General features: G+C 38.7%; 189 protein-coding genes, 1 tRNA gene and 1 riboswitch (2 of these 191 cut by a window edge). Of the genes, 124 read left to right on the plus strand and 66 right to left on the minus strand.

Annotation, left to right across the window (positions count from 1 at the left end):
* Window positions 1-1,712, plus strand: the 3' portion of a protein-coding gene (locus AC27E9_RS02395) for a sensor domain-containing phosphodiesterase (RefSeq protein WP_487126906.1). 844 nt of this gene lie to the left of the window's left edge; the window shows 1,712 of its 2,556 coding nt (coding positions 845-2,556); its start codon lies off the left edge, out of view; it ends in the stop codon at window positions 1,710-1,712.
* A 117-nt stretch (window positions 1,713-1,829) separates the two neighbouring features.
* Here the strand turns inward: AC27E9_RS02395 and putA are convergent, their stop codons facing one another.
* Window positions 1,830-5,654 (minus strand): bifunctional proline dehydrogenase/L-glutamate gamma-semialdehyde dehydrogenase PutA, encoded by a 3,825-nt coding sequence (gene putA, locus AC27E9_RS02400; RefSeq protein WP_487126909.1) that lies wholly within the window; start codon window positions 5,652-5,654, stop codon window positions 1,830-1,832.
* Between the two features lie 151 nt (window positions 5,655-5,805).
* Between putA and AC27E9_RS02405 the strand changes: the two genes are divergently transcribed.
* The 5 genes from AC27E9_RS02405 to AC27E9_RS02425 all read left to right on the plus strand — a co-directional run bounded on the left by AC27E9_RS02405 (window position 5,806) and on the right by AC27E9_RS02425 (window position 11,716).
* Window positions 5,806-6,288 (plus strand): winged helix-turn-helix transcriptional regulator, encoded by a 483-nt coding sequence (locus AC27E9_RS02405; protein WP_487126911.1) that lies wholly within the window; start codon window positions 5,806-5,808, stop codon window positions 6,286-6,288.
* Window positions 6,289-6,470: 182 nt separating this feature from the next.
* Complete coding sequence (locus tag AC27E9_RS02410; RefSeq protein ID WP_487126913.1) at window positions 6,471-8,162, plus strand: M28 family metallopeptidase; 1,692 nt, start codon at window positions 6,471-6,473, stop codon at window positions 8,160-8,162.
* A gap of 71 nt (window positions 8,163-8,233) precedes the next feature.
* Window positions 8,234-9,073: an HDOD domain-containing protein gene (locus tag AC27E9_RS02415; RefSeq protein WP_487126914.1), complete on the plus strand. Its 840-nt coding sequence runs from the start codon at window positions 8,234-8,236 to the stop codon at window positions 9,071-9,073.
* Window positions 9,074-9,278: 205 nt separating this feature from the next.
* Entirely contained in the window at window positions 9,279-10,703 is a 1,425-nt protein-coding gene (locus AC27E9_RS02420; protein ID WP_487126916.1) for a sodium-dependent transporter, read from the plus strand.
* 119 nt (window positions 10,704-10,822) lie between these two features.
* A complete protein-coding gene (locus tag AC27E9_RS02425; RefSeq protein ID WP_487126918.1) occupies window positions 10,823-11,716 on the plus strand; it encodes a class I SAM-dependent methyltransferase in 894 nt (297 codons plus the stop codon).
* Window positions 11,717-11,779: 63 nt separating this feature from the next.
* Here AC27E9_RS02425 and AC27E9_RS02430 read toward each other — a convergent pair whose 3' ends face one another.
* The gene (locus AC27E9_RS02430; protein WP_487126920.1) at window positions 11,780-12,394 is read right to left on the minus strand and encodes a LysE family translocator; all 615 of its coding nucleotides are present in this window, start codon (window positions 12,392-12,394) and stop codon (window positions 11,780-11,782) included.
* A gap of 26 nt (window positions 12,395-12,420) precedes the next feature.
* Entirely contained in the window at window positions 12,421-13,317 is an 897-nt protein-coding gene (locus AC27E9_RS02435) for a DNA ligase (RefSeq protein ID WP_487126922.1), read from the minus strand.
* Between the two features lie 160 nt (window positions 13,318-13,477).
* On the opposite strand from AC27E9_RS02435, the gene AC27E9_RS02440 reads away from it, so the two are divergent.
* A complete protein-coding gene (locus AC27E9_RS02440) occupies window positions 13,478-13,981 on the plus strand; it encodes a hypothetical protein (RefSeq protein ID WP_487126924.1) in 504 nt (167 codons plus the stop codon).
* A gap of 159 nt (window positions 13,982-14,140) precedes the next feature.
* Window positions 14,141-14,383 carry a PGPGW domain-containing protein gene (locus tag AC27E9_RS02445; protein WP_487126926.1) on the plus strand — a complete coding sequence of 81 codons (243 nt, stop codon included), beginning with the start codon at window positions 14,141-14,143 and terminating at the stop codon, window positions 14,381-14,383.
* A 99-nt stretch (window positions 14,384-14,482) separates the two neighbouring features.
* Here AC27E9_RS02445 and AC27E9_RS02450 read toward each other — a convergent pair whose 3' ends face one another.
* Window positions 14,483-15,199: a DUF3581 family protein gene (locus AC27E9_RS02450; protein ID WP_487126928.1), complete on the minus strand. Its 717-nt coding sequence runs from the start codon at window positions 15,197-15,199 to the stop codon at window positions 14,483-14,485.
* 133 nt (window positions 15,200-15,332) lie between these two features.
* On the minus strand, window positions 15,333-15,656 hold the full coding sequence (locus tag AC27E9_RS02455) for a GIY-YIG nuclease family protein (RefSeq protein ID WP_487126930.1): 324 nt from the start codon (window positions 15,654-15,656) through the stop codon (window positions 15,333-15,335).
* A gap of 120 nt (window positions 15,657-15,776) precedes the next feature.
* Between AC27E9_RS02455 and AC27E9_RS02460 the strand changes: the two genes are divergently transcribed.
* Together AC27E9_RS02460 and AC27E9_RS02465 are read left to right on the plus strand one after the other, a co-directional pair.
* Window positions 15,777-16,577: a DUF2797 domain-containing protein gene (locus tag AC27E9_RS02460; protein WP_487128263.1), complete on the plus strand. Its 801-nt coding sequence runs from the start codon at window positions 15,777-15,779 to the stop codon at window positions 16,575-16,577.
* 154 nt (window positions 16,578-16,731) lie between these two features.
* Window positions 16,732-17,580, plus strand: a complete 849-nt coding sequence (locus AC27E9_RS02465; protein ID WP_487126932.1) for an HDOD domain-containing protein — start codon at window positions 16,732-16,734, stop codon at window positions 17,578-17,580.
* Between the two features lie 116 nt (window positions 17,581-17,696).
* On the opposite strand, the gene AC27E9_RS02470 is transcribed toward AC27E9_RS02465, so the two are convergent.
* Genes AC27E9_RS02470 through AC27E9_RS02480 form a run of 3 tightly spaced genes read right to left on the minus strand, consistent with a single transcriptional unit; the run spans window position 17,697 to window position 22,407 of the window.
* On the minus strand, window positions 17,697-18,749 hold the full coding sequence (locus tag AC27E9_RS02470; RefSeq protein ID WP_487126934.1) for a 2-oxoacid:ferredoxin oxidoreductase subunit beta: 1,053 nt from the start codon (window positions 18,747-18,749) through the stop codon (window positions 17,697-17,699).
* Window positions 18,750-18,760: 11 nt separating this feature from the next.
* On the minus strand, window positions 18,761-20,620 hold the full coding sequence (locus AC27E9_RS02475) for a 2-oxoacid:acceptor oxidoreductase subunit alpha (protein ID WP_487126936.1): 1,860 nt from the start codon (window positions 20,618-20,620) through the stop codon (window positions 18,761-18,763).
* Window positions 20,617-22,407 (minus strand): FAD-dependent oxidoreductase, encoded by a 1,791-nt coding sequence (locus tag AC27E9_RS02480; RefSeq protein WP_487126938.1) that lies wholly within the window; start codon window positions 22,405-22,407, stop codon window positions 20,617-20,619. Before AC27E9_RS02480 ends, AC27E9_RS02475 begins: the two co-directional genes overlap by 4 nt.
* A 279-nt stretch (window positions 22,408-22,686) precedes the next feature.
* On the opposite strand from AC27E9_RS02480, the gene AC27E9_RS02485 reads away from it, so the two are divergent.
* The 3 genes from AC27E9_RS02485 (at window position 22,687) to AC27E9_RS02495 (ending at window position 25,424) form a co-directional block, all read left to right on the plus strand.
* Window positions 22,687-23,025, plus strand: coding sequence for a P-II family nitrogen regulator (locus tag AC27E9_RS02485; protein ID WP_487126940.1), 339 nt, complete (start codon window positions 22,687-22,689; stop codon window positions 23,023-23,025).
* Window positions 23,026-23,035: 10 nt separating this feature from the next.
* Window positions 23,036-24,301 carry an ammonium transporter gene (locus tag AC27E9_RS02490; protein ID WP_487128265.1) on the plus strand — a complete coding sequence of 422 codons (1,266 nt, stop codon included), beginning with the start codon at window positions 23,036-23,038 and terminating at the stop codon, window positions 24,299-24,301.
* Between the two features lie 199 nt (window positions 24,302-24,500).
* Complete coding sequence (locus tag AC27E9_RS02495) at window positions 24,501-25,424, plus strand: Dyp-type peroxidase (RefSeq protein WP_487126942.1); 924 nt, start codon at window positions 24,501-24,503, stop codon at window positions 25,422-25,424.
* Between the two features lie 52 nt (window positions 25,425-25,476).
* Here AC27E9_RS02495 and argR read toward each other — a convergent pair whose 3' ends face one another.
* Window positions 25,477-25,950, minus strand: a complete 474-nt coding sequence (gene argR, locus AC27E9_RS02500; RefSeq protein ID WP_487126943.1) for a transcriptional regulator ArgR — start codon at window positions 25,948-25,950, stop codon at window positions 25,477-25,479.
* Between the two features lie 589 nt (window positions 25,951-26,539).
* Here argR and mdh point away from each other — a divergent pair.
* The 23 genes from mdh to lpxC all read left to right on the plus strand — a co-directional run bounded on the left by mdh (window position 26,540) and on the right by lpxC (window position 52,441).
* Entirely contained in the window at window positions 26,540-27,475 is a 936-nt protein-coding gene (gene mdh / locus AC27E9_RS02505) for a malate dehydrogenase (RefSeq protein WP_487126945.1), read from the plus strand.
* A 128-nt stretch (window positions 27,476-27,603) separates the two neighbouring features.
* Complete coding sequence (locus AC27E9_RS02510; protein ID WP_487126947.1) at window positions 27,604-28,179, plus strand: hypothetical protein; 576 nt, start codon at window positions 27,604-27,606, stop codon at window positions 28,177-28,179.
* Window positions 28,180-28,398: 219 nt separating this feature from the next.
* Window positions 28,399-29,268 (plus strand): collagenase, encoded by an 870-nt coding sequence (locus AC27E9_RS02515; RefSeq protein ID WP_487126949.1) that lies wholly within the window; start codon window positions 28,399-28,401, stop codon window positions 29,266-29,268.
* A gap of 86 nt (window positions 29,269-29,354) precedes the next feature.
* On the plus strand, window positions 29,355-29,861 hold the full coding sequence (locus AC27E9_RS02520; RefSeq protein WP_487126951.1) for a YcxB family protein: 507 nt from the start codon (window positions 29,355-29,357) through the stop codon (window positions 29,859-29,861).
* Between the two features lie 354 nt (window positions 29,862-30,215).
* On the plus strand, window positions 30,216-31,229 hold the full coding sequence (locus AC27E9_RS02525; RefSeq protein WP_487126953.1) for a Fe(3+) ABC transporter substrate-binding protein: 1,014 nt from the start codon (window positions 30,216-30,218) through the stop codon (window positions 31,227-31,229).
* A 36-nt stretch (window positions 31,230-31,265) separates the two neighbouring features.
* On the plus strand, window positions 31,266-32,894 hold the full coding sequence (locus AC27E9_RS02530; protein WP_487126955.1) for an ABC transporter permease: 1,629 nt from the start codon (window positions 31,266-31,268) through the stop codon (window positions 32,892-32,894).
* Window positions 32,891-33,988: an ABC transporter ATP-binding protein gene (locus AC27E9_RS02535; protein ID WP_487126957.1), complete on the plus strand. Its 1,098-nt coding sequence runs from the start codon at window positions 32,891-32,893 to the stop codon at window positions 33,986-33,988. The genes AC27E9_RS02530 and AC27E9_RS02535 overlap by 4 nt, the downstream gene beginning before the upstream one ends.
* Before the next feature lie 295 nt (window positions 33,989-34,283).
* On the plus strand, window positions 34,284-34,742 hold the full coding sequence (mraZ, locus tag AC27E9_RS02540) for a division/cell wall cluster transcriptional repressor MraZ (protein ID WP_487126959.1): 459 nt from the start codon (window positions 34,284-34,286) through the stop codon (window positions 34,740-34,742).
* A gap of 49 nt (window positions 34,743-34,791) precedes the next feature.
* Window positions 34,792-35,733 carry a 16S rRNA (cytosine(1402)-N(4))-methyltransferase RsmH gene (gene rsmH / locus AC27E9_RS02545; protein ID WP_487126961.1) on the plus strand — a complete coding sequence of 314 codons (942 nt, stop codon included), beginning with the start codon at window positions 34,792-34,794 and terminating at the stop codon, window positions 35,731-35,733.
* 15 nt (window positions 35,734-35,748) lie between these two features.
* On the plus strand, window positions 35,749-36,063 hold the full coding sequence (ftsL, locus tag AC27E9_RS02550; RefSeq protein WP_487126963.1) for a cell division protein FtsL: 315 nt from the start codon (window positions 35,749-35,751) through the stop codon (window positions 36,061-36,063).
* A gap of 21 nt (window positions 36,064-36,084) precedes the next feature.
* The gene (locus AC27E9_RS02555; protein WP_487126965.1) at window positions 36,085-37,842 is read left to right on the plus strand and encodes a peptidoglycan D,D-transpeptidase FtsI family protein; all 1,758 of its coding nucleotides are present in this window, start codon (window positions 36,085-36,087) and stop codon (window positions 37,840-37,842) included.
* Complete coding sequence (locus AC27E9_RS02560) at window positions 37,835-39,424, plus strand: UDP-N-acetylmuramoyl-L-alanyl-D-glutamate--2,6-diaminopimelate ligase (RefSeq protein WP_487126967.1); 1,590 nt, start codon at window positions 37,835-37,837, stop codon at window positions 39,422-39,424. The genes AC27E9_RS02555 and AC27E9_RS02560 overlap by 8 nt, the downstream gene beginning before the upstream one ends.
* Entirely contained in the window at window positions 39,421-40,821 is a 1,401-nt protein-coding gene (locus tag AC27E9_RS02565) for a UDP-N-acetylmuramoyl-tripeptide--D-alanyl-D-alanine ligase (protein WP_487126969.1), read from the plus strand. The genes AC27E9_RS02560 and AC27E9_RS02565 overlap by 4 nt, the downstream gene beginning before the upstream one ends.
* A complete protein-coding gene (mraY, locus tag AC27E9_RS02570) occupies window positions 40,821-41,903 on the plus strand; it encodes a phospho-N-acetylmuramoyl-pentapeptide-transferase (protein WP_487126971.1) in 1,083 nt (360 codons plus the stop codon). The genes AC27E9_RS02565 and mraY overlap by 1 nt, the downstream gene beginning before the upstream one ends.
* A 52-nt stretch (window positions 41,904-41,955) precedes the next feature.
* The gene (gene murD, locus AC27E9_RS02575) at window positions 41,956-43,347 is read left to right on the plus strand and encodes a UDP-N-acetylmuramoyl-L-alanine--D-glutamate ligase (protein ID WP_487126973.1); all 1,392 of its coding nucleotides are present in this window, start codon (window positions 41,956-41,958) and stop codon (window positions 43,345-43,347) included.
* Entirely contained in the window at window positions 43,347-44,597 is a 1,251-nt protein-coding gene (gene ftsW, locus AC27E9_RS02580; RefSeq protein ID WP_487126975.1) for a cell division protein FtsW, read from the plus strand. Before murD ends, ftsW begins: the two co-directional genes overlap by 1 nt.
* Window positions 44,590-45,717, plus strand: a complete 1,128-nt coding sequence (murG, locus tag AC27E9_RS02585; RefSeq protein ID WP_487126977.1) for an undecaprenyldiphospho-muramoylpentapeptide beta-N-acetylglucosaminyltransferase — start codon at window positions 44,590-44,592, stop codon at window positions 45,715-45,717. The genes ftsW and murG overlap by 8 nt, the downstream gene beginning before the upstream one ends.
* Window positions 45,718-45,746: 29 nt before the next feature.
* On the plus strand, window positions 45,747-47,186 hold the full coding sequence (gene murC / locus AC27E9_RS02590; protein ID WP_487128267.1) for a UDP-N-acetylmuramate--L-alanine ligase: 1,440 nt from the start codon (window positions 45,747-45,749) through the stop codon (window positions 47,184-47,186).
* Window positions 47,183-48,118, plus strand: coding sequence for a D-alanine--D-alanine ligase (locus AC27E9_RS02595; protein ID WP_487126979.1), 936 nt, complete (start codon window positions 47,183-47,185; stop codon window positions 48,116-48,118). Before murC ends, AC27E9_RS02595 begins: the two co-directional genes overlap by 4 nt.
* A gap of 2 nt (window positions 48,119-48,120) precedes the next feature.
* Window positions 48,121-48,900: a cell division protein FtsQ/DivIB gene (locus AC27E9_RS02600; protein ID WP_487126981.1), complete on the plus strand. Its 780-nt coding sequence runs from the start codon at window positions 48,121-48,123 to the stop codon at window positions 48,898-48,900.
* Between the two features lie 5 nt (window positions 48,901-48,905).
* Window positions 48,906-50,141: a cell division protein FtsA gene (gene ftsA / locus AC27E9_RS02605; protein ID WP_487126983.1), complete on the plus strand. Its 1,236-nt coding sequence runs from the start codon at window positions 48,906-48,908 to the stop codon at window positions 50,139-50,141.
* Window positions 50,142-50,221: 80 nt separating this feature from the next.
* Complete coding sequence (gene ftsZ, locus AC27E9_RS02610; protein WP_487126985.1) at window positions 50,222-51,385, plus strand: cell division protein FtsZ; 1,164 nt, start codon at window positions 50,222-50,224, stop codon at window positions 51,383-51,385.
* Between the two features lie 138 nt (window positions 51,386-51,523).
* On the plus strand, window positions 51,524-52,441 hold the full coding sequence (gene lpxC, locus AC27E9_RS02615; RefSeq protein WP_487126986.1) for a UDP-3-O-acyl-N-acetylglucosamine deacetylase: 918 nt from the start codon (window positions 51,524-51,526) through the stop codon (window positions 52,439-52,441).
* Between the two features lie 79 nt (window positions 52,442-52,520).
* On the opposite strand, the gene AC27E9_RS02620 is transcribed toward lpxC, so the two are convergent.
* On the minus strand, window positions 52,521-52,982 hold the full coding sequence (locus AC27E9_RS02620; protein WP_487126987.1) for a DUF721 domain-containing protein: 462 nt from the start codon (window positions 52,980-52,982) through the stop codon (window positions 52,521-52,523).
* Window positions 52,983-53,059: 77 nt separating this feature from the next.
* Between AC27E9_RS02620 and AC27E9_RS02625 the strand changes: the two genes are divergently transcribed.
* From AC27E9_RS02625 to mutT, 3 genes are all read left to right on the plus strand, one after another.
* Entirely contained in the window at window positions 53,060-53,914 is an 855-nt protein-coding gene (locus AC27E9_RS02625; protein ID WP_487126988.1) for a M23 family metallopeptidase, read from the plus strand.
* Between the two features lie 126 nt (window positions 53,915-54,040).
* Window positions 54,041-56,719 (plus strand): preprotein translocase subunit SecA, encoded by a 2,679-nt coding sequence (secA, locus tag AC27E9_RS02630; RefSeq protein ID WP_487126989.1) that lies wholly within the window; start codon window positions 54,041-54,043, stop codon window positions 56,717-56,719.
* Window positions 56,720-56,931: 212 nt separating this feature from the next.
* Window positions 56,932-57,333, plus strand: coding sequence for an 8-oxo-dGTP diphosphatase MutT (gene mutT, locus AC27E9_RS02635; protein ID WP_487126991.1), 402 nt, complete (start codon window positions 56,932-56,934; stop codon window positions 57,331-57,333).
* Between the two features lie 27 nt (window positions 57,334-57,360).
* On the opposite strand, the gene yacG is transcribed toward mutT, so the two are convergent.
* From yacG to pilB, 6 genes are all read right to left on the minus strand, one after another.
* Window positions 57,361-57,597: a DNA gyrase inhibitor YacG gene (yacG, locus tag AC27E9_RS02640; RefSeq protein WP_487126993.1), complete on the minus strand. Its 237-nt coding sequence runs from the start codon at window positions 57,595-57,597 to the stop codon at window positions 57,361-57,363.
* Between the two features lie 67 nt (window positions 57,598-57,664).
* Window positions 57,665-58,411 carry a cell division protein ZapD gene (gene zapD / locus AC27E9_RS02645; RefSeq protein ID WP_487126995.1) on the minus strand — a complete coding sequence of 249 codons (747 nt, stop codon included), beginning with the start codon at window positions 58,409-58,411 and terminating at the stop codon, window positions 57,665-57,667.
* An 89-nt stretch (window positions 58,412-58,500) separates the two neighbouring features.
* Complete coding sequence (gene coaE, locus AC27E9_RS02650; RefSeq protein WP_487126997.1) at window positions 58,501-59,106, minus strand: dephospho-CoA kinase; 606 nt, start codon at window positions 59,104-59,106, stop codon at window positions 58,501-58,503.
* A 22-nt stretch (window positions 59,107-59,128) separates the two neighbouring features.
* Window positions 59,129-59,965: a prepilin peptidase gene (locus AC27E9_RS02655; protein ID WP_487126998.1), complete on the minus strand. Its 837-nt coding sequence runs from the start codon at window positions 59,963-59,965 to the stop codon at window positions 59,129-59,131.
* 173 nt (window positions 59,966-60,138) lie between these two features.
* Window positions 60,139-61,395: a type II secretion system F family protein gene (locus AC27E9_RS02660; protein WP_487127000.1), complete on the minus strand. Its 1,257-nt coding sequence runs from the start codon at window positions 61,393-61,395 to the stop codon at window positions 60,139-60,141.
* A gap of 170 nt (window positions 61,396-61,565) precedes the next feature.
* The gene (pilB, locus tag AC27E9_RS02665; protein ID WP_487127002.1) at window positions 61,566-63,272 is read right to left on the minus strand and encodes a type IV-A pilus assembly ATPase PilB; all 1,707 of its coding nucleotides are present in this window, start codon (window positions 63,270-63,272) and stop codon (window positions 61,566-61,568) included.
* Between the two features lie 116 nt (window positions 63,273-63,388).
* Between pilB and AC27E9_RS02670 the strand changes: the two genes are divergently transcribed.
* The gene (locus AC27E9_RS02670) at window positions 63,389-65,122 is read left to right on the plus strand and encodes a PglL family O-oligosaccharyltransferase (protein ID WP_487127004.1); all 1,734 of its coding nucleotides are present in this window, start codon (window positions 63,389-63,391) and stop codon (window positions 65,120-65,122) included.
* 57 nt (window positions 65,123-65,179) lie between these two features.
* Here the strand turns inward: AC27E9_RS02670 and AC27E9_RS02675 are convergent, their stop codons facing one another.
* From AC27E9_RS02675 to AC27E9_RS02685, 3 genes are all read right to left on the minus strand, one after another.
* Window positions 65,180-65,608, minus strand: coding sequence for a pilin (locus AC27E9_RS02675; RefSeq protein ID WP_487127006.1), 429 nt, complete (start codon window positions 65,606-65,608; stop codon window positions 65,180-65,182).
* Between the two features lie 318 nt (window positions 65,609-65,926).
* Window positions 65,927-66,814 (minus strand): carboxylating nicotinate-nucleotide diphosphorylase, encoded by an 888-nt coding sequence (nadC, locus tag AC27E9_RS02680; RefSeq protein ID WP_487127008.1) that lies wholly within the window; start codon window positions 66,812-66,814, stop codon window positions 65,927-65,929.
* Window positions 66,815-67,336: a retropepsin-like aspartic protease family protein gene (locus AC27E9_RS02685; RefSeq protein WP_487127010.1), complete on the minus strand. Its 522-nt coding sequence runs from the start codon at window positions 67,334-67,336 to the stop codon at window positions 66,815-66,817.
* A 134-nt stretch (window positions 67,337-67,470) separates the two neighbouring features.
* Here AC27E9_RS02685 and ampD point away from each other — a divergent pair, with 134 nt between their 5' ends.
* The 9 genes from ampD to AC27E9_RS02730 all read left to right on the plus strand — a co-directional run bounded on the left by ampD (window position 67,471) and on the right by AC27E9_RS02730 (window position 81,100).
* Window positions 67,471-68,052, plus strand: a complete 582-nt coding sequence (ampD, locus tag AC27E9_RS02690; protein WP_487127012.1) for a 1,6-anhydro-N-acetylmuramyl-L-alanine amidase AmpD — start codon at window positions 67,471-67,473, stop codon at window positions 68,050-68,052.
* 50 nt (window positions 68,053-68,102) lie between these two features.
* Window positions 68,103-68,975, plus strand: coding sequence for a beta-lactamase regulator AmpE (ampE, locus tag AC27E9_RS02695; protein ID WP_487127013.1), 873 nt, complete (start codon window positions 68,103-68,105; stop codon window positions 68,973-68,975).
* 446 nt (window positions 68,976-69,421) lie between these two features.
* Complete coding sequence (gene pdhR, locus AC27E9_RS02700) at window positions 69,422-70,183, plus strand: pyruvate dehydrogenase complex transcriptional repressor PdhR (RefSeq protein ID WP_487128269.1); 762 nt, start codon at window positions 69,422-69,424, stop codon at window positions 70,181-70,183.
* Window positions 70,184-70,284: 101 nt separating this feature from the next.
* Window positions 70,285-72,960 (plus strand): pyruvate dehydrogenase (acetyl-transferring), homodimeric type, encoded by a 2,676-nt coding sequence (gene aceE / locus AC27E9_RS02705; RefSeq protein WP_487127015.1) that lies wholly within the window; start codon window positions 70,285-70,287, stop codon window positions 72,958-72,960.
* An 18-nt stretch (window positions 72,961-72,978) separates the two neighbouring features.
* A complete protein-coding gene (gene aceF / locus AC27E9_RS02710; RefSeq protein WP_487127017.1) occupies window positions 72,979-74,631 on the plus strand; it encodes a dihydrolipoyllysine-residue acetyltransferase in 1,653 nt (550 codons plus the stop codon).
* A 264-nt stretch (window positions 74,632-74,895) separates the two neighbouring features.
* Window positions 74,896-76,326 carry a dihydrolipoyl dehydrogenase gene (gene lpdA, locus AC27E9_RS02715; RefSeq protein WP_487127019.1) on the plus strand — a complete coding sequence of 477 codons (1,431 nt, stop codon included), beginning with the start codon at window positions 74,896-74,898 and terminating at the stop codon, window positions 76,324-76,326.
* Between the two features lie 266 nt (window positions 76,327-76,592).
* The gene (prsT, locus tag AC27E9_RS02720; protein ID WP_487127021.1) at window positions 76,593-79,352 is read left to right on the plus strand and encodes an XrtA/PEP-CTERM system TPR-repeat protein PrsT; all 2,760 of its coding nucleotides are present in this window, start codon (window positions 76,593-76,595) and stop codon (window positions 79,350-79,352) included.
* Window positions 79,353-79,667: 315 nt separating this feature from the next.
* Complete coding sequence (locus AC27E9_RS02725) at window positions 79,668-80,588, plus strand: THxN family PEP-CTERM protein (protein ID WP_487127023.1); 921 nt, start codon at window positions 79,668-79,670, stop codon at window positions 80,586-80,588.
* Between the two features lie 170 nt (window positions 80,589-80,758).
* A complete protein-coding gene (locus AC27E9_RS02730; RefSeq protein WP_487127025.1) occupies window positions 80,759-81,100 on the plus strand; it encodes a hypothetical protein in 342 nt (113 codons plus the stop codon).
* 136 nt (window positions 81,101-81,236) lie between these two features.
* Here the strand turns inward: AC27E9_RS02730 and AC27E9_RS02735 are convergent, their stop codons facing one another.
* The gene (locus AC27E9_RS02735; protein WP_487127027.1) at window positions 81,237-84,044 is read right to left on the minus strand and encodes a bifunctional aconitate hydratase 2/2-methylisocitrate dehydratase; all 2,808 of its coding nucleotides are present in this window, start codon (window positions 84,042-84,044) and stop codon (window positions 81,237-81,239) included.
* 504 nt (window positions 84,045-84,548) lie between these two features.
* Between AC27E9_RS02735 and acnB the strand changes: the two genes are divergently transcribed.
* Window positions 84,549-87,143: a bifunctional aconitate hydratase 2/2-methylisocitrate dehydratase gene (gene acnB, locus AC27E9_RS02740; RefSeq protein WP_487127029.1), complete on the plus strand. Its 2,595-nt coding sequence runs from the start codon at window positions 84,549-84,551 to the stop codon at window positions 87,141-87,143.
* A 123-nt stretch (window positions 87,144-87,266) separates the two neighbouring features.
* Here acnB and AC27E9_RS02745 read toward each other — a convergent pair whose 3' ends face one another.
* Both AC27E9_RS02745 and AC27E9_RS02750 read right to left on the minus strand, forming a co-directional pair.
* The gene (locus AC27E9_RS02745; protein ID WP_487127030.1) at window positions 87,267-87,968 is read right to left on the minus strand and encodes a hypothetical protein; all 702 of its coding nucleotides are present in this window, start codon (window positions 87,966-87,968) and stop codon (window positions 87,267-87,269) included.
* A gap of 131 nt (window positions 87,969-88,099) precedes the next feature.
* Complete coding sequence (locus tag AC27E9_RS02750; RefSeq protein WP_487127032.1) at window positions 88,100-88,765, minus strand: substrate-binding periplasmic protein; 666 nt, start codon at window positions 88,763-88,765, stop codon at window positions 88,100-88,102.
* A gap of 337 nt (window positions 88,766-89,102) precedes the next feature.
* On the opposite strand from AC27E9_RS02750, the gene AC27E9_RS02755 reads away from it, so the two are divergent.
* The 4 genes from AC27E9_RS02755 to AC27E9_RS02770 all read left to right on the plus strand — a co-directional run bounded on the left by AC27E9_RS02755 (window position 89,103) and on the right by AC27E9_RS02770 (window position 95,266).
* Window positions 89,103-89,483 (plus strand): YacL family protein, encoded by a 381-nt coding sequence (locus AC27E9_RS02755; RefSeq protein ID WP_487127034.1) that lies wholly within the window; start codon window positions 89,103-89,105, stop codon window positions 89,481-89,483.
* Between the two features lie 148 nt (window positions 89,484-89,631).
* Window positions 89,632-90,897, plus strand: a complete 1,266-nt coding sequence (locus tag AC27E9_RS02760; protein WP_487127036.1) for an efflux RND transporter periplasmic adaptor subunit — start codon at window positions 89,632-89,634, stop codon at window positions 90,895-90,897.
* Window positions 90,897-94,052: an efflux RND transporter permease subunit gene (locus tag AC27E9_RS02765; RefSeq protein WP_487127037.1), complete on the plus strand. Its 3,156-nt coding sequence runs from the start codon at window positions 90,897-90,899 to the stop codon at window positions 94,050-94,052. Before AC27E9_RS02760 ends, AC27E9_RS02765 begins: the two co-directional genes overlap by 1 nt.
* A gap of 152 nt (window positions 94,053-94,204) precedes the next feature.
* On the plus strand, window positions 94,205-95,266 hold the full coding sequence (locus AC27E9_RS02770; RefSeq protein WP_487127039.1) for a WD40/YVTN/BNR-like repeat-containing protein: 1,062 nt from the start codon (window positions 94,205-94,207) through the stop codon (window positions 95,264-95,266).
* Between the two features lie 27 nt (window positions 95,267-95,293).
* Here AC27E9_RS02770 and AC27E9_RS02775 read toward each other — a convergent pair whose 3' ends face one another.
* The 3 genes from AC27E9_RS02775 to rapA all read right to left on the minus strand — a co-directional run bounded on the left by AC27E9_RS02775 (window position 95,294) and on the right by rapA (window position 100,020).
* Entirely contained in the window at window positions 95,294-96,313 is a 1,020-nt protein-coding gene (locus tag AC27E9_RS02775; RefSeq protein ID WP_487127041.1) for a DUF3530 family protein, read from the minus strand.
* An 84-nt stretch (window positions 96,314-96,397) separates the two neighbouring features.
* A complete protein-coding gene (gene rluA / locus AC27E9_RS02780) occupies window positions 96,398-97,081 on the minus strand; it encodes a bifunctional tRNA pseudouridine(32) synthase/23S rRNA pseudouridine(746) synthase RluA (protein WP_487127043.1) in 684 nt (227 codons plus the stop codon).
* 26 nt (window positions 97,082-97,107) lie between these two features.
* Window positions 97,108-100,020: an RNA polymerase-associated protein RapA gene (rapA, locus tag AC27E9_RS02785; protein WP_487127044.1), complete on the minus strand. Its 2,913-nt coding sequence runs from the start codon at window positions 100,018-100,020 to the stop codon at window positions 97,108-97,110.
* A 537-nt stretch (window positions 100,021-100,557) separates the two neighbouring features.
* Here rapA and AC27E9_RS02790 point away from each other — a divergent pair.
* Together AC27E9_RS02790 and AC27E9_RS02795 are read left to right on the plus strand one after the other, a co-directional pair.
* Complete coding sequence (locus AC27E9_RS02790) at window positions 100,558-101,937, plus strand: PhoH family protein (protein WP_487127046.1); 1,380 nt, start codon at window positions 100,558-100,560, stop codon at window positions 101,935-101,937.
* Window positions 101,938-102,126: 189 nt separating this feature from the next.
* On the plus strand, window positions 102,127-105,399 hold the full coding sequence (locus tag AC27E9_RS02795) for an ATP-binding protein (RefSeq protein ID WP_487127047.1): 3,273 nt from the start codon (window positions 102,127-102,129) through the stop codon (window positions 105,397-105,399).
* A 50-nt stretch (window positions 105,400-105,449) separates the two neighbouring features.
* On the opposite strand, the gene AC27E9_RS02800 is transcribed toward AC27E9_RS02795, so the two are convergent.
* Complete coding sequence (locus AC27E9_RS02800) at window positions 105,450-106,403, minus strand: hypothetical protein (RefSeq protein ID WP_487127048.1); 954 nt, start codon at window positions 106,401-106,403, stop codon at window positions 105,450-105,452.
* 161 nt (window positions 106,404-106,564) lie between these two features.
* Between AC27E9_RS02800 and AC27E9_RS02805 the strand changes: the two genes are divergently transcribed.
* Together AC27E9_RS02805 and AC27E9_RS02810 are read left to right on the plus strand one after the other, a co-directional pair.
* Window positions 106,565-108,343 carry an acyl-CoA dehydrogenase C-terminal domain-containing protein gene (locus AC27E9_RS02805; protein WP_487127049.1) on the plus strand — a complete coding sequence of 593 codons (1,779 nt, stop codon included), beginning with the start codon at window positions 106,565-106,567 and terminating at the stop codon, window positions 108,341-108,343.
* 474 nt (window positions 108,344-108,817) lie between these two features.
* On the plus strand, window positions 108,818-109,546 hold the full coding sequence (locus tag AC27E9_RS02810) for a response regulator transcription factor (RefSeq protein WP_487127050.1): 729 nt from the start codon (window positions 108,818-108,820) through the stop codon (window positions 109,544-109,546).
* Between the two features lie 88 nt (window positions 109,547-109,634).
* On the opposite strand, the gene AC27E9_RS02815 is transcribed toward AC27E9_RS02810, so the two are convergent.
* Window positions 109,635-110,438, minus strand: coding sequence for a hypothetical protein (locus AC27E9_RS02815; RefSeq protein WP_487127052.1), 804 nt, complete (start codon window positions 110,436-110,438; stop codon window positions 109,635-109,637).
* Between the two features lie 370 nt (window positions 110,439-110,808).
* On the opposite strand from AC27E9_RS02815, the gene AC27E9_RS02820 reads away from it, so the two are divergent.
* The 6 genes from AC27E9_RS02820 (at window position 110,809) to AC27E9_RS02845 (ending at window position 115,186) form a co-directional block, all read left to right on the plus strand.
* A complete protein-coding gene (locus AC27E9_RS02820; RefSeq protein ID WP_487127054.1) occupies window positions 110,809-112,107 on the plus strand; it encodes a hypothetical protein in 1,299 nt (432 codons plus the stop codon).
* Window positions 112,107-112,865, plus strand: a complete 759-nt coding sequence (locus AC27E9_RS02825) for an MlaA family lipoprotein (protein WP_487127056.1) — start codon at window positions 112,107-112,109, stop codon at window positions 112,863-112,865. Before AC27E9_RS02820 ends, AC27E9_RS02825 begins: the two co-directional genes overlap by 1 nt.
* 71 nt (window positions 112,866-112,936) lie before the next feature.
* Window positions 112,937-113,689, plus strand: a complete 753-nt coding sequence (locus tag AC27E9_RS02830; RefSeq protein WP_487127058.1) for a MipA/OmpV family protein — start codon at window positions 112,937-112,939, stop codon at window positions 113,687-113,689.
* 178 nt (window positions 113,690-113,867) lie between these two features.
* Complete coding sequence (locus AC27E9_RS02835; protein ID WP_487127060.1) at window positions 113,868-114,641, plus strand: 1-acylglycerol-3-phosphate O-acyltransferase; 774 nt, start codon at window positions 113,868-113,870, stop codon at window positions 114,639-114,641.
* On the plus strand, window positions 114,641-114,991 hold the full coding sequence (gene rraB / locus AC27E9_RS02840; protein WP_487127062.1) for a ribonuclease E inhibitor RraB: 351 nt from the start codon (window positions 114,641-114,643) through the stop codon (window positions 114,989-114,991). Before AC27E9_RS02835 ends, rraB begins: the two co-directional genes overlap by 1 nt.
* A gap of 36 nt (window positions 114,992-115,027) precedes the next feature.
* A complete protein-coding gene (locus AC27E9_RS02845) occupies window positions 115,028-115,186 on the plus strand; it encodes a hypothetical protein (protein WP_487127064.1) in 159 nt (52 codons plus the stop codon).
* 103 nt (window positions 115,187-115,289) lie between these two features.
* Here the strand turns inward: AC27E9_RS02845 and AC27E9_RS02850 are convergent, their stop codons facing one another.
* Both AC27E9_RS02850 and AC27E9_RS02855 read right to left on the minus strand, forming a co-directional pair.
* On the minus strand, window positions 115,290-118,388 hold the full coding sequence (locus AC27E9_RS02850) for an efflux RND transporter permease subunit (protein ID WP_487127066.1): 3,099 nt from the start codon (window positions 118,386-118,388) through the stop codon (window positions 115,290-115,292).
* Window positions 118,385-119,527, minus strand: a complete 1,143-nt coding sequence (locus tag AC27E9_RS02855; RefSeq protein WP_487127068.1) for an efflux RND transporter periplasmic adaptor subunit — start codon at window positions 119,525-119,527, stop codon at window positions 118,385-118,387. The genes AC27E9_RS02850 and AC27E9_RS02855 overlap by 4 nt, the downstream gene beginning before the upstream one ends.
* 240 nt (window positions 119,528-119,767) lie before the next feature.
* On the opposite strand from AC27E9_RS02855, the gene AC27E9_RS02860 reads away from it, so the two are divergent.
* Window positions 119,768-120,376: a TetR/AcrR family transcriptional regulator gene (locus tag AC27E9_RS02860; RefSeq protein WP_487127070.1), complete on the plus strand. Its 609-nt coding sequence runs from the start codon at window positions 119,768-119,770 to the stop codon at window positions 120,374-120,376.
* 19 nt (window positions 120,377-120,395) lie between these two features.
* On the opposite strand, the gene AC27E9_RS02865 is transcribed toward AC27E9_RS02860, so the two are convergent.
* Window positions 120,396-121,412, minus strand: a complete 1,017-nt coding sequence (locus AC27E9_RS02865; protein ID WP_487127072.1) for a LacI family DNA-binding transcriptional regulator — start codon at window positions 121,410-121,412, stop codon at window positions 120,396-120,398.
* A gap of 214 nt (window positions 121,413-121,626) precedes the next feature.
* Between AC27E9_RS02865 and pgi the strand changes: the two genes are divergently transcribed.
* The 10 genes from pgi to AC27E9_RS02915 all read left to right on the plus strand — a co-directional run bounded on the left by pgi (window position 121,627) and on the right by AC27E9_RS02915 (window position 137,572).
* The gene (gene pgi / locus AC27E9_RS02870) at window positions 121,627-123,267 is read left to right on the plus strand and encodes a glucose-6-phosphate isomerase (RefSeq protein WP_487127074.1); all 1,641 of its coding nucleotides are present in this window, start codon (window positions 121,627-121,629) and stop codon (window positions 123,265-123,267) included.
* 336 nt (window positions 123,268-123,603) lie between these two features.
* Window positions 123,604-126,162 carry a TonB-dependent receptor gene (locus AC27E9_RS02875; protein ID WP_487127076.1) on the plus strand — a complete coding sequence of 853 codons (2,559 nt, stop codon included), beginning with the start codon at window positions 123,604-123,606 and terminating at the stop codon, window positions 126,160-126,162.
* A gap of 134 nt (window positions 126,163-126,296) precedes the next feature.
* Complete coding sequence (locus AC27E9_RS02880; RefSeq protein ID WP_487127078.1) at window positions 126,297-127,868, plus strand: tryptophan halogenase family protein; 1,572 nt, start codon at window positions 126,297-126,299, stop codon at window positions 127,866-127,868.
* Window positions 127,869-127,877: 9 nt separating this feature from the next.
* A complete protein-coding gene (locus AC27E9_RS02885) occupies window positions 127,878-129,428 on the plus strand; it encodes a tryptophan halogenase family protein (RefSeq protein WP_487127080.1) in 1,551 nt (516 codons plus the stop codon).
* A 19-nt stretch (window positions 129,429-129,447) separates the two neighbouring features.
* Complete coding sequence (locus AC27E9_RS02890) at window positions 129,448-130,143, plus strand: SapC family protein (protein ID WP_487127082.1); 696 nt, start codon at window positions 129,448-129,450, stop codon at window positions 130,141-130,143.
* Between the two features lie 84 nt (window positions 130,144-130,227).
* Window positions 130,228-132,903, plus strand: a complete 2,676-nt coding sequence (locus AC27E9_RS02895; RefSeq protein WP_487127084.1) for a family 20 glycosylhydrolase — start codon at window positions 130,228-130,230, stop codon at window positions 132,901-132,903.
* Window positions 132,904-133,085: 182 nt separating this feature from the next.
* Window positions 133,086-134,000 (plus strand): N-acetylglucosamine kinase, encoded by a 915-nt coding sequence (nagK, locus tag AC27E9_RS02900; RefSeq protein WP_487127086.1) that lies wholly within the window; start codon window positions 133,086-133,088, stop codon window positions 133,998-134,000.
* Between the two features lie 43 nt (window positions 134,001-134,043).
* Window positions 134,044-135,057 carry a glucosamine-6-phosphate deaminase NagB-II gene (nagB-II, locus tag AC27E9_RS02905; protein ID WP_487127088.1) on the plus strand — a complete coding sequence of 338 codons (1,014 nt, stop codon included), beginning with the start codon at window positions 134,044-134,046 and terminating at the stop codon, window positions 135,055-135,057.
* Entirely contained in the window at window positions 135,057-136,187 is a 1,131-nt protein-coding gene (gene nagA / locus AC27E9_RS02910; RefSeq protein WP_487127090.1) for an N-acetylglucosamine-6-phosphate deacetylase, read from the plus strand. The genes nagB-II and nagA overlap by 1 nt, the downstream gene beginning before the upstream one ends.
* A gap of 71 nt (window positions 136,188-136,258) precedes the next feature.
* The gene (locus AC27E9_RS02915; RefSeq protein WP_487127092.1) at window positions 136,259-137,572 is read left to right on the plus strand and encodes a sugar MFS transporter; all 1,314 of its coding nucleotides are present in this window, start codon (window positions 136,259-136,261) and stop codon (window positions 137,570-137,572) included.
* Between the two features lie 245 nt (window positions 137,573-137,817).
* Here AC27E9_RS02915 and ccmE read toward each other — a convergent pair whose 3' ends face one another.
* From ccmE to ccmA, 5 genes are read right to left on the minus strand one after another with little or no spacing between them, the layout of a single operon-like run.
* Window positions 137,818-138,330, minus strand: coding sequence for a cytochrome c maturation protein CcmE (ccmE, locus tag AC27E9_RS02920; protein ID WP_487127094.1), 513 nt, complete (start codon window positions 138,328-138,330; stop codon window positions 137,818-137,820).
* A gap of 18 nt (window positions 138,331-138,348) precedes the next feature.
* The gene (ccmD, locus tag AC27E9_RS02925) at window positions 138,349-138,579 is read right to left on the minus strand and encodes a heme exporter protein CcmD (protein ID WP_487127096.1); all 231 of its coding nucleotides are present in this window, start codon (window positions 138,577-138,579) and stop codon (window positions 138,349-138,351) included.
* Window positions 138,569-139,324, minus strand: a complete 756-nt coding sequence (locus AC27E9_RS02930; RefSeq protein ID WP_487128271.1) for a heme ABC transporter permease — start codon at window positions 139,322-139,324, stop codon at window positions 138,569-138,571. Before AC27E9_RS02930 ends, ccmD begins: the two co-directional genes overlap by 11 nt.
* A gap of 4 nt (window positions 139,325-139,328) precedes the next feature.
* Window positions 139,329-140,012 (minus strand): heme exporter protein CcmB, encoded by a 684-nt coding sequence (gene ccmB / locus AC27E9_RS02935; protein ID WP_487112282.1) that lies wholly within the window; start codon window positions 140,010-140,012, stop codon window positions 139,329-139,331.
* A gap of 11 nt (window positions 140,013-140,023) precedes the next feature.
* Window positions 140,024-140,695: a cytochrome c biogenesis heme-transporting ATPase CcmA gene (gene ccmA / locus AC27E9_RS02940; RefSeq protein WP_487127098.1), complete on the minus strand. Its 672-nt coding sequence runs from the start codon at window positions 140,693-140,695 to the stop codon at window positions 140,024-140,026.
* Between the two features lie 327 nt (window positions 140,696-141,022).
* Between ccmA and AC27E9_RS02945 the strand changes: the two genes are divergently transcribed.
* Both AC27E9_RS02945 and hemH read left to right on the plus strand, forming a co-directional pair.
* Window positions 141,023-141,574 carry a glutathione peroxidase gene (locus AC27E9_RS02945; RefSeq protein WP_487127100.1) on the plus strand — a complete coding sequence of 184 codons (552 nt, stop codon included), beginning with the start codon at window positions 141,023-141,025 and terminating at the stop codon, window positions 141,572-141,574.
* Between the two features lie 9 nt (window positions 141,575-141,583).
* Window positions 141,584-142,600, plus strand: a complete 1,017-nt coding sequence (gene hemH, locus AC27E9_RS02950; RefSeq protein ID WP_487127102.1) for a ferrochelatase — start codon at window positions 141,584-141,586, stop codon at window positions 142,598-142,600.
* A gap of 106 nt (window positions 142,601-142,706) precedes the next feature.
* On the opposite strand, the gene AC27E9_RS02955 is transcribed toward hemH, so the two are convergent.
* From AC27E9_RS02955 to pepA, 4 genes are all read right to left on the minus strand, one after another.
* Window positions 142,707-142,916, minus strand: coding sequence for a cold-shock protein (locus AC27E9_RS02955; RefSeq protein ID WP_487112275.1), 210 nt, complete (start codon window positions 142,914-142,916; stop codon window positions 142,707-142,709).
* Between the two features lie 308 nt (window positions 142,917-143,224).
* Window positions 143,225-146,083, minus strand: a complete 2,859-nt coding sequence (locus tag AC27E9_RS02960; protein ID WP_487127104.1) for a valine--tRNA ligase — start codon at window positions 146,081-146,083, stop codon at window positions 143,225-143,227.
* Window positions 146,084-146,105: 22 nt separating this feature from the next.
* Window positions 146,106-146,582 carry a DNA polymerase III subunit chi gene (locus AC27E9_RS02965; RefSeq protein ID WP_487127106.1) on the minus strand — a complete coding sequence of 159 codons (477 nt, stop codon included), beginning with the start codon at window positions 146,580-146,582 and terminating at the stop codon, window positions 146,106-146,108.
* A gap of 29 nt (window positions 146,583-146,611) precedes the next feature.
* Window positions 146,612-148,117, minus strand: a complete 1,506-nt coding sequence (gene pepA / locus AC27E9_RS02970) for a leucyl aminopeptidase (RefSeq protein WP_487127108.1) — start codon at window positions 148,115-148,117, stop codon at window positions 146,612-146,614.
* A 252-nt stretch (window positions 148,118-148,369) separates the two neighbouring features.
* Here pepA and lptF point away from each other — a divergent pair, with 252 nt between their 5' ends.
* Together lptF and lptG are read left to right on the plus strand one after the other, a co-directional pair.
* Window positions 148,370-149,500, plus strand: coding sequence for an LPS export ABC transporter permease LptF (gene lptF / locus AC27E9_RS02975; protein ID WP_487127110.1), 1,131 nt, complete (start codon window positions 148,370-148,372; stop codon window positions 149,498-149,500).
* Window positions 149,500-150,567, plus strand: a complete 1,068-nt coding sequence (gene lptG / locus AC27E9_RS02980) for an LPS export ABC transporter permease LptG (RefSeq protein ID WP_487127112.1) — start codon at window positions 149,500-149,502, stop codon at window positions 150,565-150,567. The genes lptF and lptG overlap by 1 nt, the downstream gene beginning before the upstream one ends.
* 49 nt (window positions 150,568-150,616) lie before the next feature.
* On the opposite strand, the gene AC27E9_RS02985 is transcribed toward lptG, so the two are convergent.
* On the minus strand, window positions 150,617-151,117 hold the full coding sequence (locus AC27E9_RS02985) for an RDD family protein (protein WP_487127114.1): 501 nt from the start codon (window positions 151,115-151,117) through the stop codon (window positions 150,617-150,619).
* 160 nt (window positions 151,118-151,277) lie between these two features.
* Here AC27E9_RS02985 and AC27E9_RS02990 point away from each other — a divergent pair, with 160 nt between their 5' ends.
* The 5 genes from AC27E9_RS02990 (at window position 151,278) to AC27E9_RS03010 (ending at window position 158,673) form a co-directional block, all read left to right on the plus strand.
* Window positions 151,278-151,688 (plus strand): hypothetical protein, encoded by a 411-nt coding sequence (locus tag AC27E9_RS02990; protein WP_487127116.1) that lies wholly within the window; start codon window positions 151,278-151,280, stop codon window positions 151,686-151,688.
* A gap of 113 nt (window positions 151,689-151,801) precedes the next feature.
* Window positions 151,802-151,886 (plus strand) — tRNA-Leu (locus AC27E9_RS02995).
* A 483-nt stretch (window positions 151,887-152,369) separates the two neighbouring features.
* Window positions 152,370-154,601: a tetratricopeptide repeat protein gene (locus AC27E9_RS03000; RefSeq protein WP_487127118.1), complete on the plus strand. Its 2,232-nt coding sequence runs from the start codon at window positions 152,370-152,372 to the stop codon at window positions 154,599-154,601.
* Between the two features lie 442 nt (window positions 154,602-155,043).
* Window positions 155,044-157,608 (plus strand): M9 family metallopeptidase, encoded by a 2,565-nt coding sequence (locus tag AC27E9_RS03005; protein WP_487127120.1) that lies wholly within the window; start codon window positions 155,044-155,046, stop codon window positions 157,606-157,608.
* 432 nt (window positions 157,609-158,040) lie between these two features.
* The gene (locus AC27E9_RS03010; RefSeq protein ID WP_487127121.1) at window positions 158,041-158,673 is read left to right on the plus strand and encodes an N-acetylmuramoyl-L-alanine amidase; all 633 of its coding nucleotides are present in this window, start codon (window positions 158,041-158,043) and stop codon (window positions 158,671-158,673) included.
* Between the two features lie 12 nt (window positions 158,674-158,685).
* On the opposite strand, the gene thiE is transcribed toward AC27E9_RS03010, so the two are convergent.
* From thiE to AC27E9_RS03045, 7 genes are all read right to left on the minus strand, one after another.
* Window positions 158,686-160,239: a thiamine phosphate synthase gene (thiE, locus tag AC27E9_RS03015; RefSeq protein WP_487127123.1), complete on the minus strand. Its 1,554-nt coding sequence runs from the start codon at window positions 160,237-160,239 to the stop codon at window positions 158,686-158,688.
* Window positions 160,239-161,042: a thiazole synthase gene (locus AC27E9_RS03020; protein ID WP_487127125.1), complete on the minus strand. Its 804-nt coding sequence runs from the start codon at window positions 161,040-161,042 to the stop codon at window positions 160,239-160,241. Before AC27E9_RS03020 ends, thiE begins: the two co-directional genes overlap by 1 nt.
* Before the next feature lie 3 nt (window positions 161,043-161,045).
* The gene (thiS, locus tag AC27E9_RS03025; RefSeq protein WP_487127127.1) at window positions 161,046-161,264 is read right to left on the minus strand and encodes a sulfur carrier protein ThiS; all 219 of its coding nucleotides are present in this window, start codon (window positions 161,262-161,264) and stop codon (window positions 161,046-161,048) included.
* A 34-nt stretch (window positions 161,265-161,298) separates the two neighbouring features.
* On the minus strand, window positions 161,299-162,489 hold the full coding sequence (locus AC27E9_RS03030; protein WP_487127129.1) for an FAD-dependent oxidoreductase: 1,191 nt from the start codon (window positions 162,487-162,489) through the stop codon (window positions 161,299-161,301).
* Between the two features lie 18 nt (window positions 162,490-162,507).
* A complete protein-coding gene (thiC, locus tag AC27E9_RS03035; RefSeq protein WP_487127130.1) occupies window positions 162,508-164,463 on the minus strand; it encodes a phosphomethylpyrimidine synthase ThiC in 1,956 nt (651 codons plus the stop codon).
* A gap of 92 nt (window positions 164,464-164,555) precedes the next feature.
* Window positions 164,556-164,654, minus strand: a riboswitch (TPP riboswitch).
* Between the two features lie 107 nt (window positions 164,655-164,761).
* A complete protein-coding gene (locus AC27E9_RS03040; RefSeq protein ID WP_487127132.1) occupies window positions 164,762-166,156 on the minus strand; it encodes a sigma-54-dependent transcriptional regulator in 1,395 nt (464 codons plus the stop codon).
* Complete coding sequence (locus AC27E9_RS03045) at window positions 166,156-167,469, minus strand: HD domain-containing phosphohydrolase (RefSeq protein ID WP_487127134.1); 1,314 nt, start codon at window positions 167,467-167,469, stop codon at window positions 166,156-166,158. The genes AC27E9_RS03040 and AC27E9_RS03045 overlap by 1 nt, the downstream gene beginning before the upstream one ends.
* A 101-nt stretch (window positions 167,470-167,570) precedes the next feature.
* On the opposite strand from AC27E9_RS03045, the gene AC27E9_RS03050 reads away from it, so the two are divergent.
* Both AC27E9_RS03050 and AC27E9_RS03055 read left to right on the plus strand, forming a co-directional pair.
* Window positions 167,571-168,110 (plus strand): heme NO-binding domain-containing protein, encoded by a 540-nt coding sequence (locus AC27E9_RS03050; protein WP_487127135.1) that lies wholly within the window; start codon window positions 167,571-167,573, stop codon window positions 168,108-168,110.
* Window positions 168,086-169,567, plus strand: coding sequence for a sensor histidine kinase (locus tag AC27E9_RS03055; RefSeq protein WP_487127137.1), 1,482 nt, complete (start codon window positions 168,086-168,088; stop codon window positions 169,565-169,567). Before AC27E9_RS03050 ends, AC27E9_RS03055 begins: the two co-directional genes overlap by 25 nt.
* Window positions 169,568-169,591: 24 nt before the next feature.
* On the opposite strand, the gene AC27E9_RS03060 is transcribed toward AC27E9_RS03055, so the two are convergent.
* Window positions 169,592-170,422, minus strand: coding sequence for a hypothetical protein (locus AC27E9_RS03060; protein WP_487127139.1), 831 nt, complete (start codon window positions 170,420-170,422; stop codon window positions 169,592-169,594).
* 301 nt (window positions 170,423-170,723) lie between these two features.
* On the opposite strand from AC27E9_RS03060, the gene AC27E9_RS03065 reads away from it, so the two are divergent.
* The 5 genes from AC27E9_RS03065 (at window position 170,724) to bamJ (ending at window position 174,271) form a co-directional block, all read left to right on the plus strand.
* Window positions 170,724-171,509, plus strand: a complete 786-nt coding sequence (locus tag AC27E9_RS03065; RefSeq protein ID WP_487127141.1) for a DUF1194 domain-containing protein — start codon at window positions 170,724-170,726, stop codon at window positions 171,507-171,509.
* Window positions 171,506-171,943 carry a hypothetical protein gene (locus AC27E9_RS03070; RefSeq protein WP_487127143.1) on the plus strand — a complete coding sequence of 146 codons (438 nt, stop codon included), beginning with the start codon at window positions 171,506-171,508 and terminating at the stop codon, window positions 171,941-171,943. The genes AC27E9_RS03065 and AC27E9_RS03070 overlap by 4 nt, the downstream gene beginning before the upstream one ends.
* Window positions 171,944-172,102: 159 nt before the next feature.
* On the plus strand, window positions 172,103-172,996 hold the full coding sequence (locus AC27E9_RS03075) for a mechanosensitive ion channel family protein (RefSeq protein ID WP_487127144.1): 894 nt from the start codon (window positions 172,103-172,105) through the stop codon (window positions 172,994-172,996).
* 24 nt (window positions 172,997-173,020) lie between these two features.
* Window positions 173,021-173,731 carry a pseudouridine synthase gene (locus tag AC27E9_RS03080; RefSeq protein ID WP_487127146.1) on the plus strand — a complete coding sequence of 237 codons (711 nt, stop codon included), beginning with the start codon at window positions 173,021-173,023 and terminating at the stop codon, window positions 173,729-173,731.
* 60 nt (window positions 173,732-173,791) lie between these two features.
* A complete protein-coding gene (gene bamJ / locus AC27E9_RS03085; protein ID WP_487127148.1) occupies window positions 173,792-174,271 on the plus strand; it encodes a BamJ family beta-barrel-assembly machinery protein in 480 nt (159 codons plus the stop codon).
* 91 nt (window positions 174,272-174,362) lie between these two features.
* On the opposite strand, the gene AC27E9_RS03090 is transcribed toward bamJ, so the two are convergent.
* From AC27E9_RS03090 to AC27E9_RS03100, 3 genes are read right to left on the minus strand one after another with little or no spacing between them, the layout of a single operon-like run.
* Entirely contained in the window at window positions 174,363-175,736 is a 1,374-nt protein-coding gene (locus AC27E9_RS03090) for a sigma 54-interacting transcriptional regulator (protein WP_487127150.1), read from the minus strand.
* 44 nt (window positions 175,737-175,780) lie between these two features.
* Complete coding sequence (locus AC27E9_RS03095) at window positions 175,781-176,335, minus strand: hypothetical protein (protein ID WP_487127152.1); 555 nt, start codon at window positions 176,333-176,335, stop codon at window positions 175,781-175,783.
* The gene (locus tag AC27E9_RS03100; protein ID WP_487127154.1) at window positions 176,335-177,843 is read right to left on the minus strand and encodes a HAMP domain-containing sensor histidine kinase; all 1,509 of its coding nucleotides are present in this window, start codon (window positions 177,841-177,843) and stop codon (window positions 176,335-176,337) included. The genes AC27E9_RS03095 and AC27E9_RS03100 overlap by 1 nt, the downstream gene beginning before the upstream one ends.
* A gap of 358 nt (window positions 177,844-178,201) precedes the next feature.
* On the opposite strand from AC27E9_RS03100, the gene AC27E9_RS03105 reads away from it, so the two are divergent.
* From AC27E9_RS03105 to ovoA, 7 genes are all read left to right on the plus strand, one after another.
* The gene (locus AC27E9_RS03105) at window positions 178,202-178,507 is read left to right on the plus strand and encodes an EF-hand domain-containing protein (protein WP_487127156.1); all 306 of its coding nucleotides are present in this window, start codon (window positions 178,202-178,204) and stop codon (window positions 178,505-178,507) included.
* Between the two features lie 104 nt (window positions 178,508-178,611).
* Window positions 178,612-178,962 (plus strand): hypothetical protein, encoded by a 351-nt coding sequence (locus tag AC27E9_RS03110; RefSeq protein WP_487127158.1) that lies wholly within the window; start codon window positions 178,612-178,614, stop codon window positions 178,960-178,962.
* A gap of 62 nt (window positions 178,963-179,024) precedes the next feature.
* Window positions 179,025-179,636, plus strand: a complete 612-nt coding sequence (locus AC27E9_RS03115) for a fumarylacetoacetate hydrolase family protein (RefSeq protein ID WP_487127160.1) — start codon at window positions 179,025-179,027, stop codon at window positions 179,634-179,636.
* An 85-nt stretch (window positions 179,637-179,721) separates the two neighbouring features.
* Window positions 179,722-179,964, plus strand: a complete 243-nt coding sequence (locus AC27E9_RS03120; protein WP_487127162.1) for a glutaredoxin family protein — start codon at window positions 179,722-179,724, stop codon at window positions 179,962-179,964.
* A 144-nt stretch (window positions 179,965-180,108) separates the two neighbouring features.
* Entirely contained in the window at window positions 180,109-181,995 is a 1,887-nt protein-coding gene (locus AC27E9_RS03125; RefSeq protein WP_487127163.1) for a tetratricopeptide repeat-containing diguanylate cyclase, read from the plus strand.
* A 75-nt stretch (window positions 181,996-182,070) separates the two neighbouring features.
* Window positions 182,071-183,171, plus strand: coding sequence for a hypothetical protein (locus tag AC27E9_RS03130; protein ID WP_487127165.1), 1,101 nt, complete (start codon window positions 182,071-182,073; stop codon window positions 183,169-183,171).
* A 62-nt stretch (window positions 183,172-183,233) separates the two neighbouring features.
* Complete coding sequence (gene ovoA, locus AC27E9_RS03135; protein ID WP_487127167.1) at window positions 183,234-185,351, plus strand: 5-histidylcysteine sulfoxide synthase; 2,118 nt, start codon at window positions 183,234-183,236, stop codon at window positions 185,349-185,351.
* Window positions 185,352-185,518: 167 nt separating this feature from the next.
* Here ovoA and trhA read toward each other — a convergent pair whose 3' ends face one another.
* Together trhA and AC27E9_RS03145 are read right to left on the minus strand one after the other, a co-directional pair.
* Window positions 185,519-186,154, minus strand: coding sequence for a PAQR family membrane homeostasis protein TrhA (gene trhA / locus AC27E9_RS03140; RefSeq protein WP_487127168.1), 636 nt, complete (start codon window positions 186,152-186,154; stop codon window positions 185,519-185,521).
* Between the two features lie 351 nt (window positions 186,155-186,505).
* Window positions 186,506-186,724 carry an EF-hand domain-containing protein gene (locus tag AC27E9_RS03145; RefSeq protein WP_077286225.1) on the minus strand — a complete coding sequence of 73 codons (219 nt, stop codon included), beginning with the start codon at window positions 186,722-186,724 and terminating at the stop codon, window positions 186,506-186,508.
* Window positions 186,725-187,191: 467 nt separating this feature from the next.
* Here AC27E9_RS03145 and AC27E9_RS03150 point away from each other — a divergent pair, with 467 nt between their 5' ends.
* On the plus strand, window positions 187,192-190,182 hold the full coding sequence (locus AC27E9_RS03150) for a TonB-dependent receptor (protein ID WP_487127170.1): 2,991 nt from the start codon (window positions 187,192-187,194) through the stop codon (window positions 190,180-190,182).
* Between the two features lie 112 nt (window positions 190,183-190,294).
* Here the strand turns inward: AC27E9_RS03150 and AC27E9_RS03155 are convergent, their stop codons facing one another.
* Window positions 190,295-190,945 (minus strand): hypothetical protein, encoded by a 651-nt coding sequence (locus AC27E9_RS03155; RefSeq protein WP_487127172.1) that lies wholly within the window; start codon window positions 190,943-190,945, stop codon window positions 190,295-190,297.
* 124 nt (window positions 190,946-191,069) lie between these two features.
* Between AC27E9_RS03155 and AC27E9_RS03160 the strand changes: the two genes are divergently transcribed.
* From AC27E9_RS03160 to ribBA, 10 genes are all read left to right on the plus strand, one after another.
* Entirely contained in the window at window positions 191,070-192,521 is a 1,452-nt protein-coding gene (locus tag AC27E9_RS03160; RefSeq protein ID WP_487127174.1) for an alpha/beta fold hydrolase, read from the plus strand.
* Between the two features lie 33 nt (window positions 192,522-192,554).
* Window positions 192,555-193,301, plus strand: coding sequence for an ABC transporter ATP-binding protein (locus AC27E9_RS03165; protein ID WP_487127176.1), 747 nt, complete (start codon window positions 192,555-192,557; stop codon window positions 193,299-193,301).
* Complete coding sequence (locus AC27E9_RS03170) at window positions 193,298-194,461, plus strand: ABC transporter permease (RefSeq protein ID WP_487127178.1); 1,164 nt, start codon at window positions 193,298-193,300, stop codon at window positions 194,459-194,461. The genes AC27E9_RS03165 and AC27E9_RS03170 overlap by 4 nt, the downstream gene beginning before the upstream one ends.
* Window positions 194,462-194,497: 36 nt before the next feature.
* Window positions 194,498-195,094 (plus strand): RNA polymerase sigma factor, encoded by a 597-nt coding sequence (locus AC27E9_RS03175; RefSeq protein WP_487127180.1) that lies wholly within the window; start codon window positions 194,498-194,500, stop codon window positions 195,092-195,094.
* Window positions 195,091-195,759, plus strand: a complete 669-nt coding sequence (locus AC27E9_RS03180; RefSeq protein WP_487127182.1) for a hypothetical protein — start codon at window positions 195,091-195,093, stop codon at window positions 195,757-195,759. Before AC27E9_RS03175 ends, AC27E9_RS03180 begins: the two co-directional genes overlap by 4 nt.
* Before the next feature lie 310 nt (window positions 195,760-196,069).
* Window positions 196,070-197,326, plus strand: coding sequence for a serine hydroxymethyltransferase (gene glyA / locus AC27E9_RS03185; RefSeq protein ID WP_487127184.1), 1,257 nt, complete (start codon window positions 196,070-196,072; stop codon window positions 197,324-197,326).
* Window positions 197,327-197,554: 228 nt separating this feature from the next.
* The gene (gene nrdR / locus AC27E9_RS03190) at window positions 197,555-198,010 is read left to right on the plus strand and encodes a transcriptional regulator NrdR (RefSeq protein ID WP_487078925.1); all 456 of its coding nucleotides are present in this window, start codon (window positions 197,555-197,557) and stop codon (window positions 198,008-198,010) included.
* Window positions 198,011-198,065: 55 nt separating this feature from the next.
* Window positions 198,066-199,193 carry a bifunctional diaminohydroxyphosphoribosylaminopyrimidine deaminase/5-amino-6-(5-phosphoribosylamino)uracil reductase RibD gene (gene ribD, locus AC27E9_RS03195; RefSeq protein ID WP_487127186.1) on the plus strand — a complete coding sequence of 376 codons (1,128 nt, stop codon included), beginning with the start codon at window positions 198,066-198,068 and terminating at the stop codon, window positions 199,191-199,193.
* Between the two features lie 69 nt (window positions 199,194-199,262).
* The gene (locus AC27E9_RS03200) at window positions 199,263-199,922 is read left to right on the plus strand and encodes a riboflavin synthase (protein WP_487127188.1); all 660 of its coding nucleotides are present in this window, start codon (window positions 199,263-199,265) and stop codon (window positions 199,920-199,922) included.
* Window positions 199,923-199,932: 10 nt separating this feature from the next.
* On the plus strand, window positions 199,933-201,042 hold the full coding sequence (gene ribBA, locus AC27E9_RS03205; RefSeq protein WP_487127190.1) for a bifunctional 3,4-dihydroxy-2-butanone-4-phosphate synthase/GTP cyclohydrolase II: 1,110 nt from the start codon (window positions 199,933-199,935) through the stop codon (window positions 201,040-201,042).
* A 149-nt stretch (window positions 201,043-201,191) separates the two neighbouring features.
* Here the strand turns inward: ribBA and dxs are convergent, their stop codons facing one another.
* The 3 genes from dxs to xseB are packed head-to-tail and all read right to left on the minus strand — an operon-like array spanning window position 201,192 to window position 204,233.
* Window positions 201,192-203,072, minus strand: coding sequence for a 1-deoxy-D-xylulose-5-phosphate synthase (dxs, locus tag AC27E9_RS03210; protein ID WP_487127192.1), 1,881 nt, complete (start codon window positions 203,070-203,072; stop codon window positions 201,192-201,194).
* A gap of 23 nt (window positions 203,073-203,095) precedes the next feature.
* Window positions 203,096-203,986, minus strand: coding sequence for a (2E,6E)-farnesyl diphosphate synthase (gene ispA / locus AC27E9_RS03215; protein ID WP_487127194.1), 891 nt, complete (start codon window positions 203,984-203,986; stop codon window positions 203,096-203,098).
* A complete protein-coding gene (xseB, locus tag AC27E9_RS03220; RefSeq protein ID WP_487127196.1) occupies window positions 203,979-204,233 on the minus strand; it encodes an exodeoxyribonuclease VII small subunit in 255 nt (84 codons plus the stop codon). Before xseB ends, ispA begins: the two co-directional genes overlap by 8 nt.
* A gap of 234 nt (window positions 204,234-204,467) precedes the next feature.
* Between xseB and pomA the strand changes: the two genes are divergently transcribed.
* From pomA to thiI, 3 genes are all read left to right on the plus strand, one after another.
* Entirely contained in the window at window positions 204,468-205,232 is a 765-nt protein-coding gene (pomA, locus tag AC27E9_RS03225; protein ID WP_487127198.1) for a flagellar motor protein PomA, read from the plus strand.
* A gap of 11 nt (window positions 205,233-205,243) precedes the next feature.
* Complete coding sequence (locus tag AC27E9_RS03230) at window positions 205,244-206,185, plus strand: flagellar motor protein MotB (RefSeq protein ID WP_487127200.1); 942 nt, start codon at window positions 205,244-205,246, stop codon at window positions 206,183-206,185.
* Between the two features lie 376 nt (window positions 206,186-206,561).
* Window positions 206,562-208,016, plus strand: a complete 1,455-nt coding sequence (thiI, locus tag AC27E9_RS03235) for a tRNA uracil 4-sulfurtransferase ThiI (protein WP_487127202.1) — start codon at window positions 206,562-206,564, stop codon at window positions 208,014-208,016.
* Between the two features lie 120 nt (window positions 208,017-208,136).
* Here the strand turns inward: thiI and AC27E9_RS03240 are convergent, their stop codons facing one another.
* Window positions 208,137-209,042, minus strand: a complete 906-nt coding sequence (locus AC27E9_RS03240; protein WP_487127204.1) for a ketopantoate reductase family protein — start codon at window positions 209,040-209,042, stop codon at window positions 208,137-208,139.
* A gap of 2 nt (window positions 209,043-209,044) precedes the next feature.
* Window positions 209,045-209,407 carry a VanZ family protein gene (locus AC27E9_RS03245; RefSeq protein WP_487127206.1) on the minus strand — a complete coding sequence of 121 codons (363 nt, stop codon included), beginning with the start codon at window positions 209,405-209,407 and terminating at the stop codon, window positions 209,045-209,047.
* Window positions 209,408-209,601: 194 nt separating this feature from the next.
* Here AC27E9_RS03245 and AC27E9_RS03250 point away from each other — a divergent pair, with 194 nt between their 5' ends.
* Together AC27E9_RS03250 and AC27E9_RS03255 are read left to right on the plus strand one after the other, a co-directional pair.
* Entirely contained in the window at window positions 209,602-210,084 is a 483-nt protein-coding gene (locus AC27E9_RS03250) for a YajQ family cyclic di-GMP-binding protein (RefSeq protein ID WP_487127208.1), read from the plus strand.
* A 251-nt stretch (window positions 210,085-210,335) separates the two neighbouring features.
* Window positions 210,336-211,682: a sodium-dependent transporter gene (locus AC27E9_RS03255; protein ID WP_487127210.1), complete on the plus strand. Its 1,347-nt coding sequence runs from the start codon at window positions 210,336-210,338 to the stop codon at window positions 211,680-211,682.
* 137 nt (window positions 211,683-211,819) lie between these two features.
* On the opposite strand, the gene AC27E9_RS03260 is transcribed toward AC27E9_RS03255, so the two are convergent.
* Together AC27E9_RS03260 and AC27E9_RS03265 are read right to left on the minus strand one after the other, a co-directional pair.
* Window positions 211,820-212,527, minus strand: a complete 708-nt coding sequence (locus AC27E9_RS03260) for a TIGR01621 family pseudouridine synthase (protein ID WP_487127212.1) — start codon at window positions 212,525-212,527, stop codon at window positions 211,820-211,822.
* 9 nt (window positions 212,528-212,536) lie between these two features.
* Complete coding sequence (locus AC27E9_RS03265) at window positions 212,537-213,895, minus strand: Na+/H+ antiporter NhaC family protein (RefSeq protein WP_487127214.1); 1,359 nt, start codon at window positions 213,893-213,895, stop codon at window positions 212,537-212,539.
* 342 nt (window positions 213,896-214,237) lie between these two features.
* On the opposite strand from AC27E9_RS03265, the gene gshA reads away from it, so the two are divergent.
* Both gshA and AC27E9_RS03275 read left to right on the plus strand, forming a co-directional pair.
* Window positions 214,238-215,806 carry a glutamate--cysteine ligase gene (gene gshA / locus AC27E9_RS03270; RefSeq protein ID WP_487127216.1) on the plus strand — a complete coding sequence of 523 codons (1,569 nt, stop codon included), beginning with the start codon at window positions 214,238-214,240 and terminating at the stop codon, window positions 215,804-215,806.
* Between the two features lie 603 nt (window positions 215,807-216,409).
* A complete protein-coding gene (locus tag AC27E9_RS03275; protein ID WP_487128273.1) occupies window positions 216,410-217,030 on the plus strand; it encodes a transglycosylase SLT domain-containing protein in 621 nt (206 codons plus the stop codon).
* A 710-nt stretch (window positions 217,031-217,740) separates the two neighbouring features.
* Here AC27E9_RS03275 and AC27E9_RS03280 read toward each other — a convergent pair.
* From AC27E9_RS03280 to AC27E9_RS03295, 4 genes are all read right to left on the minus strand, one after another.
* Window positions 217,741-219,027, minus strand: a complete 1,287-nt coding sequence (locus tag AC27E9_RS03280; protein WP_487127218.1) for an HlyC/CorC family transporter — start codon at window positions 219,025-219,027, stop codon at window positions 217,741-217,743.
* Between the two features lie 90 nt (window positions 219,028-219,117).
* A complete protein-coding gene (locus tag AC27E9_RS03285) occupies window positions 219,118-219,918 on the minus strand; it encodes a cytochrome C assembly family protein (RefSeq protein ID WP_487127220.1) in 801 nt (266 codons plus the stop codon).
* A gap of 107 nt (window positions 219,919-220,025) precedes the next feature.
* On the minus strand, window positions 220,026-221,120 hold the full coding sequence (locus tag AC27E9_RS03290) for an SO_0444 family Cu/Zn efflux transporter (protein ID WP_487127222.1): 1,095 nt from the start codon (window positions 221,118-221,120) through the stop codon (window positions 220,026-220,028).
* 33 nt (window positions 221,121-221,153) lie between these two features.
* Complete coding sequence (locus AC27E9_RS03295) at window positions 221,154-221,327, minus strand: hypothetical protein (protein ID WP_487127224.1); 174 nt, start codon at window positions 221,325-221,327, stop codon at window positions 221,154-221,156.
* Here AC27E9_RS03295 and ffh point away from each other — a divergent pair.
* Window positions 221,326-222,720, plus strand: coding sequence for a signal recognition particle protein (gene ffh / locus AC27E9_RS03300; RefSeq protein WP_487127225.1), 1,395 nt, complete (start codon window positions 221,326-221,328; stop codon window positions 222,718-222,720). The two genes, AC27E9_RS03295 and ffh, sit on opposite strands and share 2 nt — an antisense overlap.
* A gap of 80 nt (window positions 222,721-222,800) precedes the next feature.
* Here ffh and AC27E9_RS03305 read toward each other — a convergent pair whose 3' ends face one another.
* Window positions 222,801-223,772: a DMT family transporter gene (locus AC27E9_RS03305; RefSeq protein WP_487127227.1), complete on the minus strand. Its 972-nt coding sequence runs from the start codon at window positions 223,770-223,772 to the stop codon at window positions 222,801-222,803.
* Between the two features lie 304 nt (window positions 223,773-224,076).
* Here AC27E9_RS03305 and rpsP point away from each other — a divergent pair, with 304 nt between their 5' ends.
* The 7 genes from rpsP to tyrA all read left to right on the plus strand — a co-directional run.
* On the plus strand, window positions 224,077-224,325 hold the full coding sequence (gene rpsP / locus AC27E9_RS03310; RefSeq protein WP_077286254.1) for a 30S ribosomal protein S16: 249 nt from the start codon (window positions 224,077-224,079) through the stop codon (window positions 224,323-224,325).
* 28 nt (window positions 224,326-224,353) lie between these two features.
* Window positions 224,354-224,884, plus strand: coding sequence for a ribosome maturation factor RimM (gene rimM / locus AC27E9_RS03315; RefSeq protein WP_487127229.1), 531 nt, complete (start codon window positions 224,354-224,356; stop codon window positions 224,882-224,884).
* A 43-nt stretch (window positions 224,885-224,927) separates the two neighbouring features.
* Entirely contained in the window at window positions 224,928-225,713 is a 786-nt protein-coding gene (trmD, locus tag AC27E9_RS03320; RefSeq protein WP_487128275.1) for a tRNA (guanosine(37)-N1)-methyltransferase TrmD, read from the plus strand.
* A 12-nt stretch (window positions 225,714-225,725) separates the two neighbouring features.
* On the plus strand, window positions 225,726-226,079 hold the full coding sequence (gene rplS, locus AC27E9_RS03325) for a 50S ribosomal protein L19 (protein WP_487127231.1): 354 nt from the start codon (window positions 225,726-225,728) through the stop codon (window positions 226,077-226,079).
* Window positions 226,080-226,436: 357 nt separating this feature from the next.
* On the plus strand, window positions 226,437-228,380 hold the full coding sequence (acs, locus tag AC27E9_RS03330; RefSeq protein WP_487127233.1) for an acetate--CoA ligase: 1,944 nt from the start codon (window positions 226,437-226,439) through the stop codon (window positions 228,378-228,380).
* Window positions 228,381-228,674: 294 nt separating this feature from the next.
* Window positions 228,675-229,775: a 3-deoxy-7-phosphoheptulonate synthase gene (locus tag AC27E9_RS03335; RefSeq protein ID WP_487127235.1), complete on the plus strand. Its 1,101-nt coding sequence runs from the start codon at window positions 228,675-228,677 to the stop codon at window positions 229,773-229,775.
* A gap of 15 nt (window positions 229,776-229,790) precedes the next feature.
* Window positions 229,791-230,686, plus strand: partial view of a bifunctional chorismate mutase/prephenate dehydrogenase gene (gene tyrA / locus AC27E9_RS03340; RefSeq protein ID WP_487127237.1) — the 5' portion only. It continues 247 nt past the right edge of the window; the window shows 896 of its 1,143 coding nt (coding positions 1-896); the start codon lies at window positions 229,791-229,793; its stop codon lies beyond the right edge, outside the window.

A 230,686-nucleotide genomic window follows, 5' to 3' on the forward strand; every position in this document is an offset into this window, starting at 1 on the left:
ATGTCGTTAAAGAATATCAACCTCGCAAAGCTAAAAAAGGCCTGACTGAACTGGTACTAAAAAGCGCAGAAACGGTGTTGTTAGATCAAGCTGCTATTAAAAAACTATACCTAGAGGATAAACTTGTTAGCGCGCAGGCAGAAGTGGTTTCATGGCTTGGTGTGCCATTAATTCATTCAGGTGAAGTACTAGGCGCTATGGTCTTGCAAAGCTATCAACAGTCCATTTTCTTTACTGAGCAAGATGCCGAGTTATTGCGTTTTGTTTCTCGTCATGTTGCATCTGCCATTAAGCGTCGTGAAATTGCAGATTATGAACGTAAAGCTCATGAACTGCTTGAACATCAAGTTAAACTGCGTACCGTTGCCCTCGAAGAAGAAATTAAACAACGTAAAGCCGTACAAGAAAAACTTAAGCATGCAGCTTCACACGATGCATTGACAGGCTTGCCTAATCGAGCAGTGTTTATTGATTTATTAAATCATGCCATTGCCTGTAATAAACGTCGACGTGAAGCAAAGTTTGCCATTTTATTTTTAGATCTTGATCGATTTAAGGTGGTTAACGATAGTTTAGGTCATCATGCTGGCGATAGTTTATTAAAAGAAATCGCTGTCGCCTTAGTTGACGTTGTTAGAGATAAGGATACTGTTGCCCGTCTTGGCGGCGACGAATTTGTTATTTTAGTTGAAGACTTAGAAAGTAATGACGAAGCCTATGAAATTGCGAAAAGAATAACTGAGTTGTTGTCATCGCCGTTTATTATTGAAAATCAATCTGTATTTATTGGCACTAGCATTGGCATGTTATTCAATAATGACCGATACGACACAGCTGATACCATGTTGCGAGATGCTGATATTGCTATGTATCATGCGAAAGATAAAGGCAAAGGGCGCTATGAGGTGTTTGATTCAAGCATGCATAAGAAAGTGCAAAATGCCTTGTCACTGGAAACGGATATTCGAGAGGCTATTGTTCAACAAGAATTTGAACCTTATTTTCAGCCTATCGTACGCTTATCTGACGAAAAAATTATTGGTTTTGAGGCGTTAGCCCGCTGGCAAAGCAAAACCCGAGGTTTTGTTTACCCTAATGACTTTATTCCACTTGCTGAAGAAACTAATTTAGTGATGGCGATAGATATGCAAATACTAGAAAAGTCTTGTCGGCAACTAAAAGTATGGCAACAACGGACAGGTTTAGAGCACCTTTACGTAAGTTGTAACTTGTATTGTAATCACTTCTTTAGTTTAAGTTTACCGCAAGATATTAAAGCGATTATTGAAAAAACTGGTGTGCAGCCCCATCAAGTTCGTGTTGAACTCACTGAGCGCGCATTATTAGAAAATAATGATATTGTGCTTGATAACATGCGAGCGTTGAGAAAAATGGGCGTTAAAATATTATTAGACGATTTTGGTACTGGATATTCAAGTTTGAGTTACTTACACCGCTTCCCAATGGATGTGCTTAAAATTGATCGTTCATTTATCAGTAATGTACATGAGCGTGATAATCATCAAGCAATTATCAAAACCATTATCGATTTGGCAGCTAATTTAAATATGGCTACGGTTGGTGAGGGCATTGAGAATAAAGCTGATGCGACATTAATTACCAAAATGGGTTGCAATTACGGCCAAGGCTATCATTTTTTTAAACCTTTACCCGGTGATGAAATTGAGAAGTTTTTAGTGAGTAAAAGTTAGCTGAATTACAGATTGTTTTTTATAAAAGCACAATAAAAAACCGCGTGTAATGGTAAATTACTCGCGGTTTTTATTTTTATATCATAGCGTTATTTTCATCATGTCGATATTTAGAACTTAGCCGACATTTGATTCCATTGTCATTAACGAGGCATTACCGCCTGCTGCTGTTGTGTCGATTGTTACTGTTTTCTCAGTCACCATACGTTCAAACAAGCTTTTATTCGTATAAGCCGTTATTAACGGTAAAATAGCACCTTTTCTTGCAGCAATGGTTTCACCAACAAGCTTCTTAAGCGGACTTGCATTATCAATAACGGCACCGGCTAAGGCAGGTGTGTTTAGTAAGGTTGGCAAATTACCTAGCGTCACTACTTGGAATACTGACCGTGGCAAACCTGCGGCAATTAACAGCTGTGCAATGGCATTGGCTTCAGTAAGATATTGCTTGTCGACTAATGCCACAACACAGTTACCTGCACTTAATGCCGAAACCACTGACATCATCCAAAACTCAAACGGTGTATCTTTACAACGAACGCAGGCTAAAGTACCACGCGACTCTAGATGTAAAATGTTTGACTCACCCGTTGGTCCCGGCAGCACCGTTGGCATTGCTAAGCGCTTTTCTATCAATAATAACTGCGCACGTAATGCGGTTAAAGTGGCTGCTAATTCACCCTCTTGAGCGATTATGGCTTTGTTGGTAGCAAGCTGAGCTAGTAATTGGCGAATAATTGATACTTTGTCGTTTAATGACGTAAAGCTCCACTTTACTTCATTGCCTTTGGCATTACGTACTTGTTGCTCAACGGTATTGGTGTTTGCAGACGCTTCAGCAATATCCGCATTCAGTACTTTTGCCATTTCTTCTGGCATAGCAACGTCAGCAACGCTTACCTTGTCTTTGACCAAGCGAGTTAAATACATAGGACCACCTGCTTTAGGACCTGTACCTGATAATCCACGACCACCAAACGGTTGAACACCAACTACAGCGCCAATCATATTGCGGTTAACATAAACATTACCAGCACGTGAGCGGGCAGCAAGGTAGCGGCTTTTTTCTTCAATTCGGGTGTGAATACCCATAGTTAAACCAAAACCTGTGCCATTAATTTGTTCAATAACGTTCTCTAATTGGTCGGCGCGGTAACGAATAACGTGCACAATTGGACCAAATACTTCCTTTTTCAAGACTGATAAGTCGCTAATTTCATAAAGTCGTGGCACAAAAAAGTTATGTTGATCTTCGCCTATGCTGTTATTCAATGCTGGTGCTTTACAGGCGTAATGAAGTTGGCCGTTATCTCGTAAATAATCAACGTGCTCGTTTAAAGCGCCAAGTGCTTTTTTGTCAATCACAGGGCCAACATCAGTACTTAAAAATGCAGGGTCGCCAATGTGCAACTCTTGCATTGCGCCTTTGATCATGGTGATAATTTTGTCAGCAACGTCTTCTTGCACGAAGAGCACGCGTAAAGCAGAACAGCGCTGCCCGGCACTTTGAAAGCCCGACGCGACAACATCGTCAACCACTTGCTCAGGCAATGCTGTTGAGTCAACAATCATACAGTTTTGTCCGCCTGTTTCCGCAATAAGAGGAACAGGGTCGCCATTACGTTCTGCTAATTTTTGTGAAATCCAGCTACCAGTTTCAGTCGAGCCAGTAAACATAATGGCTTGAATACGTTCATCAGGCACTATGGTTTGTCCAACTTTACTACCACGAGCAATAACAGGCTCTACAACACTGGTTGGTAATCCGCACTCGTGCATAATTTCAATGGTACGAAGCGCTACTAAACTGGTTTGCTCTGCAGGTTTTGCTACCACAGTATTACCAGCAACAATGGCTGCTGAAACTTGCCCTAAGAAAATTGCTAACGGGAAATTCCATGGGCTAATACAAAGTACTACGCCGCGTGACTCTAACGTACCATCAGCTAATAACTCTTCTGCACGGGCAGCGTAGTAACGACAAAAATCTACCGCTTCACGCACCTCAGCAACCCCGTCGGGAATGGTTTTACCGGCTTCTTTAGTACATAGGGCAATTAATTCATCACGATGTGTTTCTAACGCGTCAGCGGTTTTAAGTAGTATTGCTGCACGCTCAGTAACAGGTGTTGCCGACCAGTTCGCGAAGGCGTTGTCAGCGCGCTCAACAATGGCTTGCATATCGGCTTCATCAGCGTGTTTGATATAGCCAATAACTTCATTGAAGTTTGCAGGGTTTGTTACCGCTTGAGCATCTTCAACAACAGGTGATTTAGAAGCTTTATCGAACCAAGTATTAACGTTATTGCGCATGTCCGTTAATTCGTCAATTGTCGTTAAGTCGATACCTTTTGAATTAATGCGGCCAACATTGTGTTCGCGTTGGTATATTTCAATTGACTGTGGAATTTGTGGGTTGTACTTATTTTGCCACGCCTGAACCGTTTCAACAGGATCGGCTAATAATGACTCTACTGGAATATTTTCATCAACAATATTGTTAACAAATGAGCTGTTGGCACCATTTTCAAGTAATCGACGTACTAAGTATGCAAGTAGATCTGAGTGCTCACCAACAGGTGCATAAACGCGACACTGAGCGCCTTTGCCATTAACGACTTGGTCATATAATGATTCGCCCATACCGTGTAAACGTTGGAATTCATACCCTTGAGCGTTACCAGCAATTTCCAAAATTGTAGCAACTGTGTATGCGTTATGCGTGGCAAATTGTGGAAAAATAGTGTCGCGATACTCAAGTAATTTTTTCGCACAGGCTTGATAAGAAACATCGGTTGATGGTTTGCGCGAAAACACTGGAAAGTCGTGATAACCCTCTACTTGTGCTTCCTTAATTTCACTATCCCAATAAGCACCTTTCACTAAGCGCACCATCATTTGGCGGCGAGCTTGTATTGTTAAGTCGCGCACCCACTCAATAACATCAATACCACGTTTTTGATAGGCTTGTACCGCAATGCCAAAACCATTCCAACCATCAAGGTCTTTATCTAAGAATACTGCTTCGATGATATCTAATGAAATATCTAAACGGTCGGCTTCTTCAGCATCAACAGTAAAGCCAATATTGTAGGCTTTTGCCGCCAAAGCTAATTCTTTCAGGCGCGGAATAATTTCTTCGATAACACGTTCACGATGAGAAAATTCATAACGTGGATGAATAGCCGAAAGCTTAATTGAGATACCAGGGCTTTTTTCTGGCCCTTTACCTTTAGCTGCAACACCTATGGCGTCAATCGCATTCATATAACTGTTAAAATAACGGTCGGCATCAGGCATAGTTCTTGCGCCTTCGCCTAACATGTCGTACGAATAGGTGTAACCTTTCGCTTCAACATCAATGGCTCGTTCAATAGCGCCTTGAATTGTATGGCCCATGACGAATTGGGTGCCCATTATTTTCATCGCGTAACGAACCGCTTTGCGAATTACTGGCTCACCTAAACGACCAACTGTTTTTTTCAGCAACCCAAATTGGCTTTGTTTGTTGTTGTCAGTGTAGTTAACAAGCTTACCGGTAAGCAATAAACCCCATGAAGAAGCGTTTACGAATAACGAGTCGCTATTGCCAATGTGTGAACTCCAATCACCTTCGGCTAACTTATCTCGAATTAAGTCATCAGCAGTTAGTTTATCTGGCACACGCAATAATGCTTCTGCCAAACACATAAGTACTACACCTTCTTCCGTTGAAAGTGAGAACTCGTTAAGTAGTGCATCAACTCCACCTTTGCCAACTTGGTCTTTACGAATATTAACCACTAGGTTGCGGGCATATTCCCAAGCACGAGATTTCGCATCTACACTAATTTCGGCAATTGGCAGCAATTTTTCTAATATAGTATTTTCGTCTGCGCGATAATTATCACGAATGGTTTGACGTATTGTGCTGACATTGTTGAGTGTGCCGTTAAATAGCATAGTAACTCCTCATTTATTGGTTTGAGTTGAATTTGAATACAATAGTAGCTGCGCATTTTAATGAATAACTCACAGAATGTGTTGGTGTATTTTGGGTTTTTACGATAAATTATCCTGTAATTTCTTATTTTAACCATAAAAAACACTGCTTATGAATAAAGATAAAATCAAAAATTTAGACCGAATTGATTTAACAATTTTAGACGTTTTACAAAAAAATGGTCGAATTTCAAACAGTGAACTATCTAAAAAAGTTAACTTAAGTGCTAGTCCATGTTTAGAACGGGTGAAGCGCCTTGAGCAAGACGGTTACATTGAACGCTATGGTGCATTTTTAAATGCCAGTAAACTAAAGTACGGCATGTCTGCTTTTATTCAGGTGACTTTAGATCGAACTACCGCAGATGTTTTTAATGATTTCAGGGTGCAAGTTATTAAAATTAAGGAAGTTGCAGAGTGTCATATGGTTGCCGGTGGCTTTGACTATTTACTACAGTTGCGTTTTGAAGATATGGACGCGTTTCGAAAGCTGCTGGGCATTATTGTTGAATTACCGGGCGTGTCGCAAACCCATACCTATATGGTGATGGAGCATGTAAAGCGTTATTCAGGGGTCCCTATTCTCGAGAGTTAAGTTTTATTATGCAAAGTTATTGCAACATTTTGTTAAGTTTATTGTTTTGTAATTAAAATGGTTCGCTAGTTTTTTTCGGTATCAGTCGATATAGTGTTTGCCAGATTATTAGTAAGTATTCAGCATTATCAATAGCTGAATACTTTTAAAAAAATATAAAAATAAAAGAGCAAGAGAACATCATGAAATTATCCCTGCTTAAAACCGCCAAGCTATTTGGTTTAATTGTCTTGCCTGCTTTGGCTCTTGCTGCCTGTAATGAGCAGGAAATGCCTGTAGAGAGCCATACTGAACCTGTCTCTAGCCAAGTTAATGAAGCGAATATTAAAGCGCATATTGAGTTTTTAGCAGATGATACTTTGCAAGGTAGAGATACCGGTAGTGCAGGTTATCAAATTGCTGCCAATTACGTGAAATCCTATTTTAAGCAATTAAATTTAGTACCAATGGGAGAAAGTCTTGGGGCAAACTCCCAAGGTTTCGAGCAACAAGTTACTTTTCGTAAAAGCTATTTAGTTGACGGCACAGGAAGCGCAACCGTTCATGGTATGTCGGGTGATATAGAGCTTGCTTATGGCCGTGAATTTTTAATGTCAGGCTCTAGTACTGAAAGTGAAACAGCAATTACTGCTGCAACCGTTTTCGTTGGTTATGGTGTTATCTCTAAAGAGTTCGGCTATAACGACTATCAGAATATTGATGTTAAAGGAAAGATCGTTGTCGCGTTGTCAGGCAGGCCTGACGATTTACCGTCTGAAGAAGGCGCTCATATTGGCTCTGGCGCGGAAAAAAGTCGTCACGCGGCTGAACGTGGCGCGGTTGGTTTTATTACCATTCATACGCCAAAGCGTGAAAAAGTACGAAGTTTTGAAAAATCAGCACAGTTTGCTAATACACCTCGCCTAAGTTGGTTAACAAAAGAGGGAACACCATTTGGTAAACACCCAGAACTTGTTGCTGGCGCCTACATTCAGCACGATGCAGCTAAAGTTTTATTTGAAGGGGCAGCTCGCAATTTAACCGATGTTTTTGCTGCTGATGATAATAACAGCGCCATCACAGGCTTTGATTTACCTCATAAAGTGACTTTAAAAAATCAGGCTCGTCATGAACAGATCACTAGCCCTAATATTATTGCAACCATAGAGGGCAGCGATGAAAAATTGAAAAGTGAATATGTTGTTTTCAGTGCTCATTTAGATCACATCGGTATCAGCTCACACGGTGATGACAGCGATACGATCAATAACGGTGCCTTAGATAATGCCTCTGGTGTTGCAATATTGCTTGAAACCGCAAGATTAATGGCAGAAATGCCAAATAAACCAAAGCGTTCAGTATTGTTTGTTGTAGTTACAGGCGAAGAAAAAGGATTACTGGGCTCTAGCTATTTTGCCAATAACCCTACAATACCTGTTACGCAAATGGTGGCAAATGTTAATTTAGATATGCCATTAATTCTTTACCCGTTCGCTGATGTTATTGCTTTTGGTTCGACTCATTCCACCATGGGACAAATAGTGGAAACAGCAGCAAAAAAAGTCAATATTGAATTAAGTGAAGACCCTATGCCTGAGCAAGCGTTATTTACACGTAGTGATCATTATAGTTTCGTTAAAGCCGGCATCCCATCAGTGTTTTTGATGACAGGTTTTAAATCAACAGATGAAGCTATCGATGGTGGCGCAGTTTTTGGCGATTTCTTAAAGAATCATTACCACCAACATAGTGATGAAATTAGCTTGCCAATAAATTATCAAGCGGCGGCAAGCTTTGCTCTTGTTAACATGATGATAGGGTTGGAAATAGCGAATCAATCGCAACGTCCACAGTGGCATCACGGTGATTTCTTTGGCTTAACATTTGCGCAATAAAGAGACCTTTAGTTAGCTGATTAATGCCAAAACATTGTAATAGAGACCTCAGAAAAGGATAGTAATAGAGTATGAATGCTCATGAATATGCCATGCAGGCTAATGGTTCTTTCGCGTTACCAGATGCATGTTTTAAGGTAAAAGCGTTAATGGAAGATGATAACTCAAGCATTGAAGATTTTGCTAATGTTATCAGTGTTGATCCGTCAATGACCTCTCGTTTACTGCAAATTGCTAACAGTGCTATTTATAGTTTCCCAGGAGAAATTAGTACCATTTCACGGGCCATTACGATTATTGGTACCCAAGCGATTTACAACATGATGTTGGTGGATGTTGCCGCTACTGCATTTAAACACTTCTCTAATCAGTCGATAGACTTAAAGCGCTTTTGGCACATGAGTGTTTTCTGTGGTTTAGCTACTAAAAACTTAGCGATAACGTCAGGTATACGTGATATTGAGCGTTTATTTGTTGCCGGGTTATTACAGAACTTTGGCGAACTTATTGTTGCGAAAATATCGCCTGAACTTGCGAAAAAGTGTGAAGCTTATGATGAGAATATTTTACCATGGCAATTACAGCAACAAGTACTGGGCTTTACCTATACCGATGTTTCTGCGGAATTATTAAAAATTTGGCAAATACCGGAAAAAATTATTTTACCGATTCGTCATTACAATAACGCTCATAGTATTCAAATTAATAAAGACGTAAAGGTTTTGTACTTAGCCTCTCGTTTGGCGTTAGTGGAATGTCATGCAGATGTTTTTAGTTATGATGATACGGTTGATGCAAACTTGTGCCAGTCGCTTAAAATTACTTCGAGTGACCTTGAAGATGCCGCCGACTTTGCCAGAATTGAAGCCGAAAATATCCTCAATATTATGAATGCAAAGTTTTATGGCTAATAAAAATGCCAGTCAGTTGACTGGCAAATCACTGCAATAAAATATATACACTTGGCTTCGTAGAAAGCCATATCAAAACAAGACATTAATAAAAAAGCCTGATAGCATCAATCAGCGTTTGCATTTACGTGCAACGAATAAAAGGGCAGCACGCAATACAAAAATATAATTAATAGCCCAGCAAAATTTACAATGAAGGACATTTATGAGTACAGATAGAGAGCATTTTAGTTCCCGGTTGGGGTTCATCTTAGCTGCCGCTGGTTCAGCAGTTGGTATTGGTAATTTAGTTGGTTTTCCGGTGAACGCCGCTAAAAATGGCGGTGGTGCATTCTTGTTAATGTACGCTCTATTTGTTTTTTTAATTTGTTTACCCGTGATGATTGCCGAAATGGCAGTTGGTCGAAAAACTGAAAAAGAACCCGTTGGCGCCTATAAAACTTTAAGTGGTGGTAGCAAAGCATGGGGAGCTGCAGGTTTTCTTGGTGTTCTAACACCTTTTATGATCGCTGTATTTTACATGGTTTTAACGGTATGGATTTTTGGCTATATCGCATTAACAGTTACAGGTAATTTAGATTATTTAGCTAGCGCAAATGGTTTTGGTGAATTCGTTAATAGCCCTTACTTATTTGGTGCCATGATTATTGTTGCCGCTATTATTAATTTTATTTTAGTAGCGGGTGTAAAAGATGGTATTGAACGGGCATCAAAAATACTGATGCCGACACTTTTCATTATGTTATTGATAATGGTGGTGTACGTATTAACATTAGATAATGCCTTTTCTGGTGTTAAGTTCTTTATCATTCCTGATGTCTCTAAATTAACGCCTGCGGTGATTAATGGTGCGCTTTCTCAAGCCTTTTTCTCATTATCATTGGGTATGGGTATTTTAATTACTTATGGTTCTTACATTAACCGCAAAACCGATATTGTAGGCTCTGCAAAGCTTGTTGCTATTACCGACACTGCCGTGGCCTTTACTGCGGGTTTAATGATATTACCGGCGGTATTTTCATTCAACCCGGATGTTGACCCTGCGCAATTAAGCGATAGCTCAGTATCACTAATCTTTACCTTTTTACCGAAAATATTCTTAGCACTACAAACTTCAATTGGTTATATTGGCGCCAGTGTTGTAGCAGCATTTTTCTTTATTTTGGTGTTTTTCGCGGCAATTACTTCGCTAGTTTCCATTTTAGAAGTGCCAGTATCGTATTTAGTTACTGAGAAAAAGCACAGTCGTAAAAAAGCATTATCAATTTTATTGATGACTGCAGGTATCTTAACTATTTTTGCAACATTATCGTTTGGTATGGTGTCATTCTTTACTGAGTTTACGTCATACGCTGGCGGTGTTCGTTCGTTCTTTGATGTGGTTTACGATATTTTTTACGATACTATTTTACCGTTAAATGGTTTCCTACTATGTATGTTCGTTAGTTACCGCTGGAAGAAGCATAAACTTTCAGAAGAACTGGCTTTAGGTAATGCAAACTATAAAGGCTCATGGGTTGAGAAATACATTAACTTTTCGTTAGGAACATTCATTCCATTAATTGTCTTTGGTATTTTTATTAATACTGTTTTACAAAAGTTTTTCGCGGTGAGTATTTTTGGCTTTTAACCATAGATTCAAACCTTGTTTTTTCGCTATGTAGATGCGAAATAATGCAGGATAAATAACCCAGAAGGCCGGATAATTTGTTATTATCCGGCCTTCTTTTTTGTTTAACAGTTTTCACTATGATCGAATTTATTCAAACAACGGATTTTAGCCAAAGCCAACGCTTATTTCATGGTCGTGGCCATGCTTATGAAAACTTGTCGCATGTTAATGTAGATTGGTTAGCTCCGGTTATTCTGATCACTTTATATCAAGAAGTTGAAGCACAGTGGTTAGTTGAGCAAGTTAATACCCTAAGAAAATTGACTGAAAAATGTAAGTCTATTCAAGTACAGTTTCGCTGTCGAAAATTTGCCCCATGTGAACTATTATGGGGTGAAGATATTAGCGCGATACATGCTATAGAGCATGATTTGAAATATCATATTAGCCTAGGGAAAGCACAAAATTCAGGCTTATTTTTAGATATGCGTAATGGTCGTGAGTGGGTTAAAAAACACAGCGACAATAAACGTGTATTGAATTTGTTTTCTTATACCTGTGCGTTTTCTGTTGCAGCGATTGCCGGTGGTGCTAGCAAAGTTGTTAATATCGATATGAGTAAAAGCTCATTAGCGAAAGGACGTGAAAATCACCGTTTAAATCAGCAAGACTTATCGCAAGTTATATTTGAAGGGGTTGATATTTTCAAGTCATACGGACGTTTGAAAAAACATGGTCCATATCAGCTACTCATTTCAGATCCGCCATCGTTTCAAAAAGGCAGTGTCAATATCGAACGTGACTATAAAAAAATTATTCGACGTTTGCCTGAACTTATGTCAGAAAATTCCGATGTTTTATTGTGTTTGAATTCCCCTGATTTAGATGAAAACTTCTTGCTAAATGAAGTGGCTAACGAGTGCCCTGAATGTGTATTTCAATATAAAATTGATACGCCAGAGGTATTTAAGGAAGCGCATCAAGGTAAGGGACTTAAGTGTTTATATTTTGTTTATAAACCTAGCCTATAGTCTTTCGTATAACTTTCGCCCTAGAGTGCTTGAGCGGTTTACCACACAAGCACTTAGTCAAAACTAATTCATTACTACGCGAGCAGCTAACAGTATTAAGAAGCTGCCAGTGACTTTATCAACAATATGGCTGTTAGCTTTTAGCTTTTCTAAAATTGGTCCTCGTGACATCGTAAATGCAATCACGATATACCAAAGCATATCAATTAAGCCTACCGTTGCTGTCATTATAATCTTTTGCTGCCAGCCTGCATCGGCATCAACAAATTGACTAAACAGAGCGAGAAAGAAAATTGCCAGTTTAGGGTTGAGAAAGGCAATTAAGAAACCATCACGCCAGCCGTTAATACTTGGGTCTAATACCGCATCCTTTTTAGCAAATTGAATATTTTGTTTTTTGCTCATCAGCGCCTTAACACCTAGATATAGTAAAAATGCTGCGCCGCTGTATTTAATTAAGTCGAATATCATTGGTGATTGAACTATTAGTAAGCCAATGCCTGTTGCGGTGATAGCAGCGTACAAGGCAACCCCTAAGCCGTGACTAATGGCCGTTGCATACCCTTGGCCTGAACCACCATTTAAGGTGTTTTTTATCACTAAAGCTAAGCTAGGCCCTGGTGATAGGGCTCCTAAAATACAAATAACAACAAGTGATAGCCACAAATGAAATTCCATACTAATTCACGCCTTATATTACGTGCCTAATGCACTTTTTTGATTCGAAGAAAACTGGCAAATCTTGGCACACCTCGGCGTGTTTTACCAATGTATTTATAAGTTATTATCGCGCCGATCTTGGGTGGGTTTTGGCGTTCGTGATCTGAAAAACCGCTGCCAATTTTAAAGATTATACCTTGTGGTGTTTTCACTTTAATTGCGCCGAGCATGCCTTGGTATTTACCTTTGCCAGGGACGTGAGCAATAACGATTGCTTCTGCATCTTGGTGTTTTTTTAATTTAAGTAGATTGTTACTACGACCTGTTTGATGATGTGCTGTTGCTAGGTGCAACATCAAACCTTCGCCCTCATTCTCTACTACTTTGTCTAACCATTTATAAAGGTTGTCACTGCTATATACTTTTCGCTGCTCAACCATTTGTAAATATGGTGATTTAGTGTTCTGCGCCAGTTGCTTCATTAGCAGTATGCGCTGGCTAAAGTTTGACTTCTGTAAAGGTAAGTCAAATATCATTAATTTAAGGTCACGCCAACATTCCCCATTTGAAGTTTTGGTTCGCACACAGGCACTAATTTTTTCGAATTCTCCTCTGGCACTCCAAAGTTCGCCGTCCATCGTGATATTAGGCCAGTTTTCAACAAACCAGTTTGGTGCCGGTAATACATTGCCATTTCGGGTCAATAATTGTTCTCCATTCCAATAACCTCTGACGCCGTCAAGCTTCTCACTGGTCCAGTATTTTTCTATGTGTTGCACTTTTTTATAAATTTTGGCGTGTTGTAAGTCAGGTTTTCTGTTTCTATGCGAAATTTGAACGTCGCGATTAGCCTTTTCATGCGCTAATGCTTTAGGCAACAAAAGGCATAAATATAAAACCAGCATAGCTAGCAGCAAGCGTGTATATTGTTGAGGAAGCATCCGTGTTCCAAGGTAGATTTAATTTGGCTTCATTATAGAGTGCTTTTGCTATCAGTGCTGAGTATCTTACTCGATCTCTTTCAGTAGTTGAGAAAGTAGAAAAATTGCAGGAGTTGGCTACACTTTTGACATTCGTACGGAACTCAATGGATGATATCAGATGAAAGGAATCATAGGGCTATGCCTAGCTTTAATCATGCTTGTTATTACTTTTCCTGTAATAGCAGGTAAGAAGCATTGTCAGGGATACCGTAGCAAGCTTGATAATATTCAAGCCCAGCAACGTCAAGGAAACTCTTTAAAGCGTAGTAATAGTTTGGCTGTTCGAGAAGCTAAGGCCCGTGATACTTGGTGGCGCTGTGAAACCGGAAAAATGAAGAAAAAAACCAGTAAATCTAAAAAGAAAACTAATAAAAAGAACAGTAAAAAACAAACAACTCAGGCGCCTGTTAAGCTACAAACACTAAAGCCATTGTCACCATTTTCGAGTAACAAACCTGTTGTGGTTCGCTCTAAATATCAGGGAGAAAAGCTACAAGCTTGGTTGCAATATTATCAACCGGAAAAACAGTGTGCTCGGCCGAAATCTACGCAAACATTTGCTGCATGTGTTGAAGATAAACGTCGTCAGCAAATAGAGTTTGAGCAAGGTTATTTAAAATAATTGCTAAGCTAAATAGCTAATTAATAGTGAAGTTGACGAAATTTAACTAAAGGTTATTTATATTACACTTGTATCTTATTGTAATGGTTGTATATTTTTATTGGAACAGCTTTTGCTGATAAACACTTATGTTTATGAAATTCGGCTAAAGAGAATAAGATGCAAGAAAAATTAAAACGAACTACTATCACAGTATTAGGTTTTTTATGTTTATTCATTGGTACCATATTTATTCTTCTACCTGGGCCTGCGGTGATATTTATTCCGTTAGGTTTAGCACTATTAAGTATGGAATATGATTGGGCAAAACGTTGGTTAAAAATAAGCCAACAATACTTTAGGAAAGCAGCAGTGAAGGCCGATGATAGTTTGCGTTGGTTAGGAAAAAAATTGCGCTCGTAAAGACTAATTCATACAAAGAGCACTGAAGATAATATCGGGTAAACTAGATTTACCCGAATATTTGTCAATATCGAGGTTTTGTCCTTTAAATAGCGTTTATTAAATGCTGTTTTTCAAATACTGTGCTTTAGTATCAGTATATTGCGTCACAATAGTATCGATAGTTTCTTGGCAGTAATCTCGTAGACCACTAAGCAGCATGAACTTCTTACCGTGGCCTATGATTTCCCCTTGTGAAACAAGATCAAATGACAAGCTGGCTTTACCGCGCTTACCATCGATATCTAGCGTTGTAGACGATAGTTCTAAGGCAATATCTTGAAATGAAAGGTTGTCCAAGTGAATAGACATGCTTTCGTACATGATCATCGGGCGTGCTGGGTTGATCATCACCTGATTATCTTTCATTAAGTTGACAAGAATATGTGGGAAAGTATGACCTGAAAATTCAACATAAGCGCGAGTTAACGCTTCAATTGCTTGGCTATCCGTTGTGGTTTCACCAGCAACCGTCATGTTTAAGTATTCCTTTTGTTTTTCGTCGGTAACACTAGCTGATGATTTAATTGTGCTTGGAAAGTTTAATTCAATACCATCAGTTACCATGCCAGAAAATGTAAAGCTCATTTCTTGATGTAAGCCTGCACGTTCTAAAACTAATGAAAACAGTAAATCGCCCGGAACACAAAAACGTTTCGCGGTAATATCGTGGAGCGGGTTAAAATCATCGGCAATTTGTTTTGCAAAATCACTGGCCTGTTGGCGCGTGAAACTAATTTTATCATCAGAAATACTGCAATAATTTTCTAAAAACATAGATGGTTGTCTTCACTTAATAACATTTAAAATCGCCGTTATTCTACCAGTATGCTGGATCAAAATCGAAATTTATTCAGCTTTAGCTTACAAAGCAGACCAGTAAAATCAAGCACTTTAAGCTAACAGCTGTTTATTTTTCGAATTCAGATGTGAACGTAAACGCACTGACAAGTTGCTCTTTTTTGGCTTTAGTAAACTTCTTCAGTTGGTATTCGCGGCGGCTGGCTTCTTGTCTGTTAATTTGGCTTTCAGCATAAGCCAAACTAACTGGGCGGCGAACACGTGTATATTTAGCGCCTTTATTATTACATGTATTGTGTTCGATTAAGCGTCGACTGACCGAGGTAGTAATACCTGTATATAGGCTATTATCTGCACAACGAAGAATGTATACATACCACATAGTTAACTTGTATCTTGATGATTTTCGCCGACTATCATCGCAATTTTTCATTACTTATTCGAGATAAAAATAAATAAGTGCTAGCTGGCACTTTCTGATTTTTATATTATGGTGCGCTAGATAATCATAGGCGAAATTATGCAACAAACAGAGAACGGCGCGCTGAGAAAAATGCGAGCACAATTATCCGATGATGGAAATGTTCAATATCGTATGGTGATAGGTGAGCAGGAAGTTGAACTCAATTCGTTAATTGGTAAGCATATATCTTTACATTACAGTGGCCATATAGACTGTCAGCATTGCGGTAGGAAAACCAAAAAGAGTTACTCACAAGGCTACTGTTTCCCTTGTATGCAAAAGCTTGCTCAATGCGACATGTGTATCATGAAACCAGAAACCTGTCATTTTGAAAAAGGTACCTGTCGTGAGCCTGAGTGGGGTGAGAAAAATTGCTTTATTCCGCACTATGTATATTTAGCAAATACTTCGGGCTTGAAGGTCGGTATTACTCGTCATAGTCAAGTACCGACTCGGTGGATAGATCAAGGAGCTACGCAGGCATTACCAATATTTAAAGTGAGTACTCGCTTGCAGTCAGGGCTTGTTGAAATAGCACTAGCAGAATTTATTGCAGATAAAACTAACTGGCGCGCTATGCTAAAAGGTAGTGCTGATAATATTGATTTGCAGGCCATTGCTGCAGAACTAAAGCCTAAAATTGCTGAAAAACTAGCCGACTTAGCGTTAACTTATGGTGATGATGCAATTACTGAGTTAAATGAAGAAGTAGTAAATTTACATTTTCCAGTGCAACAGTACTTAACTAAAATATCGTCTTTTAATTTTGATAAAACTCCTGAAGTTTCAGGGCAATTGTTAGGTGTAAAAGGGCAATATCTAATTTTTGATACTGGCGTGATTAATATTCGAAAGTTCACCTCTTATCATGTTAGTTTGCAGGTAAACTAATTATATCGTTCATAATAAAGCCAATGGACTACACTAAAAATGAACGCCAATATTAATATGTGATTATAGCCTTACCGCGAGCGATGCGGGAGTAGGCAATTTTTTTGATATGTTTGTAGCAGGGAGTAGACGGCAAGTTTAACTTGGGATTAAGATGATGAACTTAAGTGATTACGTAGATCAGGCCAGTGAAATTTTTGTACTTTCAGACTCTTTTGTGCGTATAAAGGAGCTAATTGATGATGAAAGCTCAACTATTGATGATATAGCCGATGTTATATTGTTAGACCCAGCACTTGCAGGCACTATTCTAAAGTTGGCTAATAGCTCGTTTTTTAATTATCCAGGTAAAATTGATACGGTTTCAAAAGCGGTATTAGTGCTTGGTATTACTGAGGTATATAATTTAGTTATTACTTTTTTCACCAATAAAGCCTTTGAGTCTTTAGTCGCTGACCAAGATTATCTGGACAATTTTTGGTGTAAGAGTGTTGATAGTGCGCTCATTATCAAATTTATTGGCACTAAACTGGGTATTGTAAATGCTGAACGTTTATTTATTTTAGGCTTATTACATAATTTAGGGGAGTTAGTTATACAGCAATTCTCGCCTGAAAAATTGATTGCTGCAAATGGTTGTGAAGCGCCTGAGTTACCTTGGCAGAAACAACAAAGCTTACTTGGGTTTACTTACGGGGAATGCTCAGCTGAGCTATTAAAGCAATGGCAGTTACCATTTACTATTATTGAACCTATTCGTAATCAGGATAATGACAACTTTGAATTTAGCAGTGATGAAAGCAAACTACTTTATTTAACTAAACGTATTATGTTGTGCAATTATGAATGTAGCAAACATCCTGTTGAATTATTGCTAACGGAAGAGGCCTTGCAACAACTTCCTATTGATCAAGCTATGTTGCAAGAAGCAAGTCAGTATTGTGAACTTGAGCGCTTAGGAATTTTGGCAATATTAAATCCAAATGCAGCCATGGTTTATTAAAGGTTATTTTTTTCTTGATGGCTATTTATTCACAGCCACCTTTTGAATTAGACCTTTCTAGTTAGTAACGCAGTTTAATTTTTCTTGCTGAATTTAAAGCTTAGTTGAAAGCTTGGTTAGCGAAAACTGTCGTTTATACTCGATAACACTCTATTGCCCGGACACAATACTTCCTGTTTTAACTGGTTTAACGGTGTGTCTGAAGAGTTATTAACATCATGAAAGCTCTCGCCATTGGGATCTAAGTAAAATAACCCTGTTAAAATTTCTCCTTTTTGCTTATGGCTTTCAATATCGTTAATTGCCTTCATGGCATTTTTCGTGTCGTAATCAGCTTGTAGCTTATGAATACGCATCAATGAACCATCATGTAAGCAAATATCTTCACAAACTCCGGCCTGACAATCACTGGTTATTTCCGTTTTAACGGGGATAAAATCTGTCACTGCGGCTGTTATAATATGTTCATGAACATAGTCATAGGAACGGGTAGAGCTTGCATGATTGTTAAATGTTACACACGGAGAGACAATGTCGATAAAGGCAAACCCTTGGTGACTCATGGCTGCTTTAATTAATGGCACTAACTGTTTTTTGTCACCGGAGAAACTACGGGCGACAAATGTTGCGCCAAGCTGTAGTGCCATAACGCAAAGATCAATATCAGAAAACAAGCTTAACTCACCGCCTTTATTTGTTACGCCCTTATCTGCGGTAGCGGCAAGCTGACCTTTAGTTAGGCCATAAACACCGTTATTGGCAACAACATAAAGCATATTCAATTGTCGCCTTACCACGTGGGCAAATTGCCCTAAACCAATCGATGCACTATCACCATCACCTGACATAGCAAGATAAATTAAGTCGCGATTAGCCAAATTTGCACCTGTGGTCACTGATGGCATGCGGCCATGTACGGAATTAAAACCATGAGACTTATTAAGAAAGTAGTTAGGCGCTTTTGATGAACAGCCGATCCCTGACATCTTTGCCACCTGATGTGGTGGTAAAGACAGCTCAAAGCAGGCTTGTACTATCGCAGATGTTATGGCGTCATGACCACAACCGGCGCATAAGGTTGATAATGCTCCTTCATAATCGCGATAAGTTAAGCCTAAATCGTTAACCGGTAAACGTGGGTGATAAAAACTTGATTTTTGATAGCTCATGTTATCGCTCCTTAGCCGGTTTGGCTTGTTGATGATTGCTGAGCAAAATGCTCAAGCACTTTATTAACAACAAATAAACTGGTTAATGGTAAGCCGTCAAAGTTGGCAATGACATTAAGTTTATTCGGTGCGATGGCCAATTCGTTACTGAGTAGTGTACGCATTTGGCTATCTCTATTTTGCTCAATAACAAAGACATCTTGATGGTCATTAATAAAGTCGATAATGCTATGACAAAAAGGAAAAGCTTTAATTCGAAGCGTATCAACGGATAGTCCATGATCTTTTAGTTGCTGTATTGCTTCTGGTATTGCATGGCTACTAGTCCCAAAAAATATCAAACCGATTTTAGCGCGTTTGCTTGATTGCTTAATCTCAGGTGAGGGCATTAACTTTGCAGCTTGGTTAAACTTTTTGGTGAGTCGTTGCATATTTTCTACATAGTCAGCTGACTTTTCTGTATAACCTGCGTAACGGTTACGAGAAGTACCCCGGGTAAAAAATGCCCCTTTATCAGGGTGAGTGCCTGGAAGTGTACGGTAACATATGCCGTCGTTATCAACATCGAGGTAGCGACCGTATTCGTCTAACTCATCAAGTTGTTGTGCTGAAAGCACTTTACCTAATTGATATTCTTGCTGATCATCCCAAATAAACTCTGCAGTTAAATGGTCATTCATACCTAAATCGAGATCACTCATGATAATAACTGGTGTCTGTAATTGGTCTGCTAGATCAAAAGCTTGCGCCGACAAGGTAAAACATTCAAACGGGTCTTGTGGAAATAATAATACTTGCTTGGTATCGCCATGTGATGCATAGGCACAGGCAAGAATATCAGATTGTTGTGTACGTGTAGGCATACCTGTAGATGGCCCAGCCCGTTGCACGTTAACTAATACCATAGGTATTTCAGCAAAATAAGCTAGCCCTAAAAACTCTGTCATTAGAGAAATACCAGGACCACTGGTAGCGGTAAAAGCTCTGGCACCATTCCAGCTAGCGCCAATGGCGATACCAATTGCTGCCAGTTCGTCTTCAGCTTGTACGAGTGCGTAATTTTTTTTGCCTGTCGCGGGATCAATGCGCAACCGCGCGCAATAGCTAGCAAACTTTTCAACCACTGATGTTGACGGGGTGATTGGATACCAGCCAACAACCGTAGCACCACCGTAAACTGCGCCTAATGCCGTTGCTGTATTACCATCAACCATAATGCGATTATTAATTAATTCCCGGCGCTCAACTCTTAAGCTAATGGGGCACTGAAAGTGCTGGTGTGCATATTGATAGCCCAATTCTAAAGCATATATATTTGGTGTAATTAGTTTATCTTTACCGCGAAATTGCTCCCCAACCAGTGTTTTTAGAACATCAAATTCAATGTTTAGTAATGCTGCCAATGCGCCAACGTAAATTACGTTTTTAAATAATTGGCGTTGTCTGGGATCTTGATATTCTTTTTGGCAAATTGCTGAAATAGGAATAGCGAGGTAGTTAATATCATCTCTGATTTCATGTGTTTGGAGTGCTCGAGAGGAATCGTATAATAAAAATCCACCACAGGCGACACTATCAATATCTTCTAACAAGCTTTGTGCGTTCATTGCCACAACTAATTCTGATTGACCGCCACGTCGTGCTAAAAAGTTACTCTCGTTGATACGTACTTCGTACCATGTAGGCATGCCTTGAATATTAGAAGGAAAAATGTTTTTTGCACTTACCGGAATACCCATACGAAGAATCGCTTTAGCAAACATGTTGTTGGCACTGGCTGAACCTGTGCCATTGGTATTTGCGAAGCGTACAACAAAGTCGTTGATACTTTGGCAAGTATTGACTTGCTTAGATGAAGACGTATTGCTCATTTTATTGTCGCTCCAATATTATCTATCATGAGTTTTTTCATATCCCAGGCGCCCGTGGGACAGCGCTCTGCACATAAACCGCAGTGTAAGCAAACATCTTCGTCTTTTATCATAATTCGGCCAGTTTTTAAGGCTGGAGAAACAAGTAATTCTTGCTGAGGGTTAATTTCTTTAACACGTAGCTTGTCGATGATCTGTTCAGCATTCTTGTCACTGTGTTGATCAACGTCGACAAAGTTTATACAGTCCATTGGACAAATATCGTCACATGCTGAACACTCAATACAGGTGTTTTCATTAAACACGGTATGAACATCACAATTTAAGCAGCGATGGGCTTCTTCTAACGCCAGTTTTTCGTCAAAGCCTAATTCAACCTCAGTATTTAATTGTTTTACGGCTTCTTCCCAAGCGATATGTGGTACTTGATGACGCTGCTCATGGCTAATGCCACTTTGATAACTCCAATCATGTATGCCCATTTTTTGGCTAACTAAATTAAAGCCAGCTTCTGGTCTGTCTTGTTGAGTGTCTTTACCTTGGCAAAATAAGTCGATTGATATGGCTGCTTGATGACCATTAGCGACTGCAGTAATTATGTTTTCTGGGCCAAATGCTGCATCACCGCCAAAAAACACCTGTGCCAAGCTTGATTGCAAGGTTTCTTTATTGAGTGTTGGTTGTTGCCACTTATTGAATTTGAGGCCTATATCTCGTTCTATCCAAGGGAAAGCTGTATCTTGCCCAACAGCAACAAGCACTAAATCACATTCTACCAGTATAGTTTCTCCGGTGGCGCGTAAGGTTCTTTTACCGTGTTCGTCGTAGCTTGAAGCAACCTTTTCAAAACGAACGCCTATAAACTTTCCACCTGAGATAACATATTCTATTGGGCTATGATCTGGGGTTATGGTAATACCTTCTGCCTGCGCGTCTGCTTTCTCCCAAGGTGATGCTTTCATGGCATCGAAGCTTGAACGAACTAAAACATTGACTTCACTGGCACCTAAGCGTTTTGCTGTTCGACAACAGTCCATTGCGGTATTACCACCACCAAGTACAACAACACGTTTTGGTGCCTCTTCTGTGTGTTTAAAGCTAACATTGGCTAGCCAGTTGATACCAACCTCAATATGATCACTAGCAAGGTCATGTCCTGGAATTTCTAACCAACGCCCTGATGGCGCGCCAGTACCGATAAAAATGGCATCAAACTTAGCTTGTAGTAATTTAGCTAAACTGGTTATTTCTTCACCAAAATGACACTCCACCCCCATTTGAAGAATATAGTTAAGTTCTTCGTCTAGCACCGTTTCCGGCAATCTAAAGGCAGGAATTTGGCTGCGCATCATGCCACCCGCTTTAGCGTCACGCTCATAAAGCACTACTTCATAGCCTAAAGGAAGAAGATCTCTTGCAACCGTTAATGATGCAGGACCCGCACCAATTAAGGCGATACGTTTAGTATTTTTTTGTTGGGGAATGGAAGGTAAGTAGGAATAAATATCTTCTTTATAATCACTGGCAACGCGCTTGAGCCGACAAATAGCAACGGGTTCAGCCTCTACACGCGTACGCCGACAGGCGGGTTCGCAAGGACGATCACATACTCTTCCTAAAATCCCTGGAAAAACATTTGACTGCCAATTAATCATATAGGCTTCGGTATAGCGCTTTTCGGCAATTAAACGTATGTATTCAGGAACTGGAGTGTGGGCAGGGCATGCATGCTGACAATCGACAACTTTTAAAAAGTGCTGGTATGAAGAAGTATCGGTATTTTTCAATAGCTTATTCCTTAGCATTCAGACTGTATAAATAATCTACACCCAAGACGGTGTTAATTAAACACTTTTCGTAAATAATTGCTTGTTTTCTAGTCGGTCTCTAGCAAAGTTACTGGTGATTAATTCTGCACCAGCAATTAACAATTAATGGTGATAGCGCACTGCGATGGTGCGCTGTTAGTTTGTTGTTAAATGTTAATTATTTGTTTTTTAAGGGTTATTTTGTTTGGCACGAGGATTGATAACCATAAATGCAAGACATTATAAGGATTAAAATAAATGAAATTAGTCAGTGCAATAATAAAGCCCTTCAAACTCGATGATGTTCGAGAAGCCATTTCCGAAATTGGTGTTGAAGGCTTAACCGTAAGTGAAGTTAAAGGTTTTGGTCGACAAAAAGGCCATACCGAACTGTATCGAGGTGCCGAATACCAAGTAGATTTCCTGCCGAAGGTGAAACTTGAAATTGCGGTAAATGATGATGTGGTGCAACGACTTGTCGAGGCAATCACCCAGGCGGCCCATACAGGTAAAATTGGTGACGGTAAGATTTTTGTATTTGACCTTGAACAAGCCGTGCGTATTCGTACTGGCGAACAAGATGTAGAAGCGATTTAGGAGTAAAATGATGGAACAAAATATTTTTCAATTACAGTATGCCATGGACACATTTTACTTTTTAATTTGTGGTGCTTTGGTGATGTGGATGGCGGCAGGGTTTTCAATGCTTGAAGCGGGTTTAGTTCGTGCAAAAAATACCACAGAAATTTTAACGAAAAACGTCGCTTTGTACGCTATTTCTTGCATGATGTATTTATTCATTGGTTACGACATTATGTATGGTGGTGGTGTATTCTTATCAGGCATTGAAACAGTTGACCCGGCCAAAGTTCTGGCAGACTTCTCAGCTCGTGAAGATGGCTTTACTGGCTCGGCAATCTATTCTGCCGCTTCTGATTTCTTTTTTCAGGTAGTATTTGTTGCCACTGCGATGTCGATTGTCTCCGGCGCCGTTGCTGAACGCATGAAATTATGGGCATTTTTAGCGTTTGCCGTTGTGCTAACTGCGGTAATTTATCCAATGGAAGGTAGTTGGACGTGGGGCGGAAATGCTGTATTTGGCTTATATAACTTAGCCGATTTAGGTTTTTCTGATTTTGCTGGCTCTGGTATCGTTCATATGGCTGGTGCTGCGGCAGCGTTGGCAGGGGTTTTATTATTAGGTGCCCGTAAAGGAAAGTATGGTGCTGATGGTCGAGTAAATGCTATTCCTGGTGCCAACCTACCAATGGCGACATTAGGTACTTTTATCTTGTGGATGGGTTGGTTTGGCTTTAATGGTGGCTCAGTGCTGAAGCTTGGCGATATCGCAAGCTCCCACTCGGTTGCTATGGTGTTTCTAAATACTAACGCCGCTGCCGCTGCTGGCGCTGTTTCTGCTTTGATTATGGCAAAAGTTTTATTCAAAAAGGCTGATTTAACTATGGTATTAAATGGTGCTTTGGCAGGTTTGGTTGCCATAACGGCTGAGCCGTCAACACCAACACCTATGCAAGCAACGATGTTTGGCGTAGTGGCTGGTATTGTTGTAGTGTTTTCTATTATTGCACTAGATAAACTAAAAATTGACGATCCTGTTGGGGCTATTTCTGTGCATGGTGTTGTTGGTTTGCTTGGCTTATTACTGGTGCCGGTAACGAATAATGCTTCAACGGTTAGTGGACAACTCATTGGCGCTGCAACGATATTTATTTGGGTATTTGTCACCAGTTTTGTGGTTTGGTTTGCACTGAAAAAATTGATGGGCATTCGTGTTAGTTCGGAAGAGGAATATGAAGGGGTTGATAAAGCCGATTGTGGTATGGAGGCTTACCCGGAATTTACCCGAGGTTAAGATGTATTCGTAAATAGCATTAACTAAAAAACCAACAAAGCCGCGCCAGTTTATAATTTATGCTGGCGTTGTGCTTTTTCTACTTTTACGTTAACTAGAATGTAAGCCTATTGAAATAATTCGTAAAGTTTTACTGTTATCGTCAATAAAATGTGTAAAATTACCTCATTAATTGAGATGTTTATAAACGGATAACTTTATGGCTAGAGAGCAGTTTGGTGTTTGTGCAGAGCCGAGCCTTCACGGATATTATTTATTATTTAACGCTTTAGATGAGAAAAACTCATTTATTCGTCAGGCATTATCACGTTTACCGGCATTATTTGATAAGTATGCTGATCGTTTTTCTGAAGCTAACCTTGCCGGTGTTATCGCCATAGGCTCCAATTACTGGGATGAAATCTATCCCAAAGCTCGCCCTAAACATTTAAGGTCATTTCCTGAAATGGCAGTGGATGATCGAATCGCTCCTGTTTGTAATTACGATATTTATATTGAAATTCGCAGTGACCGTGGTGATGTCAACCATATTGTTGCCACTAAGGTTTGTGAATTACTTGCTGATAGTGTTGAGCTGGTTGAACAGGTTAGAGCATTCCGCTTTTTAGATGGTCGAGATTTAACAGGGTTTGTTGATGGTACCGAAAACCCGCAAGGACATCATCGCCGTAAAGTCGCTTTAATTAATGAGTCGCAAGACTCAGAGTTTTCATCAGGTAGTTATCTGCATATTCAGCGTTATCGCCATAATTTGAATTTATGGAATTCATTAGAAGTGAAAGATCAAGAAGATGTTTTTGCCCGTACTAAAGTGAATAATGAAGAGTATTCGGAAGAAAATAAAGCGCCAACGTCACATATTAAACGAGTAAATCTAAAGGATAGTGACGGTAATAGCATTGAAATTTTACGTCAAAGTATGCCGTATGGTGATATGAAGCTACAGGGTTTATTCTTCGTATCTTATTGTCATTCGCCAGAGCCCTTTGAGTTAATGCTTGCAAGTATGATTGTTGGTGATGGCCATGGTCATAGTGATCACATGCTGAAATACACCCAAGCAGAAACTGGTGCGGCCTTTTTTGTACCAAGTTTAAATATACTTGCTGAGCTTGGCGAATAATTTTGCCAAACTCACATTAGATATTAAGTAACTAAACCTAACGTTAATTTAATTAACTTAGGTTTTTTAAGAACAGCGCTTCAAGCTTACTAATGGTTTGCTTAATTTCTTTGGTATCGGTTGGGGCAATGAAAATGGTGTCGTCACCGGCAATGGTTCCCAATACACCGTCACTTTTACTTAAACTATCAAGTAAACGAGCAATTAGTTGTGCAGCGCCTGGGCTAGTGCGGATAATGATCATGACATCATTGTGTTCAATATCGAGTACTAATTGTTTTAGTGGGCTTTTTGCCGTCGGCATGCCAAGCTCAGCTGGCAAACAATAAACCATTTCTTGACGAGCATTACGGGTGCGAACAGCGCCAAACTTGCTGAGCATACGAGATACTTTTGATTGGCTGATATTTTCAAAACCTTGCGACTTTAATGCTACCGCAATATCGCCTTGAGAACTAAACTGTTCTTGCTTTAATAAATCTTTGAAGGCTTGTACTAAAGCTTCTTGTTTTTGTTGTCCACTCATAATTGCTCACTGCTCGAGTTATATTCTGATCGATAATAGTCTAGGGCGTGTTGAACTTTGCAGTATAAATTTTGTTCGAATTAAAAGTGATTTAATCGCGGCGTAGCGATTGAAGTATAGTCGTTCTATATAAATGAGCGACAACAACGAGTAAATTACTTTTAAATGAACCCTAAGGGCAGCGTTTCTTGAGTATTTTTACTGTGTTATCACTTATTTATGTGGAACAACCACACGTTATAAGTTCTGCCTTGTATAAATACTCACTAAACTGCTGCAAAAAACATACACCAAAGTTCAATACGCCCTAGTTGTAATACCTAAGTATTATTCCACATTTTTTATTATACGGTATCCTTATAAACCAATACAGGTGAATAATTCCCAGTTGGTAAATTTATCTTGTTGACCGCTCCAAAAATAGCGGTGGATGATGTTCGCTGGTTTTACTTGTTTTATATACACCAATGCCGTGTAAAGTCGTTTATTTACGCAATCAAATTGGTATAAACATTGTTTTTTGGCCGTTTATGCTATATCTTTTGGCCGACAAATTATTACGTAATTACTCAAATTTCGGAGACATCAAATGAAAGTTGCTGTGCTAGGCGCTGCTGGTGGTATCGGCCAAGCGTTATCTTTACTATTAAAAACTCAATTACCTGCAGGTTCTGAGTTATCTTTATATGACGTTGCGCCAGTTGTTCCAGGTGTTGCTGTTGATTTATCACACATCCCAACAGCCGTTAAAGTTGAAGGATTTGGTGCTGATGATTTAGCTGCTGCACTTTCGGGGGCTGATATTGTAATTATTCCTGCGGGTATGCCACGTAAGCCTGGTATGGATCGTGCTGACTTATTCGCTGTAAACGCTGGAATTATTAAAACATTGGCTGAAGGCATTGTTGCTAACTGTCCAAAAGCTTTAGTAGGTATCATTACTAACCCAGTAAACGGTACTGTGCCAATTGTTGCTGAAGTATTCAAAAAAGCAGGTACATACGATAAGAACCGTGTTTTTGGTGTAACTACACTTGATGTTATTCGCAGTGAAGCATTCATCGCCGAATTAAAAGGCATGGACGTGAATGATGTGAAAATTCCAGTAATTGGTGGCCATTCTGGTACAACAATTTTACCATTACTTTCTCAAGTTGAAGGTGCTACTTTCTCTGATGAAGAAGTTGCTGCATTAACACCACGTATTCAAAATGCTGGTACCGAAGTTGTAAATGCTAAAGCTGGTGGCGGTTCTGCAACACTTTCAATGGGTGCTGCTGCTGCTCGTTTTTGTTTATCTTTAGTTAAAGGTTTACAAGGTGAAGACGTTGTTGATTACGCTTATGTAGAAGTTGAAGGTGGTGATGCGCCATACTTTGCTCACCCAGTTCGTTTAGGTGTAAACGGTATTGCTGAAGTACTACCTTACGGCGAATTAAGTGCGTTCGAGCAACAAGCTAAAGACGACATGTTAGCAACGCTAACAGCTGATATTAAAGAAGGTGTTGATTTTATCAACGGCTAATTTGAGTTAGACATTATTTAAAAAAACCGCGTATGACGCGGTTTTTTATTGCCTTAAATTTAATAAAACCGTTACTATGAGCGTGTTGCTGTGAGCAATGTATAGTTTAATTTTAGCAAGGAAAATAAATGGCAAATTCAGGAAAGCGTCGCTGGCAGCTTATTCGAGAAAATTTAAGCTTTCAAATTAAGCTAATGTTAGATGCCGTAAGAGATGTACTGCTTAGTCCGGTAGCAATTGTTTGCACAATTCTTGATTTAGCTGCTGGTAATCATTCTGGCCAAGGTTATTTTCAACGATTAATGAATATTGGTCATCAAAGTGATCATTGGCTCAATTTATTTGGTGATTCGCCAAATGATGCGAAAGCTAACCACGCTGATAAGGATGTTAATCAATTAAGCAGTAGCCCTGATTTAGAACCCGAACAAAGCCATGAAGCTAGCTTGGTAGTAAGAAAAGCTAACGGTAAAGTAGACAGCAAAATTGAGAGTTTATTCTCACAAGTTGAAGCGCTTTTAACGCAGCAGTCTCAACAAGGTAATTCTGCCAAAGTGACGAAAGAAAAAATTGATCACTATCTGGACAGTATAATGTCTCGTCAGCGAGAGAGTAATCAGGATGTAGATGAAAGCGTTGAAGGCTCATGTGCTACTACTGAGCACAACCATTCTATTAACACTGATGTTAATAATCAAAAATAACAACCAATAACTCACCGCTAATTTAGTTTGCTGTAAAGCTAACCCCATACCTCGTAAATAAAAGTATTTCTCACTCTAGATGTAAATCAACTGTTTTCTTTGCTCCCACTTTTCATTGTTAAATTTATATATTATATTGTATGCAATTTTGTGGTAGGTAAGGATAGTAAATTGGGCATTAAAAAAGAAAACAGAAGGAGAGCGCAAAGGTTTTTGTTATTGACCGCCTTTGCATTATTGTTCGGCTATGGTTATAGCAATACGGCAAGCGCCGAACTAGCACCTGTTACAGAAGTACTTTCACAGGTAACTGATTGTAATAGCACTATTGTTATTCGTTCACAATCATTAGATAAAGAACAGTTAGATTCCGCGTGCAAAATTCTTATTACGCAGGAAGATAAGTTTCATGCTGTTTTTAATACCCGTGGTAAGCCGGTTGCTGATGATAATAATGTCAAAATGAGAGCTAATATTTATTCGAATCGCGATGAATTTGTGAAATATGCCACAGCTCATTTTAATATGCCAACCAATAATGGTGGCATGTATTTAGAAGGTTATCCCGACAAAGTGGGTAATCAGGCAGAGTTTGTTGCTTATGAGCGCTCGGGAAAAATTTGGAATTTAAAGCATGAGTATATCCATTATCTTGATGGCCGTTTTAATAAATATGGTGATTATTGTAATGGTTTGCATGACGACCATGCGGGGCCAGAGTTTTGTCCAAACCCGCACTTAGCATATCCACATATTGTTTGGTGGGCTGAGGGGTTAGGAGAATATTTAGCTTGGGGTGAAAATAATCCAAAAGCTGTTGCGCTGGCGCAAGAAAATAGTTTTACATTAAGCGAGTTGTTTAATACCAGTAGTAATGAAAATACTGGTGCTGATCGTGTTTATCGCTGGGGCTATTTAGCTGTACGTTTTATGATGGAGCAGCATCGCGAATTAATTGATGAAATGTTAGTTCATGTGCGTAGCGGTAATTGGCAAGGTTATCAGCAACTAATTAAAACTTGGGGTACGAGCTTAGATGCTGAGTTTAGCCAATGGCTGCAAAGCCTTGAAGCGCCAAAACTAAGCTAAATAAGCATAGATAGTATTTAATTTGGGTTATGGGTAAAATGCCTGTAACCTAAATGCAATTATTGTTGGATACTCCCTAAACCCCTATGCAAGATTCACCTAATAACACGCAAGCACTCAATTATAAGTCAACGTTTATTTTAGATAAGTCACATTTTACCGAGTGTTATGAAGAGTCGGTGCCACAACAATCTTTTTCTCAGCTTTATTTTAAAGCGGCTGTTATGCTGTTAATTGGTGCAGGCCTTGTGCTGTTTACTGATTTTAACCCCTATGCCGCTTGGTTTATTTTTTCATTGGGTATTTTAGAAGTGGTCAGTACGCATTACCGCAAGCCATGGTGGGTTATGCGTCAAATGTTTAGCAAAGTCGCTAAGGCAGAAGTAACACTAGAAGTCACCGAAGATTATATTCGTACGTTTTCGTTTTATAACGATAATAAGATGTTTTATCAAGATATAAAAAATATAACGGCTACCGATAAAGGTTGGTTGATTAACCATAAAACAGGTCGCCACTATATTTCTAATCGGTGTTTAAATAAAAATTTTCAAAAGTTCATTGAAAATAAAGTGCGCATGCTTAATCAATAAATTATCAATTCAGTGTCATTTTATTTGCAAGCGGCCTTGTTATTATCATTGAAACAGTTCCTAGTGTTGGTACTGGCTTAAATACTTACTTAAAACGAGGTTAATTTCAGTAAACTAGGAACGGCTAATGCTACTATAGGTGGTAAAAGATCTATCTACTTCTTTTGATGCAGTTGTTTGATGGTTAACAACTTCATTTTGATTTCCGTTAACAAATACAATTCATCGAGTTTTACTTGATTTAAATGAGAATAATTCTCAAAAACCTTGACACTACCCCTTATCTTCATTAGTCTGACGGAAAATTTAGTTATTCAAATTTAATCCATTTTCTGAATTATTTAGGCGGGCTTCATGTTAAATAAAATTTGCTTTTCATTTCTTGTTTTAGTGACGTTATTGGCTACAAGTTACAGTGCGTTAGCAAGTGAAGAGGTGAATGTTTATTCCTATCGCCAACCTTTTCTTGTAAAGCCACTTTTTGATGAATTTACCAAACAATCAGGCGTTAAAGTTAATGTTGTATTTGCCAAAAAGGGTATGGCTGAACGCTTAGCTAGAGAAGGTGAATATAGCCCTGCTGATGTTTTACTCACTACAGATATTAGCCGATTAGTTGAATTGCATGATAAATCACTACTACAAACTGTTGATTCAAACAAACTAGAGCAGGCTATTCCTGAACAGTTTCGTGCAAATGACGATACTTGGTTTGCCTTAACGACACGTGTCCGAAATATTTATTCTGCCAAACGGTTAGGTAATATTGAGCTGAGTTATGAAGATTTAGCAGACCCTAAATACAAAGGCCGTGTATGTACACGTAGCGGTAAACACGCTTATAACGTTGCTTTAGTTTCTTCGATGATTGCGATTCACGGTGAAGCAAAAACGCTAGAGTGGTTAGAAGGTGTAAAAACTAATTTAGCGCGTAAACCACAAGGTAATGACCGTGGTCAAGTTCAAGCCATTCATCAAAATTTATGTGATTTAGCTATTGGTAACAGCTACTATTTCGGTAAAATGCAAACCAACAAAGACCAACAAGTATGGGCTGAAGCGGTTAATATAAACTTCCCAAATCAGGATAATCGTGGTGCACATGTAAATATTTCTGGTGTAGCAATGGCAAAGTATGCGCCAAATAAAGCTAATGCTTTAGCGCTAATGGAATTTTTAGTATCTGAGCAAGCACAGCAAATGTATGCAGAAACTAATATGGAATATCCGGTACGTGATGGCGTAAAATGGTCAGAGCGTGTTGCGTCTTGGGGCGAATTTAAGGCTGATAATTTATCATTAGAAACCATTGCCAAGCATAGAAAAGCAGCACTGACCTTATTAGATAAAGCAAAATTTGACTTATAACTCACTATTGATTAACAATATTTAAAGTTCTCTATTGTGATAACAGGTAATAAAAGTACCAGCTGGAAGTTCTCTAGCTGGTTTTTTGCATTAGCACTAATGGCGCCGATAGTGGTGATGGTGGTTGCTGGCGTTAATGCTTCAACCGATTTATTTGAACATTTATGGTCAACGGTATTACCTGAATATATTAGCAACACCTTAATTTTAGGCTTTTTAGTTGCCATACTCACCTTATTTTTTGGTGTGCCGGCGGCAGTATTTGTTAGCCAAACTAACGTTTATATGGCAAAGCAATTACGTTGGTTACTTATGTTACCGCTAGCTATGCCCGCGTACCTAGTTGCCTACCTTTATACCGATTTATTTGATTATGCCGGCCCAGTCCAACGCTTTTTACGCGCATGCTTTGGTTGGCAGTCTCCAAGTGATTATTATTTTTTCGATATTAGAACCATAGGTGGTGCGGCTGTTGTTATTGCTCTCGTACTATTTCCGTATGTTTATCTGTTGACTCGCACTGCGTTTGAAAATCAAGATAGAAACTTATTGCGTGCTAGTCGGTTACTTGGCTGTAATGAAAAGCAAAGCTTTTATCAAATAGCGCTGCCATTAGCACGACCAGCTATCGCTATATCACTAACCTTAGTGATTATGGAAACTTTAGCTGATTTTGCTACAGTACAGTATTTTGCTGTTAATACCCTAACCACGGCAATTTATGATACTTGGCTGGGGTATGGAGACTTTCCTGCCGCTAATGCACTAGCAAGTATGCTGATGTTGTTAGTTCTGTTTGTTGTGGTAGCTGAACAAAAAGCAAGAGCAGGTCAGCGACATCAATCTTCTCGTCCGAATACAGAACAAGAAATAAAAAAGCTTTCCTTGCTGCAACAGGTGTTAGCAAGTGTATTTTGTTGGGGATTAGTGATTACTGGCTTTTTACTACCGCTTGCTTTACTTATTGTAATGGCACTGGATTATTCAGACTTTCAGCAACTACTTAGCCTGATTGAGACAGGTAAAAATAGCATTACTGTGGCAACCTATAGCGCCACCATTGCAACATTAGTAGCATTGTTTTTGGTGTTATTTCATCGTTTACATCACAGCAAAGGGCGTATGCTACCATTGCAAATTTCTGGCTTTGGATATGCAATTCCAGGGACAGTTTTAGCGATGGCGATGTTAGCGACATTTGGCCCGTTGGATCATATGATAAATGATGTCGCAAAGTATTTTGCTATAAAACCACCAGGGTTGATCCTTTCTGGAACTGTCTTTGCTATTATTTTTGCTTATGTGGTGAGGTTTTCAGCGATCGCCAATGGCACAATTTTAGCCGGTGTAGGGAAAATTCCCAAGTCGTTAGATTTAGCACCAGCTAGTTTAGGCATAAAATTATTGCCAACGGTTTTTCGTGTTCATTTACCGCTTTTGAAATCTTCTATTTTTGTTGCCTGGTTGCTAGTGTTTGTTGAAGCGATGAAAGAGTTACCAGCAGTACTGTTGCTTCGACCGTTTAATTTTGAAACCTTAAGCACACAGGTTTACCAACTTATTTCAGATGAACAATTAGAGCAAGGGGCCTTAGGTGCTATATTAATTGTGTTATTTGGTCTCTTACCTATTATTTTTCTTAATCGTCAAAAGGATAACAAGTGAACGAACTGATCAAAATTGACAATGTAGCGGTTAAATTGCAAAACAAATCGATTTTATCTGGCGTTGAGTTGTCGCTAAAGCGAGGAGAAATATTAGGCTTAGTTGGCCCAAGCGGTTGCGGTAAAACCACTCTACTTAACACCTTAGCCGGCTTTATTGAGCAATCAGACGGCGAAATTACTATTAGTGCAGCTAATAAATCACCGCTGCATATTTCTCTGAAAAATATGCTCCCGGCTGAAGCGCGTAATATTGGTATGATTTTCCAAGACTATGCGTTATTTCCTCATCTTTCAGTAACTGAAAATATTTGTTTCGGTATTAAAAAATTGAGCAAAACTGCACAACAGCAGCGTTGTCAGGAACTGTTAGACTTACTTGAACTCAGCGAGTATGCGACGCGTTTTCCACATCAGTTATCTGGTGGTCAACAGCAGCGCGTTGCTATTGCACGAGCGCTCGCACCGCAGCCAAGTCTATTATTGTTAGATGAGCCTTTTTCCAACATTGATGCTCGATTACGTAATGAGTTGATGATTGAAATTAGGCAGCTTCTTAAACGCCTAGACATGACCGCCATTTTTGTCACCCACAATAAAGATGAAGTCTTTACCTTTGCTGATAAAATTGCCGTAATGCACCAAGGGCAAGTTTTACAGGTTGGCGCGCCCGCAAAAGTTTGTCAACAACCAAGCAGCTGGCAAGTGGCTGACTTTTTACAATTAGGTAGTTGGCTGCCTGTGAAAGCACAATCATCACAGCAGTTAATACAACTTAATAGTGCTATCGGCAATATTGCTGAAACCGCTATTAGTAATATTAGTGAGCTATTAAGTATCGCTAATCATGCTAATTACCAATTATTGGTTAAACCAAATGATATTAAGTTATCTACTTCGCAAGTGAATAATGTTGTCATTGAACATATTGGCGTAACTGAGCAGGGGTATCATTACCTGCTCAATAGTATTGATCAATCTTCGCCATTGGCTTTTACTCAGCTGAGTTTTTATAGCGAACAATTATTTAGTTTGGGTCATGCCTTAGCCATTGAGTTACATGATGGACAATTTCTTTTATATCCAACCGAGTAAGTTCTTTATTTACACATTTATGGGAATTTTATCTCCCGTTGTCGCCAATTTGTGACAGTGTCTCAGCTCATTATGGTAAAAATAATTAAATTTTGGGGCTAAATTGGGTAACAGATCCACAAAAGTCCACAATTTCATTAACTTCCCTCTAAGCCTTTATTTTCTAGGCGATCCGTTAAATTAAATTACGAAAACTTTGCTTGACATAAGTTTGCTTTACTCACTAAACTGTATAAATGTGGGAAAAAGTGGGAAATAGTGGATCATCAAAGATCCCAAAATAATAAAACGGATTATGTATAGAGGCGCAAGCGCAATAACGCTCGATAGTAAAAATCGCATAACGATACCAACGAGGTATCGCGAAGAGCTTATGGCCGACTGCCAAGGAAAAATGGTCTGTACTGTTGATATTCAACACCCGTGTTTATTGTTATATCCGCTACCCGAATGGGAAGAAATTGAATTAAAACTTTGTAATTTATCGAGCATGAATCCGCAAGAACGGCTATTACAGCAAGTATTGTTGGGAAATGCGTCAGATTGCGAAGTTGATAAAAGTGGTCGCTTACTCATTAATGGCCCTTTACGCCAGCATGCAGGCTTAGAAAAAAGCTTAATGCTGGTTGGTCAACTTCGAAAATTTGAAATTTGGAGCGAAGCTGCGTGGCAAGCACAAATGCAGCAGGGTATTGCAAAAATTCAATCAGGTGAAATAGAGCTGACTGAGCGCTTACTTGATTTATCTTTATGATAATCAGTGAATGACATTAATGAAAACCAAAGAGCGTTGATAGAATCTAATGCAACAAGATAAATCACATATTTCCGTATTACTTGAAGAATCGATCACCGGCTTGGCGATAAAGCCTGATGGTGTTTATATCGATTGTACCTTTGGTCGTGGTGGTCATTCAGGTTTGATCTTAGAGCATTTAGGTGAAACTGGTCGCTTAATCGCCATAGATAGAGATCCTACTGCCATTGCTGCAGCAGAAAAATATGCTGATGACAAAAGATTTGTTATTGAGCATTTGGGTTTTGCTGAATTACAAAATATTGTTGAAAAACATCAGCTGGTGGAAAAGGTTGATGGCATTTTATTAGATTTAGGTGTTTCGTCACCTCAGCTTGATGAAGCAGAGCGTGGCTTTAGCTTTATGAAAGATGGTCCATTAGATATGAGAATGGATACCAGTCGTGGTCAAACAGCGGCGCAGTGGTTGGCTGTTGCGGATGTTGAAGACATCACTTGGGTTTTACGTACCTTTGGCGAAGAAAAGCATGCTTGGCGCATTGCGAATGCCATTGTTGATGAGCGTGAAGAAAATCCATTAATCAGAACTGGACAGCTAGCAGCTTTGATCAAGAAAACGGCACCGCAACGTGAAATTAAAAAACATCCGGCAACGCGCAGTTTTCAGGCGATTCGTATGTATATTAATAGTGAATTAGAGCAAATTGAGAAAGCCTTAGCCGCCTCTTTAGCGGTACTTAGAGAAGGTGGTCGTTTAACGGTGATCAGTTTTCATTCGCTTGAAGATAGATTAGTTAAACAGTTTATGAAGAAGCATTCACAGGCGAAAAAGGTGCCACGTGGTTTACCTATCAGTGAAGAAGAGCTGAATAAAGGAAAAAGTTTAGCGTTAGTAGGCAAAAAACTGAAGCCAACAAAAAATGAAGTAGCAGAGAATGTGCGCTCTCGTAGCTCAGTATTACGAGTTGCTGAGAGATTAGCGCGCTAATAATGGTGCTCTAGAATGACAACCAAGAAAGTTGTGTTAGCACTAGATATATGGCACGACATTCAACGCCATTTGTTGATTTATGGCATTTTGTTTTTAGTTATTGTTTCGGCGTTTTCGGTGATTTATTTCACCCATTTAAATCGCCAAACAACGAGTAAAATTGAAATGTTATTGACTGAGCGTGACGCACTGGAAAATGAGTGGCGTAACTTGTTACTAGAACAAAACAGTTTAGCAGAGCATAGCGCGATAGAAAGTAAAGCTGAAAAGCAGCTAAATATGACCAGACCGGATGCGAATTCGGAAATCATTATAAAATTACCATAATTTATTTATATGAATCGAGCAGTGAAAAAATCAGCACAGTTTAAACCGAACACCGTAGCATGGCGTTTTTACGTTGTGTTAGCGACGGTTGTGCTGATTTATGCTGGTTTGATGGCACGTACGGCTTATATTCAGGTTATTGAACCTGACATGTTAAAAAAACAGGGTGATAATCGCTCATTGCGCACTAACACTAAAACGGTACAACGTGGTTCTATAGTTGACCGAAACGGTCATGAACTAGCAATTAGTGTACCCGTAGAAACGGTGTGGGCGGATCCAAAGATCATCTTCGAAAGTAATGCACTAACCATGGACAAACACTGGCAAGCTCTAGCTGATGTGCTTGGACAGAATGTTAATAAGTTAAAAGTTCGAGTAACAAAAAATCCTAATAAGCGTTTTGTTTATATTGAGCGTAAAGTTGCACCTGCGATGGCAAATTATATTCGTGAATTAAAAATTCCAGGTATACATCTACGTAAAGAGTCGAAACGTTTTTATCCTGCCGGTGAAATTAGTTCACATATTGTTGGTTTTACCAATGTTGATGATAAAGGTATTGAAGGCGTTGAACGTGTTTATGATCAGTTATTAACTGGTGAAAATGGCGAAAAAAAATATCGTAAAGACGCGAAAGGTAGAAAAATTGAAATTCTATCAGTAAAAGAATCAACGCCACCAAAAGACATTATTTTAAGTATTGATCAACGTATTCAAGCATTGGCTTATAGTGAACTTAAAGGTGCGGTAAAAGCCTTTAAAGCAACGTCTGGGTCTGCTGTTGTTACCAATGTGCATACCGGTGAAGTATTAGCGCTAGTAAATAGTCCGTCATACAACCCAAACAATCGTGCAGGTGTTGCTATTCATCGTTTTCGTAATCGCGCCATTACCGACATTTATGAGCCTGGTTCAACCATGAAGCCACTAACGGTATTAACCGCGTTAGAGTTTGGTAGTGTTGAAAAAGACAGTATTGTTGATACTTATCCAGGATGGATGCGTTTAGGTGGCAGCCGCGTTGCTGATCCTCGGTATTTAGGAAAAATTACCTTGCCAGAATTATTAGTACACTCTTCTAATATGGGCACTACTAAGCTGGCGTTATCAGTACCGAAAGATTATTTAATTGATAAGTTTTTTGATGCTGGCTTTTCAGAAGATACAGGAACTGGCTTAGTGGGCGAAAGTTCGGGCATGATGCATGATAGATCTCGCTGGTCAAAATTTGAATTAGCGACCTTATCTTGGGGGCATGGAGTTGCAATTACGCCGATACAATTAGCCCGTTTTTATTCAACACTAGGCAACGGCGGTTTGAAGAAACCATTAACAATATTAAAGCAGCCAAAGGGTAGTGAGCTTGCTGATGAAAGTGAGCGAATTTTCTCGCAAGAACACAGTCAAAATGTTGTAGAAATGCTTGAACATGTGGTGAACGAGCAATATACCGTGGCAAAAGTCGATGGTTATCGTGTTGGTGGTAAAAGTGGTACTGCGATTAAAGCGTTTGCTGGCGGTTATGGTAACGATTATGTTGGTTTATTTGCCGGCGTAGCACCTATATCGAATCCTGAAATTGCTGTAGTGGTGGTCATTGATGATCCCGGTGGTGATTTATATCATGGCGGTGAAGTCGCCGCGCCGGTGTTTTCGAGAATAATGAAAGGAGCACTGCGGTTGCTGAATGTTCCGCCTGATGCGAATTCAATAATATCTTCACTGCCAACAGAGCAACAATTTGATAAATCCCATAAGGAGCGTGACCATGTCTGATCACGCTTTACGCGTTTATAATCGCCCAACTTTATTATCAGCCATTGATGCTGTGTTATCGGTTGCTGAAATAGCACTAGCACCGCAAGAATATTCGCTGCTTAAACAAATGCTTGCTAGCCAGCGGACCGTCAATTTAGTCAATGATACTCGTGCTTTACACGCTGGCGATGTTTTTTGTGCTGTTATTGGCACGGTACAAGACGGTCGACAGTATGTTGAGCAAGCCATAGATACAGGGTGTGCTATGGTGTTGGAAGAAACACAAAGCACTTCGGAACATGGGCAATTGCACTGGCATGAAACAAACGCAGGTTTAGTTGTGCCAGTTCTTCGTTTTTATCAGTTAAACGATAACTTATTTGCGGTGGCAAAAGCATTTTATGGTTCGCCGCAGCAGTCTCTCAATATTGTTGGTATAACGGGCACAAATGGTAAAACCAGCACTAGCCAAATTATTGCTAATTTACTTGATGAGTGTAGAAAAAACTGTGCAGTTATTGGTACTACAGGTGCAGGCAAACTTTCGAATTTGCAGACAATTGAAAATACCACACCTGGGGCAACGCAACTTCATCAACTGTTGGCGCAGTTTGCTGAGCAAAATATTTCTGATGTTGCCATGGAAGTGTCCTCACATGCACTGGCACAAAAGCGTGTTACCGCTGAATTATTTAATGTTGCGGTTTATACCAATTTAACACGTGATCATCTAGATTTTCATAATACTATGGCGGCTTATGCTGAGGCTAAGTGGGCGATATTCTCACAGAATGCTAAACAAGTTGCGGTCATCAATGCCGATGATGCTCAAGCTCAAACTTGGCTGAAAAATTGGCCATCAATGCAACCGCTGGTGGTATATGGCCGAAATGAAAGCATTCAAAGCTATCCTCGATTTGTGCTAGCTAAAAATATTAAACATCATGGTAATGGCGTGAGCTTTCAGCTGCATACCGAGCGTGGGCAATGCGAGATAACGAGTAAGTTACTTGGCGACTTTAATGTTGAAAATTTACTCGCCGCTATCGCGGTATTAATGATTGAGAATATTGCCTTAACGGAGCTTGCCAAAGCGGTAAAAAATATTTCTGCGATAATCGGCCGAATGGAAGCCTTTACAGGCAGTGAAAAACCTACTGCTGTCGTTGATTACGCTCATACGCCTGATGCGTTATCGAGTGCACTTGATGCTTGTCGTTTGCATTGTCGAGGCAAGCTTTGGGTTGTATTTGGTTGCGGTGGTGATCGTGATGTTGGCAAACGTGTGCAAATGGCGCAAGTAGCGGAACAAAAAGCAGACAGTATTATCATAACTAATGATAATCCGCGTACTGAAAGCCCTGAAGCAATAGCACAAGCAATCATAGCTGGCTTATCGACAACTGAAAATGTCATGAAAATTTTAGATAGAGAACAAGCTGTTTTAACTGCATTACACAATGCCAGCGCCGATGATGTTGTGCTGTGTGCAGGAAAAGGTCATGAAGACTATATTATTTTTGGTCAGCAAAAACAGTACTACGATGAACGCGCTGTTGTTGCGCGCTTTTATGCTAATGACGGTGAGGGCAAATTATGATCCCATTATTATTAGCTGAAGTTGCTGAAGCTATTGATGGACAATTGAATGGTGAAAACCTAACCATTAATGCAATTAGTACTGACAGTCGAGCATTAAACAAAGGTGATGTCTTTCTAGCATTAAAAGGGCCAAATTTTGATGGTCATAAATTTGTTGCTCAGGCGAGTGAACTAGGTTGCAGTGCTGTTATTGTGCAACAACTAAGCACTGACGTTGATATTAGCCAAATAGTGGTTGAAGACTGTCATAAGGCGTTAGGACAAATTGCCGCTTACGTTAAGAGTAAAGTCGCACCTAAAACAGTTGCCATCACAGGTAGCAGCGGTAAAACCACAGTAAAAGAAATGGTTGCGGCAATTTTAGGGCGATTAGGTAATGTTTTAGCGACCAAAGGCAATTTTAATAATGACATTGGTGTACCACTAACGTTATTACGATTAGAGCAAGAACATGATTTTGCTGTTGTTGAATTAGGAGCAAACCATATTGGAGAAATTGCGTACACCTCAGCATTGGTTAAGCCTGACGTGGCAATAATTAATAACATTGCTGCCGCACATTTAGAGGGTTTTGGTGATTTATCTGGTGTCGCTCGAGCAAAAGGTGAGATTTTCCAAGGTTTAGTGGCTGGTGGCGTGGCAATTTATAGTCAAGATAATCAATGGGCTCATAAATGGCAATGGCGCTTAACAGACAAAAATATTCGAAATTTTTCTTCTCAAGGCAAGGCCGATTGTTATAGCCATGAGGAAGTACTTGATGATAACGGTTGCGCTAGCTTTAAACTAACAACACCGAAAGGAAGTACTTATATCGAGCTGACTGTGCCTGGTCATCACAATGTTTCAAATGCCGTTGCTGCTGCGACAATAGCGCTAGAATTTGGTGCCAGTGTCGAAGATATTCGTTTAGGTTTAGCTGAAATGGCACCAGTTAAAGGGCGCTTAAATCTACATCAGCTAAATAAAGATATGAAGTTAATTGATGATACGTACAACGCAAATGTTGAGTCAATTAATGCCGCTTCAGATTTGTTAGCAAGTTACTCAGGTAGAAGGGTGCTAATTTTAGGCGATATGGGTGAATTGGGCAGTGAGGCACGCCAATACCACCAAGAAGTTGGAGAACATGCCAAGCAACAAGGTATAGATGATTTATTGACACTGGGTGTTTTGAGTCAAAATACCTCAGATGCTTTTTATCAAGGGCAAGTTCATTCAACTCAACATTTTACTAGTAGAGAAAAATTGTTATCACGATTACAAATGTTGCTTCAAGATGAAGCACAACAAATTACTATTTTAGTTAAAGGTTCACGCAGTGCTCATATGGAATACGTAGTAGCTGATATTATTCAATGGCAAAACAGCCAAACTACGCAGGAGCATGCATAATGTTACTTTGGTTAGGTGAGTATCTCACTCAATATTTTTCATTTTTTAACGTATTTTCTTATTTAACTTTTCGAGCGATTGTTTCAACTTTGACGGCTTTAGCGCTTTCATTGTATTTCGGACCTAAGCTGATACGTGCTTTGCAAAGAATGCAAATAGGTCAAACTGTGCGTGATGATGGCCCAGAAAGTCATTTATCAAAGTCAGGAACACCGACTATGGGGGGCATCTTAATTCTGGCATCTATTGTTATAAGTGTGCTGTTGTGGGCCGATTTAAGTAATACCTATGTTTGGGTGGTGTTATTTGTTGTTGTTAGTTTCGGTTTAATTGGTTTTGTTGATGATTACCGCAAGGTTATTCGTAAGGACTCAAATGGCCTAATTGCCCGCTGGAAGTACTTTTGGCAAACCGTTGCTGGTTTAGCAACAGCAATATTTTTATATCAATTCGCGCAAAGCCCTGAAGAAACAACTTTGCTTATTCCATTTATTAAAAATGTCTTACCTCAGCTTGGTTTGCTGTACATCGGATTAGTCTACTTTGTCATTGTTGGTACCAGTAATGCTGTGAACTTAACAGATGGCTTAGATGGCTTAGCTATAGTGCCAACCATTATGGTGGCCGGTGCTTTTGCTGTTTTTGCTTATATGACAGGTAATGCTGTTTTCTCTGAATATTTACATATTCCGCACATTGCCTTAGCTAGTGAATTAGTGGTGGTATGTACAGCTATTGTAGGTGCTGGCCTTGGATTTCTATGGTTTAACACGTATCCGGCGCAGGTGTTTATGGGCGATGTAGGCTCATTGGCTTTAGGGGCTGCATTAGGTGTCATTGCAGTACTGGTTCGCCAGGAATTAGTGTTGTTTATTATGGGCGGTGTTTTTGTCATGGAAACTCTGTCAGTTATTTTACAAGTAGGTTCGTATAAATTACGTGGTCAGCGTATTTTTCGTATGGCACCAATACATCATCACTATGAGTTAAAAGGTTGGCCAGAGCCGCGAGTAATCGTACGCTTTTGGATTATCTCTTTAGTGTTAGTGTTGATTGGTTTGGCAACGTTAAAGTTACGTTAATAGCGAAAGTATTAGAATTTAAATTATGGTTTTATAAGGTGAAAGTAAACGCGTGAGTAAGCAATTGCAATCGTCAGTAACGACGCAATTTGACAAAAAAAATGTGGTGATCTTAGGTATAGGGATCACAGGTTTGTCGTGCGCGCGCTTTTTACATCGTCATCAGATAGCGTTCGCTGTTAACGACAGCCGAGCAATGCCAATATCACCTGGCGATTTTAAACATCAGTTTGCTGACAACACTTTAGTGTTAGGCAAATGGGATCATAGTTTAATTTCAAAAGCTGATGTGCTGATTGTTAGCCCTGGCATTGATTTAGCCGACCCTAAAATCAAAGCGGCATTACCAGCGCAATGCGACATTATTGGTGATATAGAATTATTTTGTCGACTCAGTTCAACGCCAGTGATTGCAGTTACGGGTTCAAACGGTAAGTCGACCGTTGTCTCTATGTTAAATCATGTTGGCAATGCACTGGGCTATAAAGTGCAATTAGGTGGCAATATTGGTTTACCTGTTTTAGACCAAATAGAACAACCGGCTGATTTTATTGTTTTGGAATTATCCAGTTTTCAATTAGAAACTGTATGTAGCATGTCGGCACTATCTGCAACTGTTTTAAATATTAGTGATGATCATTTAGATCGCCATAAATCCATAGAAAACTATGGGGCAATTAAACAGCGCATTTATCATCAATGTCAAAATGCTATTTATAACCGAGATGACACTGCGACATTACCTTATCAGCAATATAATGACAGCGCAGAATTTAGCTTTGGTAGCGATCAGCCTCAGGCTGGTCAATTTGGTATTGCTAATATTGCTGGTGAAAGCCAGCTAATGTTTGGAAATAAAGTACTAATTGCGATTAAAGGTTTACCACTACAGGGTATTCATAACGCACTTAATTACTTAGCTGTTTTAGCGTTAGGGAAAGGCGCAGGTTGGAACTTAGACGCTATGCTTGCAAGTTTAAAAACTTTTAAAGGCTTAGCACATCGTTGTGAAGTGATTGAAACTAGTGATGATATTCGCTGGGTTAATGATTCAAAAGCGACAAATGTTGGCGCCACAATAGCTGCTATTGAAGGATTAGCACCAACACTAGGAACTAACAAGCTAATTTTGATTGCTGGCGGTGATGGTAAAGGTGCTGATTTCTCGCCTTTGACGCCTGCGTTAACAGAACAAGTTGATTACTTAATAACACTAGGTAAAGATGGCGATCAAATTGCCGATTTGCGCTTACCTAATCAAATCGAAAAAACACGGCGGGTTGATAGTTTAGTTGATGCCGTTCAATGTGCTCGTATGCAAGCGAATTCGGGCGACATGGTATTATTATCACCTGCCTGTGCAAGTTTAGATATGTTTGCAAATTATGTGGAACGTGGTGTGGTGTTCATTAAGTCAGTGCTTTTGCCTAAGGAGCGTGATTAATGTCTGCTTCTTTTGCGCAACTATCACAATGGGCTATGCCGAAATGGTTGAAAATGGAGTCGTCCTCTGTTTCAACTTTTGATAGAAGTTATCTGATCCTCGCGCTAAGCATGTACATGATTGGCTTAGTCATGGTGGCAAGCTCGTCAATGCCGGTGGCGGAGCGATTATTTGATAATCCTTTTCACTTTGTCGTTCGCCACATGATTTATATTTGTTTAAGTTTAGTGATAGCGGCTGCAGCCTTGCAAATTCCCATGAGCCGTTGGCACCAGTATAGCGGTAATTTATTGCTGCTAGGCATAGTATTGCTGATCGTAGTCTTACTGATTGGTCGAAATGTTAATGGTTCGACCCGTTGGATTGTTGTGGGCCCTATTACAGTGCAAGCTGCCGAGCCGGCAAAATTATTTTTCTTTTGTTATTTATCCGCGTACTTAGTTCGACGACGTGATGAAGTGATGGAAAATATCAAAGGCTTCGCAAAACCTTTGGTGGTATTTGGTGTGTTGGGCGGCCTTCTACTGATGCAGCCAGACTTAGGCACTATTATCGTGATGTTCGTAACCACATTTGGTTTGCTCTTTTTAGCTGGTGCTAAGTTGTGGCAGTTTATTGCTATTGCCGGTGTTGGTATTAGCTTACTATCGATGTTGGCTTATTTTTCTCCTTATCGCTGGGCACGAGTTACCGGCTTTTTAGACCCATGGAAAGATCCTTTCGGCAGTGGCTATCAGTTAACGCAGTCCTTGATGGCATACGGTCGTGGAGAGTCATTTGGTCAAGGCTTAGGTAATAGTGTTCAAAAGCTTGAATATTTACCTGAAGCTCATACTGACTTTGTTATGGCAGTACTTGCTGAAGAGTTTGGTTTTGTCGGTATCAGCATTATTTTGTTGTTAAGCATGGCATTGGTGTTTAAAGCGTTATTGCTGGGGCGTAAAGCAGTGAACCAAGAAAAGTATTTTGAAGGTTTTTTTGCCTATGCCATTGGTATTTGGTTTTGCTTCCAAGCCGCGGTAAATATTGGCGCTAGTGCAGGTATTGTTCCGACGAAAGGCTTAACCATGCCGTTGATAAGTTATGGCGGTAGCTCGATGATTATTATGACGATTGCAGTCGTTATTCTAATCCGTATTGATCATGAAATTAGATTGCAAAGTATTCAAGCCACTAGTCGTACTAATGGCACTAAAAAGAAGGTGAAGAAAGTTAAACAAAGTAATGTGCTGGAGGGCGAAAATGACTGAGCAAACTCAACAAGTTAATAGTGAACAAAGTCATGATGTAAAGCGTCCAACAATTTTAGTGATGGCTGGCGGTACCGGCGGACATATATTTCCGGGTATTGCGGTTGCAGAAGCGTTAGTGAAAAAAGGCTGGAAGATACATTGGTTAGGCACAGCAGAGCGAATGGAAGCCGATATCGTACCTAAGCAAGGCTACCCGATTTCATTCATTAATATTGCCGGTATTCGTAATAAAGGTTGGCAAACGTGGTTGAAAACGCCATTTAAAATTTTGCAATCGGTTATGCAATCTATTCGTGTATTACGTGAAGTTAAACCTGATGTTGTTTTAGGCATGGGCGGCTATGCTAGCGCGCCTGGTGGGGTTGCAGCTTGGCTATTAAGAATTCCATTAGTATTGCATGAGCAAAACGCAGTGGCAGGAATGAGTAACCGCTTTTTGTCTCATATCGCAACACAAACCCTGAGTGCATTTCCTGGTGCGTTTAGTGAACGGGTTACGCCTAATGTAGTTGGTAACCCACTACGTAGCGATATTATTGCCATTGACAATGTAATACCAGAACAACCAGCCACCAGCAAAAAAGTGTTAGTGGTAGGTGGCAGTTTAGGTGCAAAAATTTTAAATGACGTTGTGCCACAGGCAATGAAGCAAATAAAAGTTCAGAGTATTGATGTTTGGCATCAAACCGGTGGCGGCAATGAACAGGCAGTATTAAATAGTTATCAGGACTTTGGTGTACCGCAAGAAAAAGTAAAGGTAACAGAATTTATTGATGATATGGCGAGTGCCTATCAGTGGGCCGATGTAGTGATATGCCGCGCTGGTGCATTAACTGTTTCTGAGTTAGCTATGGCCGCAAAGCCAGCGATTTTTGTTCCGCTGCCGCATGCTGTTGATGACCACCAAACTAAAAATGCCATGTATTTAGTTAACTGTGGCGCGGCAAAGTTAATTGCCCAAAAAGAATTTAATGGTACAACCCTTGGACAAATGCTGAACAGTTTATTCATCTCTGACAAAGTGGTGCAGCAAATGTCGAAAGCCGCACATAATGCTGCACATGCCGATGCTACTAAGCAGGTTGCGCAAAGTTGTGTAGAGGTTGCCGAGTTATGAGTAAGAACATGAGTAGAGATAAAAGTAAAATGAGCCCTTCAGAAAATAGCTTTAACCGAGTGCCTGAAATGCGCCGAGTAAAAACCATTCATTTTGTTGGTATTGGCGGTGCAGGTATGGGTGGTATTGCGGAAGTACTTCTTAATGAAGGTTACAAGATTACTGGCTCAGATATTGGTGAAAATCAAGTTGTAAAAAGATTAACCACATTAGGTGCAAAAATTACCATTGGCCATCATCAAAGCAATATTGACGGTGCTAGCGTTATTGTCGTTTCTACGGCAATTGATAGTGAAAACCCAGAGCTAGTTGCTGCGAATGAAAAGCGTATTCCTGTTGTACGTCGTGCGGAAATGTTAGCGGAGCTGATGCGTTTTCGACATGGTATTGCTATTGCTGGCACGCATGGTAAAACAACGACAACCAGTTTAATTGCCAGTATTTTTGCACAGGCAAATCTAGACCCTACGTTTGTTATTGGCGGTTTATTAAATAGCGCTGGCACTAATGCTCGTCTTGGCAGTAGCCGCTATTTGATTGCTGAGGCTGATGAAAGTGACGCATCGTTTTTGCATTTACAGCCAATGGTTGCAGTAATAACAAATATTGACGAAGACCATATGGAAACGTACCAAGGTGACTTTGAAAAACTAAAAGACACCTATATTGAATTTCTGCATAACTTACCGTTTTACGGTTTAGCTGTGGTTTGTTTAGACAATCCTGTGGTTCGTGAAATTTTACCAAGAATTGGTCGTCAGGTGATCACTTATGGTTTCTGTGAAGATGCTGATGTCAGAGCGAGCCATTACCAGCAGTCTGCAGGCATGAGCTCGTTTGTTGTTGAACGTGAAGGTAGTGCACCGCTAAAACTGAGTGTTAATTTACCTGGTGAGCATAATGTTTTAAATGCCTTAGCTGGTGTTGCTGTTGCAATTGATGAAGGTGTTGATGACCTTGCTATTCAACAGGCTCTGCAAGGTTTTGCGGGAATTGGTCGCCGTTTTGAAAAACTGGCAACATTGCGCACAGCGAAAGGAGAGATGACCTTAATTGATGACTATGGTCATCATCCAACAGAAGTGAAAGCAACCATAGACGCAATGCGAAATGGCTGGCCGGATAAAAAATTAGCCATGGTTTTTCAACCGCATCGTTATTCTAGAACTCGTGACCTTTATGAGGACTTCGTTGAAGTACTTTCTGAAGTTGACTGTTTGTTCTTGTTAGATGTTTATGCAGCGGGAGAAGCTCCTATTGCTAATGCTGACAGTAAAAGTTTGGCACGCAGTATACGCCAGCGAGGACAGGTTGAGCCTATTTATGTTAGCGATAGTAGTAAATTAGCAGAATTGATGTCGGCACAATTGGCCGATGGTGACATGGTTATCACGCAAGGTGCCGGTAACATTGGCGCGATTGCTCGCAGCTTGGCAAATGATGAAAAATTAATGGTAACAAAATCATGAAGCCTATTAATCAACAAAAGCTAGCAGTGTTATACGGTGGAACGTCAGCTGAGCGAGAGGTATCACTTAATTCCGGTAAAGCTATTGCTAATGGTTTGATAAAAGCAGGTTTTGCTGTGCAGTTAATTGATACTCAAGATTACTGTTTAAGTGACCTAGCTACTTTAGATATTGACCGAGTATTTATTGCGTTGCATGGTCGTGGTGGAGAAGACGGTTGTGTGCAAGGCGCATTGCAATATATGAATATTCCTTATACCGGCTCTGATGTATTAGGCTCGGCGTTATCAATGGATAAAATACGTAGCAAGCAAGTCTTTCAGGCAATGAACTTACCAACAGCACCGTTTGCTATTGTAAATAAGTTGGCATATCAAAAACAAGACGCCTCGAAAATACTACAGCAGCTAGGCGATATTGTAATGGTTAAGCCAGCTAATGAAGGTTCGAGTATCGGTATGTCGAAAGCGACTAGTGCAGAAGCTTTGCATGCGGCGTTAATAGAAGCCTTTAACTATGACCAGCAAGTATTAGTGGAAGCGTGGATAAAAGGGCCAGAATATACTGTTGCTATTTTAGGGCAAACGCCCATGCCAGTTATTCATATGGAAACTCCACATGACTTTTATGATTATGATGCGAAATATAAATCGACCAGCACTCAATATCATTGTCCATCTCATTTATCAGCTAGTGATGAAGCTGAAATACAGGCAATAGCATTAAAAGCATTTAATGCGACAGGTGCGAAAGGTTGGGGTCGAGTCGATGTTATGCGCGATGAGCAAGGACAATGGCAACTGCTGGAAGTAAATACAGTTCCTGGGATGACAGAAACCTCTTTAGTACCAAAAGCAGCAAAAGTATATGGCTTAAGTTTTAGTGAATTAGTCAGCAAAATTGTAGAAATAAGCGCAGAAGGTAGCGTGTAAATATGACAAAGGCGATAAAGCAACAACTTCCATTATCGGAAGAAGTAGAAAATCTGCACTGGACCTTTTGGTTAGGTGTAGCGTTTTTTGTTGCAGTAATTGTTGCCATATTGTCATTTAGTGTTTTTCTCAATAAGCGTTTAAGTGCGGAAGAATCTGCGCCAGTAACAACAATCGCGATTGCAGGTGAAATGCTTTACACCACACGTATTGATATTGAAAATGCCATTGAGCAAGTTAATTTAGGTAATTTTTTCAATTTAGACGTTAATGATGTTCAGAAAAAGGTAGCAAAACTACCTTGGGTTTATTCTGTTTCAGTACGAAAAAAATGGCCAGATGAACTGAAAATTTACGTTGTCGACCAAAAGCCTATAGCTCATTGGAATGGTGATTTTCTAATAAATGAAAATGGTATTGCTTTTCAGGCTGACATTGCGCGGTTAAGTGCTAAACTACCGGCTTTTTTTGGCCCTGAAGGTAGTGAGCAGTTAGCTCTAGAAAATTTTAAGAATTTAAACAAGTTACTCGACTTTAGCCAATTGGCAATTGACGAGCTTGTACTTTCAGAACGATTTGCCTGGCAGCTGACTTTAGATGATGGTGTCACCATTAATCTTGGACGCGATAATCGCGTTGAGCGCATACAGCGTTTTATGGATGTATATCCACAAATAAAATTAAATAAAAAAGCAGATCAACAAGTTGATTATGTTGACCTGAGATACGATACCGGTTTAGCCGTTGGTTGGAAAACCGCAAACAACAAAGAAAGAGTTTAGCGTTAATGTCAAAAATAACTGAAAGAAATTTAGTGGTTGGCTTGGATATTGGAACGTCAAAAATTTCAGTAGCCGTAGGTGAAATCACGCCAGACAATCAACTCAGTATTGTTGGAGTGGGTAATCAGCCCGCACGAGGTATGGATAAAGGTGGTGTCAATGACCTAAACCTTGTTATTCAATCTATTCAGCGTGCAATTAATGAAGCGGAGTTAATGGCTGACTGTCATATAACTTCGGTTTATTTAGGTATTTCTGGCAAACATATTAGTTGTCAAAATGAAAATGGCATGGTGCCGATTAATGACAAAGAAGTGATGCAGGATGATGTTGATAATGTTATTCACACCGCACGCTCTGTACCTATTTCTGCAGAACGTAGAATGCTGCATGTCTTGCCACAAGAATACAGCATTGATGTACAAGACGGTATCAAAAGCCCAATAGGTATGTCGGGCGTTCGTATGGAAGCAAAAGTTCATATTGTCACTTGCGCCAATGATATGGCTAAAAATATTGTCAAATGTGTTGAACGTTGTGACTTAAAAGCTGATCAACTGATTTTCTCAGCCCTGGCATCAAGTTATGCAGTATTAACCGATGATGAAAAAGAGTTAGGTATTTGTGTGGTTGATATGGGCGCAGGCACTATGGATATTTCCGTATTCACTGGCGGCGCACTACGCCATACCGCGGTTATCCCAGTTGCTGGCAATCAAGTAACCAGCGATATTGCGAAAATTTTCCGTACACCGTTGAGCCACGCAGAAGAAATTAAAGTGCAATATGCCTGTGCGCTGCGCCAAATGGTTAGCATGGAAGAAAATATTGAAGTGCCAAGTGTAGGTGGCAGACCTGCACGCTCTATGTCTCGTCATACATTGGCTGAAGTTGTAGAGCCGAGATATCACGAATTGTTTGAATTAGTGCAAGAAGAATTACGTGAATGCGGTTTGGAAGACCAAATAGCCGCAGGTTATGTACTAACGGGCGGTACTGCAAAAATGGAAGGGGTAGTGGAGTTTGCTGAAGAAGTATTCCAAATGCCAGTGCGTGTTGCCCAGCCTGCGGATGTATGTGGATTAAAAGAATATGTTAATGACCCAACATATTCTACGGTTGTTGGCTTGTTGCATTACGGTATGCAAGCAAATCAGCAACAAAATAACGAGCAAAAGAAAAGTGAATCAGTCGGTAGCATTGGTTCACGTGTTTTAGCTTGGTTTAAAGGTGAATTTTAATTATTTGTTTAGGCAAATTGTTGGAAGTAAAGAAAGAGTTTTGGTGGAACAAAACGTAATAAAAATCGGAGATAATAAAAATGTTTGAATTAATGGAAGACCACAACGAAGAAGCTGTCATCAAGGTTATTGGTGTAGGCGGCGGCGGTGGCAACGCTGTAGAACACATGGTTTCACAAACCATTGAAGGTGTTGAATTTATTACGGCAAATACTGACTCACAAGCATTGCGTAATTCAGCGGCTAATGTGACCTTGCAATTAGGCCATGACGTAACAAAAGGCTTAGGTGCGGGTGCTAACCCTGAAATTGGTCGTCGAAGTGCTGAAGAAGACCGAGAAACCATAAAAGAAACGTTACAAGGCGCAGATATGATCTTTATCGCGGCTGGTATGGGTGGTGGTACGGGTACAGGCGCAGCGCCTGTTGTTGCCGAAATAGCCAAAGAAATGGGTATTTTAACAGTTGCCGTTGTCACTAAACCTTTTCCGTTTGAAGGTAAAAAGCGTATGAACTATGCCGATCAAGGCATTGAGTTTTTAGCTAAAAGTGTTGATTCACTGATCACTATTCCAAATGAAAAGCTACTGAAAGTGTTGGGCCCTGGTACTAGTTTACTTGACGCATTTAAAGCCGCTAACAATGTTTTATTAGGTGCGGTACAGGGTATTGCGGAACTTATTACGCGTCCGGGACTCATAAATGTCGATTTCGCCGATGTTAGAACTGTAATGTCTGAAATGGGAACGGCAATGATGGGGTCTGGTATAGCATCAGGACCGGATCGTGCCGAAGAGGCTGCAGAAGCTGCAATTTCTAGCCCGTTACTCGAAGATGTTGATTTAGCAGGCGCACGCGGTATTTTAGTTAATATTACAGCTGGTATGGATATCAGTATTGACGAGTTTGAAACTGTTGGTAATGCAGTTAAAGCATTCTCTTCTGAGAATGCCACTGTAGTTGTTGGTGCAGTGATTGATCCAGAAATGACAGAAGACTTACGTGTAACTGTTGTTGCAACGGGTATTGGCGCTGAACGTAAGCCTGATATTACTTTAGTGAACCCAGCGCCAGCCGTTGAGCCACAAGTAGTTGGTGGTGATTATGTACCAAGTGCACAACCTGAAGTAAAAGCTAACCCGGTAACTATGCCGGAAGCTAATGCCCAAACACAGAAAGTGGCAGCTACAGAACTTGATGATTATTTAGATATCCCAGCATTTTTACGTAAACAAGCGGACTAAAACTTGCTTGTTTAATTTCAGTTGTAATGACTGTAAATGTTGATATTTTGATTTTGTTAGGCTTTTTTGCTATATTACGCCTCCGCTTAATTCCGGTGGGTGCTAATAGAGCGCAATATAGGCTTAAGAAGGCTATTTATGATTAAACAACGTACAATAAAAGAAAATGTCTCTGCCATTGGTGTAGGGTTACATAAAGGTGAAAAGGTGCAGATCACTCTCCGTCCTGCTCCTGCTAACACCGGTATTATTTTTCGCCGAGTTGATTTAGATCCTGTTGTCGATATTCCAGCGACACCGGAAGCTGTTGGCGAAACGACTTTATGTACGTGTTTAGTGAATGAGCAAGGTGTTCAGATTTCCACCGTCGAACATCTGCTTTCTGCTGTTGCAGGGCTAGGCATTGACAACCTCATTGTTGAAGTTGACTCGCCTGAGATTCCAATTATGGATGGCAGTGCACTACCTTTTGTTTATTTAATTCAATCGGTTGGCATTGAAACATCAAATGTTGCTAAGCGCTTTCTACGAATTACCAAAACTATTCGTGTTGAAGAAGGCGATAAGTGGGCAGAATTAAGACCTTATGAAGGCTTTCGCGTAAATTTTGCTATTGAGTTTGAGCACCCGGTAATTGCTAATACCTGTCAAACCATGAGTATGGACCTTTCAAGCTGTTCTTTTATTAAAGAAATAAGTCGTGCCCGTACTTTTGGTTTTATGAAAGACATTGAGTTTTTACGCTCTCATAACTTAGCTTTAGGTGGCAGTTTAGAAAACGCCATCGTACTAGATGAATATCGTATGCTTAATAAAGACGATTTACGTTACGATGATGAGTTTGTTAAGCATAAAATTCTTGATGCCATTGGTGATTTATACATGGGTGGTGTCAGTATTTTGGGTGAATTAAACGCATTTAAATCAGGGCATGGTTTAAATAACATGTTGCTTCGTGAAGTGTTCAAACAATCTGAATCTTGGGAATGGGTTACTTACGAAGATACCGTAGAGTCACCTATTCAATTTCAAGAATTAACTGCTGCGCCTTTTTAGTTACTGCTCCGCATTCAGTTGATTAAAACCAGTCATTTGACTGGTTTTTTTGTATTCCAAGTACAGGGATTGTCACTACTTATTTATTAGCGTGAGCTGCGAGTTTTTCTAATTTTTTTCGTAAGCTATCAGGAGCATTTTTTGCCACCGCTAATAATTGCTTGGCAGTGGCTTGAGAGATAGAACTATTTGTTGCTTCAGGAATAACCGTTTTTTCAGGTACTTTGGTACGATATGGCGTAACTTTAATTTCAATTTGATTAAATTGATTTTCGGTAACTTGCGTTAACTCTCGGCATATGTTCATGCGTTCAAATTGTAACCTTTGGCTCCATACGGCCGAGTGAACCTCAATAACTAAAGATTTACCCTTAAAGTTGGCTATTTTCCAGACATCTTCTGGCAGGTCAGGGCATATTTGTCGTACAATATCAGACAAAATGGTTAAAGAGTTGGTTTTTGCCGTTATTTGTGCCAAAGTGCCTGACGTTGAATTAAACAGGGCTGACATATCAGTAGGTATTTTAGATTTACGTGCCATAGGTCAGCTCTTGAACAAACGATGAATAAGATATGAGTTTAACACTACTATACCGCGGAAAAAATGTTAGATTTTCAATGAAGCTAAATAAACTTCATTGGCTGTCGGCATTAGCCGTATTTGCGCTAATTTCTGGTTTTATAGTCCATTTAGTTGCTTCTTCGGACGACATCCCTAAAAGTCCAGAATATCACTTATCTAGCTTACCAAGTATTGATGGACCGGCAGTTAATAGCGATCACGTTACTGCAGTAACGATGAAGTTAGCAGAACTACAAAGCCAAGTATTACGTTTAAATGCTTTGGGAGATAGATTGGCGGAAGATGCTAGTATTCCTGACAATGAGTTTAATTTTGAGCAGTTACCACCCAGTGGTGGACCTATGATACAAAGTGAAGTTGAGCCGAAAAAGGATCTAGCAGAGTTATTATCAAGTATTGCTGCGCTTGAAAATACACTTGCTCATGAAGAAAAACAATTAAAAATGCTTGAATCTATCGCCTTCGGTCACCATATAGAAAATACACGCTATTTATCTGGTCGACCAATAACCAAAGGTTGGTTGTCTTCATACTATGGTACGAGGAAAGACCCTTTTAGTGGTAAGCCTGCTATGCACAAAGGTGTTGATTTTGCCGGCAGTGAGAATGCTGACATTATCGCAACAGCTTCAGGGGTAGTTAGCTGGTCGGGTGAACGCTATGGTTATGGCCAGTTAATAGAAATTAATCATGGTGACGGTTTAAAAACTCGCTATGGTCACAATAAAGAACTTACGGTTTCGGTAGGTGATGTGGTAACAAAGGGTCAAGTTATTGCAAAAATGGGTAGTACTGGACGTTCTACAGGGCCACATGTGCATTATGAAATATTGCGCAATAATACCCAAATAGATCCAATGAAATACGTATATAGGAAAGCAAAAAAATAGCTTTAGTGAGAATTTCAGTTGTTTAAAATACAACTGCCATTACAATGCTAGGCAACTTTATGTGATCGGGCCCACCGATCATTTTATTTTCAGCGGAAGATTTTCTTCTCAATATGGTTTAACACGATGTTTGTAAAGTTAATGACAAAACTGTTTGGTAGTCGCAACGATCGATTACTTAAACAAATGCGCAAAGAAGTAACAAAAATTAATGCTCTAGAACCGGTTTTTGAAGCATTAAGTGATGAAGAATTAAAAGCCAAAACCGCTGAGTTTAAAGAACGCTTAGCACAAGGCGAAACCCTTGACGCAATATTACCTGAAGCATTTGCTGTTGTGCGAGAAGCAAGTAAACGTGTGTTTGGCATGCGCCATTTCGACGTACAAATGATCGGTGGTATGGTACTTAATTCTGGCAAAATTGCCGAAATGCGTACCGGTGAAGGTAAAACATTAACGGCAACGCTACCGTCATACCTAAATGGTTTAACGGGTAAGGGTGTTCATGTTATTACTGTTAATGATTATTTAGCAACACGTGATGCTGATTGGAGTCGTCCATTATTTGAATTCTTAGGTATGACCGTTGGTTGTAATATTGCGGGTATGGCACCAGGCGATAAACAAGCCGCGTATAACTCAGACATTACTTATGGTACTAACAATGAGTTCGGTTTTGATTACTTACGTGACAACATGGCATTCTCGCCAGAAGAGCGCGCACAAAAGCCATTGCACTTTGCCGTTATTGATGAGGTTGATTCAATATTAATTGATGAAGCACGTACGCCGTTGATTATTTCAGGTCAAGCGGAAGACAGCTCTGAATTATACCGAAATATTAACCTTGTTGTGCCTACGCTAGAGCAGCAAGAAGAAGAAGATAAAGAAGGTGAAGAAAGCACTGGCGACTTTACCGTTGATGAAAAAGCCAAGCAAATTTATTTAACCGAACGTGGTCAAGTTCATATTGAAGAAATTATGCTTGAAAAAGGGCTAATGCAGCAAGGGGATTCATTATTCTCAGCAGCAAACATTACCTTACTTCATCATGTAATGGCAGCTTTGCGTGCCCATAAACTCTTCCAAAAAGACGTTGACTATATTGTTAAAGATGGCGAAATCGTTATCGTTGATGAGCATACTGGCCGTACAATGGAAGGTCGACGTTGGTCTGAAGGATTACACCAAGCAGTTGAAGCTAAAGAAGGTGTAGATATTCAAAATGAAAACCAAACTCTAGCCTCTATTACCTTCCAAAATTTCTTTCGTATTTACGAAAAGCTCTCGGGTATGACGGGTACGGCTGATACTGAAGCATTTGAATTTAATCATATTTACGGTTTAGAAACGGTAGTTATTCCTACCAACCAGCCAATGGTTCGTAAAGATATGCCTGATTTAATTTATTTAACGGCAGAAGAGAAATTTGAAGCAATTCTAGAAGATATTAAAGATTGTGTTGAACGTGGTCAGCCAGTACTAGTTGGTACCATAAGTATTGAAACTTCTGAATTTCTATCTTCATTTTTGAAGAAAGCAAAAATTAAGCACAAAGTACTTAATGCTAAATTTCATCAACAAGAAGCTGAAATTGTTGCCGATGCCGGTAAAGTTGGTGCAGTAACTATTGCCACTAACATGGCTGGTCGTGGTACTGATATTGTACTGGGCGGTAACTTAGGATCAATGCTCGCTAAACTTGATAATCCAAGTGATGAGCAAGTTGAAAAAGTTAAAGCAACATGGCAAGAGGAGCATAACAAAGTTTTAGAACTTGGTGGCTTACACATTGTTGCGACAGAGCGACATGAGTCACGTCGTATTGATAACCAGCTACGTGGTCGTTCAGGTCGTCAGGGTGATGCTGGTTCAACACGTTTCTACCTTTCAATGGAAGACGGATTGATGCGTATTTTCGCCTCAGAACGAATTACTAATATGATGCGTAAACTGGGTATGGAACGTGGTGAAGCCATTGAACATCCGTGGGTAACGAAAAGTATTGAAAACGCGCAACGTAAAGTTGAAGGTCGTAACTTTGATATTCGTAAACAGCTTCTTGAGTTTGATGATGTATCAAACGATCAACGTAAGGTTATTTACGAGCAACGTAATGAGTTAATGGACGAAGCTGATATTGCTGAGGTTATTAAAGCTATTCGTGCTGACGTAGTTAATGGTCTAGTTGACCAACATATTCCACCACAGTCTTTAGAAGAAATGTGGGATGTTGAGGGCTTAGAAGAGCGTCTTAAAGGCGAGCTTACCATTGAGCTACCACTTGCAAAATGGTTAGAAGAAGACTCTAAGTTGCATGAAGAAACTTTACGCGAGAAAATTGCTGAAGAAGTAGAAGCAAGTTACAGCGCCAAAGAAGAAATGGTTGGCGCGGAAGTTTTACGTCAGTTTGAAAAAGCTGTAATGTTACAAAGTTTAGATTCGCACTGGAAAGAACATTTAGCTGCGATGGACCATTTACGCCAAGGTATTCATTTACGTGGTTATGCACAAAAGAATCCTAAGCAAGAATATAAGCGCGAATCATTTGAGCTATTTTCAGAACTACTCGAAAACTTAAAATATGACGTCATTGGCATTTTAAGTAAGGTGCAAATTAAAGCTGAATCTGATGTTGAAGCAGTTGAAGAGCAACATAGAAAAGCTGATGAAGCGCCAAAAGAGTTTAAACATGAATCTGCTTCAGAGCCAGAACAAGCTGCGATGCCACGTGTTGGCCGTAACGAACCATGTCCTTGTGGTTCAGGTAAGAAATATAAGCAGTGTCACGGTAAGTTAACTTAAATAGCACTGAATAGCATAAGTGAAATGAATGCCAGTCAAATGACTGGCATTTTTATGTTCAGGAAGAACGGTATGATGTGCTCACATGGATGTGAAAGAGTATTGATGTTTGTGACGAGTGGTATTATGCGATCACACGGATGTGAAGAAGCGTTCATGTACAGCAGGACTCAAGCCGGCAGTATCGATTATATTCAAAAAGGGTTATAAAAATGAAAACAGTACATGTTGCAGTTGCCGTAATTAAGCAAGGTGATGAATTTTTTCTTACCAAACGACTTGCAGACGCACATCAAGGTGGTAAATGGGAATTTCCTGGTGGTAAAGTTGAAGACGATGAAACTGTGCATCAGGCGTTGTTTCGAGAGCTAAAAGAAGAAGTTGCCATTGGAGTGTTAACCTGTACGCCGTTAATAAAAATTAGCCATGATTACGGCGATAAAAAGGTCCTGCTAGATGTGTTTATTGTTGATAATTTTACGGGACAAGCAAAGGCGTTAGAAGGGCAGCAAGAGGGCTGGTTTACCTTAGCAGCGTTTGAGCAATTAACTTTTCCCGCCGCTAATCAAGTAATAATTGAAAAACTACAGCAATATTATAGTGGCGAACTATAAACGGTAGAAACTTAGCCTATTTAACATTTATTCAGGTTCAACAAAAAACTTATTATGCTGCAAAAACTCATCTTCCAGTGCATCTAGCATTTCTTCGTTTAGTTCTACAGCACCTTGCACTGGCTGGCTTATTTTATGGTTCTCGTCGGCCCAATCACCAACATCAATTAATTGGCAACGCTTACTACAAAATGGCCGGTGTTGACTTTCTGCTTGCCAAATAACTTCTTTTTTACAAGTTGGGCATGGAACTTTAAGAGTCATTGTCTGAGGTACTTATTAAGGTATTTAGCGCTTATTATAAGAAAAATCCGCTAATGGCGCTATTAAATTAACATTGAGCTAACTGGAAACTCATTGCTTGCTTGACATATTTTCGACCAGATTCTTCACACGGTAAAACGAAGCGAATTGAATAACGAAAGCGATTGCCACTGACCGTTGGATAGCAAGCTAGCTCAGCATTCACTTTTATACGTAATAGTACTAAGCCTTCACCGCTGTCTTGATAGAAACCACTCTCGGTATTAATGGTGGTAAATTCTGCTCGTTGTCGAGTAAATTTCAAAATTAAAGCCAATGCTTGGTTAATTTGCGCTAAAGATGAAAGCCATTGTTGGCATTGCTGTTCAATATACTGTGGTGCTTGGTTAAGCCAAAACTGTAGCTGGGGTAGATCAAAATGAGAACTGCCACCCTGAATAGCGAAGCGTTGTTTTAAACCACTTAAAAACTTATCGTCTTTTAATTGTAGCCACTGAGGTGATGCTTTTTTTAGCTGACTTGATAAAGCAATGGTACTGCGTAGGTTTTCCTCAATGATGGTACTATCAACAGCTGGAATTTGCGACCAAATAACTAAATTTTGCTCAAGCTTTTCTAAGTCTTTTATTAAATCACCACGAATATCATTACGCTCTAGCGTGTCAATAATAGCGAATAAAGAAGAAAAAAAGGTACCATGGCTTATCGCTATACCGCATTGCAAACAGTCTGAAACTTGAGTAAATAATTGCTCAAGCTTCAAATAGTTGCGTATGCGCTCATTGAGCGGATGTTCGTATAGAATTGCCGTCATTGGTTGATAAACTTTAATATAATCTCTTTATAGTAACCACAGTGAGCTTAAATGGCTAATTTTTATCTAAAATACCACTTTAAGCTGCTTTATTTACTAACATCGGCCAAGTATTGTCGGTGCAGTATCGATACTTGCTGTTGAACTTCGCTTAAGGTGGTGTTTTGATTTTTAATGATATCGTCAGCAAAGTTAAGTCGCGTTTTCCGCGTCATTTGGCTAGCGATAATTTTTTTTACTTCTTCAGTCGAACTTGGATCACGTAAAACGGTACGCTTAATTTGATTCTCTTCATCAATATCAATGACTAACACTCGACTAACCAGTTTTTGTAAGCCATTTTCTAGTAATAGTGGCGCAACCAATATGCAATAGGGGCTGCGCGCAGCCTTTAATTGTTGCAACATTTTTTCACGGATCAATGGGTGCAATAAGCTGTTGAGCCATTGTTTGTCTGTTGGGTTATTGAAAACCTGAGTGCGCAGTTTACTTCGATTAAGTTGATGTTGGTCATTAATATACTCTGATCCAAAATAGTTTTTAATTGCGATTAACGCTTCACTACCCGGCTCTACGACTTGTCTCGCGACAACATCGGCATCGATGATATCGACACCTAACTCAGCAAACATGTCACTGACAGTGGTTTTACCGCTTCCTATGCCGCCGGTTAGACCAATAATAAATTCAGACATTGATAGCCTCAGAAAAAATGTATTAGTACAAATAACTTAAGTACCATGCCCAGATACCTTCACCCCAAAGTAAGGTGATCCAGCCGGCAATGGCTAAATACGGACCAAAGGGAATTGCTTGCTCACGCTGATGGTTTTTAAATACCATTAAGCTGATACCGATAATGGCACCAACGGCAGATGCCATAAGTATTAGCAATGGTAGTAGCTGCCAACCAATCCAGGCACCAAAAACAGCAACAAGTTTGAAATCACCGTGCCCCATGCCTTCTTTTCCGGTAATAAGTTTAAATAACCAAAAAACACTATATAAACTCATATAGCCAGCAACCGCGCCGATAACAGCATCATTCAAAGGCACAATTGCACCATTAATATTGACCAGCAAGCCAAGCCACAATAATGGTAAGGTAATCTGATCGGGCAATAACATGTGATCAAGGTCGATCAACGTCAAGCAAACTAGTCCCCAAGTTAATACTAAGATAAATAGTGTTGTAAAGGTAACGCCGAAGTTAGCAGCGATAACAACACTTAAAACTGCTGTAGAAAACTCTACAAGTGGATAACGTACTGATATTTTATTTTTACATTGACTACATTTTCCACGCAAAAATAGCCAACTGATGACCGGGATATTTTCATAAAAGCGAATTTTGTGCTGACACGAAGGACAGGTTGAACTCGGTTTCGATAACGAAATATTATCTTGTTCTTGGTTTTGCGCTTGATCTTTATTTGTTGTCGCTAGTTCATCAGCTAAAAACTCTCTACATTCTCTTTTCCAGCCTTGCTCAAGCATTTTCGGAAAACGAAAAATGACCACATTTAAAAAGCTACCAATCATTAAGGAGAACATGAAAACAACTCCAAAAAAGAACGTTTGATTATTGCTCACGAGTGAAATGAAGTCAGTCAATGAAGTTACCTTTATGTTTAGAAATAGTTATTATATTAATATTATTGATTTTATCGCATTAAAAAACGATGACTAGCATCGCAGTTTAATATGTTTTTTAGAAGGTATGAATATTAAACTACCATACCAATTTGGAATATTGGCAGGTACATCGCAATAATAAGGCCACCTATAACAACACCAAGTACAGCCATTATCATTGGTTCGAGTAAGGTAGTTAAGTTATCAACGGCGTTATCTACTTCTTGCTCATATACCGTTGCCACTTTGGCCAGCATATCATCTACTGCGCCAGACTCCTCACCTATAGCAACCATTTGAATAACCATATCAGGGAAAATATCACAATTGCGCATCGCTAAATTCATTTGCATACCCGAAGTAACTTCTGCACGTATTTCTAGTATCGCATCACGGAAAACAGCATTACCTGAAGCGCCAGCAGCGGACGCCAATGCGTCAGGTAAAGGTACACCTGCCGCAAATGTGGTAGATAAGGTTCTGGCATAGCGAGCGACTGCCGCTTTTTTTAACACATCGCCTATTACAGGGATTTTTAAAATTTTCTTATCGACGCTATCGCGAAATTTTGGGCTTTTTAAATGTGCTTTTTTAAACAAATAACCGACAATAAATATACCGGCTAAGCCAAAATACCAATAGGCTTGCATAAATTCAGAAATTGCAATAACTAATTGAGTAAAAGCAGGGAGTTCGGCACCAAAGCTTGCGAAGATATCTTGAAATACGGGCACTACAAATATTAATAAAATAGCGGTAACAATAAAGGCGACAACTAAAACTGATATAGGGTAGGTCATAGCCTTTTTAATTTTTGCTTTTAACGCTTCTGCTTTTTCTTTATAGGTTGCTACACGATCATAAATGGTTTCTAAGGCACCTGATTGCTCGCCAGAATGAACTAAATCGCAATATAAATCGTCAAAATAAATTGGGTGTTCACGTAAACAATCGGATAGTGGTACACCTGATTGCAGCTTATTACCAATTGTTGCTAGTAGCTTTTGCATGTTTCCATTGCTGTGACCACTACCTATCATCTCTATAGTTTGCACTAATGGCACACCCGCACCTAGCATAGTGGCAATTTGTCGAGTAACTACGGCTATATCGACAGGTAATATTTTTTTATCACCACCCATACCGAACAATGGTTTTGCTTTCTTATTTATTTTGCCTGGGGTAATGCCCTGCTTACGAAGTTGCGCTTTTAGCTCAAGTATACTGGGCGCATTTAATTCACCACTGACTTTTTTGCCTTTACGATTTAAACCTCGCCATTGATAAACATCAAGTGCTTTAATTTTGCTTTTTTTGTCCTGTGCTTTCATAGTTGAGGAAATAGCCATTTATGTGACCTAATTTTATAATTGTTAATATCGCTAATATTATCAGTGAGGTATATCTCTTACTTACAACACTTAGCTTATATCTATTATAGTGCCTTGGCAATTTTTGAGTAATATTGATATTTAAAACGTTGTAATTAAAAGACTTGATTTTGAATTGAAGTTATTAGCTAAGCTTTAGTTACGCGATTGATTTCTTCTAAACTTGTTACGCCAAGTGCAGCCTTTTCTAATCCAGATTGGCGCAAATTATTGTATCCTTCTTTTTGACACTGTTCCGCAATATCTAAAGAGTTGGCACCGGTCATAATTAAGTTAGCGGTAATATCACTAATTTTAATAACTTCGTAAATACCAACACGGCCTTTGTAACCACCAGTACATAATTCGCAACCTACGGGTTTATATAGTTTAATTTCACTTAGTTGTTCTACTGGAAAGCCTTGAGCGAGTAATTCGTTTTCAGGAATATGCTCATGCTCTTTACATTGAATACATAAACGGCGAGCAAGACGCTGCGCAATAATAATGCTTACTGAGCTGGCAACATTGTAGGAAGGCACGCCCATATTTAGCAGGCGAGTTAATGTTTCTGCTGCCGAATTAGTATGGAGAGTTGATAATACTAGGTGGCCAGTCTGTGCCGCTTTAATAGCGATTTCAGCAGTTTCTAAATCACGTATTTCGCCAACCATAACAATATCGGGATCTTGGCGTAAAAAAGAGCGTAAAGCACTAGGGAAGGTTAACCCCGATTTGGTATTAATTTGTACTTGGTTGATACCTTCCAAATTAATTTCAACGGGATCTTCTGCTGTTGAGATATTACGTTCATCAGTATTTAATATATTTAAACCTGTATATAGCGATACGGTTTTTCCTGAGCCGGTCGGGCCAGTAACTAAAATCATGCCTTGCGGCTGTGCAAGGGCTTCCATATAAATTTTCTTTTGCTCAGAAGCGTAACCTAACATATCGATACCCAGCATAGCACTAGATGAGTCGAGAATACGCATTACAATTTTTTCACCCCACATGGTAGGTAAGGTGCTGACGCGAAAATCAATAGACTTCTTTTTAGATAGTGCCAATTTTATTCGGCCATCTTGGGGGATGCGACGCTCGGCAATATCTAATTTAGACATAACCTTCAGGCGTGCGGCCATACGAGAAGAAAGAGAAACTGGAGGTTTAGCAATTTCTGTTAAAATACCGTCAATACGGAACCGAATACGGTAAGACTTTTCATAGGGTTCAAAATGTAAGTCAGATGCGCCTTTACGAATTGCATCAAGAAGAATTTTATTGATATAAACCACAATCGGCGCATCTTCTTTATCTCCTGTAGCAGATGCATCTTCTTCTTGGCTGTCTTCTTGAACATCTATACCAGCTAGCTCCTCGGCATCCATATCTGAAATATCAAGTGCGTCACTATCTTCTTCTAATATTTTATCAATACAAGTCGCCAATGATTGCTCATTCACTAGGACTAGCTCTGTCGAAAAGCCGGTATTAAATTGAATTTCTTCTAAAGCATCGAGATTTGTTGGATCCGACATTGCAACAAATAGCACTTTACCACGTAAAAACAATGGTAAAGCGTTGTGCTTACGGACAAGTTTTTCATTGCGAATACCATCAGGTACAAGCGAGGTATCAAAATTACTGAGATCAATTAGTGGGTAACCAAAACTGCGAGATAAAATATTAGCGATATTCTCCGCATTGTAATTTTTATCTTCAACTAAGTATCGAATAAAAGGTTTTTTCTGACGAATAAAGTCAGCACTGATTGCCTCAACTTGCTCGGACGGAACGAGTTGATGCTTTGATAAGGCAGATAAAACACTTGATTGTTGATGAAGTCCTTTCATGACACCTTATTGGGGGAAATTATATTGATAGAATAAGTGTAACCTACTTTTATGAGAAAAAACAAAAGACTTAATGTAAATATAAGCGATAATGGTGTTATAAATTAATAAGTTTAATGACTAAAGAAAAATTTGATATTAAGGAAGCTAATTTGCTCACTTCTGTGAACTTACAAAAAACCTTTATTACTTTATTTGCTATGTATTTCTTTATTGGGATGCATATTGTTTTAGCGACACCAGGAGGTTATGGGCTCTATCTTGCTCCTAATATTATTGGTTGGATTTTTATATCGGTTTTTATATCGCTCGGTTTTTTTGCAGTTGCTAAATTTGGAAGTATTTTCTTTTATAAAGACTTTCGCTTAATATTGTTGGCGCTAGTGTTGTTAATATTACCGCTACTTTTTAGTAACCAATTTCAATTTCAGGCAATAACGAAGCTTGTTGCTTTGTTTGGTTCTGGTTTATTTCTCTTCTCACTATTTCAATTTAGATTTTCTTCTAAACAGAGAGAACTCTTGCTAGTGATTCTTTATGCTGGCATTTGTGTCGAAGTGCTTATTGGTATGAGCCAGTTCTTTGTTTTAAGTTTATTTGATATCAATATAATGGGTTATACACCGATTTATGGTCGTCCGTACGGTTCTTTTACGCAACCAAATGTTATGTCGAGTTTTGTTAATACCGGCATAGCTCTTTCATTATATTTTCTAGCAAGGGGCTTCTGTAAGTCGTTAACTCAAAAAATTATAGTGCATATATTTATTTTGTTTAGCGCCATTCTTATTGTGTTACTACAATCAAAAACGGGCTATTTAACCTTACTTATTATCTTCCTGCTCTACCTTCCGACGATTATTCAAGCTAAACGAATATTTAGATTGCCAGTATTGTTAATTTTAGTTGGGCTTGGGCTAGGTACTTTTAGTCAGATGCATTTGGCAACAAATGAAGTTAAAGATAATATTTATTCGGATCAAGGTGTGCGCTCTACTATCTATATTACCGCGACTAAAATGGCGTTAGATGGATCACTTTTAGGTTATGGCTATGGCAACTTTGAAAGAGAATATAGAGAGTATCATATCGAACAAATGCTAACTGATGATACATTAGCCCCGCCTTTAGAAGACCTAGAGCACCCACATAATGAAGTACTTCTTTGGGTAATTGAAGGTGGAATTTTTGCTATTCTAGCTATTTTAGCTTTTGTATTATTTATATTGAAAATTGTCATAAAACAACAAAATTGGGAAAAACGATTTATATTCTTAGCTCTTTTATCGCCAATGCTTATCCATAGTCAGCTTGAGTATCCCTTTTCTCATTCAATTGTACACTTGGTAACTTTATTAATTTTAATTTGGTATTTTACTAACGATGTTTTAGAAGAAAATCTCGCTAGTAAATTAGAGGCATGGAAAGAGTTTCAATTAAAAAATACTATCTTCGTTAGTGGTTTTGGATGGAGCGTATCGCTTATTGTTATCCCTTTTTTACTGACAACATTACATACTGCCTATTTAATGGAGCAATTTAAGCTTAGTAATAATCAGAAAACAGAGTTTATATCGGCAATTGTTAATCCGTATGCGTGGCAGACTTATTACGAGCAAGTAATCTATACGCAAGGGTTAGTAAATGGATATAAGAACCGAAATCCTCAGGCGTTAAAACGCTATATCAATTGGGGACAGGAGTTTGTTAAACATACACCAAGAGCTGCAATATATAAAAATATGTTAGAGGCGATTAATACCTTGAAAAAAACAAGTAATTGGGGGAATGTCGATCTTGAATTGTTTTTACAAAAAGAATATCAAAGATTGTATAAAAATTTGGATTAAGTTTTAAGGCAAAAAAAACCTATCGATAATGATAGGTTTTTTATTTTTTAGCTGTTTCTAACAAAGACCTGCAGCTAAACACGTACTTAGAGGGCCTGTACTCCATCTAACAGCAGTACCGTCTACTTCGCCTAATAAAATATAAGTGAATGCCTCAGAGCCATCACCCAATGTCGCTTCTGATGTAACAGTAACAGATGGCGCCGCAGAAGTTCCACCTATTGCAACAGTATCTACTAATCCACCATTGTTCCAACCATTATCCTCACCATCGTTTCCATCATCAAGTGCGTTACAAGCCGTTTGTCCAACCGATACACAAATTGTAATTGCCGTTTTTGCAGGAGTTGCAGCTAACACTACCTCTGAAAACTCTGCACGTTGTGAATAAGTTTGATAAGCAGGTAATGCTACTGCGGCCAAAATACCAATAATCGCTACTACGATCATCAATTCGATAAGGGTAAAACCTTGTGATTTTTTCATTGTATTAAGCTTGTTCATAATTTAGTTAATTCCATACTTTATTACAGGGGCTAAAATGATACTGCGACAAAATTTGCCAAATGTAAAACTTTGTATCGATTTTTTTTCAAATTTTTAGTTTTTTTATACTAAATAGCGAATTTTTGCGCTATTTAACAAAATATTAACTTAATAAAAAGTTATAGGAAAGTAAACCATTATAGTAGTAGCGGGTAGTTTTAAGCAGACAAAGGGGAGTATTAAAGTGGGGTAGATAATGTTGCTTAATAATTATCGAAAATCATTAAACAACATTAATTAAATCAGTGCATACGAATGTTATACAAAGCGCATTGATAAATCGACGGCATTAACGTGTTTAGTCAACGCGCCAACAGAAATAAAGTCAACGCCTGATTGTGCGTAATCTTTTAAGGTTTCAAGTGTCATATTTCCGGAAACTTCTAATTTTGTTTTACCTGCGGAAATTTCGGCTGTTAGTTGAACCGCTTGCTTAATCATTTGTGTAGTAAAGTTGTCTAGCATAATAATATCGCTTCCTGCGTGCAATGCTTGGGTCAGTTCGTCGATATTTTCAACTTCAACTTCTACTGTTTTATCGTTGTGATTAATTCTTGCCGTGCTAATCGCTTTTTCGATACCACCACATGCAGCGATATGGTTTTCTTTAATTAAAAAAGCGTCAAATAGGCCAATTCTATGATTTACGCCACCACCACAAGTTACCGCATATTTTTGTGCGCTGCGCAGACCTGGAATGGTTTTACGTGTATCAAGGAGTTTAGTTGTGGTGCCTTCAAGGTGCTTAACATAAGTGCTCGTTATGGTTGCTGTTCCCGAGAGGCTTTGTAAGAAGTTTAATGCCGTTCGTTCGCCTGTTAATAAAATACGAGCATTACCGGAGAGTTCAAATAAAGTGGTGTTGGCTTTTACATTTTGGCCATCATTAACAAACCAAGTAATTTGAGTGTTGGTATTATAGATGCTATCAAGTTGCTTAAAAACTTCGTTTACCCATGCAACGCCACAAACAATACATTCATCACGGCTAATAATATTAGCTACGGCTTGGTTTTCTGCTGGAATTAACTCTGCAGTAATGTCGCTACTTTTCGCCAGTTCCTCAAAGGTATTAACACCTAAGTCTTCACATAATGCCCAAGTTATGGTTTTGGTAATATCGTTTTGTAGTGATACAGGTAACATCTAAAATTGCTCTCGTAAAATAAGTTGCTTTCCGGTTTGGCGAAATTCTACTCTTTTTAGGGCGCTCATGCCCAACAAAATTTCGTCCGCATTCATACTAGGATTAATATGTGCGGCGACATTATACAGATAGATGTTGCCGATGCGTAATTCATTTATCTGTGTTCTATAAACAGTAATACTACCATTGGCTGTTTGTACGCGATAACTTGAACCGCCTTGCAGTGATAAACGATCGGCGATATGGGCTGGTATTGATACTTGTGTTGCTCCGGTATCCAATAAAAATGTCACTTTTTCACCATTTATTGCGCCATTGGTGACGTAATGCCCTTGTCGATTTTGCTGTAATGTAACCTGTGCTTTGCCATTGCTTTGTAAAGAAAGCTCAGGATCTTGGTTAGGATTGTATTGCTGGTCCAAAATATCTTGAAAAACAAATACCAGCAAGCCAATGCCAATAATCCAAGCTATCCAAACAAAACCTTTACCAAAGCTTGTTGTTACGTCGTTATCGCTCATGCTACTCCAATTTACTATTTGCTTATAACCGCTACATCACTAACCATTCATCGTTCGAATTGTTGCTGATGCTTTGCTTTGTTGATAATTTTATTATGTAATAGTTTAACGAAAGTTAAAATGTGAAATATTGTATGTCAACTGCAACAAGTGACCAAAAAGAATTGCCTCCATTAGAAATCAAAAACGGCTGGTTGAAAAATATCGAAATCCAAAAGTCTAGCCATTTTGAACCTCGTGATAAAAATGAAGTTGTTAGTTTATTAGTTGTACATAATATTTCATTGCCGCCGGGACAGTTTGGCGGTGATCATATAACTAACTTTTTTCTTGGTAATTTAGAGCCACAGTTAGACCCATACTTTGAAACTATTTATAAAATTCGTGTTTCAGCACATTGCCTTGTTCAACGTTCAGGTCATATTATTCAATATGTTTCTTTTGATGATAAAGCTTGGCATGCAGGAGTGTCTCACTATCAGGGGAGAGAAAGGTGTAATGATTTTTCAATAGGTATAGAACTGGAAGGAACTGATGATATTCCATATACTATAGAGCAATATCAGCAACTTAGTCGTTTGAGCAAAGCGCTTATTTCTCGTTACCCTGCAATGGAGAATAATATTGCAGGCCATTGCGATATTGCTCCTGAGCGAAAGACAGATCCAGGTACAATATTTGATTGGTCACTTTATCGTAAGTTACTTGCCAAGTAATGTTTTAGCCATAATTTTTTTGAGTTTAATTATATTAAAGGTAATTTAAAATGAGCCTAATTAGTTTGTTAATCGCGTTAATTGCTGAACGATATTTGTCGTCAAGTACTTGGCAATTTAATACATTTTACCAACGGTACATTGCCGCCATTAAGAAAACTAAGCTACTTGCTGATTTCCAACAGTCGGCTATTTTAAATTACGCAGTAATACTTATACCTGTAATAGGCTGCTATTTTTTAATGTCTCAAATAGATAATGCTCTATTGTACCTTATAGCGTCGACATTAATTTTAATTGTCTGTTTTGGTTGTATGAAAACGCGTGACGCTTATAAAAGCTATTTGGTCTCGGCATTTAAAGGTGAAATGACCAGCTGTGAATTGCATCATATGCAACTTCAGCAAGATAAAAATATTGCTAATATGGGCTTTGGCCAAACTTTAGTGTGGTTGAATTACCGTTATTTCATTGCTGTTATGCTATTTTTTGTCGTGTTTGGCCCTGCAGGCGCATTATTTTATCGTTTGTTGACCGTTATGAATGAGTGTTCTAATAATGAAGAGCAAGCAATTGGCGATGAAGAGGGCGAAGTAAAGGAAGAAACGGTAGACGAGGCTTGTTTTGCCAATCAGCAATTATTATTTTGGGTTGACTGGCTACCAGTTAGATTAGTGGCATTTGGCTATATGTTTGTTGGACATTTTTCAAAAGCTATGCCGGTTTGGTTAGAGAATTTGTTTGAATTTGATAAAGCGCCGAGCAAAGTACTTATTTCGGTTGCAGAAAAATCAGAAGACTTTATGGTTGACGCAGATGACTGTACATTGGAACCTTGCTTGTTAGTCAAACTTGCTAAACGAACACTTTTACTATTTTTGGTCGTTATTTCTCTATTAATTTTAACCGGTATAATCACTTAGCATTACTTTATTCTCGGTATTTTTATTTGAACGACAATAGCTATACCAAATTTATTTATAGTTAATTTGTTACCTTGTTATTCTTTCTGATAACAAGGTAACACACTTATCTTAATTTAATTCTCATAACTTTTTTAACTTTAATGCCATATTTACCGAATACTATGGCAGTTATTTTATTGCAACTTTTGCCTGCGATATTGAGTTCCTTTTAATTAGACGGACTATTCAATAGTTTAAATATTTCCTAGTTATTGCTGGTTTATTTAGCGAGGAAAATTGCATAAAAAATAAGCGTTAGTTTACAACACGGCTAGTATTTGCTACATTATGACTCGAAAAATAAAGTGGTAAGACCAATTTACCATTTTTGGTTTTGGTAAGAAATGCTGAATTTAGATGCAAAATATCTGAATAATAAAGGGTTATGAATGTCAATTCCGAGTATTAAAAAACCGGTAAAACAAGCAAAGTTGTCTGATGTTATTCAGTCTCAGCTTGAGACGATGATCTTAGAAGGCAGCTTAAAACCGGGACAAAAGTTACCGTCTGAGCGTGAATTAGCTAAGCAATTTGATGTGTCGCGCCCGTCTTTACGTGAAGCCATTCAGAAATTAGAGGCTAAAAACTTAGTGACTCGACGCCAAGGTGGCGGTACCTATGTTAGTGATCAAATATTGGGCGGTTTATCAGATCCTTTATTTGCTTTAATGTCAGGGAATAATGAATCACAATTTGATTTGCTAGAATTTCGTCACGGTATTGAGGGTATGTCAGCGTACTATGCAGCTATGCGAGGCACTCAAGCTGATTTCGATGAAATTCAGCGCAAGCATGACAATATCGGCAGTGCTCAATTGGAAGACAATTATCGACTTGAAGCAGAAGCTGTTTTTGAATTTTATCTAGCCATATGCGCTGCTAGTCACAACGGTGTGATTTTGCAATTAGCCAACAGCATGGCAGCTTTATTGATTGACAATATTGAACAGAACTTAACTATATTAGCGAAACGCCCTGATGTGTTTAGCCAAATATCTGATTATCGCACTCGATTAATGAGTGCCATTGTTAGTGGCAAACCGCAAATAGCATGGGGTGCTAGTCATAGGCATTTAGCATTTATCGAAGAAGTACTGCTGAAAATGTCGCAAGAAAATAGCCGCATGGAACGCTCCATGCGTCGAATGAAAAGAACCGAATTTTAGAATTTTTTAAACATTTAAAACGAGTTAAGGATATCTGCTTAAAAGCAGCTATCTTTAAACAAATAAATTTACTTAACATAACAATTGGAGACTAAGTAATTATGTCTGAGCTCCCAAATTTAGATATTGATTCGTTGGAAACCCAAGAGTGGTTAGAATCTATGGATTCTATTCTGGAAAATGAAGGTCCGGATCGTGCACACTTCATTTTAGAAAAATTGATCGATCGCGCTCGACGCAGTGGTACTCATCTACCATTTGACGCTAAAACAGCTTACGTAAATACTATTCCTCCAGGACAAGAGCCGCATATGCCGGCTGACCAAACAATTGAAGCGCGTATTCGTGCAGCAATTCGCTGGAATGCATTAGTTTTAGTGCTTCGAGCTTCGAAAAAAGATTTAGAGCTTGGCGGTCATATTGGTAGTTTTGCTTCATCAGCAATGTTGTATGATGTAGGCTTTAACCATTTCTTTAGAGCTGCGTCTGAAAAAGATGGCGGTGACTTTATTTTCTCTCAAGGCCATATTGCGCCAGGTATTTATGCTCGTGCTTTCATGGAAGGGCGTTTAACTGAATCTCAAATGGATAACTTCCGTCAAGAGTGTGATGGCGAAGGTTTATCGTCTTATCCTCATCCTCATTTGATGAAAGACTTTTGGCAATTTCCAACGGTATCTATGGGCTTAGGTCCACTGCAAGCTATTTATACTGCTCGTTTCCTTAAATATTTAACAGATCGTGGTATTAAAGACTGTTCTGGTCAACGAGTGTACTGTTATTTAGGTGACGGTGAAACGGATGAGCCAGAGTCATTAGGTGCTATTGGTTTAGCGTCGCGTGAAGGGTTAGACAACTTAACATTCGTTATTAACTGTAACTTACAGCGCTTAGATGGCCCAGTACGTGGTAATGGCAAAATTATTCAAGAACTTGAAGGTACATTCCGTGGCGCAGGCTGGGAAGTGGTTAAAGTTATTTGGGGTAGCTACTGGGATGCACTGATTGCTCGCGATACTTCAGGTAAACTTTTACAGCTTATGGAAGAAACGGTTGATGGTGAATACCAAAACTGTAAAGCCAAAGGTGGTAAGTACACGCGTGAAAACTTCTTTAACAAATATCCTGAAACTGCGGCACTTGTGGCCAATATGTCAGACGAAGATATTTATCGCTTAAACCGTGGTGGCCATGACCCTGTTAAAGTTTATGCGGCTTATAAAAAAGCCCAAGAAACTAAAGGTCGTCCAACAGTTATTTTAGCTAAAACAGTAAAAGGTTTTGGTTTAGGTGCTTCAGGTGAGGCGCTTAACATCGCTCACAATGTTAAGAAAATGGATGTTGAATCTATTAAGCACTACCGTGACCGTTTTAATATGCCAATTAGCGATGATGAAATTGCTGACCTACCTTTCTATAAGTTCCCAGAAGATAGTGCTGAGTTTAAATACATGAAAGAGCGTCGTGAAGCTTTAGGTGGTTCATTACCAGCGCGTCGCGAACAAGCTGAAGAAAGTATCGAAATTCCACCGTTAAAAGCTTTCGACGCTATTTTAAAGGGCTCAGGAGAGCGTGAAGTTTCTTCGACGATGACTTTTGTTCGAGTATTAAATGCGTTATTAAAAGATAAAAAAATTGGCAAGCGAATTGTGCCAATTATTCCTGATGAAGCTCGTACATTCGGTATGGAAGGTTTATTCCGCCAAGTTGGTATATATGCAAATGAAGGACAAAAGTATGTTCCTCAAGATGCTGACCAAGTTGCTTATTACCGTGAAGATAAGAAAGGCCAAGTTTTACAAGAAGGTATTAACGAATTAGGTGCTATGGCATCTTGGGTTGCTTCGGGTACGTCATACTCAACTTGTAATGCAACTACTATCCCATTCTATATTTACTACTCAATGTTTGGCTTCCAACGTGTTGGTGACTTAGCTTGGGCAGCCGGTGATAGCCAGGCTCGTGGGTTCTTATTGGGTGCAACAGCAGGTCGTACTACACTTAATGGTGAAGGTTTACAGCATCAAGATGGTCATTCACATGTACAAGCGGGTTTAATTCCTAACTGTGTAACTTATGATCCAACTTATGGTTATGAAGTCGCTGTAATTGTTCGTGACGGTTTACGTCGTATGTATGAAAATGATGAAAACATTTTCTATTACCTAACCTTAATGAATGAAAGTTACCAGCATCCAGCAATGCCTGAGAGTAAAGATATAGCTGATGAAATCATTAAAGGTATTTATAAGCTTGAAACTGTAACGGCAGAGAAGTCGAAGGCCAATGTGCAATTAATGGGCTCTGGTACAATCTTAGAAAAAGTACGTGAAGCAGCACAAATTTTAAGTGCTGACTATGGCATTTCAAGTGATGTTTACTCTGTGACTTCATTTAATGAATTAGCACGTGACGGGCAAGATGTTGCACGCTGGAATATGCTTCACCCAGAAAGTGAACAGAAACAAGCTTATATTTCTTCAGTTATTACTAAAGAAAATGGCCCTGCTATTGCAGCAACTGACTATATTAAAAATTATTCAGACCAAGTTCGAGCTTATATTGATACAGAATACCGCTGTTTAGGTACCGACGGTTTTGGTCGTAGTGATAGTCGTGCAAACTTACGTACGCACTTTGAAGTAAACGCAGCTTATATTGTTGTTGCTGCTTTATTTGAATTAGCAAATCGTGGTGATGTTGACCGTTCAGTGGTAGCTGAAGCTATTAAGCGTTTCAATATCGATACTGAAAAACTTAACCCATTATACGCATAAGCGGTACGGAGAATTATTATGTCAGATAGTCAAAAAATTCTAGTCCCTGACGTTGGTGGCGAAGAAGTTGAAGTAATTGAAATTTGTTTTGCCGTAGGTGATTCACTTGAATCAGATGAAGGAATTCTAACGGTTGAAACCGATAAAGCATCTATGGATATTCCGGCACCTTTTGCGGGTACGCTAACAGCATTATTAGTTAATGTTGGTGACAAAATTAAAGAAGGCGATATTATCGCTGAAATGACAAGTGCTAGCTCTGCAGCGCCTGTTGAAGAGACTGAAGTTCAAGCAGAGGCTCCTGCAAAAGTTGAAGCGGCACAAGCACCTGTAGTTGAAGCTCCTATAGCAGCTCCTGCGCCAGCCTCGAGCGAGATCATTGATGTTGCAGTTCCTGACATTGGTGAAGATGGTGAAGTTGATGTTATTGATGTGCTGGTTGCGGTTGGAGATGTGATTGAAGCTGAAGATGGTTTGATCACTTTAGAAACTGATAAAGCAACCATGGATGTACCGTCATCGCATGCGGGAACAGTAAAAGAAGTACTAATTAATACCGGTGATAAAGTAAAGCAAGGTTCACTTGTTATTAAGCTTGAAACGTCAAGTGGCGCACCTGTAGAAGTTGTTGAACCTGTTGCTGAAAAAGTTGTTGAAGCACCTAAAGCTGCTCCAGCACCAGCAGCCAAAAAGTCAGCACCTGTGCCGCATCACCCACAAGCTGGAAAAGTTGCATCATCAGGCAGTATTTATACTTCGCCGTCAATTCGTCGTTTAGCACGAGAGTTTGGTGTTGATTTAACATTAGTTAAAGGTACAGGTAATAAAAGCCGTATTTTAAAAGAAGATGTTCAATCGTATGTGAAATATGAATTGTCTCGCCCTAAAGCGAATGCCGGTAGCAATGTTTCGGGTAATTCTGGTGGTTTACAAGTTGTTGCCAGCAAGCCAGTCGATTTTTCTAAGTTTGGTGAAATTGAAGAAAAACCATTATCACGCATTCAGAAAATTTCAGGCCCATTTCTTCACAAAAATTGGGTAACTATTCCACACGTTACCCAATTTGACGAAGCTGACATTACTAATGTTGAAGCATTCAGAAAAGAGCAAAACGTTGTTTGTGAAAAACAAAAGCTTGGTTTTAAAATTACACCATTAGTGTTTATTTTAAAAGCTGCGGCGGATGCTTTAAAAGCATTCCCAACCTTTAACTCAAGTTTGAGTGAAGATGGTGAAGCCTTAATCTTGAAAAAGTACATCCACATTGGTGTTGCTGTTGATACGCCAAACGGTTTGGTTGTTCCAGTTGTACGTGATGTTGATAAAAAAGGCATCTATGAACTTTCAAAAGAGTTACTTGAAATTAGTATTAAAGCTCGTGAAGGGAAACTAAAAGCGGCCGATATGCAAGGTGGTTGTTTTACTATTTCTAGTTTAGGTGGTATTGGTGGTACGGCATTTACGCCGATTGTTAATGCACCAGAAGTGGCTATTTTAGGTGTTTCTAAATCAGAAATGAAACCTAAATGGAATGGTAAAGATTTTGAACCTAAGCTCATGTTGCCATTGTCGATGTCTTACGACCATCGTGTAATTGACGGTGCACTAGCAGCGCGCTTTACTGTACATTTAGCGTCAGTAATGAGTGATATCAGAAAGCTTATTTTATAGCTTCGAGATTAGTTTTGATACTGATCAGCAATAAAGAAGGTAAAGTTGGTAAAATGAAAGTCGTTTGGTTAATTTTCATTTTCGCCAACTTTTCACTAATAATTGCAGATTAAAAGATAGCGATCCTTGTGTGGTTTAAGTAAAATTGCCCGCAAGATAAATACAAATAAATGCTGAAGAGTTTGATGACTAAGGTCATTAAAGGTCATTTGGCAAATATAGGCTGGAATTACCAGCAATAAATACATCAATTTTGAGGTTAGCATGAGTAACGATATTAAAACTCAAGTAGTAGTTTTAGGTGCGGGTCCTGGTGGCTATTCAGCAGCATTTCGCGCAGCAGATTTAGGATTAGACGTTGTTTTAGTTGAAAGCCGTGAAACGCTTGGTGGCGTTTGTTTAAATGTCGGTTGTATTCCGTCAAAAGCGCTTTTACATGTAGCTAAAGTGATTGATGACGCAGCTGCAATGGCATCTCATGGTGTTACTTTTGGTGCTCCTCAAATTGATTTAGACAAAATTCGTGATTGGAAAGAAAGCGTAATTGGCCAATTAACGGGTGGTTTAGGTGGAATGTCTAAAGCACGTAAAGTTAAAACTGTTACGGGTTACGGTAAATTCACTTCTGATAAAACTATTGAAGTTGAAGGTACTGACGGTAAAACGACTATTACTTTTGATAATGCAATTATTGCTGCGGGCTCTTCTGTAATCGACTTACCATTTATTCCAAATGATGATCCACGTGTTATCGATTCAACAGGTGCATTAGAACTTAAAGATGTACCAGAAGAAATGTTAGTTCTTGGTGGTGGCATCATTGGCCTAGAAATGGGAACAGTATACTCAGCACTAGGTTCAAATGTATCTGTTGTTGAATTTGCTGACCAATTAGTACCAGCTGCTGATAAAGATATTGTTAAAATTTACAACAACTACAACAAGAAGAAGTTCAACATTATGTTGTCAACTAAAGTTGTTGCAGTTGAAGCAAAAGATGACGGCTTATACGTTACTTTTGAAGGTAAAAAAGCGCCTGCAGAACAAGTACGTTATGACAAAATTTTAGTTGCTGTTGGTCGTAAGCCAAATGGTCACTTAGTTGCTGCTGATAAAGCAGGTGTAAATGTTGATGAGCGTGGTTTCATTAACGTTTCTAAAGAAATGCGTACTAACGTACCTCATATTTTCGCTATCGGTGATGTTGTAGGTCAACCTATGCTTGCGCATAAAGCGGTACATGAAGCACATTGTGCTGCTGAAGTTATCTCTGGTAAGAAGCATGAGTTTGACCCGCGTTGTATTCCTTCAATTGCATATACTGATCCAGAAATGGCTTGGGTTGGTGTTACTGAGCGTGAAGCCAAAGAGCAAGGTTTAAATATCGAAGTTGCTAACTTCCCGTGGGCTGCATCTGGTCGTGCAATTGCATCTGCGCGTACTGAAGGTAAAACTAAGATGATCTTTGAAAAAGAAACAGGTCGTGTGCTTGGTGGTGCTATTGTTGGTATCAATGCTGGTGAAATGCTTGGCGAGATTTGTTTAGCAGTTGAAATGGGCGCTGATGCTGAAGATGTTGCATTAACAATTCACGCTCACCCAACATTAAATGAATCAATTGGTTTAGCTGCGGAAATATTCGAAGGCTCAATCACAGATTTACCAAATGCTAAAGCACTTAAAAAGAAAAAATAGTTTTAAATTAAATTAACTATTTGAAAAGCCAGCTTAATAGCTGGTTTTTTCGTTTTTAACTCTAATTAATAACAGATCTTACAAGGTTTTCGAATTTATTATTTTATTAGTATAGCTGATATGAGTGATGCGAAATTAGTTTTAGGTACCTCAATAAAAATCGAATATTCAGCAATTTAAAATTGCACTTAGCCAATAAGTCGAATCTTTATTTTTTGATAGTTACTTACTATATTTGGAACTAAGTAAATTTTGAAGGAATTATCATGCTTTCTTTTAGACAAGGAATTAATTTTACTGTTCTATTAATCGTATTGATGGCGTGCTCACCACAAAAGTCACCTGTGGAACTGCTCGATGAAGCAAAGCAACAAATAGGCAAAAATCAGTATTCTCATGCTGAAATCACCCTCAAAAAGTTAATTAATTCTGAGCCTGGAATGTCAGAAGCTCGCATTTTACTAGGTGAAATTTATTTGGCATCAGAGAGGTATGATTCGGCAGAAAAGGAATTTTTAAAAGCTAAAGCTAGCAGTCCTTACAGAGATAAAGTTACTTTGAAGCTAGCAAAAATATATTTAAAAATTGGGAAAAATAAGGAGGTTATTGAATTATTATCAAGCATTGAATTCGAGCAAGATTCAAGTCAATTACTGAGCTTCATTTTGAAGGGGCAAGCATATTTAAATTTAGGTGACGAAATTAATGCTAAAGGAGCGTTCGATGAAGCTATTAGTAGAGACGCTAACTCTTCGTATAGTTTATATGGCTCGGCAATAAAAGCCTCAATTAATCAAGATTTTGTACAAGCAGAAGCTTTGCTAGAAAATACGTTGAATCAAGATAGTCAGCTAGTTGAGGCATGGATACTTAAAGCTAAGCTAGCAGAGCGAACTCAAAATTATGAAGCAGCAAATAAAGCCTATGCCGAATTTTTGAAAATTAAGCCGGAGGCTCATTCAATAAAGCTGTATATGGCTAATAACTATCTGTTATTGAACGATTTAGATAATAGTGAATTGATTACTGATGAACTGCTTAAGCTGAACCCCAACCAATTAACAGCAAATCTGCTAAAGGCGAGAATTGCTTTGGAAAGAAGAGATTACGGCTTAGTTAACGAATACGCTTTGGCTGCACTTAGGGTTTTCCCAAATAACCCTTTGGCACTTTACCTATCGGGATTAAGTCACTATTTTCAGAAGAACTATGATCAGGCTTATGAGAAGCTTTCACAAGTAACGTCGTATGTTGCAACAGGTCATCCGTCTCATCGATATTTAATGTTAACAATGTTAAAACTGGGTCAGATAGACAAATTATCGTCTGCAATAAAAGAATATGATGGTTTTTTTTCGCATGAAAGTGAAACCTTGAGTGATTTCGCCTCAAAGCTAACCGTTATTGGTGAATCTGATAATTCTCTTGCCTTATTAGAAAAGGCATTACAAATTCAGCCTGAAAATGTTCAAGCAAAAACTAGGCTAGGGATTCTTAAGTTATTACGCAACGATACTAGTGGCTTAGATGACCTAAAAAGAGCTAATGCTATCGAGTCAAATGATAGCGCGGCTAATTTTGCCTTAACAACAGCGTATTTAATTCAGAATAAGCCTAAAAAGGCAATGTCGACAATAAAAAGTTGGCTCGTAAAACAGCCAAATGACACTGCTGCTATGTTATTGAAAGCACAAATTTTACATGTGCAGAAAAAACATAATGATTCAATATCCCTTTTAGAAAAAATTGATAAAATTGAACCTGATCAGCCCAATGTATTGTACGAATTGGCGCAGCAGTATTTTATTATTCGCAACTATGAACAAGCAAATACCGTATTGTTAAAAGCTTTATCTGTAGAAGAGGATTCGAAACGAGTATATGAACTTCTGTTTAAATTGAGTATTAAGCTGAATGCAATAGATAGTTTTTTAAATGATTTAAGTAAAACAGCGGAAACAAAACCAAGTTTACAATGGCCTAGAGTTATACTCGCACAACAGGCACTTATTGAAAAAAAAGCTGAAGAAGCATTGCGGTGGCTTAACACAATCAAAGCAATTGATAATTTATCACCGGATTACTTTGTTACGGTATTGAATAGCTATTACTTACTTGGTAATAAAACTAAAATGAATGAAGAAGCGTTACGCTGGCAACAATTATCACCCAATGAACTTCAAAGCTATGCATTACAAATAGAGTTGCTTGAAAGATTTCGAGATTTTGAATTAGCTTTTGAAAAAACTCAAATAGCGAGACGTCAAAAAGAACTTAAAAACAACAAGTTCTTAATACTCAGAGAAGTGCGCTATGCCATTAACTTGGGCAAAATGGATGGTTTGGACACCTTAATAAGCAATATGCTTGAAGTTATGCCGAACAATGCTGAAGCGTTGCAATTATCGGGCATCAATGCGCTGATGAAAAAGCATTATTCAATAGCTAGAAAGAATCTTCAGGTTTCTAATAGAATTCAAAAGAATGCGAAAACAATGTTACTTCTGGCGAAAGCATATCGTGAAACTGATGGGGTTAGTTCTGCAATATCCTTTCTTGAGAAGGAGCCAAATTTTGTTCAATCTAATATTCCTTTACAAAACTACTTAGCAGAACTCTATATGGTTTCTCAGCCAGCTAAAGCAGAAAGTCAGTATCTCAAAATACTAACTCTACAATCCTCAAATATAATTGCGTTAAATAATTTGGCTGTTTTAAATACCGAAAAAGGTGATATTGATAAAGCAATTGAATTCGCAAAGCGTGCTCGAGATAAAGCTCCAGGACACCCAGACGTTCTTGATACACTAGGCGTAGCTCTACTTCATGCTAAAAAACATGGTGATGCGATAATTGTTTTGGAGCAAGCCTATGCACAGCGTAAATCGGCTGAAATCACCCGTCATTACGCTCAAGCATTAGCTTTAAGTAATAAAGGTGAAGATGCTGAGAATATACTTTCGCAATTAACAGATGATGAACGTAAGCAATTTGATATTGAGCTGAGTCAATTAAAAGCAATGTAATCTATTAGGTTTCAATTCCTTACATTGCTAATGTCAGATTTTTTTACATGTTATTTCGCTTGTATTTTTATGTTCAAATAATCCTCTTGTATTTAAGTTATACTTTTCATGTGGTTAGCGGTTTTTATGTTGACTTTAGTTGTTATAAATATTTTTACAGGTTAGTTGAGCTTTGTTAATTATCTTAAAAAAAATTCATAAAATCACCACCTTATATTGATGGCAAAGAATATGCATTTGAGTAATTGTTAGGTAGTTACACGCAGTTAAAGTAATTCCTCTTTATTTTAATGAATCAAAGATAGGTAACAACTAATGGATAACTTAACAAATTTAAAAAAACGGATAGGGGCAATCGCAGTTGCATTGTTTTATACCTTTGCTGCCAGTACTGCATTTGCTGGAGATATTGTAACCACCTGGGACTATAGTACTTGGGCTGAGTTTACTGACTCGGATTTCTCTGGTGGAACTGGCGATACTGATGCTTCACTTTACGAATTATCATGGGGTGCAGATGGTGGTGATTTTCAAGATACAGGTGTTGGTCCTGGCTCATCAAGAAGTGCAATAACAATTGGTGATGGCGTTGCAGGTGATGATCGATTCGGTGGCGGCGCTGTTGGTGGTTCAGTTAATACAATTATAGGTGGTGCTCCTGGTCCAGGACAGGTAGGGGTTGGTATCAGTGCCACACACTGGAATAATACTTTAAGTGGAAGCTTTGCCACGTTAACGGGTGGTACCCTTACAGACTACTTGACATTGGACGCTTTAGTGCCTGATACAGGTGGTGTTGAAGATGCTCCAACAATTGGTATTGATTTTAGATTTCAAGAAACTACAAATAACCCTGGAAGCGGCTTATGTTTAGATGGTAGCGATTCGAGCGATCATGTTGGTGGATGTCCTGATATATTTGGCTTTAATGGAGACTTAACCGTTGGCATTCCGTTTGTATACGACGGTAACCTATATGGGATCAATATTTTAGTTTTTGATAATATGGGAGTACCAGCACCGTTTGCAACATTAGACGCAGGTTATTGTGCAGCCTTAGGACTAGCTGAAGGTTGCTCTGGACTAGTTACTAGTGAGAAAGCACATACAACATTCCAGTTTGGATTTAATATTAGCCACGAGCGTGCTATCACCGTACCTGAACCAAGCTCTATATTTTTATTAGCAATTGCTATGATTGCTTTAGGTGCTAGAAAAGCTAAATTTAAAGTATAAGTTTAATTACTAATAATATGTAATGATTTATTAATGTAATGTGTAAGGTAGAGCCAGCAATTATGCTGGCTTTTTTTATCCCTGTGTTTATAGAATAGTTTTGATGAAAAATGGCGGTTATACTGACACCTAAGTAGTACTTACGTGAAATGATTAGGGAAGTTGGAATAATGAAAAGTTTACACATCTTGTTGTTGATTGTGCTCGTTACAGGCTGTGCACAAAACAAAGAAAGTTCAAGTGCAGCGTCTCAATGGGACTTTGATCATCAAGTGCAGTTTAAGCAAACAGAGCTAAGTGATGATAGACATCATATTCAGGTGATTAGTAAACAAGATACTGAGTTTAGTATGTTGGCGACATTTCTTATGCGCCGTGCGTTACTGGTATGTAAAAGTTACGGTTTTAAAATTGAAGTATTAAAAGGCGTTGAACGCTTCGATGATAAGTTGTCGTTCCCAAACATGATCATGCCATCGTTATCTGCCAATATTGAATGCCCAAAACGTTAGCTTTTATATCTAAGATGGCAGTTATAATACATTTCCAACTTTAAATAAAAAGAGCTACTTATGTTAAATAAGCAGCTCTTTTTTATTTAGCTCTACAACCTAATGTTGAAGCGTTTCAATCTCGACTAAAGTGAGATTAAACTACTTTTACTGGTACAGCTTGACCTGTGAATTTAGTTGTCATTTCTTCTGTTGGTGGTGTAAAACGTGTTAAGTCGATACCTTCAACAGCAGAAGTATATTCATCCATTGTTGGGAAACGACCTAATACCGTTGAAAGCACTACAAGTGGTGTTGAACCAAGTAGTGACTCACCTTTCTTTTCTGCGGTATCTGCGACAACACGGCCTTGGAATAAGCGTGTAGAAGTGGCTATTACCGTATCACCTGGTTCAGCTTTTTCTTGGTTACCCATACATAAGTTACAGCCTGGACGTTCAAGGTATAAGATGTTTTCATACTTAGTACGTGCTTCGCCTTTCGGCTTATTATCGTCGAATACGAAACCAGAGTATTTCTCTAATACTTCCCAATCACCTTCTGCTTTTAACTCATCAACAATATTATATGTTGGTGGTGCAACAACTAATGGCGCTTTAAATTCAATGCTGCCATTTTGCTTTTCAAGATTACGTAACATTTGTGCGATGATTTGCATGTCGCCTTTGTGAACCATACATGAACCAACAAAACCTAAATCAACAGGTTTACCGTTGTAGTATGAAACAGGACGAATAACGTCATGAGTATAACGCTTAGATACATCTTCATTGTTTACGTCAGGGTCGGCAATCATTGGCTCTGAAATCGCATCTAAGTCAATTAATACTTCAGCGTAGTATTCAGCGTTTTCATCTGGTGATAAAGCAGGTTGAGCGCCAGATTTAACTTCTTCGATACGTTTATCAGCTAAGGTAATTAAACCCGCTAAGGTACCTGCTTCGTTTTCCATACCCTTGTTGATCATAATTTGGATACGGCTCTTAGCAAGCTCGATAGATTTAACTAAGGTTTCATCGTTTGAAATACAGATTGAAGCTTTTGCTTTCATTTCTGCAGACCAGTCAGTGAAAGTAAACGCTTGGTCAGCTAGTAGCGTACCTATATGAACTTCGATGATGCGACCTTGGAAAACGTTCTCACCGCCAAACTGTTTAAGCATTTGTGCTTGAGTGGCGTGTACTACATCACGAAAATCCATGTGGCCTTTCATGTTGCCTTTAAAGGTAACTTTAACAGACTCAGGAATAGGCATTGCAGACTCGCCAGTTGCAAGTGCAATTGCAACAGTACCTGAGTCGGCACCGAATGCTACGCCTTTAGACATACGCGTATGTGAGTCACCACCAATGATAATCGCACGGTCATCAACAGTAATATCGTTTAATACTTTGTGAATAACATCAGTCATTGAATGGTAAACACCTTTAGGATCACGTGCTGTGATAAGGCCAAACTTATTCATGAACGCCATTAATTTAGGTGTGTTCGCTTTTGCTTTGCTATCCCAAACAGATGCCGTGTGACAACCTGATTGAAATGCGCCGTCAACAAGTGGAGAAATTGTTGAAGCAGCCATAGCTTCTAATTCCTGACAGGTCATAGGGCCAGTGGTATCTTGAGAACCAACAATGTTCACTTTTACGCGCACGTTAGAACCAGCGTGCAATGGCGTTTCAGAGGCAACACCTACCGCATTACGGTTAAAGATTTTCTCTACTGCAGTTAACCCTTGGCCTTCATGTGAAATTTCTTTTGATGCTGCGTAAACAACAGGTGCTTCAATACCTAAAGTTTCAGCTGCAAATGTTTGTAACTTCTTGCCAAATGTAACCGCATAAGAACCACCTGCTTTCATAAATTCTTGTTTTTGCGGTGTAAATGCAGAAGAAACATCAACGAGTTCTTTATCACCGTTGTATAGTTTCTTCGCTTTAGTATCGATAGTTAATACTGTGCCTGTTGCTACTGAGTATGCTTCTTCTAATACAGGGTCGCCATTTTCGTCAGTAACTGTGTTACCGTCAGCGTCTACTTTGTTCACCCAGTTTTTAAGGTCAAGACCAATACCGCCAGTAACGTCAACGGTAGTTAAAAAGATAGGTGCGATACCGTTCGTACCAGCAACTACAGGAGCGATGTTAATAAATGGCACGTAAGGACTTGCTTGCTTACCTGCCCAAAGTGCAACGTTGTTAACACCAGACATACGTGATGAACCAACACCCATGGTACCTTTTTCAGCGATAAGCATTACTTTCGCGTTAGGGTGCTTAGCTTGAAGCGCTACAATTTCGTCTTGCGCTTCAGGTGTGATCATACACTTACCGTGTAATTCACGATCAGCACGTGAGTGAGATTGGTGGCCTGGAGAAAGTAAATCTGTAGAGATATCACCTTCACCAGCGATGTAGGTTACTACGTCAATCTTTTCTTCGATAGCAGGAAGCTTTGTGAAAAATTCCGCATTTGCAAAGCTTTCTAAAAGATCTTTTGCAACAGCGTTACCTGCTTTAAATGCTGCTTCAAGACGAGCCATGTCAGCATCGTATAAGAATACTTGTGTTTTAAGAACAGTAGCAGCTGGCGCCGAAACTGCTGCATCATCACTCAATGCAAGGTCAAGTAGGACTTCAATTGAAGGGCCACCTTTCATGTGTGAAAGTAATTCAAAAGCAAATTCATTAGTAATTTCGGCAACTACTTCTTGGCCTAGAATAATTTCTTTTAAGAATTTAGCTTTAACACCAGCAGCACTTGTTGTGCCAGGTAAGGTGTTGTAGATAAAAAAGTTAAGAGAATCTTCACGGTACTCATTACCTTGCTCTTTAATTTGAGCAATGATTTCTGATAACAATTCAGCACTATCAATTGGCTTAGGTGCCAGCCCTTGCTCACTTTTACGGTTTTCAATTTCCGCAATATATTCTAAATACAGGCTCATTCGATACTCCCTCTAACGACAGAATGCTAATAGGACGAGTATTAGCAGAAAAATTTTGCGCATATTTTACCTGATTTTTTGACTACTATGAATCATTTGATTAAATAAACGCTATTCATACAATTTATACTAGGTAGAAGTAATGTTTATATTCGATGAAAGAAGAGAGCATTTGATAAGAAATAGTCATGCCCTAGTCTTTTATTCAAGCAAAAATGTGATTTATTTACCCATACATACGATATTTTTATCTAGTCAATTAGTCGAATGTTTTTCGTTTATTGAATTCTTAACTTATTGATTTTTAATTAATATAAAAATTGCTCATAGCGATAATAATTTTGCTGACTAGTGCATGTCGTTCAATGAAAACACCTGTTCACGTATAATTCTACAAACATTGTAATCTCAGATACTGAACCGATTAGATTCACGTTAGCGTTTTTAGGTGCAGTTAAATGGATTAATTAAGGTTAGCTATCACTTATCATAGAGGTAAATACCGTGCTGCAAGAATATCGAAAACATATTGAAGAACGCGCTGCTGAAGGCATTGTGCCAAAGGCATTAAATGCAGAGCAAACTGCAGCTTTAGTTGAGCTTGTTAAAGCTCCCCCAAAAGGTGAAGAGTCCTTTTTAATCGATTTATTAACTCATCGTGTGCCAGCTGGTGTAGACGAAGCGGCTTATGTCAAAGCGGGTTTTTTAGCTGCAGTTGCCGAAAGCAAGGTGAACTCACCAATACTGACAGTTGAAAGAGCTGCTGAACTACTTGGTACTATGCTTGGTGGTTATAATATTCAGCCACTGATTAGTTTGTTAGATAATACCGAATTGGCTGATATAGCAGCGAACGGACTGTCGAATACATTGTTAATGTTTGACGCTTTTTACGATGTCAAAGAAAAAGCCGAATCAGGTAATGTTGCGGCGCAACAAGTTATGCAATCTTGGGCTGAAGGTCAATGGTTCACTTCAAAAGAGCAAGTGCCGGAAAAAATTACTGTTAAAGTGTTTAAAGTTACTGGTGAAACCAATACCGATGATTTATCGCCTGCACCTGATGCTTGGTCACGTCCTGATATTCCTTTGCATGCGAAAGCAATGTTAAAAATTTCGCGAGATGGTATCACACCAGATGAAGATGGCGTAATTGGCCCAATTAAGCAAATTGCATCACAACAAGAAGAAGGTATTCCATTGGCTTATGTTGGAGATGTGGTTGGTACCGGCTCTTCTCGAAAATCAGCGACAAACTCCGTACTTTGGTTTATGGGGAATGATATTCCATTCATTCCTAATAAGCGTAACGGCGGTGTATGCTTGGGCGGAAAAATAGCACCTATATTTTACAACACTATGGAAGATTCTGGTGCTTTACCAATTGAACTAGACGTGCAAAAAATGCATATGGGCGATGTTATTGATATTTTCCCTTATCAAGGCGTTGTGAAGCGTTCAGGTTCCGATGACGTCATTTCTACATTTGAGTTAAGCCCCGTGCTACTAGATGAAGTGCGGGCCGGTGGGCGTATTCCTTTAATTATTGGTCGAGGCTTAACAGCACGTGCTCGAGAGGCTCTTAGTTTGCCTGACACTGATCTATTTGCTAAACCAGTTGAGCCTGCGACTTCAATCAAAGGCTATACCTTAGCTCAAAAGATGGTAGGTAAAGCTTGTGGAGTTAAAGGCGTTCGAGCAGGTCAATATTGTGAACCTAAAATGACAACTGTTGGTTCGCAAGACACAACCGGCCCAATGACTCGTGATGAGTTGAAAGATTTAGCATGTTTAGGCTTCTCAGCCGATCTTACTATGCAATCATTCTGTCATACCTCTGCTTATCCAAAGCCTGTAGACGTAGTTACGCATCACACTTTACCTGACTTTATGATGAATCGAGGCGGAGTTTCGCTACGCCCAGGCGATGGTGTTATTCATTCTTGGTTAAATCGCATGTTGCTACCCGATACAGTTGGCACTGGGGGCGATTCTCATACTCGTTTTCCATTAGGTATTTCGTTTCCTGCAGGTTCAGGTTTAGTGGCTTTTGCTGCGGCAACGGGTGTTATGCCACTCGACATGCCAGAGTCGGTTTTAGTGCGCTTTAAAGGTGAAATACAACCAGGCATTACTTTGCGAGATTTAGTGCATGCTATTCCTTATACTGCAATTAAAAAAGGGTTATTGACCGTTGAGAAAGCGGGAAAAATTAATGAGTTTTCGGGGCGAATATTAGAAATTGAGGGTCTTAAAGGCCTTACGGTTGAGCAGGCATTTGAGCTTTCCGATGCTTCAGCTGAGCGCTCTGCTGCTGGCTGTACTATCAAACTAGAAGAAGAAGCTGTTAAAGAATATCTAACCTCCAACATTGTAATGCTTAAGTGGATGATCAGCGAAGGTTATGGTGATGTGCGTACAATTACACGTCGCATTCAAGGAATGGAAAACTGGTTAACTAATCCATCATTGATGGTAGCCGATAGTGATGCTGAATACGCACATATCATTGAGATTGACTTAAATGAAATTACCGAGCCAGTAGTATGCTGCCCTAATGATCCCGATGATGCCAAACTACTATCAGAAGTGGCTGGTGTTGATGTAGACGAAGTTTTCATTGGTTCATGCATGACTAATATTGGACACTTCCGCGCAGCAGGCAAACTCATTGAAGGCTTTGGAGGTTCGTTGCCAACTCGTATGTGGGTAACACCGCCAACTAAAATGGACAGTGCACAGCTAAAGGATGAAGGTTATTTTAACATTTATGGTAAAGCAGGGGTGCGTGTAGAAACACCGGGTTGTTCGCTGTGTATGGGAAACCAAGCGCGAGTTGCAGATAAATCAACGGTGCTTTCTACTTCTACACGTAACTTCCCTAATCGATTAGGTACGGGGGCAAATGTCTATTTAACCTCGGCAGAGCTAGCGGGTGTTGGGGCTATTTTAGGTAAGCTGCCTACGGCGGCGGAATATATGGAATATGCATCAAAAATTGATGCTACAGCTGCTGATACATATCGCTACTTGAACTTTGATAAAATGGATCAATACACATCACAAGCTGATACGGTAATTTTACAGGTCGAAGCTTAGTTTACTATCTCTGATTATTAAGTTTACTTTTGCTGAAGCGCTTAGCTATTAGATTAGTTAAGTGCTTTTGCAAAGGCGACAATAGAGCTTTCTTCAATTTAATATTAATTGTTGCTTAATCGGCTATTTTTTACCGAGTTTGTCCTTAACTTTCTTCATATGCTCACGAAAGCTTTTATCAAACTTTGATTCACCACAGCTAAAATACTGTGTTGATGAACCATGCTCTAGCCCATAAACACTCATGTCTTGAGTGATTGCACATGTACCGTCATCGCCTTTTGTTATCGCGATACCTGAGCCCATATTTTTTGTATTTTTTTCTCGCTCTTTTTCCTCATCTTTTACTGGTACTGAATGCGGCACGGTTTTAGGGCGAGTGTTAAATATTGAGGGTGGTTGGTCGCTTTGATATGGGCTGTTAGCAGTAGTGTTAGTGCTGCTATTCAGTTTGCTACGTAATCTTTGCAGTTGGGTGAAGCTATCCAGTTTTTTTCGAGGCTGCTGTGGTGGTTGTTCAGGCTCCGGCTTCGTTGATTTTTGCGGTATTGCATGTGGTGGTATTATTGGCGGTTGCTGAATAGTTACGTTGTTATCAGTTGCTACTGCATTTTGTGCTTGTACTTCTTTTTGCTCTTCTTTAGCCTGAATTAACTTTTCCACAGGCTTTTTTTCAATAATAGCAGGTGAGATAGGCTTTTGATCGTCGACTTTTTCACTTGGTAACTTTATTCTGGGCGCGCGATATAGAAAACTCTTGATTGGTTGCTTTTTTTCGATCGGCTTGAAAGTTGGCTCAGACGTTGATTGAGTGACAATGATCACTAGTACAATCAAAGTGTGGATCAGTATCGAAAAAACAATGGCTGTGTAAGTTCCGTTTCGCACAAAAGTAATAATAACTGAATAAAAGATAACAAATAGACGCTTTTATACTGGGTAAGTTCAACTTGAAATTAATGTGCTCGTTGCGTTTTATTTATTATTTCTTTTAGCTTTCCTGTGCTCATTAATGTTTGGATAGCATTTGATAGTTGTTCAACTTCTGTAACAAGCCATGACTTTTTTGATACAGCTATATAAGAACCCACACCTTTATCGTAAGAAAAGTTAGCGAGTTTAATCTGCGTAGCGTAAATGTTTTTATCTACTAATGGGGTGATTGACTCTTCACGTTCTAAAAAAGTATCTATTCGGCCCTTTAGTAGCATTTTAATCAATTGTTGATGGTTGGTTACGGGGATTTTGTTGATGCTTGTATCGTGATCAAATTTATCGAAATAGGAAGCGCCTCTGAGTATTCCAACTTTAAAAGCTTGTAGGTCTTGATAGTGATTTAAAGCCAATTCATTATTTGCTCGAATGTAAAATCTCAGTGGCAACTTTTGAATTTTTATTGGAGGGGCTAAATAAGTTAAAAATTGTTCTCTTATTGCTGTTTTCCTAATTGCCATTATCATATCGGCTTTGCCAGCATGTACAAGTGAGAAACAACGAGCTACAGGGCAATAAACAAACTTAGCTTCTTTATTTATTAGTGCCGCAATAGCATTAGCAATATCAATGTTTTCACCAACAAACTCGTCATTAACTATATCTGAAAAAGGTGGTTCAATATGCATGGCAACTATAATTTTTTGCGGTGATTCAATTGATAAACCTAGTATAGGGAAGCAGCAGGCTATTAAGTAAATAATACTGAAAAATACCCTCTGGCTCTTTGTGTGAATCAAACGTAAAAAGCTTGATAAGCAGTCGAGAATTTTTAACTTATTGCAGATTTTGCTCATAAATATAGCACCAAGTTATTTGCAGCAATAAGTTAAGTATTTCGTGTTAAAAATGACTGTTTTGCTACAATTAACTTACAGTATCAATTATATAAATGTCTCTAATTAATATAGTAGATTTTTAGTCGATAGGAGCAGCCTATCTTAATTTTTTTAGCGTGAGGTATTTATGGAATATCAATTTATCGATGATCCTATCACAGGCGCAGCAGTCGCTCAGTTTTCTCTGGAACATGAAGTTATAGGGCCTTGGCTCGAAGTTGAAGTTGGCACCGACGCTACTAAACTTGCACAACTGTTATCAGCAATGTCAGAGGTAGAAGAAGATAAACAAAGCGAAATTACTATTACAGGTAGTGAATATAGTGTTAGCTTTAGTCGAGGCGATGTCACGGTACAAACTAATGCAAGTATGAATGGTGTTGAAGTGCTACCAGATGCTCTAATTGAAGAGAATATCGATTTTGATCAACAAGACTCTTCATCATGTGGCAGTGAAGACTTTCGTGAATTGCTTTTGTCTTGGGCAAAATTCGTTCGAAAATATTAACTAAATCTCTAGTGTTATTGAGCTAATATTTACACTTCCTTACATGGTTAACACTTGGTTAATAATTGTTACTAAGTTACTATAATTATTATATTTTGGCGTAATGCCATGAGAATCAAATTAATTAAAATTCCACAGAGAAAATATCATGAGTTCTGTTGCTGAAAATAACAAAAATAAGCCTAGACGTATGATTCCATTACGTTACGTATTAACGCCAATAGCGATTATATTAGTGGCTATATTTGGTTTAATTATTGTTGCGATCTTGGCACCTAAACCGGCTAAAAAACCTACCATTATTAAAGCGCCACTGGTTGAAGTTCAAGCAATCGAGAGGCAAGATATACGTTTTACTATTGCTAGTCAGGGAAGCGTTTTACCACGAACACAAACGAATTTAGTTTCTGAAGTTTCTGGTCAAATTACCTCAGTAAATAAAAAATTTAATGTCGGTGGTTTTTTTACTAAAGGCGAAGTGTTACTTAGTATTGACGATATTAGTTATCGTGTAGCGTTGTTGCAAGCACAGTCACGTTTAGATGCGGCAAAAGCACTTTTAGTGGAAGAACAAGCCCGAAAAGAACAGGCTGAAGATGAATGGTTGTTAACGGGCAAGTCATTGTCACAAGCGCCAGTGCTGGCATTACGATTACCTCAGCTACAAAAAGCTAAAGCAGATGTTAAAGCCGCAGAAGCTGATGTAACTGATGCTGAAGTTAAGCTCGCTCGCACTAAAATTAAAGCGCCGTATGACGCTATGATCAAAGAGAAACAAGTAGAAATCGGTCAATATGTTTCAACAGGTTCAACACTGGCGATGACCTTCGCTGTTGATTATGCCGAAGTAAGGTTACCGATTAAGCAACGTGACGTAGAGTTTTTAAATTTACCTAAGATTAATCAGCAAGGCGAAAGCTCATCAAAGGTTGATATTTTTTATCAGCTGCTTGGTAATGAACATACCTGGCAGTCAAACCTCACGCGTTATGAAGGTGAAGTAGATAGTCGTAGCCGCGTACATTATGTTATTGCTCAAATTAATGATCCATATAGCGTTTTATCATCATCTGAACATCAAGAGTTGCGTATTGGTACATTTGTTAATGCCAATATTGCCGGTAAAACAGTTGCTGATATTGTGGCAATTCCACGTGATGCCCTTCATGGCGCAAATAAACTTTATTTAGTTGATGATGAAAATAAGCTTCATATTCAAGAGATTAGTATACTAAGGAATGATGCTGACTTTGTTTATAGTCATGATAGTTTTGCCGATGATTATCGTTTAATAACAACTCAAATGGAAACGCCTGTTGAAGGTATGACGTTACGTGTTGTTGGCGAACAACAAGAGGTTTCAGCTGAAACAGCTAGCCAAACTGATCTTGCAGAGACACAAGGTGACGACTAATGCGAGAGTATAACTCCCCTGCCAATGATGAGAAACAAACGGGCATAATTGCTTGGTTTACCCATAATAGCGTCGCCGCCAATTTATTAATGGTATTTATTTTGGTTGCCGGTTATTTTTCATATCAGGGTATTAATAAGAAAATGTTCCCTGAATTTAATACCAACAGCATTCAAGTGATGGTGCCACATTTAGGTGCCGCACCTGAAGAAGTTGAGCAATCTGTCATTCTAAAAGTAGAAGAGTCACTGGAAGATATTGAAGGTATTAAGCGAATTACCGCCACTGCTCGAGAAGGTATTGGTATCGTCACTATTGAACTTCAATCGGGCTATTCAATGTCAGAAAAACTTGATGAAGTACAAATGCAAGTTGATGCCATTACCACTTTCCCAGCGCAGACTGAAAAGCCTATTATCAGTAAGCAAGAGTTTAAAGGCCAGGTAATGTGGTTGTCGGTAAGTGGCTCTATGGACCGACGTGCTCGCCAAGTTATGGCACAAAATATTCGTGACGAAGTGATGGCACTACCGAGCGTTAATAGTGCAGACATTGTTGGTAGTCGTGATTATGAAATTAGTATTGAAGTCTCAGAAGAAAAGTTACAACAATATCAACTAACCTTTGACGAAATTACCCAAGCAGTAAGAAGTTCATCCGTTGATTTACCTGGAGGCACCATTAAAACTCGTGGTGGAGATATTTTACTACGGGCTGAAGGGCAAGCCTATACCGGTCAAGAATACGGTGATTTAGTGTTAAGAACGGATAGCGACGGTACCCGTTTATTATTAGCTGATGTTGCCAATATTAAAGACGGTTTTGTTGAGCAGGAAGACTACGCTACGTTCGATAATGAAAATACTTCAAGTATTATGGTGCAGTCAACGGGCGATCAAAACGATCTAGAAATAGCCGCGCAAGTCAGAGAATATGTAGAAGGTAAGAATCAACAGTTGCCGGAAGGCGCCAAGTTAACGGTTTGGGGCGATAGTTCCTATTACCTTTCTGAACGCTTAGATATGATGATTAATAACATGTTGATGGGAGCATTTCTTGTTTTCATCGTTTTAACATTGTTTCTAAGAATTAAAATTGCCTTTTGGGTCATGCTAGGTATCCCTATTAGCTTCTTCGGGGCATTATTAATGATGCCACTATTAGGCGAATGGTCGGTGTCTATCAATATGCTGAGTCTTTTTGCTTTTATTATGGTGCTCGGAATAGTTGTTGATGATGCCATAGTTATTGGTGAAAGTGCTTATGCGGAAATAGAGCAATATGGTCATTCGACTGACAATGTTATTCGTGGCACTTTGCGAGTGGCTATGCCGGCAACATTTGGGGTGTTAACAACTATAGCTGCATTCACACCATTATTATTTATTGATGCTAGTTTTGCTGCTTTTTTTAGAGCAATATCAATTGTGGTTAGCTTTTGTTTAGTGTTCTCACTAATTGAATCTAAATGGATTTTACCTGCCCATTTAGCTCATATGAAATATGTGCCTTTGGTTGCTGAAAAAGCTAACTTTTTAGAGCGTTTCCAAATGCGCTTCAAAGAAAAACTAGATCATTTTATTCATCATGTTTATAAGCCGAATTTAGAAAAAGCATTAATAGCCCGATACAATACCATGGCGGTGTTTGTGGCTGTGTTAATACTGTCTATTGGTTTAATTGTTGGTTCATTTGTAAAACTAGAAGTGTTCCCTAATATTCCTAGCGATTTCATTCAGGGCAACATTACTATGGTAGACGGCTCTGCTGCTCATCAGCGAAATAAAGCCATAGCTCAAGCTAAAAAAGCCATAGAAACGGTTTCAGAAAATAACAAAATTAACGGTATTAGCTTTGTTAAGCATGAAATGATTTTTACCAATGGTAATACGAGCGCTAGTATTTTATTAGAGCTAGTAAAGCCTGACCAACGTGAATTAAATGCTTATGAAATTGAAAAGCTTTGGCGAGATGAAATTGGTGAAATTCCTGGAACAAAAGAGCTACGCTTTTTTGCTGGAACTAATGCTGGTGGTGGCGCAGCGATAGAATTCCAATTGACTGGTCAAAACGATGTCGAATTAGAGGCGGCAGCGGAAGCTATTCAGACTCAGCTTAATAGCTATGATGGTGTTTATGATGTTCGACATTCTTTTAGTCGCGGTAGCCAAGAAATTAAATTAAGCATAAAGCCAGAGGCTGAAGTGTTAGGTTTAAATTTATCAAGTTTGGCAAAACAAGTGCGCCAAGCATTCTACGGTGATGAAGCACAACGCATTCAGCGTGGTCGAGATGAGTTAAAAGTGATGGTGCGCTATCCTGAATCAAGTCGTTTGTCAGTGTCTGATTTAGAAGACATGTGGATTAGAACGCCAAGTGGTGAGCAAGTACCATTTTATCAAGTTGCCAATATTGAAATTGGTCAAGGTTTTTCAACGATTACCCGTATTAATCAAAAACGTTCAATTACTATTTCTGCTGATATCGATAGTGAAAAAGTTGAATCTCGTAAGGTGGTTACAGAGATGAACGAAATTTACGTGCCGGAGATTTTAGCGGACTACCCAAGTGTGCAATATGGTGTGGAGGGTGCGAGTAAAGATCAAGCAGACTTTTTATCGCAATTAGGCTTAGCTGCAATAGGGGCATTATTCTTGATTTATGGCTTAATTGCCATACCAACTAAGTCATACAGTCAACCGTTAGTTATTATGTCGGTGATCCCATTTGGTATTATCGGCGCAATTATCGGCCATTGGCTCTTGGGTCGTACCATTAATATGATGTCGATGTTTGGCTTTATCGCTTTAACTGGCGTAGTAGTTAATGATAGCTTGATAATGGTCGACTTTATCAACAAAGCTAAGGGCTCAGGCATGCGCATGATTGATATTGTAAGTCAGGCGGGTACTAAGCGTTTTAGAGCTATATTATTAACCTCGTTAACAACTTTCTTCGGTATTTTTCCGCTTTATTTTGAAGGCAGTTTGCAGGCGCAGTTTATTATTCCTATGGCAATATCGCTCGGTTTTGGCATAGTATTCGCCACGGTTATTACGCTGTTTTTGATACCGTCGTTGTATTTAATTAAAGAAGATATTGCGAATTTATTTCGGCGACGACAGACGCTAGAAACAGAGTCGCCCCCATATTAACTAAACAAGATACGCGCGATACCTCTATATATAGCAGATACTTATTAGCCATATTTATTGAAAATAATTATTTTGATAAATGTGGCTTTTTGTTAGCTAAATATCGGTAATTATTTTTTAAAGCGCCATTAAATATAATGAAAGGGTTTGTCATGGTCAGTAACATCATTAACATTTTTCTAAGAGTTGGCATTTATTTATTTGCTTTGTTGAGTTTGTCTAGCTTAGCGAATTCTCACCAACAAGCATCGTGGCAACGTATTGATATTACCAAAAAGGCCTCATTACGTGGCAGTGCTGTTATCGATAACGCTTTGTGGGTCACCGGCAGTGATAATACGGTATTTGTTAGTCAAGATGCAGGGAAAACTTGGCTTGATCGCACTGTTAATAGCCCATTAAAACTCGACTTTCGAGATATTGCCTTATTTGATAAAAGTACTGCGATAGTTATGGGAGCTGGGGAAGGTAAACAGTCCGTCTTGTATAAAACTATAGATGGCGGCAAAAGCTGGCAGTTACTACATGAAAATGCCGATGCTAAAGGCTTTTATGACAGTATCGCTTTTTGGGATAAGCGACGTGGCTTACTGTTAGGTGATCCTGTTGATGGTTATTATGTGATCAAGAAAACGATTGATGGCGGTAAACATTGGCGTCGCATTTCAAATATTAAATTACCTTTGATGTTGGAAAAAGAAGCGGCTTTTGCTGCTAGCGGTAATACGATAATTACAGGTAAACGTGGGCAAGCTTGGCTGACAACAGGTGGATTTTCAGCATCGGTATATTATAGCGATGACTTTGGCGAAAGTTGGCAAAGACAAGCGGTACCATTATTTCAGCAAACCCAAACCGCAGGAGGGTATGGCCTTGCCTTAAATAGTCATCAACAGGTTTTCGTGCTTGGTGGTGATTACCTGCAACGACAAGCAAAATACGTCAATATGGCCCGCTCAGTACGCGGTAAATGGCAAGTTGTTGATAGCAAACAACGGGGCTTACGCTCTGCAATGTCTTGTCTCGCTAATACTTGTATTGCGACAGGTAAAACAACTAGCGATATTTCTTATGATGGTGGTGAGAACTGGCAGGCATTTGATGACAAAAGTGCGACATTGGGTAATCAAGGCTTTTATACTTTAGCAAGTGATAAAAAACTCATTTTAGCGGCGGGCGTTGACGGTAAAGTTGCAATATTTAAAGCTAAATAATTTGTTAATTTCAGCTGCTAGTGTTGGTTACCAGCCGATAGACTTAAGCCAACCTAAAATGCTGCGGGTGAGTGAATATTTTGGATATTTTCCCGTTATTTGATTGTTGAGCTGCTTTTGTCGGTAGTAAACTTTTAATTCATTTTTAGCTCGATCTTTTCGGCTTTTAGCGTTGGCAATTACTAGGCGATGGTCGCGTTTTAGATACAAATCGAGTATAGGGTATTCCGATAAAGCTACTTGCTCGGCTAAAGTGGTATTTTCTTCGACTGTAGGCATGTAGCTACTCAGCATAATCATGGCACTTGTCGGTTCAATTAACTCTTTTTGTATCATATTCACCATAAAGGCAGCTTGTTTTCCTTCTGCAACAGTTAAAATCGCACCAGGATAGTTTTTTGCTTTTTTAACCACTTCGTTAATAACTGCGGCTAATTTGCTTTGATATGGTTCTAAGTTTTCGCGGTTTTCCTCAATACGTAGTTGTGCGGTTAAAGCTTGTGAAGGGTAGTTTTCAGGTTGATGTGGTGGGTGTATGGTTAACAGTGTCCAACCTTGTGCTGGCATATTCATACGTAATTGCTTTAAAGCGCTAGGACTAGCAGCACTTTGTTGCCAGTCTGGCACTAAAATCATTACGCCTTTATTAATTGCCGTTGTGTGCTGGTCAACTAACATTAGATACTCATCTGTACCGACTAAAATTGACTCAACCTGTTCATCAACTAAATAGTGTTTTATATCTTGTTGTTGCTGTTTAAATAAGTCAGCAGGCGCACTTATATTGCGTTTATTGGTCGCTTTGTCTGCCACTAACGCATCGTTATCGTCTTTACTTTCTGATGTATTAGCTTCGTTATCTTTGTCAGAGTTTTTCGTTGATTCATCTGTTAACGTTGTTTTAGCGGCTGTTTGCTCGTCGCTTGCTTTGGTTGGGCTTGGTGCTTCTTCTTGTTCGGCAGCAACAACCATATTGCTCGCCAAGCATAACCATATAGTGCAGGTTAAAGTTACTAGTGACACAGCTGAGCGGGAAAATGTAGGCAAATTAATATCCTTTGAAAATGAGTAAAATAGTGATTGCACTATGATAGTTATTTTATCGACATTAATTCTATATGCTTTAGTCGCTTATTCAAATGGGCAGGCTTTTGAAAAGGTTAACGCTTGTTGTGATACCGGATGGGTAATTGCTAGCATTTGTGCATGTAATTGCAAACGATTACTTACGGTAAGTGCTTTTTCATGGGCATATAAGCGATCACCTAAAATTGGGTGACCAATGGCCAACATGTGCACTCTAAGTTGATGTGAACGGCCTGTAATAGGTGTTAATTCAACTAATGTCGTTGTTTGACCGTCAATATCATCAGAATAATCGAGCACTTTATAATGAGTTAATGCTTTTTTACCATGTTCAAAATCAACTTTTTGTTTTGGTCTATTTGGCCAGTCGCAAATAAGCGGTTTTTCAACCGAGCCGGTTTGCTCGGCAACTTTACCGAAAACGCGGGCAATATAACGTTTTTTCGTTAAACGCTTTTCAAATTGACGGCTAATTTCCACATGAGCAGGTTTGTTTAGCGCCATTAAAATAATACCTGAAGTTGCCATATCTAATCGATGAACAACGGTTGCCGTTGGTAAAACTTTAATGACTCTATTCTGCAAACAGTCTTGATGCTCAGGTAGACGACCAGGTACGGTAAGCAAACCACTGGGTTTATTAAGCACCACAATATCATCGTCTTGGTAAATAATATCAAGGTAAGGAGACATTGGCGGTTGATAAATAAAATCAGGGTTTGCACTCATATTGCTATTTCCTTTTTGTTAGCCGCTTATTGGCTAACCACAATTAATCGAATCGCTTCAAATTTAATTTGTGCTTTTTCGATGTATTCCGCCAAAGCGGATTTTTGCATGGCGATAAAGTCAATTTCTTGCTGTCGAACACTTGGGTTTATCGCTTTTAATGCGGTTAAACGTTGATGTTCTTCATCCATTGCTGATTGCATTGAGCTTAACGCTTGCTGCTGAATATCTGTAACTTGCTTTTCAGCATGAGCTTCAGCTTTGGTTACTAGCGGTGAAACTTGGCTTTTAAGTGCTTTAACTAGTTGTAAGGCGACTTGTTTTTTAACAGGCGATAATTGTTGGTCTAACACCGCTTCACTGACTTTATCAGCTAAATCATTACCGTTTTTGTCAACCAAAATACGAATTGGTGTGATCGGTAAGTAGCGCCCCAATTGCAAGTTGCTAGGTGCAATGGCTTCTAAAGTAAATATGCACTCTATGAAGAAGGTACCTGCAGGCAGTGCAGGGTTCTTCAAAATACCTATACTGGCGTTGCCAATTTCGTCGGAGAGTACTAGATCCATAGCACCGCGTACCATTGGATGATCCCAAGTAATCAGCTGATAGTTCTCACAAGCCAGGGCGGTATGACGGTTGAAGGTGATTGTTGTACCATCTTCTGGTAAACATGGGAAGTTAGCTGAAAGCATATGTTCACTTGGATGTAAGGCAATCGAGTTATCTGCCTTGTCGTCTTGTTGAATACCAAACACATCTAAAATTTGAAACATAAATTGTGGCAAGTGAATTTGCTGATCTAGCTGCTCTATTTTTTCAACTAATTTATCCGCTTGACCTTGTCCAGAAGAGTGCAGTTCAAGCAGCTTATCACGACCTGTTTCTAAGTCTTGCTTAATAGTTAGGTGCTTTTCATGACTTTGTGTAATTAGGCGCTCGGCTTCTGCAGATTCCCAACTTGCACTTAGTGCTAATTCAAATAGTTGGTCACCAAATGATTGATAAACAGCGTGGCCGGTTATACAAGTATGTTCAAAGGCATTTAGGGCGTTTTTATACCATTTAAATAACAAGCTTTGTGGTGAATCTTCAAAGAAAGGTACGTGTAAACGAATGGTTTCTGATTGACCAATACGATCTAGGCGACCTATGCGTTGTTCAAGCAAATCAGGATTGCTTGGTAAATCGAATAATACTAAGTGATGAGCAAACTGGAAGTTTCGGCCTTCACTACCAATTTCTGAACATAATAATACTTGTGCGCTGTCTTCGTCTTGAGCGAAATAAGCGGCTGCTCTGTCACGTTCAAATATGCTTAACCCTTCATGGAATACCGCCGCACGAATACCTTCTTTAACACGTAGCGCCGTTTCTAAATCGATGGCTGTTTGTGCATGAGCACATATCACTAGTACTTTTTCTTTTTTAAGAGACTGCAGTAAATCAATTAAATAGTCGACACGTGGGTCAATATCATACCAATCTTCATGGCTGTCTAAAGAAAATAATGTTTCTGGCGTGAATAGCAATCTCGCTTGCTTGGTTGCTTTTAAGTCTTCTGCGGCGCCAGACAGTAATAGCTCATTAATCGACGCTTGGTAACCTTCAGGCATGGCAAGTGGTGCAGCATGTAATTCACGTTTAGGAAAGCCTTTAATGGTATTACGGCTATTTCGGAATAAAATACGGCCAGTGCCATGACGATCTAATAATTGCGATAAGATGTGCTGACGAGCATCATCTTGTCGTGCTTGATCTACTTGGTTGATATCCGCAATGTATTCACTAACATCTGCTTCTTTTAACAGTGTTGTTAATGTTGTTATTTGTTCTGTGGTTACCGCTTTTTTGGCAACTAAGGTATTTGCTGCGTCTGCAACTTCAGTATAGTGTGCTTCTTCTTCGGTAAATTTTTCATAGTCGAAAAAGCGATCTGGGTCGAGTAAACGTAAGCGAGCAAAGTGGCTTTCATGACCAAGTTGATCGGGGGTTGCAGTTAATAATAAGACGCCAGGAATGGTTTGGGCTAATTGCTCAACGCACTGATACTCAATACTTGCGTTATCTTGCTGCCAATTTAAATGGTGCGCTTCATCAACTACCATCAAGTCCCATTCTTCTTCAATTAAGGCTTCATACCAGTTTGGATTACGTGTGATAAAACCTAGGTTTACTAACACTAATTGTTCTGAGCTAAATGGATTTTCATATTCGCCATTATTTGATGTCTCTTCGCAGCGACTTTCATCAAAAATACTAAATTGTAAATTAAAGCGACGAAGCATTTCCACTAGCCATTGATGCATTAATGACTCTGGCACTATGATCAATACACGTTTAGCGCGGCCGGTAACTAGTTGCTGATGAATGATTAAACCAGCCTCTATTGTTTTACCTAAACCTACTTCGTCAGCTAATAGTACTCGTGGTGCGAAACGACTGCCAACCTCATCAGCGATATAAAGTTGATGTGGTATTAAACTAACGCGACCACCGCTGAGACCCATTAAATCAGATTGTTGTTGGCTAAACTGGTGATGTAAACAGTCTTTTCTCAAGCGGAACCAGTCAAGGCGGTCTACTTGGCCGTTTAATAGGCGGTCGTGAGGCTTATTGAATTTAATGAAGTGGTCAATCATCACTTCTTTAAGTGAGCATGCTTCTCCCGTGTCTTGACGCACACCATGATAAGTTAGCAAGTTGTGTGACTCTTCAAAAGATTCCACAGTAAGCAACCAGCCTTCATGACTTGGAATATTGTCACCGGCATTAAAAATTACGCGGGTTAGTGGGGCATTGTCTATAGCATATTGTCTAGCATCGCCAGTTGCAGTAAATACAATAGTGACAAAGCGACCTTCGACAGAGGTTACTGTCCCAAGCCCTTGATCCGACTCACTATCGCTAATCCAGCGTTGTCCAGGGTAAAATGACATAGAAAAACTCCCACTCAATAGCTTACGCTATAAATATACGACCAAAAAAAAGGGCGCTATAGTACCGTTAATCATAGAAGCGATCATCAAATAAATCTGAAAATAGTGACTTTTTTTGATTAAAAATATCTAAGGGTAGTTTTGAATAATTCGTTAAAGGAAATTAAGCACAATTTATTGAAGAGTTCTGATAACAAGGCAGTTAAGCTAAGACTAATATTACGCAGGACATGACTTATTACAATGTCATAAAAATCGTGCATTAAAAAGCACTTTTTTCAGCAATATAAAATTAAATTTTTTAGCTGAAAAGTCACTTGCTAGCGGCTTAATAAGCTGTCAAAGTGGCAATAAGTTTGCTGTTATCAGGAGTGAATACGCAAACTGCTTTAATGTAATGAGCTACAATTAAAGTGAGTAAAATTGTTTTGGTTAGATGAGTTATCAACTTTTAGTGGTTTCTGGCAGCATACGCTATGGCTATTAATTTAAGCTTAACAATGCTGTGGAGCCTTCAACTTGGTAAAGGACTTTCATATGACAGCAGAAAAAATAATTTACGTTTTAGACACCAATATTTTATTACACGAACCCTTCGCTTTCCTCTCTTTTAAAGAACATGATGTTGTCGTACCTATGACAGTGTTAGAAGAACTAGATTCGATAAAAGACCGCCGAAAAGATGTCAGCAGAGATGCCCGTGTTGCCATACGTGCATTGGAAGATACGCTAGCAAATGCATCACCTGAAGAAGTGCTTGCTGGTGTTAAGTTGCCGCAAACGCAAGAACAACACCCTAGTGGCTGCTTATCGATTTTTAATGATTACGCGTTAGATGAAGAGAAAGTAAAATTATCGTTTAACGAAAATGATAATCGTATTATTAGTACTGCTATTTATCTACAAACAGAAATGCCTAACAATAAAGTGGTGTTAGTCACTAAAGACATCAATATGCGTTTAAAAGCTAAGGGTGCTGGCTTAGCTTTTGTTGAAGATTACCGTACTGATCAATTAATTGATGACATTCAATTTTTAACTAAAGGTTATCATCAATTTGAGGGTGATTTTTGGCAGCATGTTGATGAGTGCGATAGCGAAACTGAAGGTCGTAATACTACGCATTATGTTAAACGTGAATTGTTACCAAGTCGTTATATGAATGAATACTTAATTGATGAAGGCGAACATTTTGCAGGCAAAGTAACTGGCTGGGATGATGAAAACCTTGCTATCACAGATTTAAGTCGTGAACGCTTAATGTCTAAACAAGCGTGGGGCATTCACCCGAAAAATATATACCAAGGTATGGCTATGGATGCCTTACTTGATCCAAACATTGATTTAGTCATCCTGACAGGCCCTGCGGGTTGTGGGAAAACATTATTAGCGTTGGCGAGCGCACTTGAACAAGTGATAGAACGAGGTCTATACGATAAAATTATTGTCACTCGCAGTACGCCAGAAATTGCCGAGTCGATTGGCTTTTTACCAGGTACAGAAGAAGAGAAAATGGCGCCGTGGCTAGCGGCAATTACCGACTCCTTGGAAGTATTACATAAGCAAGATGAAAATATGCATGGCAGCCTTAACTACATTATGGATAAAGCCAATATTCAGTTTAAGTCAGTTAACTTCATGCGCGGACGTAGTATTCAAAATGCCTTGGTGTTACTGGATGAGTGTCAGAACTTAACGGCATCGCAATTGAAAACCATTATTACCCGCTGTGGTGAAGGAACTAAGCTTGTTTGTTCAGGGAACTTAGCACAAATTGATAGTAATTATCTTACCGCGGTGACTTCTGGGTTAACCTACATTGTTGAACGGTTCAAGGATTTTCCAGGTAGCAGCACCATTAACCTTAATGGTGTGGTTCGCAGTCGACTCGCCTCTTTCGCAGAAGAAAATTTATAGTCTTATATCCAGCGATGATATTAACCGTGTACATAAGTTAATATCATCGCTATTATTTCACAGCGAACTAACATACTTATTTCACTATTAAGTCAAAAATATAAGCAGCAGTTTAGTAGCGAGCGTGCTTCAACCAACGCCGTTTTTTGCTGATAAATTTATAATAAATAGCATTGGCAAGGCGCAACTGTGTTTACTCAAGGTTCTAAAGAGCAATTATTTCAACGATATAATAAATCAGTGGTTACAGTGTTTACTGTTTTGATGTTACTTATCTTTATTGCAACCTTTTATCGCTTTTATGATGCCCGTCAACTTCACCTTGATAGTCGCTTAACAGCACTTAATGAACAAAGTAATCAGCTTAATAGTCGCTTAATACGGACGGTCGAAACTTTAACGGGCATTCGAGATTTAGCACAGTATTACTTACAACATCCTGATGAATTACCAAGTAAACTGCCGTCATTACGCCAAGACGGTAAGTATTTTTATCTTAAGAAAACACGTCAAACTTTGGCCAGTCAAACTCGGGTAATGACGGGGAACATTACCGGTATTGGTCGGATTGCTACATTTAATCCATCGTTAAAAAATGAATTAATCATGGCGAATGCCTTAACTCCGGCATTTGTTACCGGGCAGGAGTCGATAAAAGAAGCGAATTGGTTGTATTACATTTCGATGCGTCGCTTTATTAATTTATATCCTTGGGTACCGCGCAGTATCTGGCAATATAGTGATCAAAGTTTAACAAATAGTTTAATGTTAAAAATTCAGGCCTCGAATCATAGAAATGATAAATTCTGGTCAAGACCTTATGTCGATTCAGCTGGCAAAGGCCTTAATACAGCATTAGGCATGGGAGTTTATTTAAATAACCAAATGACCGGAGCAGTGTTAATTGATATTAATACTGCGGGCTTGTATGACTACTTACCCGAAGTAACTACAGAAAATCACGGCTATATTATTGTTGATAAACATAGCCACGTTTTGCTACATAAAAAGAGTGACAATTTAACATTAAGTACTCGCACGACCTTTAGTGATGCTGCGCCGGAACGTTTAAGCCAATTGAGTTATCAGTCTTTAATGGATGTTAATGTAAGTGCTGAAATAGGTGATTGGCTGGTACAAAAGAAAACTTTGCCTATTAACGGTTGGATATTACTTGAGTATCAAAAGAAAGCTGAATTTTATAGCGCAATAAACCAACGCTTTATTGCTATATTTGCGGCGCTTTTTGTTGGTTTATTGTCGTTGTTAGTGATTGTTTACTATGTTACTCACCGCACATTTATAGCGCCATCAAAGCAATTTATAAATCATATTGAAAACTGCTCGGCTGGTGACCCTGGGAAAATCAAGCCCTCAGCAGAGTGGCGTCATTGGTTTAAAATAGTAGAGGATTTATTTGGTGAAAACCGTAGTTTATTGCAGCGCTTAAAAGATCAAAATAACGAACTAGATTTGAGGGTAAAAGAAAAAACTCAGGCATTGGTTGATAAAAGTGAGCAGCATCAACGCGACTTTGCCTTGCTACGCTCAGTAATGGATGCAATTCCCGACTACATTATTTTTAGTGATCATCACGGTTGTTTAATTGGTTGTAACCAGAGTGTTGAAAAGCTTTTTTTACAGCAAGAAGTAGATGTTTTAGGTTGTGAAATTCATGAGTTTATTAGTAGTGTTTTAGGTGTGAAGGTCGCTAACACCTTAAATGCAAATAAGCCTGGGGAAGTTGAAATTGTTTCAACAGCCAGTAAAACCTATGAGGTCTATAAAGCGCCTTTTTATGGAGAGGGAAATACGGCTTTAGGTAATATCATTTTAATTCGTGATGTTAGCCAGCAGTTTGAAGTCAACCAAGCATTAACAAGAGCAAAAAACCAAGCGGAAGAAGCGAATAAAATAAAGAGCCAGTTTTTGGCTAATATGAGCCATGAAATTCGTACACCAATCAACGCAATTCAGGGCATGCATTTTCTTTTGCAGCAAAGTGCCGTTAATAAAGTTCAAGAGCAATATTTGCTTAATGCGCAAACGGCATCGAACAGTTTATTATTTTTGGTTGATGAACTGTTAGATTCAGCGAAAGTTGAGTCGGGAAATATGTCGATTTATTTGGAGCCAGTTGAACTGGACAATATTATCGCGCAAGCGCTTAATTTAAATATTTCAGCGATAGCGAATAAAAATTTACAAATGAATATTGCAATTGCTAGTCAAGTTCCGTTGCTGTTTACCACTGATAATATGCGGCTAGTGCAAGTGCTAAGTAACTTGCTAAATAATGCCATCAAATTTACTGACCAAGGACAGATTGACTTGTCGGTAACTATAGCTCCAAAACAGAATAATAGTGCGAACAATCACCATGTAATGTTGTTATTTCAGGTAAAAGATACCGGAATTGGTATCGAACCATCTAAACAAGCAGGTTTATTTGAAGCGTTTAAACAGGCTGATGAATCAATGACACGCGTTTATGGTGGTACCGGCTTAGGTTTATCAATTTGTCAGCATATTGCGCAATTGCTTGGTGGAAAAATTTCTATAAAAAGTGAACTTGGGCATGGTGCAGAGTTTACGCTTGCCATACCTGCCGAACATAAAACTAATGAAAATGTTGCATTCGAAAGTTTAATGTCGCTTCAACAGCAATTATCAGGTTATTCAATCTTGAATTTAGGTGTTGATATACCAGAATATTTAGCGAAAAATTTCGCTGATATCGAGCAAAATATTACTCCGATATCTGAAATCAATGAATTGGTTTTGGTTGCTAGTGACACTGGTACTAAAAATATTTTACTACTTGATAATGTAAAAAACCGACAAGAATTGAGCTTAGATGAAATCGATTTTATTCAACAACACATTGACCTAATTGCGATTTGTCAGCCCGTTGAAAATATTGTTTCAACGCAGTTAATTGCACAATTTGGTCAGCACGGCATTCATTACATCATGCTAGAAATGCCACTTTATCGTTATGCAATTATTAAACTTGCTAATGAAGTACAACAATTACCGTTACATAAGGATACTAAAGAGCTAGAAAGTAACAAGCCAATAATGGAAAGAAGCTTCAATAACATGCGAATTTTACTGGTTGAAGATAACTTAGTTAATCAGTTAGTGGCAATAAAATTACTTGAATCTATGGATGTAAAGGTTGTGGTTGCACAAAATGGCCAAGAAGCTTTAGATTTATTGGCTAGTGAAGAAATTGACTTAGTATTAATGGATATACAAATGCCAGTAATGGATGGTTTAACGGCTACTAAGCATATTCGTGCACAACAACAATTTAAAAACTTACCAATATTGGCCATGACTGCTCATGCTCGCGATGAAGACAAGCAGCAATGTTTAGCAGCAGGAATGAATTTACATATGGCGAAGCCTATTACCTTGAATGTATTAAAAGATAATATTTTGTCTGTGCTGAATTAACCAAATATACAAGACTTAGCAATAAAGATTTATCTAAGCAGAGTAAAGCTCTACATATTAGATTGCGCGAAAAAGGGCTCTGCATAATAACGACCATTTCGAATGGCAAACTCTGACTCCGGTGAAATCTGACCCATAAGTGTCATCGCCGGCCCTGTGGGCTCAGCTAATACATAAGTTAAGCCATCAACATTAATTGTTAGCTCATCCCCTTGTGCTGGAATATTTACTGCTAATAAAGCATGATTATCAATAAAAACTAGCATCATTTTTATGCGTGGCATTAGCGATCTAAAAATTGCAGCCGTTAATGTTACTTTGCTGTCACAATCACCTTGATTCTCCCATAAAGTTCTAAGTGGTGGGTTGAACCCAGCTCCTGTTGATGTTGTTCTCGACTCAAGCGTTGCATAGGGAATACTTTGCACAAAACCGAGCACATAGTTGCTAACCTTTCGCACATTTTGGATGGAAACTTCATCAAGAATTAGTGTTTTTAACGGCTTAAAGTCCATCACTGATTCGTTTGCAATACGGGCATGATCGGGCTTTATCGCTAAGCTGCTATCATAAGCTCTAAATTGATGATAAAAATTATCAGTTAAATAGGTTTGTAATAGTTCATTTTCAAGCTTTTCTATGGTTTGATAAGTTTGATTAAGTGCTTGCTGATCTTGGCTTTTTATTTCGATATGCATCTCGTCGCCTCCACCAGAAAAGGAAACATGAACATTAGGCGTATTTTGCTGGCTGAGTGCTTTTTTAAGGCCTTGGTTAATATAACGTTTAGCAAGGCTAGCCTTGTAGGCTTTAAAATTTCTAAAACGATCAAACAACACCGTTTTATCGACAGTAAAACTAATTGATTGTGTTACTTTTGCTTGATCTTGCCATTGATAGTTAAATTGGACCCTATCGTCTATTGCGCTCTTACTAAAATTAAGCTGCTTAGCAGTCACAGTAGTATGAAATAATAAAATGAAAATGGCACATGTTGTTCGCATGTTCACAACAATCCTCAAAGCTATAGGTGTTCTCTTTTAAAGCTTACTTGAAAATTTATCTGCAAGCTAATTTCTCGTAACTACTTTACTTTTACTGTGTTTGATATATATTCAAACAACTGTTTTAATTATTTGTTTCAATCGTGTGTTTGGAGAAGACAATGGCTGACTATCAAGTGCCTTTAAGAGATATGAATTTTTTACTTTATGATGTATTTAAGGCCGATCAACTTTGGCAGTCATTGCCTACCTTGGCGGAACGAGTCGATAAAGAAACCGCAGAAGCAATTCTTCAAGAGTGTGCGAAAATAGCTGAACAAGAAATTGCGCCACTTTCACGAAATGGTGACGAGGTTGGCGTTAATTTTGATAATGGTAAAGTTACTACTGCCCCTGGTTATAAACAAGCATTTGATACCTATGTTGAAGGTGGTTGGACTGCATTAGGTGGCGAGCCGGCATTTGGTGGCATGGGAATGCCAAAAATGTTAACTGCCTTTCACGAGGAAATGTTATGTTCAGCGGATATTTCCTTTTCACTGTACCCAGGTTTAACCGCTGGCGCGGGCTTATCTTTAGCTAAGCACGGTAGTGATGAACTCAAAGAGCGTTATCTTACTCGTATGTATACTGGCGAGTGGAGTGCAACTATGTGTTTAACCGAAGCACATGCCGGTACTGACTTGGGTATGATAAGAACCAAAGCTATTCCACAAGATGATGATAGTTACCTTATTACCGGAACAAAAATTTTTATTACCGCTGGCGAACATGACCTCACTGACAATATTGTCCATTTGGTATTAGCTAAGTTGCCTGATGCACCAGCAGGGCCAAGAGGTATTTCATTATTTTTAGTGCCTAAATTTCATGTTAATGAAGATGAATCACTTGGGGATCGCAACCAAGTGAGCTGTGGTTCTATTGAGCATAAAATGGGTATTCATGCCTCGGCGACTTGTGTGATGAACTTTGACGGCGCCAAAGGCTATTTAGTGGGTGAATTAAATAAAGGCCTTGCCTGTATGTTCACTATGATGAACTTCGAACGAATTGGTGTTGGTATTCAAGGTATTGGCGCGGCAGTGCGCTCATACCAAAATGCCTTAGAATACGCGAAAGATAGAACTCAGGGCCGCTCACTAAGTGGTGTTCAATCACCAGATAAAGAAGCTGATTCATTGATGGTGCATGGTGATGTTCGCCGTATGCTATTAAATATGAAGGCAATGAATGAAGGCTCGCGTGCTTTATCTACTTATATTGCCATGCAACTTGATATTGCTACCTACGGAGATGGCGAAGCGCAACAAAAAGCTGAACAATTAGTTGCGCTAATGACACCTATCGCTAAAGCATTTTTTACCGATCTAGGCTTTGAAAGTGCTGTTGCAGGGCAACAAGTTTTCGGTGGTCATGGTTATGTCCGTGAATGGGGTCAAGAGCAGCTTGTACGCGACACGCGTATTGCGCAAATTTACGAAGGCACTAATGGCGTACAAGCAATGGACTTATTAGCGCGTAAGGTGGCAGGTAGTAAAGGACAATTGGTAAAAGTTTTTGTTGAAGAAGTTCAGCAGTATATTGCAAAGAATACTTCGGAGCAGATGACAGAGTTTTTACAGCCTTTGGCAAAGGCAACAACAGAATTAGCTCAGTTAAGTCAGGACATATTAACATTAGCGCAAGATAACCCTGAAGAGCTTGGTTGTGCGGCAAATGATTATTTACATGTATTTGGTTACACCGCCATGGCCTTTGTATGGGCAAAAATGGCAGAAGTTTCTTTTATGCAAGATCAGGCAAGTGAGTTCCACCAAAGTAAATTACATACTGCTCGTTACTTTTACGCACGAATTTTACCGCGTTGTCAGTCACTAACAGTTTCAGCAACAGCTGGAAGTGACGCAATGTTTGATATGCCAGAGGATTTATTTTAACCGTATTGAGTGCTTTTTCAACGAACAAGCCAATTCAATGATTTGAATTGGCTTTTTTGTGCAAAAAATAAGGTGATATTCTTTTTAAAAAGGTAAAATTATCAAGACATTTTGAACGCTGAAGTAAATGTTTGTTAGATAATTAACCATTTATATTCCCAGTATATTGATAACGTTTAAAGCATCTTACTTGCCTATTCGTTAACAGGTGTTAGTTAAGTCATATTAGTAATGAAATTTTATAAACTTTAGTCAGTGATAAGTTATTTGTGCTAGCGAAAACACCTTTATGGCTTCTCAATTTGTTTTTTGGTCATCTTTGTCAAAAGTATTTGCTGCATTCTTGCTCACCAACCGCTGTATGTATGGCGATTACATAATGTTACTAGGTTAGTAACATTATCATACCTTATTGACAGGATAAGACATTTATAATTTGCAAATCGGACTTGCCAATTTTTTGTGGAATAGATTATGTTTGGTTTGAAAAAAGAAATACCTATGGATAGCAGTATGAAAAAAATATTGCTAATTGAAGACGACCGTATGGTATCGAATTTAATTAAATCGTTTTTAGAAAAGTCCAATTTTATCGTTCATCAAGTATTTCGAGGCGACTTAGCTCGCGAAGCTATTAGTCAATATAAGCCGGATCTGGTTATTTTAGATATTGGTTTGCCAAAACTCGACGGCTTTCATGTTTGCCACGAGCTTCGCGAAGTTTATGACGATCCTATTATTGTCTTAACCGCACGTGAAACCGACGAAGAGCAAATTAGTGCTTTTAAATTGGGTGCTGATGACTTTATTACTAAGCCGGTATCTCCTAATGTTTTAAAGGTTAGGCTTGATGCTATGTTACGTCGCAAACCTGCTAAAGAAGAGCGTCCATTACATGCATTTAGAGTAGGAAACATTGCTTTGTACCCACAGGCTAACAAGTGTGAAATTGATGAAAAAACCATACGTTTAAGTTCTTTTGAATTTCAGCTACTAGCCTTACTTTTACGTAATGTTGGTCGTGTGATGACACGTGATGCTATTTATAATGTGTTATTAAATCGCGAATACAATGGTGTTGAGCGTACTGTTGATGTGCGTATTTCCAAGCTACGCGATAAGCTTATTAACGAAGGTATGAAGTGTGCGCGTATTGAAACGGTATGGGGCAAGGGTTATATTTTAAATGAAACTGCAGGATAACAATTAGCTTTCAGTTCTAAAGTTAAAACTCATAAAAAAGACCAACTTATTTGGTCTTTTTTTGTTTTAGTAGGTACGTAAACAAAAATTAAAATGAATAGGTTGTACCTATGATTGCCATTTTTTGCTCGTTATCTTCCGATGATACTGTATTCGCTTTAGTACCTGCCGAATAACTTGTGGTAATTGCGCCAATTAAACTCCAACGAGTTGATAAATCAATACTCCCCATGACACCTAAGGTGGTATTGGTTGACAATTGATGATCAGAATAATTTGGCAACAAAGGCAATGGTTCTAAGCGGTTGATATTTGTTGCAGTATCAAAGCTTTCGATACTTGCAGTTACTGAAAGCTCAAAGCGCCCATGATTTATTAAACTATAAGCACTATGGAGAAAGGCTTTGATACTTTTATCATTTTCATTTATCGATGTGCTGTAGCCAGTTTCAGTGCGAAAACGACCATATTGAAACAAGTTATGCTGCGCCAGGTTTGGCACTAAAAATTGCTTTGTTAGCTGGCGGTCTTTATTTCCAGATAATACATAGTTATTTTTTAAACTGTACAAACCTGTTTGAAAACTTTCGTTGATTTGAAGCTGTAAGTTTTTGGTTTTATCTAGCGTGAATAATTGCGCTAATTCTTGTGTTTCATCGAATTTAGCATTGCTTAAATTAGCATAATCAATGGCTGACAAAGTCCAACTGCTTTCTCGTTGAACTATGTCGTTTTCGTTTGTTATATCTAGAGTAACACTTGCGTTCACAGCTTTGTGAACCGTGAACGCTGTCGCGGTATCAGCATTTTCGTTTGCAAAACTATTAACGCTATATGACAGTATCAAAGAACAAATACTGCAATGTAGACTGTAGGCTGGAGCCGGTCTCATATAATCCCCTTTACACTCTAAGCTAAGTTATAAATGAGCTTGAAAACAGAGTAAAAACTGGTATTGATGCGCTTATTATTATTTTGCGCGATGACTTAACTATAGACAATGAAATTGTGACTGTATGAAAAAATAACTATTTTTATTTTTTAAAGGTAAGTTAGATACTTTTATTACGGTAGACGCTAGAATATTCATCATATTAAAAATAACTAAAATTCTTTTGATTTCATAGTCTATAGTCATTCAAATGCACTCTGGTCGAGGTAGGTGGTAATATTTATCGGAGCCTCGCGAGGCGCTTGAATATGGAACCTAAGGCAAGTGGATAGGCATTTGCTGGGAAAATAACAATATTAAGGAGAGATTAGTGCGCTATGTCATTTCTTTACTGCTAGTTTTAATAACGGCTTGTGCTAGCAATTTACAACCTGAGGTCGTGGCAGAAACCCCTGTTTGTGATCTACCTTACTCTCGTTATCAAGCAACGGTTACTGGATATTGCCAAGAACCGCGTGCGAATTTAGCAGCATCGGTTCCTGTCATTAACAAAAGCATTACCATTAAACCACTGGCAAAAATTCCAGAAGTGTTTTGGTTTCATAAGCGAATGAATTATTCGTTGCTGAAACAAGATGCTGAAGCGCCCGTTATTTTCGTTATTGCTGGCACTGGTGCCGGTTACGACAGTGCTAAAATGATTAACTTACAGAAGAATTTTTATCAGCAGGGTTATCATGTTATTTCTCTGTCCTCACCCACTTTCGCAAATTTTATAGTTAACTCTAATAACACTAAATATATGCCGGGTAACTTAGCACATGATGCCGAAGAACTTTATAACGTCATGAAGTTAGTTTGGCAGCAAGTACAAGATGAAGATCAAGTCGTCGCATCGTCGTTTGCAATTACAGGTTATAGCTTAGGCGGTGCGCATTCTGCGTTTGTTTCTCTACTAGATGAACAGCAACAAGCGTTTAATTTTGAAAAAGTTCTGCTGATTAATCCCCCTGTTAGCTTGTTTAATTCGGTGAGTATATTAGACCAGTATTTTGACTTACGAAATAATCGCCAAGCATCAATTGCAATGTTTGATCAAATATTTGAACGTTTTTCTGATGGCTATTCAGCACAAGCGTCTTCTAATTTTGATCAAGACTCGATATTTAATTTATTTAAAAATGCTCATTTAACAGAAGCAGAATTAAAGCTGTTAATCGGAGCGTCATTTAGAATGTCTTCATCCGATATGATTTTTGCTTTAGACGCTAGTTTTAATAGTGGTGCTATTACCTATAAAAACCATGAAATCGACAAATTTGAAAGCCTTACCCATTCCATGCAACGGGCTAGTGATATTACCTTTGTTAATTACTTTGAAGGTGCAATGTTGCCGAGAGCTCAACAAGAAGATGCCAATATCACTAAAGATGAACTTGTTCATCGTTACAGTTTATATGCCATTGAAGATTACTTAAAAAATGCGGAGAAAATATCTTTAGTAACCAATGCTGATGATATTATTTTAGCGCCAGGTGAAGTGGAATATTTACAGGATGTTTTTGACGAACGAGCTAAAATTTTTCCGCGTGGTGGCCACTGTGGCAATATGGATAGAGTAAGCTTTGTCACGCATCTAAATGCGACATTTAGCCAAGGAGTTAAGTAATGCCAATGTTTATCGAACAATATTACCGAAAAGCTGTTTGTATAGTCTTGTCGTGTGCATTGATAGCTTGCTCAGCAACGCCAAAGCTTGAAGAAGGTGCTATAGCACCTGAAGTTAAACTGCCTGATAATCATCAAGAGCTTGGATTGATGAGTGCATACGCAGATCCTTGGGAAGATTTTAATCGTCGCATGTACTACTTTAATGCTAAGGCCGATCAATACGTTTTACTACCGGTTGTTGATGGCTACAAAAAAATCACCCCTGACTTTGTTGAAGTGGGCGTTAATAATTTCTTCAGTAATTTAGGTGAAATCTCGACTTTTATTAATTCACTTTTACAATTGAAAATTGCTGTTGCAGGGGAAACTTTAGGGCGTTTTGCTTTAAACTCAACGGTTGGCTTAGCTGGCTTACTAGACGTTGCTACCCCAATAGGGCTTGTCGAACAAGATGAGGACTTTGGTCAAACATTAGGTTACTGGGGGGTTGGTGCCGGACCTTACCTTGTGTTGCCGCTGCTTGGCCCATCCTCATTACGAGACGCAACAGGTTTAGCATTTGATTCTATTGCTTATCAGCAGGCAGTAGATGAGTTAGGAATGAAAGCTGATGAAGAGCTGTTTCTATCTTTGCTACAAAGCATAGATGCTAGAGCAAGTTTACCGTTTCGTTATTATGCTTCTGGTTCTGCTTTTGAATATGAAAATTTGCGACTACTCTATTTAAAATACCGTGAGATTCTTATAGCTCGATGATTGCTTGCCAACACTTTCTAGAGTGCTGGTGATAAGTAGACTTGTAACCATGAATAAGGAAGATATTTACAATGAAAAAATTTCTAATAGTTTTAGCTCTGTTATCAACACCTTCATTGGCAGCCACTCTCAATGATGTTAATCAGTTACCGGATAGCGCTGAGAAAGCTAAAAAAGGCTTGCATGGGCAAGTAGGTTTAGCTGTCATTAATCTACCTGAGTTTATGGGAAGCGATGATAATAAAACTACCGTCTTACCCGTTGTAAATGTTCACTACAATGATAGATTTTATTTTAAGTTTAATAGGTTGGGTGGCTGGCTGTATAAGAATAAAAATGGCTTTCGTTTCGGCGGAGTGGTTACAAGCCACAGTGGTTATGATAAGGAAGATATTCATAACCAAGAACTTACCCAGTCTTGGGGTGATCGTGATGCTTCTTTTATGGCGGGTGTAAATGCAGCGTACCAGTATAAAAAATTCAATTTGGAAGCTGGCTATGTAACTGATGTTTCTGATAATTCAGAGGGCGCAAAGTTTTACGGTATTGCTAGCTATACAGTGTTTGCTGATAGAGACAAGTCTTTGACCCTTAATGCCCGGTTTGAACATTTGGATAAAGACATGGTGAATTATTATTATGGTGTTAGTGACTCAACACTAAATGCAACAATAGGAGTTGTTGGTACATATAAGCTATCAAAAAACTGGACTGCTATAGGAGCATTTACTGTAACTTCATTAGGTGATGAAATATCTGATAGTGTTATTTCTACAGATGATAAAGGTAATGTTGCTTTACTTGGTGCGGTATACTCATTTTAAATACTTTATAATGTTGTTATTAGCGAGTTTTAATAACAGGAAAAGCAACTTATGTTTGCTTTTCACTGTTGTGTTGTAGCTAACACCTAAGTGTTGTTACAAATAGCTGAATGCTAGATTTAGCTATTTGTGATAATAAGGGTATAATCACGCCTCATAAATTTTCTAGGAATGTCTTTTGTTAGCTGTTATTCGTATTATTTTGATGACTATTGCTTTAGTTATCATCTCTATTTGTTCTTGTTTGTTCTGTCTTATTCGCCCTTTTCATCGAGATAATGTGCATCACACGGCGAAATATATGGGCAAAGTTTCTAAGCTTTTAGGCTTAGAGGTTGAAATACGAATTCCTGATTCCGTGAAAAATATTGGTCCTGTTGTTTATATTTGTAATCATCAAAATAGTTACGACATTTTTACTGTTAGCGGCGCAGTGCAACCAGGTACGGTTAGTGTCGGCAAAAAAAGTTTAAAATGGATCCCATTTTTTGGCCAAATGTATTGGCTAACCGGTAATATTTTAATTGATAGAAAAAATAAAAATAAAGCCATGAATACCATAGATATGACCGCAAAAAAAATTCGAGAGAAAAAGTTATCAGTATGGTTATTTCCTGAAGGAACCCGTAGTTATGGGCGTGGTTTATTACCGTTTAAAACAGGCGCGTTTCGCACTGCTGTGAAAGCAGAGGTTCCAATTGTGCCTATTTGTGCAAGTAACACACATAAAACCATCGATTTAAATCGTTGGAATAATGGCAAAATGATCATCGAGTTACTTGACCCTATTACTATTGCTGAAGATGAAAGAGATAAAATTAGAACTATCACTAATCAAACTCGAGCTGAGATGTTAGTGAAACTTACCGCTCTCAATAAAGAGACCGGACGCGAAATTGTCTTATCAAAAAGTGAGGCAACTGAGCAAGAACAACCGAGTGAGATAAAATAATGATTGATGAAGAATTGCAACAATGGCAAGAGCACACTGAACAATTAATCGAAGCATTAATTGAAGACGGCACTAATGAAGAAGTCCATCATACAATTGAACACCACTTTTCGAGTGTTGATTTTGATGTTCTAGAAAAAGCCGCGGTTAGTGCATTTAAAATGGGTTTCGAAATTGAAGAACCTGAGGAAGCTGAGTTAGAAAATGGTGAGAAAGTATTTGCCTTTGATATTGTCACTGAGCAGGCTTTAGACTTCGATATTATATTTGATGAAACAAAAACCATGTTCGAATTAGCAAAACAATGCAAAGTTGATTATGATGGTTGGGGAACATATTTCGAAGAATAATTATACAACCCATAAAAATAAAAGTAGGTTACCCCGATGGAATGGTTAGAAACAATATTAAGGCCTGAAACATTATCGTTATTGATCCCCATTGTTGCCATTGTTGGTGCTTTTGGGATTGCGGGATTGAAAGCGCATCACCGGCATCAAGAACGAATTGAAAAAATTAAGAACGGCTTTAATCCTGACTCATAAAAAAAACGCAAAGTGGCAACACTTTGCGTTTTTCTTTACTACGTATTCTCCTTAATAATCAACACCAACAACTGAAATCACATATTTATGATTAGGAGCTTGCTTAGCTGCTTTGTGCTGATATTGGTGTCGGTTTAGTTAGCTCAAACGCTTGACGGTTACTAAAAAGTGAAAAGGCTGCTGGTACGAAAATAAACGATAATATTGTTGTTAATACCGTCCCGCCTGCTACTGCGACAGCAAATGGTGGCCAGAAGCCGCCTCCAGCGAGAATTAATGGTAAGAAACCACCAACCGTTGTAATAGTGGTTGAACTAATATGGCGAGCACAACTTTGCACACAGCGTATAATCGCTTTATTGTCACCTTGTACGGCTTTCTCATCCATTTTCAACTCGGCGATAATGACAATAGCGGCATTTATTGCTAAGCCCATAAGCCCTAGCAAACCAATAATGACGGTAAAGCCAAATGGATAGTCAAAAATATAAATGCTCAGTAAACCTAAGCCAATTGACTGAAAAGCGGATAAAAAGATAATGGCACTTAAGCGGAATGAGTTAAACGACAACACCACAACCGTGAGTAGCAAGGTCATAATTAACCCAACACTTGCAAGTAGCTTTCCAACAGCTTTATTGCGTTCTGCTGATTCGCCACCAAGCTCTAGTTGATAGCCGGCAGGCAATTGATAATTTGCATCACTCATGTGCTCTTTAACGCGATTAAGTACTACAGAGGGCAGAACACCAGCGCGTATATAACCCTCAATAACATTAACCCTGACGCCATTTCTATGTGGAATTGCTCCACGGCTCGCTTTAACGTCTAAATCTGCAATGGCAGTTAATGGAATCGTTTGATTCTCACTTGGGGTGACAATATTGATATTTGCTAAAGCAGCTAAATCGTCACGCTTTTCATCACCAATTCGTACACGCACCGGAATAGATTCAGTAGATTCAATAATAGAGCCGTTACGCAGCCCAGATAATGTAGTATTAAGCTGTGTAGCTACCTCAACTAATGATAAACCGGCTAAATTCGCTTCTGCCTCATTGATATTGACCCAAACTTTTGGTGTGCCTGGTTGCAACGTTGAACGACTATGGGTGATGTCTTTTGTATTTGCCATAAAACCACGAATGTCGTCGCCAATTGTTTTTAATCGATCTAAATTGGGTCCATAAATGCGTAATTCTACCGGGGCATTAAATGGTGGGCCTTGCTCTAGCTTTCTCACTAAAATTTGAGCTTCAGGCATCATATCATCAAGTGAGCGCTGAATTTCAGGGATTAAACGGTTCGCCTCTTGAAAGCTAGTCGCTGTTACCATCGCTTGGCCATAATATTGTGCACCATCTTTAGATGGTACTAAGTTGTAGTAGAATGAAGGTGCATTTTTGCCAATAAACCAATGTACTGACTTTATGCCGTTTAACTCGGTTAAATACTGAGTTAGTTCAGCGCTGGCACGCTCAGTATTAACTATGCTGCTTTGCGCCGGTAAAAATAGTTCTATTTGAAACATATCGCGATCAGAGGCAGGAAAAAATTGCTCCGAAAGCTGCTTAGCAGCAATAAAGCCAAATAAGGGCAAACAAAAAACTAACGCAATAACAGTTTTTCTATTGTTCAGTGACCAAGATAATACATTAACAAACCAATGATTAAGTAACGTTAAGGTAATACCGCTTTGATACCATCTAGGATTTCCTTGGCGCTGTTTGCTAATAAAGCGCCCAGCTAACCCTGCAACTATGGTATGTGAGATGATATATGAACCAAGCAATGAGAATATTACGCTCAAAGCGATACCGCCAACAAACTCGCCAGCAGGCCCTGGCATTAACACTATTGGCATAAACGCCAATACCGTGGTTAATGTTGAGCCAAGCAGAGGTAGCCATAAGTGATTGACTGCATTGGAAACCGCATCCAACCGGCGTTGACCGTTTTCTCGATTAGTTTTGATGGTGTCGGCCATAACAATGGCGTTGTCTACCATAATGCCTAATGCAACAACTAAACCGGTTACTGACATTTGATGAATTGGCAAACCATAAAAATTCATTACAGAAAGGGTAAACAATACGGTCAAGGGCAGTGATAAGGCAACAATAACGGCTGCTTGCCAACCCAAGGTGATTAATAGTACCAAGGCAATTATGGCAAAGCCGACGGCAATATTACTGACTAAATCACTTAAGCGAGTTTGAGTGTAACTGCTTTGATCAAAAATGACCTCTAACGAAATATTGCTCGGTAAAGATTTTGAAAATGAACTTAGCTGTTGTTGAACTGACTCACTCCATTGGTCAATTCGCAAGTTGGGGAGCATACGTGTGGCGACAACAACTGCTTGCTGATTATCAACTATGGCAACTTCTGTTGGAGGGTAATTAACCGTCTTACGGATATTCGCAATATCACCTAAGCGCAGTAAATTACCTTGTTGATCTGCTTTGACAGAAATATTACTGATGCGCTCGGTGTTATTTAATGCGCCAGTTAACTCAATTTGCATCTGGTTGAATTGATTGGTTAATTGCCCCGCAGAAACTTTTGCATCTGCACTGCCTATTGCCGCAGATATTTGTTGTGTGGAAAGGTTTAATTGACTGGCAATTATCGGGTCAATTTCAACTAGTACTTCTTCATCTCCACGACCAAAAATATTAACGATATCGGTACCGTGCACCAGTTTTAGTTGATTTTGTAATTCATTAGCATATCGGCCAAGCATAGCAATGTTCGGTGAATCATCACCTTGCCAATTAAGTGAAATAATTTGGGTATACGCATACCCCCGATCATCTTCTAAAACGGGCGTTAGCACACCATCAGGAAGAGTTGGACTTAAATCATTTAGTAAATCGCGAACACGTGACCATATTGGTTTAGTGTCGGTGATTTCATCTTGCAGTTGTACTTTTACGATGGAGATTCCTGCTCGAGAATTTGACGTTAGCAAACTAATTTCTGGCAGTTTTCTTAATTTTTGTTCAATTTTTTCACTAACTAAAACTTCAACGCGTTCAGCACTAGCACCTGGGTATTGGGTAATAACGCTGGCAATTCTGTTAGTGATTCTTGGGTCTTCAGTTCGCGGTAAATTTGTTAACGCGCCTAAACCTGCGACGACGAGTAGCACGATAACGAGTGACATTAAACGGCCATTTTTTACAAATGAACGAATCATAACGCGTTTCCTACTTTAGCCGTTTGGTTTGGTATTTTTGGCGAGTTTCTTACAATTTGTCCAGGAACATAGCGGTGCACGCCAGCAACAATTATTTGCTGTTGCTCGGTTGGTAATCCGGTAATGTAAACAGCATCTAAGGTTGAGTGCTTTACCTCTACAGTGGTTGCGATTATTTTAAATAAGTTGTTCTTTTCACTTTGAACGCGGAAAATATTCCATTGGCCACGAATGCCATCAGTCAATGCCGATATTGGCAGCCAAAAGCCCGCTTGCGCTACTTTTTGATAAATTTTCACTTTAGCCAATTGGCCGTTATAGAAAGAGGATTTTCCGTTGATAGCCAAACGTAATTCAATAGTGCGACTGATTTGGTTTACTTGTTTACCAACAACCAGTATTTCTGCCGAAAGTTGCTCTTGTTCAAGTTCTACGGTTAGCTGTTCCCCGATGACTAAATCACGTGCAACCTTGACAGGTACGCCCACTGATATTTCATGATGCGATTGTTTGATAAGTTCAAATGCGGTTTGATTAGAACTAAATATCTCACCTTCAGCTACTGACCGACTACTAACAACAGCATCAAATGGAGCATGTAATTGTGCCTTTTCTATTTGATAGTCAATGGTTGCTTTGGCTGCTTGCTGGCGCGATAAATCAGCCTTGATAACTTTTTTCTCAGTTTCTAGCTCGTCTAAAGTTTGTTTGGAGCTATAACCTTTGGTATTTAGTTCGTTGATACGAGCAAGGTTTAGTTTATTCAATTCTGCTTGAGCCTGCAGTTGACGGATACTGGCACCAATTTCCTGCAGCTTAATTGTTAGTAATTCAGTATTAAATTCCGCTAGAAGCTGACCTTGTTTTACTATGTCGCCGCTATCTACATACACTTTTTCAACTTTTCCACTATATTCGAAACCTAATGACGAAAACTGCTTGCTGGAAACTCTGCCAATATATTCATGCGCAATTTGGTAAAAAGTATTAGGGGTAATTGTTTCTATATCAGCATTTTGATGATAAGTATTTGTTTGTTCTGTATTGCTTTTTGATTTGGAGCAGGCTGTTAGTCCTGACAATATAAGCAAGATGCTGGCAACTGAACCTAAAATTTTAGTGCGTTGAATATTAAACACGAGACTGACCTTAATATAGAATAGCTATTAACTAGACTGTTGAGTCTAGTTTAATCAAACTAGACTGTCCAGTTTAATTTAGGTATGTTATAGAGCGAACAGCTATTGATGTGTATAACTAGTGAAGATTAAAAGGAAATTAATGACAAAGTGCAAAATGTTGGGTTTTGAATCATAATAACCTGCTGGAAATACCGTGAAATGTTTGTTGTAATTTAATGAGAAGTGGTGGTTTGTTGTATGGTAAATGTTCGTAGCAAAAGTGAAAGTAAGAGAAAACAAATACTGGAAGCTGCCACGGTGCTTTTTACAGAGCAAGGTTATAGTTCTACGAGTATGGACTTGATTGCTAAAATTGCCGGTGTTTCGAAACAAACTGTATATAGCCACTTTGGTAATAAAGATGAACTGTTTGCTGCATCAATCAAGCAAAAATGTGACTCCTACCATATGACAGAAATTTCTGTTGCCGATGCCAGTGAACCTGATGAAATATTGTTTGTGCTCGCAAAACGCTTTTTAGCTATGCTGACATCTAAAGAAGCAATAGCTATACATAAAATTTGCGCTTATGAATCAAAATCATACCCACAATTGTCCGAACTATTCTATCAAGAAGGCCCTGAGCGTATTGCCAATGAAGTTGCGCAATTGATGGCTAATTTTCACACCAAAAAACAGCTTAATATCCCTGAGCCAAAGTTTGCAGCTTTGCAGTTCTTAAATATGGCGAAAGGTGAATGTTGGATGCGCGTTGAATTCAACACTAAAAAGCAAATATCTGAAGATGAAATTAATCTTTATTTAAAATCTAGCATCGCGATGTTTATTAATGGCTACAGTATTTAAAGTGTAGCCTTTGTACATGTTAGTTGGCTTGCCCCGTTGAATCTCTGACCACTAACTCTGGTGTATATAGTTGAGCCTCAGGACTAGTTTTCTGTTTACGTGCACGTGAAATAAGTAACGTTGCAGCATCTTCCGCTATTTTCTGATTCGGCTGGTCGGCTGTTGTTAGTGTTGGCCAGGTTTGGCGAGAAAAAGGACTGTTTTCAAAACCGGTTATTGATAATTGCTCTGGAATCGAAATTCCCATCAAGCGAGATGCAAATAAAGCTCCGGCTGCTATTTCATCGTTACAAGAAAAAATTGCTGTTGGTTTTTCACTTTTGTTGAGCAGTGTTTTCGCACCATTTACACCTGACTCGAATGAATATTCACCTTCAATAATAAGTGAAGGATCCAGATTTATTGAGTTGTTTAGCAACGCCTGCTTATAGCCTCTTAGGCGTTCTACCGTTGATCTATGTTCAGCTTCACCAGCGATAAAGCCAATATTTTTGTGCCCTAAGTCAATTAAGTGCTGGGTAATGCTTTGAGCGGCAGCGTTATCGTTAACCATGATACAAGGTGAAATATCATCAGGTGCAATATCACCAGAAACAATTCTAACCACTTCAATGTCTAAGTCTTTCATTTGCTGAACAAATTCAGGTTGTTCAGAAAATGGCGGCGTTAACACTAAGCCAGCGATACGAGAATGTTTTACCATCTTGGTAATTTCTTCCAGTAAGTTTTCTGCTTTAGCATCGCATGGGTGAATGAGCAATTCAAAGCCTTGTTTTTTACAAGCCGATAAAATGCCGTTTTGCATATCAATAACATAATAGGCATTTGGATTATCATAAATAAATGCAACACTGAACGATTTTGTTCCAGCTAAATTTCTTGCCGCTAAATTTGGCTGGTAATTCAATTCTTCGACGACTGCCATTACTTTTTCTCGTGTTGGCTGACGTACAGAAGGTTCATTGTTCATGACGCGAGAAACGGTTTTTATTGAAACTCCCGCTTGCTTTGCGACATCATTAATCGTTGCTTTCATTCGAAGTTAACGCCTTAATTATTATTTCTGAAAATCACTATTGTGCCTAAGGGTATTGTTTCTATTGGCAGTCAGCAACCTTAAATATTAAATTTTTCTTATCTCAATACAAAAATATAATTCTTTTAGGTTCATTTATTAATAATTGACAGCGCTGTCATTTATTAATAAAGTGCTGATATTAAATCACTGTATAACTGTTTGAGGAATGAAAATGTCGAGTCGTCAATTACTACCTAGCTGGAAAAAGCTAGTTAGTCATGCACAGGAAATGAAGTCGCAGCACATGAATGATTTATTTAGTACAGATAAGAATCGTTATGAAAAATTCTCTATTGAGTTGCCAAACATGTTGCTCGATTATTCAAAAAACCTAATCAACAGTGAAACCAAGCAAAGTTTGCTGCAGTTAGCAAAGGAGTGTGACTTAGAAGCTTGGCGTGAAAAAATGTTCAACGGTGAAAAAATTAACAAAACCGAAGATAGGGCTGTACTGCACTCAGCATTAAGAGGCTCTGTTGATGAACAGCTAACGGTAGATGGTGAAAACATTCATCAGCAGGTAAATCAGCAATTAGATAAAATGTCGGCTTTTGTCGACAAAGTCAGGCAAGGGCATTGGTTAGGGTATTCAGGAAAGCGTATTACCAATATTGTTAATATTGGTGTTGGCGGTTCAAATCTAGGGCCGCAAATGGTGACAGAAGCACTCAAGCAATATAGTGATGATTGCGTGAAAGTTCACTATGTCTCCAATGTGGACGGTGCGCAAATTGCCGATATTCTTAGGCCACTTGAACCTGAGAAAGTGTTGTTTATTGTTTCCAGTAAAACCTTTACCACCACTGAGACAATGACAAATGCTAAAACCGCGATAAATTGGTTAACGGCCGCATCATTTGATGATAAAGCTGTTGCGAAACACTTTGTTGCTGTTACCGCAAACCCAGTTAATGCCATGTCTTTTGGTATTCAGGAGGATAATATCTTCGATATGTGGGATTGGGTAGGCGGCCGTTTTTCTCTGTGGTCGGCAATAGGATTAGCGATTGCCTTAGATTTAGGCTTTGATAAGTTTAAGCAATTATTGGCTGGTGCAAAGGCGATGGATAAACACTTTCGTGACGCCCCTTTAGAAAATAATATGCCAGTAATAATGGCATTGGTCAGTGTTTGGAATACAACATTTTTGGGAGCGAAATCTCAGGCCATTTTACCATATGATCAAACGCTGCATATGCTCGCCGCTTACTTGCAGCAAGCCGAAATGGAAAGTAATGGTAAATCTGTTACGTGGGACGGCGAAGAGATTGATTACCCAACAGTGCCGTCTATTTGGGGGGAGTTGGGTATTAATGGTCAGCATGCTTTTTATCAATATTTACATCAAAGCAATAACATTGTACCAGCTGATTTTATCGGCTCCGTGGCAAGTGTTACACCGGTTAAAGGTCATCACGAAACCCTAATGGCAAATTTTTTTGCGCAAACTCAAGCGTTAATGACAGGGGTTGATGAACAACAAGTACGTGAAGACTTGAAGGCAAAAGGTCGGACGGCCGACTATATTAACAAAGTCGCACCACACAAGGTTCATAAAGGCAATCGACCTACTAATACTTTGCTGCTCAGACGTATTGACCCGCATAATTTAGGTCAATTAATTGCGTTGTATGAACAGAAAATATTTGTCCAAGGGATTATTCTACAAATATGCTCTTTTGATCAATGGGGGGTCGAATTGGGTAAAGGTTTAGCCGCAAATATTCAACAAGAATTGGAAAGCCATAAACTCTCAAATAACCATGATTGCTCTACCAGGCAGTTGATGAATTATTATTTAGCAGCCCAGTAATATAAAAATTGTTGTACAGAAGGAGACTTATGGTCTCCTTTTTTATTCAGTTTTATATATAGATTTAATGCTTTATTCGGAATAAATGAATAATAATTAAAGTTTAGTAAATTTATTGGCCCACAAATATAAGGTTCTTTAAACTTTAAATTTTATAAATTCAATGGCTTAGTTGAATTTAATAGATTAATTTGTAATCAAGTGTAGCCAAAATGATAATTATTGTGTAAGGTTTTAGTTAGCTAATGACAACGCTGTCATGAATTAAAGACAGCGCTGTCTTCAATAAGGTTATACAAAATAACTACTATATAAAACGTGTGTAAGGGAAAGTCGATGTCATCTAAAACATTTAAAAAAGGCGTATTAGCAAGCAGTATCGCTATGATCCTTGCAGGTGGTGCCTCACCATTTGCAATGGCTGCAGAAGAAAATGCTGCTAATGCCGAAAAAGAAGTAGAACGAATTCAAGTTACAGGTATTCGCGGTTCACTCAAAGAGGCGCTCAATCAAAAGCGTTTTGCTGATGCAGTTGTAGATTCTATTTCAGCTGAAGACATCGGTAAGTTCCCAGATCGCAATATTGCTGAATCTTTGCAACGTATTCCTGGTGTATCGATTGTAAGAAGCTTTGCTGGTGAAGGTGGTGATGTTTCAATTCGAGGCACAAACTCTGAGCTAACTCAGGTTAGTATGAATGGTAACTATGTCGCTTCTACAGGCTGGTTTTCACAACAAGCAGCAAAACGCTCATTTGATATGGATTTATTACCACCAGAATTAGTTGCCGGAGTTGATGTTTATAAATCACCAACAGCAACTTTAGATGAAGGTGGCGTTGGTGGTACTGTGATCGTACGCACACGAAAGCCTCTTAGTTTGGACGCCAATACATTATTCTTATCAGCTGAATATCAAGATAACAGTATTGCAGATGAGAATGGTCAAGGCTTTACTGGTATGTATAGCTGGAAAAACAATGATGAAAACTTTGGTATTTTAGCTGCTTTTTCAACATTAGAGACTATCGGCCGTGCTCATAAAGCTGAAAATTATATGGATGATGGTTGGGCTGGTGCAGGTATTGCAGAATTTGCACAAACACGTGAACGTGACGCAATTGACCTAACGTTAGAATATTCCCCGTCTGATCAATTATCCATGAACCTACATTACTTTCATGTTGATTTAGATGCCGCTAACAGTAACCAAAACTATTTGATAATAGCAGGTACAGATCCTGACGGTTTCAATGCAAACGTGACTGGTGCGACCCAGTTTTCTCCAACAAATGGTTTTGCTCTAAATGGTAATTATGCTGGCGCTCCGTTTGATGATCAAAACACTCGTAATGCAAAAATGGATACCGAAGTATTAGCCTATGAAATTGAATATAGTGCTGATGCTTATACAGTCAACGCCAAAATAGGTACTACTGAAGCAACAGGTGGTGATGGCGGAAACTATAATGCAGGCTGGGTATCAAGTAATAGTGATCTTTCAATTGATTTTGATATGACAGGAAGCGATGCAATGTTGTTGTCGCCAAATGGCACCGATGCTAGCGACCATTCGGAGTATATTCTGAATAACGGTGCTGTGACTGCTGGTTTCCGTAAAGATGAAGAAACCTTCGCTCAAGTTGACTTTGATTTTGAAGTTGATTGGGGCCCTGTTTCTAATTTAAAAACCGGTGTTAAATTACGCGATCATGAATTTACCAGCTACTCAAATACCTGGACATTTGATGATAGTTTAACCACGGGAATTACTAAAGCCACATTTGCTGACGGCCACTTTAACCACTCTGGTGTTGGCTTATTGGCTGGTTCTCCTACACAAATTGCGCGAGTTAGTGGCGAAAAATTACGTGCTCATTATAATGCACATAAAACGGGTGAAAGCTTAAATACATCAAGCTATGGTGTTATTAAAGAAGATATTTTTGCCATGTATGTACAGGGTGACTTTAGTGGTGATGATTATCGAGGTAATTTAGGTTTACGTTATGTTGCTACTGATACATCGGCTGATTATTATGGCTATATCGATACCTCAAAGATTGAAACAGAGAAAAGTGACTATAGCGACTGGTTACCTAGCTTTAATTTAGCTTTAAATTTATCGGAAAATGTCATTTTGCGTATGTCGGCAGCTAAGGTAATAAGTCGTCCTAATTACACTTTCTTAAACCCTGCAGCAAATATTCCATCTTCTAATTCAGGTGCAGCATCAATCAATATTACTCGTGGTAGTATTAAGCTTGACCCATACCGTGCAACGCAAGCTGATATTGGTTTAGAGTGGTACTTTAATGAAGAGTCTTTGCTATCGGCAACCTTGTTTAGCAAAGATATACGCTCATTTATCGTTCCTGGCGCCAATGAAAGCAGAATACAAGCGAATGGTACTACCTACATTGTAAGTGAACCAGGTCAAGGTCTTGGTGGTGAACTACAAGGCGTCGAAGCTCAATACCAACAACAAATGGGTGAGTTTGGTTGGTCTGCAAACGTAACTTACACTGAAGGTTTTGGTTTACAGGAAGAAAATGATGCTATCGTTGAGAAGCCACTATCAGGCCTGTCAAAACTTAGTTATAACTTAAGTGCTTACTTTGAAAATGACATGTTTTCAGCACGTGCAGCATATACCTATCGTGATAGCTTTATTTCACCTTCGACAGGTATTGGTGGTAACACTAACTGGGATTCTTACGGAATTTTCGATATGAATGCCACATGGCATGCCACTGAAAACTTAGATTTAAGCATTGAAGGTACAAACTTATTCAATGAAACAACAACGCAACGATTTGGTGAAGGTTACACCGCAATGCGTTTAGCGGCAGATAATGGCCGTAATGTATTCTTGAAAGTATCGTATCGTTTATAAGTCGTAATGTTAAACTTGAAAGGGTAGCTCTCCCTCCCTTTCAAGTTTATTTTTTATTTCCAATCTAATTCGTTCCACTGTTGAATTATCGCGTTATAGTAATCGCATGATTAACTGCTATATGGAAAATTATCATGACCTCAGAAAATAATCATATTCTCATTATTGGCGGAGGCACTGCGGGCTGGTTAAGTGCGGCTATTTTGGCAAAAAGTTTAAATAGCAAAACTAAAGATGGGGTTAAAATTACGTTAGTAGAGTCTCCTGATATTCCCATTCTAGGCGTTGGCGAAGGTACTTGGCCAAACTTGAGATCAACATTACGTAAAATCGGTGTTAGTGAAACTGATTTTATTCGCGAATGTGATGCCACCTTTAAGCAAGGTGCCGAATTTGTTAATTGGTCAAGTGCAGCAAGTGAAAATAAACAAGCGAGCTACTATCATCCGTTAAGTACCGTTAGCCATTCTTCCTACGATTTCAACCTTGCACCATACTGGCTAATGCAGGATAAAGATACACGAAAAACATATGATAGAGCAGTCGCTTCTCAAGCACGTTTATGTGATGCCGGTAAAGCACCTAAGCAAATTGTGATGGCAGAGTATAGTGCTGCTCAAGAATATGCTTATCATCTCAATGCCAATAAATTTGCTGATTTCTTAAAACGACACTGTATTAATAATTTAGGTGTGAACTTTGTTAGTGCTAACGTAACGAACGTTATTTTAGATGATGATGAATTTATATCCTTAGTAGAAACGGATCATAAAGAAGAACAAACAATAGCTGCCGACTTCTTTATTGATTGCTCGGGCGCTAGAGGCTTGATTATAAAGCAAACCTACCATATTGATTGGCAGGACATAAGCGACGTTATTTTTAATGATACGGCCTTGGCAGTGCAAGTACCTTATAAAAGTAATCAACAAGCTATTAATACGCATACCATTGCAACAGCACAAACGGCGGGTTGGATTTGGGATATTGGTTTGCAAGAACGCCGTGGAGTTGGTCATGTTTATAGCAGTAAATATATCGATGAAAGTCAGGCGAAGCAGCAGTTAATTGATTATATTGGCGACGACTATTCGGCTGATCTAACTATTAGAAAAATTAAACTTAACCATGGTTACCATAAAAAGTTTTGGCATAAAAATAGCGTTGCTATCGGCATGTCAGCGGGCTTTGTTGAGCCATTGGAAGCATCGGCAATATACTTATTTGATGCCGCAGCCAATATGATAGCCGCACAATTCCCACGAAAACGAAGCCAAATGTTATACGTGGAAGAAAAGTTTAACCAGCATTTCACCATGCGTATGGAGCGTACTGTTGAATTCATCAAATTACATTATTGTGTGTCTCAGCGTCGAGATAGTCAGTATTGGATCGATAATTGTGACAGTAAGAGCATACCGAAGCACTTAGCTGCACGATTAGATTTTTGGAAAACACAGCCACCGACAAAATATGACTTTGATAATGCTTGGGAGCCCTTTAATTTAGACAGCTATTTATATGTTTTATATGGTATGAATTTTAATACTGACATTGCTTACAACGCCTCATCATATCCTGATGTTGCTAAAGCTCAAGAAATGTTCAATCGCATTGATGGTGCGAGCAGTATGTTAATTGAAAAATTGCCAGAACAAAGACAGCTGATTGAGCAAGTTTTACAGTATGGATTTAATAAGGTTTAGAGGTATTAGATGAATAATAATATCGATCAAGTTGTTATTGTTGGTGGTGGAACCGCAGGTTGGTTAACTGCAGCAAAGCTGGCCAAAAAGCTTAATAGCGCTGCTGATAATGCCGTACAAGTGACTTTAATTGAATCTCCAGATATCCCAACCATAGGTGTCGGTGAAGGTACATGGCCAACTATGCGAAAAACACTAGCGGAGTTGGAAATTGATGAAAGCGAATTTATGCGCTTTTGTTTTGCGTCATTTAAACAAGCAACTAAGTTTGTTAATTGGAAAGAAACGCCGACCTCTAATAAGCAGAATCATTATTATCATTTATTTAGCGGCATTGTCAGCGCAGAAGAATTTAACCTGAGTCCGTACTGGTCAATGTCAGATAAAAGCCAAACTTATGCAGACTTTATAAGCCCTCAGGCTGCTATTTGTCAGCAAGGTCTAGCACCTAAGAGTATGACGAATCGAGCATATGAAGGCCTAGTAAATTACGCTTACCATCTTGATGCGGGTAAGTTTGCTGACTTTTTAAAAGAGCTTTCTTGTCGTAAGTTCGGTGTTAAATATATCAGCGCGAATGTCACTAAAGTAAATGTCAATGAACAAGGTGATATTCAAGCGGTTGAAACCGACAAAGCAGGAATTATTCCAGGTGATTTTTTTGTTGATTGTTCTGGTTTTAAATGCCTTTTGTTAGGTGAAACCTACGGTATTAAATTCAAATCGATAAAAGACACATTATTTACTGATAACGCGATTGCCATGCAAGTGCCTTATTTGTCTGAACAGCAAGATATAAACAGCGCGACCATCTCTACCGCACAAACGGCAGGTTGGACATGGGATATTGGATTATCAAATCGCCGTGGCACCGGCTATGTTTATTGCTCAGATTTTATTAGTCATGAAGAAGCTGAAGCGACACTAAGGGCATATGTAGGTCCGCAAGCTGAGCAATTATCTGCACGTCGAATTAAAATGAATTGCGGATATAGAGAAAAATTCTGGCACCGAAATTGTGTTGCTATTGGTTTATCAGCAGCCTTTGTTGAACCATTAGAAGCCTCGGCAATTTTTCTTATTGAGGCTTCTGCAAATATGCTGTGTGAACAATTTCCTCGCCATCGAAGTTTATTGCCGATAGTTGAGAAAAAGTTTAATGAATCATTTACCTATCGATGGGAAAAAACAATTGATTTCATTAAGCTGCATTACTTTTTGTCTAATCGAAGCGAAGATTTTTGGTTGGCAAATAAAGTATTATCATCCGTTCCTGAGCGTCTACAAGAACAAGTGCGAAACTGGCAATATCATCCTGTTAGTCAATATGATTTTACGCATGTTTATGAGCCATTCTTGCAAGACAGCTATCAATACGTATTACATGGTATGGGGTTTTCACAACAACTAGCATATAACACTAGCTCGTTTTCTCAACAGGCCATGGCTGATAGCATTAACCAAAAAAATCAAAAAATTACTCAACAATTATTGGCACAGTTACCAACTAATAGAGCATTAATGACTCAGCTGGTTGATCATAACTTTCAAGCCATTTAATAAATTTTAAGGATTAAATATGCCAAATTTCCAAGCGTTGAATAGTCATCAACATCAGAACCTGAAAATAAAAGCTGATGGTAAGTTCAGCCATGCTTCAAATTCCCATGTTGTACCGTTATCTGTTTTTGAATTAACACAAGCACAAGCCGATTACCCTATTGTTTTAATTAAAGACTCACAAACTGGACAGTTTCATTTAGTTGCTTTAGTAGGCTTGAAGCCAAATGAGAATTTATTTAACAGCGGTGAAAGTTGGCAAGCTGAGTATATTCCTATGCAGTTACAGGGCTATCCATTGGCATTAACACAAGCGACTGAAAATGATGATAAACAAGTTGTCGCTATCGATCTTGATGCTGATTCTATCAATGAATTGGAAGGTATCAAGCTATTTACTCATAATGGACAGCAGTCGTCTTTATTGACTGAAAAAATAGAGTTAATGTCGAAATTTAATGCGCAAATACCTGCTACTCAACACTTTATTAAAACGTTGGTTAGTAATGAGTTAGTGTCACCGCAAGCGTTGACAGTAAAAATCAATCAAGGTGAAGAGGTTAACTTAACTGGCCTTTATATCGTTGATGAAAAAAAATTGAATACCTTAGCCTCTGACGTATTTGAGGCACTAAAGAATGATAATTTTTTAGCGCCTATCTATGCTTGTGTTTTTTCACTGCAGCGCATTTCACGGTTAATTAATTTAACTTAACGCTTCAGCTAATATCAAAGTGCATAGTCGATTTGACGAACTATGCCATTTCATCATTTTCTATAAAACAACTGAAGAGTCACTATGTACAAAAAATCAATGGCACTACTTTTTTTGAGCGTCTTATCTTTAAGTGCTTGTGAGAAGAAAGACTTCGATGCACAAGAAAGTAAAAGTGAACAGGATTCAGAACTAAAGGTTGCAATAGCACTTAGCCCTTTAGCTGCAAAAGACATCATTGATATTGCTAATAATTTGCAAGTTAAACACCGTGTTATTACTAATATTCCTAGTGACAAATGTAATCAAGATATCGCAGAAGGTAAGTGTTTTGAAGTTGAATTGTTACTTACCGCTCAACAAGCGATAAACGTAAATAACTGGCAAATTCATTTTAGTCAAATCTCGCCAATTCAATCATTTGAAAGTGATGAGTTTAAGGTTACTCATATTAATGGCGACTTACATAAAATATCATTATCAGATAGTTTTTCTGGCTTTGCTAAAAATGAAACTAAGCGAATTTTATATCGTGCCATGTTTTGGTCGTTGTCAGAGACAGATGCCATACCTAATTATATCGTTAGCGCCATCAATAGTATTAATGGCCAGCAAACCATTCAACCGGCTGTTATTAAAAGTACCATGGCAGGAATAAATGCAGAAACCGGTTTAGAAACAATGCCCTTTGTTGTGCCTTTTACTGATGTTGAAAAACAATTTAAACGCAGTACAAATGACAAAACTCAATGGCTAAATAGCGCGCAGTTATATCAAAGGAATTTAAAGTTAGGAGAGGAGTTAATTGACGTTAGTAGCCTTATTATTCCCACACCTAAATATATTTTTGTTGATAGTAAGTCGAAGGCTGTTGACCTTTCTAATGGCATTAATATTGAATTTAATAATGTTGAACCGAATCTGGTTGTAACAGCAATAAAGCGATTAAATCGTCTAGGAATAAATCAGAATGTTGATGGTATTAAAACGTCGTTACGCATTGAGGAAAACGCGAATAAGTTAGTGGGCAGTTACCAACTGAGCATAAATAGTCAGGGCATTGAAGTTATCGGCGTTGATAACGCAGGGGTATTTAACGGTTTGCAATCTTTAGCCGGTCTCTTGATACCTAATAATAAGAAGGTAGCACAAGTGCGCATTGACGATGAGCCACATTACCAATTTAGAGGTTTGCTGGTTGATGTCGCACGTAATTTTCATTCGAAAGCTTTTATTTTGCGCTTACTTGAACAAATGTCCGCCTATAAGCTTAATAAGCTTCATCTGCATTTAGGGGATGACGAAGGCTGGCGCTTGGAAATTCCGTCATTGCCTGAACTTACACAAGTGAGTGCTCAGCGTTGCTTCGATCTTGAAGACGTGCATTGTTTGCAGCCACAACTCGGCGCAGGCATAGACTTAAATAATAAAGTTAATGGCTATTACAGTGTTGCTGACTATCAAGAAATATTAAAGGCAGCCACCGCTCGGCATATTCAGGTGATCCCTTCACTTGATATGCCAGGTCATTCACGTGCTGCTATTAAAGCAATGGCTGCTAGAACTAAAAAATACGCTATTGCTGAAGATGAAGGGAAAGCGCAGAAATTTAACCTATATGACCCACTCGACACGACAAAATATTCATCAGTGCAATTTTACAATGACAATACCATTAATGTTTGCTTAGAGTCGTCCTACGCTTTTGTCCATGAAGTGATGACACAGGTGAAAAATATCCATGCCGAAGCAGGCCAACCACTAACTCGATACCATATCGGCGCTGATGAAACGGCAGGAGCATGGGTTGATTCACCTGCATGTCAGGCATTTGTTGCCGATAATACTTATGGTGTCAAAAATATGAGTGAGCTTGGTGCTTACTTTATTGAGCGCGTTGCCAGCATTCTTTCCGATCTAGACATTGAAACTGCAGGGTGGAGTGATGGCCTATCTCATACACGCAAAGAAAATATGCCAGCTATTGTGCAATCAAACGCATGGGACGTTTTGTTTTGGGGTGGCCATGAAAAAGTACACGAGTTAACGAATAGAAATTGGCAGGTAGTGATATCAAGCCCAGATGCATTATATTTTGATTTTCCTTATGAGGCTGATCCGAAAGAGCATGGTTATTATTGGGCCTCACGACATACCAATACAGAAAAAGTATTTCAGTTTATGCCTGACAACTTGCCTGCCCATGCGGAAATATGGCTTGATCGAGAAGATAATCCATATGTTGCCGATGATAGGAAAACAACCTTGGCAGCAGGACAAAAATTCTATGGTATTCAAGGACAGCTATGGAGTGAAAATACTCGCAGCGATACTATGGCGGAGTATAAAATATTTCCAAGATTATTTGCCCTTGCAGAACGAGCTTGGCATAAAGCTGACTGGGCTGTGCCGTATAATTATCAAGGTACTCAATATAGTCAAAATACCAATAAATTTGATGATGTGAGAAAAGATAAACGTGACCAGCAGTGGCGAAAATTCGCTAACACCATAGGGCAAAAATCGTTAGCAAAATTAGAAATAGATAAGGTTTTTTATCGTTTACCAAATGTTGGTGCAACTGTCGTCGATGGCGTGCTTAAAGCCAATATTGCTTTTCCTGGACTAGGCATAGAATTTCAAGATAATGGTGGTCAATGGCAACGGTACCATAAGCCGGTCGAAGTAACCGGAAAAGTGAGAGTGAGAAGCCGCTCTATCAACGGTGAACGCCGCTCTAAAACCAGTGAAGTGAATTAAATAGTATTTAACTTCAACAGGTTAATATTCGAGTTATGACCTTAGTTACGGAAAGAATAAATAATTTAAAAAAAACAAATGACAACGCTGTCATTTGTCGTTAAGATGATTACAAATAGAGTTTTGCCTTTCATGATAATTAATTTTTAATCATGGAAAATAGGTAAAGACATGAGGTCGAAATGTTAAGCAGTGATGACAATAATATATTTTTGGGTATCGATGGCGGTGGCAGCAAATGCAAAGCTATTGTGATGTCAGCTGAGAATAAAATTCTTGGTACGGGAATTTCAGGGCCAGGTAATCCTCTGCACGGTTTTGAGCAGGCGACAAGCTCAATTGTTACCTCTGCAAAACTTGCTTTAGCTGACGCAGGCATTGCTGAATCATCGCTTCAAAATATTGTTGCTGGAGTAGGCCTTGCTGGGGTCAATTTACCTGTGTTATTTGATCAGATGAAAAATTGGCAGCACCCGTTTAAAGCTATGCACTTAGCAACAGATTTACTTATTGCGTGTTTAGGTGCCCATCAAGGTAAAGACGGTGCCGTTATAATTTCAGGTACCGGCTCCTGTGGTTTTTCCTATGTTGATGGTGAAGAGTTTACTGTAGGTGCTCATGGTTTTCCTCATGGTGATAAAGGTAGCGGTGCATGGTTTGGCTTACAAGCAGCAAAACAAGTTTTGCTATCACTAGATGGCTTGGTCGCTACAAGTTCACTAAACAACAAATTATTAACAATGCTTAATGTTAGTACTGGCGTTGAGTTGGTTGAGGCTATTGCAGGCAAGCCTGCGGCATTTTATGCCCGTATAGCTAATTTAGTTTTTGACGCTGCAGAGCAGGGCGATCAAATTGCATTTGCAATTATTCAGGAAGGGGCTAGCTACATTGATAATGTAGCAATGCAATTGACTAAACGTTGTCCTCCTCGCCTTTCTTTAATTGGAGGTTTAACTCCTAGGTTGTTGCCATGGCTTGCTGGCGATGTGCAAAAAAGTTTGTCGGCACCGCTTAACTCTCCCGAAGTTGGTGCCGTATTTTTTGCCAAGCAACAAAGCCAGAACGTTAATTTAACCTGCAGAGCAGGCAAATAAATTTAAAATTCTCAAGAGTAAAAAGCGCATATAAGGTAATACTATGACTCAAGTAAACGTCACAAATACAATTATGGAGCTAGAAGCGAAACAGGCACCCAGTGTCATCGCTAAGCAGCTTAAATCGAACCAAGCATTGGCGCACACTATTGGTGAAAATCTACGTAAATTGAATCCTAAAATGGTGATGATAATTGGCCGAGGTTCATCTGATCATGCTGGCGTTTTTGGGAAATATTTAATTGAAATTGAAGCTGGTGTACCTACCTTTGCTGCTGCTCCATCTGTTTCTAGTGTCTATGGTAAACAACTTAAACTTGAGCAAGCTCTGGTGATTGTTATTTCACAGTCAGGTCGCAGTCCTGACATTATCGCGCAGGCTGAAATGGCAAAAGCGGCTGGAGCGTATTGTGTTGCGCTAGTCAATGATGAAACCTCTCCGCTAACTGATATTGTTGATGATGTTTTGCCACTTAAAGCAGGTGAAGAAGTTTCAGTAGCAGCCACTAAGAGTTATCTGGCAACTTTATCTGCATTATTGCAACTGACCGCTTACTGGACCGAGAATACTGATCTTATTAAAGCACTTTCGTCTTTACCTACAGCAATGCAAGCCATAGTTAATACACCTGCGCAATTAACTCCCGAGTCAATCTCAGACGTAAAAAATATGGTGGTGCTGGGCAGAGGTTTGGGTTACGCCATTACCAAAGAAATGGCATTGAAATTAAAAGAAGTTAGCAGTATTCATGCAGAGGCTTTTTCTAGCGCAGAATTTTTGCATGGGCCGGCGACTCTAGTTGAGCAAGGGTTGGCTATTTTAGATTGTCAGGTAAAAGATGAAAGCGCGAATGTACATGAACAACAAATTAATGAAATGAAATCACGTGGAGCAGAAGTGGTTGCATTACAGCAACTTGATGTTGGCGTGCACCCAAGATTAGCTCCATTAGTGGTTTTACAGCGCTTTTATCTAGATGTCGCCTATGTCGCTGTAGCGAGAGGCTTCAACCCCGATGAGCCCAAGGGCCTTAAGAAAGTAACTCGGACAGTATAATGACTATGTTCAGAGTGCGCATAGATCGCTTATTTGATGGTACAAGCTATCAAGATAATAAGGTCATGATAATTACTGATGGCCTCATCACAGGTTTTGATGATGACACCAGTGATTATCATGAGTATTTGCAAGGACTCATTGTACCGGGTTATATCGATTTACAGGTTAATGGTGGTGGTGGCGTATTGTTTAACGCTGCACCAACAGTTGCTGGTTTGAAATCAATAATGGCTGCACACGCACAGTTCGGCACAACAGCAATGTTGCCAACACTTATTACTGACTCAATTGATGTTATGACACAAGCCGCAGATGCCATTGCTGCCGCAATAGCAGAAAAGTTACCTGGTATTATCGGTATTCACTTTGAAGGTCCGCATTTATCTGTGGCTAAAAAGGGCGCTCATAGCGCTGGCTTTATTCGCGCCATTAGTGACGAGGAATGGCGAATATTAGAGCGAAAAGATATTGGTAACGTATTGGTAACTTTGGCGCCAGAAACGGTAAGTTTACAAGATATAGAGCGCATGAAAGCGGCAGGTATCAGCATTTGCCTTGGTCACACTAATGCTAACTTTATGCAGGCACAGCAGGCTCTTGATGCTGGTGCTATAGGTTTTACTCACTTATTTAATGCCATGTCACCTCTACAAGGGCGAGAGCCGGGAGTTACTGGCTGCGCATTAATGAATGATGATGCAGCGTGTGGCTTAATAGTTGATGGTCATCATGTTGATTACGTTAGTTGTAAACTTGCGTTGAAAGCGAAACCTGCCGGCAAAGTGTTTTTGGTAACAGATGCAATGCCACCAGTTGGTACTGACGCACAGGACTTTGCTTTTTTTGATCGTCATGTCCATCTAGAAAACGGTAAACTGACTTCGAGTACAGGTGAATTGGCAGGCTCCGTGCTTGATATGGCGACAGCAGTTAAAAATGCCCATAAGCATTTAAATTTACCACTTGATGAAGCCTTGCGTATGGCTTCAAACTACCCTGCGACATTTATTAATGCTGAGCTACACGGAAGCTTACTGTCTGGAATGCGTGCTGATTTTGTTGAGCTTAATGATGAGCTCGGTGTTAAATCAACTTGGCTTGCTGGTGAATGCATTTATAAAATGTGAACATATTATTGAAAAATAAAGTATAAATATCTACATACCTTAGCAATTATAACAAAGATAATGAGGGAATTATGGAAATGACGATCACAGAGCAACGGCGCAGCAGCGTATTACCTATGGCCATAATTGGCATATTGTTTTTTATTTTTGGTTTTGTTACTTGGTTAAATGGTTCTTTGATCCCTTTTTTGCAAGTGATCTGTGAGCTAAATGAATTCCAAGCATTATTTGTAACTTTTGCGTTTTATATTGCCTACACGGTAATGGCATTACCCATGTCGTTTGTTTTACGAAAAACCGGTTATAAAAACGGTATGGCGCTAGGTTTACTTATAATGGCTGTTGGTGCTTTATTACATATTCCAGCAGCGTTAAGTGCCAACTTCTTGTTTTTCCTCGTTGGCTTATTCGTTTTAGCAACGGGGTTAACAATTCTTCAAACGGCTTCAAACCCTTATATTGTTCATATCGGCCCTAAAGAAAGTGCCGCCATGCGTATTAGTATTATGGGCTTAATTAATAAAAGTGCTGGTGTTATTGTCCCTATTGTTTTTACTGTACTTATATTGTCAGGCATGGGGGATTTTTCAGAAAGCTACTTAGCAACTCTAGACGAAGTGACTAAATCAGAAAAGCTAGCGGAATTATCAGGGCGCTTGGTTCAGCCTTATATTATTATGGCTGTTATTTTAATCGCGCTGATCGCCTTAGTTAAATATTCTGCGCTACCTGAATTAAATTTTGAAAATGAAGATGATGCAACAGATAGCGATAAAACTAGCATAATTCAGTACCCACAAATAATTTTAGGTGCTATTGCTTTATTTGCTTATGTTGGTGTTGAAGTCATTGCTGGTGACACCATTGGTTTATATGGTGCATCACTTTCGGTTCCTAACTTCTCAGGATTAACCTCATATACCATGGTATTTATGGTACTTGGCTATATCATCGGTGTAACCTGTATTCCAAAGTATATCTCGCAAGAAAAGGCACTTATTGGCTCTGCAATTGCAGGCTCAATTTGTATTGTTGGCATTATGTTTTCGTCAACAGAGTCGACATTAATTGCTGATATTCTATGGGGGTGGAGCGGCATTCAGGTGCTACCTGATACGGTGACATTTGTGGCTTTAATGGGCTTAGCGCATGCTTTAGTTTGGCCGTCAATTTGGCCACTAGCGCTTGATGGACTTGGCAAGCACACAGCACAAGGTTCAGCATTATTGATTATGGGCATCTCAGGTGGCGCAATTTTACCTTTAATATTTGGTAAGTTGTCTTTGTGGCTTGATAGTACGCAGTTAGCTTATGTTGTTGGTTTACCCTGTTACTTGTTTATTTTGTACTATGCATTAAAGGGGCATAAATTAAGATCATGGTAGTTACTTGCCTTTAGTTAACAATACAAGTTTAAGAGTATCTTTGCCCTGAAATTTCTCAGGGCTTTTTTTTACTTAGACTTTACCGCTGACAAATCTTTATTGGCGACAACCTAGCTGTTTATTGAGCTTTTAGTTTCTTGTTTTACTAAGTTAATTTGAAGGGTTTTAGAAGAAAACACAAAAAACGAGCCTATAATAGCTCGTTTTTGTTAACTCTTATTAAAGTTTGACTTACTAAATCGCTATTAGTTATTTGGATCTAATTGCGCTTTACTGTAATCAGGTTTTACATGCTTTTCGCCTTTTTCATCGGCTAACTCTTTTGGCATATAATTCTCGTCATGTTTAGCTAGTACTTCACTTGCTTCAATGGTATTGCCATGAACCAGTGTGCCATTAGCCACAATGCCTTGTCCTTCACGGAATAAGTCAGGCAAAATCCCTTCATAAGTAACAGTAACCATAGGATCTGATTCTGAAAAGCTAATCGGCATTCTCATATCCGCCAATTTGAAACTAACGTTTAAACTCTCTGGATCACGGTGCACGCTGCCGGGTACTACAAGTCCACCAATACGTAGTCGTTGGCCATTAATAGCTTTGATACCTGTATCTTCTTTGCCATTATAAATCTCAGAAGGCTTGTAAAATAAATCGATATTTTGACTTAATGCATACAACACAAAACCTGCGACAACTGCTAAGCCTATGATGATGGAAGAGACGATGGTTAATCGTTTTTTACGACGGGGATTCATATTTTTACCTCTTAAATTTTATAACTGTTCAGCATTGGGCTGGTTTTGTGCTTTTTGTTGCTCAGCTGCTTGGCGTAATTTCGCCTCACGCTTTTGTCGCTGAACAATTTGCTGTTTAACTTTTTTGTGACTACTGATGCTGGAAATAACTAGCAAAGCCAATGCTGAAATACTAACACCGTACGATAACCAAACATAGAAGCCATAGCCTCCCATATCTAAAAAGGCACTGAAACTATCAAACTGCATGAGTATTCTCCTCTTTTGCAACTAGTTCACGTACCCAAGGGCGCATGCTATTTCGGTTTAATACCTCGGTACGAAATCGAACACAAATTAAGGCTGTAACCAAAAATGCAAAGCCTAAGAAGCAAATTAAAAACGGCCAAAACATATCAGCTGTCATTGCTGGCTTACCTAACTTGCTGACTGTTGCACCTTGGTGAAGTGTATTCCACCATTCAACCGAGTATTTAATAATTGGCAAATTGATAACACCAACAAGTGCTAAAATACCTGCGGCTTTTCCTGCTAAACTTTTGTCTTCAAAAGCATTATGTAAGGCAATAACCCCTAAGTATAAAAATAGTAATATTAGTTCTGACGTTAAGCGAGCATCCCATATCCACCAGGTGCCCCACATAGGTTTACCCCAGGCAGCGCCAGTAACGAGTGCTATAAAGGTGAATGTTGCACCTATTGGTGCCATAGCGGCAGCTGACGCATCAGCAAGTTTTAGTTGCCAAACTAAACTTGATAAAGCAGCTATTGCCATACCTAAATAAATGCCCATCGACAACATGGCTGCGGGTACATGCAAATAAAATATTCTAAAGGTATCACCTTGCTGATAATCAGCAGGGGCAAACAATAATGCCCAAACTAAGCCAACCGATAAGAAAGTTACTGCTAAACGTGTACACCAAGGTAAAATTTTACCGGCAAAGTGATAGCTAATTTCTGGGTTTGCGTAAGGGTGTAGCCATTTCCACATCATATTAATTTGTACTCACTTTCAGTGCTGCACTTACAGCAAAAGGGGCTAAGGTTAACGAACCAAAAAATATTGCCGCGATTATAGCAAGTTGGCCGTTATAAGGTAAGTTCATTGCTGCGGTATCAATTGCGCTGGTAGCAAAAATAAGTACCGGAATGTAAAGCGGCAGCACCAGTAAGCTTAATAATACGCCACCTTTTTTAATGCCGACAGTTAAAGCAACGCCAATGGCACCTAATAAACTTAATACTGGTGTTCCCAATAGTAACGTTAGCATTAGGGCGCCATAACTACTCTCGTGTAAATGTAGTAACACAGCAAGTAAAGGCGCGATTAAAATCAGCGGTAAGCCGGTTAATAACCAATGAGCAAAAATTTTGGCAATAACTAAGATAAATACTGGGTGCGGGCTTAAAAGCATTTGTTCTAATGAACCATCAGCATGGTCAGATTTAAATAACCTATCGAGTGAAAGTAGGGTGGATAATAATGCTGCTACCCAAATAATGCCGGGTGCTATACGTGATAATGTTGTGCTTTCAGGTCCAATACCTAGCGGAAATAAAGAGACAACAATGATGAAAAACAATAACGGGTTAATGATATCGTCACGATGACGAAAAGCGATCATCAAGTCTCTTTTTACAATTAACGAAAAGGCGGCGCGATAAGAAAGTTGTGTCATAAATGATTACCCTAATAAAAACGATAAGCTAATTTGACTTTCTTTACTCGCTCAGCGGGTAATGATAAATCTTGATGCGTGGTAAGAATAACGCAGCCGCCATTGTTGGCATGCTGCACAAATAATTGTTCTAACTTTTCTACCCCTAGTTTGTCGATAGCGGTAAACGGTTCATCTAAAATCCAAATCTTATGCTGGCTTTGCCATAAACGGGCTAAAGAAATACGGCGGTGCTGACCGGCACTTAAATGTGACGCGAGAGCATCTTCGAAACCTAACAAGTTGACTTCTGCCAGTGTTTCTTCAGCGCAATCAGCATTTAACCCATGCAATGCCAAATTAAACTCTAAATTTTCTTGGGCGGTCATTTCACCTTTAACGCCTGGTAGATGCCCTAAATAAAGTAAGTTCTGGTGAAAATTTTCTCGTTGCTGCGCAACTGCTTGGTCTTGAAAGTAAATGGTGCCGTCGTATGGTCGCGACAAACCGGCAAGAATGCGAAGTAAGCTAGTTTTGCCAGCGCCGTTAGGGCCTTCAATTTGAACGATATCGCCAGCAAGAATATTAATGTCGAGCGCTTCAAATAATACTCGTTCTTCACGAATACAAGTTAAATCACGAGCACTTAATAACGTTTCTGTAGCCTGTGTTGTTGTTTCAACTTTTACGTTTAAATTCGACAAACCTATCCACTTAACTGATGTATTGCGATATGGGGTGATAATAGCGTAATAAATGCGATTAGGATTTGACTTATGTCACTATATTTTGACTTTGATCGCACTAAACACTCGCTATGATACTATATCATTCTATAAAGGCTAGTTTTTCCGGCCCGATTAACAGCTATACGATTAAATTTCGGCATAAAGTAACATGATGATATTTAATCAAATAATAGCTAAGTATTAATATTTATAGAGTGAAAGTATTAATTGCAAGTACGGGAAATTCCTTTGCTTTGATATTTACGATAATATAGCGCGAGAAACCGTTTAATAAGGAAATTCATGAAAACCTTGATGCTGATCGCATTTATTGCGCTAATTTCATTTAATAGTTATGCAAAAGATCAAGCAAACACGCCACAATGCTTGTCGTTTATGCAGCACAGCGAGAAAAAGTTGCATGCTAAGGAAATGCTTGATCTTTGTGCGTTAACCGCTGGTAAGCCAATGTTAATTGTGAATACTGCCAGCCATTGTGGTTTTACGCCGCAATTTACTGCACTTGAAGCATTACATAAAAAATATAAAGACCAAGGGTTGGTGGTTATTGGTTTTCCTTCAGATGACTTTTTTCAGGAAGAAGATGATGAGAAAGATACTGCCGATATTTGCTTTGTAAATTATGGTGTTACTTTTAATATGCTTTCTCCTGTACATGTCTGGGGTAGCAATGCACACCCTATTTTTCAAGAGTTAGCCGATAAAACGACGGCACCTAAGTGGAATTTTTATAAATATTTAGTTAGCGCTGATGGCAAGACCATTAAGCACTTTAACAGCCGAGTAACACCGGATTCAGAAGTTTTTGTTAACGCCGTTAACACTATTTTGTAGAGAAACGTTATGTCAAGGTATGCAGGAAAAAGCAAAAAAATTCATGATTGCACAGCAAAAACAGGGGTGCTATTAACAAATCTTGGTACGCCAGATAGCCCAACAGCGGGTGCATTGCGTCGATATTTACGTGAATTTTTGTCTGATCCTCGTGTGGTTGAAATACCTCGGCTGATTTGGTTAGTCATTTTACATGGCATTATTTTGCGTGTTCGACCAAAAAAATCAGCGAAATTATACGAAAGCATATGGACCGAACAAGGTTCGCCGTTGTTAGTTATTAGCCGACAACAAAAAGTGAAAGTTGAACAAATGCTAACTGAAAAATATGGTGATAAAGTTATGGTGGATATTGCTATGCGTTATGGCAATCCATCAATCAGTAGTGTCCTAGAAAATTTTCAAGAGCAAGGGGTAAACAACATTGTTGTGCTGCCTTTGTATCCGCAATATGGTGGCCCAACAACTGGCTCTACATTTGACGCGGTGTTTAACAAAATTAAAACTTGGCGTTGGATCCCAAGCATTCACTTTCAAAGTGGCTATCATGACCAACCATTATATATAAAAGCATTGGCGCAGAGCATCAGCAAGCATATTGAAGTTCATGGTAAACCAGACAAACTAGTATTTTCTTATCATGGCATGCCTAAGTACTTTCTAGAGCAAGGTGACCCGTATTATTGCTTTAGTCATAAAACCACGCGTTTGGTGGCAGCTGAGTTAGGTTTGGGTGATGATGATTACGTTATGACCTTCCAATCACGCTTTGGAAAGGCTGAATGGCTTAAGCCTTATACTGATGAAACCTTAGCTAGCTTAGCGGAAAACAATAAACACGTGGCAATAATTAGCCCTGCATTTAGTGCTGATTGTTTAGAAACGTTGGAAGAGCTGGTACATGAAAACCGCGAAATATTTATGTGTGCTGGTGGTGAGCAATACCATTATATTCCAGCGTTAAATGACGACGATATGCATATTGCCGCTATGGTGGAATTAATAGAGCCCCATATCAACAAGTAATGTGAAATATAAATATTATGCTGATAAAAACAAAAAAACGAAACCATAGGTTTCGTTTTTTTATGTTACCTTTAACAAACGCTAAAGGTAAATATGCACTCTTAAATTAAGATGCAACTACGTTTTCAGCTTCAGGACCTTTTTGGCCTTGTTTTACGCTGAAAGTTACCGCTTGACCGTCAGTCAAAGTGCGGAAACCGTCACCAGAGATTGCGCTGAAGTGAACAAACACGTCAGGACCATTCTCTTGCTCGATGAAACCAAATCCTTTTGATTCGTTAAAAAATTTTACTTTACCAGTTACTGTATCAGACATACCAACATTTCTCGCAGGTCAAAAATTAAAGTTTAGCCAAAATGGCCATATACGGAGTAAATGCCCTCTACCTAAAGTACAGACAGAGAAAGGTTTCCAGTAACACATATTAAAGCGTCTAGGCTGACCTATAAGTCTAAAGACTTGAAGATCTCTCCTTCTCCCGAAACGCAAAAACTCAACGCGAAAACATGTTACCACAATAAAAATCAGGAATCTCTAAAAAAAATGAAGATTACTTTACTTTTTTATGACAAAAAAAAGCCAGCTAAGATGCTGGCTTTTAAGGTGTTTTTTTAACAAAGTACTTACATTTCTGCTATTTGCGCTTTCTGGTCAACCATTTTAGCTAAGGTTGACTCAGCTTCAGCTAGCTTCGCTTTTTCTTTGTTGATAACTGCTTCAGGTGCTTTACCAACAAAATTTTCATTGTTCAGTTTACCACGAACGCGGTCAGCATCTTTTGTAAGCTTATCAATGGCTTTGTCTAAGCGTGCTAATTCTGCATCTTTGTCAATTAAGCCTGCCATAGGGATTAATAATGATAAATCTCCAACTACGGCGGTGGCAGAAGCTGGGCCATTATCATTGTCAGCTAAAACAGTAATGCTTTCCAATTTAGCCAACGCACTAATAAATTGCTCATTGTCTGATAAGCGACGCTGATCTTCTGCGCTAACATTTTTTAATAGTACAGGTAACGGCTTGCTTGGGGCAATATCCATTTCTCCACGAATATTACGAACAGCAACAATAAACTGTTTTACCCATTCTAAGTCGTCAATAGCGGTTTGATCACATAAGCTTTGGTCAAACTGAGGGAAGCTTTGCACCATAATACTATCGCCCGTTTTCTCAAAGCGAGTAAGCGGTGTAACACGTTGCCAAATCGTTTCCGTGATAAATGGCATAATAGGGTGCATTAAGCGTAGCAAACTTTCTAATACATTAACTAGTGTATGGCGAGTACCACGTTGTTGTGCTTCAGTTCCTTTGAATAATACCGGCTTAGTTAGCTCTAAGTACCAGTCACAGAATTGATTCCACGTAAACTCATAAAGCGCTTGTGACGCTATATCAAATCGGAAAGTATCAAACGCTTCATGTACGGTTTTAACTGTTTGTTGAAATTGTCCTTGAATCCAACGATCTGCTAATGAAAACTCCATCTCAGAATTTTCTGCTTTACCGCAATCATACTCTTCAGTATTCATCATGACATAGCGGCTGGCATTCCATAGCTTATTGGTAAAGTTACGGTAACCCTCTAGGCGTTTCATATCCCAACTAATATCGCGGCCAGTCGATGCCACAGACGTTAACGTAAAGCGTAACGCGTCAGTACCGTGGGCCTCAATACCATCAGGGTATTCTTTTTTAGTCAGCTTGGTAATTTTCTTGGCCAATTGTGGCTGCATCATATTACCAGTGCGTTTTTCGAGTAAGTCTTCTAAAGAAATACCGTCAATCATATCTAATGGATCAACAACATTTCCTTTTGACTTACTCATTTTATCGCCATTTTCATCGCGAATAAGACCAGTAACGTAAACCTTTTTAAATGGCACTTGTGGTTTACCGTTTTCATCTTTAATGAAGTGCATGGTCATCATGATCATACGGGCAACCCAGAAGAAAATAATATCAAAGCCGGTTACTAGTACATCAGTTGAATGGAATTTCTTTAAATCTTCCATACTGTTTGGCCAGCCCAGTGTTGAGAATGTCCATAAAGCTGAGGAGAACCAAGTATCTAAAACGTCGTTGTCTTGGTTTAAGGTGATGTCGCTAGCAATATTGTGCTTTTCACGCACCTCAGCTTCGCTGCGGCCAACATAAACTTTGCCTGAATCGTCATACCATGCTGGAATTCTGTGCCCCCACCAAAGTTGGCGAGATATACACCAGTCTTGAATATCACGCATCCAAGCGTTGTACATGTTTTCATATTGTTTAGGAACAAATTCAATGTCACCATTTTCAACAGCTTCAACGGCTGGTTTTGCCAGTGGTGCAGCGCGTACATACCATTGGTCGGTTAATAATGGTTCAATAATGACACCAGAACGATCACCGTATGGTGCAACTAAGTCATGTTCTTTAACTTCAACTAATAGACCTAGTGCATCAAACGCAGCAACAATAGCTTTACGAGCGACAAAACGGTCCATGCCAGCAAATTCACTTGGCAAGTCAGTGTTGTAAACATCTGATTCTTCACCATTGGTATTGTAAACTTCAGCAGTCGCTAAAATAGCTGCATTTTTATCAAGAATATTAATTAAAGGTAAATCGTGGCGCTTACCAACCTCATTGTCATTAAAGTCATGGGCTGGAGTGATTTTTACACAACCTGTGCCTTTTTCCATGTCGGCATGTTCATCGCCAACAATTGGAATTAAGCGATTTACTAATGGTAGTAAAACATGTTGACCAATTAAGTTTTTATAGCGTGGGTCTTCTGGGTTTACGGCAACGCCGGTATCACCTAGCATGGTTTCTGGACGAGTTGTTGCAACAACTAAGTAGTCGTTACCCTCTGCTGTTTTTGCGCCGTTAGCAAGTGGGTAGCGTAAATGCCACATGTGGCCTTTTTTGTCTTTGTTTTCTACTTCTAAATCAGAGATGGCGGTATGGAATTTAGGATCCCAGTTAACTAAGCGCTTACCTCGGTAAATTAGATCGTCTTCAAATAAGCGTACAAATACTTCTTGTACAGCTTCTGACATGCCGTCATCCATAGTAAAACGTTCGCGCGACCAATCAATTGAGTTACCTAGTCGACGCATTTGCTTGCCAATAGTGCCACCAGACTCTTCTTTCCATTGCCAAATTTTGTCAATGAAAGCGTCACGACCATAATCATGACGGGTTTTTTCTTCTTCCGCTGCTATTTTGCGTTCAACAACCATTTGCGTGGCAATACCCGCGTGATCACAACCGGTTTGCCACAAGGTGTTTTTGCCTTGCATGCGTTGATAACGCGTTAAAGTGTCCATGATGGTTTGTTGAAACGCATGCCCCATGTGCAAACTACCAGTGACATTTGGTGGTGGAATCGCGATACAGTAACCGTCACCTTCGCCTGTTGGGCTAAAGTAACCTTGCTCTTCCCAGCTTTTATAGAGGGATTGTTCAATGTCAGAAGGGGTAAATGTTTTTTCCATCAGATTTTCCGTCAGAAGATTTTTAACTTGTAGTATCGATAGTTTGTTGGGCGTTAGCTACTTGATGAGCTATATTAAAACCCCATTGACGACAAGTACGAAAACGATTGCGTGCTTGCTCTTTCAGGGTTTCGTCGGCTGGAACAAAATCTATCAGATGTGAAAATTGGTTAGCGAAGTTAGGCACATCGCTAGTTAAATTGATTATAACCGCGCGGCGGTTTGTTGGTGACTGCCAACTTATTTCAACAGCAGCACCTTGTTTTGGCCCCTCTCCGATAAGGTTATGGGGTACAAAGCTATCAGGATCAAATGCCCATAACATTTCATCGATGTTATGAGCATTTTCTTGATTTTGAGTATATATAAATACTCGCTGATTTTGGCGATAAAAGTAAGCCGCTTGCAAACACGCATAGTGCAGGTGTAATTGCTGTTCAGCTACACCTGTTATTTTACTTTGCGCTTCAATGCTATAGAACATTGCTTGGGTTTGCATGACGTTATTCCACGTATCAGTTTAGTAAATTATTCGCCTTGCTCAGCACCAGAACGATTTAATAAAAATTGCGTAAGCATACTAACAGGGCGACCGGTAGAACCCTTGTTCTTACCCCCGCGCCATGCAGTGCCAGCAACATCTAAATGTGCCCAATGATATTTCTTAGTAAAACGAGCTAAGAAACATGCCGCAGTAATGGTGCCAGCTTCTTTACCACCTAAATTGGTAAAATCAGCAAACGGGCTTTCAAGCTGTTCTTGATAATCATCCCATAATGGTAGTCGCCATGCGCGATCGCCACTTTGATCTGAAGCATTTAATAATTCGTGAGCCAGCGGATTATGGCTACTTAGTAAGCCCGTAGCGTGTGCGCCTAAAGCAACAACACATGCACCAGTTAAGGTAGCTACATCAATTACAAGTTCAGGGTCATAGCGCTCTACATAGGTAAGTGCGTCACACAAAACTAGACGACCTTCAGCGTCAGTATTTAATACTTCAACTGTTTGACCTGACATAGTTGTGAGTATATCGCCAGGGCGATATGCGTTGCTGCTAGGCATATTTTCACAGCCAGCCAAAACGCCAATAACATTAATTGGTAAATTAAGCTCCGCCAGTGAGTGCATTGCTCCTAAAACGCCGGCAGCGCCACCCATGTCATACTTCATTTCATCCATGCCAGCACCGGGTTTCAAGGAAATTCCGCCACTGTCAAAGGTTAGCCCTTTACCCACCAATACAACTGGTTTTGAATCATCACCAGCACCATTGTATTTAATAATGCTCATGAGTGACTCATTAGCAGAGCCTCGGCCTACGGCTAGGTACGAACCCATATCAAGCTCTTCCATTTCTTGCTCACCAATAATTTGTGTACTGACATTGTCGTAGTCATTTTCAAGTATTTGCGCTTGTTCAGCTAAATATGCCGGGTTACAAATATTTGGCGGCATATTGGCAACATTCTTACATGTAGTGATACCTTCAGAAACTGCTAAACCGTGGTTGATTGCACGTTCGCCGATCGGTAGCTCACGTCGTGTCGGTACATTAAATACAATTTTGCGTAATGGGCGACGAGGTTCTTCTTTTACCGTTTTTAAGCTATTAAAACTGTATAAGCAATCTTGGGTAGCTTCTATTGCTTGACGTACTTTCCAATAAGTATCACGGCCTTTTACATGTAATTCAGATAAGAAACATACTGCTTCCATCGAACCTGTTTCATTTAAGGTGTTAATGGTTTTGCTGATGATTTGACGGTATTGGCGTTCATCAAGTTCACGCTCTTTACCACAGCCAACTAAAAGTACGCGTTCACTAAGAATGTTAGGTACATGGTGCAATAAAAGCATTTGCCCTGATTTACCTTCTAAGTCTCCACGACGTAGCAAATTGCTGATATAGCCTTCACTAATTTCATCGAGTTGCTCAGCGATAGCCGACAAACGACGTGGTTCGAAAACACCGACAACAATACAGGCGCTACGTTGTTTTTCCGGACTGCCACTTTTTACACTGAACTCCATGAGGTCTCCTAATTTGACTCAAATGCGTATATTTTATTGAAAATATACTATTTAGCTTGCTAAAAACAGTAAATAATCGCTAAGCTTACTTTTAAATGTATTCGGCTAAAGGCTATAATTATAGCTGGATTGCACAGCATTACCCGTTAAGCTTACATTTAATTTATTGCTAAAAATGACAAGTTTACTGAAAAAATGCCGGTATGTCAGAAAAAAACCATGTTTTAAAGAAAGTTTTTATAGGATCACTGTGTGATTATATTTCGTTATTTGCTTAAAGAAGTTGCTAAAACCCAAATTGCGGTATTTCTCGTTATTATGACGATATTTATCAGTAATAAATTTGTTCGTGTACTAGATGATGCCTCAGAAGGTGGTATTCCAGGGCATTTAGTAATGACATTTATTGCGCTAAAAGTACCTGATCTTGCTGGTATGATTTTACCGCTAAGTTTTTTCCTTGGTGTATTACTTGCGTACGGACGAATTTACGCTGAAAATGAAATGACTGTTTTGCATGCTTGTGGTGTCAGCGAATGGTATGTGGTGAGAGTAACGCTGATTTTAGGTGTAGTTACAGCACTGATCACTGGCATGTTTACTTTGTATTTATCACCAATGGCTAATGAATATGAGTATCAAATTAAAGAGCAAATAGCGGCAGACTCAGGCTTAAGTTCATTAATTGCAGGTCGCTTTCAAACCACAGGTAATAAGAAAGCTGTAGTATTTATTCATGATAAAAACCGTGAAGATAATACCTTTGAAAAAGTTTTTGTGGCGCAATTACCTGATAAAGATAAATCAACTAGAAGTGTTATCGACTCAAGCTTAGTGTACGCACAAAACGGGCAAGTTGTAGAAGATGAATCAGGAACACAACGATTGATTTTGTCTGAAGGGACACGTTACCAAAATGATATTGAGAATAAGCTATTTCGCCAAGTAGCGTTTGATAAATACTATATTCAAATTCAAGACCAAAAAGTTGCTCATAAACGACGTAAGTTAAGTGCTATCCCCAGTGCTGAGCTGTTTCAAGAAGATACACCCGAAGCTAGCGCAGAGAGCCAGTGGCGCATTGCATTTCCATTGGCCTGTATAATTATGACCTTAGTGGCAGTGCCGTTAAGTGTGGTGAATCCACGTCAAGGTAAGTTTGGTAAAATGTTACCGGCAATATTATTATTTTTGAGTTATTTCTTATTGTTAACCGCAATTCGATCGGGTATTGAAAAGGGCACGGTTCCGCAATTAATTGGGCTATGGCCAGTACATTTAATTGTTTTGATATTAGGTTCTAGTTTGCTGGTGAAAAGTAGGAAAAGTGGTCGGAAATTAAAATCACTACTCCCAAAAAAAGCTAACAAGGCGGCCGTATAATGCGTATTTTAGATCTTTATATTGGCCGTATTATTGCTTCAACCACCTTTATTACTTTAGCTGTTTTTGTCAGCTTAAGTGGCATTATAAAATTTGTTGAACAAATGAAATCTGTCGGCAAGGGTAATTATGATCTTGCGCATGCAGCGCTTTACGTGCTTTATGCTATTCCACAAGATGTTTCGTTATTTTTCCCAATGTCGGCATTGATTGGTGGCTTAATAGGTATGGGTATGATGGCAACTAACAGCGAGTTGGTTGTTATGCAAGCCGCTGGCTTGTCACGTCTTGATATTATTAAATCTGTTATGAAATCAGCATTATTACTCATTATTGTTAGTATGGCGGTAGGTGAATGGCTAGCACCACAAGGTGAAGCGGCTGCTAGGCAAGTACGTGCACAAGCTATTTCTGGTGGTAGTTTAATTTCTTCTACCGGAGGAACTTGGGCTAAAGATGGTGATTTCTTTGTTCATATTGGTGAAGTACAAGATCAGGGCTCGTTAAAAGAAATTCAAATTTATCGTTTTGATGAGCAATTGAAGTTATCCAGCTGGGTATCCGCAAACAGTGCTGTTTATCAAAAAGATGCATGGCAATTGCGTGATGTTGTAGAAACAACAATAACTGAGAAAAAAGTAATCAAACAAAGTCAGCCATTAATGTCGTGGACCTCAACATTAACACCTGACAAGTTAGGTGTGGTAACGGTAAAACCTGAATCGCTTTCATTACGTGGATTAAATGATTACTTGGACTACCTTGAAGCCAATAAACAAGATCCCAGCCGATACTTATTAGCATTTTGGCGTAAAATAGCCCAGCCAATTACCCTTGCCGTGATGTTATTGGTAGCACTATCATTCATCTTTGGTCCATTGCGCTCTGTATCAATGGGCGCAAGAATTATGATGGGGGTCGCAACTGGTATATTGTTTTTCATTGTCAATGAAGTATTAGGTTCATTAAGCTTAGTTTATCAATTACCTGCTATTTTGGGCGCCTTTATGCCAAGTGTTATATTTGTTTCCGTTGCGTTATATTTTTTGAAAAAACGCGCCAGCTAATTACGCTGTAAGCTCCCAAGTAGCCTAATACTATTTGGGAGATAAAGTTCTACAATCTGCCTCGATTTGCTTCTAAAGTGAGCAGTACCACCTCGGTATTTGTTAAACGGTCTTGTAAGCTCAGTTTATTTTTACGATCAAACAGAACTGCAAAATTTCCTAAGCCCAATAAAGTGGGTAGTAAACGCTTTGCACCCGTTTTTTTACTAATGCGAGTACCGTCTTGATTTTGCACACGTAAACGCCAAGCTTTCATACCTAACGTTTGACCACTTTTTGACCAAAACCAAACAAAGAATAAGCCGACCCAGGCAAGCTTCCAAAATTCATTAGGCCAAAGTAACCAAGGAGTATTGGTAATGGTGTCGCTTAAATGCTGATAACCTTGAAGATCAAAAACACCAAAATGCACGAATAAAGAAATCAGTAGAAATGAAGCGGCACCTGCGGTCATATAAACAGCAATGGCAATTAAACCATCGTAGAGCCATGAGGCTATGCGGCGGCGAAATCCTGCACGAGGAAATGTTTCATGAGTAGTAGATGACATAAGTATTTCACTGAAAAAATTTGCGCTAGTGTAGCAAAACACATATAAAAGTATATGTGGGATGTGATATTTCATAGATTATAACGATGCTCAATCACAGCTAGGCTTATAGTTTAATCACAAATAAGGCTGATAGATTAATAAACAGGGAGGTTTAATAATGACCATTTTTTCCCGACACGGTACGTTGGATATAGTCATAGAAGACAACTTAATTCTGATTGAGGCACAAGGCCCATGGAATATTGAGTATTTGGATTATTTACATGAGCAATTACGGATCGCCGTATCAAAAGTTGATATCAATAACTATGCAATACTGATTACGCCTAAAGGCGAGGCTATTAGTGTTGAAGCTGGTCTTGAATATCATTTAAACTTTATTCGCCAAGGCAATACAAAAGCTGTGGCATTGAATCTTGCGCATTGCACGACAGCACTATTGACAGAAAGTCTATTTACGAAATTATATCGTGCTGCTGGTATTAAACACGCCTTCTTTGATAACAACTTCGATGCTCGCCAGTGGCTAGAAGCAGAGCTAAAGCCAGTAAGTTCATTAGTAATGTGAATAAATAAACATCAGTTGCACTATTATCAAGGAAAAACTATTGCTTAGCCTGAGTTTTTTCGTATAATGCCTGCCTCTTCAATGATGTTTCACATTAGCGAAGTCACTGTGTCGCCGGAGTGGTGGAATTGGTAGACACGACGGATTCAAAATCCGTTGCTTTCGAGCGTGACGGTTCAAGTCCGTCCTCCGGTACCATTTCAATATATTATTAAAAATATTGAAATACTAAACCAGCTTAGCGCTGGTTTTTTTGTGCCTGAAATTTAATTAGATATTAGTTATCAGCTTCAATTTCTTCATCTCTTATCGACAGTGACCATTAAGTGAATATAAAGCTAATTAGTTTAATAGGTATCTAAACCTTAATGACGTTAACTGCGACTTATTGTAGGGTGCTGCTTATGATTTGGTTAGTTTTAAAGTGAACCGCTTGTAATTAATCATATATCTTAGTTGTAATGTTATGTGCTAGTTGTCGGCTTAGAAGGGCTTTAACTAGCGTTTTGTATTATCAATAGAGTAGAGCTAACTGATTAATATTAATAATTTGTTAATTTTTAACACTTTTATTAACAGCTTAATTTTGTATACTTAAGGTGAATTACAAATAAATGAGTTGCGAACTTAACGTTATTAGTAACTTTGGTGTTTTATAATGCTTAATATCAAGGAAGGGCATTGGAAGAGTTTTTAGCGCAATTAAAGCAGCGACAAGTATTTAAAGTCGCGACAATATATGCTGTTTCTGCTTGGCCTTTAATTCAAATTGCCGACCTCGCTGTACCTGCGCTTGGCCTACCCGATAGTGTTATGACTTTATTACTGAAAATTTTTATTTTTGGTTTCCCTGTTAGCTTAATTTTTGCGTGGTTATTTAACTTTACTAGTCGCGGCATAGTGCGAGCAGAAGAGTCTGAATCGCCAGTAGATGAAAGCCGTAAACAAGTTAATTTAAGAACTACGCTGACTGTAGCTGGGAGTTTAGCCTTAGCGCTGGCGGTGACACTGCTTAGCCAAGTATTTTTTTCGACACCAGACGTTGTACTTGAAGCATCGTCTAAGCCTGCACCTCCTAGCAATAAATTATTATCAAAAACAGTAGATGAAAATGGTAAAGAGTCCATCGCCATTTTGCCTTTTGTTGCCTTAAGTTCCGACCCTGAGGATGAATATTTTGCTGATGGCATGGTTGAAGAGTTATTGAATTTATTAGCAAAAAATTCTGAACTACAAGTCGCGGCACGTACTTCGTCATTCGCTTATAAAAATGTTACCAAGAAAACGATTCCAGAAATTGGCCGAGAATTAGGTGTTAAAACAATTTTAGAAGGGAGCATAAGAAAAAATGATACAACTAATAAAATTAGAGTCACGGCGCAGTTAATTAATGTTGAGTCGGGTGAGCATATTTGGTCTGAAACTTATGACCGCGAATATCGCGATGTTTTTCAAATCCAAGATGAAATAGCTAATGCCGTGGTTGATAAATTAAAGCTCACACTATTAGGTCAAAAAACAAATAAAAATCATGAGAAAGGCACACATAGTATTGACGCTATGGTTGCTTACGGTAAAGGCCAAAACGAACTTTCACATCGTACAGCAGCATCATTAACCAAAGCTTTAATCCATTTTAAGACAGCTATTGAAGCTGATGCTGAATATGCACGAGCTTATGTTGGTGTTGCTAATGCAAATATTTTATTAGCACTTTATGGCACATTGGCTGAAGACGAGGCGACTAGAAGTGCTGAGGCAGCAATAGAAAAAGCTTTAGCGTTAGCACCAGAGCTTGCTGATGCCCATGCTTCAAAAGGCTTATTACTAAGTGGTATTGATGATGCAAAAGCGGAGCTGTCGTTTAAAAAAGCGATTGCTTTAAACCCTAATTATGCCATGACCTATATGTGGTACGGATCTTTGTTTCGAAATCGTGGTGATATCTCTTCTGCTCACCAACTTTTTGAACAAGCTTTTGAGTTAGATCCTCAGTCTCCGGTGGCCGCGTATAATGTTGCTTGGTGTTATTACCAAGAGGGGAGCGAAGGTAAAGCAATGGCTTTATTTTCACAAATTATAGCCAATGATCCGTATTATCCTGGTGCATATAATTTAGCTGGCGATATTCTAAAAACTCGCGGTAGGCTCGACGAGTCGTTGGAAATGTATGAGAGAGCATTACAAGTCGATGCTGGCAATAAAAGTGCGATTAAAGGCTTATTATGGGCTAATATGGACTTGAACAACCAGAGTGATACAGAGCAATGGTTTGCTTATTTGAGTACGCATGCAAACCTATTTTCTGAGGCTGAAATCATTTTTCTGCAAGCGCGATTTTCTGCCAGTAAAGGCGATACTGAACAGGCAATGTCATTGCTTGAACAAGTCAATTTTGATGACTCAAGACCTGCAATGAACTTTTATATTACTGGCGAAGTAGCGTATTACAAGGAAAATTATGCACAGGCAGTGACTGCGTATGAGAAATTACAAAGCACCCAAGTAGAGCATAACAATTTCTTTTACCACATGCTTGATGGTCAAGCCGTATTACATTTATCGTTCGCATACCAGCAAATTGAGCAACTTGAAAAAGCTAAGGTATTAATTGCTGATTATGAAGAATATTTACTGCAACTAATTTCAAATAGTAATAATAATCCAGAAGTTTTTTATAATATGACGTTAGTAAAGGCGTTGCAAAATGATGAAAATGAAGCGTTTAGTTTTTTTCAAAGTGCTATAGATGCTGGTTGGGTTCAAGCTTGGAAAGTAGGCGTTGAACCGATATTAGCAGACATTGCAACAACGCAGCGTTTCAGTCAAATGTTAGGTGGCGTTGATGCTCGCCTTGAAAATATGAAATCTCGAGTAAAAGAGCAAGGTAGCTTTTTGCTGGTTGAAAATTAGAATTGTTAATCCTCTATTTAAATATATGGCTAGTTACATTTTTATACTTTAAAACTCAAAATAGCCCTTTCTTTATTTAATTAACTACTCAAAAACAAATAATTTTTTGCTCATATGCTAATTAATTCTTACTTAGCTAACTTTGTTATTACATTTGCATATATGCTCCATTCATTCGATTACTTCCTTATTTAACAATAGATTAACGAAAATTTAATATTTTTCAATTGACGAAACTTAAGTGGTTGGTGGTTTTAGGTCGTTAAGAAAACTTGACTGGATATATTGTATACAATATAAAATGATTGTGTTTAAAAAATACACGCTGATTTTTTCTTAATTTTTAAATGGTTATAGCACACCACTTGATTATTAATTAGAGCCCTCGGCGTAATAAATCTAATAAATAATAAAACGCACAATAAATTTGAAGGGAAGTAAAATGAAACTAACGAGTCTATTCTTAGCGGTATCAGCAACTTTTGCTGCTGAAGCAACAATAGTTAATAATGAAATCCGAATGGCACATGATCATAAGCCTAGTACTTTAACTGAGGTTGAAGTTGATATTCGCGAGCAAGACGTGAGTGCACGCGACTTAAGTAAACCTGTTATGTCAATTGATCAAACATTGGAAGAAAGCTTTTCGTTTAGTCCGAGTATGAATCAAGCTGCGGTAAATGCATGTATTACTACAACTGATCTCGCAGCGGTATCTGGGATGGAACGCGCTAACCTAATGAAGTCAGAAACTCAATATCAGTGTTATGAAGATAACATTTGGTCTACTGAGTCAGTGAATATGCAGGCACTTTTTAAAGAAAGTGCCATGATTGATATTGCCAACGAAGCAGCGATACTTGCTAAGGCTTACGATGGCAGCTCTTCAAATAATCTACGTTATTTCTTAACTTATTTACGAGCTGGTCGTTGGACACAAGAGCAGTCTGCAAATACGGCAATTATTGGTAATTACAGTTCGGCGGTTAATGCAGCAATTGCTAATTTTTTGAACGAATTAGCTGCGAATCAGCATTATTATAACACTGATGAAACCCATGCTTTTTTAGCGAAAGAAGCTATGATTTTGATGTATACCACTGATGTCACAGATCGTTATCGTTATTTGCCGCAAGTAATTGGTTTATTGGAGCGTTATCAAAAGGAATGGGGAGCAAATGCTCAAAACTGGTTTACTAAATCATTAATTTATATATATCGTGCAAAAGACGATGCCGAGTTTATTAATGCCGTTCAAGCTGACCAGAAACTAATTAATGCTATGGATCAGTTTCTGAAAAACAATACTTCAATGGTTGGTCATGCACAGGAAGCACAATTCAACGACGTTGCTTCAGAGTTTGGTCGAATGCTTAAATATACAGGTCTAACTCGTACGCAAGCACAAAATGATATCAGAGATTTTTTAACGCGGACAAGCATGACAGATATGGCGTCAAAGTCTTGGTTTAAAGTAATTAATCAAGTTAATTATTATGAGCCGAATAATTGCAGCTTTTACAATACATGTAATTACAAAGCAGAATTAGAAGCTACAATTTTGCCTATTACACACTCTTGTAGTGCTACGTTAAGAATTCGCGCGCAAGAGTTAAGCAATGCGCAACTTGCGGAAGTTTGTAATGAACTCGCAGTGCGAGAAAGTTACTTTCATGAAAAATTAAACACGAATAACACGCCTGTTGCAGATGATAATAACTCAACATTAGAACTCGTTATTTATAACAATACCGATCAATATAAGCGTTTTTCTTACAATATATTCGGTAATAGTGTTGATAACGGTGGCCAATATTTAGAAGGTGACCCATCGGTTGTTGGCAATATTCCACGTTTTTTTGCACATGAAGCGGCATGGTTGTTACCCGAATTTAAAGTATGGAATTTAAACCACGAGTATGTGCATTATTTAGATGGCAGGTTCAATACTTATGGCAGCTTTAGAGATTTTAATGCCCATGACTCTGTGTGGTGGGGTGAAGGTATAGCAGAGTATATTGCAAAGAAAAAATTTGATGATGAAGCTATTGCTGAAGCTCGTAAGAATACTTATAAATTAAGCGAATTATTTCGCACTAATTACGATGACCATGATTCCACGCGTATTTATAAATGGGGTTATCTAGCCGTACGTTTTATGTTTGAAGAGCAATCGGGATATGTTGACAACATTTTGTCAGAGCTTAGAGTCGGCGACTTTACGGGTTACAACACCATTTTGGATAATATAGGTATAAGTTTAGATACTCAATTTGCTACTTGGTTACAAACGGTAGAAAGTACAGAGGATGCTACTTTTGAACCTGATGACAATGTACTAACTAATGGTCAAACGATAACGATTAACTCCGATGGCGCAGAGAAACCAACTTACAGCTTTGATATTCCTGTGAATGCCAGCGATCTGGTTATTCAATCATCTGGCGGTACTGGGGATGTTGATCTTTATGTGAAAGCTGGTAGTGAAGCAACATTAAACAACTGGGATTATCGACCTTATAAAGGCGGGAATAATGAAACCGTTAATGTTGCAACTCCTCAGCAGGGCATTTGGTACGTAATGGGCAATCCTTACGGAAATCGAGTATTTGATAATGTAAGTTTAACAGCGAGTTGGACACTTGATGACGGGACAGGCGGCGGTGGAGCAGGCAATACTAATGCATGTGAAACTCAATCAGCAATTACCCGAGGTAATTTAGAAGATAATCAAGCTGTGTGTTTAGGTAGCCAAACTGTTTATATGGCTATTTACGTTGCTAGTGGGCAAAATTCATTAACAATCTCTACACAAGGTGGTGTTGGCGATGCCAGTATTTACCAATCAGCGGCAGGCTGGCCTAGTAGCAATAATTATCAAAACAGTGCAGTTACCACTGGCGTTAGCGAGGAAAATTTAATCATTAACAACCCTAGTTCTGGTTGGCACTACTTGATGGTAACAGGACAAGGAATCGGCACACAGCTAATTGCTGATTATGAATAATGACCTAGATAAGCTTTATCAAATTTTAAAAGGCATATGGTAAAAGTTAAAGACTCAAGATATTTGTTTTGAGTCTTTTCTAATTTATCTATTCTAGCGTTTAAAATTGCTATGCATAAAAAACCTACTAACCTCTAGGTAGAAAGCCACATGGAGGTTGGAAAACGCGGGTGATAGGCAATTACGAAAGTGACGGCAGAATTTCTCAACAAAAACGTCAAAATTTGAGTTGTTGTCAATATTGCAAATCAAATCTTCTCTCACCTCTCTCATCAAAATCAATAGCTAAAGTTATTAGTATGCTATGTCTAATATGTTGTTCTGACGGTTTGCTAACTCACTATTAGCATTTGTACCTCGCGTAGTTGAGGTAATCAAAATGAAGTGTGGTTTAAGGAAATTTGTTGGTTTAGCAATTTAAGGATATTGATTATGACACCAGAATATATTGTAGTTCATACTGCGGCTTTTAATGGTAATAATTGTGACCGAGATATGATTGACCGATGGCACAAAGATCGAAATTGGTCAGGCATTGGTTATCATTTTGTCATTATAAATAATAAACACAATAGTAAAGCTGATGGCACGGTTGAAAATGGTCGGCCAATTAATAAGTCTGGCGCTCATGCTCTTGGTTTAAATAGTCGTTCGCTGGGAATTTGCTGTATCGGTCATGGCGATATTAATGACTTTACACCCGCGCAGTATGAAAGCTTATATCGACTCGTTGGAAAATTAATGTCGGAGTTTTTTATTCCTGTGAGCAAGGTTATTGGGCATAGGGAATTAAACATACTCGCCGACAACGAGATCATATCTTCTCGTTATCGTACAAGTAAGTCATGTCCGGGCAAAAGAATTGATATGGATTTTATTCGTGAGCAGATTTCTAGCTCTGTGAGTCATACCGATGTTGAAAGTTCGCAAGTTACTGATGAAACTCGATTGGCAATGACAAACGCCATTGCCGTATTGCAGCAATATCGAGCACAGTTTCCAAATGCTCAAGACGAACTGGATGAGTTTATTCATCATCCTGAAGTTATCGCGATGACCCAGTAATCAGACTCTAGGTTAACTCGAAACTAATTTTTGCAATGCCTTGACGGCTGTAATAGGTTGCTCAGCCTCTGTTATTGCTGTTACCACGGCAATACTGCTGACGCCTGTTTGCCATACTTGCGGTAGCCGTGCTTCGTTAATTCCGCCAATTGCGACAACGGGAATATCGCTTGATAACGCCAATATATGTTGTAAATTTTCTATTCCTTGAATTTGCCCTGTCATATCTTTAGTTTTGGTAGGAAATATTGCCCCAATAGCAAGGTAAGAAGGCTGTAGCTGCTTTGCCAATAAGAATTCATAACAGCCGTGGGTGCTGATCCCCAATCGTAACCCCGCGTTTGCAATCGCTTGCAAATTAGCGTCGGCTAAATCTTCTTGGCCAATATGAACACCGTACGCGTGATACTTGATTGCTAACTGCCAGTGATCATTAATAAATAATCGACAATTATAATCGCGAGCTAATGCTACTGCTTTTTCAATAATGGGCTCTAGCTCTGTATCTGACATGTTCTTGATACGTAACTGAATAATCTTAAAATTTAGTGGTAGTAGGCGCTCTAGCCATTCGAGTGAATCAATAACTGGATATAATCCGAGTCTTTCTTTCGCGGTTAGACCTAAAGTAGGGAAGTTACTGCTGCTAAGTAAGTTATGACTGTGTGAACTTACAACTAATGGAAAATGGCTTGGTTCATTGGGCCAGCGTCCTTGTTCGAAAGCGCCATAATACTCAGCTGAAGTGTCAGTACTATTTGAAACGGTGTTATTAACATTTGTTGATAAACCTTGGTTGATAAATGCTTTTGTTAGCGTGAAGGCATCACGAAGTAAATAACCGTGTGCTAGAAAACTTGCTAAAGCCGTTGCGAAGCTACAGCCTCCACCATGGCTATCATTAGTTGCTATTTTCGCTGATTGTAATTGATACTTTTGAACTGCACCCGTTGCTGTTTTTTGCCAGCATACATCAATGCAGTTTGAGCTAGCTAGGTTATGTCCACCTTTAATAATTACCGCGTTACAGCCTAATGCTAGTATGTTGTCAGCAGCGCTTTGGTCAGTCTTTATATCTCGCAACTCACTCAATTTTTCGGCTTCGTTAAGGTTAGGTGTAATCACATCAATTAATGGTAATAAAGGCTTGAGATCGGATTGTGATAAAGTGGATAACTTACCACCAACACTGGCTTGACCAACAGGGTCATAAACTGTCACTAAGTTAGTTAATTGCTGTTTAAGTTCTGATAGTAGTGCTGTTAGCCATATAATCTGTTCGTTATTAGCTAGTAAACCTATTTTTATGACTGTTGGCGGCTTATCAAAGCGCAACGCATGTGCTTGTTCAGTTAATATTTTTATTGGTGTTGAGTTAATTGAAAAAAGCTTGGTGGAATTTTGTACCGTATTAGCGGTAATTAAATGGCATACCTCGACATTTAGATTATGACCCGTTTTAATATCCGCTGCTATGCCGGCACCACCCGAGCAATCAGCACCCGAAATCGTCCAAAGAATAGGTTTCTGTTTTTTAGATGGGCTTTTAGCTTTAAATCTTGTCATTAGCTGTTCTCTGGATGATGCCAAAAGGGAGAGTCTAAAGTTGGAGTACTAGGATGTGCAGTTTGACGTTCAGACATAGTGCCAGCTATGTATGCTGACTCACCTGCACTAATTGCTTGCGCAAAAGCTTTTGCCATCAATACAGGGTTATCTGCAAGGGCAATGGCACTGTTAAGAAGCACAGCATCAAAACCCATTTCCATGGCAAGGCAAGCATCTGACGGTTTACCAATACCGGCATCGAGTATCAACGTGGCATCAGGTAAGCGCAAGCGTATGCTGGCTAAATTATATGGATTCATTAACCCCTTACCAGTGCCTATTGGCGATGCCCACGGCATGATCACTTGGCAGCCTAAATCATATAGACGTTGGCAAATAACGAGATCGTCCGTGCAGTAAGGTAATACTTTAAAGCCATCAGCTAATAGTTGCTCTGCGGCCGTAAGTAATTCAATTGGATCGGGCTGTAAATTATAGTCATCGCCAATAACTTCCAGCTTTATCCAGTCGGTTTGAAAGAGTTCTCGGCTCATTTTCGCTAGTGTCACGGCCTCTTTAGCATATTTACATCCAGCTGTGTTGGGCAGGAGAAACCCTTGATTCTGTTTAACAACCTCTCGAATGTAAGCCCAGATTTTTTCGCCTGATTGTTCATGTGGATTTTGGCGTTTAAGTGATAACGTGACTACTTGTGATCCGCTTGTCAGTATTGCTTGCTTCATTACCTCTGGAGAAGGATAAAGTGCCGAGCCAATCAGTAATCGACTATCAAGGTGCTGGCCGTAAAGGTTCAGTGCCATAATTTAACCTCCAACAATTGGAAATAGTATGTCAATGCTATCGCTCTCTTTAACCTCAGTAGAGGTGTAATCGCCTTTGCCGATAAACTCGCCGTTGAGTGCTAGTGCATAACTTTGTTGCTGTTTCTTTTCTGCTAATGCATGTGAGAGCACTTGCTTAATACAAACGGGTTGAGTCAAATGACTTATCTCAAGCTCAGTGCCGTTAAGGTAAATTTTCATGTTATGTCTCTTTTGATTAAACCATGACAAATCATTAATTAGTTGCCACATTGGTAATTGGTAGTAAATGCGAGTATTGGTAAGTACTTCTCACTTGGTTTGTTGGTCGCAGCAAGTGGTCTACATGCTCTTGAACTTGAGATAGCACCACCGGAGCAATTAAAAAGCCATGACGATATAAGCCATTCACCTGTATTAAATTGCCATTCGAGATTATTTTTGGCTGATTATCATTAAAAGCAGGGCGAAGTTGACTGACATGCTGGCGAATATTAGCTTCGGCAAACCCTGGGTGAATGCTATATGCGGCACTTAATAGTTCCATGGCCGAGCGCACTGTCATCGGGTTAGTATCGGCACTTTCAATTTCAGTAGCACCAACAACAAAATGACCTTTGCCTTTTGGTGCAATATAAAGCTGGTAGCGCGGATGCATAAGCCTGACAGGTCTAGAAATATTTACATCTGGTGCAAATAGTTGAAAAAGCTCACCACGTACCGCCCGTAAATCTTTAAACGCAGCATTTTCATATTGATTGATGTCTAACGATGACATTGCACCAGTGCCTCGACAGTCAATCATTAAGTCAAATATCTGTGTTGATTCAATAGCACTATCAATAGCACTTTCAATAGAACTTTCTGACTTGAAGGTTAGCTTTCCCTTCTTTGGAAGATGATCATGCTCAATACCAATCACTGTGGTTTTACAATGCCAGTTCACACCTTCTGCTAATAACTGCTGCTTTAATGCTAGTAGCAGTTTACGGTTTCCAATTTGTCCTTCTTCAGGTAAAAATAGCGCTTGTGAGAAGCGGCGTGCAAGCTCAGGTTCAAGGGCTGATAGTTGTTGACGGTTTAACTGTTGTTGTTGATGTTGCCGATAATTGTTGGCCAAAAAGCGTTTTAGACGTTGGTAATCGCCAATGTCTTGCTCATGACTAACAACTAACGCACCCGTTTGCTGAAAAAAGTTATAACCAGATAAGCTCGTCAGTAACTCTGGCCATAGCTGTAACGAAGCAAAGCCCATAGCAACTATGTTACTTGGGCAATGCATTGCTTCGCCGAGAGGCGTTAATAAGCCTGCAGCAGCATAAGCAGCACTTTGCTGACCGTTTTTATCGTCTTTATCAAATAATGTTACTTGATAGCCTTGTCTGTTTAACGACAAAGCTACCAAGCGTCCCATTATTCCTGCGCCGATTATTGCGATGGAAGGCATTGAGTAAGTTACCCGTCGCTATTTCACAGTCGCTTTTTCAACACTATGATAAATTTCACTGCCGCTGGCTTTAAATTCTTGTGATTTCTTCGCCATACCTTGCGCTGAAATGGTAACTGTTTCATCTAGCAGTTTGATTTCAATTGCTTGCTCGTTATTCACGTTGTCTAGCCCAGCGGCATAGTCGCGAACTTCTTGAGATATTTTCATTGAACAAAATTTCGGACCGCACATCGAGCAAAAGTGGGCTACTTTACCCGACTCTTGTGGCAACGTTTCATCATGATATGCACGTGCGCGTTCAGGATCTAAACCAATATTAAATTGATCATACCAACGAAATTCAAAGCGGGCCTTTGACATGGCATTATCTCGTATTTGTGCGCCAGGGTGTCCCTTGGCTAAATCTCCAGCATGAGCCGCAATTTTGTAGGTCATCAAGCCTTCTTTTACGTCTTCTTTGTTTGGCAAGCCTAAGTGCTCTTTAGGTGTGACATAACAAAGCATTGCACAGCCATACCAACCAATATTTGCCGCACCAATACCTGAGGTAATATGATCATAGCCAGGAGCAATATCAGTGGTTAATGGCCCTAAAGTATAAAATGGTGCTTCGCCACAATGTTTAAGCTGCTCAGTCATATTCTTTTGTACCATATGCAATGGTACATGCCCTGGGCCTTCAATAATTGTTTGAACATCATGCTGCCATGCAATTTTAGTTAATTCACCCAATGTTCTTAACTCTGAGAATTGAGCTTCGTCGTTAGCATCAGCAACAGAACCAGGGCGTAAGCCATCACCTAATGAAAACGAAACATCGTAAGCTTTGAGGATTTCACAAATATCTTCAAAGTGGGTATATAAAAAGTTTTCTTTGTGATGCGCTAAACACCACTTTGCCATAATTGAACCGCCGCGCGAAACTATGCCTGTAACACGGTTTGCGGTCATAGGGACATATCGCAGCAATACGCCTGCGTGAATGGTGAAGTAGTCAACACCTTGTTCTGCCTGCTCGATTAAGGTATCGCGGAAAATTTCCCATGTAAGGTTTTCGGCAATGCCGTTTACTTTTTCTAATGCTTGGTAAATTGGCACAGTGCCAATAGGTACTGGTGAATTGCGAATGATCCACTCACGTGTTTCATGAATATAGCGGCCGGTTGATAAGTCCATTACCGTATCGGCTCCCCACTTTGTTGACCAAACAAGCTTTTCTACCTCTTCTTCAATGGAGGACGTAACCGCAGAGTTTCCTATATTCGCGTTTACCTTAATTAGAAAATTGCGACCTATGATCATCGGCTCAGATTCTGGATGATTAATGTTGGCAGGAATAATTGCTCGGCCACGGGCAACTTCGTCACGGACAAATTCAGCCGTTATTTGCTCTGGAATATTGGCGCCAAATGATTGTCCTTGGTGCTGTTGTAGCAATATTTCATCTTTTACTTCTTGGCGTTTTAAGTTTTCACGAATCGCGATATATTCCATTTCTGGCGTGATAATGCCTTGGCGAGCATAGTGCATTTGGGTAACATTTTTCCCAGATTTTGCTTTGCGAACTTTAGGTAAGTACTCAAAACGGATATGATCTAAGCCTTCATCAGCTAAACGTTGTTGGCTATAGCTAGAGGTTTTTTCCGCTAAAAATTCGACATCAGCGCGGGCTTCAATCCAGTTATCGCGCAAACGTGGAATACCTTTGTGAACGTCTATTTCAATGTTGTCGTCAGTATAGAAACCTGAAGTATCGTATACACATAACGGGGCATTTTTTTCGTAAACTGCATTATCTTTACTGCCGCTGACTAAGGTGTCAGATAAAGATATTTCTCGCATGCCCACACGAATGTTGTGAATTTGTCCGGATACATAAACTTTTTTTGAATTTGGAAATGATTGATCAGCAACATTTTTTAAAAAATCTGCTGCTTGGTCGCGACGTTCGCGTCTAGAAATTGAACTCATGGTCTCTCACCTGTTTTTATAAATAAAAGTTAGGCGGAGCTATATTGGGGTAGTAACGAGGAGCAAAACTATTAACAATGATGATATTGCTTAAGCGTTGCCCACTTGTTCCCTTCGCAGATGTTAATCTAATCAGGTTCTACGGATCCCGCTTTCGCGATCTCAGCCCTATGGCACTCCGACAAGTCAATACGTTTAGTTATGCTAAACGAGGCTAGATTCTAGCGTCAATGTTATTAACTAGGCAACTACTAATTGCCAATTATTCGAGGTTTAGTAAGGCAAAGCTATAAAGTAATTACGACCACTTTTGCATTTTTCGGTAAATTGTTGAAGGGTTAACCTCTAATAAAGCTGCGGCTTTGGTGATGTTTCCATTACATTGGTCGATAGCATTTTCGATGGCATTTTTCTCTACTTGCTCAAGTGGAATAATTGTTGAGTTAGTTTCTTGGGCAGTTGCGTCTAATTCAGGTGTAATTGTGATATTTCCAAGGCTATTATTACCCGAGGCTTCTTTTATATGAAGCTGCTCAGCAAGTAATGATTGCAGCATAGGCAAGGTTATTTCCTTGCCGCGGTTCATAATACATGCGCTATGAATAGTATTTTCTAGCTGCCTAACATTGCCTGGCCAAGGATATGAAATAATAAAATCACGGGCGCTTTCGCTAAAAGCTGCAAACTGCTTTTGTTGTTGTTGATTATATTTTTCTAAAAAGTGCTTAGCTAAGATAAAAGCGTCTTGCTCGCGTTCACGTAGTGGTGGCAAATTTAATGGAATAACATTCAAACGATAATAAAGATCTTCTCTGAACTCACCACTATTAACAGCTTCGCTCAATTTAATAGATGATGCGGCAACGATTTGCGCATCAAATTTTATTAATTTTGTATCGCCTAAAGCGGTAAATTCACGTTCTTGGATAACACGCAATAACTTTGCCTGTAGCGGCATAGGTAAAGTTGTGACTTCATCGAGGAATATAGTGCCACCATGACTTTGAGCAAAAAGACCTTCTTGATCGCTAACAGCCCCGGTAAAAGCGCCTTTTTTATGACCATAAAGTTGTGACTCAATTAATGTTTCTGAAAAATTGGCACAATTAACTGCGACAAAGTTGCCTTCTCGTTTACAGCCAGATTGATGACAAGCTTTAGCAACTAGCTCTTTACCTGTACCTGTTTCCCCATGGATGTAAATCGGCACATTTGCGCCTGCGGCAATACTAATATTATCAATTAACTGTTTTATTTTTGTACTTTCACCGACAATTGATTTATTAACTAAGCTCTTATTTGGCGATTTGCTATTATTATCGATACTGTCTTGTATCAGCATAACCAATTCTGAATTCTTCCAAGGCTTTGACATAAACTTATCAATAATAGCTTGATTAAATCCCGCCGATACTGAGTCGAAATCTTCATAAGCACTCAACATAATACGTTTAGTCTCAGGCCATAACTGTTTGATTTCGGATAAAAGTTTATCACCCGTAATATCAGGCATGCGTTGATCTGATATGACTAATGCGGGTTGGTTCTCACAAATAAACTCTAATGCCAATCTAGGTGAAGTAAAAGCTTCAATGCGCACATCAACACGCATTAAGGTCCGTTTTATTGCCGAGAGTATTTCTTGCTCGTCATCTACAATAACGACTAAAGGGCGAATATCTACAATTTCCATTAGTTAGTTGCTCCTTCACTTTTTTGAGTATCATTTTCTTGCTCACCCTTATGCAATATATAGGCAATAAGTACTTTCTCTGTATGCTCTTGGTGCTTGGTTAAACTATCAATATGTCCTTGTGATAATACTGTTTTTTCATTTAACAGCTTATGTTGTTCATGGTTTACTATATCTTGTGCGAGGATCATTCCTGGCTCAAGTTCTGTTATGCCTTTCGCTATTTCTAGGTTTTCAGTGGTTAATGGCGCTGAAAGCATCGCAATAAAGTGACTAAAAACATGATTGTCGAATAAGCTACCCAGGCTTTTTTTCATAACGATAATAGCTTCTTGTGGGCTAATGTTTCGCTCGGTAATTTTTCCAGATATTAACAAGTCAAAATGAGTAACGATTGATAAAATTCGTGACGTCATTGGAATATCTTCATGACTAAGGTGCATGGGAATCCCTGAGCCATCAACATGTTCATAAATATGTCGTACCACTTTAGCACAAGGTGCTAAGGATGCTACAGAGGCTAAAATATCTGCACTAACTTGTGGGAACTTCATCCAACTAAGCTTTTCTTGAGCTGACATTTTGTGCAAAGGTAAAGCCGCTAGCGAGGGTGGTAAACTACTTATACCTATACGATAAAATAAGCCAGCCAAATATACGTGTACACGATGTGGTTCCTTTAACTTGAGCCTATTAGCTAGCATTTTGCCCTGTTGGGCAATTCGGAATGTATGACCTGATGTGTCGTGGGTTTGCATGGCGACTAAATTCGCACTTAACTGGAGGAGTTCATTGTTAAGTGAAGACAGCTTTTGACTTTGGTTAACAATATCGTCATGGCTACTTTGGATAAAGCGGCTGACTTTTGTCATTGATGCTTGGTTTGCTGATAGTCTTTGATTATCAAGCTTTAAGCTTTTAACCACAGCAAGCTTTTTATTTTCATCTTTCAGCTCATTAATAAGGTTCGCTAATGTTTTTTTTAGCTCATCGTTATTCCAAGGCTTATTTAAGTAGGCTGAAATTTTTCCATCGTTTATTGCTTGTTTCGCTAACTCTGTATCCGCATAACCGGTCAGCACTACGCGTCTACTGCGGCTATTTATTTTAACAATATGGCTTAAGAATTCTGCCCCGTTAATTTGTGGCATTTTCATATCAGAAATGACAATTTGTGTAGGTGTACGTTGAAAAAACTCTAATGCCTCGTTAGCGTCTGTGAAGGCATGCACTTGATAATCAATACGCAGCACACGCTTTAACGCGTTAAGTACTTCTTGTTCATCATCTAGCAGTAAAACTGACGGTAACATTTCTTAATCCTAAAAAAATATAGTTAAAGATGAATTAGTTGCATAAACTCATGCTAGCATTATAGTTAACACTATGTGAAGTTTTTAAGGACTATTAACTAATGAAAGGTGCTATTTTTACCGGCTTTGCAGAATATACCGAACAGGAGTTTGGTTTAACTGCGTGGCTTAAAGCGCTCGATAATTGCGAGCTTTCATCTAATGGTGAATATTTAGCGACTGAGCTATACGATGATAGTGAATTTAATATTATTATTGATGCTTTATCAGCCATAGTTGACTCAGACCGAGAGCATCTTCTTCGAGGTTACGGTGAGCATTTTTTTCCAGTATTAATGTCACTGGGTATTTCTTTGGTCAAAGACATAGACAATTTATTCGACTTTATGCGGGCGGTTGATAATGTTATTCATATTGAAGTGCAAAAAAGTGACCCATTAGCATATACACCTACATTACTTTATGACCAACCACAGGATAACTTACTTGTGGTGCGTTATATGTCTCATCGAAAAATGTGCCATTTTGCTGAAGGTTTGATTCTAGGAGCGGCAACGCACTTTAATCAAAAAGCATCAATAAGCCAAAGCAAATGTATGTGCAAGGGAGATGATCATTGTCTGATCCGAGTAGAAGTTTAAATATTGCTGTCGAAGAAAAGGTCGCATTACTTGAAAAAGCTCTGATTAGAGAACGTAATGCCAAGAAGAAGTTGGAGGCAAAACTAGATCAAAAAGCACAGGTAACCCTAGCTGAAAATAAAGAGTTTTTTGACTCATATGAAAAAGCTACCAGCCGACAAGTTCAGTTGCAATTTTTAGCGAGCCTGACACAAGAACTATTGTTAGACAAAAGTATTGATGAGTCTTTTCAGCAGTTTTCGGAAAATGTAGCTAGATTGCTAGATAATTGTTCTGTGGTTGTTATGCGTATCAATCATGATTCAAACCATGCAATTTGGTCATTACGTGAGATTGGTGAATCTTGGCAAAGCTTAACTTGGCAAAAAGAATATGAAGCGCCAATTAAACCCATGCTGGCAACAAATGAGTCGATATGGCACCGTTTTGAGTATAAGGATTCCGATAAACGTCCCACCTATTCCAATTTATTTGTTAATGACACTGTGTTGTATCTATTGGTTAAAGTTAGTGAAAAAGAACGTCGATTAATCTTGTTTGATATTAGTCATTTTTGCTATAGCGATGATTTTAAACAAACTTTAGATATCGCCGCGCAACAATTTACGTCAGCAATTAAGCGGCGTATGACTAAAATAGAGCTTGCCTATAATTACCGAGACTTACGTAATACTGTTGATGAACTAAAAAGCACACAGCAACAATTAGCACACAGTGAAAAAATGAGTTCGCTTGGCCAACTTGCCGCTGGAGTTGCTCATGAGATCAACAATCCAATTGGTTATATTTCGAGTAATTTACATGTCTTACAGGACTACTTAAATATTTACGAAAACACCTTTGCACAATTACCTGAAAAACTTGTAACACAGCTTGAAAATAACCGTGAGTTGTCATTTGCTCGTGAAGACATTAATGAATTACTAAATGCTTGTATTACGGGAGTTGAGCGTGTTACTGAAATTGTTGCAAGTTTGAAAACCTTTTCCCGTAAAGAGCAAGATGAGTTTTCTGATGTTGTTATTAATGATGTTATCGATAGTGCATTAAAAATTGTATGGAATAAGCTCAAGTATGACCATGAAATAATTAGAAATTTGTCGGATAATTTACCAATAATCCAAGGGAATTATGGTCAATTACAGCAGGTATTTGTTAATTTATTCGTTAATGCTGCCCAAGCGATGAATGAAAGTGGAGAGTTGAGAATTGACAGTGCTGTCGTAAGTAATTATATCGAGGTTAATGTTCATGATACAGGTTGCGGTATGGATGCTTCAGTCATGCGCCATTTGTTTGAGCCTTTCTATACCACTAAAAATGAAAGTGAAGGTACAGGATTAGGGTTATCGGTTTCCTATGCTATCGTAGAGAAACATGATGCGATGATAAGCGTAAACTCACAACCAGAGCAAGGGTGTACGTTTACGCTTAAATTTCCTATAGCTAATTTGTGACTGAGTGTTTAACCACCGGTTCTACTAAAGTTTTGCGACAATATTTTTCGGACTATAAATATGAAAAATATCATAGCGGCTTGTACTTAAGTTATGTTGTTGAGGTGTTCTAAACGAAATTGAAACCTCAATATCACTGCCATTTATTTCTGATTTTCTATCACAGTAAAGTATCGCGCTAATTGGAAATAAGCCTTTATTTAACTCTAATGAACCGGTCAAAACTTGCTCTGATTCAAAGCGAGTCATTAAATGAATTTTTCTATCAATTACCCGTTTGTTATTCATGTCAATGCGTGCATAACAAGAACTAATTTTTGACATAGTGTCTGATTTAGCCGTCATTGCTTGATTTTTAACATAAAACTCAACGCCAACTTGTAAACGTCCTTTAGTACGATTAGGGAATAAGCCATTTAGGCGATACATGCTTTTACTTGGTTGAGCAATGCCGTAGCTTTTATGGCTTGCTAGTGAAAAGCGTGTTTCATTCATAACAAATGAGCCTACATCATTGCTATAAGCTGCCTGTTCAACACTTGAAGGTAACGGGTAAACACGAGTTATCCAACCTGGAAATAGATCAGCCTTATTGACGGCTTGTGCTAACACTTCATTACTGCCGACATGATAAGGGTTAAGTGTTCTTAGTATTTCTAGCTCATTTTCTGCTTTCGCTAGTAATAAGCTTTTGTCATCTAGTCTAGCACTGAAAGAACTGGCTTTTTTCCATTGTAATGCCGCAATTCCACCTAATGACAGTGTAAAAATAACTAATATAGTCACTTTTATTAAAGACTCGGTAAATGAACTAGTTCGGCGACTATATCTTTCCTTTCTATAATAACCACTCATAACGTTCTCCTCACACTTTTCTTGCATTTGAACTTTGTCTATCAAACATTGCAAATGCTCTGCCATATATTTATTCGTTAAATTTCAGATAGATAGGTTTTTTAGTGAGGTTTTTAATGGATAACGCTTTGCAAATTGCAATGGTGATAACCGCATTATGCAAGCTCTAAATACACAGTGCTGTTAACTTGTTGATAAAAAACAATAAAATTTTAGGCAAGGAAACTGCAATAGTTTTCGTGAATGAAATTTTATTAATATTTTTGTCAATACAAAGACAAGAAAGCGTGAGGAGTAATGTATGCGAATTAATTATTTGAAGGTAGCAACTGCTGCTATCTTGTTGTCAACGAGTAGCGCTGCATACAGTGTCACTCAAGTTGATATTGAATTGCAGCTGCTGGTCGATATATCAGGTAGTATCAATACGCAAGAATATGATTTACAACTTCAAGGTTATCAAGCCGCTTTTGAAAGCGATAATGTGCAAAATGCCATTATTAATGGCTCTGAAGGGCAAATTGCGGTTCAACTTATTATGTGGTCTGGACCTAATCAACAAAGTGTAATGATTGATTGGACGTTAGTAGATAGCGAAGGAAGTGCTGATACCTTAGCTGCTAGTATTGGTGCGATTGCCCGACCGTTCTCTGGCTGGACGGCCATTGGTGAAGCTGTTGAATATGCCTACCCATTATTTGAAAACAACGGCTTTGAGGGCTTTGAGCAAATTATTGATATATCAGGAGATGGTACTAATAACTCTGGTGTTTCACCTAGTGTAGCGACAGATAATGCCATTGATGCGGGTGTTGATACCATAAATGGTATCGTTATTACCACTAACCAAAATGTTGTTGATCAATACTTAGATGATGTAATTGCAGGTGAAAGCCCATTTTTACTTGCACCAGGAAATTTTGATGATTTTCAAACCGCGATAGAAAATAAAATTGTCGCTGAAATAGAAGGTTCTCAACCTACTGGTGCTGTTTCTGTACCTGAACCAGGAACAATAGGCTTATTTGCGATTCCTGCATTATTTCTTTGTTTTAGAAAGCGCGCTACTGAGGAGAATATATCATGAGAGTAACTAATCTAATGACCCTGTGTTTTGCTCTATTTTTTGGTGCAGCAGAAGCTGCGACGACAAGCAACTTTTCTTTCGATTTTGGCGTTATTCGTCATAACGATGTTGGCGAGCCAATTGCATTTGAAAAAACAACCCAAATCCCAATCGTTAATGGTGTTGAAACCACATTATATGGGTTAGTTGTTACCAGTGCTGACGATGAACAATTTAATTTAAGCTCAGTGCATATAGTACCAATACAAAGTGAGCGTGGTAGTTTGAAGAAAGTTATGGGCAAGGCAATGATTATTAAGAAACGTGGCGCGATATTTATGCGTACAGATTTTGATGACTTACCTGGCGATTATCAAATGGAAATTTACATTGATAATGAATTACACCATACGATTAGTTATCAGCTTGCAGATATAACTTTAGCTAAACGCTAATAACATTTTCCTCACTGAGCCGGACATGGACGTCCAACTCATTTCGCAAATTCCTACGTTAAATTTATTCACCAAATAACATCAATATTATTGTTAATTTTGTCTTTAATTCCTTAATATCACTATCAAGATAACTAAAACACAAAATGGAATTAATTTATGGCTGAATCTAACAGTGAAAATACCACCGAACAAGCTGCAAAAACTTTGGACCCGGCTAACCTACTAAAAGACGAGCTTGATCAAGTTAGTCATTTTTATAATGTGATTGTTGAATTTTTTACTAACTATAGTTTTCAACTTGTTGGTGCATTCATTATTTTCATTATTGGTTATATTTTTGCCGGAAAAATTGCAAAACTTGTTTTACGCCTTTGTGAGCGACATAAACTAGATGTTACTTTAAGTCGATTTTTGGCGAATACCAGCAAAATGCTGATTGTGGTAATGATTACAATTATCGCGTTGGGTAAATTAGGTATTAGCGTTACACCATTTATTGCGGCTATTGGTGCTATTTCTTTAGGTGCTGGCTTAGCGCTACAAGGTTTATTAGCCAACTATGCTGCTGGCTTTAATATTATTATTATTCGACCTTTTGTTGTTGGTGATACCATCACAGTGCAAGGAGTTACTGGACAAGTAAAAGAAGTGTTATTGGCTTATACAATATTGTCAGACGAAGACAATGTTGAAATTACCATACCTAATAAACACATCGTCGGTGAAGTACTACATAATTCAAAAAATGATTCGCTACTTGAGTTAAGTGTCGGTATAGATTATGCGGAAAACCCGTTAGAAGTGGTTGCTATGTTAGAAGAGACATTAGGTAACTTAGACATAGTTAGTGATGTTCGAAAACCGCAAATTGGTATAGATGAATTTGCTGATAGTGCTATCACTATAGCTATACGCTTATGGACGCCGACGGCTAGTTTATATAGTGCAAAATATAAAGCTTACAAAGAAATATATTTAGCACTTGAGCAAGCTAAAATTAAAATACCGTTTCCACAACGTGATGTGCATCTTATTAAAGAAGCAAGTTAATTTAGTGTTTAGATAAATAAGCATATGTCGTTAGGTAAATCGCGCTTAGATCGCTTTATTGCTATGCATTGTCAAATAAGCCGTCGTGATGTGCGGCTTATGCTGGCGCAAGGTAAGGTCTTAGTAGATGGTGTTATTGCTCGTGATATAGATGAAATTATCACGAGTTTTTCTAATATTGTTATTGATGGTCAAATCGTCCAAGCCAATACACCGCACTATATTATGTTGCATAAACCTATTGGTGTTGTTAGCGCGACAAAAGATGAACAACATAAAACAGTTATAGATTTACTAGATTATACATTTAAAGCGCAATTGCATATTGTAGGGCGTCTTGATCTGAACACCTCCGGGTTGCTGTTACTAACCAATGACAGCCGTTGGTCTGAGCAACTTACCCAGCCAATGAATAAAGTCACTAAGCGCTATGTAGTCACTTTGGAGAATAAACTGACTGATGACTATATTGATGCTTTTGCTAATGGTATGTACTTTGAGTATGAAGATATCACCACTAAACCAGCCAAGCTTACTATCATTTCTGAATACCAAGCTGAAGTAGAACTCATTGAAGGGCGTTATCATCAAATAAAACGCATGTTTGGGCGCTTTCGTAATCCTGTTATGGCTTTACATCGTAGTGCGATTGGGAAATTGCAGCTTGATAATGAATTGCCTGTTGGCTTGAGTCGACAGCTAACAGATAATGAAGTTAGTAATATTAATAACTAAGAATTTATTTGTAGCTCTGTGCTGAGCTAATAGGTAATTACTTAAAGATAATCGTAAGGAATGAATGTGACTAAATACATAATATTAATCATTGTACTTGGCTTAATTGTTAGCTTTTTTGTCCGCAATAATGCTAATCGTGAAGCTGCCAAAGTTAATGCGATAAAAGCGGCTGAATTTTTACAGGCCAATAAGCAAGTTGAAGGGGTTATTGAAACAGCTTCAGGTTTGCAGTTACAGGTATTAACCGCTGGTGAAGGTGATGTACATCCAAGTGCAAGTTCGAAAGTGAAAGTGCATTATCATGGTACTTTGCTTGACGGAACGGTCTTTGATAGCTCTGTAGAAAGAAACGACCCCATTAGTTTTGGCTTAAAGCAAGTGATTAAAGGCTGGACCGAAGGGTTACAGTTGATGGTTGTAGGTGAAAAGACACGTTTGTTTATTCCGGCAGAGCTTGGTTATGGTAATAACGCTGCAGGAAAAATTCCACCAGGATCATTGCTTATTTTTGACGTTGAATTACTAGCAATTAACTAAAGAGTTATTTTCTAGCAAGGTAATTCATTTTGTAAAAAAGACTTAGTTCATTGTGAGGTGCGCTAAGTCTTTTTTAATTTTTCCGAAATTATTATTCATCTCTAAATGCTTCTGCGCTCAAATGATGTCGATTCAATAGTTTATAAAATTCAGTGCGATTACGTTGTGCAATTTTAGCTGCTTGAGATACATTGCCTGCTGTTAACTTTAAAAGTTTCGCCAAATAGTCTCGTTCAAATTTATCTCTAGCTTGCACAAATGACGGTAAAATTGTGGTTTTGTCGCGCAGGGCATTTTTAACTAACATTTCACTGATCAAGGGCTCTGTAGAAAGTGCCACCGTTTGCTCGACAACATTTTGCAATTGTCTGATATTTCCTGGCCAAGCGGCACTGATTAAAATCTCCATGGCCTCTTGTGAGAATCCGGATATATTAATGTGTGATTGTTCGGTTGAACGTGATAAAAAATGCTGAGCTAATAACGGAATATCTTCGCGACGTTCTGTAAGAGGTGGTAATTCTAATTCGACAACATTTAATCGGTAATATAAATCTTCACGGAAGGTTTTATCAATAATAGCCTGCTGTAAATTTTTGTGAGTTGCTGAAATGATTCTAACGTCTACTTTAACTGACTGTGTACTACCTACAGGCCTAACTTCTCGCTCTTGCAAAGCTCTTAATAGTTTTACTTGAAAGCTCATTGGCATATCGCCTATTTCATCTAAAAATAGCGTGCCGCCGTCTGTGGCTTGAAACAAACCTATGTGATTTTTCTCAGCACCGGTAAATGCACCTTTGCTATGGCCAAATAACTCTGACTCCAATAGTTGTTCTGGAATAGCAGCGCAATTAATAGCGGTGAATTGCTGATCATGACGAGGACTAGCTAAATGAATTGCTTTAGCGAGTAGCTCTTTACCTGTGCCACTTTGACTATGAATCAGTAAACTGAAATCGCTTTTTGCAACTTGTTTACTTTGCTGAAGCAGTGACTCCATAACCGTACTACGACTTATAATTTGATCACGCCATTGGTTGTCAGCTTGGCTATGATTTAGCTCGGCTGGTTGTAATCGTATCGCTTGTTGAACAATTTCTAGCAGCTCTTTACTTTCAAACGGTTTAGTTAAAAAACTAAATACACCTTGCTTAGTGGCATTGATCGCATCTGGGATGGTGCCATGTGCCGTCATAATAATAACTGGAATATGTGGGTGCTTAGAACGAATTTGTTCAAACAACGCCATACCGTCCATGCCTTCCATTTTTAAATCACTGATCACTAAATGCGGATGAAAACTTTCTAACCTGCCTAAGGCAATTTTGGCATTTTTAGCTGACTCTACCTGGTAACCAGCGGCAGAAAGGCGAATGCCAAGTAAACGCAGTAAGCTTGGATCGTCATCAACAATGAGGATTTTACTGGTGTTTTCTGTTGATAAGTCGTTATTTGATATCATTAATTAATCTCAATTATTTTCGGAAATATACAGCTATTAAGGTGTTATTGGCGCTTATCTATGGCTTGGTCAATCTTTTTTAACTGGATGATTGTTTGTTCTAAAATAGCTATTTTTTCAATTAGCAACTGATGCTTTTTCAATGTTAATTTTGCTTGTTCTTGTTGTTGTAGTAGCAATCGATTACGCATTAGTAAGCGTTGGTTTAATTGGTCTCGCAATAAGGTGATAAATGCCTGTTCACTTGGATTTATATTGGCAAAAGCGAGGTTTTTTCCTTCTTGTTGCATCTGGTTAAGTAAAGCTTTAGCGTTGAAGCTATTGTAAATAGGCGACTTAGGTAAGCTGTATAGCAGTAATAATTTTATTTGGCTGTCGTAATCTTGTCTGGTTTGTTCCGTTACCGTTACAGCCATTTTGCTTTGCAGTACATTAACTTCCTCCATCAGCTGAGTTTCTGTGAGTTGTTGTAATGCAAGATAGTATTCGCCGTAACTTTTAACTGAGTCGGGCGAGTTGCTGGTAAGTTGGCAACCTGACAGCAATAACGTTGCAACCAAACAGAAAGCTGATATTGAAATATAATGGAATTGAAACATTAGCCAGGCTCCGTTTGTTGGAATGCGCGCGGTATGTTAATAGTAATTTTAGTGCCACTTGGCTGATTTTGTTGGCTGTTTAACCATATATCGCCATTGAGTCTAAGGATAAGTTCTTTAACAATTGTTAAACCTAAGCCACTGCCTTTAATTAAACTATCGCTAGGTGGAGGACCTTGAAAAAAAGCATCGAATACGTGTTTTTGGTTTTCTTCGTTAATACCAACACCGTAATCGGTAATTGATAATTCTAAATGGCCGTCAGTAAGCAAGGTATCAATATCAATAACACCTTCACTTGGTGAGTACTTAATCGCGTTAGATAACAAGTTGTCTATGATGACATTAATTTGTTTGCGGTTGCTAATTATACCTAGGCTATTTTCCTTTATATTTAGTTGAATTTTCTTACGCTTTATATCTAATGCTCTCGCGGAGACTACCTGTTTTATCTCTTGAACAATCAGTATTTTTTCACTGTCTTGTAAGCTTGTAGAGTCGAGTACGATATTAAAGTCGAGTAAATCTTCAATGTGTTTTTGTAAACGGAAAACACTATTTTTAATAATATGAGATATTTCTTGTTGCTCTGCATTTAGCTCACCAACACTATTGTCATAAAGCAGTTCAGTTCCTTCTCTAATGGCAGCAAGTGGAGTTTTTAATTCATGTGAAATATGCCGAATAAAGCTAGATTTTTGTAGCTCAAGCGCATGTAGTCTAGTTCTCATATGCTCTAATGCATGCGCTATTTCTTGAATTTCAGGCGAGCCTGTTGCAGTAATTTTTTGGTCGAATTTACCTTGCTGTAAACGGTAGATACTTTGTGCCAATGTTTTTAACGGGCTGGTGATTAGAAAAATAAACAATGCAGCAATTACCACACTAACCGGAATGATGAGCAAACTTTGTATCATTATATCGCGTGTTGACTGAGCAGCTTGCTTTATGTGGTCAATATGCTGGCTGTTTAACGCATTACTTCGTTGATTTATCTTTTCCGAAATAGTGGTAAGCATGCCAAATTTTTTCTGTATTGGTTGCAAGATATCTTGATTAGTAGTGGGCTGTGCTTCAGCTTGCGGTATGGTACTTTCTACTAGTTCAGTAATTGTATCCATATAATTTTTTGATAATTTTTGAATCTCATCGTCATTGCTAGTAGCGCTTAATTGCTGAACGATTGATAAAATCTGTTGGCTTTGTGCTAAGTAAACTTCTGATAAAGCAGCATCTCTTAATACTATGTATTGAGCGGCACTTCGTTCCATTTTTATTTGATTGCTTTTCAATAGCTGCTGGCTATCAAGTAGCTTTTTAACGTCATTAATAGCACCTTCACTGGCACTCGATAGAGAATTTACTTGTGAAGCACCGAATAGCAGTGCAATAACGAGCGGAATTGCCACTAAACTGAACCCTAATAATGTCAGCGACTTTATCGACAGATTTAGCACAGACAGCTGAGTTGCTTGATTTGTGGAAAGATGTTGTTTTGTTTTATTCACAAGGGCAATTTCATTATTTATTAACTCATAAGTACAGCCTTAGTGTCAGCCAATTTTGACTAAAAAACAATGCTGTCTCAATATGGAGACATCTAATTTGCTTGTGGTTTTTTATTGTTACTTATTGATTTTTAATAATAAAAAATATTTTTTTTATTATGGTTATGTAAATGTAAAAAATGAATTAATTATACTGTTGCTAATAGGTGACAGTTTAGATGAGAGTTTTTTTAGTTAATCCTTATATTTCAATTGCTTATATTTTTGGTACAGGATGTGCAATATCCGTATGTAAATGGCGATTGCCATAGTAAGCATATTGATTGATGTGCTGTTAACCTAAGAGAAGGATGTAAACATGAGTACTATTAGCTTAAAAAAATTATCGATAACTGTAGTTGTTGCTTCATTGGTATCAAATGTTGTTTTTGCAAATAGCGATATCAATAAGGTACTGCCAGAAGCCAAGCAACCTGCAATGTCTTTTTCTCAACTTATTGCCAGCTATGATGCTGATAAAAACAACGCCTTAAGTGCAAAGGAATTGTCTGCCAACAAGGTACTAAGTAAAAATTTTAAGAAAGTTGATACAAACGGTGATCAACAAATTAGTGAGCAAGAATTTAATATTTATCTTGAGAACATGAAAAAATCATTGTCATAGTTTTTTAGCAAACGCTGTTTAACAGCTCCCTTTTTTGCCGACTGCAAGCATTCATTCCCAGCCAAACAGTCGGCCTTTTTATACTGAAATTTAAGGCCCCCAATATGAATAATCAGTCTTCTGAGCAAACACTATCTCGTTATGTTCAAATTGATAAGTGGATATTTGAAGTGAAATCGGTTCGCGCAATACGAGTTGATGATTTTGGTAAACCCTACTCAGCCATTGCTAATTTTACACTAAACGGTAATAGCGCATATATTGACGGATTGTTGACTCGAGAAGATGATGATTTCACCCGTGAAGACTATCAAACATTTGTTAAAATGACTCAGCAGCTAGAAGTAAAAAATGTTAATTTTGATCGTTTTAAACAACGTCGACGTGTATCTGACACGGTAAAAATAACGCCGATGAATAATGAAAAGCCAGCATTGAAATTAGTAAAAGCCTAGTCAAGTATCCGTATGAGTCGATATAATAGTAAATGATGTTAAGTATTTGAAAGGGCTGTCAAATGAAATCAATTAAAGTCGACAATGGTTATATTACTCCGTCTAAAATTATTTGTGTTGGACGTAATTATATTGACCATATCAGTGAGCTAGGGAATGAGGTCGCTGATAATATGGTGCTATTTTTCAAACCCAACGCTGCTATTGGCTCGCAGCTATCCGCCTTTCACGAAGAAACGCTACACTATGAAGCAGAACTTTGTTTTATGTATCAACAAGGTAAATTTACCGCTATCGGTGTAGGGCTCGATTTAACAAAAAGAGAGCTACAATCCGATCTTAAAAAGAAAGGCTTGCCTTGGGAGCGTGCAAAGGCATTTACCCAGTCTGCACTGTTTAGTGACTTTGTTACTATCGACTCAATAACAGAAAATTTTGAACTGCAACTTGATATTAATGGTCAACGTAAGCAAACAGGCAGTATTGCTATGATGTTGTATTCACCCGAAAAAATTCTCAAAGAGATTTTGTCGTTTATTGATTTAGAGGATGGCGATATTGTTATGACGGGTACACCCGCTGGTGTAGGTGAAGTTGAAATTGGTGATGTGTTTGATGCGCGAGTGTTAAATGGGCAAGCCGTTATTGCCGCCCAGCGATGGCAGGCGCAATAGCACCGACAGCTGCACTGATGTTTTATTATGAGTATTTTCGCTACTCGCATTAATGTGAGATAATTTGAGGGAATTTATTGTATAAGTGAAACTAGCAAAAATGAAACGCGTAACCCTTTATACCATGAAAAATTGTCCTCATTGTGAAAGTGCTAAACGATATCTTGAGCAAGAAAAAATTCCTTTTCGTTTATGTAATATTAAAACCCCAGCAGGTCAAAAAGAGTTTTCTAAATTAAATAGACGTGGGGTTCCGGTAGTTAAAATTGCTGATCAAATTCTCAATGGTTTTAGTGTCAAAGATTTTAACCGTATCTATAAAGCTTAATTATTTTTCCTCCGCTTTTTCAGATCATTAACTGAAGGTTTAACCCGAACACTTGGTAAAACTACCTTGAAATAAGCTGCTTGGTTTTCAGTCGTTTAATTGTTTTATTTGTGTTAGCTTAATGTTAAGGGTTTGATGGATGTAATGCGTGGTAACGAAATGGGGAAGGTTATAGCTGCATATTGTGTTAGTTGCATTTTGTTTTTCTTGAGCCTACTTATTGATGCTAGAGCAAATGATAAAATTGACTTTAGCCAAATGGATAACGAAATAAATCTACAACCTTGGCTTTCTTATCAAAAACTTATAGGGTTGCAAGATGCGGCAGAAAGTTATGATGAGGTTCAATATCTTTGGTGGTTAGTACGAAAAGCGCAAGCTGAAAATCTAGTTTATTTTTATGATGATTTTAATCAGACAATTAAGCTAGCGGTAAGCCTTGTTAATAATGAAACACCTTTAGCTATTCAAGCCAAAATAAATGTGTATCAAGGTATTATTCATCAACGTCAGGGTAATTATTCCCTGTCTGAAGAAGTTTTAGCTAAAGCTTTACTACAAGCTAATGAAGCAAAGTTAAGCCATTTATATGTTTACGGTAAGCAAGAGCTTGCTTATACCAAAACCTTAACTGAGTTATTTGAAACATCGTTGGTTGATATTCAAGAAGCCTATGTAGAAGCTTTTGCATTAAAAGATCAATTTTTAATAGCGTCAATCAATGAAACTTATGGTGCTATTTACGGCTACTTAAACGATTACGAAAAGTCGATTGAATATTATCAACGAGCCTTAGAAGTTTATACTTATTTAGATTACCCCGCGCATATTGCAGAAGCCATTTACGGCTTAGCGTCAACCTATCGTTATTGGAAAAAATTTGATTTAGCGATTGAATATTTTCAGTTATACCAAGAAAAAATTTCTTATACACCAAATTCAAATATTAGCTTTTTTTCAGCCTATGGTTTAGGCATGACCTATGCCGAAAAAGGTGATTGTGAACTCGCTATTGTAACTATTGATAAGGCGCTTGCTTTGGATGGTTTAGTAGATTACAACGCTGAGTTGTATAAAAGAAAAGCGAATTGTTTTATTGCTTTAGGTCAGTTAGATAATGCTGAACAGGCGTTGTTTAATGCTGCAGCGGAGTTTTCTAAAGTGCCTGAAATTATGGGGACAGCTTGGCAGTTGGAAGTCATAAAAATTTCAGGTGAGTTGGCGCATGCCCGTGGTGACTATAATTTAGGTTATAAAATGCTTGAGCAATATTATCGAAAATATACTCAATTATTGTTAAAGAATTCTTCAGAACGATTGATAAAAGTAAGAGCTGGCTTAGAGGTTGAGCGACAGCAGATCACGCAGGCGTTAGAGAAAAAACGCTCTCAAGTAGAGTTATTAGAATTGGAGAAACGCAAGAGTATTAGCACGCAACAAATTTATTTTAATATTTTTATTATTTGTATGGTGTTAGTTGTATTGGCTGTCATTGTTGTTCAATACCGAAATAACAAAAAAATGCATCGACTAACTATTAGAGATCCATTATCGGGTTTATTTAATCGTCGTTATATTTTTGAAAATTTAAATAAAATTATCAGCAGTAGTAACTTAGCAAAAGTTGAGTTGGCCGTGGTCTTGATTGATATCGATAACTTTAAAAGGGTGAATGATAAATTTGGTCATCCGGTCGGTGATGAAGTTATTTGCCAGGTCGCTAACATTGGCAAGCAAGTATTTCGCGAAGGAGATGCGTTTGCCCGTATTGGAGGCGAAGAGTTCTTATGTATTTTGCCACGGACAAATATTGCTGAAGCAGAAAAAGTAGCACAACGCTTTTTAACGATAATTAATAATACAAAAATGATCTCAGGCAGCGATGATACCGTAACGGTAAGTATTGGTATTGCTGAATTAACCGAACGGTGCCAAGACGCTAAACAGTTATACATTGATGCTGACTCGGCGTTGTATCAAGCTAAGCATCTGGGGAAAAACCAAATTAGTGTTTTTACTGAGAGTGATTAGATATTAAATTTTTAATGCGATTTTTGTTGATATGTAAGTAAGAGAGTAGTGAGTACCTGAACGTATTGAATGATTATGACCAATCTGAATAAACTTGCTGAGAGCATAATTATAAGCTTGCAGCAATATATTAATACCTTAGGTTACCGTCCAGTAGTTCATTTTGAACTAGAGGGCTGTTATCAGAAGCGAAACAACATTAGTGTTGACTATAACAATGTTAACCAGAGTTTAGCAAAATTGGGTATTGATGGTGAAGTTGTCGCTGAATACTGGAGTAATCAATGGGAATATGTTTCTCTGTTTAATGGCCAAAGCCCGTTAAAAGAAGCTCAAAATTTACATAACGCTATTCATATTTTACCAAAATTATTTGCTAGGCAAGGGGTCGATAACACGTTAATTAAGCCGGTTGTTTGGGCAGGTGATACAGGCAAGCTAGCATCAGGCTGCAATAATATTTTCAGCCTTGATAAGCGCGCGGTGCACATTCCGAATGCGGTGCAAATCAATGTAAGTTTACAAGATAAAAATAACAGCAATGTACTTACTTCAGGTGATTTTGCTGAACGCTTACAAGAAAATTTTATGGCGACCAGTTTACCTTGTTGCTTATTGTACTTACCTGAAGAAGATGCATTTGAGCGATTGGCGTTAAAAACAAAGTATGGTTTAGCAGCAGAGTTATGTTCACCTGTTGATATTTCTGGTGGTCACCAAGGTAGCGTCGCCCTTTATCGTGATATTGGTAAACATAACCAAAAAATGGGTGTCGAACCTATATTATACGATGATAAAAATAATGTTTTACTAAGTCGTGACAATTGGCATAAGACCGCGCGTATCGAACATAGGCTTGGTGCGTCAAGTGAGCAGTATAATCCGTTCCTTAATGTTATTTATGCGCTGTTAAATATTATTGATACCCTTGATGATGTTAAGCCTCAACTAAGTGCCAATAGTACGCAATTGCCGGCGTCATTATATGATAAGAGTGATTGCTTTGGTGCTATCGCGTTATTTGCAGGTGATTCGTGGTTTAGTCAGACAATAGATCGAACGTTAGCGAAACAAAAGGGCTTCCCTTCGACTCAACAAGTAAACGAAATCAGTGATGGTCAGCTGTTAAAACAATATTATTTAAAGCAATTTCAGCAGGCCGATATTATTATTTAGCCTAACTGCAATAAATTCATGTTTAAATGAAATTAGATGAATAGAAATAAAAATATAAGTTAATGAACAATATGATTACTCAACTTACTACGCCGACACTTGATGGAAGCTCTGTTGCTGAAAAGCGAATGGAGTTGGCAGCATACTTTAAAAATACTTGGTCGACTTATGAGTCGTTATTTTCATTAATTAATCACGACGATGCCTACTTCCTTAGACCTGAGCCGTTACGACATCCGCTGGTTTTTTATTACGGTCATACGGCAACATTTTATATTAATAAACTCATCCTTGGTAAATATATTAGTCAACGAGTAAATAGCAGGTTAGAAGCTATTTGTGCGGTGGGTGTTGATGAAATGAGCTGGGATGATCTCAATAGTGAGCATTATGACTGGCCCAGTATTGATGAATTACGGGATTATCGTAAAACTGTGTATCAGTTGGTTTTAACATTAATTGAAACCATGGATTTGTCGTTGCCTATTAAGCAAAATTCCCTTGCTTGGATTATTTTGATGGGCTGTGAACATGAGCGTATTCATCTTGAAACATCGTCAGTGATTATGCGTATGCTACCGCTAAAGTGGTTAACGCAAAATGATACTTGGTTGCCTTGCACTGTTTCTGCAGCAAGTGAAGAAAATAGTCTAATTAGTGTGACGGTACAAACAGTTACACTAGGGAAAAAAGATAATGATAAAACCTTTGGATGGGACAACGAATATGGCAGTGCTAGCATTGAAGTGGGTAAATTTAAAGCCAGTAAATATTTAGTTTCTAATCAAGAGTTTTTAAAATTTGTGCAAGCAGGCGGCTATCAAAACAGCCAATTTTGGTGTCAAGAAGGACAAGCCTGGTTAACCTTTACTCAAGCTAAAATGCCTAAGTTTTGGCTTAATATTGACAGGCAGTACTTTCAACGTAATTTACTGAACGAAGTACCATTACCTCTTAGTTGGCCGGTTGAGGTTAATTGCTTAGAAGCTAAAGCATTTTGTCAATGGCGAGAAAGTTTTAGTGACAGCTATATTCGTTTACCAACCGAAGCTGAATGGTATTGCTTAACCGATAATGTTGCGAGCGAACAAAAGCAATGGAGTGATACGCCAGGAAATATTAACTTAGCTTATTATGCATCTTCTTGCCCTGTTAACTATTATCAACATGGCGAATTTTTTGATGTTATTGGCAATGTTTGGCAATGGACAGAGTCCGCTATTGACGGCTTTTCAGGATTTACAGTACACCCTCTTTATGACGATTTTTCGACACCAACCTTTGATGGCAAGCATAATTTAATCAAAGGTGGCTCTTGGATTTCGACTGGCAATGAAACCTTATTATCTTCTAGGTATGCTTTTCGTCGGCACTTTTTTCAGCATGCAGGCTTCCGTTATATTGAAAGCGAAAACAGCAAAGTACCAAATGAAAAGGTTAATGAATTTGAAACCGATAAAAATATTTGTCAGCAATTAGAGTGTTACTTTGGTGATAGCTTTTTAGAGTATGGTGATTATGGTCAAAAGATTGCCGACCATATTCTATTTTTGCTTACGGAGCATGGAGTAGGGACAAACCGGTTGTTAAATTTAGGTTGCAGCGTAGGGCGTATTGCGTTTGAGTTAAGTAATACCTTTGAGCATATTGATGCAGTTGATTTTTCAGCGCGAACTATTCAACACGGTGTAAGGCTGCAATCAGGGGAAAGTGTTCGTTATACCAAAACCATTGAAGGTGATATTTGCCAGTATAAGGAATTTACGCTTGAACAGGTCGTAAAGCACGCTAATTGCCAGCGAATATTATTTAGCCAAGGAGATGGTTGCAATTTAAAAGCGCATTTTCAAAACTATGATGTTATTTTTATTCAGCACAGTTTAGAGAATGGTTATGATCCGGCAAGTTTACTGCGTCATGTCGCAACTCGGTTAAATCCCCGAGGGATAATGATTATACTTTCAGATCATCAATATATTACAGAGCATACACCGCGAGAAAAATGGTTAAGTGGGCTTAAGGTTAATGGTGAGAATTTATTTTCAAATGATGCGCTAGCTATACATTTGAGTGAGAAGTTTACCCCAGTTGATCGACAAGAGTTTCACCGCGTTGTGGCGAGCAGTGCTAGAAATTTTAATGTAGATTTGTGCCAAATGAGCACATGGCAGTTAAAATAGCCTAAAAACGTCATACTAGTTTAAATGGCATATGCAATGATGGTTAATTATGCCGTTGGGGAACATTGGCATTCAACTATTTAAGACTACTTTGAATACTCTTTATCTTATACTTATAAAATTTTGATAATGTTAAGTGTTTATTAATTAGGTGGAATGCTAGGTTATTACAAAACGTAAAACAGCATCATAAAGAAGTGACAAACGGCTGCCACTAATACAAAGATATGCCATATCGCATGACTATAAATGGCATTTTTTCTGACATAAAAAATAGTACCTAAGCCGTAAATTAACCCACCTAAAGCAAGTAATACAAGCCCTTCTGTTGCTAGTTTTTCATTTAGTTTATGCACTATGGTTAGAGAAATTAAACCCATACCTAAATAAGTACTAAGTGATAGCTTTTTATATTTATTACCAAACTTAATTTTAAAAAGTATGCCTAGCAGTGCTATTCCCCAGATGATCGTCAGCATTATCATGCCAATATCACCTGACAGTGTGATTAACATCAACGGTGTATAAGTACCGGCAATTAAAATGTAAATGGCACAATGATCAAACAATTTAAATAGTTTTTTTGCTTTTGGGTTTAGCAGTGCGTGATATAAGGTTGAGGCACTAAAAAGCAGTATTAAACTCGTACCATAAATACTAAAGCTTGCAATTTTTACGACATCATTTTGTAGCCAAGCAAGAGTTACTAATAGTGTTAATCCCGCAACACTTAGTAAAGCCGCTAAGCCGTGGCTAATTGCGTTAACGATTTCTTCAGATAGAGCGTAGCTTTGAGTTTGCACTTATAAACACCTTAGTAAATTTCAGCGTACACGTGTACACGAAATGATAATAACAAATTCATGCATGCAACGCTAGTGGTCTGACCTTCTAGATGGGTGAATAGGTTTGAGCAAAGCACGAATCTTATTTATCCGATATAGAGTATAGGAAGGCTATATAGAGGTTTTATATAGTTATCTAGCTTTGTTAACAGGCATATTTAGGTGAAGTAAACACCTTAATTATCGAGCAAAAATAGCTATAAGCGAAAGCAGAAATTTACAAGAAGTAGAGAGGGAAAGTGTTATATGCGCTTATATAAGTGATTCAACTCAATAAGCGCGAAGAAGATGTGTAGCAAATATGACTATTTAAAGTGCTAAGTCTATAACCATTTCACGCAACTCATCTTTAGAGATAGAATTATCATGATTTTTGTCGAAGCGATTAAAAATGGTTTCACACATACGAATGCCTTTGTCTTGAAGTAGGCAGTCAATTAATTCAACAAACTCACTTCTATTAATAACGCCATCTTTGTCTTCATCAAATACTTCAAATAGCTCATCAACCCACTGATTTAATTCCATCAGTTATCCTCTTTTTGGCGAAATATATCTACTACTGACTTTATCGTTATTTTGGTGATATGTGAATGATTAATTATGTTATTTCACATGATTGCCTGTTTTTACCGCAATGGCTAAAGCAATTTTAGTTATCTTGTCTTTATGTTATTGAACAAGTCCCACCTGTTTCGGTATGTTTGATTATGCAAAAAAGTACTAATTATTCACTTAAAATGTCTATTTTATTCGCTATTAATCAGTGAAAAGTACAATAAAAGATACTTCGCTAGATATTTTTTATTGCGCTAGCCCTTACAAAATAAGCCTTATTCCAACTTGTTACTTCTGTTAAGCATTTGTTACTTGAATGTGCTCATTGGTTATTATATATTCAATGCCAATATATTGTATACAATATATTGGCATATAAATGAGATTAATAATAAATAACGATGAGTGTATTTCAATACACCAAAAAGGGATCAACAATGTCAAAAATAATAAGTTGCTTTGCTACAAAGCGCACACTTGCTGCTGTGGCGGTTAGCAGTGCTTTGCTATTTTCGGTACCGAATGCTTTAGCTGCCGACAACTTTAGCGGCACATTAAAAGGAAATGTCACCGCAAGTAGTGATGCGGTTGCAAATGCAACGGTAAAAGTAGTGCATAAAGAAAAAGGTATTAGCCGTTCTGTTACCGCAGACTCGCAGGGTAACTATGTTTTACGGAAGCTACCCATTGGCGAATATACAGTATCTATTGAAAAACAAGGCTTTCAAGTCGACTCATTTGATATTTTAGTTAAAATTGGCTCTACCTCAGTTGTTGATCGAGAATTATTTACTTCTAATCAAGATATAGAGCGAATAGAGGTCACAGGTCGTAATGTTAGCTTTATTGAACTCGACTCTTCTGATGGTGGTATTGTTGTTACAGCCGATGAATTAAGTTTACTTCCTGTTGATACTGGCTTCAATAATATGGCCTTGTTAGCGCCAGGTGCTGCTGCTACAAATGGTAGTAACTTTAGAAGTTCACCATCTATTGGTGGTAGCTCCTCTGCTGAGAACGGTTATTATCTCAATGGTATGAATGTTACCAAAATTAAAACTGGCCTTGGTTCAATTGATTTACCATGGGAAGCGATTGCGCAAACTGAAATTAAGACTGGCGGCGTAGCACCTGAATTTGGAAACGCATTAGGTGGAATTGTTAACGCAGTATCTAAATCTGGTAGTAACGAATTTAAATTTGGTGTGCAAGCACGAGTTGATCCTGAAGCACTGCGCGAACATCATGATGATTTGTTTTATAGCAATGATGAATTGTATTCAAATACCCAAGATGACGAATCGACATTTACACGTTATTCCGTATGGGGTAGCGGTGCGATTATTCAAGACGAGTTATTCTTCTATGCGTTAATAGCGCCACAAAAAGATGATTATGATGATGCAGGTTCTAATACAATCTCATTAGGTGAATCTAAATCTGATCGTTGGTTTGTTAAGTTAGACTGGTTTATAACCGAAAATCACTCGTTAGAATTTACCAGTATTAATTATGAAAATGATAATAAATGGAAAACTTACGAGTATGATTGGCAAACCAATGACCGCACAGGTGATGGTACGGCTGCAAAATCAAAAACTGGTGGTGATGTATTAGGACTCAAGTACACGGGAATATTAAGCGATGATGTTTCCCTTGAAGTGGTTGCTGGTCGTGTAACTGACCAAACTTACAATACCGTTGCAGATGCGCTACCTTGGGTTGGTTCATACCTTTTTGATGGCTACCGTCAATTGAGTCAACATACCTCTTCAAGAATCACCGAAAGTGAATTCACCCGTGATCAGTTCCGTGCTGATTTAATGTGGGATTTGGATGACCATTCATTAAAGTTTGGTGTTGATTACTACGATACACATATTGATCACCAGTCTACACAAAATGGTGAAGGTCCTGCGCAAGGTTGGTGGTATATTGAAACAGCAACCGGAACTGATAGGACAGGCCTACCAGCGGGTACTGGTTATGTTGACCAACGTATCCGTACAGACTTCTCTGATTCTCATGTTAAATCTTTGTCATTATATGCCCAAGATTCTTGGCAAGTTAACGATAACCTAGTACTTAACTTAGGTGTACGTTATAGCGATTTCGTAAATGAAATGTCTGATGGGCAAAAGTATGTCGACGTTTCTGGACAAATAGCGCCACGTTTACAAGCTATCTATGACCTAAATGGAGATGGTACAAGTAAAGTTTATGCAACGTTTGGACGCTACTTTCAGCCTGTATCTGCCAATATGAATATTGTGCAAGGTGGCTCTCGTCGTGATGAACACTGGTACTATGAACTCGATCAAGTTGATGCTGATGGTCACCCAGTGATTACGGGTGATGGTTCACCAAGCCGTGGTGCTCAAGTGGGAACTTTTCTTGCTCAATCAGGTGAGGGTGCTCCAGGCTCTAAAGCCACAAAAGATTTGAAACCTATGTATTCAGACGAGTTCACATTAGGATATCAAACAGAAGTATTTGATGGTGATATGACCTTTGGTGTTCGCGGTATCTTTAGAGAGTTAAAGCGCTCAATTGAAGATGCGGACTTACAAACGGTATTACAAAACTGGTATAAAAAAGAAGGAATTGAATCTAATGGTTGGATTGATGGCTGGATTCTATTTAACCCTGGTGACGGTTTAGATGTTAATTATGACTTTAATGGTGATGGTACGGTAAACAATATTAAACTATCAGCTGAAGAAATGGGCATGCCTAAGTCTGAACGTAAATATACTGCACTTGAATTCACACTTGATGGCCAAGTAACAGAAAAAATGAATATTAGTGCTTCATATACTTGGTCGCATCTGTGGGGTAATACGGCTGGCTTAGTTAATGATGATGATAACCAAGCTGATCCAGGTTGGACAGTATCTTATGATTATGCGGGTCTTCAGGATCATGCTAGCGGTAATCTACCTAGCGATCGCCGTCATGCATTTAAATTGTTTGGTTCATATTCAGTAACTGATGATTTTGTTTTAGGCTTAAATACGACGATCTCTGATGGTAAACCAGTTAATAAAATGGGTATTCATCCGCTGGGTGTTGATTCATGTGCACCAGGTATGCCGTGGGAAAGTTGTGAAAGTAACGCGCAACGCGGACATGGTGCGTCTTTTTATGATGAAAACGGTAATCCGTCACCTCGTGGCAGTGCTGGTACAACCGATTGGGTTTTCAAGCTAGATTTATCAGCAAGCTATCGTCATGAATTGTTCGGCAATGATTTATTGCTTAAAGCAACAGTTTATAACTTGCTTAATGCAGATACTCAAACAACGGTTTATCAGCAAGGCACAATAACTGATGGCGATGGTAATACTGTTGCTGATCCTAACTGGGGAATCACAACTGGCCGACAAGGTGCTCGTTATGTTTCCTTAGTTGCACGTTATGAGTTTTAACTTTTAAGTTAACGTTCTTATTTTAATCTGTCGAACTTAAAGCCGCTAACTCTCCCTAGCGGCTTTTTTTGATCAAGAAGTACGAAGGTGGTTTTTAAAGTCAGCCGCTTCTTTACAGAACAGGGCAAAATTCTACCGGCTCAACAATACCATTCTGTTCCGTGTTATAGCATTCATCTAGCAGTGAGCAATAACATACTTTTAAGGTTAAATTGAAGCGCTCGTCATTTAACTTTTTCCAGAATATTTGATTACCTTCTGTTAATGCGAAGGTTAGAAAAGGCGTCTCTTCTTGGCCGGGAATAATACTATTTATGAGTGGAGTCGTTATATATAAACCATCAGTGTTGGCTTTACCCATTTTTGCATTTTGTTTGACTCTGGAAAAATATTCAGTTGCTTCCTCGCTACAACAAGCTTTATAAAACGCGTTTAAACTAGAGTAGCTTTGCTGCTGATATTTATAATCAACTCGCTTAATTATTGCAGGACCAACACCAGCATTTTTCAGTGTTAACGTTAGCTCTTGTTTCCTTGCTTCATTGTCCCAATTACCGCTGGAAAATTGCACTAAGGGTAAGGTCATTGCTTTTACTTGTCGTTCTGCGGCATCTGCTTGCAGATACGTTGCATAAAATGATGCAGCAGAAATTAGAATTGCGCATAAGGCAATTATTAGGTTCAACTTTTCGCTACTAATACCTGCTTTTTTATCTTCGTTTTCTTGAATCAATTTTGCCTGTTCTTCGTTTTTATCACTCATGATGAGCCTTTTTATTATTAATTATCAGTGCGTTATTGATTATTTTTATTTTATTTAAAAATAACTGTAATAAATTTGCAACTGCTCAGACTATACAAGCAACATTATCATTAGGAAGGATAAAATGAAAATAACGTGGAAGAAGATGTTCGTTGCTGGTTTATTGGGCTTTGCACAACAATCACTAGCAAATGATATAAAAAACGAAAACCTGACATTAGAAAATTGCCATTTAGGTGAAATTCGCTCACAAGTTAAATGTGGTAAGTTGCAAGTTCCAGAGAATTATCAGCAGCCTAATGGTGATAAAATTTCTGTAAACTTTGCTGTTTTACCTGCTATAGACAACAGCGAATATAAAGCTCCGTTAATGTTTTTAGCGGGTGGGCCAGGGCAAGCTGCTGTTGAATTAGCAACCGGCTTAAATCGAATTTTTCGTGAAGTGAGAAAAACACGCGATATTATTTTGGTTGACCAACGCGGTACCGGTGAAAGTAGCGCACTAGCATGCGAACTTGAAGCGGTTGAAAACGTCTACTCGTCTTTAGCTAGTGAGTTTAATGCGCAGGAAGTTAAAGACTGTATCGCTCAGTTTAAAGGCGATGTTACCCAGTACAATTCAGAAAATGCTATCCGTGATTTTGACGGTATTCGTGCCGCATTAGGGCATGAAAAAATTAATATTTACGGTGGTTCATATGGTACACGTGCTGGTTTAGTGTATATGCGTATGTTCCCTGACTCTCTGGAAAGTGCTGTACTTGACAGCGTTGGGCCAATTGAAGTGCCAATTGGTTTATTTGGCCGAAGTGGTGCGAGATCGTTTAATTTACTAATCGAAAACTGTAAAAATAATGTTTCTTGCCATCAAGCATTTCCGAACCTAGCTGAAGAGTTCCAAGCGGTGAAAAAGCGTTTAGCTGAAAAAAATGTCACGCTTGATATTCTACACCCTCGTTTAGGTGAGCCAACTAAGTTTGTTCTCGATGAAGTTAAGTTTACCGGTAACCTGCGTTTTCAACTTTATGGTATGGAAGGACGCTCTATGGTGCCGTTAGTTATTCATCAAGCTTTCCTTGGAAATTACAAGCCACTTATTGGTTTGATGGCAAGAACTGAAGACGAACAATTAGTCTATACCGGTTTATTGTTTAATATTGTCTGTAATGAAGATATGCCACGAGTGAGTCAAGCGGATAAAAAGCTTGATGCTAATAATAATTTCGACGGCATGGATAGTCAAAAAGCTTGGGAGATGATTTGTCCATTCTTCCCTGAATACCGCCCAGGTGAAGCCTTTTATCAAAGCGTTACCGCAGATGTGCCAACACTGATTTTGTCAGGTAATTTAGACCCTGTTACGCCGCCGAGCAATGGTGAATACTCAGCAAAAACTTTACCTAATAGTCATCATATTATTGTTGAAAATGCTTCACATACTGTTGCTATGAGCACTTGTGCCAATGTAATTATCAATGAGTTCTTAAGTAAGAAAGATCCCAAAGCGCTTGATGAATCTTGCCTTAAAGATGTACCGGCAGAAACATTTATGACCAGCGTCAATGGCATTCAATAAAGCACGTAAAGTGATAAGAAAAAGGAAATTAAAATGATTGAAGTAAATAACTTACATAAAAGCTTTATTGACAAAAAAAACTCTGTAAAGGCATTAGACGGCTTATCGTTTACCGCTAAAGACGGTGAAATAACCGGTATTTTAGGGCCGAATGGTGCAGGCAAAACAACTTGTTTGCGCACTCTCTATGGCTTACTTTCTGCTGATGAAGGCTTTGCGACAATTGACGGCATTAAAGTGACTGAAGATCCCTTATCGGCACGTGCAAACCTAGGTATTTTCCCTGATAAATTTGGTTTGTATGAGCGCTTAACTGCTTACGAACAAATTGATTATTTTGCCAGCATTCATGGTATGACTGGGCAAGCAAAAAAGCAGGCCATTGAGCAAGTAATTAAAGACTTAGAGCTAGAAGATTTAGCACACCGGAAAACGGTTGGCTTTTCACAAGGTCAGCGTATGAAAGTAACATTAGCGCAGTCTTTGGTACATCAGCCGAAAAATTTTGTGCTTGATGAACCAACTCGTGGTTTAGATGTTATGAGCACCCGAATTTTACGCAACCATTTGGCAAAGTTTAAAGCTAAAGGGCATTGCATCTTATTTTCTTCACATGTGATGCAAGAAGTTGCTGCGTTATGTGACCGTGTGATTATTGTTGCAAATGGCAAACTTGCCGCACAAGGAACACCGCAAGAGTTATGTGACTTAGCGGGTGAAACGCATTTAGAAGAAGCGTTTGTTAAATTAATTGGTTCAGATGAAGGAGTAGCAGCATGATACAGTTTAAAGCTCTGCTATTAAAAGAATACAAAGAAGCATTTCGTGATAAACGGGCGTTAATGGTTGCATTGATGATGGCATTTATGGCACCAATAATGATCACTGTTATGTCAAAAATCATTATTGAAAAAGCGATAGATGAACCGCCAGTCTACATTAAATTTACTGGTGCTGAATATGCTCCTAAATTAATCAAACATTTCGAAGAACAAAACTTATTGAGCTTTGCTGATATTCCTGAAGAAGATAAAGCGATTTGGGACGAGCGCAATATTATCATTGATATCCCTGAAGACTATGCGAAAAACATGGCTGAGGGTAAAACCATAAAAGTGCACTTAAAAGCAGACTTCAATGATAAGGCTGTAGGGCCACCAACACGACGTATTAATAATGCTGTACGTGAATTCTCTTTATCGATTGGCTATAAGCGACTGTTATTACGTGGTGTTGATATTCGTTTATTAAATGCTGTGAAAGTCGTTGAGCAAGATACGGCAAAACCTGATGCAACTTTTATTATGATTTCAATGATGATGGGGCTGTATATGATGATGGCTGCATTTATGTCGGGGCTTTCAGTGGCTATTGACTCTAGTGCGGGAGAGCGTGAGCGTAATGTATTAGAAATGTTACTTTGCCAACCTGTAAGCACTCTGAAAATAGTATTAGCAAAACTGTGTAGTGCTTCAACTATTTCAGTTATTGGTGTAGTTATGGTGTTGGTACTCACTTCTATTTCTATAGGTTTTGTCGATTTAACTAAAATAGGTGCAACTTTTAGTTTAGGCGTACCAAAGGCATTAACCTTGTTATTTTTATTACTGCCTATTTGTTTCTTTGCTACCGCGTGTCAGTTATTTTTGGCATTCCAAACTAAAAGTTTTAAAGAAGCACAATCTACCGTCAATATGATTATTGCAATACCTGCATTTGTACCTGTGGCATTAATGTTAATGGATGATCGCCCGCAATGGTTAGATTGGCTGCCAATTGCCGGTCAGTCACTAATTATGGAAGACATTTTTAAAGGCGTTGAAGTAAATTGGTTGGCGATGTTAACCACAAGTGGCGTAACTATAGGTATTACGGTGGCGTTAGTTGTTATGCTGGCGAATAAGTTAAAGTCAGAGAAAGTGGTTATGGCATTAAGCTAAATAGCGAGAAAACTTAATGATCACCAAACTACTATCATGTTAAATTCTATGCCAATAAAAATATCAGCGCCTTATAAAGCAGTGAATATTTATAAGCAAGTTGAAAACAAGGATAGTAGTTTGGATCATCAAGCAGTTTTTCAACAGTGGCTAGAAGAATATGAAAGTCTTCTGCGCCATATTATTAATGGTTTTGAAGCCAAAGCGGCAATTCAAGATGAGCTATTTCAAGAAATTGCATTAAATATATGGCGGGCTTTACCTAAATTTAGGCAGGAGTCTAGCCCAAAAACCTTTGTTGCACGTATTGCGCACAACGTCTTAGCAACCCATGTTGCTAAGTCAGTTAAAACCATTAAGGCTGAGCAAGATATTAACGATCTTGATAATGAGTCAGCCGCAGACCACCACCAAGCAACCCCTTACCAAGAACTCGATCAACAGCAAAGACAGCAACGTCTAGCGCAAGCCATTCGTTTATTAAAACTTGAGCAACAGCAAGTTATTACGTTAGCGCTTGAAGGAATGAGCTACCAAGAAATTGCTGATGTTTTGGCCATTACTACCAATTTAGTTGGTGTGCGGTTACAGCGAGCAAAAGCGGCTTTAATGCAAGTATTGGAGGCATTATGAGCGAAGAAAACAGTAAAGCTAAAATAGCTAGTGAAACAGAAAAAAGCAAAGAGCTGCCAACACAAGCTAGGGCAGAAAAGCAGAAAGATGAGCAAACCGAGTCTACAGAAATCTTTGACGAAACCTGGGCGAAGTTAAGTGATGATTGGCAAAGCCAAGCTACACCTAAAACTGATATTCAGGCGTTAATGAAGCGCACTCGTCGACGTACTCGCGGTGCAAAGCTTTGTTTTGCATTAAATATTATTGCAACTTTTGGCTTGTTGGTGGTATTTCTGTATGGCATTTACGATGGTCAATGGGGAGAGCCAGTTAATATATATATTGGGTTTGGTGGTTTATTCTCACTCGTTTTCATTTATTTTGAGGCAAAAATCCGTTTCGCCATATGGTCACAACTTTGTGATAGCCCTGAAAAGGCGATTGATCATGCCATTGCCGGCAGTGAATCATCTATGCGTTATATGTGGATCACTAAGTTATCATTTTTGCCCTTTATACCTTTGGTCAATTGGTTTGTTTACACCGTCAGCCAAACCAGTGATAAAGCGGCACTTCCTGCGTACTTAATGGCTAATGGCTTTATGCTCGTTATTTATCTTTTTGTTGATTACTTATATAGAAAACGCAAAAAAGAGTATCAACAGCTTTTACAGATGAAATAGCTATAAAAAATGAATAATCCTTTATGTCTCGAATTAAATTTTGATTTTCATTTGATTGTCTGTTTTTAATTTGTTGTTTTTATCTTTTTTAAGCAGTATATTAGTTCGGATGATTATTTGAAGGTTTCGTTAAAAACTTTTATCGCTAACCTCAAAGCATAATTGATTGCAAAATGAACTAAAGCAGCGTTGTTTTATCGTATACAACCCAGCTAAGTTCAGGCAGAATATGCCGCAATTATATTGACCTTGCTAATGTTAACCACATTAAGCCAACTAATGCCGCTGGCAGACTATTTGAGGAAATTACATGTTTACACGTGATATGAATATTGCTGATTTTGATCCAGAACTTTATCAAGCAATGAGTAATGAAGTTGTTCGCCAAGAAGAACACATTGAACTTATTGCTTCAGAAAATTACTGTAGTCCACGTGTACTTGAAGCCCAAGGATCACAACTAACTAATAAATACGCTGAAGGTTACCCAGGTAAGCGTTATTACGGTGGTTGTGAGTATGTTGACGTTGCAGAACAGTTAGCTATTGATCGTGCTAAAGAATTATTTGGTGCTACTTATGCTAATGTTCAACCACATGCTGGTTCTCAAGCAAATGCTGCCGTTTTTCAAGCCTTAGTTTCTCCCGGTGGTAAAGTGTTAGGTATGAGCTTAGCGCATGGTGGACATTTAACTCATGGTTCGCATGTTAACTTCTCTGGTAAGTCTTACGAAGCTATTCAATACGGATTACATCCAGAAACGGGCGATATTGATTACGCTGAATTAGAGCGCTTAGCCATTGAACACAAACCTGAAATGATCATCGGTGGCTTTTCTGCATTCTCTGGTATTGTTGATTGGGCGCGTATGCGTGAAATCGCCGATAAAGTAGGTGCATACTTTTTCGTTGATATGGCTCACGTTGCCGGTTTAGTTGCGGCAGGTTTATACCCTAACCCAGTACCACACGCACATGTTGTAACCACAACCACGCATAAAACCTTAGCTGGTCCACGTGGCGGCTTAATTGTTTCTGGTTGTGACGATGAAGCAATTTACAAAAAGTTAAACAGTGCTGTATTCCCGGGTGGTCAAGGTGGCCCATTAATGCATATTATCGCTGCTAAAGCGGTAGCGTTTAAAGAAGCATTATCTCCTGAGTTTAAAACTTATCAGCAAAACGTTTTAGATAACGCTAAAGCTATGGTTGCGGTATTACAGGAACGTGGTTATAAAGTCGTTTCGAACGGTACTGAGAATCACTTGTTACTTCTTGATTTGATTGATAAAGATATTACTGGTAAAGATGCTGATGCAGCGCTTGGCCGTGCACATATCACAGTAAATAAAAACTCAGTACCAAACGATCCTCGTTCTCCATTTGTAACGTCTGGCTTACGTTTAGGTACACCAGCTATTACTCGTCGTGGTTTTGGTGTTGAAGAAACTAAAGCAATCACAACATTCGTATGTGATATTTTAGATGATATTAACAATGAAGAAACGATTAAAAATGTACAAGCGGGTATTAAAGAGTTATGTACACGTTTCCCTGTTTACAAGTAATTACCTATAGATAAGCGGAGAACAAAAGCTCTGCTTATCTAAAACGGAATTATCTAAAAATGGTCACAATTTGTGGCCATTTTTTGTTTCTTGAAGAAAATAAACAGCACTTTCATATCACGTTATTGAGATTTTTATAATTCCGAATAAGATTTTTAGCTTAATGAACTGTTTTCAATTAAAATGGCGACTTACTTTAATCATCACTCGTTACTACGGAACTCATTAATGTATTGTCCTTTTTGTTCAGCCACCGATACAAAAGTTATCGACTCTCGCTTAGTTTCTGACGGCCATCAGGTTCGTCGCCGTCGTGAGTGCTTAGTGTGCCATGAACGTTATACTACTTTTGAGAGTGCAGAACTCGTTATGCCACGCATTATTAAGCGTGACGGCTCACGTGAACCATTTAATGAAGATAAAATGCGTAATGGTCTAGTGCGAGCACTGGAAAAAAGGCCTGTGAGTACGGAAGAGATGGAGTTATCCATTAATAAACTGAAATCTAAACTTCGTGCCACTGGCGAGCGCGAGGTTTCTAGCGAAATGCTAGGAACTATTATTATGGAGCAGCTTAAGAGTTTAGATAAAGTGGCTTATATTCGTTTCGCCTCAGTGTATCGCTCGTTTGAAGATATTAAAGAGTTTGGTGAAGAAATTGCTCGCTTGGGTGATAGCGAATAAGAACAATTTTAACAAACAAATTTAAATCATTATTTAAGTTATCCAGAGAGCCATAATGACAAGCTTTTCAACTGAAGATCATCAATTTATGCAGCGTGCTATACAATTAGCAAGGCATGGACATTATACAACGTCGCCCAACCCTAGGGTGGGTTGTGTATTGGTAAAAAATGGTGAAATAGTTGGAGAAGGCTTTCATAAAAAAGCAGGAGAGGGCCATGCTGAGGTACATGCATTAGCACAGGCAGGTGAGAAAGCAAAAGGCGCAACAGCTTATGTCACATTAGAGCCGTGCAGTCATTACGGATTAACGCCACCCTGCGCCGAAGCTCTCGTTAAAGCACAAGTTAAGCATGTTATTGCCGCTATGGTTGACCCTAACCCTAAAGTTTCTGGCCGAGGGTTAAAAATATTAGAAGCCGAAGGCATAAGTACGCAATTTGGCTTACTCGAACAAGATGCCCGAGAGCTTAACCCTGGCTTTATTCATTTAATGACTACCCAAAAACCTTATGTACGTTGCAAACTGGCCGCCAGTTTAGATGGTAAAACAGCGATGGCAAGTGGCGAAAGCCAGTGGATAACGGGTAGCCAAGCACGCACTGATGTACAAAGATTACGAGCGCAAAGTTGCGGTGTTATTTGCGGCGCTGACTCGGTACTTTTTGACCAAGCTAAAATGAATGTACGCTGGCAAGCACTAGGTGAATTGAAAAAAAGTTACGCAGAAGATGATGTAAGGCAACCGGTTCGTATTATTATTGATGGCAAAAATCGCTTAACTCCCGATCTGCCAATTTTTCAGCAAGCAGGTAAAATATTATTAATTCGCCATACCATTGAAAACAGCCATACTTGGCCTCATTCTGTAGAACAAGTTTGTATTCCAAAAGTTGCTGGCAGTGATTACATTGATCTTGAGCTGTTATTGTCATTCTTAGCCAAACAAGGCTTAAATGATGTTTTGGTTGAGTCAGGTGCTCAGCTAGCCGGGGCTTTTATTGGTGAAAATTTAGTTGATGAGTTAGTGTTATTTCAAGCACCGAAATTACTTGGTAGCGATGGCAAAAGTTTAGTGAATATGCCAAATATTTTGCAATTGTCTGATGCGAAAAACATTGAAATAACAGATACACGTATGGTCGGTAAAGATATTCGCATAACGGCAAAATTTACTCATTAATAGTAAGTGTGTGGTGGCTAGAAGTAGCTGTCGCTTTTAACAAGAGAATTAAATAGGCATAAATAGTCAATGTTTACAGGAATTATAGAGGCCGTTGGCCAGTTAAAAGCAATTAATACCTCAGGTGATGGCGCACGAGTCACCATAGCCACCGGGGGACTTGACTTATCAGATGTTAAATTAGGCGATTCTATCGCGACGAATGGTATTTGTTTAACAGTTGTTGCGTTTGATAATGCCAGTTTTAGTGCTGATGTTTCGAGTGAAACATTAACTAGAACTGGTTTAGCGCATTATCAAATAGGTGATAGCGTAAATCTTGAAAAAGCTATGCTGCCAACGACTCGTTTCGGTGGTCATATGGTTTCAGGGCATGTTGATGCGGTAAGCGAAATTACTGCTATTGAACATAAAGGCAACAGCATTGATTATTGGTTAACTATGCCAGCCGATTTATCGGCATATATTGCCGAAAAGGGCTCTATTACCATTGACGGAACGAGTTTAACTGTGAATAGTTTAACGGAAGATAAATTTCGTTTAACGATAGTTCCGCATACCACAGAGCAAACAATTATCAATAAATACCAAGTTGGCAGTAAAGTTAACCTCGAAGTTGATTTGATTGCCCGCTACATAGAAAGATTACTTACCAAGCAAACGGCTGACAAGCCAACAGAGTCAGGTGTTACGCATGCGCTATTAGCGCGTAGTGGTTTTATTAAATAAAGAGGTTGTCATGAATTTACACACGCCACAAGAGATTATCGACGATATAGCTCAAGGTAAAATGGTCATCTTAATGGATGATGAAGATCGCGAAAATGAAGGTGACTTCATTATGGCGGCAGAAAAGGTTACACCAGAAGCAATTAACTTTATGGCAACACATGGTCGTGGTCTTATTTGTATGCCGATGTCGGCTGATCGTTGTGAGGCGTTAAAACTGCCACTGATGGTTGATAAAAATGACGCACAATTTACTACTAACTTTACCGTGTCAATTGAGGCGGCTGAAGGCGTAACAACTGGTATTTCTGCGGCAGATCGTGCGACAACAGTTTTAGCGGCTGTCGCTAAAGACGCAGATCATAACTCGATAGTGCAACCTGGTCATATTTTTCCACTTATTGCCAAAGATGGCGGCGTATTAAATCGTGCTGGCCATACGGAAGCTGGTGTTGATTTAGCACGGTTAGCTGGGCTAGAAGCTGCTGCTGTTATTGTTGAAATTTTGAATGAAGACGGCACTATGGCGCGTCGCCCAGATTTAGAGATTATCGCTGAAAAACATGGCGTAAAAATGGGCACTATTGCCGATTTAATTGAATACCGAAATGCCAATGAAACAACTATTGAGCGTATTTCTCAATGCAAGCTACCAACGGCATTTGGTGATTTTGATTTAACAGTATTTAAAGATACTATTGATGGACAAGCTCATTTTGCTTTAACGAAAGGCGAAATTAAAGCTGAAGAGCCAACGTTAGTGCGTGTTCATTTAGAGAATACCTTTAGAGATTTACTATTTAGTCAGCGTGAAAGTGTTGCTAAATGGCCGATGGCTGATGCGTTAGAAAAAATTGGTAAAGAAGGCGGTGTCTTGGTGTTACTAGGTAAACATGAGTCGCCGATGGAACTAATTTCCCAAGTTGAAAAATATGCCAAGCTAGATGCTGGTGAAAGTGTAAAAGAAGTTAAGCGTCATGTTGGCTCACGGAATGTTGGTGTTGGCTCGCAAATTCTTGCTAACTTAGGTGTTAGTAAAATGCGCTTATTGAGCTCGCAAACTAAATATCATTCACTATCAGGCTTTGGCTTAGAAGTGGTTGAATATATTGCTGACTAAGCATGTATTGTGTTTAACACTGTATGTTGCTTTTACTTGGTTTATATAACAACATGCAGTAACTAATATTAAAAAAGCGATTTGAAGTTATTCAAATCGCTTTTTTTTAGTCGCTTTCGGCTTTTAGGAGTTTTATTGAAGCGTATTGCCTAAGCAATAAATTGCTTTATTTTTTCAATGACACCTTGGCTATCGAGCCCCAATTCTTGATGAATTTCTGCCTGTGTACCGTGCTTAATAAAGTTATCAGGTAAGCCAATATTAAGTACTTTTTTCATCATTCCTTGATTCAGAATAAATTCGTTAACTGCAGAGCCTGCACCGCCTGCAATGGCATTATCTTCTACAGTAACTATTACATCATGGGTAGCACATAATTCGTTGATAATTGCAGTATCTAGCGGCTTAACAAAGCGCATATCGATTAGCGTCGTATCTAGTGAATCTGCCGCTAATTTCGCTTCCGCTAAAGTGGTACCAAAGTTGAGGATGGCAATTTTAGTTTCTAGCTCATTTTCTGTTATTGCGCGAATTTGCTTACTTTTACCTACTTCGATGGTTTCATTAATTGTTGGCAAAGTCGCGCCATTGCCACTGCCACGTGGGTAACGAACCGCAGCCGGGGAATTTAACTGGTAACCGGTATTTAACATCAATTGACATTCGCGTTCATCTGACGGCGTCATTATGGTGATATTTGGAATACAACGCATAAAGCTTAAATCAAATGAGCCTTGATGGGTTGGACCATCAGCACCAACAATACCAGCACGGTCAATAGCAAAAAGCACAGGTAAGTTTTGAATGGCAACATCATGAATTAATTGATCATAGCCTCGTTGTAAGAAGCTTGAATAAATAGCAACCACAGGTTTACGACCACCTATGGCTAAGCCTGCAGCAAAGGTTACTGCGTGCTGCTCGGCAATCGCAACATCATAATATTGTTGTGGGAAGCGTTGGCTAAATTCAACCATGCCTGAGCCTTCGCGCATCGCTGGCGTAATTGCTGCCAGGTTTGCATCTTGTTCGGCGGTTTTACATAACCAGTCACCGAAGATTGCAGAGTAAGTCGGTAAACTCGGTGCACTTTTTGGCAAGCTCGTTTCTGTATGGTCAAACTTAGGTACTGCGTGATATTTAATTGGGTCTTGCTCGGCCTGCTGATAGCCTTTACCTTTTTTCGTGGCAATGTGCAGTATTTGTGGCCCTTTAAGGTTACGCATATTCGAAATGGTATCAACTAAGCCATCGACATCATGGCCGTCAATTGGGCCGATATAATTAAAACCTAACTCTTCAAAAAATGTACTTGGTACCACCATGCCTTTCAAGTGCTCTTCAGCACGACTTGCTAATTCTTTAATAGGTGGAATGTTATTAAGTATGCGCTTACTACCTTCACGAATGCCAGTGTATAAGCTTCCCGATAACATTTTTGCTAAGTGATTATTTAATGCGCCAACGTTTTCTGAAATTGACATTTCATTGTCGTTTAAAATCACCAACATATCTTTGTTGATATCACCGGCGTGATTTAATGCTTCAAATGCCATTCCAGCGGTCATAGCGCCATCACCTATAACAGCAACTACTTTACGATTTTTCGCTTCTTTTTCAGCCGCAACAGCCATACCGAGTGCTGCGGAAATTGAAGTACTTGAATGACCAACACTCAATACATCGTATTCACTTTCTTCACGCCATGGAAATGGGTGTAAACCATCTTTTTGGCGTATGGTATGTAATTGGTCACGTCGACCAGTTAATATTTTATGTGGGTATGCTTGATGTCCCACATCCCAAATTAAATGATCAAAAGGAGTGTTATAAACATAATGTAAGGCAACGGTTAGTTCGATAGTCCCTAAACCTGAGGCAAAATGGCCACTACTTTTACTGACTGAATTTAATAGGTAACGTCTTAATTCTTCGCTGGTTTGTGCCAATTGATTTTGATCTAATTTACGTAAATCATCAGGAGTATTGATGTTAGCCAGTAAAGGGTATTCAGTTAGGTTCGTAGTCATATTATTCTATTTAATTTAAAATATTAATGTTTGCGATTAATGATGAAGGTCGCAAAATCGGATAAATTCTGTGTATTGTAGGGCAAAGTCGCTAAAGCTTGAAGCGCTTGTTGATATAAGTTGTCAGCTTTTTCTTGCGCACCCGCTAAACCAAGTAATGCTGGGTAGGTGCTTTTATTAGCTTCAAGATCAGAACCTGCAGGTTTTCCTAGCTCTTCTTCTGTTGACGTTATGTCAATAATGTCGTCACGAACTTGGTATGCAAGACCAATAAGCTTGGCAAAGTGAGCCAATTGTTTTTTATCGTTGTCTGAAGCTATTGTGCTGCATTGTGCAGCCATCATCACTGACGCTTCGAGTAATGCGCCAGTTTTTAATGAATGTAAGGTTTCTAATTCTTGTAATGAAATTGCTTTACCAGTAGCGGCTAAATCAAGGGCTTGTCCGCCGCACATACCTTGGTAGCCACTGGCATTTACCAAGAGTCGCAATAGTTCGATACGTTTTGCCGCAATGTCAGCTGAAAATGGGTGATTAGCAATAATATCAAACGCTAAAGTTTGTAGACTGTCGCCAGCAAGAATAGCTGTCGCTTCGTCAAATGCTTTATGGCAAGTTGGTTGCCCACGACGTAAGTCATCATCGTCCATCGCGGGTAAATCGTCATGTAGTAGTGAGTAAGCATGAATACATTCTAATGCTGCGGCAACACCATCAATATCACTTTGTTTCGCATTCAGTGCTTCGCCTGTGATATATGCAAGATAAGGGCGCATGCGCTTACCACCAATGAGCAAACCATAACGCATGGCGGCGTGTAGTTTTTCATCATTAATCGGCAAGTTGTCGAGTTTACTGATTAAGTAATCATCAATGCGTGCTTGTACTCGCTCAATATTGGTAAGTTTAGTCACTGGTATTATTCTCATCAACAACAAATGATTCCAGTTGTGCTTTGCCATTTTTTTCAAGCAGAATATTAATTTGCTGCTCGGCACCTTGTAGCTTCTCTTGATTGTGCTGACTTAATGTTAAGCCGCGTTCAAATAAAGTCATAGAATCTTCAAGACTAAGCTCGCCTTGTTCTAAATTTTGTACAATATTTTCTAATTCAGCTAAGGACTCTTCGAAGCTTAAATTCTCGATTTTCTTTCTTGCCATGGACTTTTTTCAGCCTGATATGAACTCTAGGCGCAAACTTACCTTAGCTTAGGCGCTGGGTCAATTAATGATGAAATTAAGCTGGTTGGAAATATAATAAAAATTGCTGGTTAAGTTATTGACAATATGGGCGATAATACGAGTATACGGAAAAATATAAGTATTCGCCTAACACCTATTCATCAGGTATTATCAACTTAGCGAGTATATCTAAAGAATTTATTGGAGGCATTTGTGGATTTAGCAACGCTATTGGGAATGGTTGGCGCTATTGGCTTTATTGTAATGGCAATGATCTTAGGTGGCGACATTAATATGTTCGTTGATACTCAATCGATATTGATTGTTTTTTGTGGATCAATATTTGTCGTGCTTTCTAATTATAATATGGGACAGTTTTTCACTATCGGAAAAATTGCCGGAAAGGCGTTCTTATTTAAAATTGAACAACCTGATGAGCTTATTGAAAAGTCAGTTGAAATGGCTGATGCAGCACGTAAAGGTGGCTTTTTAGCATTAGAAGAAGCTGAAATTTCGAATGCCTTTATGCAGAAAGGTGTTGATATGCTTGTTGATGGCCACGATGCTGATGTAGTGCGAGGTACCTTACAAAAAGATATCACCTTGACCAGTGAGCGTCATGAAACGGGTATCGGTATGATGATGGGATTAGCAGATGTTGCGCCAGCGATGGGAATGATAGGTACCTTAATCGGTCTAGTTGCTATGTTATCAAACATGGATGATCCAAAAGCTATTGGTCCTGCGATGGCGGTAGCCTTACTTACAACGCTTTATGGTGCCTTTCTAGCTAACGTTATTGCCATTCCTATCGCCAATAAACTTAAATTGCGTTTAAATGAAGAAAAAATGAACCAACAGCTGATTCTTGATGCCGTGCTAGGTATTCAAGATGGCCAAAACCCTCGTGTTATTGAAGGTTTATTGAAGAATTATCTTGCTGAAAGCAAACGTACAATTAGTACCACTGAAGAGTAGGGGGAAAAGGTATGGAAGAAGAATGTAAATGTCCGCCCCCCGGGCTACCGGCTTGGATGGGAACATTCGCTGACTTAATGTCACTGCTAATGTGCTTTTTCGTTTTGCTATTGTCTTTTTCCGAAATGGATGTTTTAAAGTTTAAGCAAATAGCTGGCTCGATGAAATTTGCCTTTGGTGTACAAAATAAAATTGAAGTAAAGGATATTCCTAAAGGGACGAGTATTATTGCCCAAGAGTTTCGTCCCGGTAAGCCTGAGCCGACGCCAATAGAAGTTATTCAGCAACAAACTATGGAAATGACCCAACAAATGTTGGAGTTCCAAGCTGGTGATGAAACCTCAGCCGGTGGCCGACAAGAGCAGCGAGGTACTGAACGTGGTGGTCAATCACAAAGTACCGCAGACGAAATGTCGGCACAAGCTATGCAAAAAGCTAAAGATGAGCTAGAGCAAGCATCTCAAGAGCAAGTGAATGACTTAGTTAAAAAAATAGCAGACCAACTTGAACAACAAATTCAAGATGGTGCGATTGAGCTTGAGTCCTTAGGACAGCAAGTGATCATTCGCATTCGTGAGAATGGTTCATTTCCATCGGGTTCAGCATTTTTACAACCGCAGTTTAAACCGATTATGCGAGAAATAGGTTTATTGTTAAATACCGTACCAGGTGAAATTATGATTTCAGGCAATACCGATAACCAAGGTATTAATTCGGAATTATTTACCTCAAATTGGGATTTATCCAGTAAACGTGCGGTTGCTATAGCCCATGAAATTATTAAAGTGCCAGGCTTTGACCAATCACGTTTATTAGTGGTTGGCCATGCGGATACTCGTCCATTAGTACCGAATACTAATCGCTTGAATCGTCGCTTAAATCGTCGTGTTGAAATTGCCATTAACCAAGGTAAGGCGAAAGAAACAGAGCCGGTGTCAATAAAGCAAGAGTAACTTTGTTAAGCACTAAAGCTTGTTGATGATACAAAACCAAATAAAAGGAGTACAGCGATGTACTCCTTTTTTATGTACAGGCCTTTCTCAGACATCCTATCTTTCAAGGCATTAGTGCATCCATGCACGTCGATGTACGGTCAGTTTTTTGTTCCTGACTAAAGCAAAGTATCTATATCCATATGGGCAATAACGCAAGTACATGTTCGTTCTTTGTAAGTCATGAAATTACAGTGTTAATGTGTATTTGTGGGTCGATGCACAGGAGCGTTAATAGTTACCTAATATTGCTTAAAATTGGGCCATTAGCTGACTTGGGTATATATTGAATTTTAGTGTATAATGCGCGCCATTCTACATGTGGGTGTTATTATTGATGAAATTTATTGTTAAATTGCAGGCTGAAATTACCATTAAAAGCCGTCCGGTGCGTAAACGTTTTACTAAGATTTTAGAGTCAAGTATAAAAAATGTTTTGCGTCGTGTTGATGAGCAAGTTACTACACGAATGAACTGGGACAATATAGAAGTTAATACTGCTAATAACTCACCTGAAAACCGATTAAAGTTAATTGAAACCTTAAAGTGTATTCCTGGCATTCCTCTTTTCATTGAAGTTCAACAGACAAGCTTTACCGATGTGCACGATATTTATGAAAAAACTTTGGCAGTACATGCGAAAAATATCGAAAATAAGAGCTTCTGTGTACGGGTAAAGCGAACTGGCAATCATGATTTTAACTCATTGAAAGTTGAACAATATGTTGGCGGTGGTTTAAATCAACAAGTTGAATCGGCACGTGTAAAGTTAAAGAACCCTGATGTTACCGTACATTTAGAAGTTAAAAACGAAAACTTATTTATTGTTACTGAGCGCCATCAAGGGCTGGGTGGATTCCCTATTGCTACCCAAGAAGACGTGTTGTCATTAATGTCGGGTGGTTTTGACTCAGGTGTTGCCAGTTATCAAATGATCAAAAAAGGTGCGCGAACACATTATTGTTTCTTCAATTTAGGTGGTGCAGCGCATGAAGTCGGTGTTAAACAAGTTAGCCACTATTTATGGAATAAGTATGGCGCTTCGCATCGAGTGAAATTTATTGCCGTTGATTTTGAGCCAGTTGTTGCTGAAATATTAGAAAATATTGAAAACGGCCAAATGGGTGTCGTGTTAAAACGTATGATGATGCGTGCTGCTGCCAAAGTCGCTGAGAAAATGGGCATTCAAGCTTTGATTACAGGTGAAGCGCTAGGGCAGGTATCAAGCCAAACATTAACAAACCTAAATGTAATTGACCGAGTAACTGACACCCTTATTTTACGACCGCTAGCAGCTTATGATAAGCAAGATATTATTGATATTGCGCGTAAAATAGGTACGGAAGATTTTGCTAAAACCATTCCTGAATACTGTGGTGTTATTTCGAAAAAACCAACAGTAAAAGCTGTGCTATCAAAAGTTGAAGCAGAAGAAGCAAATTTTGACTTATCTATTTTAGACAATGTTGTTGAACAAGCACGTGTTTTTGATATTCGCGATATTGGTAAAGAAAGTGAAGAAGAAATTCACGCTGTAGATACCTTAGATAACATTCCAGAAAATTCAGTGGTACTCGATATCCGTAGCCCAGAAGAAGAAGATGAAAACCCGTTGGAAATTGATGGTGTTGAAGTTAAGCATTTACCTTTCTATAAATTAGCCACTCAGTTTGGTGATTTAGATAAATCAAAAGACTATTTATTGTATTGTGACCAAGGGATAATGAGCAAACTACAAGCTTTGTACTTATTAGGCGCTGGTTTTACTAACGTTAAGGTTTATCGGCCGTAGATTTAACTTCTGTAAGAGTAGCAGTCAATAAATTAAATTTAAATATAAAAAAGGCCATGAGCATTGATTGCTTAATGGCCTTTTTAACATTTAATATTCAGCATTAATTAGGTTTGGCTTTTACTTATTATGATATTCAAGCACTTTTATTTCACGCACTAAGCGTTCGTTTTCCACTAGCGTTATATTTAAACGCTTCGCTAAATTAACGACATAACCATTAATATCATCTATTTCTGTACGTCGCTGTTGTAGAATATCACTACGCATTGACGAGCAGTTATCGGCCGTGTCTTTAGCGACAGTCAGTACTCGTGCTATTAATTGCTGATGATCAAATAACACACCGTTATGTTCTGCAATCAAGACGACTTCTTTTAATATCATCGCTATTTGCTGTTGAAATTGAGTATGTACTATTGCGCCATTAGCAATATTATTAATAGCCGTTATTGGATTAATAACGCAGTTAATCGCTAGCTTTAGCCACTGCTTGGTATTAATGTTTTCACTGAAGGATACTGTTGGTAGCGCCTCAGCTAAGCATTGAATGACTTTTTCTTGCTGAGTTCTTTCAGCGTCGCCACAAATTAAGCCAATATCGTTATGACCAAGTCCGGTATGTTTAGCATGAAATGGTTCGATAATTTTACTGGCGTGTGTGGTTAGTAGTGTATAACAAGGTTGGTTGAGTACTAAAAATTGCTGTGGGTTAATCATGCCGTTATGGCAAAAAATAACACTAGTGCTTGCACTTACTGTTTTTGCTAAAGAAGGAAGTAATGGCGCGATATTATAAGACTTTAGGCATACCAAAATCATATCTGCAGTCTGCAAGTCACTTGCGGTTGCCAAGGTTAACGGCTGAGAAGTTGTGTGGTTTTCTCTATCTGTAAATAGCGAATGTTTGGGGGCTTGAGTTATTCGTGCTGAACATTGCAAACTGACTTGGTTGCTAGCCTGTTTTGATAATTTATGATACCAAAGTAAGCCAATAGCCCCTTGGCCAATAATGACAATATTCAAGGCTATAACCTATTGCCACTACGATTACGGTACATAAGAATAGACCAGCGGACTAGCCCAAAGAGGGCTATGCCAACCAGATCTGAGAAGAAGTCATTAAACTCACCGCTACGAAAGCCCAAGTAATACTGCCCTAGTTCAGTTAACGCGCCGTAAAAAGCTACTGTAAGCATGGTATTTAGTAGTGGTAATTTTAAAATGCTATGCAGTACCCAAGTTAATGCGAAGAAGCTAATGATATGACCAATTGAGTCTATTTGAGTACTGCGAAAAACTAATCTTCTAAATTCTTCTGAACTAAAATACAGTGCAAAAAATAGTGTAATAAGAACGGTCAGAATAGATAGGTGGTAGCGACTTTTCATTAAGGTGTGGCAAAAGTAATATTGAATCTAGGTGCTTGATATCATATCAGGGCTCTGGTGGTAAAACTATCTCTCTTCAATGCCTTTAATAGTGAAGTGCTGATATTTTATTGCTAGTGAATGTCAAGCTTAGTGATGATATTGCAAGCTGTTATTGATAATATAGCGATAATTTTTCAAAATTGAGATTTATTATGCCTTCAATGGATATTGTTTCCGAAATTAATTTGGAAGAAGTTAGAAATGCGACCGATAACGCAACTCGCGAATTATCAACTCGGTTTGATTTCCGTGGTGTTGATGCCAGCTTTACTTGGAAAAGCCCAGCGGTAACCATGAAAGGTGATGCTGACGCACGTTTAAAGCAAATGGCAGATATGTTACGAGCGCAGTTAGCAAAACGCCATATTGATGCCAAAGCCTTAACATTAGGCGCTGTAGAGAGTTCAGGAAGAAATTTTAGCCAAATAGTAACTTTTAAAGAAGGTATTGAGCAGCCAGTAGCTAAGAAAGTTGTGAAGTTGATTAAAGATAGTAAGTTAAAAGTGCAAGCGTCTATTCAAGGCGAACAAGTACGCGTAACGGGTAAAAAACGTGATGACTTACAAGCAGTAATGAAGTTAGTGAGAGAAGCTGAATTAGAGCAATCTTTTCAGTTTAATAATTTCAGAGATTAATATTAAATCTTAATCACCATTCGCAAGGTTTGTTTTGGTGATAAACGTTTTATATTTTAAGAAGAGGCTAATTGCCTCTTTTTTATTTTTTGTATATCTATTTTGCCTGTAATTTAAACAGTAAGTAAAAGTTTACGCATAGAATTTCCCTTAAAGTTACTTTCAATAGGCTTTTTCGTAATAAACGCTGTTTTTTTGTTATGAGTTTAAGTAGATTAAGCTACATCCGAATAATAATAAGATGGTTTTAAATGGCTGCTTCTAGAGGTGCGTTTAGTTCACGCATAGGTTTTATTATGGCTGCTGCAGGTTCTGCAGTGGGTTTAGGCAATATTTGGGGTTTTCCCACCCAAACAGCAAGTAATGGTGGTGCTGCCTTCGTTCTAGTTTATCTGGTACTTGCTTTTTCTTTGGCATATCCCGCTTTTATGGCTGAATTACTGATTGGTCGATATGGTCAGGCAAATGCGGTAACGTCTTTACAGAAAGTATCACGTAATTTATTTCACAAACGTTTTGCCTTTGTTGTTGGTTTTGGTGGCATCATTTGTGCTGCACTTATTTTAAGTTTCTACGGTATTTTAGCTGGCTGGATGATGTCGTATGCAGTTGAACCTTTTACCCGTTTACTTGGTATGGGGTCAGCAGCCGACTGGGTGATTACCCAATCACTACAGCGTAACTTGTTGTTTTGCGCATTGTTTATGTTTTTGACTATTTTTATTATTCGCCGTGGTGTTGAAGAAGGTATTGAGAAATGGTCAAAACGTTTGATGCCCCTGTTGATTTTCTTACTGCTCGGCTTAATTTCATATGTGATGACCTTAAAAGGTGCAAGAGAGGGGGTTAATGCTTACTTAAATCCAGACATTAGCCGAGTTTTCGAACCTGACTTGTTAATTAGTGCTTTAGGGCAAGCATTCTTTTCATTGTCATTGGGTACCAGCGTTATGGTTATTTACGGCTCGTACATTTCGAAAAAAGAGAATTTAGTTACATTAGGTGCGCAAGTTACTCTAATTGATGTCTCGATTGCCTTTTTAGCTGGCTTACTTATTATTCCTGCTATGTATGTTGCTCAAGCGCAAGGTGTGGCAATTTTTGCTGAAGATGGCAGTTTAATTTCAGGCTCAAGTTTAGTGTTTACTGTATTGCCTAGTTTGTTTAATAGCATGGGTAGTATTGGTTTATATGTAGCATTGGCATTCTTTATTTTAATGTCGGTGGCAGCATTAACATCGTCAATATCTATGTTAGAAGGGCCGGTTTCATACGCGGTTGAACGCCATAAAATAGAGCGCAAAAAAGTAACCACTTATATTGGTATCGGTATTTTTATTCTTAGCGCTATTATTATCACTAATATTAGCTTTATGCTTGATTTTGTTGCCGTACTTGCCACCCAATACGGACAGCCGATTATTGCCATGCTTTGTTGTGTTTTTGTTGGTTGGATTTGGTATCGCAATGACATTTTAACTGAACTTAAAGAGGGCAATGATATGGTAGAGCACTCTTTATTTTGGAAAATCTGGCCTTGGTACACTAAGTTTGTTTGCCCAACAGCAATTGCTATTGTATTTTGGCACTCGCTATAACAATAAATTAGTGTAATTAAAAACAGGGAGCGAAAGCTCCCTTTTTTAATTTTAAAGTAGAGATACTCAGTTTAGGGGGAAGAAAATATAGAAAGGATGATTTTTTCGATTACAGTAATTGCTTGTAGCTTCTTAATCTATATTTTGGGCCAAGGTTGTTGCCATGGAGGGGTTAGCTTTTCAATTTCTGCGATCGTTGCTGAGGTACTATATTCATCACCAGAAGTTGGCATTTGGCAATACTGATAGCTTTTATTTTCTAAGGTAAATTTGATTGCAAAAGCGTGTAGGTACCCACGATCAGTCTCGGTGTTATTACCATATAAAGGATCACCTAAAATAGGCACACCTAAGCTATTTAATGCAACGCGAATTTGGTGTGTTTTACCCGAATGAGGTTTGATTAAATATATTCGTCTTTTAACGGCAATACTACTGGAGATAAACTGGCTGATTGCAGGATTTTCCGTGGTTCGCATTAACTTCCACATACCACGACGGCTTTTCTCCATGTCGCCTTTGATCAGGCCTTGCTTCTTTTTGGGTTTACCGTCAGCGATAGCTAAGTAATATTTTTCGACTTCATGCTGTTCAAACATTAACTGGAATGCTCGGGCGGTATTAATATTTTTTGCAAATATAATTAAGCCCGAAGTCATTTTATCTAAACGATGGACAGGATAAAGTTCTTCAACACCAAGCTGCGCTGCTGCGAACTTTTTTACTTGTGAGTAAAAACCAAAACCTGTGTTTTCTTCATCATGAAAATTAACGTCATTGGGCTTATCAACAACTAAAAAATCAACTTCTTCATCAACTAGTTTAATCGTATTCATTTTTGTCATGACGGTTTATTAAAAGCTCAAGCCAATGGCAATATAAGTAATTATAGTTAATGCTGCGCCAACTAAGGCATATGGCAACTGAGTTTTCACATGCTCGAAGTGATCGCAACCACTGGCAATAGAGGCAACAACAGTTGTGTCAGAGATAGGAGATGCGTGGTCACCAAAAATACCACCACCGAGTACCGCAGCAACTAAAAATTCAACAGGTAGGCCGCTTTGCTGGGCAATAGGTACCGCAATTGGGATTAATATCGCAAACGTACCCCATGAAGTGCCAGTAGCAAATGCCATAATAGCGGCTGCAACAAATAGAATTGGCGCGATTAAAAATAGTGGTACGTCAACATTAATTAATTGGCTAACGTAAACCCCTGTACCAAGTGCTTTTATAGCGTCACCAAAAGCAAAGGATAAAACTAATATCGCTACCACTGGTGACATGTGTTTAATGCCCTGAACTGCTGCCGACATTATTTGCTTGAATGCCATTAGCTGATGGCCAAGTACCAGAATGATTAAGAATACTAGTGCTGCAATCACCGACCAAAAAACGGAAAATGCGCCTGAGCCGCGACGTATATCACCATCGCCAGTAAACCAAAGCAATACAAATGTGCCAACGAGTAATGAGAGCATGGGCAGCCACATTATTCGAGCTGGCGCAATATTATCAACCGTTGCTTGCTTGTTTTCCTCGACAAGTGATTCTGCGTACTTCATCGGGCCATACACTTTGCCACTAAAGGCTGTGTAATAGGCAAGAGCGACTGCGATGATAGCGTAAATGTTATAGCCAATTGTGCCGATAAGTATGCCAACGGGGTCATCAAAAGAGTATCCGTCTAGCAAGCCGAGTACATAAGCTCCCCAACCATTAACTAAAAACAAAATGCTAACTGGTGCACAGGTGGAATCAACCAGATATGCCAAGCGAGCGCGGCTTAGTTTATGGTGATCAAATAACTTTTGGCTAGCCATGCCGGCAGTGAACATACTTAGGTTGGTATCGGTAAAAATAGTAGTACCGATTACTGTCGGTAATACACTAGCTTGGCGACTATTTTTAACTAAATTCAATGATGCTAAGTGGTTAATAAAACCATTTACTGCCCCCGACTGATTCATGATAGTAACAAGAGCACCAATCATTAAGCTGAAACTAATAATGTAAACATTGCCTAGGGATAAAAAGACGTCACTAATACCAAGGAATGTACCGCTGAAACCATCGATAGGATTACCGTTACTAATTAATAAGTGGCATAGTAATACGCCACATAGTAGTGCGAAAAGAGCGTTTTTTCGCCAAATAGCAATTACAATGGCAACAAGGGGAGGAAGTAAACTAAAAATGCTGTCTTGCATGGCAAACCTTTCTTATTATTTTTCGCTAACTTTACCGTATGCCAGACTAATAAGGAACCTAATTTACCATTGCAATTCTTGGCAGTTAAGTTAAAGAAATATTTATTGATTTACTCGGGTCAATATTCTCTCGTAGGGTTTTATAATGCACACTGAAAATGTAAAAGTTGCCTGTGAGTAGCGGTTTTATCATGTAATTAATGTATTTAGAAATGTTTGCTTATACTTTATTTATTTGACCTAGCGCATAAATACATAATAATAAATGCCTGTGGGCATTGAAAATTTAGGTTTCACCCTTAAATAGCTCTTACTTACTGGCGTATCGCATCAGGAATTATTTTGACACTATCATTAAATGAATATATCACCGCTTTTAGCAATGAAAGTCATAACGCATCTTTAAGCAAAATTGGCCGTGGTATAGAGCGTGAAGCACTTAGGGTACTGCCTAAAGGACGATTATCTGAACAAGCGCACAGTGAAAAATTAGGTTCGGCGCTGACTCATCCTAATATTACCACCGACTATTCAGAAACCTTATTGGAGTTTATTACTCCAGTAAGTTATGCACCTGAAGTTGCAATTTCACAATTAGAAGACGTACAAAAGTTTACTTTAAGTCAACTTGATGGTGAGGTTTTATGGCCAATGAGTATGCCGTGTTTTGTTGAAGATGACGATAAAATTCCGCTGGCACAATACGGTAAGTCAAATATAGGCAAAATGAAAACTGTTTACCGTCAAGGTTTGAAAAACCGCTACGGTAGTATGATGCAAGTAATCTCCGGGATTCACTTCAATTTCTCTTTTCCAAAGAGCTTTTGGCAATCCATGCAGGCAATTGAAAAAAGCAGTATTCCAATTGATGATTATATCTCAGAGAAGTACTTTGCTTTATTAAGAAATTACAAGCGTTTTTGTTGGTTGATTCCATATCTATACGGTAGCTCGCCAGCTATATGCAGTTCATTTTTACAGAATAAAAATACTAATTTGCCATTTAAGAAAACTGACAAAGGTTATATGTATTTAGAGCATGCCACTTCGCTAAGAATGAGCGATTTAGGTTATACCAACAGTGAACAATCATCTTTACAAATTTGTTATAACAATTTGTCTGGTTATTTAGATGGCGTTAAAAACGCTATTAACTTGCCATCCGACAAATTCGCTGAAATTGGCATTAAGGTGAACGGTGAATATCAGCAATTAAATGCTAATGTCTTGCAAATTGAGAACGAATTATATGCCCCTGTTAGGCCAAAATGCGTTGCTAAACCTAATGAAAAACCCTCAGAAGCGCTAAAAAATCGCGGTGTTGAATATATAGAGGTTAGAGCTTTAGATGTAAACCCATTTTCAGCGACCGGTATTAGTGTTGAACAAATTCGATTTTTAGATATTTTTCTAACATATTGTTTATTTGAAGCAAGCCCAGAACTTAGCTGTGCGGAACAAGCCGTTTGTGAAGAAAATATGGACCAGGTAGTCGTGCGAGGTCGCGATCCAGAACTATTGCTTAAAGATCATGATAAAGATAAATCAATACCTCAATGGGGTAATGAAATTTTTACTAAATTAGCAAATGTTGCCACTTTGCTTGATCAAGCCAATGGCAATAACTTGTATCAAACAGCGTTAGCAACAGAAGCAGAAAAAATTAACAACGCTAATTTAACGCCATCAGCACAAATCTTATCAAAAGTTGTTACTGAGCAGCAATCGTTAACTCAAATTGCATTGGCTAATGCAAGTACCTATAAAGAGCAGTTGTTAGCACAAGATTATCAAGCTTATAGTGCACAGTATTTTGCTGATACAGCGGCTGAGTCATTAGCAGCACAATCTGCAATTGAAAAGGCGGATACAGTCGACTTTGATACGTTTATAAGTGATTACTTTGCCTAGCTAATTTAAACCGTTATTTGATAACTGTATTCAGTAGCTTTTGAGAAGTATGGATAATTTCTGCACAAAAAAAAGCGCGTTAGGGCAACGCGCTGCAAATAATAAGAAAGCAGTCCAGGGAGGTTTTGCTTTCAAGTTATTTGACCACAGCTTATTTTTATAGTTCATTTTTTGTTCGATTTATTTTTGTTTTATTTTTAATGTGAAAATGCCCTAATTAAACAATGGCTTACGATTTGGTTAATAGACTTGCTTGTCTTAAATTTTGGCATGTTGCAATCATTCACATAATTTCAGCTAAAAAAAAGCACATTTATCGTAAAATAAATGTGCGCTAAAACATAAAACACTTCAGGGGAATAACTCTCTCATTAACTATGAGTAGATAAAATAGATTTAGTTCCGAAAATTTAATTTTATTTTCTAGCCTTTTTACAGTACTTTAATTGTCAGTGCTTTCTGCCTGATATCTTAATTGTCGACTAATGAAAAATGTTGGTTAATGAAAAAGTTTAGTGAAAGTGTAAAAAATTGCGACATTTCCCTGAAAATGAAAAAATATTCTGGCATGATGTTGTTATTAAAAACCAACTCCATGTATTAATGACATTTTTTAAAACGCTTATCATCTCAGTGCTCGCTTGCTTAACCCTTTCAAGCTGTGCAACAAGTCCACCAAAAAATCCTGAAAATTTATGTGAAATATTTAGAGAACATAGAGATTGGTATTTCGCTGCTAAAGATGCCCGAGAGCGCTGGGGTGTGCCAATTCATGTGCCTATGAGTATGATGTATCAAGAAAGCTCATTTAAAGCTGACGCATTACCGCCTCGAGATTATCTATTAGGTTTTATCCCGTGGGGACGTGTTAGTAGTGCTTATGGTTATTCTCAGGCAAAGACCATGACATGGGATGATTATGTACGTGAAACTGATAACTCAGGCGCTGACCGTGATGATTTTGATGATGCAATCGATTTTATGGGTTGGTTTATTTTCAAAACGCAAAAAATTAATAAAATTTCTAAATGGGATGCTTATAACCAGTATCTTAATTACCACGAAGGTTGGGGCGGGTTTAAACGTAAAAGTTATAAAAAGAAGGCGTGGCTAGTGAAAGTTGCTCGTAAGGTAGATAACCGAGCAAAACGTTACGGTAGTCAATTAAAGAGTTGTGAGAAAGACCTTAATCATGGTTGGTTGTGGCGCTTATTTTTCGGTTAATAACTCGCTAAAAATTGTTTTAGCTTAGTTGCTTTTATACCTCAGTTTTTAATTATTTAAGGCTTACTATGAAAATAGTAAGCCTTATTTTTTAATCACGTTTGTTATCCTTTTACAATCTTATTTTAGGTTATTTCTGATTCGGAAAACCTACCGCCAGAACTTCTTGAGTCTTGCATACTTCTTGCCAACTGAATGCAAAATTGTATTATTTTTCAACATTTCTAGGGCGAATACGGGCTAGAAAATAGCCAAAAAAAAATTATAAAAAAACTTCATATTTTTATTAAAAATTGTTTGCAAAACACAAAGCCTAATAGGAATAGGGCTTGCATTTGTTATCCACAGAAATTGTGGAAACTTGATCCTTAGATCTAAACCTGTGTATAACTTTGTTATTAACTTTCAATGATTAAAGTTCTATCCACAAAATCAAAGAAATTAATCATTTTTAAGCGCTAAATACTAGAAAGTGACTTTAATCTTCGTTTAAAGACGATCTTTAGCACTAGTTCTAGCGTGAATTAATGTCCGGAAGTTGAAGTTTATCAATATGTGAACACTAGTTTTGAGCAAGATCTGATACAAATGATCATGCCAAGTAGATAAATTGGCTTTAATTGGCAAAAATCTAAAATTCTAATGACAAATAAAAAGCACTGCGATTAGATGCAGTGCTTCGTTGTTTGGTGGGAGATATACTTGCTAAATTAGCTCTCAGTAACTTCACCGTCATAGAGCTCAGGTAAGATCCTAACGGTTTTGATCATGTTATCTTTTACTTCAATGATCTCTAGCGGATAGCCGGCGATCCTAACACTTAAGTTCGCTTCCGGAATATCTTCTAAGTATTCTAAAATCATCCCATTAATAGTTTTAGGACCATCGGTTGGAAAACTCCAGGTCATTTCTTTATTAATGTCGCGCACGGTTGCGCTGCCATCGACTAAATAGCTACCGTCTGGTTGCACATTAACTTCATCGCTGGTGGTTGGTGTCATTGTTGTGGTGAAATCACCAACAATTTCTTCAAGAATATCTTCTAGGGTAACTAAGCCTTGAATGTCTCCGTATTCATCGACTACAAGCCCTAAACGCTCTTTTGCACGTTGAAATTTTAACAGTTGAACATTCAGTGGTGTTCCTTCTGGAATAAAATATAACTCGCGTACTGCGCGTAATAACGTTGCTTTAGTAAATTGGCCTTTTGATACTAACCTTAAAGCATCACGCATATGAACATAACCAACCACGTCATCAATATTGTCACGATAAAGCAATACGCGGGTGTGTGTTGATTGAGTTAGTTGTTTTTGAATACGCTTCCAATCTTCGTTGATATCAATACCGACTAATTCATTGCGCGGTATCATAATATCTTCAACTGTAACTTTTTCTAAATCTAAGATACTTACTAACATATCTTGATCTTGCGATTTCAGCATCGCACCAGATTCATTTACCACTGTTCGTAGTTCTTCTGAACTCAAACTGTGCTGTTCACGTTGCTCTGAACTAATGCCTATCATGGCTAATATGCCATTGGTGATCCAATTAACAGCAATAACAAGCGGGAATAGAACCTTAAGTAATAAAGATAAAATTATTGAGCTTGGAAAAGCAACTTTTTCTGGGTATAACGCCGCTAACGTTTTAGGTGTAACTTCGGCAAAAATTAAAATAACTAAAGTTAAGATAATTGTCGCTGCTAAAACACCATAAACATCACCTAGAAAACGAATGCCAATAATTGTAGCTATTGCTGATGCAGCAATGTTAACAAGGTTATTGCCGATTAAAATTAAACCGATTAACCGATCTGGGCGTTTTAGTAACTGGCCGACTCGTTTAGCAGAGCGGTGATTCTGTTTTTCCAAGTGCTTTAATCGATAACGGTTAATCGACATCATGCCGGTTTCAGAGCCAGAAAAGTACGCAGATATGAATATTAGTATGCCGAGAATGACAAAAAGCATATCTGTTGAGATGTTATCCAAAAATGGGATCCTATTTTAATTGATCAAAGCCGTCGGTTAATCTTGATATTGTATCGCGACGGGTAATAAAACTAACTTATACCTTAAAACTTATAATAAGAGAAATTCTTTCACAAATCGGCTGCCGAAATAGGCTAAGGTTAAGATAAATGTGGCAATAACGGTAAGCGATAAAACACGTTGACCACGCCAGCCTTGCTTGAAGTGTCCCCACAATGTTATGAAATATAAGCTACAGGCTATAAGCGATAAAATAGTTTTATGGGCATTTTCCTTGGAGATCATGCCTTCTAAAAAAACAAAACCTAGAATTTGACTGGCCAATAAACAAACACTACCAATTAATAGAATGCTAAACAGTTGTCGTTCAACTTGCATTAATGGCGGCAGTTGATTCACCGCCTGTAAGTTTTTGCTTTTTAATTTCATATTAATGTAGGCAACCTGAAAGGCGTATAGTGTCGCAATTACTAGAATACAATAAGCAACTAAAGCTAATGTTATATGGCTTAGCATCGCAAGTTTATCGGCAACAATTTCCATATTTCCCATTGGCGAAATAAAAATCATACTAAGTTGCCAAAGGCCGGCAAAGCCATAAATAACTGGCAGTAATAAGTTTACTTTAAAGCGTAAGGCTACGGTTGAAATGACTAAGGTGATTACTAAGCTGACTAGCGAGACCACATTAGGTAAAGAAAAGTTTAGGTTATTATCGCTAAAAAGAAATTGAGAATTACTCAAGGCGTGAAAAATAATCGCTAAACAAGCAAAAATTAGTGTGATAACTAAGTTAGGCCCTTTGGGGTGGAATAAACGAGACAAAATTGAGAGTGTTGCCAGGCTATAACAGACAAAGGCAGTAAATGAACTGATACTTGAAAATTCCACAAAGAGCTCCGAAAAAATTAAAAACTGTCCATAAGTTAACTAAATAAGCTTAGCTAGTGACGCGATTCTAGCAGATTAAAGGCCAGAGACCATCACTATGCTTGTATTTATATCAATAGTTTACGTATTGGTTTAATGCCTAAGAAAACTAATATAGCTGCACATGTTAAACCAAACCAATAAGGTAATATTTCATGGCTGTGCTGCATTTGCTGGCTAATATCTATCATAAAATAGTTTAAGCCCCAGTCTAAGAGTAGACCGAAAGCAATAGCTGAAATGCCAATACCGAGTAAGTATTTCACTAATACTGAGCTACCCATTTCATTTTTAATGACACCTAGTGTTGAAATATTGGTTGCTGGTCCTGCCATCATAAAGACTAAAGCGGTACCTGGTGATATACCCGCTAAAATAAAACCGGCGGCGATAGGTGTTGAAGCCGTTGCACAAATATACATAGGGATTGACATGGCAATCATAACTAACATTGCGCCAAGGCCACTACCGTAACTTAATAAAAATGATTCTGGGACAAAAGTGCGAACAATAGTGGCGAATAACAAACCCACTAATAACCACTTAATTAAATCGTCGACTAATTGCGTTGCACTGTAACGAACACCTGCCAGTGTTTTTACCAGGATAGTGTCGTTTTTTTGTTGTACTTTACTGGCACAACAAGAACTCGCTTTTTGCTCTTGTTCTATTGCCTTAGCTTTAGCTTCGGCTGATTTCTTGGCGCAACAACTGCTTGCTTGGCTTTGGTTACTATGCGTTGAAGTTGTAACTGCAGTTTTCGAACTTGCGACGAGAATCCCCGTGAAAATTGCCGATAAAATTGCCGTTATAGGACGATATATGGCCAAAATTGGACCTAATAATGCGTAAGATACCGAAACTGAGTCAACACCTGTTTCTGGCGTTGCTACTAAGAATGCTGATGTTGCTGGAGCTGATGCACCTGAACGTCTTAACTCTGTAGCCACTGGAATAACGCCGCAAGAACATAATGGCAATGGGGCACCAATTAAAGCAGCTTTAACAATTGCTTTGTTACCGTGCCCTAGGTGGCGGCTTAAAATTTTACTAGGCACCCAAGCTTTCATTAAGCCGGCAATTAACAACCCCAGTATTAACCAAGGACTAGCCTCTGCACTTAATTGCAGTAAATTGTCAAAAAATAAAATGAAAGTACTCACACTTATTCCAAAAGTGATGTAATTAACAGCAGTTTACCATAGTTTTTTTTGCGAATATTGATCTGTATGCCAGCTTTTTTCTTTCTTATCTATTGCTTTATCAAATTGCGTCATTATTCTAAAAGCACAACTTCTACTTTCGCTAATTATTTGTACGGGTATAATAGAGGCAATTTTTTGCGTATAGCTATTACTAGAGTCATCCATGTTTGAAAATCTTTCCGATCGTTTAACGAAAACGTTAAAAAATATCAGTGGCCGTGGTCGCCTTACCGAAGACAATATTAAAGATACGTTGCGTGAAGTACGTATGGCATTATTAGAAGCAGATGTTGCTTTGCCTGTCATTCGTGAGTTTATTGCCAAAGTTAAAGAAAGTGCTGTTGGCCAGGATGTTTCAAAAAGCTTAACGCCTGGGCAAGTTTTCGTAAAAATAGTACAAACAGAACTTGAAGCTGCTATGGGTGAAGTCAATGAAGCACTTGACTTAAAAGCCACGCCTCCTGCGGTAGTTTTAATGGCCGGTTTACAAGGTGCCGGTAAAACTACCTCTGTTGCAAAGTTAGCTAAATTTTTAACAGAACGTGAAAAGAAAAAGGTGCTAGTGGTCAGTGCTGATGTTTACCGTCCGGCCGCTATCAAACAACTTGAAACTTTAGCTAATGAAATTAATGTTGGCTTTTTCCCAAGTGATATAAAGCAAAAACCAATTGATATTGCTAATGCTGCAATTGATCACGCTAAGAAAAACTTCTTTGATGTGCTAATTGTTGATACTGCTGGTCGTTTGCATATTGACGGCGACATGATGGCTGAAATTCAAGAGCTACATTCGGCAATCAATCCAATTGAAACGCTGTTTACTGTCGATGCAATGACAGGTCAAGATGCGGCTAATACTGCTAAAGCATTTAACGATGCTTTGCCTCTCACTGGGGTTATCTTAACTAAAACTGATGGTGACGCTCGTGGTGGTGCTGCCTTATCTATCCGTCATATTACCGGCAAGCCAATTAAGTTTATGGGTGTTGGTGAGAAAATTGAAGCATTAGAGCCTTTTCACCCTGATCGTATTGCTTCACGTATTTTGGGCATGGGCGACGTTCTTTCTTTAATCGAAGAAGTAGAGCAAAAGGTTGATCGTAAGCAAGCAGAGAAACTTGCTAAAAAAGTTAAAACAGGTAAAGGCTTTGACTTAGAAGACTTCCGTGATCAGTTAGTACAAATGAAAAGCATGGGTGGCATGATGGGCTTGATGGACAAATTGCCTGGTATGGGCAATATGTCAGAACAAATGAAAGGTCAAATGGATGATAAAGTGACTATTCGAATGGAAGCCATGATCAATTCAATGACCCCAGCTGAACGCCAGCGCCCAGAAATTATTAAAGGCTCTCGTAAGCGTCGCATAGCTGCGGGTTCAGGTACTCAAATTCAAGACGTGAACAAATTATTGAAACAGTTTACCCAAATGCAAAAAATGATGAAGAAAATGTCAGGCAAAGGTGGCATGAAGAAAATGATGCGCTCAATGAAAGGTATGATGCCTCCTGGTGGCGGCGGAATGGGTGGCATGGGCGGCGGTATGTTTGGTCGTTAATCAATTATCATAACGATAAAAAAAAAGCAGCTTAAGCTGCTTTTTTTATGTTTTGAAAATATCACTTAAGTAATGCGAAATTATTTAGATAATAACAAATAACGTTTAATGGCTTGGATATTTTTTTTACTTAATATTTTATCACCAAGTGCTGTTAACATTGAGCCCAGTACAACAAAGCCAGCGCCAATATACGCTAACATATTTAAATGTTGAGCTTGAAAGTGCTGTGGCCAGCAATATTCAGCTATCGTAGCAAATATTACGGTGAGCAAGGGGGTTATTGCTAATGTCGCACTGACCTTGGCCGTTGGTAAATACTCAAGTGATTTAGCAAAAGTACCGTAAGCAATTAAAGTATTCGCACAACAAAAAAGCAGTAGTAACAACGCACTAATATTTAACGATGTTATTTGGCTTGGAGTTGCTAAAGGCAAAAAGAATAAAGTGCTTGATAAATATATACACCACATCACCTGATTTGAGCTGTAATAGCGCAACATCTTTTTTTGGATAATAGCATATGCTGCCCAGGTTGTTGCTGCTGCTAACATAATGAAAAAGCCAGTAATAAATGCATCGTTACCTAAACCGACATTAGCAATAAATTGCTGATTAAAGAATAATATCAGCCCGCTGATTAATACTACTGAACCGACCATTTGCCCACGACTAAAGTGTTCTTTAATAAAAATCACACCGCCAACAATCATTAAAAATGGTGCCATTTGTATTAGCATTTGCGCTGTTTCTGCTGGTACAAAGTGTAAAGCGCTAAGGTAGAAAATATAATTTAAACTTAAAAATACTGCTGCGAAAAACAAACGTTTTAATCTTTTAGGGTGTGACACTATTGATAATGGAATGCGTCTTTTCGTCAATAATAATAAGCCAACAAAAAATGCAGCAAAAATAAAACGGTACCAAGTAATGGTATAGGCATCCATTAAGGTTAATACTGATTTTAGCGCCAAGGGTAATAATCCCCACATAATGGCAGTGGTCAGTGCCAGCATTAATCCTTTTACGCTGCTGTTGGCAACTTGTGTCATTGATATTCCTGCTTATATAAAGCGAAGTTAGATAAAGAGTACTGTGCTGCATCTTTTGAAAGCGCGGGATTATATAGCCGAATAGGCAATTAGCATACGAAAATATTGTGGTAATTTGTTTTGTGTAGAAACCTAAACATTTACTGAATGAAAAACGCTGAATATTGAACAATTTATGATAACAACAACTAATAAGGTTGATTTGTTGGTCAAAAAGCGTAGAATACGCGAGCTTTTCTGTCGCTTGGTCGACAGGAAATGTCTGGAAAATTCGTTTTAACACTTAAATTATATAGAGGACGATATGGTTACCATTCGTTTAGCTCGTGGCGGCGCTAAGAAGCGTCCATTCTATCAGGTTGTTGTTGCAGATAGCCGTAACTCTCGCGATGGTCGTTTCATCGAGAAAGTTGGTTTCTTCAACCCTACAGCACAAGGTCAAGCGGAAAAATTACGTTTAGACCTAGACCGTGTCAACCATTGGGTTGGTCAAGGTGCAACTGTATCTGATCGTGTGGCCAAGTTAGTTAAAGATGCTCAAAAAGCAGCTTAATTAATCTGGTAGGTCAAAGGAGTTATTTGTGGAAGTTATTGGTAAAGAAGTCACCTTAGGTAAAGTAGGCGCAGTCTACGGCATCAAAGGTTGGTTGAAAATACATTCATTTACAGATGATTCTGAAGCCATACTTGACTATTTTCCTTGGTCATTAAAATTAGGAAATAATAAGCAATCAGTAGAAATTACCGATTGGCGCAAACATAACAATGGTCTTGTGGTCAAAGTTGCAGGTATAGATGATCGTGATATTGCTCAAAAGCTTGTCGGTTCAGAAATATTTGTTAACGAAGAGGCGTTAGTGGAATTACCAGAAGGTGACTTCTATTGGCGAGATCTTATGGGCATGACTGTTATTACTGATAAAGGTTACGACCTAGGTCAGGTTTCCGATATCATGGAAACAGGCGCTAACGATGTATTGGTTGTTAAGGCTAATCTTAAAGATGGCTTTGGTAAAAAAGAAAGGTTAATTCCTTACTTAATGGACCAAGTTATTCTTTCGGTTAGTAAAGAAAATAAACAAATTTGTGTTGACTGGGACCCAGGCTTCTAACTTGAGTAGTAGTGAGTTAACAAACATTCTTAGCGATAAGAAAATGTGGATTGGGGTGATAAGCCTTTTTCCTGAAATGTTTGACGCGATTACCGAGTATGGGGTGACAGGCCGAGCGATTCGTAATGGGTTAATTGAGTTTCACAAGTGGAACCCAAGAGATTTTACTCATGATAAACATCGCACTGTGGACGACCGACCTTATGGCGGCGGCCCAGGCATGCTTATGATGGTGCAACCGTTACGAGATGCCATTCATGCTGCAAGAAAAGCTGCGGAAGTTGATGGTAAAAAAGCTAAGGTTATTTATTTGTCGCCGCAAGGACGAAAATTGGACCAAGCTGGTGTACGCGAATTAGCACAGCATGACCGACTGATATTTATTGCAGGACGTTATGAAGGTATTGACGAACGGCTTATTGCATCGGATATCGATGAAGAATGGTCGGTCGGTGATTATGTTTTAAGTGGTGGGGAACTACCAGCGATGAACGTAATTGATGCCGTAGCACGTTTTGTGCCCGGAGTATTGGGACATCAACAATCAGCTGAGCAGGATTCATTTTCTGACGGTTTATTGGATTGTCCTCACTACACTAGGCCTGAGGTAATGGAAGTTTCTGAAAATGAAACTGCTTCTGTTCCAAAAGTGCTATTAAGTGGTAATCACGAACATATTAGGCAATGGCGCCAATATCAGTCTTTAGAAAGAACTTGGACTAGAAGACCGGAATTATTAACTAACCTAGCTCTGACAGCAGAGCAGCAAAAAATGTTAACAGCTATAAAGGCTGATAGTGAAAATGCTGCTGATGACTGTGAACCCTAGGAAGAAGGTATTATGAGTAATATTATTAAGCAGCTTGAAGCTGAACAAATGAAGCAAGATGTACCAGCATATGCACCAGGTGATACTGTTGTGGTACAAGTAAAAGTTACAGAAGGTGATAAATCACGTCTTCAAGCATTTGAAGGTGTTGTAATCGCTGTTAAAAACCGCGGCATCAATTCTGCATTCACTGTTCGTAAAATTTCAAACGGTGTTGGTGTAGAGCGTGTATTCCAGACACATAGCCCAATCGTTGACTCAATTGAAGTCAAACGTCGCGGTGATGTACGTCAAGCTAAGCTTTACTATCTTCGTGAGCGTTCAGGTCGTTCTGCACGTATCAAAGAGAAGTTGGCAAAAAAATAATCTTTCTTTAATTAGAAGATTATTTCCAAGCTTGAGAAAACCTGTGTGGGCAACCGCACAGGTTTTTTTGTTTTCGGTAATAAACTTTTTATCAAGTTACTAGCTAAAATAATTGAACTAATATATCTTTACAAGCAAATGACAGCGTTGTCATTTGCTTGCTTTAATGCTACTGTAATCTAACGCTTAAATTAGATTGATATAAATAATTCATTAATATTCGACTTTAGTGGTGTATTACAGCGCAAAAACTTAGGCTATGATGTTGCTAACTTAAAAATAGAATAATAGTTGAACGGAGCTTAATTTTCACCGTATCAACAAGCCATCAGATATTAGGAAATCAAGGATTTTAACATGCAAGAATTAAAAAGCCGTTATCCCGTATTAGAGCAGGCTAAAGCTCATACACACATTGATGCTGCAACTTATGATGCTATGTACAAGCAATCAATCGAAGCGCCTGAAACATTCTGGGCTGAGCAAGCTGATAAGTTTCTTGATTGGTATAAGCCTTGGAACAGCGTTACCGATGTTGACCTTAAATCTGCAGATATTAAATGGTTTTCAGGCGGGAAATTAAATGTAAGCTATAACTGTATTGATCGTCATTTGGTGACTAAAGCAAATGATACTGCGATTATCTGGGAAGGTGACGATCCAAGTGAAGATAAAAATATAACCTACCAAGAGTTACATGATCATGTATGCCGATTTGCAAACTTATTAAAAGCTCGTGGTGTGAAAAAAGGTGATCGTGTGTGTATTTATATGCCAATGATCCCTGAAGTTGGCTATGCAATGCTAGCTTGTGCTCGTATAGGTGCGGTTCACTCTGTAGTTTTTGGTGGTTTTTCGACAGAATCAATTCGTGCTCGCGTTGCCGATGCTGATTGCCAAGTGGTAATTACTGCGGATGAAAGTTTACGTGGTGGTCGTGTAATCCCATTAAAAGCCAATGTTGATGCAGCAATTACAGAGTGCCCAAATGTTCATTCAGTGATTGTTGTGGAACGTACTGGTGGTGATGTGGCTTGGAATGACAAAATTGATGTGAATTACCAGCAAGAGGTTGCTAAATTCCCTGCTGCCTGTGAACCAGAAGTTATGGATGCTGAAGATCCACTCTTTATTCTTTATACATCTGGCTCAACAGGTACGCCGAAAGGGGTTCTTCATACCTGTGGTGGTTATTCATTGTATGCCGCGATGACGCATAAATATGTTTTTGATTATAAAGACGATGAAGTTTATTGGTGTACTGCTGATGCTGGTTGGATCACTGGACATTCTTATATTTTCTACGGCCCATTAGCTAATGGTGCTACAACGTTAGTTTTTGAAGGCGTGCCTACTTATCCAGATGCTGGTCGATTTTGGCAAGTGTGTGATAAGCATCAAGTTAATGTGTTTTATACCGCTCCTACTGCTATTCGAGCATTAATGAGTGTTGGCGACAGCTTTGTTGAAAGTGCTGATTTATCATCATTGCGTATTCTTGGTACGGTTGGCGAGCCTATTAATCCAGAAGCATGGCATTGGTATTACGAGGTTATTGGTAAAAGTAAATGTCCAATTGTTGATACTTGGTGGCAAACTGAAACTGGTGGCATTTTGATAACATCATTACCGGGTGCCGTAGATATGAAGCCAGGCGCGGCAGGTAAGCCATTTTTTGGTGTTAAACCGGCATTATTCGATAAAGACGGCAATACACTTGAAGGTGAAAACCAGGGGCTATTGATGATGACGGGAAGCTGGCCGGGTCAGTTACGCTCCGTTTATGGCGACCACGATCGTTTCTATCAAACTTATTTAAGCCAATACCCTGGTAACTACTTTACCGGTGATGGTGCAAAACGTGATGAAGATGGCTTTTATTGGATCACAGGTCGTGTTGATGATGTGCTAAATGTTTCTGGTCACCGCTTAGGTACCGCTGAAATTGAAAGTGCCTTAGTGCTGCATCCAGCAGTTGCCGAAGCTGCTGTGGTAGGTTACCCGCATGAAATTAAGGGGCAAGGGGTTTATGCTTACGTAACATTAATGAGTAGTGCCACCGAATCTGAAGAGTTACTTACTGAATTAACTGAATTTGTTGCCAAAGAGCTAGGCCGTTTTGCCAAGCCTGATTATATTCAATATGCACCAGGGCTACCAAAAACTCGCTCAGGTAAAATAATGCGTCGCATACTGCGTAAAATTGCCGAGAATGATTTAGATACTTTAGGTGATACCTCAACTTTGGCAGAGCCTGCAGTTGTTGATCATTTAGTGAATAATCGTATTGTTCACAGCTAACAGCTAGTTACATAGTAAGAAAGTTATTAAGCGCCTTTTGGCGCTTTTTTTATACAAAAATTTTATCTCAGGGGCTATACCTTAGATAATTATCAGTGTAAGATATTTAGTACAAATTGAGTAAATTAAAGTTTACAGTAAGAAGTTTTAAGAAATGTTCTATCAACGATATCGATATTATTACCTCCCATACTTTAGCTAGTCACTTGCCTAGCCCCGTTATTTACAGTTAGAAATAACGGTTACGTTACACATTCAATTTTCAAGTTAGTATTCAACATTCAGGAAAGTACCATGTCATCCCAAAAATCAGTTACAGGCACGCTTGTAAAAAGTCGGCTTAACGATATTCATGTTAATGCGGAAGAGGTTTTAATTACCCCAGACGCCTTAAGAGACGAATTGCCGCTACCAGAAGCTGGTAGAGTATTTGTTAAAGATGCACGTAATATCATTGCCAATATCATTCACAAAAAAGATCACCGTTTACTCGTTATTACTGGGCCTTGCTCGGTACACGATGTAGATGCAGCAAAAGCTTATGCACGACAATTAAAAGTGTTACATGACAAGTATCAAGATAGTTTATACATAGTGATGCGAGTTTATTTTGAAAAACCACGAACTACCGTAGGTTGGAAAGGCCTAATCAATGATCCTGATATGAATGGCTCATTTGATGTTGAAAGTGGCTTGCGTAAAGCTCGTGAATTATTAATTTACCTAACAGAACTTGGCTTACCATTGGCAACCGAAGCACTTGACCCTATTAGTCCGCAGTACTTAGCAGAACTTTTTAGTTGGTCTGCTATAGGCGCTCGTACCACAGAGTCACAAACCCATCGTGAAATGGCAAGTGGCTTATCAATGCCAATTGGCTTTAAAAATGGCACCAATGGCGGCCTTGACGTGGCTATCAATGCTCTTCAGTCTGCGGCGTCATCGCATCGTTTTATGGGGATTAATCGCCAAGGGCAAGTGGCACTCATCAAAACCTCAGGCAACCCTGATGGCCATGTTATTTTACGTGGCGGCAAGCAGCCAAACTATGATTCGGTTAATGTTGCCGTGTGTGAACAAGAGTTGGCAAAGCAAAATTTAGAGCCGGGTATTGTTATTGATTGTTCACATGGAAACTCTAATAAAGACTACCGCCGCCAACCTTTAGTAGCAGATAATGTTTTCAATCAAATTTGTGAGGGTAATAAATCTATCATTGGTATTATGTTAGAGAGTAATATTAATGCTGGTAATCAAAGTGCAAACTTACCCTTTGAACAACTTGAATATGGGGTTTCTGTAACAGACGCCTGTATTGATTTTGCCGCTACTGAGCAATTAATTTCAGCGGCAAGTACTAAACTTGAAGTAACACTAAAGAACCGTATTAAATAAGGCGATATAAACGTAATGAAAGATAAGTCTACATTTGATCAACAATTAGGCCAATTACGTGATGAAATTGATGAGCTCGATAGCCAGTTAGTTGCACTACTTAAAAAGCGTCGCGCTGTTACGACTAAAGTTGGCCAGTTAAAAAGTGAAGTAGGCATGCCGATTTTCGCGCCAGAGCGAGAAGCAAGTTTATTGAAAGTTCGACGGAAGCAAGCCATTGATGCAGGGCTTTCGCCTGAGCTAATCGAAGATATTCTTCGCCGTTTAATGCAAGACTCATACGTTAGTCAAGACGCTAGTGGCTATCGTTCCGTTAATGAAAAATGTAAGCAAGTGGTAATAATTGGCGGGCAAGGGCAGTTAGGGCAAATATTTGTCGATCTATTTAACCGTTCTAACTATCAAGTGCAGGTTTTAGAAAAAGCTGATTGGCCGAATAGTGAACAGCTGTTAAAAGATGCAAGCTTAGTGATAGTAGCCGTGCCTATTCGTTTAACTGCAATGGTTATTCAAAAGTTAAGTAATTTACCTGATGATTGTATTTTAGCGGATGTGACGAGTATTAAAGAAGCGCCACTGTATGAAATGATGAAAGTGCATGCCGGTCCGGTTGTAGGTTTGCATCCGATGTTTGGTCCTGATGTTACTGGCTTAGTGAAACAAACTATTATTGCTTGTGAGGGAAGATTCCCAGAAAAGTACCATTGGCTACTAGAGCAGTTTCAAGTATGGGGAGCAAAAATTTATCCGGTCGAAGCGCATGCGCATGATCAAGCGATGTCGATGGTTCAAGTGATGCGTCACTTTTCAACTATCGCCTATGGTTATCACTTAATGACAGAAGGGGCTGATATTTCCCAGCTAGTGGAAATGAGCTCACCGATTTATCGTTTAGAGCTAATTATGGTTGG

This window comes from Colwellia meonggei (genome assembly GCF_057537295.1).

Coding starts and splice junctions, on each gene's coding strand:
- putA (WP_487126909.1), bottom strand. CDS start 5,654: ATGCTATTTAACGGCACACTCAACAATGTCAGCACAATACGTCAAACC.
- AC27E9_RS02405 (WP_487126911.1), top strand. CDS start 5,806: ATGAATAAAGATAAAATCAAAAATTTAGACCGAATTGATTTAACAATT.
- AC27E9_RS02410 (WP_487126913.1), top strand. CDS start 6,471: ATGAAATTATCCCTGCTTAAAACCGCCAAGCTATTTGGTTTAATTGTC.
- AC27E9_RS02415 (WP_487126914.1), top strand. CDS start 8,234: ATGAATGCTCATGAATATGCCATGCAGGCTAATGGTTCTTTCGCGTTA.
- AC27E9_RS02420 (WP_487126916.1), top strand. CDS start 9,279: ATGAGTACAGATAGAGAGCATTTTAGTTCCCGGTTGGGGTTCATCTTA.
- AC27E9_RS02425 (WP_487126918.1), top strand. CDS start 10,823: ATGATCGAATTTATTCAAACAACGGATTTTAGCCAAAGCCAACGCTTA.
- AC27E9_RS02430 (WP_487126920.1), bottom strand. CDS start 12,394: ATGGAATTTCATTTGTGGCTATCACTTGTTGTTATTTGTATTTTAGGA.
- AC27E9_RS02435 (WP_487126922.1), bottom strand. CDS start 13,317: ATGCTTCCTCAACAATATACACGCTTGCTGCTAGCTATGCTGGTTTTA.
- AC27E9_RS02440 (WP_487126924.1), top strand. CDS start 13,478: ATGAAAGGAATCATAGGGCTATGCCTAGCTTTAATCATGCTTGTTATT.
- AC27E9_RS02445 (WP_487126926.1), top strand. CDS start 14,141: ATGCAAGAAAAATTAAAACGAACTACTATCACAGTATTAGGTTTTTTA.
- AC27E9_RS02450 (WP_487126928.1), bottom strand. CDS start 15,199: ATGTTTTTAGAAAATTATTGCAGTATTTCTGATGATAAAATTAGTTTC.
- AC27E9_RS02455 (WP_487126930.1), bottom strand. CDS start 15,656: ATGAAAAATTGCGATGATAGTCGGCGAAAATCATCAAGATACAAGTTA.
- AC27E9_RS02460 (WP_487128263.1), top strand. CDS start 15,777: ATGCGAGCACAATTATCCGATGATGGAAATGTTCAATATCGTATGGTG.
- AC27E9_RS02465 (WP_487126932.1), top strand. CDS start 16,732: ATGATGAACTTAAGTGATTACGTAGATCAGGCCAGTGAAATTTTTGTA.
- AC27E9_RS02470 (WP_487126934.1), bottom strand. CDS start 18,749: ATGAGCTATCAAAAATCAAGTTTTTATCACCCACGTTTACCGGTTAAC.
- AC27E9_RS02475 (WP_487126936.1), bottom strand. CDS start 20,620: ATGAGCAATACGTCTTCATCTAAGCAAGTCAATACTTGCCAAAGTATC.
- AC27E9_RS02485 (WP_487126940.1), top strand. CDS start 22,687: ATGAAATTAGTCAGTGCAATAATAAAGCCCTTCAAACTCGATGATGTT.
- AC27E9_RS02490 (WP_487128265.1), top strand. CDS start 23,036: ATGGAACAAAATATTTTTCAATTACAGTATGCCATGGACACATTTTAC.
- AC27E9_RS02495 (WP_487126942.1), top strand. CDS start 24,501: ATGGCTAGAGAGCAGTTTGGTGTTTGTGCAGAGCCGAGCCTTCACGGA.
- argR (WP_487126943.1), bottom strand. CDS start 25,950: ATGAGTGGACAACAAAAACAAGAAGCTTTAGTACAAGCCTTCAAAGAT.
- mdh (WP_487126945.1), top strand. CDS start 26,540: ATGAAAGTTGCTGTGCTAGGCGCTGCTGGTGGTATCGGCCAAGCGTTA.
- AC27E9_RS02510 (WP_487126947.1), top strand. CDS start 27,604: ATGGCAAATTCAGGAAAGCGTCGCTGGCAGCTTATTCGAGAAAATTTA.
- AC27E9_RS02520 (WP_487126951.1), top strand. CDS start 29,355: ATGCAAGATTCACCTAATAACACGCAAGCACTCAATTATAAGTCAACG.
- AC27E9_RS02525 (WP_487126953.1), top strand. CDS start 30,216: ATGTTAAATAAAATTTGCTTTTCATTTCTTGTTTTAGTGACGTTATTG.
- mraZ (WP_487126959.1), top strand. CDS start 34,284: ATGTATAGAGGCGCAAGCGCAATAACGCTCGATAGTAAAAATCGCATA.
- rsmH (WP_487126961.1), top strand. CDS start 34,792: ATGCAACAAGATAAATCACATATTTCCGTATTACTTGAAGAATCGATC.
- ftsL (WP_487126963.1), top strand. CDS start 35,749: ATGACAACCAAGAAAGTTGTGTTAGCACTAGATATATGGCACGACATT.
- AC27E9_RS02560 (WP_487126967.1), top strand. CDS start 37,835: ATGTCTGATCACGCTTTACGCGTTTATAATCGCCCAACTTTATTATCA.
- AC27E9_RS02565 (WP_487126969.1), top strand. CDS start 39,421: ATGATCCCATTATTATTAGCTGAAGTTGCTGAAGCTATTGATGGACAA.
- mraY (WP_487126971.1), top strand. CDS start 40,821: ATGTTACTTTGGTTAGGTGAGTATCTCACTCAATATTTTTCATTTTTT.
- ftsW (WP_487126975.1), top strand. CDS start 43,347: ATGTCTGCTTCTTTTGCGCAACTATCACAATGGGCTATGCCGAAATGG.
- murG (WP_487126977.1), top strand. CDS start 44,590: ATGACTGAGCAAACTCAACAAGTTAATAGTGAACAAAGTCATGATGTA.
- murC (WP_487128267.1), top strand. CDS start 45,747: ATGAGCCCTTCAGAAAATAGCTTTAACCGAGTGCCTGAAATGCGCCGA.
- AC27E9_RS02595 (WP_487126979.1), top strand. CDS start 47,183: ATGAAGCCTATTAATCAACAAAAGCTAGCAGTGTTATACGGTGGAACG.
- AC27E9_RS02600 (WP_487126981.1), top strand. CDS start 48,121: ATGACAAAGGCGATAAAGCAACAACTTCCATTATCGGAAGAAGTAGAA.
- ftsA (WP_487126983.1), top strand. CDS start 48,906: ATGTCAAAAATAACTGAAAGAAATTTAGTGGTTGGCTTGGATATTGGA.
- ftsZ (WP_487126985.1), top strand. CDS start 50,222: ATGTTTGAATTAATGGAAGACCACAACGAAGAAGCTGTCATCAAGGTT.
- lpxC (WP_487126986.1), top strand. CDS start 51,524: ATGATTAAACAACGTACAATAAAAGAAAATGTCTCTGCCATTGGTGTA.
- AC27E9_RS02620 (WP_487126987.1), bottom strand. CDS start 52,982: ATGGCACGTAAATCTAAAATACCTACTGATATGTCAGCCCTGTTTAAT.
- AC27E9_RS02625 (WP_487126988.1), top strand. CDS start 53,060: ATGAAGCTAAATAAACTTCATTGGCTGTCGGCATTAGCCGTATTTGCG.
- secA (WP_487126989.1), top strand. CDS start 54,041: ATGTTTGTAAAGTTAATGACAAAACTGTTTGGTAGTCGCAACGATCGA.
- mutT (WP_487126991.1), top strand. CDS start 56,932: ATGAAAACAGTACATGTTGCAGTTGCCGTAATTAAGCAAGGTGATGAA.
- yacG (WP_487126993.1), bottom strand. CDS start 57,597: ATGACTCTTAAAGTTCCATGCCCAACTTGTAAAAAAGAAGTTATTTGG.
- zapD (WP_487126995.1), bottom strand. CDS start 58,411: ATGACGGCAATTCTATACGAACATCCGCTCAATGAGCGCATACGCAAC.
- coaE (WP_487126997.1), bottom strand. CDS start 59,106: ATGTCTGAATTTATTATTGGTCTAACCGGCGGCATAGGAAGCGGTAAA.
- AC27E9_RS02655 (WP_487126998.1), bottom strand. CDS start 59,965: ATGTTCTCCTTAATGATTGGTAGCTTTTTAAATGTGGTCATTTTTCGT.
- AC27E9_RS02660 (WP_487127000.1), bottom strand. CDS start 61,395: ATGGCTATTTCCTCAACTATGAAAGCACAGGACAAAAAAAGCAAAATT.
- pilB (WP_487127002.1), bottom strand. CDS start 63,272: ATGAAAGGACTTCATCAACAATCAAGTGTTTTATCTGCCTTATCAAAG.
- AC27E9_RS02670 (WP_487127004.1), top strand. CDS start 63,389: ATGACTAAAGAAAAATTTGATATTAAGGAAGCTAATTTGCTCACTTCT.
- AC27E9_RS02675 (WP_487127006.1), bottom strand. CDS start 65,608: ATGAAAAAATCACAAGGTTTTACCCTTATCGAATTGATGATCGTAGTA.
- nadC (WP_487127008.1), bottom strand. CDS start 66,814: ATGTTACCTGTATCACTACAAAACGATATTACCAAAACCATAACTTGG.
- AC27E9_RS02685 (WP_487127010.1), bottom strand. CDS start 67,336: ATGAGCGATAACGACGTAACAACAAGCTTTGGTAAAGGTTTTGTTTGG.
- ampD (WP_487127012.1), top strand. CDS start 67,471: ATGTCAACTGCAACAAGTGACCAAAAAGAATTGCCTCCATTAGAAATC.
- ampE (WP_487127013.1), top strand. CDS start 68,103: ATGAGCCTAATTAGTTTGTTAATCGCGTTAATTGCTGAACGATATTTG.
- aceE (WP_487127015.1), top strand. CDS start 70,285: ATGTCTGAGCTCCCAAATTTAGATATTGATTCGTTGGAAACCCAAGAG.
- aceF (WP_487127017.1), top strand. CDS start 72,979: ATGTCAGATAGTCAAAAAATTCTAGTCCCTGACGTTGGTGGCGAAGAA.
- lpdA (WP_487127019.1), top strand. CDS start 74,896: ATGAGTAACGATATTAAAACTCAAGTAGTAGTTTTAGGTGCGGGTCCT.
- prsT (WP_487127021.1), top strand. CDS start 76,593: ATGCTTTCTTTTAGACAAGGAATTAATTTTACTGTTCTATTAATCGTA.
- AC27E9_RS02725 (WP_487127023.1), top strand. CDS start 79,668: ATGGATAACTTAACAAATTTAAAAAAACGGATAGGGGCAATCGCAGTT.
- AC27E9_RS02730 (WP_487127025.1), top strand. CDS start 80,759: ATGAAAAGTTTACACATCTTGTTGTTGATTGTGCTCGTTACAGGCTGT.
- AC27E9_RS02735 (WP_487127027.1), bottom strand. CDS start 84,044: ATGAGCCTGTATTTAGAATATATTGCGGAAATTGAAAACCGTAAAAGT.
- AC27E9_RS02750 (WP_487127032.1), bottom strand. CDS start 88,765: ATGCATATTGAACCACCTTTTTCAGATATAGTTAATGACGAGTTTGTT.
- AC27E9_RS02755 (WP_487127034.1), top strand. CDS start 89,103: ATGGAATATCAATTTATCGATGATCCTATCACAGGCGCAGCAGTCGCT.
- AC27E9_RS02760 (WP_487127036.1), top strand. CDS start 89,632: ATGAGTTCTGTTGCTGAAAATAACAAAAATAAGCCTAGACGTATGATT.
- AC27E9_RS02765 (WP_487127037.1), top strand. CDS start 90,897: ATGCGAGAGTATAACTCCCCTGCCAATGATGAGAAACAAACGGGCATA.
- AC27E9_RS02770 (WP_487127039.1), top strand. CDS start 94,205: ATGGTCAGTAACATCATTAACATTTTTCTAAGAGTTGGCATTTATTTA.
- rluA (WP_487127043.1), bottom strand. CDS start 97,081: ATGAGTGCAAACCCTGATTTTATTTATCAACCGCCAATGTCTCCTTAC.
- rapA (WP_487127044.1), bottom strand. CDS start 100,020: ATGTCATTTTACCCTGGACAACGCTGGATTAGCGATAGTGAGTCGGAT.
- AC27E9_RS02790 (WP_487127046.1), top strand. CDS start 100,558: ATGACAGCAGAAAAAATAATTTACGTTTTAGACACCAATATTTTATTA.
- AC27E9_RS02800 (WP_487127048.1), bottom strand. CDS start 106,403: ATGCGAACAACATGTGCCATTTTCATTTTATTATTTCATACTACTGTG.
- AC27E9_RS02805 (WP_487127049.1), top strand. CDS start 106,565: ATGGCTGACTATCAAGTGCCTTTAAGAGATATGAATTTTTTACTTTAT.
- AC27E9_RS02810 (WP_487127050.1), top strand. CDS start 108,818: ATGTTTGGTTTGAAAAAAGAAATACCTATGGATAGCAGTATGAAAAAA.
- AC27E9_RS02815 (WP_487127052.1), bottom strand. CDS start 110,438: ATGAGACCGGCTCCAGCCTACAGTCTACATTGCAGTATTTGTTCTTTG.
- AC27E9_RS02825 (WP_487127056.1), top strand. CDS start 112,107: ATGCCAATGTTTATCGAACAATATTACCGAAAAGCTGTTTGTATAGTC.
- AC27E9_RS02830 (WP_487127058.1), top strand. CDS start 112,937: ATGAAAAAATTTCTAATAGTTTTAGCTCTGTTATCAACACCTTCATTG.
- rraB (WP_487127062.1), top strand. CDS start 114,641: ATGATTGATGAAGAATTGCAACAATGGCAAGAGCACACTGAACAATTA.
- AC27E9_RS02845 (WP_487127064.1), top strand. CDS start 115,028: ATGGAATGGTTAGAAACAATATTAAGGCCTGAAACATTATCGTTATTG.
- AC27E9_RS02850 (WP_487127066.1), bottom strand. CDS start 118,388: ATGATTCGTTCATTTGTAAAAAATGGCCGTTTAATGTCACTCGTTATC.
- AC27E9_RS02860 (WP_487127070.1), top strand. CDS start 119,768: ATGGTAAATGTTCGTAGCAAAAGTGAAAGTAAGAGAAAACAAATACTG.
- AC27E9_RS02865 (WP_487127072.1), bottom strand. CDS start 121,412: ATGAAAGCAACGATTAATGATGTCGCAAAGCAAGCGGGAGTTTCAATA.
- pgi (WP_487127074.1), top strand. CDS start 121,627: ATGTCGAGTCGTCAATTACTACCTAGCTGGAAAAAGCTAGTTAGTCAT.
- AC27E9_RS02875 (WP_487127076.1), top strand. CDS start 123,604: ATGTCATCTAAAACATTTAAAAAAGGCGTATTAGCAAGCAGTATCGCT.
- AC27E9_RS02880 (WP_487127078.1), top strand. CDS start 126,297: ATGACCTCAGAAAATAATCATATTCTCATTATTGGCGGAGGCACTGCG.
- AC27E9_RS02885 (WP_487127080.1), top strand. CDS start 127,878: ATGAATAATAATATCGATCAAGTTGTTATTGTTGGTGGTGGAACCGCA.
- AC27E9_RS02890 (WP_487127082.1), top strand. CDS start 129,448: ATGCCAAATTTCCAAGCGTTGAATAGTCATCAACATCAGAACCTGAAA.
- AC27E9_RS02895 (WP_487127084.1), top strand. CDS start 130,228: ATGTACAAAAAATCAATGGCACTACTTTTTTTGAGCGTCTTATCTTTA.
- nagK (WP_487127086.1), top strand. CDS start 133,086: ATGTTAAGCAGTGATGACAATAATATATTTTTGGGTATCGATGGCGGT.
- nagB-II (WP_487127088.1), top strand. CDS start 134,044: ATGACTCAAGTAAACGTCACAAATACAATTATGGAGCTAGAAGCGAAA.
- nagA (WP_487127090.1), top strand. CDS start 135,057: ATGACTATGTTCAGAGTGCGCATAGATCGCTTATTTGATGGTACAAGC.
- AC27E9_RS02915 (WP_487127092.1), top strand. CDS start 136,259: ATGGAAATGACGATCACAGAGCAACGGCGCAGCAGCGTATTACCTATG.
- ccmE (WP_487127094.1), bottom strand. CDS start 138,330: ATGAATCCCCGTCGTAAAAAACGATTAACCATCGTCTCTTCCATCATC.
- ccmD (WP_487127096.1), bottom strand. CDS start 138,579: ATGCAGTTTGATAGTTTCAGTGCCTTTTTAGATATGGGAGGCTATGGC.
- AC27E9_RS02930 (WP_487128271.1), bottom strand. CDS start 139,324: ATGTGGAAATGGCTACACCCTTACGCAAACCCAGAAATTAGCTATCAC.
- ccmB (WP_487112282.1), bottom strand. CDS start 140,012: ATGACACAACTTTCTTATCGCGCCGCCTTTTCGTTAATTGTAAAAAGA.
- AC27E9_RS02945 (WP_487127100.1), top strand. CDS start 141,023: ATGAAAACCTTGATGCTGATCGCATTTATTGCGCTAATTTCATTTAAT.
- hemH (WP_487127102.1), top strand. CDS start 141,584: ATGTCAAGGTATGCAGGAAAAAGCAAAAAAATTCATGATTGCACAGCA.
- AC27E9_RS02955 (WP_487112275.1), bottom strand. CDS start 142,916: ATGTCTGATACAGTAACTGGTAAAGTAAAATTTTTTAACGAATCAAAA.
- AC27E9_RS02960 (WP_487127104.1), bottom strand. CDS start 146,083: ATGGAAAAAACATTTACCCCTTCTGACATTGAACAATCCCTCTATAAA.
- AC27E9_RS02965 (WP_487127106.1), bottom strand. CDS start 146,582: ATGCAAACCCAAGCAATGTTCTATAGCATTGAAGCGCAAAGTAAAATA.
- pepA (WP_487127108.1), bottom strand. CDS start 148,117: ATGGAGTTCAGTGTAAAAAGTGGCAGTCCGGAAAAACAACGTAGCGCC.
- lptG (WP_487127112.1), top strand. CDS start 149,500: ATGCGTATTTTAGATCTTTATATTGGCCGTATTATTGCTTCAACCACC.
- AC27E9_RS02985 (WP_487127114.1), bottom strand. CDS start 151,117: ATGTCATCTACTACTCATGAAACATTTCCTCGTGCAGGATTTCGCCGC.
- AC27E9_RS02990 (WP_487127116.1), top strand. CDS start 151,278: ATGACCATTTTTTCCCGACACGGTACGTTGGATATAGTCATAGAAGAC.
- AC27E9_RS03005 (WP_487127120.1), top strand. CDS start 155,044: ATGAAACTAACGAGTCTATTCTTAGCGGTATCAGCAACTTTTGCTGCT.
- AC27E9_RS03010 (WP_487127121.1), top strand. CDS start 158,041: ATGACACCAGAATATATTGTAGTTCATACTGCGGCTTTTAATGGTAAT.
- thiE (WP_487127123.1), bottom strand. CDS start 160,239: ATGACAAGATTTAAAGCTAAAAGCCCATCTAAAAAACAGAAACCTATT.
- AC27E9_RS03020 (WP_487127125.1), bottom strand. CDS start 161,042: ATGGCACTGAACCTTTACGGCCAGCACCTTGATAGTCGATTACTGATT.
- thiS (WP_487127127.1), bottom strand. CDS start 161,264: ATGAAAATTTACCTTAACGGCACTGAGCTTGAGATAAGTCATTTGACT.
- AC27E9_RS03030 (WP_487127129.1), bottom strand. CDS start 162,489: ATGCCTTCCATCGCAATAATCGGCGCAGGAATAATGGGACGCTTGGTA.
- thiC (WP_487127130.1), bottom strand. CDS start 164,463: ATGAGTTCAATTTCTAGACGCGAACGTCGCGACCAAGCAGCAGATTTT.
- AC27E9_RS03040 (WP_487127132.1), bottom strand. CDS start 166,156: ATGGAAATTGTAGATATTCGCCCTTTAGTCGTTATTGTAGATGACGAG.
- AC27E9_RS03045 (WP_487127134.1), bottom strand. CDS start 167,469: ATGTTACCGTCAGTTTTACTGCTAGATGATGAACAAGAAGTACTTAAC.
- AC27E9_RS03050 (WP_487127135.1), top strand. CDS start 167,571: ATGAAAGGTGCTATTTTTACCGGCTTTGCAGAATATACCGAACAGGAG.
- AC27E9_RS03060 (WP_487127139.1), bottom strand. CDS start 170,422: ATGAGTGGTTATTATAGAAAGGAAAGATATAGTCGCCGAACTAGTTCA.
- AC27E9_RS03065 (WP_487127141.1), top strand. CDS start 170,724: ATGCGAATTAATTATTTGAAGGTAGCAACTGCTGCTATCTTGTTGTCA.
- AC27E9_RS03070 (WP_487127143.1), top strand. CDS start 171,506: ATGAGAGTAACTAATCTAATGACCCTGTGTTTTGCTCTATTTTTTGGT.
- AC27E9_RS03075 (WP_487127144.1), top strand. CDS start 172,103: ATGGCTGAATCTAACAGTGAAAATACCACCGAACAAGCTGCAAAAACT.
- AC27E9_RS03080 (WP_487127146.1), top strand. CDS start 173,021: ATGTCGTTAGGTAAATCGCGCTTAGATCGCTTTATTGCTATGCATTGT.
- bamJ (WP_487127148.1), top strand. CDS start 173,792: ATGAATGTGACTAAATACATAATATTAATCATTGTACTTGGCTTAATT.
- AC27E9_RS03090 (WP_487127150.1), bottom strand. CDS start 175,736: ATGATATCAAATAACGACTTATCAACAGAAAACACCAGTAAAATCCTC.
- AC27E9_RS03095 (WP_487127152.1), bottom strand. CDS start 176,335: ATGTTTCAATTCCATTATATTTCAATATCAGCTTTCTGTTTGGTTGCA.
- AC27E9_RS03105 (WP_487127156.1), top strand. CDS start 178,202: ATGAGTACTATTAGCTTAAAAAAATTATCGATAACTGTAGTTGTTGCT.
- AC27E9_RS03110 (WP_487127158.1), top strand. CDS start 178,612: ATGAATAATCAGTCTTCTGAGCAAACACTATCTCGTTATGTTCAAATT.
- AC27E9_RS03115 (WP_487127160.1), top strand. CDS start 179,025: ATGAAATCAATTAAAGTCGACAATGGTTATATTACTCCGTCTAAAATT.
- AC27E9_RS03125 (WP_487127163.1), top strand. CDS start 180,109: ATGCGTGGTAACGAAATGGGGAAGGTTATAGCTGCATATTGTGTTAGT.
- AC27E9_RS03130 (WP_487127165.1), top strand. CDS start 182,071: ATGACCAATCTGAATAAACTTGCTGAGAGCATAATTATAAGCTTGCAG.
- ovoA (WP_487127167.1), top strand. CDS start 183,234: ATGAACAATATGATTACTCAACTTACTACGCCGACACTTGATGGAAGC.
- AC27E9_RS03145 (WP_077286225.1), bottom strand. CDS start 186,724: ATGGAATTAAATCAGTGGGTTGATGAGCTATTTGAAGTATTTGATGAA.
- AC27E9_RS03150 (WP_487127170.1), top strand. CDS start 187,192: ATGTCAAAAATAATAAGTTGCTTTGCTACAAAGCGCACACTTGCTGCT.
- AC27E9_RS03155 (WP_487127172.1), bottom strand. CDS start 190,945: ATGAGTGATAAAAACGAAGAACAGGCAAAATTGATTCAAGAAAACGAA.
- AC27E9_RS03160 (WP_487127174.1), top strand. CDS start 191,070: ATGAAAATAACGTGGAAGAAGATGTTCGTTGCTGGTTTATTGGGCTTT.
- AC27E9_RS03165 (WP_487127176.1), top strand. CDS start 192,555: ATGATTGAAGTAAATAACTTACATAAAAGCTTTATTGACAAAAAAAAC.
- AC27E9_RS03170 (WP_487127178.1), top strand. CDS start 193,298: ATGATACAGTTTAAAGCTCTGCTATTAAAAGAATACAAAGAAGCATTT.
- AC27E9_RS03175 (WP_487127180.1), top strand. CDS start 194,498: ATGTTAAATTCTATGCCAATAAAAATATCAGCGCCTTATAAAGCAGTG.
- AC27E9_RS03180 (WP_487127182.1), top strand. CDS start 195,091: ATGAGCGAAGAAAACAGTAAAGCTAAAATAGCTAGTGAAACAGAAAAA.
- glyA (WP_487127184.1), top strand. CDS start 196,070: ATGTTTACACGTGATATGAATATTGCTGATTTTGATCCAGAACTTTAT.
- nrdR (WP_487078925.1), top strand. CDS start 197,555: ATGTATTGTCCTTTTTGTTCAGCCACCGATACAAAAGTTATCGACTCT.
- ribD (WP_487127186.1), top strand. CDS start 198,066: ATGACAAGCTTTTCAACTGAAGATCATCAATTTATGCAGCGTGCTATA.
- AC27E9_RS03200 (WP_487127188.1), top strand. CDS start 199,263: ATGTTTACAGGAATTATAGAGGCCGTTGGCCAGTTAAAAGCAATTAAT.
- ribBA (WP_487127190.1), top strand. CDS start 199,933: ATGAATTTACACACGCCACAAGAGATTATCGACGATATAGCTCAAGGT.
- dxs (WP_487127192.1), bottom strand. CDS start 203,072: ATGACTACGAACCTAACTGAATACCCTTTACTGGCTAACATCAATACT.
- xseB (WP_487127196.1), bottom strand. CDS start 204,233: ATGGCAAGAAAGAAAATCGAGAATTTAAGCTTCGAAGAGTCCTTAGCT.
- AC27E9_RS03230 (WP_487127200.1), top strand. CDS start 205,244: ATGGAAGAAGAATGTAAATGTCCGCCCCCCGGGCTACCGGCTTGGATG.
- thiI (WP_487127202.1), top strand. CDS start 206,562: ATGAAATTTATTGTTAAATTGCAGGCTGAAATTACCATTAAAAGCCGT.
- AC27E9_RS03245 (WP_487127206.1), bottom strand. CDS start 209,407: ATGAAAAGTCGCTACCACCTATCTATTCTGACCGTTCTTATTACACTA.
- AC27E9_RS03250 (WP_487127208.1), top strand. CDS start 209,602: ATGCCTTCAATGGATATTGTTTCCGAAATTAATTTGGAAGAAGTTAGA.
- AC27E9_RS03255 (WP_487127210.1), top strand. CDS start 210,336: ATGGCTGCTTCTAGAGGTGCGTTTAGTTCACGCATAGGTTTTATTATG.
- AC27E9_RS03260 (WP_487127212.1), bottom strand. CDS start 212,527: ATGACAAAAATGAATACGATTAAACTAGTTGATGAAGAAGTTGATTTT.
- AC27E9_RS03265 (WP_487127214.1), bottom strand. CDS start 213,895: ATGCAAGACAGCATTTTTAGTTTACTTCCTCCCCTTGTTGCCATTGTA.
- AC27E9_RS03275 (WP_487128273.1), top strand. CDS start 216,410: ATGACATTTTTTAAAACGCTTATCATCTCAGTGCTCGCTTGCTTAACC.
- ffh (WP_487127225.1), top strand. CDS start 221,326: ATGTTTGAAAATCTTTCCGATCGTTTAACGAAAACGTTAAAAAATATC.
- AC27E9_RS03295 (WP_487127224.1), bottom strand. CDS start 221,327: ATGGATGACTCTAGTAATAGCTATACGCAAAAAATTGCCTCTATTATA.
- AC27E9_RS03305 (WP_487127227.1), bottom strand. CDS start 223,772: ATGACACAAGTTGCCAACAGCAGCGTAAAAGGATTAATGCTGGCACTG.
- rpsP (WP_077286254.1), top strand. CDS start 224,077: ATGGTTACCATTCGTTTAGCTCGTGGCGGCGCTAAGAAGCGTCCATTC.
- trmD (WP_487128275.1), top strand. CDS start 224,928: ATGTGGATTGGGGTGATAAGCCTTTTTCCTGAAATGTTTGACGCGATT.
- rplS (WP_487127231.1), top strand. CDS start 225,726: ATGAGTAATATTATTAAGCAGCTTGAAGCTGAACAAATGAAGCAAGAT.
- acs (WP_487127233.1), top strand. CDS start 226,437: ATGCAAGAATTAAAAAGCCGTTATCCCGTATTAGAGCAGGCTAAAGCT.
- AC27E9_RS03335 (WP_487127235.1), top strand. CDS start 228,675: ATGTCATCCCAAAAATCAGTTACAGGCACGCTTGTAAAAAGTCGGCTT.